This is a genomic window from Sulfitobacter sp. 1A15299 (genome assembly GCF_043556915.1).
Classification (GTDB): domain Bacteria; phylum Pseudomonadota; class Alphaproteobacteria; order Rhodobacterales; family Rhodobacteraceae; genus Sulfitobacter.
Genome location: NZ_JBIFFJ010000005.1, coordinates 1 through 192499, shown reverse-complemented (window position 1 = coordinate 192499; position 192499 = coordinate 1). Strand labels below are relative to the sequence as shown.

Sequence of the window (192499 nt, the reverse complement as noted above, 5' to 3'; positions counted from 1 at the left end):
ATTCTACAATCAGACCGAACAACGGAAGCTGGGTCTCTAAGCCAATCCCCGCAAGGCTTTTCAGCCCTTCGATATGTAGGGTCTCCGGGCTGCAAAGCCTTGCTTCCGTCGCTCACGCTGGTGACATTTCTACTTTGCAAACCCAGTGACATTTCTGAATGGTGTTTACATTGACTGTGTATCCCGCGCTCAACCGCCGCCCCCCTCTGGCCGCTCGCCCCAAAGCCGATTAGAAGCGAGGGCGAAACCGGGGGAGCGAACCGTTGCGAAAGATCACATTGCCCGAAAGACGCGACTGGCGCGCCCATGCGCAAGAGGTCGGCTTTACCTTTGCCGATATGCACGGCGAACCCTATTGGGACGAAACCTCGGCCTATGCGTTCTCGCTCACCCAGGTCGAGAATGACATCGAAGACCCTTCGACCGAGCTTCACGCCATGTGCCGCGAGGCCGTGGCCGAGATCATCGCCAGCGAAGAGCTGATGACCCGGCTTGCCATTCCAGAGGCCCACCGTGACCTCGTGGCCGAAAGCTGGCGCCGGGGCGATCCTGAGATCTATGGCCGTTTCGATCTGGCCTATGACGGCACGCGCCCGGCCAAGCTGTTGGAATATAACGCCGACACACCGACCTCGCTTTACGAAAGCGCGGCCTTTCAGTGGCAGTGGCTTGAAGACCAGTTGAAAGCGGGCGTATTGCCTGCGGGCACGGATCAGTTCAACGGCATTCATGAGGCGCTGGTCGCCCGCTTTGGCGATGTCTTCGAGCAGGACAGCGATCTGCATTTCACCGCCGTGGCCGACAATCCCGAAGACTACGGCACCGTCGAAGCCATGGGCTGGGCCGCACGCGAGGCGGGGCTGGGCGCGCATTACTGCGATCTCGACAAGATCGGGCTGAGCGACGATGGCCATTTCCTTGACGATCAGGACCGCCGCATTGCCGTCCTGTTCAAACTCTACCCTTGGGAAGACCTGCTGCGCGACGACTACGCCGCCCATATCCAAGGCTCGGGCTGCCTGTTTCTGGAACCTGCGTGGAAAGCGCTTCTGTCCAACAAGGGCCTCCTGCCGGTGCTATGGCAGATGTTCGATGGACACCCCAATCTGCTGCCCGCGTTTTTCGAGGCCGATGTCGCCGATGCGCTCGCCGGACGCGGCCCCGCCGCCCCCGCCTGCGCCGACGCCTTTGACCGGGCGGCGGCGGAACTGGCCGAGGCGCATGTGCGCAAGCCGATCCTCTCGCGCGAGGGGGCGTCGGTCACGATCCACCAGTCCGGCAAGGTGATCGAACAGTCGCAAAACGCCCACTACGCCGAACATCCGCGCATCCTGCAGGCCTATGCCCCGCTGCCCACATTCGACGGCTTCCGCCCGGTGATCGGTTCTTGGATCGTGGGAGAGACCTGCGCGGGCATCGGCATCCGCGAAGACCGATCGCGCATCACGCAGGATTTGTCACGCTTCAAACCGCACTACATTCTGGCATAGCCCACCGCTCCGCCGCCTCTTGGCAGAAAGACGACCATCATGACCAAACGCTCGAAACGGGTTTCCATCGCCATCGTCGGCGCCGCCGCCTTCACCCTTGCTGGCTGCGAGGAGGAAAAGGTCGACGCCGCCGCCTTCCCCGACCTGCAAAGCTGTCTTGCCGATGCCGCCCGTGGCGGGATGTACAGCGAGCAGGAATGCGAAACCGCCTTTGACGCGGCGCAAACCCTCCATGTGGAATCCGCCCCGCGCTACGACAGTCTTGAGGTCTGCGAAGAGCAGCATGGCGCTGGCGCCTGCGGCTCGGAAGAGGCGGCGACCCAAGGCGGATCGGGTGGCATATTTATGCCCCTGTTGGCGGGCTATCTGATCGGCAATATGATGAGCAACCGCGCCGGCATGGCGGCGGCGCAGCCGCTTTACAAAACCTCCGATGGACGCTTCACCAACGCCGCGCGCTCCAGCACCTATTCGACAAATCGCGGCGCGGCCAAGCTCAGCACCTCGCAATTCACCCGCCCCAGCACCACCATCGGCAAAACCCCGATGACCCGCGCCACTGCCGCGTCGCGCGGCGGCTTTGGCCGGGCGGGTGGATCGCGCGGCTTTGGTGGCTGATCGGCGCTGACGCCTTACTTGCGGCGCAGCACCGCCGCGGCAAGGATCACGATCGCCAGCGACAGCATCGCCACCGCCCAAAAGGGATCGGTGCCATGGGGATGCACATGCGCCCCCTCATGCGCCGCCAACGGTGCGGCAAAGGTGGCGAGGGCGAATGTCAGTTTCTTCATCTTAATCTCCTTAATCTATGACGGCGGCCCCGAGGCCGTTAGGCCAGCCCCAGGATCTCACGCGCCTGCTGCGGGGTGGCGACGGGGCGACCGGCTTGGGCGCAGATATCGGCCGCGCGGGTCACGAGGGCGGCATTGGAGGGGGCGAGGGTCTGTTTGTCCAGCCGGATATTATCCTCCAGCCCCGTGCGCAGATGGCCCCCCGCGGCGGCGCACCATGCGTTCAGCTCGGCCTGATGCCGCCCGATCCCGGCGGCGCACCAAGGGATATCGCCGAACAGCCGTTTGACGGTTTTGATATAGAAATCAAAAACCTCCCGACCCGCTGGCATGGCGTTTTTCACGCCCATGACGAATTGGATATAGGGCCGTGCCGGGATCTTGCCCGCCTCGGCCATCGCCTTGGCCTGTAGAATGTGGCTGAGATCAAAGACTTCGATCTCGGGCAGCACGCTATATGTCATCATCTCGCCTGCCAGCCAATCGACAAGCTCGGGCGGGTTCTCATAGACGCGGTTGGGAAAGTTGTTCGACCCCACCGAAAGCGAGGCCATGTCGGGCCGCAGCGGCAGCATCCCGCCCCGGTTCCGCCCCGCGCCCGAACGCCCGCCGGTCGAGAATTGCACGATCATGCCGGGGCAATGGTCACGCAGCCCCTCTTGCAGCCGCGCGAAACGGTCGGGGTCCGCCGTGGGGGTGCCATCGGCGGTGCGCACATGGGCATGGCAGATCGTCGCCCCGGCCTCAAAGGCGGCATGGGTGCTTTCGATCTGTTCGCTGATGTCGATCGGCACCGCCGGGTTGTCGGCCTTGGTCGGCAGTGATCCGGTGATGGCCACGCAGATGATGGCTGGGTTATCGGTCATGGGTGTCCTCGGCTTTCTGGAAAATCAATCGGCGCTGTCGCGGGCGAGGGCGATGACATGGCGCAGCGCGGCTTCCGCCGCCGTGCTATCGCCCTCCTCGGGCCAGTCGTAGAACCCCTTGCCGCTGCGTTTGCCAAGATGCCCCCGCTCGACCAAAGCGGTGAGGCTGGGAGAGGGATCGTGCCGGTCGCAAAGGTCCGGGTAGAGGTATTCGGCGATGCTCAGATGGGTGCCCAGCCCGTTCAGGTCGCGCTGGCGGAAGGGGCCGGAAAGCGCCATGCGCACGCCGACGGACCATTGCACGATCTCGTCGATCTCCGCCGGGCTGGCAACCCCTTGATCCACCAAATGCAGGCATTCGCGCATGATGGCATGTTGGATGCGATTGGCCACGAAACCGGGCGGCGCGTGATCCAGCCGCACGGGACGCCGCTCCAACCCGCGCAGCAGGGTCATGACCTCGGCGCAAAGCCCCTCGGGCGCGTCCGGGCTGGCGACGACTTCGACGGCGGGGATCACATCGCCGGGGTTGAAGAAATGCGTGATCACGGCGCGTTCGGGCCGGGCCATATCCGCCGTCATCTCTTCCAACCTCAGGCCAGAGGTGTTCGACAAGATCGGCGCGCCCTCCGGCACGGCCCCCTCCAAAGCGGCAAGGACGTGGCGTTTCAGCGCGAGGTCTTCCGGCACGCATTCCAGCGCAAGATTGGCCTGCCCTGCCCCCTCCAACGCGGCGCAGGCGGTCGACCCCGGAACCGCGGTCAAAAATGCCTCCCGCGCGGCCTTGGTCGGGTCGACCGCTTGGACCGTCCAACCGTGCTGACCAAAGAGCCTGCCGATGGATTGGCCCATCGTGCCCGCCCCCACGATGATGATGCCTTTGGCCATATGATCCCCCTCCCGGATATGAGCTGTTTACTTATCACCAGTGCACGGTGATAAGTAAACAGTGAATAGGAAAAAGGATGCCGCCCCGTGACCCAAGACCCCTCCCCGCGCCATGCGCTCGTCACCGGCGGCGCGCGCAACATCGGCCTTGGCATCGCGCGCAGGCTGCGCGAGGACGGTTGGCGTGTTTTTGTGCTGGATATCGAAGAGCCCGAAGACCCCGCGCTTCGGGCGGATGCGCAACGGGTGGATCTGACGGACATCGCGGCGACCACGGCGGCGCTCCAACAAATCCTCGCGCGGGGGCCGGTCACCTGTCTGGTCAATAACGTCGGCATCGTGAAACCCGCATCTTTCGACGCTGTCGCCCTCGACGATTTCGACCCCATCATGCATCTGAACCTGCGGCCCAGCATTCTGGCGGCGAAACTGGTCGTGCCGGGCATGCGCGCGGCGGGCGGTGGCCGGATCGTGATGAACACCAGCCGCGTGACCAAGGGCAAGATCGACCGTACGCTCTATTCCGCGACCAAGGGCGCGATCCAGTCGATGGCGCGGACTTGGGCGCTGGAACTGGCGCGCGACGGGATCACCGTGAACTGCGTCGCCCCCGGCCCCATCGCCACCACCGCCTTTTGGGAGAACAACCCCGAAGACGCGCCGGAAACCCGTGCCATCGTCGATGCGGTGCCGGTTGGCCGGATGGGAACGCCTGAAGATGTGGCGCAGGCGGTGTCCTTCTTTGCCGATCCCCGCAGCGGCTTTATCACCGGGCAGACGGTCTTTGTCTGTGGCGGCACGGCGGTCGGGTAATCAGCCCCCGGGCGCGAGGGCCGCAAGCAGCCGACGCAGGACCGGATTGCGCGCATCGCGCAGATAGGCCAGCCCGATCCGGCTTTGCACCTTGGCGTCGCGGATCGGCAGGAAGGACACGCCCGCATCCTTCATCCGCGCGGCGGAGGCGGGGACGAATGCCACCCCCAGACCCGCCGAGACGAAATTCACGATGGCGGTGAACTGCGGCGCACGATGGGCCACGCGGGGGGCGAAACCGGCATCGGCGCAGAGTTGATAGGCGCAGGCGGCAAAGCCCATGTCGGGGCCAAGGTGGCTGAAGATGAAACTCTCCTCGCGCAGCGCCGCCATGGCGACCGAAGGCACCTCGGCGAGGCGATGGTCGGGCGGCACGGCCAGCAGGATATCCTCGGTATGAACCGTGCGGGTGGCCAAATCCTCCGGCACGCCGGAAAGCGGCAGCCGCACGAAGCCCGCGTCGAGCCTGCCCGCCACGATCTCGGCGATTTGCAGGTCCATATCCAACTCCCGCAGGATCAGATCCACCTCTGCCGCGCCCGCGCGCAATTCGCGCAGGAGCCGCCCGAGAATCCCCGCGTAGGAGGCCGAGCCGACATAGGCCAATTCGATCCGCCCGCGCTGGCCGCTGCGCGCCGCTTCGGCCAGAGCTTCCACCCGGCGGGCCTGTTGCAGCAGCGCGCGAGCCTCGGGCAGCAGCGCCTTGCCGAAGTCGGTCAGCATCACCCGGCGGCGGTTGCGGTCAAAGAGAAGCTCACCGCCAAAGGCGGTTTCGAGATGTTTCAGCTGCTGCGTCAGCGCCGGTTGCGCCACGCCGAGCGCGGTTGCCGCTTGACCGAAATGCAGCATTTCCGCGATGGCGACGAAGACCTCATATTGGCGCAGCGTGGCGGTGAGTGGCGTTTTCATGCGGCCCCCTGAACTGACGTCAGAGGGTTTTCACACGCGCGCCGGTGATAAGCAAGTTAGATCACCGGCCCCTACCCCTCCGCCGCGCGGGCGCGGCTGCGGCGGGCGTGCAGGGTCTCGGCCTCGGCCAGATCGTCGCTTTCGACCTTGATCGTCTCATGCCCGCCCGGGCGCGTCGCGCGTTTGCGCCGAAGCGGGCCGCTGTCATCGCTTTCCCGGGGGAGCATCAACCGGTCGACCAAAGTGCGGCGGAGGCCGAGGGTCGAGGTCAGATCAAAGACCCGCGCCGCGACCGCCTCAGCCTCTTGCGGTCGCACAAGCAATTCCAGCCGCGTGACGGGGCGGGATTTCTTGCCCTGCCCGCTGAGCATCATGAGATCGACCACGCCCTCCATCTCGCGCAACCGATCCACCGCCGCGCCCAGTTCTTCGCCCGTCATGTCGTCGATATCGCAGGCGAATTGCACGAGACTGTCCTGCGCGATGCCCGCCTTGGCGGTGTCAAAGACGCTGACCCGCAGGATATTCGGCAGTCCTTTCATCACCCGCATCCCCGCGCCCGAGCCAGTACAGCGCAGCCGCCCCGGTGGGCGGATGGCGATGGGGCCGCCGCCGGTGAGATGGGCAAGGATCGCGGCCCCCGTGGGTGTCACCCGCTCGCCCGGCACACCGTCGTCATGCCAGTCATAGCCTTGCAAGATCAGCGCCGTGGCGGGCGCGGGCACCGGCAGTTTGCCATGCGCCGTCTCGACCAGCCCGCCGCCAAGAGGCAGTGACGCGAGCGAGACGGTCGCCCCCGCCAGCGCGGCGCAGATGCTGCCCGCGGCGGTGACATCCATCAGCGCGTCCCAATCCGCGATCTCGTGAAAATGCACCCGGTCGATAGGGATGTCATGCACCTGCGCTTCGGCCTCGGCAATCCGGTGGAGGATCGCGCAGGCGGCCTCCGCCGTGCCCTCGGACAGCGGCGCGTTCTCTAGCAAGTCACGCATGGCGCGATAGGTCGTCTCGGCCCCGTGCCGCCTGCCGGCGTCGGGTGCTGTCAGCACCAGTTCAAACCGCCGCGAGGTAATGCCCGAGGCGACATGTTCGCTCAGTTCCGCATGGCCCACTTCGGCGGGGAGCACGGCGGCGACATCGGCCAAGGCGCGCTCGGCCAGATCGGGGAAGGCATGCAGCATTGCCGCGATGAACATATCCCCCGCCGCCCCGCCTACGGGGTCGAGGTGTAGATGAAGCCCCTGCCCCCGCATCAATGCCCCTCCGGCCAAGGGTTGCGCAGCAGGCCGTCGTCGAACTGCATTTCTTGCAGATCGCCCACCACCTCAAGCCCCGGACGGTCGCGCAGTTCTGGCAACAGCGCCTCGGAGGCATAAAGATACTCGAGTTTCAGCGTATTGGGGATGCGCAGCAGCCGAACCTTGGTGATATCCTCGGCCCCGCAGGTCTTGACCGCCGTCTGAATCGCGGTGCGGTCGCAGGGCATGACCATCGGGATTTTCGCTTGTTTCAAAACCTGCGAGGTGATGGCATTGGCATAGACCGCCTCGCGGTCGAAATCCTGCTCCAACCGCTGCGTGATCACATCCGCCCGTGCCGCGCCGTTGCCATTGCCGTTGCTGCGCGGTGAAAGGCCAAGCGCCACCAGCCGTGAGATATGCAGATGCACCTGCATCTTCTCGCTCGAAAAGCGATGGGTGATATTGGGGTCCATCCCTGTGCCGGAGAACTCCTTGCCGATTTCATCCACCACCAGCACGTCCAGATCGCCCGAGGCCGAAGGCGCATCCAGCGGCCCCAGCGGCAGGCGGGGCATGTTGCGCATCGCGTCTTGCAGATAGGGCGCTTCGGCCTCGAGCATCCCGTCACTGTCGAGCGCGACCACCTGCGAGAGTTCGTCATAGGCATTCTCAATCGTGCCGATGCCAAACAGCACCTTGCAGCGTGCCAGCTTCATCCGCGCCATTTTGGCCACGAAGATGCCGACGTTATCAATCCCGCGCGAATGGCAGGTCTCGGCCCCCGATTGCTTGCCCAACCCGATCGAGAGCATCTTGGCCAGCCCGCTTTCGTTCGGCGCGCGGAAAGAGGTATGCGGCTTGATCCGGTTGAACAGGATGATCCCATCGGCGGCATTGGCGTGGCGGTCCATCCTCACCGACATGCCGTTGTCGAGCACGCCGATCTCATCGGTTTCCATCGAAGAGCGGATTTCGCAACCAAGGCTCTCTTCGGTCACGCCCAGTTTCGCCAGAAGCGCGGTCTGCCCCTCTGCGGTGGCGCCGCCGTGGCTGCCCATGGCGGGCACGACGAAGGGATGCGCCCCGCGCGCGCGGACCTCGGCCACGATGGCGGCCAGCAGTTCCGGCAGGTTCGCCAGCCCGCGGCTGCCTGCGGTGATCGCGATGGACATGCCCGGCTTGATCTTGCCCGCGCAATCGGCCTGCATCGCCTCTGCCACGGCGGCGCGCGGGTCGACGATGCGGGTCGCGGCAAAGGTCTGACGGCAAAGCGCCATGCGCGGCAGCGGCGTATCCTCGACCAGTTTTACATAGTTCGGTTTCATCTGCGCTGTCCCCTCCGACATCGTTACCCCGTGACCCCAATCGGCCAAGGCGCGAATTCCTCTTCGCCCACGCCGAGCGCTTCGGATTTGCTCGGCTCCCCCGAGGCGATGGCGAGGATGCGCTCGAAGATCGCCTGGCCCAGTTCTTCTAGGCTCTGCTCGCCGTCGATCACGGTGCCGCAGTTGATGTCCATATCATCCTGCATCTTGGTGAACATCGGCGTGTTGGAGGCGAGTTTGATCGTCGGCGAGGGGTAGGAGCCAAAGCAAGACCCGCGCCCGGTGGTAAAGCAGATCAGGTTTGCACCCCCCGCGATCTGCCCGGTGGCCGAGACAGGATCGAAGCCGGGCGTATCCATGAAGACCAGCCCCTTTTGCGTCACGGGTTCGGCATAGCGGTAGACCTCCATCAGCCCCGTGCTGCCGCTTTTCTTGGCCCCGCCGAGCGATTTTTCCAGCACATTCGCCAGCCCACCCGCCTGATTGCCGGGGCTGACCACGCCGTTGATCTGCGTGTCGCGGCCCTTGGTATAGTCCAACCACCAATCCATGCGTTCGACCAGTTTGCGGCCCACCTCCTCGCTTCGGGCGCGGCGGGTCAGCAGGTGTTCGACGCCGAAAATCTCGGGCGTTTCAGACAGGATCGCCGTACCGCCGTTGCGCACAAGGATATCCGCCGCCATGCCAAGGCCGGGGTTGGCCGAAAGCCCCGAAAGCCCGTCCGACCCGCCGCATTGCATCCCGATGGTGATATGTTCCGCCGAACAGGGCTCACGCTGCACGGCATTGGCCTGATCCAACATCTCGCGCACCGCCTCCTTGCCTTCGGCGATGGCGCGGGCCGTGCCGCCGACATGCTGCATGGTAACGCAGCGCAGCATCTTGCCTTCGGCCAGCCCCTCCTCTTCAAAGAACTGGGCGAGGTTGTTGCGCTCGCAACCCAGCGACAAGACCACGGCGCCGGCCAGATTGGGGTGGCGGATATAGCCCGAGAGCGTGCGGCGCAGCAAGTCCATCGGCTCACCCGTGAGCTCCATCCCGCAACCGGATTCGTGGATAAAGGGGATCACCCCGTCGACATTCTCCCATGCCTCCATCCGCTCTTCGTCAAAGTAATTGGCGATTTTGCGCGCCACAGTGGCCGAGCAATTCACCGTGACGAAAAGCCCGATATAGTTGCGCGTGCCCACCCGGCCATTCGCGCGGCGGATGCCCATGAACTGGACGCGCTCTTGCGGTGGCAGCAACTCGGTGGGGGTGTAATCGCGGGCAAAGGCATAGTCTTTATCGACCGCGTCGAACTTGATGTTATGGCTGTGCAACCAGTCGCCTGCGGCGATCTCTTCTGCCGCATATCCGATCACCGTGTCGAATTTCAGGATCGGCGCGCCGCGCTGGATCGGGCGGATCGCGATCTTGTGACCTTGGGGCGTATCGTGGTTGGCACGCAGCCCGTCTTGCGGCAATACCGCGCCACGGGGAACCGCCGCGGTTGCCACGACCACGTTATCCGTCGGTGACAGCAACATCACCTTTGCGTCTCTGTCCTCTTGCATGGTCTGGCTGTCCATCGGATGCTCCCCCTCCCTTGGGTGTCGAAAAAACCGCTTCGGTAAGATGTCATTAACTGATATATTAGATTTAACAGCTATGGAAGAGCCCGCATGACCTCATCGAAGAAACCCGCCGCGCAGAGCGCACAAACCCTTGCCAAAAGCATCCTTGGCGGGGGGGCCGACTTGGGACTGTTCGAGGGCGGGCCGACGGGGCGCGGGGTTTACGCCACGCTGCGCGATCAGATCGTGAGGCTCGACCTGCCGCCCGGCACGCCGCTTTTGCGCGCCGAACTGGCCGAAACCCATGGCGTCAGCCTGACGCCACTGCGCGATGCGCTGCAACAGCTGGCGAAAGAGGGGCTGGTCAAGATCTACCCGCAATCGCGCACATTGGTCACGCCGATTGACATGTCGGCGATCCGCGAGGCGCAGTTCATGCGCATCGCTCTTGAGACCGAAGTCGTGCGCCGTTTGGCCGCCGAAATCGCGCCCGAAGCCCTGACCCGACTGCGCAGCATCGTCGCTTTGCAAAGCAGCATTTCGGACCAGCCCGGCGATGTGCCGACCTTTCAGGAGTTGGACGAAGTGTTTCACCAGACCCTTTTCGTGGCGGCGGGCCATGTGCAAAGCCAGCGCATCATGCGCAGCCATGCAGGCCATCTGGAACGCCTGCGCCGCCTGCATCTGGACGACATTGACGAGGCGGGTCACATTCTGAATAACAAGGACGTGATCGGCGGGCACAGCCGCATCCTCGACGGGATCCAAGCGGGCGATGCGCCTGCGGCGATGGAGGCGCTGCGCCAGCACCTGCAACGCACCGTCGACCGGATGACCGAGAAACGGGCGGCTTTCCCGGAGTATTTCACCCCGGAAAAGCCCTGACTCAGCGGTTGTTGGCCTTGCGCCACGCGTCGAACTTATCGAGGTTCTCTTGCTGGGTGCCGGGGTAGAGCCCGATGATCCCCGCGCCGTCCTTGACCTGCTCGATCACGAAATCCTCATAGGCGGTCATCTCGACGGCCTCTTCGGCCACCTCTTTGGCGATATCCGCGGGGATGATGATCACGCAGTCGTCGTCGCCCACCACGATATCTCCGGGAAAGACCGGGGCATCGCCGCAGCCCACGGGGCAGTTGATCTCGATCGCCTCATGCAGCGTCAGGTTCGTGGGGCTGGAGGGGCGCGCGTGATAGGCGGGGATTTCCAGCGCGCCGATGGTCGCCGCATCGCGCAAACCGCCATCAGTCACCACGCCCGCCGCGCCGCGCATCATCAGCCGGGTGATCAGGATGTCACCGGCGCTGGCGGCGCGGGCATCCTTGCGGCTGTCCATCACCAACACATGGCCCTCGGGGCAGGTCTCGATCGCGACGCGCTGCGGATGCTCGGGGTTGCGGAATTCGACCAGTTGGTTGCGGTCTTCGCGGGCGGGCATATAGCGCAGGGTAAAGGCGGGGCCGACCATGTTGCGCCCCTTCGCGGCCACCGGGCCGACCCCCTGCACAACCTGATTGCGCAGCCCGCGTTTGTACAGCGCCGTCGCCAGTGTCGCGACCGAGACCGCTTGCAGTTTCTCGCGTAGTTCGGGGCTCATGCGGCCTCTCCCTTCAGTTGGTTGTCTTTCACGAATTGATCCAGCACCGCCTGCTGTTTCTCCGTCAATGGCCATGCGGAAGGCGGGCGCGTGGGGCCGCAATCCTGTCCGATGGCCATGAGGGCGGCTTTGACACCGGTGACATTGGTGCCATTGTGCTCTTCCGCGCGGATGTCCTCAAAGGCGCGCATCCCCGCGATGAGACGGTTCGCTTCGCCGTAGTCGCCCGCGTCGAGTGCCGCGTGGATGGCGACCGACCGCTCGGGCCAGACGTTGATAAGACCCGAGGTGAAGCCCCGCGCCCCCACAGCATAGAGCGGCGGCGCCCAGACCTCGGCCAGACCGCCGACCCAAACGATGTCTTTCGGCGCAGCTTCAATCGCGCGGGCAAGGTTCAAGGGGTTCGGCGTGGCCCATTTGACGCCCTTCACCCCCTCGACTTCGCACAGACGCGCGATGCCCTCGGGCCCCATCGCATCATTGCGCAGGTACAGCATCACCGGCAGCCCGCCCGAGGCATCCCGCACCGCGCGCACATAATCGACCGTGCCACGCGGCGAGACGAAGGGATCGGGCGGTTGGTGGATCATCAGCGCATCCGCCCCCGCCTCGGCGCTTGCCTTGGCCAGCGCGCAGGCATCGCGAATGCCGCGCCCAACACCCGCAAGCAAGGGCGCGCGCCCGTCGACCATCTGCGCCACCTCACGCACCATGGTGCAGGCTTCATCATTGGTCAGCGCGTAATATTCGCCGGTATTGCCGTTCACCACCGGGATATGCACCCCGGCAGCGAGGGCGCGGTCAATGATCGGCGCCAGCTTGCCCGGCGCGATCTCTCCAGCCTCGTCATAGGGCGTCACGAGGATGCCCGAGATGCCAGTGAGCGCTCTGGATAGATTATGTGTCATTGCCCGCCCTCTCAAAAAATATCCGGTTCACCCGCCGCTTGGCCAAAGGCCGCGGTGAGATAGTCAAAGTCGCAACCCTGATCGGCCTGCCCCACATGGCGCTGGAACATGTAGCCCCAGCCCCGCTCGAACCGCGGCTCGGGCGCCTGCCACGCGGCGCGGCGGGCGGCGAGTTCGTCCTCATCCACCAGCATGTCGAGGGTCCGCGCCTCAAGATCCATCCGCACGATGTCGCCCGTCTTCAGCAGCGCCAGCGGCCCGCCCACGAAAGATTCAGGCGCGACATGCAGGATGCAAGCGCCGTAAGAGGTGCCCGACATCCGCGCATCCGAGATCCGCAGCATGTCGCGGTGCCCCTGTTTCAGCAGCGCCTTGGGCATCGGCAGCATCCCCCATTCCGGCATCCCCGGCCCGCCCTGCGGGCCGGCGTTGCGCAGCACCAGCACATGGTCGGGCGTCACATCGAGGTTTTCGTCGTCGATGGCGGCCTTCATCTCGGGGTAGCTGTCAAAGACCAGCGCCGGGCCTTCGTGGTGGTGAAACTTCGGATCGCAGGCCGCCGGTTTGATTACCGCGCCATTGGGGCAGAGGTTGCCCTTGAGCACGGCAAGCGAGCCTTCCTTATAGACCGGGTTCGACAGGGGCCGGATCACGTCGTCATTATAGACAGGCGCATTCGCGATCCCCTCCTCCAGCGGTTTGCCGGTGCAGGTGATGGCCGACCGGTCAAGCTTGTCGCCCAACTGGTCCATCAGCGCCCGCAGCCCGCCCGCGAAATAGAAATCCTCCATCAGATATTCGCTGCTGCCCAAGGGGCGGATATTGGCGATCAGCGGCGTGCTGCGGCCCAGAGCGTCGAGATCGCTCAACTCCAGCGCCACCCCGGCGCGGCGTGCCATTGCAAGCAGATGCACCACCGCATTGGTCGAACAGCCCGTCGCCATCGCCACGGTCGCCGCGTTCTGCACGGCGGCGGGGGTGATGATCTTGTCCGGCGTCAGGTCTTCCCAAACCATATCGACGATGCGCCGCCCGCAAGAGGCGCTCATCCGTTTGTGCCCCGCATCCGCAGCGGGGATCGAGGTCGCCCCCGGCAGGGTCAGCCCCATCGCCTCGGCAATCGCGGTCATGGTGGAGGCGGTGCCCATCGTCATGCAATGCCCGTAGGACCGCGCGATGCCGCCTTCGACGCCGACCCATTCCTCGGCCGAGATCGTGCCCGCGCGGCGCTCGTCCCAGAACTTCCAGGCGTCCGAGCCAGAGCCGAGCGCCCGGCCCGCGTAATTGCCGCGCAGCATCGGGCCTGCGGGCAAGAAGATGAACGGCACGCCCGCGCTGATCGCGCCCATGGTCAACCCCGGCGTGGATTTGTCACAGCCGCCCATGAGGACTACTCCGTCAAGCGGATGCGAGCGGATCGTCTCTTCGGTCTCCATCGCGATCATATTGCGGTAGAGCATTGAAGTCGGCTTGGTGAAACTCTCGTCGATCGAGATCGTCGGGATCTCAAGCCCCAGCCCCCCGGCCTGCGCGATTCCCTTCTTCACGTCCTCCGCGCGGTCGCGGAAATGAAGGTGGCAGGGGTTCATCTCGGACCAAGTGTTCAGGATGCCGATCACCGGGCGGCCCTCCCAATCCTCGGGGCCGAGCCCCATCTGCATCATACGCGACCGATGGCCAAAGCTGCGCAGATCGTCGGGGGCGAACCAGCGCGCGCTGCGCAGCTGATCGGCGGTTTTCTTGGTCTCGGTCATGGAATCCTCGCCAGCTAAAACATCATCGCAAAAAGGTTGGAAAACACATCTTGCCCGAACTGATATATTACCGTATCACCCCAATTGTCGATACCATTTGAGGGAGGAGCCGCGAAAATGTCGGGAAAACCACTGAAACACACGCTCCACCCCGGCAGCCGCCTGTCGGGCTTTTGGCTCTCGCTTTGCTCTCCTACGGTGACAGAGATTGCGGCAGGCAGCGGCATCGACTGGCTGCTGCTCGATATGGAACATGCGCCGAACGACCTGAGCCAAATCACCGACCATCTGCGCGCGGCAGGCAGCGCCAATCCCGATGCGCAGATGATCGTGCGCATACCATCCTCGGACCAGACGATGACCAAGCGGCTGCTGGATATCGGCGTGCGCAACCTGATGTTCCCGATGATCCAGACGGCCGAGGCCGCCCGCCAAGCCGTATCATGGACCCGCTACCCGCCCGAAGGGCTGCGCGGTATCTCGGCCACGATCCGCGCCAATGATTACGCGCGGCAAACCGATTACCTCAGCACCTATGCAGAGGCGCAATGCGTGATCGTGCAGGTCGAAACCCCCGAAGCAGTGGCCGAAATCGCCGCCATCGCCGCCGTGCCGGGGGCGGATGCGATCTTTATCGGGCCGGGGGATCTCTCCTCCGCGATGGGCCATACTGGCGACCCGATGCACCCCGATGTCCAAGAGAAAATCCGCGAAGCGGTCGCGGCGATCCATGCCGCCGGGCTGCCTGCGGGCATCCTCGGCTATGGTGCCGATCTTGCGCAACGGTATTTCGACGAGGGTATCGAATTCGTCGCCATCGCGGGCGACGCTTGGCTGCTCACGCGGCAGATGGATGCGCTGGTGCAGACCATCGCGCAGCCCTCCCCCACTTTGACACAGCAAACCCATAAGGATTGATCATGACCGCGGACAGCAAGAGATTTCACCCCCACGGCAAACATCTGATCGCCGGCGAATGGGTCGGCGGCGGAGAGACCTTCGCCAATTCCCCCGCCACCGGCGAAAGCGACCAATTCCAAAGCGGCACCCCGGCGCATGTGGACCGCGCCTGCCAAGCGGCGGAGGAGGCCTTTTGGTCCTACGCCTATGCCAGCCGCGAGACCCGCGCCGCCTTCCTCGACACCATCGCGGATGAGATGGAGGCCCGAGCCGAGACCATCACCGAGATCGGCACCCGCGAATCCGGCCTGCCCGAAGCCCGCCTTCAGGGCGAGCGGGGGCGGACAACCGGGCAGCTGCGCCTCTTTGCCGATCACATCCGCAAAGGCACGCATCTGGACCGCCGCGTTGACGGCGCCCTGCCCGAGCGCCAGCCGATGCCGCGCCCCGATATCCGCATGATCCAGCGCCCCATCGGGCCGGTCGCGGTATTTGGCGCGTCGAACTTCCCGCTGGCCTTCTCCACCGCGGGCGGCGACACCGCCGCGGCGCTGGCGGCGGGCTGCCCGGTCGTGGTCAAGGGCCACTCTGCCCACCCCGGCACGGGTGAGATCGTCGCCGAAGCGATCCACGCGGCGATCCAGAAATGCGACATCCACCCCGGCGTCTTCTCTCTGATCCACGCCAACAGCCGCGAGGTGGGCCAGACGCTGGTGCAGCACCCGCTCATTAAGGCCGTGGGCTTTACCGGATCGCTCGGCGGGGGGCGCGCGCTCTTTGATCTTTGCGCCCAACGCCCCGAACCGATCCCCTTCTTTGGCGAGTTGGGGTCGGTGAACCCGATGTTCGTTCTGGCCGAGGCTGCCCGCAACCGCGGCGCTGAGATTGGCGCGGGCTGGGCCGGGTCGCTGACCATGGGCGCGGGGCAGTTCTGCACCAACCCCGGCATCGCAATCGTGGCCAAGGGGGCCGAAGGCGACGCATTCGTCGCCGCCGCGAAAGAGGCGCTTGAGCAGGTCGGCCCGCAGGTCATGCTGACCGATGGCATCGCCCAAGCCTACCGTGACGGCAAGGAACGTTTCACCGGGCGCAACGCCGTCCGCGCGCTGGTCAGCAATGACAGCGAAGGCCGGGTCGCCAAGCCGAACCTGTTTGAAACAGACGCCGATACCTACCTACAAGATCACGCGCTTGGGGAAGAGGTTTTCGGCCCCTTGGGTCTGGTGCTGCGGGTGTCCTCGGGCGATGAGATGCAAGAGCTTGCCAAGGGGTTCGAGGGGCAATTGACCGCGACACTCCAGATGGACGAGGGCGACACCGACGCCGCCAAGGCGCTGATGCCGATCCTTGAGCGGAAAGCGGGCCGGGTACTTGTGAACGGTTTCCCCACCGGGGTCGAGGTTTGTGACGCCATGGTGCATGGCGGCCCCTACCCGGCCTCCACCAACTTTGGCGCGACCTCCGTCGGCACCATGGCGATCCGCCGCTTCCTGCGGCCCGTGTCCTACCAGAACCTGCCCGAGGCGCTATTGCCCGAAGACCTGCGCGGAGCCTCGGCATGAGCGGCGCATTGATCGGCCCCGTCGCCGTGCTCGACGCGATGCCACAGGACATGCAAGACAAGGTGCGCGGCTATGCTGAAGGGCTCGACCTGCGCTTTGCGGCCTCCTTCTCGGAAGCGGACTTTGCCGACGCGGTAAAGGGGGCAGCCTATATCGTCCCACGCGGGCGGGGGCTTCCGGCTGAGGTCTTGCGGGGGGCCGATAGCGTGCGCCTCGTCCATCAATGGGGCACGGGGTACGATAAGATCCCCTTGGATGTCGCGCGCGAGATGGGTGTTCCGGTCGCGCGCAGCCCCGGGGTCAACGCGCCTACCATCGCCGATCTGACCATCGGCATGATGATCGCGGCGCTGCGCCGCATCCCGCTGCACTACAACAACACCCGCGCGGGCAAATGGATCGTGCCCGAGATCGTCCCCGGGGCGCGGGATCTTAGCAGTCAGAAGATCGGGCTGATCGGCTTTGGTGCCATCGGGCAGCTTGTCGCGAAACGGCTGACGGGCTTTGACTGCGAGGTGCTCTACTACCGCCGCTCGGGGGAAGCTGAAGGCACCAGCGCACGCTATGCCGAACGCGATGAGATCCTTGAGACCTGCGATATCGTCAGCCTGCACATGCCGCTGACCGATGCGTCACACCACACCATCGGCGCGGAGGAACTGGCGCGGATGAAATCGGATGCCCTTTTGGTCAACACCGGGCGCGGCGGGCTGATCGACGAGGCGGCCCTGATCGACACGCTGACCCACAAACGCATCGCCGGGGCGGCATTGGATGTCTTTACCCAAGAACCAGTAGAGCCGGACAACCCCCTTCTACGCCTCGATAACGTCCTGCCCCTGCCCCATATCGGCGGCCATAGCGAGGACAACCTCAAGCGCATGGTCAGCCATTGGGCGGGCAACATCCGCGCCTTCCACGAAGGGCGCGGCATCGACGAGGCCTGCCTCGTGACCTGAAGGCAGCCCCCGGCCTGACCCCTCAGGCCGGGGCGCTGCTTAATCGTCGAGCGGCACGGGCATCAGGATCTTGTTGGTCTGGCTCACCAAATACCCAGCCTCGGCGCTTTTCTCGAGATAGGCCTGCCACTCAGGATCCGCCGCCATCTGCGCCCGGCGGGCGGCACGGTCGGCGGCGTCCTTATAGGCCCAGATATGCACGAAGGCATTCACGTCGCCCGTCTCGACCTGCGCATAGATCACCGGCTCGCCCAGAATGCGGCGCTGCGCCGGGAAGCCGAATTCGGCATAGAGCGCAAGGTGTTTTTTGATCGTGCCGGGGCGGCAACAATAGGTCCGGTGGTCGTAGATCATGGGGTGGTCTTTCTGCTTGCTTGGGTCATGCGATACCGGCGTGGTCGGTGATCCGGGCCCGCGCCTGCAAAAGGTGATAGGCCATCGACACGCCCGCGACTTCGCTGTCGCCCGCGCGGATCGCTTCGAGGATTTGGCGGTGTTCGCTGATCACCACGTCGATCCTAGCTTGGGAGCCTTGGCGCGTCAGTTTTTGCGCCACGTCGATCCCCTGCTCGATCGACTCCCGCGCACAGTCGAGCATCTGCACGAAAACCTCATTGCCTGACGCCGCCGCGATGGCGCGGTGGAACTGGTAATCGGCGTCAAAGGACGGGTCGCGCGCCTGCATAGATGCCTCCAGCGTCTGCAAGGCTGCCTCGATCCGGGCGATATCCTTGGGGCTGGCACGCTGCGCGGCCATGTGGGCGGTGGCCTTTTCGATCGTGATCCGCGCCTCCATCGCGCGCATCAGCCCGGCGACAGATCCCGCCGTGGCATATTCGATCAGCTTTTCCGAAGGCCGCCGCCGCACGAAAGTGCCCACGCCGCGCCGTGCCTCAACAAGACCATCCTCTTGCAGCTTGCGCAGCGCCTCACGCACCACGGGGCGCGACACGCCAAAGGCGGTGGCGATCTGGTTTTCCGAAGGCAGCTTTTCTCCCTGCACCAGCTTGTTGGACACGATCTGTTCAAGAACCTGCCCGTAAAGCTGGTCGGCCAAAGTCTGGCGTTTCTTGATCTTTAACTTCGGTGCTGTCACCGGCTACCCTCCCGCCGCGGCGCGGCGCATCATGTTGGCCAGCCGCAACGCCGATGTTGCAGCCCCATAGCCGTTGTCGATGTTCACCACCGTCACCCCCGGCGCGCAGCTGGCGAGTATCGAATCGAGCGCGACCCTCCCGCCGCGGGCCACACCATAGCCGACGGAGGTTGGCACACCAATGACCACCCCCGGCACCAGCCCGGCCACGACGGAAGGCAAGGCCGCGTCCATCCCGGCAAAGACGATCACCACATCCATCTCGCGCAGCAGCTCTTCCCGCGCGAGCAGCCGCCACAGCCCGGCGATGCCCACGTCCGAAACCTCGGTCGCTTCCATCCCGCCATAGGCCAGCGTGCGCCGCGCCTCGGCCATGGGGGCGTAATCAGAGGTGCCCGCACTGACGAGCGCGATGCGCGGGATGCTGGCCAAAGGCCCGATCTCTCCCAGAATGGCGGTGCGCGAGGCGGTGCAGTAATTGACCCGTTGCGCAAAATCGGCGGGCAGCGCAGCGAACTGCTCTGCCGTCAGCCGGGTCAGCAACAGCCTGCGCCCCTCTGCCGCCGCATCGCCGATGATCGCGGCGATCTGCGCCACCGACTTATGCTCGCAAAGCACGGCCTCTTCGATGCCGATACGCCCCCCGCGGCCCCGGTCAAAGGTCACGTCTGGATGCCCGTCAGGGCCGGTCTTAGTGGTGGACAAATGCACTTCCTCTCGAGTAGGCGCGCAGATTGACCGCGCGCCCGTCATCCGTGGCCCGCCGAACCTGCGCCAATATCGCTACACGTTTCTGGGCGGAGAGGTCTTCATAGACAAGCGGATCAAGCTCCACCACCCAGCCCCCGCGCAGGCGTCGGCACCGCAGGGTGATATTGCCCATGACCTCACGCAGCAGGGTTTCCACCCGGTCGATCACCGCCAGTTCCGCAGGCTCCACCCGCAGACCGGTCTCGATCCGGCTGGCCAAACAGGGGGCGGCGGGCAGTTCCGCCAGATCCCCCAGCCCGAGCGCGCGGGCCAAGGCGCGCACATCCGACTTGGACATCTGCGCCTCGACGAAAGGGTGCAGCACGCCATGTTCCGCCGCCGCTTGCAGCCCGGGCCGATAGTCCGTCAGGTCATCGGTATTGGTGCCCGCCGCGACCAGCGGCCCCATGCGCGCCAAGGTGCCATAGAGGTTCGACTTGCAGAAATAGCAGCGGTTGACCGGATTGGCGCGATAGGCGGGATCGGCGAACTCCCCCGCGTCGACCAGCTTCAGCGCCAGGCCCCAAGTGGTGGCGAAATCCTTCACCCGCGCGGTGGCCGCCGCGGGAACGGCGGGTGAGACCGCATGGCAGAGCGTCACGCCCGCCGCCCCGCGCACCTTGGACGCGGCGGCCGAGAGCGTCAGGCTGTCGATCCCCCCGCTGAGCGCGACGGTCAGTGCGGTGGGCCGCGCGAGGGCGGCATGGAGGGCGGCAGGAACGGTCACTCCGCCAGACCGTCCTCGGTCTTTAGCTGTGCCAAGAGCCGCCCGCTCGACATCTGGAGGTGGTCGCGCATCCGCTGGCGGGCGCGCTCTGCGTCCCCTTCGGCGATAGAAGCGGCGATGTCGTAGTGTTCCTGTATGGCGTCGCGGCTTTCGCCGCCGCGTTTCAGCGCCTGCAGCCGCCCGGCCAGCATCGTCTCGCGCAGGCTGGCGACAAGATAGTTGAACAGGCTGAGGTAATAGCTGTTGCCCGTCGCCTCGCACACCGCGCGGTGAAAGCCGAGGTCGGCAGTAACCCCCGCCGCGACCGCCGGGCCGCCGATCTTGTTGCTTTGATCATAGGCAGCGGCGGCACGCTCAATCTCTGCGCGGGCCTCGGGGGTGGCACGGGCGGCGGCGATGGCGGCGGCTTCGATCTCAAGCCCCATGCGCAGCTCCAGGATCTGTTCGAGTTTGCGCTGGCTTTCCATATCACGCTCAGGGATAGCAAAGCCCTGACGGGGCCGGTCGCTGGCGACAAAGGCCCCCCGGCCCTGACGGCTCGACAACATGCCTTCGGCCTTGAGGCGCGACACCGCCTCGCGGATCACCGTGCGGCTCACGTCGAAATCACTGGCCAATGTGGTTTCGGAAGGCAGCACATCGCCCACGTTCCAGACACCGTTCACCACGTTGTGGCGCAGCACCTCGGTCACCTGATCGCTCAGCGTGGCACCATCGACAAGGGGCGCGGTCGCCTGAAGATTTGCAGCCATGATAACAACTTCCTTTCGCCGATTGGATCACCTGTATGACAAGCTGTCAATAATCAGAAGGTAGGGCCGGTCTCAGCATTACAACCAGAATACAACATTACAAGTAAGAGGAAATCCCCATAAATTTGTATTTTTAATTGACAGGCTAGAGATTCCCCCGCAGTCTGCGGATCACGGCAAGAGGATGTCAGGGGGGAGCCCGGAACCCATCCAGTAGCTGCCGACACACAGTCAAAACTCGGGAGGAGTTTCTATGTCACCGTTCTTCAAATCGATCCGCCGCACCACAGCGGCCACCATCCTTTTCGCCGTCGCAGGCGCCGCCGCCCATGCGCAGAGCTTTGTCATGGCGACCGGTCAGCAGGGCGGGTCGTGGTATCCCGTGGGCGGCGCGATCAAGGCGATTGTGGAGCGTGAGAACCCCGATATGGACATCACCGTCACCCCGGGTGCGGGCGTGTCGAATGTGGTTGGCGTGGACGCGGGCCGCTTTGGCATCGCCTTCGCCAACTCGATCTCGACCGTGGACAGCCTGTCGGGCAAAGAGCCGTTCCGCAAGGCGACGACCAATGTCTGTAACCTTGGCATTCTGTATCCGCAGTATTTCCAGATCGTCGCGCTTGAGGATTCGGGCATCAAGACCATCGCCGACATGAAGGGCAAACGCCTGACCACGCAACAGCTTGGCAACACAGGCGAATTCCTGACGCGTGAGCTTTTGTCGACCGCCGACATGACCTTCGATGACCTCGACAGCGTCGCCAACACGTCCTATTCCGACTCCGCCTCGCAGATGAAAGACGGTCAGGCCGATTTCTTCACCCTGGGGTCGTCGCTGCCCACAGGTTCGGTGATGGATCTGGCCTCTTCGCGCAAGATCCGCCTGGTCGACGTGGATGAAGAGACCTTCAAGTACTTCAAGGACAAGAACGCCGCCTTCCAGCGCCGCGAAGTCAAGGCAGGCGCCTACCCCGGTTTCGATGAGACCGTGCATGCGATCAGCTACGACACCCATATGGTCGCGCCCTGCGACTATGACGGTGAGATCGTCAAATCCGTGCTCGCCGCCATTGCCGACAACAACGACAGCTTTGCCGCGATCAGCAAATCCATGGCGAACCTGACGGTCGAGGAAATGGCCACCGACATCGGCGTGCCCTTCCACCCCGCCGCGAAAGAGTTCTACGCAGAGCGTGGTGTCTCGGGGATGTAATTCCGCCCTGACGAGAAACGGGTCGGCCGGGGCCAAGCGCTCCGCCCGACCCACATCCCCCTAGGCCTTGGACTGGCGCATCGCATGCGCCACCGCACAAGGGCCGCCTTCCACTCTAGACGCGAGAACCCCCATGCAACTGTCGATCTTTCTGGACAAGATGCCCCTGATTACCCGCATAGCAAGGCTGATCCTGATCGGCATGGCTGCCTGGCATCTCTATGTCGCCTTCGTCGGCCCGCCCAATCCCTATATCATGCGCGGCGTGCACGTCGCTTTGGCGCTTTTGCTGATCTTCCTGACCATCAACCGCAAGGGGCTGCGCAACGATGTGCCGCGCTGGTATGACGTGGTGCTGGGGCTGATCGCTTCGGGGGCGGCGCTTTATCCTTCGTTCAACCTTAATTACATCACGCAGCGCTTCCTCTACGTCGATCCGCTAATGCCGATGGACATCGTGGTGGGGATCACGCTTGTGGTTCTGCTATTGGAAGCCACACGCCGGATGCTGGGGCCGATGCTGCCGATCACGGCACTTTTGTTCCTCGGCTACGGCCTCGCCTTCACCTCGACCCTGCCGTCGGTGATCCTTGAGCAGTTGTTCATGACGCCCGAAGGCATCTTCGGCATCCCGATCGCGGTTTCGGCGACCTATATGGTGCTTTTCATCCTCTTCGGCTCTTTGGTCGAGCGGATGGGCGTGGGCCAGCTCTTCATGGATTTCGCGGTCGCCCTTACCGGGCGTCAGGTCGGCGGCCCGGCCAAGGTGGCCTGTGTGACCTCGGGCCTCTTCGGGTCGGTGTCCGGCTCTGCCGTGGCCAATGTGATGACGACCGGCACCTTTTCCATCCCGCTGATGAAACGCATGGGGTTCAAACCCGCCTTCTCCGGCGCGGTCGAAGCCGTGGCCTCGACCGGCGGGCAGATCATGCCGCCCGTCATGGGGGCTGCGGCCTTTGTCATGGCCGAATACCTCGGCGTGGGATATCTTACGGTCGCGAAATACGCGCTGGCGCCCGCGATCCTGTTCTATGTGGCCCTTTTCGCCGCGGTCCATTTCGAGGCCAAGCGCAAGGGCATCGGGTCGGTCCCGAAAGAGGATCAAGTGCCGCTGAAAACCGTCCTTGTCGAGCGGGGCCACCTGTTCCTGCCGCTGGCGATCATCGTGGGCGTGCTGATGCTGGGCTATTCGGCCCCCTATGCGGCACTTTGCGGTATCGTCTCGGTCGTGCCCGTCGCGGCGCTGCGCAAGACGACACGGCACTACGTCACCGTCGACAACATCCTCGAAGCGCTAGAAGGGGGCGCGCGGAACGTGCTGGCGATTGCCGCGGCCTGTGCCTGTGCGGGCATCGTCGTCGGCGTGATCGACATTACCGGCCTTGGCCTGACCTTCTCGAACTTCGTGATCGAAGCGGCCCAAGACACGCTGGTCATCGCGCTCTTCCTGTCGATGATCGCGGGCATCATCCTCGGCATGGGGATGCCGACCACACCGGCCTATATCGTGCAGGTCGCCCTGCTGGTGCCGGCGCTGGTGAAACTTGGCGTGCAGGTCGAAGCGGCGCATCTCTTCGTGTTCTACTTCGCAATCCTGTCGGCCATCACACCCCCCGTGGCCATGGCGGTCTATGCGGCCAACACCCTGTCGCACGCCAAGATCGTCGAGGCGAGCTGGGCTGCGGTGAAACTCGGTGCCACCGGCTTTATCGTGCCCTTCATGTTTGTCTATGAACCGGCGATCCTGATGCAGGGCTCGGCCACGCAGATCACCTTGGTCCTGTTGCAGGCCACCATTGGCGTCATCCTGCTGGCCGCCGCCTTGCAACGCTACTACTTCGGCAGACTGTCCAACGTGCTGTCGGTGGTGCTGTTCGGGGCCTCGCTCCTGCTGATCTATCCCGATCTGCGGTTCACCGCCTCGGGGCTGGTCATCGCGGGCGTTATCCTGGCCTTCCAAAAGGCCAGGAACCCCAGCCCGAAAAGCCAAGCGGCCACACATACTTAAATCTCAGAACGAAACGGAGCCTTCTCCATGCTGCAAAAAACATCCCTCAGGGCGCGGACCGGCGGACAGGTCCTTGTGGATCAGCTGCTGATTCACGGCGCCGACACCGCCTATTGCGTGCCCGGCGAAAGCTACCTTGAGGTGCTGGATGCGCTGCATGACGTGCAGGACCGTTTCACCCTGATCAACGCGCGGCACGAAGCCGGGGCCGCCAATATGGCCGAAACCTATGGCAAGCTCACCGGCACCCCCGGCATCTGCATGGTCACCCGCGGCCCCGGTGCCTGCCACGCGGCCATCGGCGTGCATATCGCGCAGCAAGACAGCACGCCGATGATCCTGCTCGTGGGCCAGATCGCCCGCAACACGACCGACCGCGAAGCCTTTCAGGAAGTCGACTACCGCGCCATGTTCGGCCCCATCGCAAAATGGGCCACCCAGATCGACGACCCGGCGCGGGTGCCGGAATATATGGCCCGCGCCTTTCGCGTGGCGACCTCGGGCCGCCCCGGCCCGGTGGTGATCTCCCTGCCCGAAGACATGCTGACCGAGGTGGTTTCCGTGGCCGATGCGCGGCCCTATACGGCCACCCATGCCGGCCTGTCGCCCGATAACCTCGATATGCTCAAGACCGAGATCGCGCAGGCCGAACGGCCCTTGCTGCTGCTCGGCGGCTCGGGCTGGTCGGATGAGAGTGCGGCGGCCATCACCCGCTTTGCCGAGGCCAACAAGATCCCTGTCACCACCTCTTTCCGGCGGCAGGACATCGTGAACAACCTCTCTCCGGTCTATGCAGGCGATTTCGGCACCTCCACCGCACCCAGCCTTTATGCGCATCAACGCGAGGCGGATCTGCTTGTGGTGATCGGCGCACGACTGGGGGAGATGACGACCAAGACCTACACCACCATGCAATCGCCCAACCCTGACACCCGTCTGGTGCATCTCTACCCCGAGGCGGATGAGATCGGCCGCGTCTATTCGCCGGACCTGGGCATCGCGGCGGCGCCCGTCGCTGTGGCCGCCGCCTTGGACGGTGTCGATCTGGGCCGGGCAGAGGCGTGGGGCAATTGGTGCGACAAGCTGCACGCCGATTACCTCACCGATACCGAAGCGCCCAATGGCGGCGACTGGGATCTCGACATGGGAGTGGCCCTTGCGCAACTGCGTGATGAGCTGCCCGACGACGTGGTGGTCACGCTCGACGCGGGCAACCACACCGGCTGGGCGCAGCGGTTCCTGCGCTTTGGCCGCCCGGGCCGGATCGTCGGCTCCACCTGTGGCGCGATGGGCTATTCGGTGCCCGCCGCCGTCGCAGCCTCGATCGCAGACCCTGAGCGGCTGACGCTGTCCTTCGTCGGCGATGGCGGCTTTATGATGAGCGGCAATGAACTTGCCACCGCCGCGCAATATGGCGGGCGGCCCATCGTGCTGCTGTTCAACAACGGCATCTACGGCACCATCCGCATGCATCAGGAACGCGACCACCCCGAACGCATCTCGGGCACCACCTTGCAGAACCAAGACTTCGTGAAGATGGCCGAAGGTCTGGGCGCCCATGCCGAGCGGGTAACCAAGACCAAGGATTTCGCCGCCGCCTTCACCCGCGCCCGCGAGAGTGGCCGTCCCGCGCTGATCGAACTGGTGACCGACCCCGAGCAGATCTCGACCCGCACCACGATCAGCAAGCTGCGCGCCGCGGCCCAGAAAAAAGTCGACGCCGACCAGCGCTGAAGGATGACCCAGATGACGACCCTGACCGCGCCGCCCCGCGCAGATGATACGAAGGCGCAAGACCACGACGCCTTGCTCGATGCGCTGCGCGGTGCCATCGGCCCTGCCCATGTGGTGACCGACGCCAAGGATTTCGACGCACGGCTGATCGAAGACCGCGGGCTCCGGCGCGGCACGGCGCTGGCGCTGATCCGCCCCGGCTCGACCGAAGAGGTCGCCGCCTGCATGGGTCTGTGCCATGCCGCTGAGGTGCCGGTCACGCCGCAGGGCGGCAACACCGGCCTTGCGGGGGGCGGTGTGCCCGACGGCGGCATCATCCTCACGACCGACCGGCTGAACCGTATCCGCGCGGTCGATCCGACCAATGCCACGATGACGGTTGAAGCAGGCTGCATCCTTGCCAATATCCAAGCGGCGGCGGATGAGGTCGACGCGCTTTTCCCGCTCTCGCTTGCCTCCGAAGGCTCCTGCCAGATCGGCGGCAATCTTTCGACCAACGCAGGCGGCACGGCGGTGCTGCGCTATGGCAATACCCGCGACCTCGTGCTGGGGATCGAAGCGGTGCTGCCCGATGGCCGGGTGCTGAATGACCTGAACGGCCTGCGGAAAAACAACACCGGTTTTGACCTCAAACACCTCTTTATCGGCGCCGAAGGCACGCTTGGCATCATCACGGCGGCGGTGATCAAACTTTTCCCCAAACCCACCGCCCGTGCCACCGCGCTGGTGGCCTGCACCGGCCCCGACCCGGCGCTCGCGCTTTATGCGCGAATGCGCGGCCAGACCGCCGACATGCTTTCGACATTCGAATATATCGACCGGCTGGGCCTGCAAATGGTGATCGACCACGCGCCCGGCTGTAGCGATCCGATGGCCAAGGCGCATCCCGCCTATTGCCTGATCGAACTCACCGGCAATGGAGGGCAGACAGACCTCGACGCCCGGCTGGAAAACGCATTGGAAGCGGCTTTCGAGGCGGAGGAGATCATCGACGCCGTGATCGGCGCGTCGGAGGCGCAGAAAGACGCGCTTTGGGCGCTGCGCGAGAACCTGTCAGAGGCGCAGAAACCTGAAGGCGCGTCGATCAAACATGACGTTTCGGTCCCGGTGTCGCGCGTGGCGGATTTCATCCGCGAGGCGACCCAAGCCTGTATGGACCACATGCCCGGCCTGCGGCCCTGCCCCTTTGGCCATTTCGGCGACGGCAACCTGCATTTCAACCTGTCGCGCCCGGTGGATATGGCGGATGCGGCGTTCCTTGCCGAATACGGAGCTTTCAACCGGATCGTGCATGATATCGTGCACCAGATGGGCGGCTCTTTCTCGGCGGAACATGGCATCGGCACTTTCAAACGCGCCGAGCTGCGCCGGTATAAAGACCCGGTCGCGCTGGAGTTGATGGCGCAGATCAAAGCCACCCTCGACCCGGCCCATTTGATGAACCCGGGCAAGGTGCTTTGACCGCTTAACCGCGCCCCGCGAAGGGCATTTTGGTTGCCATCACGGTGACGAACATGGCGTTTGAGTCGAGTGACAGCTTCGCCATATATGACAGCGTTTCGGCCACGTCGTTCACATCCATGCGCGGCTCGGACATGCGGCTGCCATTAGGCTGCAGGATGCCATCTGCCATCCGCTCGGTCATCTCGCTGGCCGCATTGCCGATGTCGATCTGCCCGCAGGCAATGTCATGCGCCCGCCCGTCGAGCGACAGCGCGCGGGTCAACCCGGTGATCGCATGTTTCGTCGCCGTATAGGGCACCGACAGCGGGCGCGGCACATGGGCGCTGATCGAGCCGTTGTTGATGATCCGCCCGCCCCTTGGGCTCTGCCGTTTCATCAGGGCGAAAGCCGCACGGGCGCAGAGGAATGACCCGGTCAGATTGGTCGCGACGATGTCGTTCCACTCCGCCACGCTTAAGCCGTCCACCTCAACCGCCGGGCCATTGCGCCCGGCATTGTTGAACAGCAGATCGAGCCGGCCAAAGGTCGTCTCCACCCGCTCGAAAAGCGCGCCGACCTCCGCCTCGATCCCAACATCGGCAGCCACGGCGATATGCCCCTGCCCATCAAGCGTCGCGCAGGCCGCGTCAATCTTATCCTGCCGCCGCCCGGTGAGAACGAGAGTGAAACCGTCCTTCGCCAAACGCTGCGCACAAGCAAGGCCCACTCCGCTTCCGGCCCCCGTGATTAGAGCAATCTTTTGATCCATCTTACCATTCCATTCCTGTCATCGCCCTCCGGGCCGTTGTGTGGAAACTAATATATATGATTACGCAAGAATAGGTTTTTTCGTCGTTTTCCAGAATGATGCACTCTTGAATCCGCCCGCCTCACATTCGCGCGAGCGCGCTAGACGACCGGTCTATTATTTCTTAAATGCCCCGATATGACAGAGGCAAAGAAATCAGACCAGACGCGGCAACGCATTTTGGACAGCGGGCGCAGCCTCGTGCTGCGGCATGGGTTCTCTGGCGTTGGCCTGTCGCGCATTCTAAGCGAAAGCGGCGTGCCCAAGGGCTCTTTCTACTATTATTTCGCGTCAAAAGAGGCTTTTGGCACCGCGATGTTGGCCGATTACGTCGAGGCCTATCTCGATCGCGTCGATGCGCTGATCGCGGCTTCGGGAACGGCGGGCGCTAAGCTCGACAGTTTCTGGGATGCATGGCTCAGCCAATCCAGCGCCCCGGGGATCGCCAGCGCCTGTTTGGTGGTGAAACTCGGATCCGAAGTCGCCGACCTGTCGGAGACGATGCGCGAAACGCTCGATCAGGGTGTCGATGCCTTGGTCGCCCGGATTGCCCAATTGCTGCGCCAAGGCGCAGAGGATGGGACCGTTCGTGCGCTCGAAGACCCCGAGACCACAGCCCGCATGCTCTATGCCAAATGGCTCGGCGCTGCGGTGCTGGCCAAACTGGCGCGCAGCGATGCGCCCCTGCGCATGGCGCGCGCTGAAACCTCTGCCCAACTCTCCCCCACCGGGGGCCAATTCCCAACCTGAAAGGAAACACCATGTTCGCTGCCATCCACGACACATTCGGCGAGCCCGCCGAGGTTCTGACCACCCGCGAAACCGACAAGCCCGCGCCCGCCGCTGGCGAAGCGCTGCTGCGCATGGTGCTTTCGCCCATCCACAACCACGACCTTTGGACCGTGCGGGGCAACTATGGCTACAAGCCCGACCTGCCCGGTGCCATCGGCGGCTCCGAAGCGCTTGGCATCGTCGAGGCCGTGGGCGAAGGCGTCGATGAGGCGCTGATCGGCAAACGCGTCACCGCCGCTGGCTTCCACGGCGCATGGGCCGAGTATTTCACCGCCCCCGCCGCGGGCCTGCTGCCCCTGCCCGAGGCGATCTCGGACGAAGCGGGCGCGCAGTTGATCGCCATGCCCTTCAGCGCCCTGTCCTTGTTGGAGACCCTCAAGGTCGGCGAAGGCGATTGGCTGATCCAAACCGCCGCCAATGGCGCGGTCGGCAAAATCATGGTCGGTCTGGCCAAGGCGCGCGGTGTCAAATTGCTGAACCTCGTCCGCCGCGAGGGCGCCGCCGAAGAGATGCGCGAAACCGGTGCGGAACATGTCCTGTCCACCGAAGATGCGGATTGGCAGAGCAAAGCGCGTGAGTTGATCGGCAAAGACGGTGCGGTTTCGGCCATCGATTCCGTCGGTGGCGAGTTGGGCGGCCAACTGGTCGAACTGCTGGGCAAGGACGGTGAGTTGATCGTCTTCGGCACGGCGACGGGCCAGCCGCTCTCCATGTCTTCGGGCGAATTGATCATGAAGCACATCACCGTCAAAGGCTTCTGGGGCTCGCGCGTGAGCGGCGAGATGGCGGCTGAGACGCGGGGCCGCCTGATTGGCGAATTGGTGCAACTGGCCGCGAAGGGCCAACTGCCCCTCGACACCGGCGGCATCTACCCGCTGGCCGAGGTGACCGAAGCGATGAAATCCGCGCTGACCACGGGCCGTGGCGGCAAGGTCATGCTGCGCCCGTGATCGGGATTTGACGACAGCGGCGGCCCTCCCTCCCCGGGGCCGCCGCCCCATGCGCGGAATGCCCAAGTTTCAGACAGCACCGCGATTTGTCGCCCATTTTTCAAGCAAACCCGCCGCGCAGGCGGCTCTGAACCGCCTCGGCGATGACTCTCCCCCATCTCTATGGTGATTAAAAAATCATCAGACTTTACCGGGCGGAGCGTTCCTCATTCTCATCGACAGCAGCATAAACAGCCCCCAAGCGACCCCGGTGCAACCGCGCGCCATCGGCGCTGCGATGGTCTCGGCCAAGGCTGCGCGGGGCGGGTCGACAATCGGCGAATTGCGCCAGTCGGGCGCGATGAAACTGCTCTTCCCCCGCCCCGATCCCGCGCTGTTGCAGGCCATCGTCATCAATATCGCAGGCGGCATCACGGGTGGCGATAGTTTTGCCCTGAGCGCCCGCGCCGAGGCGCAAGCGGCGCTCAGCCTCACCACGCAGGCCGCCGAGCGCGCCTATCGCGCGCAACCGGGGCAAGTGGCGGCGCTGCGCAACACCCTCATCGTCGAGGCAGGCGCTGCGCTGCATTGGCTCCCGCAAGAGACCATTCTCTACGACGGATGCGCCCTGCGGCGGCATCTGACGGTCGATCTGGCGCAAGACGCCTCCCTCCTGCTGGTGGAACCGCTTGTCTTTGGCCGCGCCGCTATGGGCGAAACCCTTCGTCCTGCCTATTTCCGCGACCGGATCGAGGTTAACCGCGCGGGCCAGCCGCTTTTTCACGACGCGATGACGCTCAGCGGCGATGTCACCGCGCATCTGGCGGCCCCTCATATCGCGGCGGGCGCAGGTGCCCTTGCCACGTTGATCTATGTGGCCCCCGATGCCGAAGCGCGGCTGGCCCGCCTGCGTGGCCAACTGCCCGCCAGCGCCGGGGCCAGTCTGTTCGGCCCGGACCTGCTGGTCGCCCGAATTCTCGCCGCAGATAGTTTCGACCTTCGCCAATCGCTCGTCCCGATTTTGGGCGCGTTAAGCGGTGACACCCTTCCCCGATCATGGATGACCTGACGTGCAACTGACTCCGCGAGAAAAAGACAAACTGCTGATCTCCATGGCTGCCGAGGTCGCCCGCAAGCGCCTTGCGCGGGGGGTCAAGCTGAACCACCCCGAGGCCATCGCCCTGATCACCGACACCGTGGTCGAAGGCGCGCGGGATGGCCACAGCGTGGCCGATATGATGCAAGCGGGTGCCCATGTCATCACCCGCGACGACTGTATGGAAGGGGTGGCCGAGATGATCCCCGAGGTGCAGGTCGAAGCCACTTTCCCCGACGGGACCAAATTGGTCACCGTGCACAACCCCATCAGATAGGATATCCCATGCCGCGTTTTGCCCCCCTTCTTGCCCTGCCGCTCAGCGCGCTTGCCATGGCGGCCTTCGCCCATAGCGCGCCGCTCCCCCACAGCCACGGCGGAGAGGGGGACGGATCGCTCGCCGTCTACCTGATCGCCACCGCGGCCTTTGCGCTCTCGGGGGTGATCCTCATCCTGCGGCGCTCGAAGTCCGCCAAAGCATGATCCCGGGAGAGATCATTCCGGCGGAGGGCTTGTTAACCCTCAATGCCGGCAGCACGGCGATCACGCTGATGGTCGCCAACACCGGCGACCGCCCGGTGCAGGTCGGCAGCCATTACCATTTCGCCGAGAGCAACCCCGCGCTTGAGTTCGACCGCGCCGCCGCGCGGGGTCTGCGCCTCGACATCTCGGCGGGGACTGCGGTGCGTTTCGAGCCCGGCCAGCGGCGCGAGATCGCGCTCATCCCGATCGGCGGGGCGCGGCGGGTCTTTGGCTTTAACAGCGCGGTGATGGGAGACCTCTGATGCCTGCACAGATCAAACGCGGTGACTACGCCGCCATGTTCGGCCCCACGGTGGGCGACCGGATGCGGCTGGCCGATACGGACCTTATCATCGAAGTAGAACGTGACCTGACCACCGGCGAGGGCCGAGCCTATGGCGAAGAAGTCAAATTCGGCGGCGGCAAGGTGATCCGCGACGGCATGGGCCAGTCGCAAGTGCCCCGCGCAGGCGGAGCCGTGGACACGGTCATCACCAATGCGCTGATCGTTGACCATACCGGCATCTACAAGGCCGATGTCGGGCTGAAAGACGGGCGCATCGCCAAGATCGGCAAGGCAGGCAACCCCGATACGCAGCCGGGGGTCGATATCATCATCGGGCCGGGGACCGAGGTGATCGCGGGCGAGGGGCGCATCCTCACCGCCGGGGGCTTTGACAGCCATATCCATTTCATCTGCCCGCAACAGATCGAAGACGCGTTGCATTCGGGGCTGACCACCATGCTCGGCGGCGGCACTGGGCCTGCGCATGGTACTTTGGCCACCACCTGCACGCCGGGCGGCTGGCATATCGGGCGCATGATGCAAGCCGCCGATGCCTTTCCGATGAACCTTGCCTTCGCGGGGAAAGGCAATGCCTCGCGACCCGCCGCGCTGGAAGAGCAGATCAACGCAGGCGCCTGCGCGCTGAAACTGCATGAGGATTGGGGCACCACCCCGGCGGCCATCGACTGTTGCCTTGGCGTGGCCGATGCGATGGACGTGCAGGTGATGATCCACACCGACACGCTGAACGAAAGCGGCTTTGTCGAACATACCGTGAAGGCCATGAAAGGCCGCACGATCCATGCCTTCCATACCGAAGGCGCGGGCGGGGGCCATGCGCCGGATATCATCAAGATTTGCGGCGAAGAGCATGTGCTGCCCTCCTCCACCAACCCCACACGGCCCTTCACGGTCAACACGTTGGAAGAGCATCTGGATATGCTCATGGTTTGCCACCACCTTGATAAGTCGATCCCCGAGGATGTGGCCTTTGCCGAAAGCCGCATCCGGCGCGAGACCATCGCCGCCGAAGACATCCTGCATGACATGGGGGCGTTCTCGATTATCGCCTCCGACAGCCAGGCCATGGGCCGGGTCGGAGAGGTCTTGATCCGCACATGGCAGACCGCCGACAAGATGAAAAAGCAGCGCGGGCGGTTGCCCGAAGAGACGGGCAAGAACGACAATTTCCGCGTCCGCCGCTACATCGCGAAATACACCATCAACCCCGCCATCGCGCATGGAATCTCGACCCATATCGGCAGCATCGAAGAGGGCAAGCGCGCCGATCTGGTGTTGTGGAACCCCGCTTTTTTCGGGGTGAAGCCCGAGATGGTCCTGCTTGGCGGCAGCATCGTTTGCGCGCAGATGGGCGACCCCAACGCCTCGATCCCCACGCCGCAGCCGGTCTATTCGCGGCCCATGTTCGGGGCCTATGGCCGGGCGGTCGAGAATTGCGCTGTGGTCTTTGTCAGCGAGGCGGCAGAGGCCGCGGGGGTGGGCGGCAGCCTCGGCATTGCCAAACAGACGCTTGCGGTGCGCAACACCCGCGAGATCGGCAAGCGCGATCTGAAGTTGAACGACGCGCTGCCCGAGGTCGAGGTCGACCCCGAGACCTATGAGGTGCGCGCGGATGGTGAATTGCTCACCTGTGAACCCGCCTCCGTGCTGCCCATGGCGCAGCGCTATTTCTTGTTTTGAAGAGACCGAAATGACCCCAATCCTTTGCCAAGAGATGCGCCGCGCCGGAGCGTGGTCCGATGCCAGTGACCGGGTCGAGCTGAGCTATGACGGGCGCTTTCTGCGCCGCAAGGTGCTGACCACCGCAGGCGGGCTGGCGTTTCTGGTCGATCTGGCGCAGACCACCTCGCTCGACCATGGCGATGCTTTCGTGCTGGCCGACGGGCGTTTGGTCGAAGTTGTGGCCGCCGACGAAGCCCTGCTGGAGGTGACCGGCCCCGACCTGCCGCGCATCGCGTGGCATATCGGCAACCGCCATACCCCCTGTCAGATCGACGCCGACCGGCTGGTGATTCAGCGCGACCATGTGATCGCCAAGATGCTCGGCCAGATCGGTGCCACCACGCGAGAGATCACCGCCCCCTTCCGCCCCGAGGGCGGCGCCTATGGCCATGGGCGCACCCATGGCCATGACCACGGCCATGTTCACCACGCTGTTCACAACCACGATCACCCGCATGACCATGCGCATGGCTGACACCCTACAGGCCGACGCCCTTCTGACCTTGGTGCAGATGCTGTCGCCCTCCTACCCGGTGGGGGCCTTCGCCTATAGCCATGGGTTGGAATGGGCGGTGCAGACCGGGGATGTGACGGGGCAAGACAGCCTGGCCGACTGGCTGAGCGGCGTGTTGCGGCACGGGGCGGGACAGGCGGATGCGCTCTTTCTTGCGGCGGCTTATCGCGCGGATGACCCATCGGAGATCGACGCGCAGGCCCGCGCCTTTGCCGCCTCTGCCGAGCGATTGAAAGAGACCGTGCTACAGGGCGAAGCCTTTGCCCGCGCCAGCGCCGCGATCTGGCAACAGGAGATGCCGCCGCTTTGCTATCCCGTGGCCGTCGGACGCGCCGCGCGGCTGCAAGGGTTGCCGCTGCGCCAAACGCTTGAGATGTTCTTGCACGCCTTTACCGCCAACCTCGCCACCGCGGGCATGCGCCTGATCCCCTTGGGGCAAACCGAGGGGCAGATCGTCATCCGCGACCTCGCGCCGCTCTGTCTTGAGGTGGCCGCGGCGGCAGAGGCAGGCACGCTCGACGATCTCTCCTCCACCGCCTTTCTCAGCGACATCGCCGCGATGAAACACGAAACCCAATATTCAAGGATTTTCCGCACATGAAACGCAACAATGGCCCCTTGCGCGTCGGCATCGGCGGCCCGGTGGGCGCGGGCAAGACCACTCTGACCGCCGCGCTCAGCCGCGCGCTGCGGGATCGGCTGTCGATCGGCGTGATCACCAATGACATCTACACCCAAGAGGACGCCGAGGCGCTGATGCGCATGCAAGTGCTGCCGCAAGACCGGATCATTGGGGTGGAGACCGGCGGCTGCCCGCATACGGCAATTCGCGAGGATGCCTCGATCAACCTTGCCGCCGTGGCGGAGATGGTGGCGCGGCATCCGGATGTGGAAGTGGTCTTGATCGAAAGCGGCGGCGACAACCTGTCGGCTACCTTCAGCCCCGAATTGGCGGATGTAACGCTCTATGTGATCGACGTGGCGGCGGGCGAGGAGATCCCCCGCAAGGGCGGCCCGGCGATCACCAAATCCGACATTCTGGTCATCAACAAGACCGACCTCGCCCCCCATGTCGGCGCCTCGCTCGAGGTCATGCAGCGCGATAGCGCGCGGATGCGCCCGGACCTGCCGACGGTCTTCTGTGCGTTAAGGTCCGGCGAGGGGATCGACGCGCTGCTGGCGCATCTGGCGCAGGTCGGGGGGCTCGACCTCGCCCCCATGAACCCGGTGAGCGCGGCTTAACCGCGGTAGACCTCTGCCATCCGGTCGCGAAAGGCGGCAGAACTGCCGTCACCCCGGTGCAAAGCCCCTCTCGGCGCAGGTCGTGACTGCCCACGCGCACCCCCGCGACATCGCAGATGGGGCTTCGCGGCCTCCTTGGCAGGGTCCACCAGTTCTTGCTGTCGATCGTATTGCGCATTTTGCCTTTGAGAGTTTGGGGGGCCGCTGCGGCATCAATCCGCGCCGAAAAGATCGCGGGTGAAGACTTTGTCGGGGACATCCGCCAGATCGGGGTGATTCCGGTTGGCCACGATCACATCCGCGCGCGCCTTGAACGCCTCCAGATCGCGGGTGACCTCGGAGCCGAAGAAGCGTTCTTCCTGCAACACCGGCTCATAAACGATGACCTCGATGCCCTTGGCCTTGAGCCGTTTCATGATCCCTTGGACCGAGCTTTGGCGGAAGTTGTCCGACCCGGCCTTCATCACCAGCCGGTAGATGCCCACCCGCTGAGGGCCAAGCGCCAGGATCTGCTCCGAGACGAAATCCTTGCGGGTGCGGTTCGCCTCGACCACGGCGTTAATTAGGTTTTGCGGCACGTCGGAGTAGTTGGCCAGTAACTGTTTGGAATCCTTAGGCAAACAATAGCCACCGTATCCGAAGGACGGGTTGTTGTAATGCCCACCAATGCGCGGGTCGAGGCAGACGCCGTCGATGATCTGCCGTGTGTCCAACCCATTGGTCAGCGCGTAGCTGTCCAATTCGTTGAAATAGGCCACACGCATGGCGAGGAAGGTATTGGCGAAGAGCTTGACCGCCTCTGCCTCGGACGGGCCTGTAAAGAGCATGGGAATGTCGTCGTCGATTGCTCCCTCCGCCAGCAGTTGCGCGAAGCGCCGGGCACGCGGGCTGTCTTCGCCGACGACGATGCGTGAGGGGTGCAGGTTGTCGTAGAGCGCGCGGCCCTCGCGCAGGAATTCCGGGCTGAAGATCACTTGGTCGCTGTTCAACGCGGCGCAGAGGCCCGCGGTATAGCCCACCGGCACCGTGGATTTGATGACGATGGTGGCCGTTTTCGTAGCCGCCAAGACATCCCGCACCACCGCCTCGACACTGGAGGTATCGAAGACATTGGTGCGGGGGTCATAGTTGGTTGGCGTGGCGATAAGCACGTATTCGGCCTCGCGATATGCCGCCTCGGCGTCGGTCGTGGCCCGGAGGGTGAGGGGCTTGTCCGCGAGATATTGCTCGATCTCAGGATCGACGATCGGGGCGCGGCGGGCATTCACCTGCGCTACCCGTTCGGCGTTCAAATCGACCGCCGTCACGTCGTTGTGCTGCGCCAAAAGCACCGCGTTCGAAAGCCCGACGTAGCCGATACCGACAACGGCGATCTTGGTCTTTGACATAAGCGTGGGCCTTTCTTGCGCGCCTTAGCTGTGATGTTAAACTGCGGCTTTCGTTTTGAAAAGGCACCGCCTGACAGGGAGTTAGGGCGCTTTGGCGAAAGTGAAAGCCGTGTCGCGCACCTTCCGCCCGCGCCGTGCGATGGGGCAGAACCGCCGCTTGTTGCGCGCGGCGCGAACGGTGGGTTGTCAGGGTGGCAAGACTTCCTTCTCACAGTCTCAGGCGACCCATAACGCGGAGAGCCCCGATGCCCGACACCTCTGAGCGCCTGTCCCTGCCCTATCTGATGCCCGCACAGGCGCAGAAACATGTGACCCATAACGAAGCCCTGCAACGGCTCGATCTTTTGATGCAGCTTGCGGTCGAAGGGTTTGACGCCAACACCCCGCCCGCCCTGCCGCAGGCGGGGGAGATTTACGCCCTCGGTGATGCGCCGACAGAGGTTTGGGCAGGTCATCCCGGCGAATTGGCTGCGTGGGTCGGAGAGAACTGGCAGTTCACCGCACCGCAAGACGGCTGGATCGCCTTGGATAAATCGACCGGGATTCTGCACCGTTGGGGCGCAGGGGCTTGGGCCGAGGTCTCGCCCCCCGATCTGGCGAACCTTTCCGGGCTGGGGGTCAATACGGACTACGATAGTGGCAATCGCTTTTCGGTCTCCTCCCCCGCCAGCCTTTTCACCCACGAAGGGGCGGGGCACCAGCTGAAGCTCAACAAGGCCAGCGCCGCCGATACCGCGAGCCTGCTGTTTCAAACCGATTGGTCTGGCCGGGCCGAGATGGGCACGGCGGGGCAGGATGATTTTGCCATCAAGGTCAGCGCCGATGGCAGCAGTTGGACCACCGCGCTGGCCTTTGACGCGGGCAGCGGCATCGCCTCGGGCGCGGCGCTGACGCAGGGGGTGGACGATGCGACCGTGGGGCGTTTGCTGCGGGTGGGGGATTTCGGCATCGGTGCCGATGCGGGGCCGCTGGTGACGGACCTCGACGCGCATGATCTTTCGGGCAGCTTTTCAAGCCATGGCGGCGCCCATGCGCAGGCGCCTGCCGGGGCCAACCCGTTCCCGGCGCTGGACGGGGTTTTCGGTCTGCTTTGCGGCAATAGCACCCTGGGCGGGCAGAATGCCTATCTGTGGCAGATCGCAGTGGGGATCGACATGCCGGGTCTGGCCTTTCGTGTCCGGGCGACGGGGGCATGGGGCGCGTGGCAACCGCTGTGGTCCGGGGCGAATACGACTGTGGATGCCAATGGATTCATCAAGGAAGCCAGCCCGATCGTGCGCCTGTTCCGCGATGGCCGTGAAGAGCCTGCGGTGCCTTTGGGTGCAGGGTTCGAACGGATCGGGCCGGGCCATTACCGATTGTCGAACGTGCCACCCCTCGCCAGTCGCGGCTGGCAGATCGAAGCGCCGCAGGATGCGAATGGCAACCGGCTGGTTCATGTCGCGTGCAGCTATGAGGCAGGGGCGCTCGATATCCGCACCCGCGAGGTGATCTGGCAGGACGGCTGGGCCGGCGGTGCGCCGCGGGACATTCCCGAGGGCCGTTGGGTCGACCTGCGGTTCGACATGCGCTGAGGGGGAAACGGACCCGGTCCGCAGGATCGAGCCGGGTGGCCGTTAGATGATCCTGCGTAATTGCTCGACCTCATAATTGCCTCCGCAAAGCAGAACGACAGAGGTCTGGCCCGCGTCGTTCTGCGGCCTTGCAAGATAGGCCGCCAGCGCCAAAGCGGCGGCCCCTTCGACCAGCATATTCTCTTCCCAAGCCAACACCCTCAGCGCCTCGCCGATCTGATCCTCGTCGCAATGGACGATCTCATCAATCACCGCGCTTGCCATCGACAGGGTAAGCGAGCCTTCATCCACCCCGCCCGCCACACCATCGGCCAGCGTATCGAGATGTTCCGTTTCGACGATCTCGCCCGCTTTGATCGACGCGGCCAGCGCGCAGCTGTTGGCTGCACTCACACCGATCACGCGGGTCTGTGGTGAGAATTCCTTGATTACCGATCCCATGCCCGAGATCAGCCCGCCACCGCCCATCGAGATAAAGACATTGTCGACCCCTTCGATCTGGTCGAGCAGTTCCAGCGCGGCGGTGCCCTGCCCCGCGATCACATCGGCATCGTTATAGGGCGAGATATAGGTGTAGCCCTCAGCCTCGGCCAAGCTCTGCGCGTGTCGCTCTGATAGCGAGGCATCGGCCCCATGGATCACGACCTTGGTGCCGTAGCTTTCGATGATCTTGCGTTTCTTGGCGACGACGGTTTCAGGCAGCACGACGATCAACTCATGCCCCGTGGTCTGGGCCGCACGCGAACAGGCGATGCCGTGGTTGCCGGAAGAGGCGGTGATGACAGGCCGGTCGAGCGGCACCGTCGTCAGTTTCGCACTGGCGCCGCGCAGTTTGAACGACCCGGTGTGCTGGAAGTTCTCGGTCTTGTAAAACAGCCGCGACTCCTCAGCCATTGGCAGGCGGGAGGCGATCACCGGGGTGCGGTAAACCGCGCCCGCGATTTTGCGATGGACCGCGCAGGAACGGGCGGCGCTTTGGGCGATCAGGTCTGAGGCGGGCGGCATGACGGGCTCCATCTAGCTTGGCTGTGCCGCGCCGTGACGCGCGAGGAAAGCCGAGACACGCGCCAATCCGTCGCGCAGGTCCGCCGTCGAATTGGCGAAACCGATGCGCAGCCAGCCCTCCATATCCATGGCGCTGCCGGGGGTGAAGAGAACGCCCTCCGCCTCCAGCAGTTGCGTGCAGAAATCGCGGGAGGGCAGCGGCAGGTCGTATTTGAGCAGCGCCGTGGTGCCCGCTTGCGGTTTCACCCATGAGATCAGCGGCTCGGCCTCGACCCAATCCGACAGGATCGCGAGGTTCTCGCGGGTGATCAGATGCGCGCGGTCGAGGATCTGGGCACGGTTTTCGAGGGCAAGGGCCGCGAAATACTCGTCAATCCGCCCGACGGAGATCGTGTTGTAATCGCGGTGAACCATGATGTCTTCGAGCAGGGTCTTCGGCCCTGCGACCCAGCCCACGCGCAGCCCGGCCAGCGAATAGGCTTTGGACATGCCCGCCGTGCTGATGCCCCGCTCGTACAAATCGCAGATCGAGGCGGTATAGCCGTTCCCGGCCTGATCGGTGCCGCGATAGACCTCATCGCAGAGCACCCATGCCCCGCTGCCCCGCGCGATCTCGGCGATCTCCGTGAGCATTGCCCGGTCCATCAGCGCGCCGGTCGGGTTGTTGGGGTTGTTAGTGGCGATCATCCGTGTGTCGGGGCACATCATCGCGCGCAGTTCCTCAAGATCGGGCAGAAAACCGTTCTCCGGGCGCAGGTGCAGCAGTTCGACCTCCGCACCGATGCTTTCGGGGATCGAATAGTGCTGCTGGTAGGTCGGCACGATGGCGATGACATGGTCGCCGCGCGACACCAGCGTCTGATGCACCAGCGCATTGGCCCCGATGGTGCCGTGGGTGGTCAGCACGTTCTCGCGCGACTGTTTCTCGTAGAGCCCCGCCACTGCATCGCGCAGCCGGTCCGAGCCCTCGATGGCGCCATAGCCCATGCGCATCTCGCGCAGCTCGCCCAACACGGAGTTGTCGACGCCCGCCATGTCGATCAACTCGCCCAAGGTGATCGAGTCGACGCAGGTTTCGGCGAGGTTATAGCGGCAGTGGTTCTCAAACTCGTTCATCCACATTTCGACGCCGAAGGTCTTGATATGCATGGGGTTTCCTTTCGTATCAGCTCTCAGTCAACGCGGCGAAAAGCCGGAGGAGGAATTGTGGCGTGGCGGTCGAGGCGAGCCAGCGCATCACCGCGACGATTTCCTGCTCGGGCGCGATCCAGATCGTATGGCCGCCCGCGCCCTGCGCGCTGAAGGCGGTCTCGGGCAGCTTCGGATCGGCCTCGGTGCCGCGGTTCAGCCACCACAGGAAACCGTATTTGTCGAGCGTCGGCGTGGGCGTGAGGGACCGCTGCATCCAGTCCTCGGGCAGGATCTGTTCGCCGTTCCACGCGCCGTGCTGGCAGATGAACTGGCCGAATTTTGCGTGATCCTCGGCAGAGATGAAAAGCCCGCCGCCCCAATGCCCGCCGCCGGTGACCGATTGCATCCGGGTGCCATTTATCTCGACCCAAGAGGTCGAATAGCCCTCCCACCGCCAGTCGGGTGATGCCCCGATAGGGTCCATGATCCGCTCGCGCAGCACCTCCGGCAGAGGGCGGCGAAAACGCATCATCAGCGCATAGGCCAACGCGTTTACCCGCACGTCGTTGTACTCATAATGGCTGCCCGGCGCACCGACCTGCCGCAACTGTCCCTTGCGGCTGTTGTCCGCCCCCGGCCCGATCTGGCGGTAGTGGTCGACCTGATCGTCCTTTCCGAAAATCTCGCCGCGCCATTCGCTGTTCATCTGCAGCAGATGCCGCCAGGTGATGCGCCTGTTGTGGTCGCCCGCGAAATGCGGCCCCGGGATACTGTCGCCCACGGGCGCGTCGAGGTCCGCGATCAGACCGTCCTTCACCGCCAGCCCCGCCAGCACCGAAAGGTAACTCTTGGCGATGGAGAAGGTCATGTCGGCGCGCGTCGTTTCGCCCCAATCGGCCACGCGCTCACCGCGATGCAGGATTACCCCGGCGGGGCCACCGCGCGGGCGCACCGGGCCGACGATCTCGGTCCAGGGGCCGCTTTCGTTCCACTCGCGGTTGCCGACGTAAGCGCCATCAGAATGGTACATCGAGCGCGGCCAATCGGTCTCATGCGCCAGCGCATGGTCGACGACGGTTTGCAGGGCGGGGGTGGCGGCGAAAGTCATGCGGTCTCCTAGGGGGTTGGGCGAACTCTTCCCAAGGGGGGCGGGATTGTAAACCGGTTAAATGTCTCCGGTCGCTCAATTGCCGATGTCGGGGTAGACCTGAGAGCGTTTCACCACCCCGTAGACAAAGCTGGTGTCGATCGACCCGATACCGCCAATGGGATGCAGCCGCGCGCGCACGAAGCGCTCGTAGTCTTCAAGATCGCCCACCACGACCCGCAGCAGGTAGTCCGACAGGCCGCTCATCACGAAACATTCCAGCACCTCCGGGATCGCCCGGATCTGGTTCTCGAAGCGTTTCACCGTGCCCTCGTCGTGACCGTCCAGCGTCACGCGCACCATGACCGTCACCGGCAGCCCGTAGGCCTTGGCATCGACCTCCACGCTGTAGCCCCGGATCGCGCCGCTTTTCTCCAGCGCGCGCAACCGACGCAGGCAGGGCGAGGGCGAGAGGCCGACTTCCTCCGCCAGATCGAGGTTGGTCATGCGGCCGTTGCGTTGCAGGGCGCGGATGATGCGACGGTCGGTGGCGTCCAATCGGGGTGTTTGGGGCATGATATGCCAAATCTCCTGCAATCCGCGCATATATTAGCAATCAAATGCCCCATGCGCCATCGGATCATGCCCCCAAAATCAGATAGGGGCCTGACATGACCGACGACCAGAAATCCTTTGCCACCCGCGCCATCCACCACGGCTATGCCGCGCAGGACGAACAGGGCGCGCTGAACCCGCCGATCTACATGAGCTCGACCTTCACCTTCGAGACCGCCGAGGCGGGCGGCGACATGTTCGCGGGCGAGCGCGCGGGGCATTTCTACACCCGCATCAGCAACCCAACGCTGGACCATCTGGAAAAGCGCATCGCCAACCTCGAGGGCGCTGAGGCCGGGCTCGCCACCGCCTCGGGCATGGGGGCGATCACCTCGACGCTTTGGACCTTCCTGCAGGCGGGTGATGAGATCATCATCGACAAAACGCTTTATGGCTGCACCTTTGCCTTCATGACGCATGGCCTGCCGCGCTTCGGCGTCAAGGTGACGCTGGTCGACATGACCGAGCCCCAGAACCTCGCCGAGGTGATCAGCGACCGGACCAAGGTGGTCTATTTCGAGACGCCCGCGAACCCGAACAACCGTCTGGTGGACATCGCCGCGATCTCTGCCATCGCGCATCGCGCGGGCGCCAAGGTGGTGGTCGACAACACCTATGCCACGCCGGTGATCACCCGCCCCATCGAACATGGCGCCGACATCGTGCTGCATTCGGCGACGAAGTTCCTCTCGGGCCATGGCGACGTGGTGGCGGGCCTGATCGTCGGCAGCGCCGAGGACATGATGCAGGTGCGGCTCGTGGGTCTGAAGGACATGACCGGCGCCGTGATGTCGCCGCTCACGGCCATGCTGCTCTTGCGCGGGATCAAGACGCTGGAACTGCGCATGGAGCGGCACTGTGCCACCGCCGCCAAGGTCGCCGAGGCGCTGGAGGCGCATCCGGCAGTGCTGCATGTCGCTTACCCGGGGCTGGCAAGCTTCCCGCAGGCCGAACTCGCGCGCCGGCAGATGGGCAACTTCGGCGGCATGATCCCCTTCGAGGTCAAGGGCGGCAAGGCGGGCGGCATCGCCTTCATGAACCGGCTGAACCTCATTCAGCGCGCGGTGAGCCTCGGCGACGCGGAAAGCCTGATCCAGCATCCCGCCAGCATGACCCATTCCACCTATTCCCCCGAGGAACGCGCCGAACATGGCATCGCCGAGGGGCTGGTGCGACTCTCGGTCGGGCTGGAATCGGCGGAAGACATCATTGATGACCTTTACGCCGCGCTTGGGGCGCATAACATGCGCGCAGCCTGATCCGGCACGAACCGGACCAGTCGCGGGCGGTGTCGAAGAGGGCACCGCCCGAGGGATCCTCAGAATGAAAGACCTGCCATGACCGCTCTCGCCCCTGCTCAGCTCAAGACCGTCGAACAGCGTCTGCTGTGGCTGTCGCACTGGATGATCCACAACGCGAACCACATCCGGCCCAAGGTCGACGGCATCAAGGTGGGCGGGCATCAAGCATCCTCGGCCTCGATGGTGTCGATCATGACGGCGCTTTACTTCAGCGCCCTGCGGCCCGAGGACCGGGTGGCGGTCAAACCCCATGCCTCGCCGATCTTCCACGCGATGCAGTACCTGATGGGCAACCAGACCCGCGAGAAGATGGAGAATTTCCGCGGTTTCCAGGGGGTGCAGAGTTACCCCAGCCGGACCAAGGACGTGGACGATGTGGATTTCTCCACCGGCTCGGTCGGCCTTGGCGTGGCGATCACCTCCTTCGCCTCGCTGGTGCAGGACTATATCACCGCGAAGACCTGGGGCGAGGATGTCGATCTGGGCCGCATGGTCGCCTTGGTGGGCGACGCAGAGTTGGACGAGGGCAACATCTACGAGGCCCTGCAAGAGGGCTGGAAGAACGACCTGCGCAACACATGGTGGATCATCGACTACAACCGCCAGTCGCTCGACGGGGTGGTGCGCGAGGGGCTGTTCAAACGCATCGAGCAGATTTTCGACGCCTTCGGCTGGGACGTGGTCAAGGTGAAATACGGCGCCCTGCAGCGCGCCGCGTTTGAGGAGCCGGGCGGTGACAAGCTGCGCGACTGGATCGACAATTGCCCGAACCAGCTCTACTCGGCGCTGACCTATCAGGGCGGCGCGGTCTGGCGCGAACGTCTGATGGAGGCGCTCGGCGATCAGGGCGATGTCACGGCGCTGATCGACGCGCGCAGCGACGATGAACTTGCCGAACTGATGGAGAACCTCGGCGGCAATTGCGTGGAGACGATGGCCGACACCTTCGCCGCCATCGACCACGACCGCCCGGTCTGTTTCCTTGCCTACACCATCAAGGGCTGGGGCACGCCGATCGCGGGGCACAAGGACAACCACGGCGGTCTGATGACCAAGACCCAGATGGCCGATTGGCAGAAACATATGGGCGTGGCCGAGGGCGATGAATGGGAGCCCTTCGCCACTGTCGTGGACCCGCAAGCGCTGCAAGACGCGCTTACCCGCGTGCCCTTCTTCGCCAAGGGCCGCCGCCGCTACAATGATACCACGCTGCCGGTGCCGCAGATCGAGCTTTCGAGCGACCGGGAGATCTCCACGCAGATGGCCTTCGGCAAGATCCTCGACGACTTGTCGAAAGGCGACAGCGATCTGGCGCAGCGCATTGTCACCATGTCACCGGATGTGACCGGCACCACGAACCTCGGGCCATGGGTGAACCGCCGCAAGCTTTTCGCCCGCAAGGAACAGGCCGACACCTTCATCAACGAAAAAATCCCTTCCACCGCGAAATGGGAATTCACGCCCGAGGGCCAGCATATCGAACTTGGCATCGCCGAGATGAACCTCTTCCTGCTTCTGGGCGCGGCCGGCCTGTCGCATTCGCTTTTCGGCAAACGGGTCATTCCCATCGGCACGGTCTATGACCCCTTCGTCGCCCGCGGTTTGGACGCGCTGAACTACGCTTGTTATCAGGATGCGCGTTTCATGATCGTCGGCACCCCTTCGGGCGTGACGCTGGCCCCCGAGGGCGGGGCGCACCAGTCTATCGGCTCGCCGCTCATCGGCATGAGTCAGGATGGGTTGGCGAGTTTCGAGCCCGCCTTTGCCGATGAGTTGGCCGTTATCATGAGCTGGGCCTTCGACTACCTGCAACGCGACGGCGAGGGCGACCCGGACGAGCGTACTTGGCTGCGCGACGAGACCGGCGGCTCGGTCTATCTGCGGCTGACCACCAACCCCATCGAACAGCCCGGCAAGCGCGTCGACGAGGACTTCCGCCAAGGCGCCATCGACGGCGCCTATTGGCTGCGCAAGCCCGGGCCGAACTGCGACGTGGTGATCGCCTATCAGGGTGCCGTGGCGCCCGAGGCGATCCAGGCCGCGGGCAGCATCGCCGAGGGCCGCCGCGACGTGGGCGTGCTGGCGGTGACCTCGGCCGACCGTCTGAACGCGGGCTGGACCGCCGCGCAGCGGGCACGCGCCCGTGGCAATCACGCGGCGCAGAGCCACATCGAAACGATGTTGGGAGGGTTGCCGCGCGACTGCAAACTGGTCACGGTGATCGACGGCCACCCCGCGACACTGTCGTGGCTGGGCGCGGTCGTGGGGCATCAGACGGTGCCGCTCGGCGTCGAGCATTTCGGCCAGACCGGCACCATCGGCGACCTTTACCGGCATTTCGGGATCGACGCGCGCTCGATCGTGGAAAAGGTGCAGGGGCTGACCCCGGGGCGGCAGATGCTGCATCGGGTGGGGTGATGGAAATGTCTTACTCCCTTGCCATCCATGGCGGTGCCGGAACCATCCTCAAGGAAAACATGACACCTCAGAAGGAGGCCGCCTATCACGACGGCCTCGCCCGCGCCTTGGAGGCTGGGGAAGTGGTGCTGTGCGACGGCGGGAGTGCGATGGACGCGGTGGTGGCCGCGGTCTGCGCTTTGGAGGATGAACCGCTGTTCAACGCAGGACGCGGCGCGGTCTATACTTCGGAAGGCGTGCAGGAGATGGACGCCGCCGTGATGGATGGCAGCGATCGGCGCGCGGGATCAGTGGCCGGTGTCTTTGGGCCGAAGAATCCCATCAAGCTCGCCCGCGCCGTGATGGAGCGCACCGAGCATGTCACGCTGATCGGCCCCAACGCGCTGGAGATCGCGCGGCAGGCGGGCCTGGAGTTCGGCGACCGCGACTATTTCTTCACCCAGTCCCGCTGGGATGCGCTGCAAGAGACGCTTGAGATGCGGGCACGGGGCGAGGTTTCGGACGATCCGGCGCGGCGCCATGGCACCGTGGGAGCCGTAGCGCGCGACGCGGCGGGCAATCTTGCGGCGGCCACCTCTACGGGGGGCATGACCGCCAAGGCGCCGGGCCGGGTTGGCGACACGCCGATGATCGGCGCGGGCACCTTCGCCGACAACGCGACCTGCGCAGTCTCCGCCACCGGCCACGGCGAGATTTTCATCCGCTGGAACGTCGCCGGAGAGATCGCCGCGCGGATGCGCCATGCGGGCGAGGATCTGGCAACCGCCGCCGAACATGTGGTGATGCAGGATCTGGCAGCCAATGACGGCTCAGGCGGGGTCATCGCGGTGGATGCGGCAGGCAATATCGCCATGCCGTTCAACTCGCAGGGCATGTACCGCGGGATGGTGCGCGGAGGCAGCGCGCCCGAAATCAGTATCTATTGAGCGGCGCGGCCCTTCGGTTGCCTTCCTGCCACGGGAAGGCGACAAATGCCGCCGGGAAGAGCCGCCCGTCATCTAAATCTTGACATTTTGCCCCCTCCCTTTGATTGACGGTCAAACGAACTTGACGGGAGAGGGGACAAGGTGCGTTTTTTAGCAGCAATTGCCAGGGTGATCTGCGCGGTGAATTTGGTCATCGGCCATCTCTTCTCATGGCTCGCACTCGGCATCGTGTTGGTCTGTTTCACCGTGGTCGTGCAGCGCTATGTCTTCGCGATCAGCTTCGTTTGGATGCAAGACCTATATATCTGGCTGAACGGCGCGATGTTTACGGCGGTGGCCGGTTTTGCGCTGCTGCGCGATGACCATGTGCGCGTCGACATTTTCTACCGCCCCGCCACCATGGCCCGCCGCGCGCTGATCGACCTTATCGGCGTCATCGTCTTTCTGCTGCCCTTCTGCTGGATCGTCTACACCTATTCGATTCCCTTCGTGCAGCGCGCTTGGGGCTATCAGGAAGGATCGGCCAACGTCGGCGGCATGCCGGGGCTCTACATTCTCAAAGCCTTCATCATCGGCTTCGCATTTCTACTCGCAATGCAAGGAGTTGCATGGATCATCCGCTCCATCCTCGTGCTCAGCGGCAATGCTGAGCTGGTGCCCAAATCCATGCAATATAGCCGGGACCAAATCCCCGCAGACCATCCGCAGGGAGCCGTTTGATGGATCCGATTTTCATTGGCGAGATGCTCGCCGCGCTCATGTTCTTTGGCGTGATCGGCTTTTTGCTGCTCGGCTTTCCGGTGGCTTTCACCCTTGCTGGCGTGTCGCTGCTGTTTGGCGCCGTGGGCATGGGGTTCGGCGTTTTCGATCCGTCGAACTTTGGCTCGCTGCCGAACCGCTATATCGGCTTCATGACCAACGAAGTTTTGGTCGCCGTGCCGCTCTTTATCTTCATGGGGGTGATGCTGGAACGCAGCCAGATCGCCGAACAGCTTTTGCTGACCATGGGCAAGCTTTTTGGCAATATGCGCGGCGGTCTGGGGATTTCGGTGGTGCTGGTGGGGGCGATGCTGGCTGCATCCACGGGCGTCGTCGGGGCCACGGTTGTCACCATGGGCCTGATTTCTCTGCCCGCGATGCTGCGGGCGGGCTATGACCCCAAGCTAGCCACCGGGGTGATCTGCGCCAGTGGCACCTTGGGGCAGATCATTCCGCCCTCTACCGTGTTGATCTTCATGGGCGATATGCTGTCGGGCATCAACTCTCAGGTCCAGATGGCCAAGGGCAACTTTGCCCCCACCCCCGTCTCTGTGGGGGATCTTTTCGCCGGGGCGCTGCTGCCGGGGATTTTGCTGGTCACGCTTTATCTCAGCTACGTTCTGTTCAAAGCCGCGACCGCTCCCGCTTCCTGCCCCGCGACGCCGGTTCCGGCGGATGAGAAAAGCCAGTTGGTGCGGGATTTCTTTGTCGCCCTGATGCCGCCGCTCTTGCTGATCCTCGCCGTGTTGGGGTCGATCCTCGGCGGGATTGCCACCCCGACCGAGGCGGCCTCTGTCGGTGCCGTGGGGGCGATGGTGCTCGCGGCCCTGCGCTGGCGTCTGTCCTTCCGCATCCTGCGGGAGACGATGATTGCCACAGCCACGATCACCAGCATGGTTTTCATCATCCTGCTGGGCGCCTCGGTCTTTTCGATCGTGTTCCGCATGATGGGCGGCGACAATCTGGTGCATGAGTTCCTCAGCAACCTGCCCGGCGGCCCCTTGGCGGCGGTGGCGGTGGTGATGATCATCATGTTCTTTTTGGGCTTCATCCTCGATACCTTTGAGATCATCTTTATCGTGATCCCGATCACGGCACCGGTGCTGTTGATGCTGGACATCGATCCGATCTGGCTGGGCGTCTTGGTCGGGGTGAACCTGCAGACATCCTTCCTGACGCCGCCCTTCGGCTTTGCGCTGTTCTATCTGCGGGGGGTGGCCCCGGCGGATCTGCCGACGAGCGCGATTTACAAGGGTATCCTGCCGTTTGTGCTGTTGCAGGTGGTGGCGATTGCGATCCTCTTTGCCTTCCCGCAGATCGTGACTTGGTTGCCTAAGATGATCGCGGGGTGAGATAGCCCCCCTCGACGTTCAAAGGCCCGGCAGCAACGCCGGGCCTTATTTTGTGTTCCAAACATCCGCCAATGTCCCGCCCGGCGGCACGCCGGGCATCGCCCTCCCTCCCCCCGGAGGGCGATGCCCTTCGCGCTCAAACGAAAAAGGGCCCGGCGTTACCACCGGGCCCTTCCGATCAGCGCGAAGCTCAGTACTTCAGGAACTTCTGGCGCGCTTGCACATAGGGACTGTCGATGCTCTCGGTCCGGGTGCGGACGAGGTTCAGCGCTTCGACAAAGCTCTCGGCGGTTTTCTTGACCAGCGGGTCGTCGCTGTTGCGCAGCTCTTCAACCACTTCGACCGAGGCTTTGGCACCGGCTTCCATGATGTCGTCGGGGAAGTTGCGCACGGTCACGCCATGTTCTTCCTGCAGGGTCTTCAGCGCACGGGGATCGTTGGCGTAGAAGTCAGCGGCGACTTGGTCGTATTCCGCTTGGCTCACATCGCGGATGATCGCCTGCAGGTTCTCGGGCAGTTCCTGATACTTCTTCTTGTCGACGACAAGCTCGGTCGCCAGACCCGATTCCACGAAGGACGGCATGTAGTAGTTCTTGGCCACCTGATGGAACCCGAGCGCCAGATCGTTGTAGGGGCCGACGAATTCGGCCGCGTCGAGCGTGCCCGACTGCAGCGCTTGGAAGATTTCGCCCGCGGCCATGTTGGTCACGGTCGCGCCCAGCTTCTCCCACACGCGGCCACCGAGGCCCGGCGTCCGGAAGCGCACGCCTTTGACATCGTCGAGGCTTTTCAGCTCATCCCGGAACCAGCCGCCGGTCTGCGTGCCGGTGTTGCCCGACAGGAAGCCCTGAACGCCGAACTGGTCGTAGATCTCGTCCCAGATTTCCTGACCGCCCATGTAGCGCATCCAAGCTGTCAGCTCGGGCGTGGTCATGCCGTAAGGAACGCCGGTGAAGAAGGACAGCGCGGGCGATTTGTTCTGCCAGTAGTAGGCGGCGCCATGGCTCATCTCGGCGGTGCCGTCGATCACGGCGTCGAGCGATTGCAGCGGCGGCACCATCTCACCGGCGGAGAAGACCTGAATGGTTAGCTCGCCACCCGAGGCGGCGGTGATCCGGTCGGCCAGACGCTGCGCGCCGACACCCAGACCGGGGAAGTTCTTGGGCCAAGTGGTGACCATGCGCCAGGTGATGTTACCCTGTGCAATAGCGGGCGCTGCAAGTGTCGTGGCGGCAGCACCTGCCCCCATCACACCGGCTTTGCGGATAAATGAACGACGATCCATGTTTTTCCTCCCAAACGGATATTTGCTTAGCCTCCCCCGACGTCGACGCGGAGGGCCATGCGCAGCAGATAATCGTCGCTTTTGGAAAATGTCCATGGCCTAGGCAAATTGAAATCTCAGCTTCTGGACAATCCCGCCCCAAGCCGCATACGTAGTGCTACTTAAAGCGGCATTATTAATGGTCTTTTGCCTTGTTTTCGGCAGAAAGGCCAATAATGTGCCAGCTGCCAGGGAGGGCTCAGATCGTGATAAAATTCATCGACCAGATGAACGAATTCGTCGGGCGTATCGTGTCGGTCGTCGCCGTCATTTTCGCCGCAATCATCATCTATGACGTCTTCATGCGCTATGCGCTGAATGACCCGACCCGCTGGGCTTTTGACGTTACGAAACAGTTATATGGCTTCTATTTCGTACTGCTGGGCGGCTATGCACTGCGCCATCAGGCCCATGTGCGGGTCGATCTGATCACCGAAACTCTTGGCCCCAGCCTGCGCCGTTGGGTCGAAGCGGCGGGCTATGTGATCTTTTTCTTCCCCTTCGCGTGGATCTTCACCACCCGCTCTTATGAATTCGCCATGCGATCTTACGCCCAAGGTGAGACGACATATGGCTCGGTCCAGCTGCCGGTCTATCCGCTGAAAATGGCCATGGCCCTCGCTGCCGGTCTGCTGCTGCTGCAAGGTGTGTCGGAATTTTTGAAACTCGTACTTAACCGTCAGGAACTGCCCCGTGACGCCTGAACTCATTGCACTCACCATGTTCGGCCTGCTTTTGCTGGGCCTTTTCATGGGCCACCCGCTGGCCTTCGTTTTGGGCGGCACCGCCGTTCTGGGCGCTGTCATCGCCGGCAAACCGATGGTGCTGGGCATCGTCATCAACCGGATTTTCGGCGATGTGCTGGACAACTTCACGCTGATCGCGATTCCCCTTTTCATCTTGATGGCAAGGTTCCTGTCCGATTCGGGCGTGACGGATAAGATGTTCGAATCACTGCGGCTTTTGATGTCAAACATTCGCGGCGGTCTGGCGCTGGCGGTGGTTTTCATCTCGATCCTTCTGGCCGCGACCACGGGCATCATCGGCGCGTCGATTACCGTGATGGGCGTGATGGCCCTGCGCCCCATGCTGCAATATGGCTATAGCCCGACGCTGACCACCGGGGTCATCGCCGCCTCTGGCTGTTTGGGCATTCTGATCCCGCCCTCGATCATGTTGATCCTCATGGCCTCCTACTCGCCGCTGTCGGTGGGGGAGCTTTTCGCGGGCGCGATGGTGCCGGGTGTGGTGCTGGGGCTGCTCTATGCGGTCTGGGTGTTCGTCGTCGCCGTGGTCCGGCCCGACATGGCCCCCGCCGTCGAGCCGGATGAGAAGATCTCGAAACCCGCTCTTGTGCGCATGTTGCTGATCGAAGCGGTCCCGCCGCTGGTGCTGATCCTCGGCATCTTGGGCTCGCTGCTTGCGGGCATCGCCACGGCGACCGAAGCCTCCGCCATTGGTGCCGCGCTGGCGCTGGTCATCGTGATCCTGCGCGGAAAGTTTAGCTGGGCCTCCTTCTACGGCGCGATGCTGGAAACCGGGCGCACCTCGGCGATGATCCTCTTCATTGTCATCGGCGCCACCGCCTTTACCGGCGTGTTCAACATCACCGGCGGCCTGCGCGCCACGCAGGAGATCATCCGCAACCTCGACATGGCGCCCTGGCTTTTGATCGCGATGATGATGTTCATCGTCTTCATCCTCGGCGCCTTCCTTGACTGGACCGGCATTGTGCTGCTGTCCTTCCCGATCTTCCTGCCCATCGTGCAGGAGATGGACGTGAGCCTGCTGTGGTTCGTCGTCCTGATGTCGGTGGTTCTGCAAACGTCCTTTTTGACCCCGCCCTTTGGATATGCGCTGTTCTACCTGCGCGCCATCGCCCCGCGGGAGGTCAAGACGTCACATATCATCGTCGGCGTGCTGCCTTTCATCGGTCTGATCCTGATGATGTGCGTGGCCATCGCCCTGTTCCCGCAGCTTGTCACCTGGCTGCCGGAAACGCTCTATACAAAATAATCAACGGAGGAGAGAGATTATGAAATTGAAATCAACCCTTGCTGGTCTGGCACTCTGCGCCGGCGTTGCCACGCAGGCCGCGGCCCAAGACAGCTGGACCATGACCACCACATGGCCCACGTCGCTGGAACTGATCGAGATCGACAAGCACTTCGTCGATCTGGCCAACAAGCTGACCGGCGATGACCTGACAATCGAATTCTTCGAAGGCGGCTCTCTCGTGCCCGCGGGCGAAGTGTTCGGGGCGGTTGAATCCAACACCGTGCAGGCTGGCGCCGACTGGCCCGGTTACTGGGCGGGCCGCAACTCTGCCTTCTCGCCGCTGGCAACCACGGCGAGCCTGTTCAACGCGGTCGACTACGTCAACTGGATCGAGCAATGGGGCGGCAAAGAGCTTTATAACGAGATCTACGGCAAGTTCGGCATGGTCTATCTGCCCTACGGCGTGACCAACAACGAATCCGGTTTCCGCACCAACGAGCAGATCGTCACGCTGGAAGACCTCAAGGGCAAGCGTCTGCGTCTGTCGGGTCTGGAGCAGGGCCGTCTGTTGGAAAAACTGGGCGGTTCGCAGGTCTCCATGGCCGGTGGCGAAATCTATCAGTCGCTTGAGCGCGGCGTGATTGATGGCGCGGAATTCTCGACCCCGAACGTCGATTTCTCGGGCGGTTTCCAGCAGGTCACCAAATACTGGGCAACACCGGGCTGGCACCAGTCTGCTTCGATCTTCGGTGTGATGATCAACAAAGGTGCGTGGGACGCGCTGTCGGATGAGACCCGCGAAGCGCTTGAGATCGCCGCGCAGGCCAACCTCGTCTGGTCGTTGTCCTTCACCGAGAAGCGCGCGACCGAAGCCTACCAACAGTTCCTCGACGCGGGCATCGAAATCAACCGCTATGATGACGAGACGCTGACCAAGGTTCAGGAGATGGCCAACGAGACCATCGAAGAGACCGCCTGCGAGAACCCCGATTCCGCCAAGGTTTATCTGAGCCAGCTGGAGTATCTGAACGACTACGCCAAATGGCGTGACGCTTCGGCCCCGTTCAACCTTGGCCGCACGCCGAACGGCCCGGACATCGAGAAAATCCGCGCCTGCGCGGAGTGATTTGAGCGTTTAGCTTTGATGGAAAGGCCCGCCATTGGCGGGCCTTTTTTTCATTCACGAGGGCCATCGCCTACCCGCGGGTTGGCGATCAAAAGTCGCTTCGTACCACTTTATAGCTTAACCGTGATGTGCGCTCGCGAGGTTGCACCCAGCCTCACCAAATCGCCTACCCGGGGGGCGGGCAGGCGATGGCCCGGCGCCTGCGGCTTGATTCCGGGCCAGCGGCAAAATCGGCCCCTACCCCTCGACCCGTTTCAAGAACTTCTGCAAACGCGCATCCTTTGGCGCGCCAAAGATCTCTGACGGGGCACCGCTCTCGACAATCTTCCCGCCGTCCATGAAAATCACCCGATCCGCGATCTCGCGCGCGAATTGCATCTCATGGGTCACGATCAGCATGGTCTGCTTGCGCTCCGCCACCGCGCGCATCAGGTCGAGCACCTCCCCCACCCACTCGGGGTCGAGCGCCGAGGTCGGCTCATCGAACAACATCAGTTCCGCCCCGAGCGCCATGGCACGGCCGATGCCAACGCGCTGCTGCTGCCCGCCGGACAACGCCGCGGGGAAACTGTCGGCCTTATCGGCCAGTCCGGTCTCTCCCAGGACCGAGAGCGCGCGTTTTTCGGCCTCGGCCTTCGGGCGTTTCTGCACCGTGACGAGCGCTTCCATGATGTTCTCTTTCGCCGTCTTATTGGCGAAAAGCGCGTAGTTCTGAAAGACCATCGCCGTCCGGCGGCGCAGCGCCAGAATATCCGCCTTGCGCGCCTTGGCGGCATCGACGGTCACATCGCCGATGCGAATGACCCCCTCTTGCGGCACGTCGAGAAAATTGAGGCAGCGCAGCAGGGTCGACTTGCCGGTGCCCGAGGGGCCGATCACGACCACCCGCTCGCCCTCGGCAATCTGCAAATCAATGCCGTTCAGAACCGGCGCGCCGCCGAAATCCTTGGTCAGGCCAGTGATATCAATCATCGCACGAACGCCTTATTCAGATAGGTTTCAAGCCGCTTTTGCACTTGGCTTAACGCTTCGACGATGACCCAATAGATCATGGCGACAACGAGATAGGCCTCGAAATAGAGGAAGCTCCCGGCGGCTTCTTTCTGTGCGGCGCCCATCATCTCGGTCACGCCGAGGGTGAAGGCCAGCGATGTGCCCTTGATCATGTCGATGAAGTAATTCACCAAGGTCGGCGCGGCGATCCGGGCGGCCTGTGGCAGGATGATCCGCCACATCATCTGACCCTGGGTCATGCCGATGGACTGGGCCGCCTCCCATTGGCTGCGGTCCACCCCCATAATCGCGGCGCGGATGCTTTCGGCCATATAGGCCGCGAAATGCAGGGTCAGCCCCATGATGGCCGCGGTCACGCCGCTGATATTCGTCAGGAACGACAGCACCTGCGGCAGGCCGAAGTAGAAAAGGAACAGTTGCACCAAGAGCGGCGTGCCGCGAAAGAAACTGATGAAAACGATCACCAGCCAATCGAGCACGGGCACCTTCACAACCCGTTCGACCGCCAAAAGCGAAGCGAGGATGAGTGCGAACACCATCCCCGCCACCGCCATGAACAAAGTCAGCGGTACGTAGCCCAATATGACGGGCACCAGCCCCAGCATGTAGTCAAGGTCTAGCGCCCGCATGGGTTACTCCGCTTTGGTGATGTCTGTGCCGAACCACTTGTCCGAGATTTCGGCCAGTGTACCGTCTTCACGCAGGGTTTCCAGCGCGGTGTCGACACGGTCCCGCAGTGCACGGCCTTCATCATTGTCTTGGAACGGCAGGGCGTTGCGGATTTCAGAGAACGGCTTGCCCGCCAGTTGCAGCGGCAGGGGGCTTTCCTGAATCAACTGCGCCGAGGAAACCCGGTCCATCACGAATGCATCTACCCGGCCAAGCGCGGTATCTTGGGCGATATTGGACTCATAGGTCTTGATCTCGATCTCATCCGCGAAGGCGAGCTCGTTCAAAAGCTGCTCGAAGTTCGACCCAAGGTTCACCGCAACGGTTTTGCCGCGCAGGTCTTCGACGCCGCCGATCTCTTCGTTGCCCTCTTTGGTCACGACCTGCGCCCCGTCAAAGACGTAAGGTGCGGTAAAGGCGAACTTTTCCTGACGCTCGGGCGTGATGGTGATTTGGTTGGCAATCGTGTCGATGCGGCCTGCGTCGAGCGCGCCGATCAAGCCAGAGAAAGCCATGGTCTCGAACTCGACCTCGAAACCCGCTTCTTCGCCGACGGCGTTCATCACATCGACTTCAAACCCCTGAAGCACGTCCTGCTTTACAAAGGTGAAGGGGAAATAGCCGCCCGACATGCCGACGCGGAGCGTGTCATTGTCTTGGGCAAAGGCTGCGGTGCCGGTGACCGCGGCGAGCGCGGTGGCGGTAACGATCTGTTTCAGCATTGAATTTACTCCTCTAACGCTTGCGCTTCAGATGTCACCGGGCGCCGCCCGCTTCAACACCATCGCTGAAACAGGAACGTTTGGCGGGTAGGATCGGTTCAGATGGAATAACGGGTCCAGGGGAGCGCCTGCAGCAGGATAATCTTTTGATGTCAGCACCCGAAACAGAATGATATTCCACGAAACCGAGCCAGATTTCCCACATGCGGAACAGATATGCGCGTTTCGCATAGCTTTATCCGGGTCAAAGCGCCTCGATATCCAACCCTTCGGCGGCCCAAGCGGCAATCTTACGGTCCACGGTTTTTCGCGACACGCCCAAGCGACGCGCGGCCTCGGCGCGGTTGCCATTCGACAGATCAAGGATGTGCAACATATGCCGCTGCGTGACCAGTTCGAGGTCTTCGATCGCCCTTGGCCCATCGACGGTGCCATGGCCTGCAAAGGCTTCGGGCAGACTGCCGAGGATCACCGAGCGTTCGATCAGGTTGCGCAATTCGCGCACGTTGCCCGGCCAGTCGTAGCGCCGCAGCTTCAGCAAAGTCTCCGCATCCAACCGCAGCGCGGGCATGCCAAGCGCGGTCGAAAACTGCTGCATGAACATCGCCGCCAGTTCAACGATATCGTCCGAGCGGTCCTTGAGCGGCGGCATCGCGACCTCGACCACATTCATGCGGTGATAGAGATCGGCGCGGAAACGCCCCTCTTCCACCGCCTTGGGCAGGTCGGCGTTGGTGGCGAACAGGAACCGCAGGTTCAGGGGAATCTCCCGCTCCGCCCCCTCTGGCCGGATGCGCTGGTCTTCCAACACCCGCAAGAGCGCCGCCTGTAGCTGCTCCGGCATCTGCGCGACTTCGTCCAGAAACAACGTGCCACCGTCGGCCAAGAGGAACAGCCCCGGTTGCAGGGTCTCATTCTCCTCCACCGCGCCAAAGAGTTCGGGCACGATCCGGTCCGGCGTGATGGCGGCGCAGTTCACCGCGACGAAAGGATTGTCGGCGCGGTCAGACATCTGGTGCAACTGCCGCGCGGCCAACTCCTTGCCCGTACCGCTGGGACCGGTGAACAGCACCGGTGTCGGCACCGGGGCAAGACGGTTGAGCATGCCGCGCACCTTCGACAGCGCCTCGGATTTACCGAGCATCTGCACCGCCGCACCGCCCTGCAATTCACGCCTGAGCAAGGTGTTGTCGCGGCGCAGGTTCTTGCGGTCCAAAGTGCGCGACACCGCGCCGAGGATTTGGTTCGCCCGGAAGGGTTTCAACACGAAATCACTCACGCCCGCGCGCAGTGCGGCAATGGCGGTTTCAAGATCGGCATAGGCGGTGATCAGGACCGTGTCGGCGTAAAACCCCTTGCGGCGCTGTTCGACGACCCATTCCAACCCAGTTTTGCCGGGCATCACGTTGTCCAGAACGACCACATCGAAATGCGCCTCGTCCAAGAGCTTGGTGGCCTCCGCAGGAGAAGCCGCTTGCGCCACGCGTTTGACGCGCGGCTCCAATATCTTGGTGAGGAAATGGCGCATCCCCGGTTCATCGTCGATCACAAGGATCGACGCGCCTTCGAGCGTGCCGCCGTATTCATCGCCTGCCGCCATGATATGCCTCTTTGGTGTCAGTCCAGCCGGACGTTTTCACCTGAATAGACCTCGGCGGAGGAAAAGCCTATCTCATGCAACCCGAAATAGGCCACGACGCCGATCACCGCGACGCCCAGAAACCCTGCCAACATGGCCTTCATCGCGCGACTCCTTTGATTTGAACGCCGCCGCCGGTCATTCTGCGGGGGTCCGTTTGTCTTGTTTGACCTCATCAAGCCAGAGCGAATGGTGCTGTTCGGCCCAACGCTCATCGACCTCGCCATTGCCCATGGCGTCAAAGGCGCCTTCCATGCCGAGGGTGCCGATGTAGATATGGCCCAAGATCACCGCCATCATCAGAAAGCCGATGATCGCGTGCCAAAGCTGGGCATATTGCATTTCGGCATGGGGCGTCAGATCGCCCTGAAGCGGACCAAAGCCTGCGGCCTCGGCCATGCCGATGTCATTGATGATGTTGAACGTATGCCCGAAAAGCTGAATCTCGAAGGGAAACAGCAGCGACAGCCCCGAGAGCGAGACAGAGAAGCCCAGCAGGATCACGGCCCAGAAGACGATCTTTTGGCCGAAGTTGAACTTTTTGGCGGGCGGGTGTTTGTCACCGACGAAGCCGCCGCCCTGTTTGATCCAGACCCAATCGGTTTTGTTCGGGATATTGTGCCAAATCCACATGACAAAGACCATAACGAGCGCGATCATGAAGGCCCATGAGACGTTGTTGTGGATGAACTTCGATCCGGTCAACAGGGTGGAATTAAACTCATGCCCCAGCAGAGGGATGATAACCTTGCGGCCAAAGAGCGTGGCCAAGCCCGTCAGCGCGAGCAGGATGAACGAGCCCGCCAGCATCCAATGTGCAAAACGCTCGATGGCTTTGAAACGGGTGACGGTGCGCCCGACCTTGCCGCCTTCGATGCGGATCCGGCCCCGCAGAAGGTAAAAGAGCAGCAGCACGGCCAGCGTCCCGGCGAGCAGCCAAGCGCCATAGGTCGCCAGTGGGCCTTGGCGGAATTGCTGCCACCACATCCCGTTGTCCTGGACAAGGACACGGCCCGTCTTGTTCATCGTGCTCACGCGCACGGGCAATTCGTTATAACGGATGCCGCGCCAGAGGTCGGGGTCGGAGCGCCCGCCAAGGGGGCCGAGGCTTGGCACCGTGGCCGCATCGCCGCCCAGATTGTTGCGCCTGAACCCATCGTCGATCTCTGCGCCGTTCTGACGCCGTTCGATATCGGCCAAGTTCTGCGCGCCGCCGGTGCTGGCGCGGTCGATGGCCGAGGGGGTCGCGTTCTCGGGCAGGCGCACGTCCTGCGCCGTGACGCTGACCGGCAGCGCGGCCAAGGCGAGAATGAAAAGAGCCATCAGGTGGCGCAGCATGGGAAATCCCCCGGCTAGACAGATATGGAGAAAAGGGACGGCCCGAGCAGGCCGCCCCCGAAAGCCGTTACTGGCCCTTTTGCTCGTAAGCCGTGCCCCAGCCCCAAGCGCCGGAGCCGAAGCCGCGTGCGACCACGCGCTCGCGGTAGATGTCCGAGACCATGTCCCCGTCACCGGCCAGGAGCGCCTTGGTCGAGCACATCTCGGCGCAGATCGGCAGTTTGCCTTCCGCGATCCGGTTGCGGCCGTACTTTTGGAACTCGGCTTGGGAGTGGTTCTCTTCAGGGCCGCCAGCGCAGAAGGTGCATTTGTCCATCTTGCCGCGGCTGCCGAAGTTGCCAGCCTGCGGGTACTGCGGCGCGCCGAAGGGGCAGGCGTAGAAGCAGTAGCCGCAGCCGATGCAGAGGTCTTTGGAGTGCAGCACGATGCCATCGTCGGTCTGGTAGAAACAGTCCACCGGGCAGACCGCCATGCAGGGCGCGTCCGAGCAGTGCATACAGGCGACCGAGATCGAGCGTTCGCCCGGCTGGCCGTCCTGAATGGTCACCACGCGGCGGCGGTTGATGCCCCAAGGCACCTCGTGTTCGTTCTTACAAGCCGTGACGCAGGCGTTGCATTCAATGCAGCGCTCGGCATCGCAGAGAAACTTTGCTCTTGCCATTCTCTTGTCTCCTTACGCTGGCATGATCTTGCAGAGAGTCGCTTTGGTCTCCTGCATTTGCGTGACTGAATCGTAGCCGTAGGTCTGCACGGTGTTGGTGCTTTCGCCCAGAACGATCGGATCGGCCCCATCGGGGTATTTGTCCCGCAGGCTGACGCCTTCCATGTGCCCGCCGAAGTGGAAGGGCATGAAGGCCACGCCCTCGCCCACCCGTTCGGTGACCATGGCCATCACCTTGATCTTGCCGCCTTCCGGGCCTTCGACCCAGACATCGGCCCCGTCGCGCACACCGAGGTTGTTGGCGTCACGGGTGTTGATCTCGATGAACATGTTCTGCTGCAGCTCGGCCAGCCATGGGTTCGACCGGGTCTCATCCCCGCCGCCCTCATATTCGACCAATCGGCCAGAGGTGAGGATGATCGGGAATTCCTGCGAGAAGTCGTTCTTTTGGATCGACGCATAGAGCGTCGGCACCCGCCAGAAGGTCTTGTCCTCGTAGGTCGGATAATCCGCCACCAGATCGCGCCGGTTGGAATAAAGCGGCTCGCGGTGTTTCGGCACCGGGTCGGGGAAGGTCCAGACCACGCAGCGGGCCTTGGCGTTGCCGAAGGGGGCGCAGCCATGCTCAATCGCCACCCGCTGGATGCCGCCCGACAGGTCGGTCTTCCAGTTGATGCCGCCGACTTGGGCCACGTAATCGGAATCGATTTCACCCTGTTGCGAGGTTTCACCGACTTCCGCCTGCCCGTCATCGGCGTTTTCCGGCGCTTCGTAACCGGCGACAGCTTCGATGATGCGGCGCTCATCCGCTGTCAGGTCACCGTCCCAACCCAAATCCACCAGCATCTGCATGGTGAATTCGGGATAGCCGTCCTTGATCTCGGACCCTTTGGAATAGACGCCCTCGGCCAGCAGGTTTTCACCATCACGTTCCACACCGAAACGGGCGCGGAAGGTCAGACCGCCTTGGGCCACCGGCAGCGACATGTCATAAAGGTTCGCCGTGCCGGGGTGGTTCATCTCGGGCGTGCCCCAGCAGGGCCACGGCATGCCGTAGTAATCGCCATCCGCCGGGCCGCCCACGGCACGCAGCGTGGTTTTGTCGAAAGTATGCTGGTTCTGCATGTGCATCTTCATCCGCTCGGGCGACTGCCCGGTATAGCCGATGGTCCACATGCCCTTGTTGAACTCGCGCGTCAGGTCTTCGATCAGCGGCTCTTCACCATTCACCTCGATGTTGCGGAACATGCGATCCTCAAAGCCGAATTTCTTGGCGAACTTATAGAGGATCGTGTGGTCGGGCAGGCTTTCGAACAGCGGCTCCACCACCTTCTCGCGCCACTGGAGCGAGCGGTTCGATGCGGTGACCGAGCCGGAGGTCTCGAACTGCGTGCAGGCCGGGAGCAGATAGGTGTTGTCGGTCCGATCGTGCAGAACGGCGGAAACGGTGGGGTATGGATCGACCACGACCAAGAGGTCGAGCTTTTCCATCGCCGTTTTCATCTCGCCCTGACGGGTTTGCGAGTTCGGCGCGTGGCCCCAGAGTACCATCGCTTTCGTGTTGTCGGGCTGTTCGAGGTTCTCACGGTCTTCAAGCACGCCATCGATCCAACGCGACACCGGGATCCCGGTAAGGTTGATCATGCGCTGTTCTTCGCCCGCGCCATCGGTCCAAGAAGCGAAACGGCTCTGGATCCACTCCAGATCCTCACCCCAGACCCGCGCCCAATGCGCCCAAGAGCCATCGGACAGACCGTAGTAGCCCGGCAGCGTGTCGGCCAGAACGCCGAGGTCCGTGGCGCCCTGCACGTTGTCGTGGCCGCGGAAGATATTGGTGCCGCCGCCCGCGGTGCCCATGTTGCCAAGGGCCAGCTGCAGGATGCAGTAGGCGCGGGTGTTGTTGTTGCCGTTGGTGTGCTGCGTGCCGCCCATGCACCAGATCACGGTGCCGGGACGGTGGTTGGCCAGGGTGCGCGCGACGCGCTCAAGCTGGGAGCCGGGCACGCCGGTGACGCGCTCGACCTCATCGGGCGTCCAGTTGGCGACTTCCTTGCGGATCTCGTCCATGCCCCAAACGCGGGTGCGGATGAATTCCTCATCCTCCCAGCCGTTCTCGAAGATGTGGTAGAGGATGCCCCAGACCAGCGCCACGTCCGAGCCGGGACGCATGCGCACATACTCATCCGCATGGGCCGCGGTGCGGGTGAAACGCGGATCGCAGACGATCAGCGGGGCGTTGTTCTCTTCTTTCGCCTTCAAGACGTGCTGCAGCGAGACCGGGTGCGCCTCGGCGGGGTTGCCGCCGATGATGAAGATCGCACGCGACTTGTGGATGTCGTTGTAGCTGTTGGTCATGGCGCCGTAGCCCCATGTGTTCGCCACGCCCGCCACGGTGGTGGAGTGACAAATCCGCGCTTGGTGGTCGACGTTGTTGGTGCCCCAATAGGCTGCGAATTTGCGGAACAGATAGGCCTGTTCGTTGGAGTGTTTCGCCGAGCCGAGCCAATAGACCGAATCCGGGCCAGAAGTGTCCCGGATCGACAGCATCTGATCGCCGATCTCGTTGATCGCCTGCTCCCAAGAGATCCGCTGCCATTCGCCGCCAACCTTCTTCATCGGGTACTTCAGGCGACGCTCGCCATGGGCGTGCTCACGGACCGAAGCGCCCTTGGCGCAGTGTGCGCCGAGGTTGAAGGGGCTGTCCCAACCGGGTTCCTGACCCAGCCAAACACCGTCCGACACTTCGGCGATGACGGTACAACCGACCGAACAATGGGTGCAGACGGATTTCTTCACTTCCATCTTGCCGCTGACAGCGGCGGTGGCGGCGCTGGCCTGTTGCACGCTGCCCGCGGTGCCCGCGATTGCGGCAAGCCCACCGATGGCGAGGCCCGAGCCGCGCAGGAACGCGCGCCGGTCAATACCGCTGCGCGCCACATCGGACATGATGCCTGTCCGCTGCGCAGACCGCGCGACCCCATTGGTCTTTTTCCTCAACATATCTTCACTCCCTATGCGCGGGCTGGCCCCGCCTGAGGTGGCTATTGAACGGCGGGCGTTGTCGCCCTGCCAAGTGTCGGGGCCGCGCCCCTGTTATCTGGTCAGAACCGCGCGGCGGCGTAATAGGCGCGCGTGTGTTCGGTGTCTTGGATACGGTCCGAAGACAGGTCGGGCGCCTTGGCCGCTTCGGCCTCGGTCCCGGTGGTGGCCACGGCGACGGCGGCCAAAGGAGCGGCGCTGCCCGCGAATTTCAAGAAGTCGCGCCGATCCTTGCGAACGGCTGTGTCGGTGGATCCCTCTGGCTTGCGTGTCATCTTCTCTCTCCTGTTACGTCTTTGGTTCAGGGGCGCGTGGCCCCGCCTGTCTCATCACGGTGGGTCTAGTCGTCTTTGCTCAGCCGGAAGGCTTCGGCTTCGATCTGCATGAAGGCCCGGCCGATTTTGCCTACGGGGGCATAGAAGACCGAGTTCTTCGCGCCTTCTAGGTCGGCAAAGAAGTGCCCGGCCCAAGGGGCGATATGCCGGTTAAAGAATGTCTTTTGCTGCGCCACGGTGGCAGGCGCCGAGAACCGGCCTGCGATCATCGCGCCCATGATCTCCATCAATGAGGCGATGTTGTCTTCGGGCTCGAACACATTCGCTGCCCGCTCCAACCCGCGCGCGACCATGTCTTGGCGCAGTGCGGCCAGCGGCTTTTCGTTGAGAAAGCCGGTGAGGTAAAAGCTGGCATAGGGCAAAAGCTCGCCCCGGCCCAGACCGATGAAGAGCCGGTTAAACTCGCTCTCCGCGCCCGAGGGTTTGGTCTTGCCCGCCAGTTTGGAGAGCGCTTTGAACCCCTGCCCCAATTCGCTGTCGTCGCCCGAGAGGGCGGCACATTGATCCAGCAGGACCTGATCCGGCGGGCCGGAAAGGATAAGCCCCATGAAGTTGTAAAGGTCCGCGCGCAGGCGGTCTTCTTCGGGCAGGGGCGTTGCGGCCAATTGGGTCATGCGCTGCTACCTTCCATGTCCTGTGCCAGATCGCTGGCAAAGTGAAACCGCATGCGGCGGTGGGTCGGCGCAGGCTGCGCCTCCGCATCGTCTTCCGGGGCCGCGGTTTGCGCCGCATAGGGCGTGTCGTGAACCAGAGCCGTTTCGGTCCGGCGCGGGCCCGGCACGACGACATCATGGGTCGGTGCCAGCGCGGGCGCTTCTGCCTCAACCACCTCTTCCGGCGCGTCGGCCTCGGCGGTCAGCACCTCTTCGACCTTCGCGACCATGCCCCGGCCCACTTTGTAGATCGTGTTGACCGGCTTTCCAGCGGTGGCCGCCGCAGTGTAATCGTCGTCATAGTCGTTCAACCCGTCAAGGCAGGCCAGCACCGGGTTGGTTTTCCAAAAGCTCCGCAGCGCGCGGGTCTTGAGCCGTTGCGGCAGTTGCGCCTTGAGAAAGGCGCGCAGCTGTTCTCCGCTCACCAGATCCTCGGGCGCGGGCAGGTCGAACTCGGCCAAGAGGTCATCATCGCTGCGCTCGGCCAGCGCGGCCTCTTCGGCGGCGGCGGCGCGGGCTTCGTGCAGGCGCGCTTCGGCCTCCGCCTCGGCGGCGACGGCAGCGCGGCGCTTTTGCCAGAAACCGCTCATGCCAGACGCTTTCGTTTCAACGCGGGCGAGGCGTAGATGTCGGCGGGCTTTTCAATGCGCGGGTCGCCGATACCGTCTTGCTTGCGATCGGTGCGCAGACGATCCCGGCGGCGTTTGACGAAGGCTTCCTCTTGATGGAACTCTTCGACGAATTCCTGCACCCATGCGATTAACCCCGGTGTCATCGCGACCTTTTCCACGACCTCTTCGGCGCTGTCGCAATAGTCCTGCGCCTCATAGGGCGACGCGGTCACAAGGGCGAGCTTGAACGGGCGGTCGGTCGCGCCGGGAATGGGGCGCATCACGACATAGACACATGGCACATCCGCGCCCAGCCCGTGCACATAAGCTTCGGTTTCGGCCCCATGAAGGTCCAGCTTGAGGGTCGCGGCATGGTATTCGACGGTTTCACCTTCGCGGCGCAGCTCACGCCAATCCGCCTTTTCTGCACCGGGCAGCACGGCGGTCGCTTTCCAGCTCCACTTCGCCCAACGGGTCACACCCGGCGTGCGCCGCAGCACAATGCCCAAAGGCATCGTCCGATACATTGTCGGGTTGTGAATCAAGTCGCTCCTCCGTTTCCAAGACCTTCGCCGGAAAGCCCGGTCCGGGGGAAGCGCTAATCCGCGCCGAGGCCCGAAAAACCCGGCTTTCGAGACAAGATGGCCCGGCTGTTTTGCCCGTCAATGGCGCCTCGGCCTATTTGTCTAACTTGAGTATTTTGATCGGAAAACCGGCGAATCGCGGATGTCGAATCACCCGCGCCGCATTGAGCCGCCACGCACTGCCGATCGCCCCCATCGCGGCGCGGTCGCAGGGCGAATTTCGGTTGTAGGGGGTGGCAAATCCCGTCTAGCTTGGGGCCTCAGCCGCCGCCGACGAGGCCGCGGTTTGACCGGCGAGATAAGGGAAAATTCATGGCCAAGACATTGATAACATGCGATTGCGCAGGGTCGCAGCGTATCGATTCCGATGCATTGGCCGAGCGTAGCGGTTTGACCGTCTCCCCCCCCTGTTCGGCCCTTTGCACCACCCAGATCGACCGGGCGGCCAAGGCGCTCACCGCAGGCGATGCGATTTTATGCTGCACCCAGGAGGAGCGGGTCTTTACCGAATTGGCCGAGGAATTGGGCCTGCCCCCTGCCCCCCTCTTGGACCTGCGCGACCGGGCCGGATGGTCCGATGACCCCCGGGACAAACTACCCAAAATGTCCGCCCTCGCGACGGAAGCGTTGTTGGACGTTCCGGCTGAGAAAACCATCGACGTCGCCTCGGAAGGTCTTTGTCTGATCCTTGGCCGCGGTCCTGCGGCTCTGGAAGCGGCGGCGCAACTGAAGGACCACCTCAGCGTCACGCTGTTGATGGAGGACGCAGTCACGCGGGCCGACGACAACCTGCCCGAGGTCCGCGACTTCGATCTGATCTCCGGCAAGCTGCGCCGCGCCAAGGGCGCGCTTGGCCAGTTCGAAGTGGTGATTGACGCACTGCGGCAAGTCGACCCACGGGGCCGTGGCCCGCTGCACTGGACCGCGCCGCGCGACGGCGCGCGCAGTGAGTGCGACATCATCCTCGACCTGCGGGGTGACACGCCGCTCTTCCCCGCCCATGAGAAACGCGAGGGCTACCTGCGTGCCGATCCCGGCCACCCGGCGGCCGTGGCCGCTGCCGTGCTCGCCGCCTCGCATCTCACCGGCACTTTCGAGCAACCGCTTTACGTGCGCACCGAGCCGCTGCTTTGCGCCCATTCCCGCGCCGGGCAGACCGGCTGTACCGCCTGCCTCGACCTCTGCCCCACCGGCGCGATCACGCCCGACGGCGACCATGTCACCGTCGATCCGATGATCTGCGCGGGCTGCGGCGCCTGTTCCTCGGCCTGCCCCTCGGGCGCGATCAGCTATGACGCGCCGCCCGTCGATTTTACCATGCGCCGCGTGCAGACGCTGGCGCAGGCCTATCTCAAAGCGGGCGGCGAAGCGCCACGCCTGCTGGTCCACGACGGCCACGGCGCCGAAATGATCCGCCTCGCCGCGCGCCATGGTCGCGGGCTGCCCGCCGACGTGGTGCCGATGGAACTCGACGCGCTCGCCGCCTTCGGCCATGCCGAGACGCTGGCCGCCCTCGCCGCCGGATTTGCCCATGTCGCGCTCCTGCTCGGCCCCAAGGCCGACCGCGACGCCATCGAGACCCAGACCGCGCTGGCCCGCGCCATCGCGGGCGAGGCGCGCATGGCGCTCATTGACACCCCCGACCCCGAGGCGCTGACCGATCTGCTTTACGGTGGCGCGGCCCCTGCCCCGGTCGCCCAGCCGGTGCGCCCCATGGGCAGCCGCCGCCAGATCGCCCGCCAATCCGCCCGCGCGCTGAACCCCGAGGCCGAGGTGCTGGACTTGCCCGCCGGCGCCCCCTACGGCGCCGTGCTGGTGGACAAGGACGCCTGCACGCTCTGCCTCTCCTGCGTCTCGCTCTGCCCCTCGGGGGCCTTGGGCGACAACCCGGACTTGCCGCAGCTGCGCTTCCAAGAAGACGCCTGCCTGCAATGTGGCCTCTGCGCCAATGTCTGCCCCGAGGATGCCATCGCGCTCGCGCCGCGCCTCGACCTGACCGAGGCGGCGCTGAGCCAGCGCGTGCTGAACGAGGAAGAACCCTTCGCCTGCATCGAATGCGGCAGTCTCTTCGGGGTGAAATCCACCGTCGAGCGGATCACTGACAAGCTGCGCAGCCATTCGATGTTTGCCGACGAGGCCAAGCTGCGGATGATCCAGATGTGCGATGACTGCCGCATCAATGCGCAGTATCACAGCACGAACAACCCGATGACCGGCGCCGAACGCCCCCGGCCCCGCACCACCGACGATTACCTCTCCAAACGGCGCGACCACTAGGCCGCCCCCAAGCACAGGAGCCACCCATGAGCGAAGACTTCAACATGTCGATGCGCAAGTTTCTCAAGCAGGTCGGCGTGACCTCGCAGCAGGCCATCGAAAAGGCCATGCGCGAGCATGACACCGCTGGCAAAAATTTCCCGGTCAAGGCCGTGATCTCGATCCCGGAACTGGGTCTTGAACATACCATCGACGGCACCATCGCCGGCGCGGACAAGGGTGAGGCATAAGCGACGTGACTGCCAGCAGGGAAGCGGTCCTGACCGCCTTGAAGACCGTGACCGATCCGGCCACGGGCACCGACATCGTGGCCAGCGGCGTGATGCGCGCACTCAACGTGGACGACGCGGGCGCCGTGCGTTTCGTGATGGAAATCCCGCCCGCGCAGGCCAAGGCCTATGAGGAAGCCAAGACGCAGGCCGAAGCGGCGCTGGCGCAGGTCGAGGGGGTTTCGAAAGTCTCCATCGTGCTGACCGGCCATAGCGAGAAGGCTCCGCCCCCGGACCTCAAACCGCAGCGCAAAGCCGAGCCTGCGGGCCCGCAGAAGATTCCCGGCGTGGACCGGATCATCGCCGTGGCCTCGGGCAAGGGCGGCGTCGGCAAATCCACCGTTTCGGCGAACCTCGCCTGTGCGCTGGCCGCGCAAGGCCGCCGCGTGGGCCTGCTCGACGCCGATGTCTACGGCCCCAGCCAGCCCCGGATGCTCGGCGTCTCGGGCCGCCCGGCCTCGCCCGACGGCAAGACCATCCTGCCGATGCGCAACCACGGCGTCACCATGATGTCGATTGGACTGATGACCAACGAGGATCAGGCCGTGGTCTGGCGCGGGCCGATGCTGATGGGCGCGCTGCAGCAGATGATGACGCAGGTCCAATGGGGCGCGCTCGACGTGCTGATCGTTGACCTGCCGCCGGGCACCGGCGACGTGCAGATGACACTGGCGCAGAAGGCGCAGGTCGATGGCGCGGTGATCGTCTCTACCCCGCAGGACGTGGCCCTGATCGACGCCCGCAAGGGCATCGACATGTTCAACCAGCTCAAGGTACCGATCCTCGGCATGATCGAGAACATGTCGACCCATGTCTGCTCGAACTGCGGCCACGAAGAGCATGTCTTCGGCCATGGTGGCGTCGCCTCCGAGGCCGCGAAATGGGGCGTGCCGCTGCTCGCCGAAGTGCCGCTCGACCTGCAGATCCGCCTCGCCTCCGACGGCGGCGCGCCGATCACCGTGAGCCAGCCCGACAGCAAGCAAGCCGCGGCCTTCCACGCCATCGCCAAGCAACTGGTCGAGGCCGGCGCGGCATGAGCGAAGACCTGTCCTTCCCGCCGCTGATATCGGGCGAGGCGGTGGCGGGCGACGCCCTCGCCGCCGCCGTGGCCCGCGCGGCGCAGGGCTGCGACGCAGGGCTGATCTGCTACCGCTTGGGCGAGACGGAGGTCGAGGCCGCGCTGGTCTTTGCCCCCGAGGTGCCGCTGGCCCGCGCCATGGCGATGCTGCCGCTCTGCGGGGTCGGCTTTCAGAACGCGCTTGGCGCGCTGTCGCCGCCCGAAGTGGCTGTGCAACTCGACTGGGACGGCGGCATCCGCCTCAACGGCGCCTCCTGCGGGGCCTTCCGCATGGTCGCCTCCACGACCGACCCGCAGGCGGTGCCCGATTGGCTTGTCGTCGGCTTCACCCTGCCGCTCTACCCCGCGGACGATCCCGACCTTAGCAACACCGGCGCCCACCCCGACCGCACCGCGCTTTACGCCGAAGGCTGCGCCGAGGTGCAGCCCCCTGCCCTCGTGGAATCCTGGGCCCGGCACACGCTGCATTGGATCAACCGCTGGGAAGACATCGGCCCGAAAGCGCTGCACGGTGAATGGCGCGGGCTGGTCTTCGACCTCGACGCGGAGGTGACCATCCAAGGCCAAAGCGGTACATTCATCGGTGTCGACGAGGACTTCGGCATGTTACTGCGCGACGGAGAGACCACCCGTCTCATTCCGCTCACCACCCTATTGGAGCCCGCCCCATGACCCTCAAACTCGCCCGCGCGATCCATTTCGACGAGAGCGACCGCAATGTCTTCGCCTCTCCCGCTCGCACCGGCGAATGGTGCATCTCTGGCGGGTTCGAGTTCTCCGACTGGACCGAGGGCGACCTGACTGGCAAGGCGCGCCAAGCCTTCGCCAACGGCTGGCTCGGGCTCGAGACCTTTGGCCGGGTCACCTTCGTCGCCGTCACCCAGATCGAGGAAGCCGAGGTCGAGGCGCTCACCGCCCTTCTGGCGCAGCATTTCGTGACCTACTACGGCGCGCCCTCGGTCGATGCCGCCCGCCCCGTGGCGAAAGAGGAACTGGCGCAGATGGTCGACCTCTGCGCCGATCACGCGCCGAACTGCCTGCTCACCGTGGCGCGCGAGCTGACCGAGGCAGGCGTGCGCGAGAGCTTTCGCATGATCCAGCCGCAGGACGCTGGCCTCGAGCAATTCGCCATCCACGGCGACCTGCCCGAATAAACCATCCGCGCCCCGACTGGCGCGGATGGTCTCTAACAAAGGCTATTCAGCCCCTGCCGCATTGAAGACAAAGAGCGTCTCACCGTTGATCTTGTAGTCATTGATCAAGGTCTTCGCGCGGTCTGATGTCAGCCACTCTTCCAGCTTCAAGGCCAGATCGTTTTTCACATGGCCGTGCATTTCGGGGTTCACCGGCAGATAGGCATATTGGTTGAACAAGACCGGATCCCCCGCATAGAGCAGCGCCAGATCGCCCTTATTGCCGAAGTTCAGCCAGCTCGCGCGGTCCGACATGACATAGGCGGGCATCCCCGACGCGGTGTTGAGCGCAGCACCCATGCCCGCGCCGACAGCGTTGTACCAATCCCCAAACGTCGCCGGATCAAGGCCCGCTTCGGCCCAGAGGGACAGTTCCTTCTTATGGGTGCCGCTGTCGTCCCCCCGGCTTACGAACGCGGCCTGCGCCTCGGCGATCGCGCTCAAGGCAGCCGTGGCTGCGTCTGACCCTTCAATGCCTGCCGGATCGTCTTTCGGCCCGATAAAGACGAAATCGTTATACATGATCTCGGTCCGGTGGCTGCCATAGCCGCCCTCGACAAAGGCTTCTTCCGCCTTGCGCGAATGCACGAGGATCGCATCCACATCGCCCGCCTCACCCAGTTTGATCGCCTGCCCGGTGCCGACGACCAGCAGCTGCACCTCCAGATCGAGGTCCGCGGCAATCTCGGGCAAGAGCACGTCGGCAAGGCCCGAGTTGTTGAACGAGGTGGTCACAGCCATCTTCATCACATCCGCCGCCTGCGCGGCGCTGCTCATCGCCAGCGCGGAAATTGCGCCGATCATCCAATGTTTCATTCTACGATATCTCCTCTTAGAAATGCCTGAGCCTCTGCGGTCTCAGGTTGGTTGAAAAACTGATCCGCGGGGGCGGCCTCATGCAGACGCCCCCCCAGCAGAAACAAAACGTCATCGGCCAAACGGCGCGCTTGGCCAAGGTCATGTGTCGATAGGATCAGCCGCGTGCCCGTCGATTTCGCCGATTGCAAAATCGCCTCGATCTCGCGGGTCGCACGCCCGTCCAATGCGGCACAGGGCTCGTCCAGAAACAGCAGTTTAGGCTTGCAGATCAATGCGCGGGCAAGGGCCAGCTTCTGCTGTTCGCCGCCCGAGAGCACCGGGGCCGCGCGGCCCAAAAGCGGCTCTAACCCGACGCGGGTGGCCCATTCTTCGGCTTGTTTTCGCGCCTCGGTCTTTGACACTCCGCGCAGGCGCAGGGGGTAGATGAGGTTCTCAAGCACTGTCCGCCGCAGCATGACGGGCCGCTGAAAGACGAAGGCTTGATGATGCCGCGCCTCCTCGGTCGTGCAGCGCCATTTGATCTGTCCAGCCGAGAGCCGAGCGGTGCCGTGCAGCAGTTGCAACAACGTGGTCTTCCCCGCGCCATTCGGCCCCATCACAACCGTAGCGCCCTGCCCGTCCAGCGTCAGATCGATCGGCCCCACCAGCCGCTGCCCACGCCTGCGGCTTTCGATCGCTTTGGCCCGCATTGGGAGAAGTTGCGTCACCACCGGCCCTCCCGCTCCGTCCGACCCAGCCAATGGATGGCGAGGTTCACCGCCACCGCCAGCCCGATCAGCACAAACCCAAGGGCGAGCGCCAAGGCGAACTCCCCCTTCCCGGTCTCAAGCGCGATGGCCGTGGTCAACACGCGCGTTGCATGGTCGATATTGCCGCCGACGATCATGATGGCCCCCACCTCGCCAATCGCGCGGCCAAACCCCGCGAGGGCCGCAGTCAGCAGCGCACGACGCGAGTCCCAGAGTAGGGTCCGTATCTTCTGGCCTTGGGTGACATTCATTGAAATCAGAAGGTCATGATATTCCTGCCAAAGCTCACGGATGGACTGATGCGCGATGGAAGCGATGAGCGGGACGATAATGATCACCTGTGCGATGATCATCGCCGTGGGGGTGAAGAGCAATCCGAACACGCCAAGCGGCCCGGAGCGGGAGAGAACCACATAGACAATCAGCCCCACCACGACCGGCGGCAGCCCCATGAACGCATTCAATATCGCAATGACCAACCGCCGTGCGCGAAACCGTTTGACGGCGACTAGGGCCGCGAGGGGCAAGGCGATCAGGCAGGCGACGGCCAAGGCGGAAAGGGTGACACGAAGCGACCGGCCGGCGATCTCCACCAGCTCGGCATCAAAGGTAAAGACAAGCCAAAAGGCCTGCGTGATACCGCTCCAAATATCGACCATCTCGCGGAGGCCTCCCCCGAATAGGAGCCCGCGGCCCCATCGCTCGCGCAGAGTGTCAGGACTATCCTTCGGACGCCAGAGCTTGGGGGCGTGAAAATACCCGGGGAGACAGGCTGGCTTAATTTTACCTCACTCAGAAGGTGATAAGGTCAAGATGACCCGGCCCGTGATTCCCGTGACAGTAGGATGTGGCTCTAACTATGGGAAACAAACTCTCCCGTAGACCGAACTTATGGCTGGCACGGAGCACTTGCAGCAAGAATAGTTTTATCATTTATTTACAATAGTTTGAGCTGAATGAGGCATTCTATCTTTGTGTCTGGTCCAGATAATTAATGGCGCCTTGCCCTCTTCTTCCGCAAGAATCTATTGCAAGCTTCGATCCAATCGCATTAAGTAACGGAAACAAAAGCGCTACCGAATAATAGCGTTACTGAGAGCGAGGGCAGATGTGACGGACACGGTACACATCAATACACGGATCCGCCGTAATGCGGAAACGCTTTCCGAGGCGTTGGAAAGTCACATGCTGAAGGTCTTTGCGCCTGACGCACGCAAGGAGTTGCGGCGCTTCTCCGCCGGGGAAGCGGCTGAATTGCTTGGTATTTCCACGAGCTTCCTCCGCAAGCTCCATTTCGACAACAAAATCGTCGATGTCCAGACCAGCCCAGGCGGGCGACGGCATTACAGTGCGGATGATCTGCTCTCGATCCGGCGTACATTGGAATCCACCGCCAAGACCCGCGGCGCCTATCAGCGTGGTCGGCGTGAAGGGGATAAGCTGCAAGTATTGTCCTTTTTGAACTTCAAGGGCGGCAGCGGCAAAACCACGAGCGCGATCCATGCGGCGCAGCGGCTGGCCCTCAAAGGCTATCGCGTCCTCTGTGTCGATATCGACCCACAAGCGTCTCTAACAACGCTGTTTGGCTATCGGCCTGAGTATGATTTCCTGAACTCTGGCACCATTTACGATGCGATCCGCTATGATGATCCCGTGCCCTTGGCCGATGTGATCCAAGCCACTTTCTTTACTGGCATTGATCTGGCCCCCGGCGGGTTGATGCTACAGGAGTTCGAGCACGAAACCCCTCAAGCACTGCTGAACAACACACAGCCTCCGTTTTTCGCGCGTTTGGCTACGTCCTTGCAGGATGTAGAGCAGAATTACGACGTGGTGATCTTCGATTGTCCGCCGCAATTGGGCTATCTGACCATGTCCGCACTCTGCGCCTCAACGGGTGTGTTGATCACGGTTGTCCCGAACATGCTTGACGTCGCATCAATGTCGCAATTCTTACAGATGAGCGCCGATCTGCTTGATGTCGTCTCTAACGCAGGGGCGAGCATGGAGTTCGACTTCCTGCGCTTCCTTATCAACCGTTATGAGCCGAATGATGGGCCACAACAGCAGGTTCTATCCTTCTTGCGGCAGCTTTTTGACGAGGAGGTCATGGTGGCTCCGATGCTGAAATCCACTGCGATTTCCGATGCTGGGCTCACTCATCAGACCATCTATGAGGTCGACCGGTCGCAGTTTCATCGCACAACCTATGACCGTGCGGTGGATTCACTCAATCTTGTGAATGATGAGATCGAAAGCATGATTCAGAAAGCATGGGGGCGGTAATGGCACGTAAAGGCATTCTATCATCCGCACCGGCGAAACCTCCAAAGGCAGAGCCGAAAACGCCCGCGTTAGAGCCGAATAAGAGCCGGAGCAAGCCTAGCCTTATGCCCCGCGGGGCAGTTGGGGCGCTTCAGTCGTCGTTGAACCGAATGCAAGAGAATGCGGTTCAGGAATTAGACGGCAACCTGATTGATATGGCCGGCGTCGAGGACCGTTTGGGGACTGATACGCAGGCTCAAAAGCAGCTTTGCGACAGTCTGAAGACCTATGGACAGCAGGTTCCGGTGCTAGTTCGGCCCCATCCGGAAACCCCGGGACGGTTCGAAATCGTCTACGGACGACGGCGCCTTCAGGCTCTGAAAGCGCTTGGGATGCTGGTTAAAGCCATGGTGCGTCAGTTGGATGACCACGCTCTGGTGATGGCGCAGGGCCAAGAGAACACGGCCCGTCAGGATCTCTCTTTCATCGAAAAGGCCAGCTTTGCTGCGCAACTTGATGTGGGGGGCCATGACAGGCAAACAATCGCGGATGCGCTTTCGATCGACCTGCCGATGGTCAGCCGGATGCTCAAAGTTGGCCATGCGTTCGATCTGCCCTTTCTGCGGCAGATTGGGTCGGCGCCAGCCATCGGGCGAGACCGCTGGATGGCGCTGGTTAAGCTGTTTGAACATGCGGACGCGAGTGAGCGGGCGGAAAAACGCATGGCGCGGCCCGATTGGGAAGGGTTCACCTCGGATGAACGGTTTGAGGCGATTTTCGCCGAGGCGTCGGCGGCCCCTGAGAAGTGCGCCGCGTCCCCCGCGCCAACGGCCAAGCCCCGCACGCTTAGGAGCCGCGATGGCAAGGCACTGGCGGACATTCGCAGCGGCAAGCGTGGTGTCACGGTCACCGTTCCAGCCCGCGCCGCGGCGGGTTTTGATAAATGGCTCGATGCGCATGCAGAAGAGCTTTTGCAGGAGATTCACGACCGCTGGCAGAAGACCCGCGCGTGAGTGATTGAGGAAGTAGCAACAGGAGGCACAACCAAGACCACAAAAGAAAAGCCCCCCAGGATAAATCCCGGAAGGCCCTTCTCAAACTTTGCACCTTCGAGATAGCCCCAAAGATTTATCGATGTCAACTCTACCCGATGGGATAGGGCCGGTAATTTGTTGTCTTTCGTGATTTTAGATGAAAAACACGTTCCGAACTGCGTTCGGGCGGCCGATAGCGGCTACCCAATTGGAATGCGAGGGGCCGGACAAATGGACTTTGCTCGACCGGCTGACAACCGCGGCAGAGGCTTTTGAGCTGTCGCACCGCACTCTCACCGTAATGAAGGCATTGCTGAGTTTCCTGCCCAGCCGGCATATTCCGGATGGGGCGGCGGGCATCGTATTTGCTTCGAACGCCCGGCTCTCTGAACGGCTGCACGGCATGCCGGAAAGCACCCTGAGGCGGCATCTGGCACAGTTGGTTCGCGTAGGCCTGATTGCGCGGCACGATAGCCCCAACCGAAAGCGCTTTGCACGGAACAACGGGGGCGCGATTGCGCTGGCCTTTGGCTTTGACCTCGCCCCTCTCGTTGTTCAGGCAGGGATGATCGAAACCGCAGCTCAGACGGCCGAGGCAGAGCAGGAGCGTTTGCAGGCATTGAGAGACCGCGTTCTCGTCCTCCGGCACGCGCTAATCCGTGAGGGTTGCTGCGAGGGGTTGACTGATGAGGCCGGTCGAGTTCTGCGGCGCAAACCAGACGAAATGGCGTTGGCTCAGCTTGAAAAGGCGCTGCGTGGGGCGCTTGAAAATGCCCGTGGGGAGGAACCTCTGGGCGAAACAGCGCCCGTCCCCCCTGCCCCGTTTGCGGGTCGAATGAGCGGCAGCGACGGCGAAAATGAGCGGCACATACAGGATTCAGATAAATCCTATTTTGACTCTGAAGAGCGCGGCCAAGACAGTAAGAGCCCGTGTACGGCTGACAAGGTCGAACCTGATCATTCGAAGAAAGAAGAAGGCGTCGCGTTTGCAGATGTCGTTAATGCCTGCACAGAGGCGCGCAGCTTTTTCCCGGATGCGATGCGAAATTGGGGGGACATTGTGCGTGTCGGTGACCGAATTGCCCCGATGCTAGGGATTGACCCGCCTGTGCTAAATGAGGCAAAACGAGACATGGGCGCGGAAAGTGCTGCGGTGACAATCCTATGCTTGCTTGAGAAAGCCGCGACAATCCGTAGTCCGGGAGCCTATCTCAGGCGTTTGACGCAGATGGCCCGAAATGGCGCGTTTTCCCTTGGTCCGATGGTCTCTGCCTTGGCTAACAGGCGAAATTGTCAGCTGACAATTTGAAAATCGTAGGTTTTACAGTGGCTTAGAGTAGTTACCGCTTGGCAAATTGGGGGATTGGGCCTTCTATCGGGCAAATTCCCTCCAGATGCTTCACCCTCCTCGGCTCAACGGCTAACTTAGGTGAAGCTCTCCGGGAAAACCCATGACCTCTGTTCGCCTTCGCCTGCTTATCCTCGCGCTCACACCGCTCATCGTGTTGATGCCGCTTCTTTTGGTCTTGGGCATGTCACGCTGGACGGCGGATTATGACGAAGTCCTCATCGCCAATGTCGAAAGCGAGTTGAGGATCGCCAACCAATATCTCGCGCGGTTGCTGGCCCAGACGGGGAATGAGTTGGACGCCGTCGCGGGGTCCGTCGAATTCACCCAAGAGCTGGACGCCCCGACCGCAGATCGAGGCGCGTTCTTCGCCGAGATACGGGACCGGCTGGGTCTGGATTTTCTGCAATTCCTCCCCATCGAGGCCGCCATTGAAGACGGAGAGGACTGGCCCGTGATCGCCCGTGCAGCGCGGGGCCAGAGCGGCGCAGAGATCGACGTGTTCAGCAACGCACGGCTGGCAAGATTGAACGACGCCCTCGCGGTCCGCGCGCAGGTGCCGGTGATCGATACGCCCGCCGCCGTGCCCACGGACCGAAAGATCGAAGACCGCGGCATGGTGGTCCACGCTGCGAGCCCGGTTGATTTGGAGGGCAGACAGGGGGTCTTGGTCGGCGGGATGCTGTTGAACCGCAACCTAGACTTTATCGATACGATCAATGACCTCGTCTATCTCAATGCGGTGACCGGTGGGGACAGGCAGGGCACGGCGACGCTGTTCCTCGATGATCTGCGCATCTCGACCAATGTGCGACTTTTCGAAGATGTGCGCGCCCTCGGCACGCGCGTCTCGGCAGAGGTGCGGGAGGCCGTGCTGATCGATGGCCGCACCTGGCTCGACCGGGCTTTCGTTGTGAACGATTGGTACATCTCTGGCTATCAACCGATCACCGATAGTTTTGGCGAGCGGGTGGGGATGCTTTACGTCGGCTTCCTCGAAGCCCCCTTTGCGCAGGCAAAGCGGGAGGCGTTCTGGTGGATGTTGGCGGCTTTCTTTGCCGTGTTGGCGCTGTCGGCGCCGGTGTTCCTTTGGCTCGCCCGCGGTATTTTCTCACCGCTTGAACGGATGACAAAAGTCATGCACCGGGTCGGCAAGGGGGAACTCTCGGCCCGGATCGGCGCAGTGCCCGCGCGGGATGAGATCGGGGCAGTGGCACATCACCTCGATTGGCTGCTTGAGCAGGTGCAGGAGCGCGACCGGCAGCTGCGCAGTTGGAACGACGCGCTGAACCAGCGGGTCGATCAGCGCACTGCCGAACTGCGCGAGGCAAACGAAAAGCTGGAGCAGACCTTCCGCCAATTGGTGATGAGCGAGAAGCTCGCCTCCATCGGGGAAATCACCGCGGGGGTGGCCCATGAGATCAACAACCCTGTCGCGGTCATCATGGGCAATGTCGATGTCATCCGGGAGACGCTTGGCCCGGGTGCAGAGCCGGTGGCCACGGAACTCGGCTTGATCGACCGGCAGCTGTCACGGATTGAGGTCATCGTCGGTAAATTGCTCAAGTTCGCCGCGCCATCCGAATTCTCGGACTGTGAACATAATATCGCGCTGCGGCCCTTGGTGCAGGACTGCCTTGTGCTCGTCGATCACCTTATCAGTCGGGGCGGGATCGAGGTGCATTGTGATCTGGAAGAGGTTCCGCCAGTACGTGCGGACTCCGGTGAGGTTCAGCAGGTCGTGGTGAACCTCGTGGTCAACGCCGTGCAAGCGATGCAGGGGGCAGGGCGGTTGGCATTGTACCTTAGCCCTGAGGAGCGGGACGGTATGGCCGGTGTGGCGCTATCGGTGCATGACAGCGGGCCGGGGGTGCCTGAGGCGCTGCTCGGCTCGCTTTTCGATCCCTTCTTTACCACCAAACCGGGGGAGGGGACGGGCTTGGGCCTGTCGATCTCTCAGACGCTGATTCAGCGGGCCGGGGGGATCATCACGGTCCGCAATCGGACGGAAGGGGGCGCGGCCTTTACCGTTTGGCTGCCGCAAGCCCCCAAGGATGCAAGCCCCCCTGAACACGCGTAACGCGTAAGGGCAGGGGGCGTCAGGCCGCCTTGCCGTCAAAGCCCTCAAGATAGGCCACGAGGATGTCCAGTGCGGCCTGTAGGTCACCTTTCGACACCATCTCGGTCACCGTATGGATGTAGCGGGTGCCGACCACGATCCCCACGGCCCGCGCGCCAGCGGCAGCTTGCTGCGCCGCCGCGCCGTCTTGTCCGCCTGCGGCGAGCATGGTGCGTTGGAAGGGGATGTCGCGCGTCCCGGCCAGTGTTTCGATATCTCGCACGAGATCCACATCGGCGATGAAGCTGCTGTCGCGCACGTGTAGGCCAAAGCCTTTGCCGAGCCGCGTGGTCGAAAGATGCTCCGGCACGCCGGGGGTGTCGCAGGCCAGCGTCGTGTCGATGCCAAGGCCGATGTCGGGCTGCACCTTATAGGCCGCCGTGCGCGCCCCGCGCAGACCGACTTCTTCCTGACAGGTGAAGGCCACGTGGATCTCCGCCCCGCGCCCCTTGTCGGCCAGCTTACGGATCACCTCGATCCCCAGCCAACAGGCCACGCGGTTGTCGAGCGCTTTGGAGACGAACTGCTCACCCATTTCAAGGAAAGGCTCGTCCATGACCACGAAGTCACCGACCTTGACGATCTCCTTTGCTTTCTCGCCCAGCCCGAGATCGACGAAGAATTCCGAGACTTCGGGGATCTTTTTACGGTCTTCGGGGGAGGAGATGTGAATGGGTTTGCCGCCAGGGTTCATCACGCCCTTCAGGTCGCCCTGATCGGTGCAGACCAGCACCCGGCGCGAGAAGAGGTTGCGCGGATCGAAACCGCCTACGGGCTGGAGGTAGAGGAACCCGTCTTTCGACACATGGCTGACCAGAAAGCCGATCTCGTCCATATGGCAGAGCAGCATGACCTTGGGCGCCTTGCCGTCACCTACCGTCGCATCCCGGCGGCAGAGGAGGGAGCCCATCGCGTCGGTCTCCACATGGTCGAACAGCCCTTCGATCTTACGGGTGATCAGATCGCGCACGCGGTGCTCGCGCCCCGGAACGCCGGGGGTTTCGCAAAGGTCTTTGAGTAGGTCGATGTTCATGCTGGCCTCATCCTTGGTGATTTGGCCGCACTATCGCGCTGCGCCTGCCGAAGTGCAAACAGGCGCGGCGCGATGAGGCTGAGAGGGCAGGGGGCTACATCTGACCCGGCAGGAACAGCACCAGCGCGGGGAAGACCAACAGCAGGATCAGCCGCAGGATATCGACCAGCCAAAAGGGCGTGACCCCGCGAAAGATCGTGCCGGTGGAAACATCGCCGACCACGCCTTTGAGGACAAAGACATTGAGGCCGACAGGCGGGGTGATCAGGCTGATCTCGGTCACGACGACGACGATGATACCGAACCACACCGGATCGAAGCCAAGGCTCGTGACCAGCGGGAAGAAGATCGGCACCGTCAACAGCAGCATCGACATGCTCTCGAAAATGCAGCCGAGCGCGATGTAGATCAGAAGGATCAGACCCATCACCACCCAAGGCCCAAGGTCGAGCGCGGTAACGGTGGCCAGCAGCCCTTCGGGCAGCCCCGCGAGGTTCACGAAGTTGGAGAAGATCCACGCCCCGATCAGCACCGAGAAAAGCGAGGCGGAGGTCAGCGTCGTCTCCTCCAGCACTTCACGCAGGCCGCGCCAGCTGAGCCCGCCGCGCGCCCAAGCGATAAGGAAGGCGCCCGCCGCCCCCATGCCTGCGGCCTCCGTCGGAGAGAAGGCGAGGTGGATCGGCCAGAAGTCCAAGACCCCGTAGAGCCCGCCGATGACCAGTGCGAAAAGCGCCAGCACCGACCAGACGTGATTGAGCGCGCGCAGCCGCTCGCCCCAAGTGGCGCGGGGGCCGGCGGGGCCGGCCTCGGGGTTCATGGCGACGGAAAAGCGCACCGCGCAGAGATAGAGCAGGATGCCCAATGCCCCCGGCACGATGCCCGCGATGAACAGCGCGCCGATCGAAGTCTCGGTCAGCAGGCCATAGATCACGAGGATCACTGAGGGTGGGATCAGGATGCCGAGCGTGCCCCCGGCGGCGATGGAGGCGGTCGAAAGGCTGTCGGAATAGCCGTATTTGCGCATCTCCGGCATGGCGACCTTGGACATCGTGGCGGCGGTGGCGAGCGATGAGCCGCAGATCGCCGCGAAGCCCCCGCAAGCGACGATGGTGGCCATGGCCAGACCGCCCCGGAAGTGGCCCAAAAAGGCGTTGGAGACTTGGTATAGCTCGCGGCTGATCCCGCCTTTGTTGACGAAAAGCCCCATCAGGATGAAGAGCGGGATCACCGACAACCCGTAGTCTTGGCTGGTGTCGATGATCAGCCGCGACACCATGGAGATCGACGCGCGGTAGCTGGTCTCATAGACCAGCCCGATCATCCCGACGAGACCCATGGCAAAGGCAATCGGCAAGCGCAGCAAGACGAGGATGAAAACGGCGGCAAAGCCGATGGCAGATGCGATCATGTGGCAGGGTCCAGAAGTTGCGGCGCAAAGAGGCGCAAAAGCCCGCGTAGGATCAGCACGACAGTGGTGAGATAGGTCATCACCGCGATGAACATGCCGATGTAGAAGGTCGGGATTTCAAGATATTCGGTCACGTCGCCATAGCTGAGCGCGCGGTAGGCGAGGTCGACGACCCGCCCCGCCGGAAACCACAGCATCGCCCCGCAGCCCAAAGTCACCAGCCCGTCGCGCCAGCGTTGCAGCCCCCAGTTTTCAAAGGGGCGGTCCAAAAGATCGGCGGCGATATGCCCCTCGCGGCCCGACAGGACCGGCAGGGCAGAGAAAACGATCAGCGCGATGCCGATGCGGATCAACTCGGTTGCGGCTTCGATGGGTGCATTAAAGACCGACCGCATGATGACATCGGCAAAGGTCAGCACCATCAGCGCGAATAGCGCGAGTGAGGCCATCGTCATCGGCAGGGCCGAGAGGGCGGTGGTTAGGCGGATTAAGCTGCGCATGGCGGTTCCCTGGCTGGGGGCCGACCGCCTGTGCGCCCGGCCCCTTTGGCGGTGGGGGTTATTGGTTGGCCTTCGCCATTTCCTCACGCATCATCTCATAGGCGGCCTGCCCATCGACACCGGCCGCGTCGAGCTCTGCGATCACCTTGTCGCGCACCTTGGCGGCCATCTCGGCAAAGCGGGCCTGATCTTCTTCCGAGGCGGTGACGATCTTGTTGTCGCCTGCGGCCTCAGTCGCCTCACGCGCGTCGACGTCGCTTTGATCCCAGACAGCGCCCATCATGCGGCTCGCCGTCTCGCCAAAGACCTCGCTGTCGAGCTTTTGTTGCACGTCTTCGGGCAGGCTGTCGAAGGTCTCTTGGCTCATGATGACCGAGAAGGAACCGCGGTAGAACCCGCCGGGCATTTCATAGACGTTCTTGGCCACTTCGTTGAGCTTGAAGCTGATCCGCTCGCCCATGTTCATAGCCACCGCATCGGCGGCCCCGGAATCGAGTGTTTCGTAAACCTTGGGCGCGGGCACCTGAATGCCGACAAGGCCAAGCTCCGCCCCCACATCCGCCGAGACACCACCGCCAAGGCGGGTTTTCAGCCCTTGCAGATCGTCGAGGGTGTTCACTTCCTTGTTGGAGTGGATTTGCCCCGGCCCGTGGGTGGTGAGCGCGATCACCTTTACGCCGCGGTGCTCGTCCAATTCAGACAGCATCGCCTCATGCACGCGCCAATGGGCAACCGATGCGGCCTCGGCATTGCCTTCGTAGCCGGGGATCTCGACCAGTTTCGTGCCGACGAAACGACCGGGCGTGTAGCCGTGGAACAGAATGGCGATATCGGCGGCCCCGTCCAGCAGCAGGTCCATCTGCGCGGGCGGCGGGGCGAGGCCATTTTTCAACTCGGTTTCGATCAACCCGTCGCTGGCTTCCGACATCATGTCGGTCAGTTGGGTAAACATGCCGGTGTTGACCGGGTGGCTTGGCGGCAGCCATGTGGAAATGGTCAGCGTCTCGGCGGCGAAAGCGCCGGTCGCGGTGCAGAGCGCAAGCGCACTCGTCGTGAGAAACTTGGTGAATTTGGTCATTTTGGGCTCCTCCCCATACCGTTCGATATGCCTTGACGGGGTTCTCCCAAACCCGTATCGCCAAGTATATGCTTTTTCATGTATTCACATTTACAGCACGATTGGAACCATTTTTTGCGCCCGGGGCAAGGGCGCTGATCAGCCGCGAAGATCGCCCGTGTCGTCCAAGGCGGCGAGGAGCGATTTCAGCGCGGGTTTCAACTGCGCCCCCTCGTTGCCCTTTAGCATCTCCATCAAGGCCGCCTCATGGCGCCGCGCTTGCGGCACCAGTTCGGCGGCCAGCGCGCGGCCCGCGTCGGTCAGATAGACCCGCACGCGGCGGCCGTCGGCAGGGTCGCTGCGGCGAAGCAGCAGGCCGCGTTCCTCCATCTGGGCAATGATCCGCGTCAGACGGGATTGTTCGGCCAGCGCCCGGCGCGCGAGCTGCGTGATCATCGCGCCATCGGTGTCCGACAGGCAGGCCAACACGCGCCATTCCGGCACCCGCAGCCCCGCCTTGCGCACCTGCGCGTGGAACTGCGCGCTCGCCACATCGCTGGCCGCCGCCAAGAGATACAGCAGGTAATCCGAGACGAATCCCCCCTCCTGACCCGTCTCCTTTTGGGCGGTTGCATCGGTCTTTTGCTGCGTCACACCAGTTAACCCTTTGATGGAAAGAGGGCTCCTTGCGCCTCGGCCTCCCTAAATGGCGGGCAAAGTCGCGCTTGGCAAGAAAACCCTTGACCGAAACTATATGAAAAATCATATTGTTTGGCAGGGGAGGACATCACATGTCGAAGATCAACGCCATCGTGCGCAGGGTCACAGCGCTGACCGATCGCATCAGCGAGTTCGAGTTTGCAGCCGCCGACGGCGGCCCGTTGCCGATCTGGGACGCGGGGGCGCATGTGCTTTTCGATCTGCCTGATGGCGACACCCGCGCCTATTCCCTGATCACCTTCGATCCGATCCCCGCGGCGCCTGAGAGCTACCGCATCGCCGTCCAGCGTGAGCCCGAGGGCAAGGGCGGCTCGACCCATATGCACGGGCTGAAACCGGGAGCAGGGATTACCTGCGGCGCGCCAAGGAACGATTTCCCCCTGTCCCCGGACGCGCCCGCCGTGCTGCTGGCGGGGGGGATTGGCATCACGCCGATGATCTCGATGGCGGCGACGCTCAAGGCCGCGGGGCAGGATTTCGCTTTTCACTATACGGGCCGCAGCGCGCCCGTCATGGCCTACCGCGATGCCCTGCGCGACAGTTTCGGCGATGCGCTGCATTTGCATTGCGATGATGACGCCACGGCGCTGGACCTCGGCGCGGTGATCGCGAGCCTCGGAGCCCATGCGCATCTTTATGTCTGCGGCCCTAAAGGGTTGATCGACGCGACCAAGGCACAGGCCGAAGCCGCGGGCGTCGCCGCCGAGCGCATCCATTTCGAACTCTTCGACGCGCCGCAAGAGCAAGATGGCGACAGCGCCTTCGAGGTCGAAGTCGCTTCAAGCGGAGAGGTTTTCACCATCCCCCCCGGCCAATCCATCATCGACGTGCTGGAAGCGGGCGGCGTCGATGTCATGTACGACTGCCAGCGCGGCGACTGCGGCATCTGCCAATGCGATGTGCTCAGCGGCACCCCCGATCACCGCGATGTGGTCCTGTCCGAGGCCGAACGCGCGGCGGGCAATGTCATGCAAATCTGCGTCAGCCGCGCAAAATCTCCGCGCCTTGTGCTCGACATCTGAGGGAGGAACTCATGGGACGTTACGACAGCCCGGCGGCCTTGGCCGCCCTCGTGCAACCACATCAGGTGCACCGCGATATCTACACCGACCCAGAGGTGTTCCAGCAAGAGATGAAGCATCTTTTCGCTAATGCCTGGGTCTTTGTCGGCCATGAAAGCCAGACCCCGAACAAGGGCGATTATTTCAGCACCCATATCGGCACCCAGCCCGTCATCCAGGTGCGCCATTCGACGGGCGACATCCATGTGCTGCTGAACCGCTGCCCTCATAAAGGCACCAAGATCGTGATCGACCGGCAAGGCAATACCGGCAAATTCTTCCGCTGCCCCTATCACGCATGGAGCTTCAAGACTGATGGCTGTCTCTTGGCGATCCCGCTCAAAAAGGGCTACCAGAACACCGGGCTGGAAGAGACCGACAGTGGCAAGGGGATGCGCAGCGTCGGCGATGTGAAAAACTACCGGGGCTTCATCTTTGCGCGGCTGGCCGACGAGGGCATGAGCTTCGAAGAGTTCTTTGGCGAAAGCCTGTCCTCGCTCGACAATATGGTTGACCGCTCCCCTGCGGGACGTCTCGAAGTCGTCGGCCCACCGCTGCGTTATATGCACCATTGCAACTGGAAGATGCTGGTCGAAAACCAGACCGACACCTGTCACCCGATGGTGGCGCATGAAAGCTCTGCCGGGACGGCGGTGAAGCTCTACGAAGAACTGGGCCTGCCCGAGGACGCACCCAAACCCCCCGCGATGGAGATCATCGCCCCCTTCATGTCGCCTTACGATTTCTTCGAAGGCATGGGCATCCGCACTTGGCCCAACGGGCATGGGCACACGGGGGTAAACCACTCTATCCACTCGGATTATTCCGCCATCCCCGGTTATTTTGAAGCGCTTTGCGACAGCTACGGGGAGGAAAAGGCCAAGGCGATCCTCGACGAGAACCGCCACAACACGGTCTATTTTCCCAACATCATGATCAAGGGGCCGATCCAGCAGTTGCGGGTCTTCATACCCATCGCCGCGGACCGGACCGTGGTGGAAAGCTACATCTACCGCCTTGTCGACGCGCCTGATGAGCTGACCGCCCGTACCGCGATGTACAACCGCATGATCAACGCGCCCACCTCCATCGTCGGCCATGACGATCTGGAGATGTACGAACGCGCGCAGGAAGGGCTGATGGTCGACGGGCTGGAATGGGTGAACATCCAACGCCTGATCGAGGAGGACGAGGATTTCGAGGTCGAGGCGGTCGAAAACGGCACCACCGAACGCCAGATGCGCAACCAATTCCACGCTTGGGTCAAGTTCATGACGATGGGCCAAAAGACGGAGGCGGCGGAATGACCGTGAGGCGCGAAAGCCTGATCGACTTCATCTATGACGAAGTGCGCATGTTGGACGAGGGGCGCTATACCGAATGGCTCGACCTCTGGCTGCCGGATGGGCACTATTGGATGCCGTTGGACTATCAGCAGAAAGACCCGATCAACGAGACCTCGTTGATGTATGAAGATATGTTCATGCTCAAGCTGCGCGTCGAACGTCTGAACGGCGCGCGCACCTTTAGCCAAAAGCCCAAAAGCCGCTGTCACCATGTCATCCAACGGCCCTTCGTGGATGAAATGGATGCGGAGGCCGGGCATTTCGTCACGACCACCTTCATGCATTACGTCGAGACGCGGCTGGACGAGCAGCAGTTGCTCGCCGTCACCGCGCGGCATGAGCTGGCGCGGGTCGAGGGGCGTCTGCGCATTGCCAACAAACGGGTCGATATCGTGAATTGCGACGCGGCCTTCCGCAACATCCAGTTGCTGCCATGATCGGGGCAGCGACTGAGACGGTCTGTGCGGCCTTTGAAGACACCGCCGCGCGGCACCCCGAACGGGGTTTCCTGAATGTCCTGCCGGAAACGGCGGACATCTACGGCATCGCGGCGGGAGAGGTGACTTATGCCGACGCCGCGCGCGAGGTTGCGGCCCTGCGCAAGCGCATCTCGGCGGCGGGCTATCTGCCCGGGCAGCGCGTGATGTTGCTGATGGAAAACCGCCCGGCCTTCTTCCTCTGGTGGCTGGCGCTGAACGGACTGGGCCTGTCGGTCGTGCCGGTGAACCCCGATCTGCGCGCGGCTGAGCTGAGCTATATGATCGACCATGCCGAACCGGTCTTGGCCGTGGCGATCCCTGCGCGCGGCGAGGACTTGCGCGCGGCGGCACGGCAAGCCGGGCGCGACATGCCGGTAATCGCACCGGAGGATCCCTTGCCCGCCCCCGCGACGCGTGAGACCATCGCGGCACGGCAAGGCGGGGCGGAGGAGGCCGAGGCCGCATTGCTCTACACCTCGGGCACCACCGGCCAGCCCAAGGGCTGCATCCTGACCAATACCTATTTCCTCGACGCCGGGCGGTGGTACGCTGACACCGGCGGGCTTTGCGCCCTTTCGCAAGACGGCGAGCGGATGATCACGCCGCTGCCGATCTTCCACATGAATGCGATGGCCTATTCCTTCATGGCGATGATCGCCGTGGGCGGCTGTCTCACTGCGCTCGATCGCTTCCACCCCCGCAGCTGGTGGGCCTCGGTCCGGGCCTCGGGGGCGACCTGTCTGCACTACCTTGGCGTGATGCCGTCAATGCTCATGGGGGCCGAGGCGAGCGAAGCCGACCGCGACCATGCCGTGCGCTTTGGCTTCGGCGCGGGGGTCGACCCGAAACTGCACGCCGCCTTTGAGGCGCGTTTCGGTTTTCCGCTGGTCGAGGCTTGGGCCATGACCGAAACCGGGGCGGGGGCGGTGATCTGCGCCAACCGCGAACCGCGCCGCGTGGGGGAAAGCTGCCTCGGCGCGCCCGAAGGGGGGCTGGAGGTTCGGCTGCTCGACGATGCCGGGCAAGAGGCCGATCAAGGCGAGTTGCTGGTGCGCCGCGCCGGTGCCGACCCCCGGCGCGGGTTCTTTGCGGGCTACTTCAAGAATGCCCAAGCCACGGATGAGGCTTGGGCGGGCGGTTGGTTCCACACCGGCGACATCGTGCGCCGCGCGCCGGATGGTGCGATGTATTTCGTCGACCGCAAGAAAAACGTGATCCGCCGCTCGGGCGAGAACATCGCGGCGGTCGAGGTGGAATCGACCCTGATGCGCCACCCCGCCGTGGCCAGCGCCGCCGTCGCCGCCGTGCCTGACCCGGTGCGGGGGGATGAGGTTTTCGCCTGTATCGTGCCGAAGGACGCCAGTGCCGACCCTGCCGGCCTGGCCCGTGAAATCACCGAATGGTGCCTGACGCAGCTTGCCTATTACAAGGCCCCCGGCTTTATCGCCTTTGTCGAGGCGCTGCCGCTGACGGCGACGCAGAAACTCCAACGCGGGGTGCTGAAAACGCTGGCCGCCGATCTGCTGGACGATTCCGCCACGCAAGACCTGCGCGGGATGAAGAAACGGACGGCGGCATGAGGCGCAGGGGCTACGACGGCGTCGTCCTCGCGGCGCCCACCTCGGTGCCCTATGCACGCTATAGCAATGAGACCGCCCATTGGTGGATCGCCCGCGCCTTGCGCGCGATGCTGGGCAAGGCCGGAATCGCGCCGGGCGCGCTGGACGGGTTTTCGGTCTCCAGCTTTTCGCTCGCGCCGGACACGCCGGTCGGGCTGACCCAGCATTTGGGGCTCAGCCCGCGTTGGCTCGATACCGTGCCGACGGGCGGGGCCAGCGGGGTCATTGCGCTGCGCCGCGCGGCGCGGGCGGTGCAGGCGGGCGACGTGGATGTGGTGGCCTGCGTGGCAGGAGACGCGAACCGGATCGACAGCTTTCGCACCCTGCTCAGCGGCTTCTCGCGCTTTTCGATGGATGCGACCTTTCCCTATGGTTTCGGCGGCCCGAACGCGAGTTTCGCCCTGCTGATGGACCGCTACATGCAGGAATGCGGCGCCACGCGAGAGGACTTTGGCCAGATCGCCGTGGCGCAACGGGCCAATGCGCTCTGCTATCCCGATGCGCTGATGAAAACCCCGCTGACCCTCGACCAATACCTCGATGCGCGCATGATCTCGGACCCCATTGCGCTATTCGACTGCGTGATGCCCTGCGCCGGGGCCGAGGCGTTTTTGGTCATGCGCGAGGATGAAGCCCTGCGGCGCGACCTGCCCTTCGCGCGGATCAGCGGCACCATCGAGCGGCACAACGCCTACCCCGACGACCCGATGCAACTGCGCGGCGGCTGGGGCGTGGATATCGCTGAGCTCTACGAGATGGCGGGCCATGGGCCGGAGGGGGTCGATCTGCTGCAAACCTATGACGACTACCCGGTGATCTCGATGATGCAGTTCGAAGACCTCGGGTTCTGCGCCAAGGGGGAGGGGGCCGCCTTTGTGCGGCGACGGGATCTGACGATCAACGGCGATTTCCCCCATAACACCTCGGGCGGGCAATTGTCGGTCGGCCAAGCCGGGGCTGCGGGCGGCTATCTGGGGCTGGTGGAGGCGATCCGGCAGGTGACCGGGCAGGCCGAGGGCACACAGGTGACCAATGCCCGGCGGGCCTTGGTCTCGGGCTTTGGCATGATCAACTATGACCGGGGCGTCTGCTCTGCCGCGGCGATTATCGAGGGGGGCGCGCCATGACCGATCCACTGAAGCCGCCCCGAAAGAAAAACCCGCAAAAGCGCAGCAGGGTGCCGACGCTGCCGCCCGCGCAGCGCTCGCGCGCGGCCCTTGGCCTTGCGATTGCCGCCGGGCGCGGCACCTTTGCCTTGCAACACTGCGCCGATTGCGGGGCGGTGCAATACCCCCCACGCGATGCCTGCTGCAAATGCCTCTCCGTCGCGCTGGCGTGGCGCGAGACAGACCGCGCAGGCGAGGTGCTGGCCGAAACCACGATCCGCGTCTCGCCCGACCCGTATTTCCGCGAGCGTCTGCCGTGGCGCATCGGCACGGTGCAACTGGCCGCGGGGCCGGTGGCGGTGTGCCATCTGCATGGCGACGTCGGGCGCGGTGATGCGGTGCGGCTGGCCTTGAAACTGGACCGGGCCGGGCAGGGGGTCATGGTGGCCCTGCCGCGAAAGGGAAGCGAGTTTATGCAAGACGACTCCGTGCTGCGCGAAATGTCGAGCGATCCGAAACACCGGCGGGTGTTGATCACCGATGCCCGCTCTCCCTTGGCCCTGCCGCTGGCCCAAGCGCTATTAAGCGCAGGCGCGGCGGAGATATTTCTGGGCGAGCCGGAACATTGGCGCCGGTGGGAAGGCCGCGCGGCCTTCGAGGGGATGGAGAGCGTCAGCCTCATGCCGCTCGATGTCACCGATGGGGCTTCCGTCTCGCGCCTCGCCGCCGAAATCGGAGGCAAGGTCGATATCCTGATCAACACAGCTCAATTCATCCGCCCCGGCGGGGTGCTGGGCAGTGACACGGTCTTTGCCCGCGAGGGGATGGAGACCAACGTGCTGGGCCTGATGCGATTGGCGCAGGGTTTTGGCTCCGCGATGGCCTCACGCACGGCGGATGGGGTCAATGCGGCGGTGGCTTGGGTCAATCTCCTGTCGGTGGGGGCCTTGGCGCCCGAGGCGGGGTTCGGCGGCTTCGATGCCTCCCAGGCGGCGGCGCGGTCGCTCAGCCAAACGATGCGGGCGGAGTTTGCCGGATCGGGGCTGCGGGTGATGAATGTCTACACCGGCCCCGTCGATGACGAATGGCGCCAACCCCTGCCACCGCCCAAAGTCGCCCCCCGCGCGCTGGCGCGGACAGTGGTGCGCGGGCTGGTCGATGGGTTGGAAGAGGTCGCCTGCGGTGACGTGGCCCAGGACGCGCTGGCCCGCTGGCTGGACAATCCGGCCTTGATGGAACGCGAAACGCGGGGGAGCGGCGCATGAGCGATCCAATCACGACACTGGTCGACGCACTGGCAAGCGGTGCAGCAAAGGTCATCGACCTGACCCATAGGCTCGACCCAGACTTTCCGGTCATCGTCCTGCCGCCAGAGTTCGGGCAATGCGCGCGGTTTCGGATGGAGGAGGTCTCGGCCTATGATCATCGCGGCCCGGCGTGGAAGTGGCATAACCTCACGCTGAACGAACACACCGGCACCCATTTCGACGCGCCCATTCACTGGGTCTCGGGCAAGGACGTGGCCCATGGCGCGGTCGATGAAATCCCGCCCGAAGCCTTCATCGGCCCGGTCGTGGTGATCGACTGCTCGGCGGGGGCGGCGCAGAACGACGACTTTGAGCTGACGCCCGAGATCATCCGCGATTGGGAGGCCCAGCACGGGCCGATCCCCGCCGATGTTTGGGTGCTGATGCGCAGCGATTGGTCGAAACGCAGCGGGGCGGATTACCTCAACATGCGCGAGGACGGCGCCCATTCGCCCGGCCCCACGCCCGCCGCCATCGAACTGCTGCTAGAGCGCGGCATTCGCGGCTTTGGCACGGAAACGGTCGGCACCGACGCGGGGCAGGGGATGCATTACGACCCGCCTTTCCCCGCGCATTACCTGCTGCATGGGGCGGGGAAATACGGGCTGCAATGCCTGTGCAACCTCGACCAACTGCCGCCCACGGGGGCCATGCTGATCGCACCGCCGCTCAAGATCAAAGGCGGCACTGGCAGCCCATTGCGGGTGCTCGCGCTGATACCGGGAGAGAGAGTATGACCGAATACACTGCCGTCATCACCGGGGGCAGCAAGGGCATCGGCGCCGATCTGGCGCAGCGGCTGCTTGAGCGCGGCTATCGCGTGATCTCGATCGCCCGAGGCAAGCCGGAATGGAAGGCGGAGGGCTGCGAGCATATCGAAGCCGACCTGCTCGACCCCGCCTCCGTCGCCGCCGTTGCCGCCGACATCGCCGCGCGCCATGAGGTGACCCATCTGGTGCATAACGCGGGGTTGATCTGGCCCAATCTGGTTGAGGAGGCCAAGCCCGAAGACATCACCGGCCTTGCGCAACTGCACCTCGGCTCGGCCCTGACGCTTCTGCAAGCCTTCCTGCCCGCCATGAAGGAAGGCGGCTTTGGCCGGGTGATTTTCAACGCCTCCCGCGCCGCCTTGGGCGCGCCCACGCGCACGGCCTATTCCGCCTCGAAAGCGGGGATGATCGGCATGGCGCGTACATGGGCGCTGGAGCTTGCGCCGCATGGCATCACCGTCAATGTCGTGGCCCCCGGCCCGGTGCAAACGGATAATTTCTGGGGCATCATCCCGAAAGAAAGCGAACGCGAAGCCGCGCTGGCCAAGCGCATCCCCGTGGGGCGGTTGGGGCAGGTGGAGGACGTGACCAACGCCTTCCTCTTCTTCTGCGACCCGGCCAGTAGTTTCGTTACCGGCCAGACGCTTTTCGTCTGCGGCGGGTCGAGCATCGGGACGCTGACGCTCTGAACCCTCGGGCTTAACCCTTGCGGAAATGCTGCACCAATTCAGGGACATAGGCATCACCCGCGCCCTTTTCGACGACGTTGGAAAGGGCGCGATAGACCCCATCGGCAATCTCGACCTGCGCGCCCGCTTGGGCGGACATCTGGCGGTAATAGTCGAAGTCCTTCAGCGCGTTGCTGATCGCGAAGGGCAGCGCCTCGCGGTCGCCGCTGGTGATGAAGGGCGACAGCCGATCAAGCGCGACACTGGCGCCGCCGCCGCCCGCCAAGACATCCACGAAACTCTGCGGATCGATCCCCGCATCCGCCGATTGCGCCGCGGCCTCGGCCAGCAGCGACATGAAGCCAACCGAGACATAGTTGTGCAGCAGCTTCAGCCGATGGCCCGCGCTGACCTCGCCCACATGTTTGACCTCCTCGGTAAAGGCCGCGAGCACCGAAGAGACCTTTTCGACCGTGGCCGCGTCACCGCCGACGAGCAGGTTCAACTTCCCCTCATGGGCAAACTGCGCGGTGCGGGTCATCGGCGCATCAATGAAATCGCCCCCCGCCGCCTTGACCGCCTCGGCCATTTTCAGCGTCGACGCGGGCAGGGAGGTTGAGCAATCGACGACCACAGCACCCGGCTTCAGCCCCGCGATGACGCCGCCCTCTCCGGTCAGGATCCCTTCGACCTGCGGCGAGCCGGTGACGCAAAGGATGATCACATCGGAGGCGGCGGCCAGATCGCTCAGGCTGTCGAAGGCCGTGGCCCCCAGACCGTCCAATTCATCGGTCGGCTGGTTGCCGGGGTGGTCGAAATAGCCAAGCGCAAATCCCCCGCGCCGCATCACGTTGCGGGCAATTCCGTGGCCCATCAGGCCGACACCGATCATACCGATTTTCATGGATTTTCCTTCGCTTGCCACCGCCACCCCTGCGGCGGTTCCCTTGGGGAAAGTTCTAGCGGCCCGCCCGGCACGGTGCAACGCGGCAGGGCCGGATTTTCTTGGTCAAACAGGGCTTTGTATATTTGAAACCGACAGTTCGATTGATAGGAATGGCGCATTCATGGAATGAGGCTGAAATGACTTTGACCCGCGACCCCCACCAGATTGCCGAAACGCTTTACCATGGGCAGTTTTGCCCGATGTTCATCGACGGTCAGGACGTGCCCGCCTACTCCGGCGCGGTGATCGAGGTGACCGATCCCGCCTCTGGCCGCAAGCTGGCGGAGGTGCCGCGCGGCGGGGCGCGGGATGTCGATCTGGCCGTGGATGCCGCGCGCCGGGCCTTTGAGGGGGTCTGGTCCACCTTCACGCCCTACGACCGGCAGGAGGTGCTGTTGCGCATCGCCGATGTGATGGAGCGGGATTGGGAAAAGCTCTGCATCTCCGACACCGCCGACATGGGGCTGCCGCTGGCGCGGACATTGGGCAACAAGCGGCGGGTGATCGGGATGCTGCGCTTCTACGCCGGGCAAGCGGTGGCGCTGCATGGCGACGTGATCGAAAACTCGATCTCGCAGTCGATGCTGTCCTTCACCACGCGCGAGCCGGTCGGCGTGGTGGGCGCGATCATCCCTTGGAACGCGCCCACTGCCGCCTCTATCTGGAAGATCGCGCCCGCGCTGGCCACGGGCTGCACCGTGGTACTGAAACCTTCGGAAGACGCGCCGCTGACGCCGCTGATGATCGCGCGGCTGATGCAGGAGGCGGGCGTGCCCGACGGCGTGGTCAACGTGGTCACCGGCACCGGGCGCGAGGCCGGGGCGCGGCTGGCGGAACATCCGGATGTTAACAAGGTGGTCTTCACCGGCTCGACCGCGACTGGCAAGACCATCGCGCGGGCCGGGGTGGAAAACCTCAAACGGATCACGCTGGAGCTTGGCGGCAAGTCGCCGCTGATCATCTGCAAGGATGCCGACCTCGACAAGGCGGTGCCGGTGGCGGCGATGGCGGTCTATGCGCATTCGGGGCAGATCTGCATCGCCGGCTCGCGGCTTTTCGTGGCGCGGGAGATTCAGGATGAGTTTATCGAGAAACTGGCCGCCTTCGCGCGCGGGCTGAGGATCGGCCATGGCCTCGACGAAGGCACCGATCTGGGGCCGCTGATCAACGCTGTGCAGACTGAAAAGGTCGAGGGCTATATCGCCAAGGGCAAGGCCGAGGGCGCGCGGCTGGTCACAGGCGGCGGCAGGCCCGAGGGGGCGGGCTACGCGGGCGGCAACTTCCTCGAACCGGTGATCTTTGCCGATGTGACGGATGAGATGACCATCGCGAGGGAGGAGATTTTCGGCCCCGTGATCTCGGTCCTGCCCTTCGACACGATGGAAGAGGTGGTGACTCGCGCCAATGCCACGCCCTACGGGCTGGCGGCAGGGATCTTCACCCGCGATCTCGGGGTGGCGCATCGGACCGTGAAGAAGCTGAAGGCGGGTTCGGTTTGGGTGAACATGTACCACGCGATCGACCCGGCGGTGCCCTTTGGCGGGCTGAAGATGTCGGGCTACGGCAAGGAGGGCGGGGTGGAGCACCTGCAGGCGTATTTGGATACCAAGGCGGTTTGGATCCAGACCGAGTAAGGACAAGCTCAGCGCGGCGCCGCCCGGTCTGATGCCGGGCGGTAAATTGCTAAAAACCGCTGACCTTTGGCAGCCATGTCGAAATTGCTGGCACAAACGTCAGCAACATCAACACGACGAAATTCGCCAAAAAGAACGGCGGCATCTCACGGATTAAGGCAGCGGGCTTCAGGTTCACCGCCGAGGAGACCACGAAGATCAGGCTCCCCACCGGCGGCGTGGTCAGCCCCAGCGTCAGGTTCACGATCACCACGATAGCGAAATGATCCGGCGCGATGCCGAGCGCGTGGCTGATCGGCGCGAGGATCGGCACGAGGATCATCACCCCCGGCAGCGGATCCATGAACAGACCAAAGAGCAGCAGCAGCACGTTCACCGCCAAGAGAAACAGGATCGGCGAAAGCTCCCAGGCGATGATCGTCTCGGCCAGAAACTGCGGCACGCCTTCGATCACCAAGACCCATGCAAAGGCCCGCGCGGCCCCAAGGATCAGCAGCACCGCGGATGAGATCAGTGCCGCGCGCAGGATCAGCCCCGGCAGATCGCGCAGGCGCAGGGCGCGGTAGACGAAGAACCCGCAAAACAGCGCATAGAACACCGCGATGACCGACGCTTCGGTCGGGGTGAAAATGCCCCCCCGGATGCCGCCAACGATCAGCACGATCAGCCCAAGCGCGGGCAGCGCCATCAGGCTGTTGCGCCACATCTGCGCCCGGTCGGGCCGGGCCTCATCGCTGCGGTAATCGCGTTTCCAACTGACCCAACCATTGGCGGCAAGGCTCCCTGCGGCAAGCAACAGCCCCGGGATGACACCTGCCATGAACAGCGATCCGACCGAGACTTCCTGATCCTGCAAAGCGTAGATGATCATCACGATCGACGGCGGGATGATCGGCCCCACCACTGCCGAAGAAATTGTCAGCGCCCCGGCGTAGGAGCGGTCATAGCCGCCTTTCTCCATCATGCGGATCATCATCGCCCCCGGCCCCGCCGCATCGGCCAGCGCCGAGCCGGAGATGCCTGCGAACATCGTCGAAGAGATCACATTGGCATAGCCCAACCCCCCGCGCAGATGGCCCACGAACTGTGCGGCAAAGCGCAAAAGCGTGTGGGTGATCGCCCCGCCGGTCATGATTTCGGCGGCGAGGATGAAGAAGGGCACGGCCAGCAGCGGGAAACTGTCGAGGCCAGAGAACATCTCTTTCACCACCACGATCTGCGGGTAGGAACTACCCAAACCGATGGCCGCGAAGACGGAAATGGCCATGGCAAAGGCGACGGGCAGCCCCAGCAGCATGAGCACGAAAAGCGAGATAAAGAGGATCTCAGCCATTGGCAGCTCCCGGCATGTTTTCGGTCTGACCTTCGGGCTGGTGATAGTGGCCGGCCATGATGAAGGGCCGCGCGATCAGCAACAGATGTACGATCAACAGCGTGAACCCGACCGGCATGGCAGCATAGACATAGCGGAACGACAGGCGCATCGCCGGGGTCATCTGATACTGCGCGCGCTGCATATAGTCCCAGCCGACTTTGACCATGAAGGCAAAGAAGAACAGCAAAATCAAAACGATGACCCCGCGCAGAATGCGTTGCATTCGGGTGTTCATCACATCATGCAGATTGGTGATGGCCACATGGCCGCCCTGCCGCAGGGCAAGGCCAGCCCCCAGAAAGGCCATCCAAATCATCAGGTAACGGGCGGATTCATCGGACCACGACAGCGAATGGTTGGTGCTGAACCGCAGGGCGACATTGGCCCCTACGACCAAGACCATCCCCGTCAAACAGGCGATCACCACGGCGGCGTTCACCTTGACGAATAGCTGTTCCAATCTGCGCATGGTTTCCCTCCCGTGCAAAACGGCCGGAAGCGCTGCTCCCGGCCGTCCGTCTTTACGTCGCGGCGCTTACTCGGTCGCGGCGATCTGGTCGATCAGCTCTTTGCCGTAGGTCTCGTAGTAACCCTCATAAGCGCTTTCGATGGAGGCGCGGAAGGCGGCCTTCTGGTCTTCGCTCAGCTCGTTCACTTCCATGCCGCGCTCTTTCAGCGTCTCGACACCGCTTTGCTCTACGTCATCGACAAAGGCGCGCATCGCTGTGACAGCCTCGGTCGCGCCTTTCTCGAAGGCGGCCTTGTCCTCATCCGATAGACCTTCCCAGAAGGGTTTGGAGACCAGCAGCATGGCGGGCGAATAGACGTGGCCCGAAAGCGTCAGGTACTTCTGCACCTCGTCGAGCTTGACCGAAACGATCACCGACAGCGGGTTTTCCTGCCCGTCGATGGTGCCCTGCTGGAGCGAGCTGATCACCTCGGGCCAGGCCATCGGGGTGGGGGCGGCGCCAGCGGCGTTGAAGGCTTCGAGGTGCACCGGGTTTTCCATGGTGCGCAGCTTCATGCCCGCGATGTCTTCGGGTGTTTCGATGGCGTTGCGGTTGTTGGTGATGTGGCGGAAACCCTGTTCGCCCCAGGCCAAGGCCACCAGGCCCGCGCCGTCGAACTCGGCCAAGATGTCCTGACCGATCGGCCCGTCGAGCACGCGGCGCGCGTGGTCAAGGCTGCGGAACAGGAAGGGGATGTCGGTCACGCCGGTGGCGGGGACAAAGTTGCTCAGCGTGCCGGTGGAGACGATGGTCGCCTCGACTGTGCCCAGTTGCAGGCCTTCGACGACCTCGCGCTCACCGCCCAAGCCCGAGGAGGGGAAATGGCGGAAGCTGAACTTGCCATCCGTCTCGGCCTCGACCACCTCTTCCCACTTCTGCGCCGCGACGCCGTAATGGCTGTCGGGAGCAAGGGCATAGCCGATCTTGACTTCGGTCTCCGCGCTCAGGGCTCCTCCGGTGAGCGCGGCCACAGTGGCGAAAATTGCCGTGGGCTTGGTGATTTTGAACATTTTGTATCCTCCAGCGATCTTATTAACAAGGTCATGAAAACTGCTAGCGGTGGACGTTCAGAATGGCAATGGGGAAGGGGCGCTTTGTGGACAATGAATCCACAGTAAAGCGCCGCTAAATTCCCGTGACGATATGATCGGGCGCGATGCCTGAGCCTTGGATCGCTGCGCCGACCTCCAACCCCAAGAGGGAGCCGTGGCTGGTGACCAGTGCCGTGGCGAAACCCGCCTGCGCCCCGCCGAGGATATCCGTGTGCAGCGTGTCGCCAACCATCAGCACGCGCGCCGGATCGACGGGCTTTGCCCGCGCGAGGGCCAAGTCGAAGATATCGGGAAAGGGCTTGCCGCAGAAATGCACCGCCACGCCGGTCGCGTCGATCAGGCGATGCGCGAACCAGCCGGGTTCGAGCGATAGACCATCCTCACGCGGGGCGACAAGATCGGGGTTGCCGACGAAGACGGGCCGGGGCTGGCGTTTCAGACTGGCCTCCAGCAGGGCTTGCCGCGCCTCTGTCCACCCATCCGCCCCGACCAGGAGGAACCCTTCGGCCCGGTCATAGACTGTCGGATCATCCGTCAGAGGGGTCGCGCCGAGATCGGCGATCTCTCCCATGTCCTTGTCGGGGTTCAGCATCACGCCCCAGCGGCGCGGAGGTTCTTCCGCGACGCGGTGCAACAGCGCCTCGCGGCTGGTGACCACCTCGTCGGCTGCGAAGTCAAATCCAAGTCGCGCGTAGCGGTCCATCATATGCGCCTTGGGATAGGCGGCGGAATTGCTGACGACCATGACCGATTTGCCCATCTCGCGCAGGGCCGCGATGGTCTGCGCGGCCCCCTTGATCGCGGTTTCGCCGACGTTCAGCACGCCGTAGGCGTCGAACAGGATCAACTCATAGGGCGCGACGATATCGAGGAAACGGGCGGCCTGTGCCCCATGGCCGAACTTGTCGCAAGCCGGCAGGCGGGGGCGCAGGCGCTGGTATTCGGCCAGCGCCTGCGCGGGATCTATGGCGACACTCACAGGATGCGGCGGCGCAGGAAGGCCGAGATCACCTCGCCGATGATCACCAGAACGATGATCGCGATGAGGATCGTGGCGACCTCGGGCCAGTTGAAGGTGTCGATCGCGCCCTGCAGGATGATCCCGATGCCGCCTGCGCCGACGAGGCCCAGAACGGTGGATTCGCGCAGGTTGATGTCCCACCGCAGGATCGAGACCGCCCAGAAGGTCGGCATCACCTGCGGCACGATGGCATAGGCGATGACCTTGAACCGCGAGGCGCCGGTGGCCTCGAGTGCCTCGACGGGGCGGCGGTCGATCTCCTCGATTGCCTCCCCCAGAAGCTTGCCAATGAAGCCGATGGAGCGGAACATGATCGCGAGGATGCCCGCCACCACGCCGGGGCCGAAGATCGCCACGAAGAGCAGCGCCCAGATGATCGTGTTCACCGACCGCGAGGTCACGAGGATCAGCCGCCCGAGCCAGAGCGTGGCCCGGTTGGGCGTTGTGTTCTGCGCCGCGATATAGGCCACCGGCAGCGACATCAGCACCGCGAAGGTGGTGGCGAAAGTGGCGATGTTCACCGTATCCCAAAGCACTTTCAGGATGGTCTCGAGGTTGCTGGGGTCGGGCGGATACATGCGGCCGAAGAGGTCGCCGATCTGCTCGGGCGCGCCCCAGACCCAGGCCCAGATGACCTCGATCGAAGTGAGCGCCCAGGCGATGGTGAGCGCGCAGCCAAGAAGCACGCCGTAGCGCGTCAAGCGCTGGCGCAGGGTGAAACGGGTCCAGTCGTCGCGGCCGAATTTCTCTGCAATCGTCGTCATTGGATGCGCTTTCTGATCACGCCGCTGACGGCTTCGGAGAGGAGGATGACACCGACGATGACCATGGTGATGGCCAGCGCGAAGTCGTAGTCATAGCGGCCGAAGGCATTGGCGAGCGTCGCGCCGATGCCGCCCGCGCCGACGATGCCCACCACCGCCGAGGCCCGCAGGTTGCTGTCGAGCTGGTAGATCGTGAGGCCGATCTGGCGCGGCATGATCTGGGGAAAGATCGCGTAGATCAGGGTCGAGAAGTAGGGCGCACCGGCGGCACGCATCGCTTCGACCTGGCCGAAGTCGATCTCCTCGATCCGTTCGGCCAGCATCTTGGCGACGAAGCCGATGGAATAGACGATCAGCGTCAGCACGCCTGCGAAGGGGCCGAAACCCACGGCCTTGACGAAGAGGATGGCGACGATGACCGGGTGAAAGCTGCGCGCCACGATGATGATGGCGCGGCCGAGGTAGAAGATCGGCTTCGGCGCCACGTTGCGCGCGGACATAAAGGCGATCGGGATCGACAAAAGCACGCCGCCCGCGGTGGCGAGGATGGCGATTTTGAGGCTCTCAAGAAAGCCGTCGATCAACAGGCTCGAGCGTTCGAAACTGGGCGGGAAGGCGCCGCCGAAAATGCGCCCGGCGCGGCCCAGCCCTTCGGCCACGCGGTTCCAGTCAATCGGCATGGTCAGACCGACCCAGCCGAAATAGGCCACCGCGCCCAAGATCACCGCCCACCGCAGCACCGGGTTGGCGATGAAGGGCGGCTTTTTCCAACTGTCCCGTGGCGCGCTCATGCCGCAGCCCCATCTTTGGCGCGGTCCGCATGGGGGCTGCCCGCGTAAATCTGGTCCATCGCCGCTTGGTCGAGCTTGGCGGGTTCGTCGTCAAAGATGATCCGGCCATAGCGCATGCCGACGATACGGTCGGTGTATTCTTTGGCCTCGGTCACGTTGTGGATGTTGATCAGCACCGGCAGTTTCAGCTCACCGGCCAGATCACGCAGAAGCCCCATGATCTGCTCCGAGGTCTTGGGGTCGAGCGAGGCGGTCGGCTCGTCGGCCAGCAGGATGTCGGGGTCCTGCATCAGGGCGCGGACCACGCCGACGCGCTGGCGTTCGCCGCCCGAAAGCTGGTCGGCGCGGGTGTTGGCATATTGCGCGATGCCGACGCGCTCCATCAGCTCATAGGCGCGGCGGATGTCGGCCTTGGGATAGCGGCGGGTCACGGCGGCCCATGTCGAGATATAGCCGAGGCGACCCGATTGCACGTTCTCCATCACCGTGAGACGGTCGACGAGGTTGAAGCCCTGAAACACCATGCCAATCTTGCGCCGCGCGGCGCGCAGGTTGCGGCCCCGCAGGTTGGTGAGTTCGGTGCCGTTGAGCATGATCGACCCCGAGGTCGGCTCCACCAGTCGGTTGATGCAGCGCAGCAGCGTCGATTTACCCGCGCCGGAGGAACCGATGATCGAAACGACGCTTTCGCCCTCGATGGTCAGGTCGAGGTTCTTCAGCACCGGATCACCGCTGCCATAGCGTTTCACGAGGTCGGAAATTTTCAGCATGTATTGTACCTTGAACGTGGGGCCGGCGTCAGCGCCGGCCCCCGGTGTTGCACGATTATTCAGCCGCGAGGCCCTGCGGCGTGTACTCGACACCGTTCGCCTTCTGAATTTGACGGATCACCGCCCACTGGTCTTTGTAGGTGATCGGGATGAACTTGCTCACGCCGGCGAATTCCTCGCCCAAAGCAGTGCCTTCAAAGTCGAAGGAGAAGAAGGCTTCCTTGATCTTTTCCTTCAGTTCGGGCGCGAGGTCATGGGCCACGCCGTAGGAGGTTGTCGGGAAGGGATCGCTTTCCCAGACGATGCGCACGTCCTCGGGGTCGTAAAGACCGCGCTCGGCCATGCGGTCGACCACTTCGGAGGCCACCGGGGCCGCGTCATAGTCGCCCGCGACGACGCCCAGCATGGATTGGTCGTGGCTGCCCGAATAGGTCACTTCGTAGTCCTGATCCGGCACCACGCCGAGATCGGGGAACAGCGCGCGCGGCGCCTGGTTGCCGGAGTTGGAGGTGGGCGAGGTATGCGCGATCCGCTTGCCGGCGAGATCCTTCATCTCCTTGATGTCGCTGTCGGCCTGCGTGTAGACCTGCAGCTTGTAGCCGAACTGGCCGTCATCCGCGCCCATGATGGCAAAGGGCTCGACCCCCGCGAGGTTCACGGCGAAGGGCGTGGGACCGGTGGAGAAACCGGCGATATGCAGGCGGCCCGAGCGCATCGCCTCGACCTCGGCGGAGTTCGACTGCACGGCGAAGAACTGCACGTCCTTGCCGGTCACATCCTCAAGATGCTCGATGAAGGGGGTCCAGATGTCCTCGTAGATCGCGGGGTCTTCGACGGGGGTATAGGCGAAAACCAGTGTCGACGGGTCTTTCAGCATATCGGGATCGGTCGGCGCATCGGCGACAAGATCGCCATCCGCGTCGCAGAACATTTTATCCAAGGCGCCGCGCTCGCAATCCTCTTGCGCGAAGGCAAGGCTGCCCGTCAGTGTGAAGGCCGCGGTAAGACCTGCGGCGAATAGGTATTTATGAGACATTGCGTTCTCCTCCCTGAGAATCCGCGCATCTGGCGCGAAATACAATAATGCGCAGATACGAACATCGAACAGTTTCGTTTGCAAGCTGTTCCGGCGCGTGGGCAGAGGAATTTGTCACAATGCTGTAACATATCCGGCCAGAAGGCGGTGACGGCCCGCGCGTGATTTAACCCGTCGAAACGGCGGCTTCAGAGATCGAGTTCGATCTTGCGCACCCGGTCGCGCAGCAGGGTCTTGGAAACGGTCAGCAGATGCTGCTCCATCGCGGCGGCAGCGCCGAGCGTGTCGCGCCGGGCGATGGCGTCGATCAGGGTCATGTGCTGCTCGCCCAGAACCTGCAGCGTTTCGGGGGCGTGATAGGTGCGGCGGCGCGAGGTCCATGCCACTTCGCGGCGCACCGCGCGGATGGACTCGTAGACCGTAAGGAACAGCGGATTTCGCGCCATCTCGGCGATCTTGTAGTGGAACATGTCGTCCGCCGCTTCATAGGCGTCGGGATCACTGAGGTTCAGCGTGGCGCGCATCAACTGGTCCAGCCGCTCGATCTCTTGCGGGCGGGCGCGGTCGGCGGCGAGGGCGGCAAGGGCCGGTTCGACCTCAAGCCGCACTTCCATCACGTCGCTTGGGGTGACCTGCCGTGCGAGGTGGCGCAGGCTGTCGGCATTGGTCGCGGGGGGCGGTGTGGCGAAAGTGCCTTGGCCGTGGCGGCGGTAGATCGTGCCGTCCTCTTGCAAAAGGCCAAGCGCCAGCCGCAGCCGCGCCCGGCTCACGCCGAAATGCTCGGCCAACGCCCGTTCGGGCGGCATCCGCCCGTCGTTCAGGATGTCCCCTTGGCGGATCGCTCCGCGCAGCCGCTCGGCCAATTCATCTTCACTTGGGGCGGACTGGGGGGGCTGTGTCATGAGTTGGAAAACGCTTCAAATAAATCAATGAACATACGCAGAGAGGTTATCATCAGGAAAATTCCAAAGGCAAACCGAAGCGCCCGGCGCGGGATGCTATGGGCCAGTTTCACACCCACATGGGCAAAGCTGGAAGTGAGCGGAATGATGATGGCCGCCGCCGCGAGGTTCACATAGCCAAGCGAGAAGGGCGGCAGCCCCTCGGCGCCGAGGCCCGTAAGCGCATAGACCACCGCACCCGGCAGGCCAATAATGAAACCGATCGCGGCAGAGGTGCCCACGGCGCGGCGGATGTCATAGCCCAGAAAGTTCAACAGCGGCACCCCAATGGTGCCGCCCCCGATGCCCATCATCGCCGACAGCCCGCCGGTGACGACGCCCAAGATCGCCCAGATCGGTTTGGCAAAGCCGCGCGGTGTGGGGTCATTTTTGGTCTTGCGGAAGATCATGTCGAGCGCGACGATGGCGGCCACGGTGGCAAAGACGCCAACAAGGATCAGCCCCGAAACATAGCCCCCCAGAAGCGCACCGATCACGACGCCGATCAACAGCGACGGCGCCCAGAGTTTCAACAGGTCCATATCAATCGCGCCGCGTTTGAAGTGACCATAGCCCGAGGACAGCGAGGTAAAGACGATTGTCGCAAGCGAGGTGCCCACCGCCACCTGCATGGTGATCGCCGGATCCATCCCCGCCGTCGACAGCGCGAGATAAAGCGCGGGCACAATCACGATACCGCCGCCAACACCAAGCAGCCCCGCAAGGATGCCGCCAAAGACACCGGCGGATACCGCAATGGCAAGAAGGGGCAGAAGCTGGCCGAAATCGAGCGCGTTCATATGGTTACTCTTTCTTTGTCTCTGAATCTGTCGCCAGCGACCGGCTGGGCTTGCCCGCCGCCTTGCGGGCCTCTTCGGCGCGGGTGATCGCCGCATCAATCGGCCCGCGGTCGGAGGTGCCCGAAAAATTGTCGAGGCTCGGCATCGCTTCGGCCACATGGAGATAGCGCTCTCCGGCGACCTCGAGCAGCCGGTCAAGCTCACTCAGCGGGTCGCCATGGTCGTCGACGCGAAGGTCGAGATAGGCGTGGTCTTGACCGCGGTGGATCACCAGCCCCGCCGCTTGCCGCCCGCGCATGTCGCCGCCCGCCTCTTCGCCCGCGCGCATGGCAGCGAGCAGGCGTTCGGCCATCGGCAGATCATGGCGCGCGGCGTAGGTCTCGAACGTGGCCTCCACCACCTCCGGCCCGGTCAGCATATTGCCCGCGACGGAGTGCATGGTCCCCACACGGTGCCCGGCCCAATCGACACAGCCCGCGCCGGTATGTGCGGCGAAATTCCCTTGGGCGTCGAGCATGTGGCACTGGCGAATGTCCCGCCCCGCGTCGCGGGCGGCGAATTCCTTCAGCAGTGCTTCGGCCCGCTCCCCGCTTTCCAACATGCGCCGGCCTTCGGTCCCCCAGAGCGGGTTGACGAAAGCCTGCGTGGCCACGGCGACGCGCCGCCCGATGTAGGGCACGGCGGCACCGCAGGCGAAAAAGCGGCTGGCCACGGCGATGCCGATCTCTTGGCTGTCGGGGTCACGGGCGATGATGGAATAGGTCATGGGTCAGCGTCCTACGGCATAGGCCTGCATCAGGCGGGGGGTCGCGGCGGCGTGAAGGCTGCCATCGGGATTGCGCAGCGCGGCGGTCATCCGCCCCACCGACCACGGCTCGGCCACGGTGACGATATGCCCCCGGGCGCGCAGCGCGTCGATCACCGCAGGGCCGACATTGGGCTCGATCATCATCTCGCCCGGCAGGGCTTGGCGGGGGAAGAAACTGCTTTGGAAGTGCAGCGTGTGGAACAGCGGCGCGTCCATCCCCTCTTGCAGGTCGAGGCCGTGGTGCACGAAACGCAGGAACCAGATCAACTGCCATTGGTCCTGCTGGTCGCCACCCGGCGTGCCAAAGACCAGCTGCCGCCCATCGGCATGTTCGGCGAAAGAGGGGGTCAGCGTGGTGCGCGGACGCCGTCCGGGGGCGAGGGAGGTGGGCAGGCCCCGCTCAAGCCAGAACATCTGCGCGCGGGAGTTCAGTGGAAAGCCCAAGCCCGGCACCACCGGATTGCTCTGCAACCACCCGCCCGAGGGCGTGGCCGAGACCATATTGCCCCAGCGGTCAATCACATCGAGATGCACGGTATCGCCGCGTTTCTCGGTCAAATGCGCCATCGTTGGCTCTTGCGGGGCGGCGTTCTGAACGCCGAAATCACGGGCCGCGCGTTCGATATAGCGCTCGGCCAGATGCTCCAACCCCGCGATCACGCCGGGGCGTTGCTCAAGCGATGCCTTGCCGTTGACCAGCTTCGCGCGTTCCGCGTTATAGGCATCCGAGAGCAGTTCTTCCATCGGGATGATGCTCTGTTCGGGGTCGCCATAATAGGCCTCGCGGTCGGCATAGGCGAGTTTCATCGCCTCGATCACCGTATGGGTAAAGGAGGCGCCCATCGGGTCCATCGCGGCCAGATCGAAATGTTTGAGGATGGCGAGGGTCTGCAGGAACACCGGCCCTTGCGACCATGCGTGGGTCTTATGCACCGTCCAGCCGTGGTATTCGTAGGTTAGCGTGTCTTCGTAGCTGGCCTGCCACTTGGCCATGTCCTCGCGCGCCAGAAGGGCGCTGTTCTTTTGCTCGGACACATCATGCACGCAGGCGTCTTCGAGGTAGTCGAAAATCGCATCGGCCACGAAACCTTCGGACCAGATTTTCCGCGCCGCTTCGATCTGCGCGCTGCGGTCTTCGCCTTTGGCTTCGGCCTCGCTGACCAAACGCTCATAGGTCGCGGCCAGATCGGGGTTCTTGAAATTGGCGTTCGGCTCGGGCGCCGCGCCGCCGGGCGTCCAGACCGCGGCGGAACTCGGCCATTCGGCGGCGAAATATTCGGCCAGCCCCTTGATGGTGTTCGACACGCGCGGCAGCACCGGATGCCCGTCGCGGGCATAGTCGATCGCCGGTTGCATCACCTCGCGCAGACCCATGGTGCCATGATCGCGCAGCATCAGCATCCAGCCGTCAAACGCACCGGGCACCACCGTCGACAAAAGACCCGAACCGGGGATCAGTTTCAGCCCGAGTCCCTCGAAATGCTCCAGTTTGGCGGCGGCGGGGCTGACCCCTTGGGCGCAGACAACTTTGGTTGCCTGTTTCTCCGCGTCGTGAAAGATGATCGGCAGGTCGCCCGCCGGGCCGTTCAAATGCGGCTCGACCACTTGCAGGACAAAGCCCGCGGCGACAGCGGCGTCAAAGGCGTTGCCGCCTTTTTCAAGGATGCCGAACCCCACGGTCGAGGCGATCCAATGGGTCGAGGTGGTGACACCAAAGGAGCCGCGGATCTCGGGGCGGGTGGTGAAGGGGGTCATGTCGTCTCCGGTCAGTGTTCGCGTGGGTCGAGCGCGTCGCGCAGCCCGTCGCCCAGAAGGTTGAAGCCAAGCACGACCATGAAGATCGCGATGCCGGGCCAAAGCGCCATCCAAGGCGCCTGATTGAGGAAGTTCTTCGCCGTGTTCAGCATCGACCCCCAAGAGGGCGCAGGCGGCTGCTGGCCAAGGCCGAGGAAAGAGAGCGACGCCTCGGCGATGATGGCGGTGGCGACGGTCAGCGTGGCCTGCACCAACACGGGCGGCAGCACGTTGGGGAAGATATAGCGGCGCAGGATGCGCGGCGTGCTCAGGCCAATGGCGCGGGCGCTTTCGACGTAATCCTCGGCGGCGACGCTCAGCACCTGACCGCGGGTCAGGCGGATGAAGATCGGCGTGGCCGAGATGCCGATGGCGATCATCGCGTTGGTCAGGCTCGGCCCGAGGAAGGCGGCAAGGGCGATGGCGAGGATCAGGAAGGGTGCCGCAAGCAATGCTTCGGTGCAGCGTGAGATCACCGCGTCGGTCCAGCCTCCGAAATAGCCCGCAACGATGCCCAAAGGCACGCCGAGCCCAAGCGCGATGGCGACCGAGACGACCCCGGCCAGCAGGGAGGCCTGCGCCCCCCAGACCAGACGGCTCAGCACATCGCGGCCCAACTCATCGGTGCCCATCCAATGCGCCGCCGAAGGCCCTTTGCGCACCGCGCCCCAATCTGTGGCGGCGGGGTCGGGGATGGGCAGCAGCGGCGCCAAAATCGCAATGGCGCAGAAGAAGACCACCAGCACGCCGCCCAGCATGGCGCTGCGATGGGTGCGGAACTTCTTCCAAACCCGGTTTTCCGGGCGGGCAGAGAGGACCGGATCGGCGGCGCTTTCCGCGTCGATGGTAATAGGTGTGGCGGGTTGAGCCATTATTGCTTCCTCAGGCGGGGGTTCAGCAGCACATAGGCGACATCGGCGAGCAGGTTCATGAAGATGAATCCGACGGCGGTGACGAGGACGATGCCTTGGACCACGGCGTAGTCGCGGTTGAACACGGCATCGACCACCAGCTTGCCAAAGCCGGGGATGGTGAAAATCTGTTCGGTCAGCACCGCGCCCGCGATCAACTCACCAAACAGCAGGGCGGTGAGGGTCACGATCGGCGTCAGCGCGTTGCGAAAGGCGTGTTTCAGGATCACCCGCCGTTCGACCAGACCCTTGGCGCGGGCGGTGCGGACGTAGTCGCTGCTGAGCACGCTCAGCATGGCCGACCGGGTGTGGCGCATCAGCGTCGCAGCGAGCGCCGTACCCAGCACGAAGGCGGGCATGATCATCACGGTGATGGAGCGGATGGGGTCTTCGCTCAGCGGCACATAGCCCGAGGCGGGCAGCAGCTTCCATTTCACCGAGACCAGCAGGATCAGCATGATGCCGAGCCAGAAGTTCGGGATCGACAGGCCCGAAAGCGCCACCACATTGGCCACATAATCGGTCACGGTGCCCTTCTTCACGGCAGAGAAGATGCCCGCGGGCACGCCGATCAGCAGGGCAAAGATCATCGCCATCGTGGCCAGTTGGATGGTCACGGGCAGTTTCTCTCCGATCAGTTCCAGCACCGGCTGGTTGGTGCGCAGCGAAATGCCCAAGTCACCGGTCAGCGCGTTGCCGATCCAAGTGAAATATTGCACCGGGATCGGGTCGTTCAGACGGTATTTCTCGCGCAGGAATTCCAGCACCTGCGGGTCGCGTTCTTCGCCGGCCATGGCCAGCACCGGGTCGCCCGGCAGCAGCTTTTGCAAGGTGAAGACAAAGACCGAGATCAGGATGATCGTCGGGATCGCGATCACCAGACGGCGCAGGATGAAGGACAGCATTTTGAAACGTCTCGCTCAGGGGAGGGGCACCGCCGGGACCGGCCCGGCGGTGCGGATGCAGAAGGGTTAGCCTTCTTCTTTTTTCATGCCTGCAAGGCGGATCATGCCGTCAGGATAGGGGGTGAAACCGGTGATGTCGGAATCCAGCGCCCAGATCCATGTCTGGTGGTAGAGGTACACGATCGGCATCTCTTCGTTCAGGATGGCGCGCGCTGCGGTATAGCTCTCGCGGCGCACGTCTTGGTCGTTGGACTTGCGCGCCTTGTCGAGCAGCGCATCCACTTCCGGGTTCGAGAACTTGGAATCGTTGATCCCGCCCTCGGTGGTCATGAACTGGTGGATGTTGCCATCGGGGTCCACACGGCCCGACCACCCGATCTGGCTTGCCTGATAGTCACCCGCCGATTGGTCGGCCAGCAGCGTCGCGAATTCCTTGGAGGTGATCGAGATGTTGATCCCCGCCTCGGCTGCCATGGATTGCACGACCTGCATCAGTTGCAGCGGGATCGTGGTGTTGGGCACCTGCACCTCAAGGTCGATGCCATCGGCAAAACCGGCTTCGGCCAGCAGTTCCTTCGCCTTTTCCACGTCACGTTCAGGCACGGGATAGTCGGTGCTGTACCAAGGGGAGTTCGGCGGGAAGGGCTGGTTGCCCGCGGCGAAGGCACCGTTGAAGACGACCTGATTGATCGCCTCGCGGTCGATCGCATAGCTCAGTGCCTGACGCAGACGTTTGTCGTTGCCCCATGGGTTGTCGCCCTTTTCGCCATTGGCGACGTTGATCGTGATGCCCTGATAGCCGAGCGACACGGCGCTTTCGACATTGATGCTGTCGTCGCCTTCTGCCTGCGCAAGGTCGGTCGCAGCCAGACGCTCCAGCATGTCGATGTCACCTGATTGCAGGTTCGCCAGACGCACGGTGGTATCGGGGATCGGCAGATAGGTGACGGTGTCGAAGTGGTATTCCTCGGCGTCGTAATAGTCGGCGAATTTCTCAAGCACGATGCGGTCTTGGGCCACACGCTCTTTGAACTGGTAGGGGCCGGAGCAGACCGGGTTCAGGCCAAAGTCATCGCCCGCAGCCTCGGCGGCGGTGGGTGAGACCATCATGCCCGCGCGGTCGGCGAATTGCGCCATCAGCGTGGCATCGGCATCGGCGAGATCAAAGCGGATTTCATGGCTGCCCAGCACTTCGACGCCGGTGATGGAGGAAAGCTCGGACTTGCGGCGCGACGTTTCCATGTTTTGGCTGCGGTCGATGTTGGCGGCCACGGCCTCGGCATCGAAGGGCGTGCCATCGTGGAAGACCGCATCGTCGCGCAGTTTCATGGTCAGCTGTTTGCCATCTTCGGAAAAGGACCATTCGGTCGCCAACTGCGGGATGATTTCAAGATCTGGCGTGATGTCCACCAGCTTGTCGCAAAGCGAGGCATAGACGATGCGGCCGACGAAGGTGCGCGACTGGTCGGGGTCCAGCACATCCGCGTCCGATTGCAGCGCGATGCGCAGGTCAGCCGCCTGCGCGCCGAGGGTCGTGGCCCCAAGCAATGCAGCGGCAAGTGTCATTTTGGTCAGTGTCATGTCGAACTCTCCTGTCGTTTCAATGAGTCTGGTTCAGCCTGTTATTCTTGGTTTTGGCGGGGGCGGAGGGTGGTCCGGTCCCGCATGGCATCTTGGTAAAGCGCAAAGCGCGCGGCGGCCCCGGGGGCGCGTTCGGGCGCATCGGCAAGGCCGAGGTCCGGCGTGGCGGCGGCGATCTCTTCGAAGTAATGGCAGGCGGCGATATGGCCTTTGCCCGCGCGGGTCTCGCGCAATAAGGGCGGCTCGCTCGCGCAGCGTTCCTTGGCGAAGGGGCAGCGGGTGTGGAAGCGGCAACCTGCGGGCGGGTTCGCTGGGCTGGGCATTTCGCCCTCAAGCGCGGTTTGCGGCGTGCGCGCGCCATGGGCGACCACCGGAATGGCCGACAAAAGCGCGCGGGTATAGGGGTGGCGCGGATGGTTATAGACCGTGTCAACATCGCCCTGTTCGACAATTTGCCCCAGATACATCACCGCCACGCGGTCGCTCATATGGCGGATCACGGCGAGGTCGTGGGCGATGATGACCAATGTGAGCCCCAATTCATCGCGCAGATCGCCAAGCAGGTTAATCACCTGCGCCTGCACCGAAACGTCAAGGGCCGAGACCGGTTCATCCCCGATCACCAGTTTCGGAGCCGAGGCCAGTGCCCGCGCGATCCCGATCCGCTGACGCTGACCGCCCGAGAATTCATGCGGGTAGCGTTCGGCATGTTCGGGGCGCAGCCCGACCTTGGCCAGCAGTTCAGCCACTTTGCCGCGCCGCTCGGTGGCGGACATCTGGGGGAAATGGGTCTCAAGCGGTTCGCCGACCAGCTTGCCGACGCTCATGCGCGGGTTGAGCGATGAGAAAGGGTCTTGAAAGATGAACTGCATGTCCCGGCGCAGGGCGGTCAGATCGCGCCCAGAAAGGCTGCGCACATCCGCGCCGTCGAACTGCACGTCGCCCTCGGTCGGGGTCAGCAAGCGCATCAGGAGCCGCGCGAGGGTGGATTTGCCGCAACCGGATTCGCCGACGATGGCAAAGGTCTCGCCCCGGCGCACGTCAAAGGAAACGTCATCGACCGCCTTGACCGTGGCCCCTTTGGCCAATCCGCCGCCCGAGGTTTTGAAGTGTTTCTTCAGCCCGCGCGCTGTCAGGATCGTGTCACTCATGCGGTCTGCTCCAGATGTGTCTCCAGCGGGGCGAAATGGCAGGCCACGGCATGGCCCCCCTCCAGCGGTGCAAGTGGCGGCTCCTGCGCGCAGAGGGGCTGGGCGAAGGGGCAGCGCGTGGCAAAACGGCAGCCCTCGGGCATGTTCTGCGTTGTGGGCACCATGCCCGGCACGGTCGCCAGCCGCCCCCGCGGACCGCTCAGCTGCGGGATCGAGGACATGAGGCCGATCGTGTAGGGATGCTGTGGGTCGTTAAAAATGCGTTCCGCGGGGCCGGTTTCGACAATGGTGCCCGCGTACATAACGGCCACGGTATCCGCGATTTCGGCCACCACGCCAAGGTCATGGGTGATCATGATTGTGCCCATGTCGGTCTCGGCCTGAAGGTCGCGGATCAATTCGAGGATCTGCGCCTGAATGGTCACGTCGAGGGCGGTCGTCGGTTCATCCGCAATCAAGAGCGCCGGGTCGTTGACCAAGGCCATCGCGATCATCACCCGCTGGCGCATGCCGCCGGAAAGTTGATGCGGGTAGTCGCGCATTCGCTTTTCCGCCGCCGGAATGCCGACCCGTTTAAGGATCGCCAGTGCCTTGTCCTCGGCCTCGGATTTGCTGGCATCGCTATGCGCGCGCACGGCTTCGGTGATCTGCTCGCCAATGCGGAAGGCGGGGTTGAGCGAGGTCATCGGCTCTTGGAAAATCATCGTCATCCGACTGCCGCGCAGTTTGCGCATGGCGGTATGGTCGGCAAGGTCGAGCTTCTGGCCTTCGAAAACCATCTCGCCCGAACGGATGGTCGCCGCACCGGCCGGCAGCAGCCCCATCATCGCCAGCGAGGTCACGCTTTTCCCGCAGCCGCTTTCCCCGACGACGCAGAGGGTCTTGCCCGGGTGGACCGTGAAATTCACATGATTGATCTGGTCGCTCGGCGCGCCGCGAAAGCGCAGGCTGAAGTCGCGCACTTCGAGCAAAACCTTGTCGGGACCGGTGTCGGGGATGGGCAATGGACCGCTTTCTTGAACCAATATCAGATTGGTCGAGTATGCGGTTGCAACTTTCTTGCTGTCAATCCGGCGATTGCAGTTTTTGGAAAAGCCTTTTTGGCTCAGTCCTTTGGTGGGATTTGCGCCTTATATTTCGGCGGCGGTGCCCGATTTTTGGGCGATGTTTTGCGGCGGTCGGGTGGGCGATTGGCGCGGGGTGGCGCTTGGGGAGAGTGCGGAAGGTATTTCAGAAAGGATGAAATGAGGGGGTGGCGCGCACGGGGGGGTGACAGCGCTATTGTAGGGCGGCGGATTTGTTGCTTTATCCGGGGGGAGCCATGAACATAGAAAGGGCGGCATCCCCGCATGACCAGCAAACCTAAAACGGCGGAACGCAAGCGCGGGTCCGGGGCGCAATTTGTCTATTCCATCCTGCGCGATGAGATACTCGATCTGACCCTGTTGCCGGGCAGTCCGATTGACGAGATTCGTCTTTCCGAGCGGCTGTCGATGTCGCGCACGCCGATCCGCGAGGCTTTGGTGCGGCTGGCGAGCGAGGGGTTGGTGACCACGCTGCCGAACCGTTCGACTGTCGTGTCGAATATCGACTTTATGAACCTGCACACTTTCTTTGACGCGATGACCTTGATGTACCGTGTCACCACGCGTCTTGCGGCGCAGTTTCATACGCCGGCGGATATGGCCAATATTCGCGCGCGGCAGGTGGAGTTTGCCAAGGCTGTGTCGGCGCAGGACGCGCTGTCGATGATCGCCACGAACCGGGAGTTCCATGCCGAGATCGCCCGGGCGGGGCGCAACCCCTATTACGAATCGCTCTGCCTGCGGTTGTTGGATGAGGGTCGCCGGTTGCTGCGGATGTATTATCAGTCCTTCGACGATCAGCTACCCAGTGAGTATGTACAGGAGCATGAGGATCTGATTGCCGCCATTGAGGCGCGTGACATCGCTCGAGCGGATTCTTTGGCCGCGACCCATGCCGATCAGATCGTGCGGCAAATTCAGGCGTTGATTTCGCGGGATCGGCGCCAGCATATCGATTTGTAACCATTGATAGATGCGCGTTTTTCAGGCCGTCATGAGGGCTGTATAGATTTTATGTCGACAAATAAAATACAATAGTTAATATGCGGCGAACCCCGGCGGTATCGCGGCCGGTTTCTATGATGGAGAAATACATGACCCCTTCGATTTTTTCCGGCTGCATCCCGGCCCTGATGACCCCCTGTACCAAAGACCGGAAACCTGACTTCGACGCTTTGGTGCGCATGGGCAAAAAGCTCATCGCCGATGGTATGAGCGCGGTGGTCTACTGTGGCTCCATGGGCGATTGGCCGCTGTTGACCGATGCAGAGCGGATGGAAGGCGTCGAGCGTCTAGTCGAAGCGGGCGTGCCGGTGGTTGTGGGCACGGGGGCCGTGAATACGAAGCTGGCCGCCGAACATGCAGCGCATGCGCAAAGGGTCGGCGCGAAGGGGTTGATGTTGATCCCCCGCATCCTGTCGCGCGGCACCTCTGTTGCCGCGCAGAAGGATCACTTCAAAAAGGTTCTATCGGCGGCGCCCGAGCTTCCTGCCGTGATCTACAACAGCCCCTATTACGGTTTCGCCACTCGGGCCGATCTGTTCTTTGCGCTGCGGGCCGAACATTCCAACCTCGTTGGCTTCAAGGAGTTCGGCGGCGCGGATGATCTGCGCTATGCGGCCGAGAATATCACCAGCCGGGATGATGAGGTCACGCTGATGATTGGGGTGGATACCACCGTCTTCCACGGTTTTGTTAATTGCGGCGCCACCGGCGCGATCACCGGGATCGGCAATGTACTGCCGCGTGAAGTGCTGCATCTGGTTGCCCTCAGCCAAGCCGCGGCGGCGGGCGATGCCGAAGCACGCCAGCGGGCGCAGGAGCTTGATGCGGCTCTCGGTGTTTTGTCCTCCTTCGATGAGGGGCCGGACCTCGTGCTTTATTATAAGTATCTGATGGTGCTCGAAGGCCATGCGGAATATGCGTTGCATTTTAATGAGACCGACGCGCTGACAGACAGCCAGCGCGGCTATGCTGAGGCGCAGTATAAGCTTTTCCGTACATGGTATGCCGATTGGAGCAAGCAGGGCGGGGCGGTCGCGAAATACGCCGCCTAAACCCTTCAGCCACCTCTCCCCGGCTGGGCAGGCCCGTCGCATTTGCGGCGGGCCTTTTGCGTTCTGGGCAAGGCTTTCGAAGAAGATAATTGCAAACGCATATAAATGTGACTAGCATCTTTTCAGGGAGAACGCATCGGGAGTGGGTGCGCCATTTGAGGGAGATTAATTGAAATGAGTGCTACGGATTTAATGCGTGATTTCGGCGCGATGCTGGCCTCGGGCGGGGTCGAGGTTGTCGATTGCTCGGGCGTTTTGGGGCCGGATACGCCGATCCTGCAACTGCCTGCCGATTTCGCCAAGCCCACGCCGAAGGTCGAGATTCACAAGATCAGCGAATATGACGAAGACGGCCCCTTCTTTGCCTGGAACTGGATGGTGTTGGGCGAGCATTCGGGCACGCATTTCGACGCGCCGCACCACTGGATCACCGGCAAGGATTTCGACGACGGCTTCACCGACACGCTCGACGTGCGGCGGCTGGTGGCGCCGGTCAACGTGATCGACTGTTCTCAACAGGCGCAGGAAGACCCGGATTTCCTGCTCGACGCCAAGGGCATCAAGGAATGGGAAGAGGAATACGGTGAGATCAAGGAAGGCGAATGGGTCGTCATGCGCACCGACTGGGATTCTCGCGTGAACGATGAGGCACGTTTTCTCAACGCCGATGACACCGGGCCGCACAGCCCCGGGCCGACCCCGGACGCGATCCAGTATCTGATGGACAAAAATATCGTTGGCTGGGGCACCCAGTGCATCGGCACGGACGCGGGCCAGGCCGGCGGAATGGAGCCGCCCTATCCGGCGCATAACCTGCTGCACAAGAACAATTGTTTCGGTCTGGCGTCACTGGCCAACCTCGACAAACTGCCGCCCAAGGGGGCAATCCTGATCGCCGCGCCCTTGAAGATCAAGAACGGCACCGGCAGCCCCATTCGGGCGTTGGCCTTGGTGCCAAAGGACTGATCGGTGGCAGATACACCACCTTCCGAGGCCGAGAACGCGCCACTGGATCGGATGGGGCTCGATAACTTCGCGCCCTATCTGATGAACCGGATCATGGGGCGGTACAATGCCGCCCTGTCGGCGGAGATGGCCGCGCTTGGCCTGACCACGCCGCAGATGCGCTCGCTTGCGGTGCTGTCGGTGACCGACGGCATTCTGATCCGCGAGTTGGCGGTCTACGCCGTGGTGCAGCAATCGACACTGAGCCGCGCGCTCGACGCGCTGGTGCGCGACGGGCTGGTGCGGCGCGAGACCGATGCCAATGACAGCCGCGCCACGCGGGTCTACCTGACCGATCAGGGGCGCGAGGCCTATGCGCGGCTCTGGCCGCATATGGCGCAGGCCTATGAGGCGATGTTCAAGGGCATCGGCCCCGAGGAGAAGGCGGCCTTCGTCGCCACCTTGCAGACCATGCTGCGCAACATTCGAAAACACGATTTCTGAGAGGGTCCGATGGCCGAACGTTCGTTCAAGGCAGAGGTGGAGCACCTGCGCAAGGGAGACGGCAACGTCTTCACCGGCGAGGGCATCCTTGCGATCACCAAGGCGCTTTTGGAGAACGGCGTGGGCTATGTCGGCGGCTATCAGGGCGCGCCGATCAGCCATCTGATGGACGTGCTGGCCGATGCCGAGGACTTGATGGGCGAGTTGGGCGTGCGCTTCGAGGCCAATGCAAGCGAGGCCGCGGCGGCGGCGATGCTGGCGGCGAGCGTGCACTACCCGATCCGGGGCGCGGTGACCTTCAAGGGGCCGGTGGGGGTGAACGTGGCCTCGGACGCGCTGGCGAACCTCAGCTCGTCGGGCGTGACCGGCGGGGCGCTGGTGATCGTGGGCGAGGATTATGGCGAAGGCTCCTCGATCATGCAGGAGCGCAGCCACGGCTTTGCAATGAAATCGCAGTTCTGGATGCTTGACCCGCGCCCGAACCTGCCCTCGATCACCAAGGCGGTGAAGGACGGCTTCGAGCTTTCGGAGGCCAGCAACACGCCGGTGATGCTGATGGTGCGCATCCGGTCGTGCCATGTCACGGGCAGTTTCGAGACCCGCGACAACCAACGCCCGCCGCTCACCGTGGCCGAGGCCGCGGCGAACCCGCAGTCGGATTTCAACCGCGTGGTGCTGCCGCCGATGTCCTACCTGCACGAGAAGGACAAGATCGAGAACCGCTGGCCGGCAGCGGAGAAGTTCATCCGGGACAACAAGCTCAACGAGTTCTTCGGGCCCGAGAAGGCGCCCTTGGGCATCGTGGTGCAGGGGGGCATGTATAACTCCGTCATCCGGGCATTGCAGCGGCTGGGGCTCGCGGACATCCACGGTCAGACCGAGGTGCCGCTCTATGTGCTGAACGTCACCTATCCGCTGTTGCGCGACGAATTCGACACCTTCTGCGCGGGCAAGGAGCATGTGCTGGTGGTCGAGGAAGGCCAGCCCGATCATATCGAGCAACAGCTTGGCTCCTATCTCTACAAGCTCGAACGGAAGGTGAAGCTGCACGGCAAGGACGTGCTGCCGATGGCCGGGGAATACACCGGGCAGGTGCTATTGGACGGCATGACGGCCTTTCTCAAGATCGCCGCGCCCGAGATGCTGCCCAGTGCCGTGCGCGCACCCAATGCCGAGGCGCCCGCGATCCCGGACCTGTCGCAGACCGTGCCGATCCGCCCGCCGGGTTTCTGCACCGGCTGCCCCGAACGCCCGATCTTCGCGGCGATGAAACTGACCGAGCAGGAGTTGGGCAAACACCAGATTACCGGTGACATCGGCTGTCACCTCTTCGGCTGCCTGCCGCCCTTCGAGATCGGCGGCTCCACCATGGGCTACGGGCTCGGCCCTGCCTCCAACGCGGCCTTTGACGGCGGCGGCGACAAGCGGGTGATTTCGATCCTCGGCGACGGGGGGTTCTGGCACAACGGGCTCTCGACCTCGATCGGCAACATGGTGTTCAACAAGTCCGACAGCGTCGCAGTGATCGTCGACAATTACTATTCCGCCGCCACCGGCGGGCAGGACGTGATGTCCTCGCGCGCGCATAACGACACGAAAAGCACCAACAACCCGATCTCCAAGGCGCTCAAGGGCGTCGGCGTGGAATGGGTGCGCCAGATCGACCGGACCTATGACGTGGGCAAGCTGCGCGAAGTGCTGCGCGAGGCGCTGACCACCGATTACAAGGGGCCGAAGGTGATCGTGGCCTCGTCGGAATGCATGCTGAACAAGCAGCGCCGGGAGAAGCCGAAACGCAATCGGGCGATCAAGGATGGCCGCCGCATCGAAGTGCCACGCTTTGGCGTCGATGCCGATGTCTGCACCGGGGATCACGCCTGTATTCGGCTCTCGGGCTGCCCTTCACTGTCGCTGAAACGGCTCGACGATCCGCTGCGCGACGACCCGGTGGCGCATATCGACCAGACCTGCGTCGGCTGCGGCAACTGCGGCGAAGTGGCGGATACCGCCGTGCTCTGCCCGTCCTTCTATCAGGTCGACGTGGTGCATAACCCGACGAAGTTCGAGCGCTGGCGCGCCGAGAAAACTGGCCAGATCATCACCTGGCTGCAGCGGCGGCGTGACGCGAAACGGCTGCGCAACGAAGGAGTGGCGACATGAACATGGTGCTGCCGCAAAAGACCCCCGATGCGCGGGCCTCAGAGATCACCAAGCTCGCGGTCATGGCCGTGGGCGGGCAGGGGGGCGGCGTGCTCACCGGCTGGATCGAGGCGATGGCCCGGGCCGAGGGCTATGTCTGTCAGGCGACCTCGGTCGCGGGCGTGGCGCAGCGCACCGGGGCCACGATCTACTACGTCGAGATGGCGCCCAAGGGCGCGCTCGACCCGGTTTTTGCGCTGGCGCCGGCGGCCGGCGACGTGGATGTGCTGATCGCCGCCGAGATGATGGAAGTGGGCCGCGCCGTGATGCGCGGCTTCGTCACGCCGGACCGGACGACGCTGATCGGCTCGACCCACAGGGCGCTGGCGGTGAGCGAGAAGATGGCCCCCGGCGACGGGATCGCCGACGCCGATGAGGTCCGCGCCGCCGCCGAAATCGCAGCGCAGAAGCTGGTGCTCGAAGATATGGAGGGGCTTGCGGTTGGCGCGGGGTCGGTCATTTCCGCTTCGCTCTTCGGCGCTTTGGCGGGCTCCGGCGCGCTGCCTTTCCCGCGTGCGGCTTATGAGAATGCAATCCGTGCGGGCGGCAAGGGGGTGGAACCCTCGCTACGTGCCTTCGCCGTGGGTTTCGACGCGGCACAGGGGAAGTTGCCCGAAACACCGCAGACGCCTGAGGAAGAGATCAAACCGTTCAGCCTTGTGGGGCCGGAGAAGCTGCAGGCCGAATGGGCCGCGCTGGTGGACCGGGCCGACCGTCTGCCCGAGCCGGTGCGAGACCTCGCGTTTGCCGGGCTGGCCAAGGCGGTGAACTTTCAGGACTGCGCCTATGGCGCGCTTTACCTCGACCGGCTCGATACCGTGCTGGCCCGCGATGACGCCGCGCGGGACTGGACGCTCTCAACGGCGGCGGCGAAATACATCGCCAATGCCATGGCCTATGACGACATCATCCGCGTGGCGGACCTCAAGACCCGTGCGCCCCGTCTGTCGCACATCCGCCAAGAGATGCGCGCGGGCGACGAGAACCTCATGCAGCTGACCGAATACTTCCACCCCCGCGCCGAGGAGATCGCCGGTCTGATGCCCGCGCGGCTCGGTGCCAAGATCGAGGCGAGCGACAAGTGGATGGCCCGCCTGAACCGCTGGTTCGACAAGGGCCGTCGGCTGCGCACGGACCGGCTGCCCGCCTTCCTGATGCTGCATTTCCTGGGCGGTCTGAAAGGCTACCGGCTGCGCACCCACCGCCATGCCCTCGAGGTCGCGCATCTGGAAGACTGGCTCAGCCGCTGCCTTGCGGAGGTGGAGGGTGACTACGCCCTCGCCGTGGAACTGGTGAAATGCCGCCGGTTGATCAAGGGCTATTCCGACACCCATGCGCGGGGGCTGGGCAAGTTCGACCGGGTGATGGATGCCGCCGATCTGCTGCGCGGGCGCGACGATGCGGCGGAGTGGATCGCGCGGCTGCGCGAGGCGGCGTTGCAGGATGCGGAAGGCAAGGCGCTCGACGGGGCCATCGCCACGGTGCGCTCCTTCGTCTGAGGTGCCCGCTTTTTAAGCGGTCGCAGGGCCGATCACGCATCAAGCGGCCCCGGTTGCCTGTATCGCAGTTGACCATGGGCCAGCACCGCGCCTAGCTGGGCACAGTCACAGGGGGCCGCCGCCATGGAACTGTCGCATCTTCTCGCCTTCAACATCGCGCTCATCGCGTCGATCCTCAGCCCCGGTCCGGCCTTTCTGATCGCGCTCAAAACGACGTTGAGTTCGGGGCGGCAGGCGGGCGTTGCCGTGGGGGCTGGCCTCGGCCTTGTGGCGTCGTTCTGGACCCTCGCCGCGCTCTTGGGGTTGGAGGCTGTCTTCCTCGCCTTCCCATGGGCCTATGCCATCGTGAAGACCGTGGGCGCGATCTACCTGCTCTATGTGGCCTATGGCATGTGGCGCGGGGCGCGGGCGCCGGTGACAAGTACCGTGACACCCGCCCGTCATGCGTTCCGGCAGGGGCTGATGATCAATATCCTGAACCCCAAATCGGTGCTTTTCGCCGCCGCGGTGCTGGTCGTCATCTTCCCCGAGGGGATGCGGCTGAGCGAGAACCTCTTGATCGTCGCCAACCACCTGATCATCGAACTGGCCTTCTACACCGCCTTGGCATTCGGCATGAGCCGCCCCGCCGTCAGCCAAGGCTATCTGCGCGCGAAGGTCTATTTTGACCGCATCGCCTCGGCCGTGCTGGGGCTTTTGGGGCTGCGGCTGCTGCTTGCGCGTTAAAGCTCGGCCTCCCACCGACGTGATAGGCGCATGGCGCCGTTGATGATGCCGACCATGGAATAGGTCTGCGGGAAGTTGCCCCAGCCCTCTCCGGTGGCAAAGGCGGTGTCTTCGGACATCAGGCCAAGGTGGTTGCGCGCCTCCAGCAACTCTTCGAACAGTTTGCGCGCTTCCTCTTCGCGGCCAATTCGTGCCAGCGCGTCGATGCGCCAGAAGGCGCAGACGTTAAAGCCCACCTCCGGCACGCCGAAATCGTCGGCCTCCTCGTAGCGCAGCATGAAGGGGCCACGGCCCAGCACTTCGGACAGCCGTTCGACCGTGGCGATGAAACGCGGGTCTTTCGGCGGCAGAAAGCCGACCTCGCCCATCAGCAAGACACTCGCGTCGAGGGTGCTGCCGCCAAAGCTTTCGACAAAGGCGCCGCGTTCCTCGGACCATGCGTTGTCGAGAATTTTGTCGCGGATTACCTCGGCCCGCTCGGCCCAAAGGGCGGCGCGCTCTTCCAGGTCCAGATGGCGCGCAATTTTGGCCAGACGGTCGCAGGCAGCCCAGCACATCAGGGACGACGAGGTGTGAATCCGCGCACGGCTGCGCAATTCCCAGATGCCTGCGTCGGGCTGGTCGTGCAACTCCCACGCCTGTTCGCCGAGCGGCTCCAACTGCTCATAGGCGGTGCGCCCGGTGTTCATCGGCAAGCGGTGATCGAAAAACGCCGGGGCCGCGCCGAGGATGATGTTGCCATAGGTGTCATGCTGGAAATGCTCATGCGCCTGATTGCCGATCCGCACCGGCCCCATGCCACGAAAACCCTGTAGACTGGGCGAGATACGTTCGGTCAGCGCCGTCTCAAGCCCCAGCCCCAGCACCGGCTGAATATGCCCGCCCTCGGCATCGGCCACGGCATTCATCAGCCACTGGAAATAATGCTCCAGCGTGCGGGTGGCGGCGAGGCTGTTGAGGGCGCGTACGGTGAAAAACGCATCGCGCACCCAGCAATAGCGGTAGTCCCAGTTGCGCCCCGAATCCGGCGCCTCGGGCAGGGAGGTGGTGATCGCGGCGATCACCCCGCCCGTGGCCTCATAGCTGCAAAGCTTCAACGTGATCGCGGCGCGGATGACGGCCTCTTGCCACTCGAAGGGGATCGCCAAACGCTGGGTCCAGCGCTGCCAATAGCGGGTCGTCTTGGTGCGAAAGGTGGTGCCGATCTGCTCAGGGCTGTCCGACAGTGTCTCGTCAGGGCCGAGGATGAAGGTCATCTCACCTTCGAGGTTGATCATCCGCCCGTCGAGCACATGGTCAATCGGCGCATCGGTGGTCAGGCGCATGTTTTGCTCAGGCCCGACGAAACGCACATGGTTGGAGCCGCGGGTGAGGGTCGGGGCCACTTCCCCCCACTGAAAGCGCGGTTTCAGGCGCATCCGCACACGGGGAGAGCCTTCGATGCGCCGCACCTGCCGCACCAGCATTTGGGGGCGAAAACTGCGGCCATAGGCGGTGAACCGGGGGCAGAAATCGACAATCTCAACCGCGCCTTTCGGGCTGCGCAACACGGTGCGCAGGATCGCGGTATTGGGCAGGTAGCTCTGCGCGCTCTCACGCATGTCTTCGAGTTCGACGGCAAACTCGCCGTCGCCCTCTTCACCCGCGCCATGGCCCATCAGGCTGTGAAAGACCGGATCGCCGTCGAAACGCGGCAGGCAGAACCAGTTGATCGCCCCTTCGCGGCTGACCAGTGCCGCAACCGCGCAATTCCCGATGACACCCAGATCCATAAGTCCCTCTTTTCTATTCATGATGCGACTGCCGGGCGGGCCGGATCAGCGCAAAACATCTTTCAGCCAATCGGCAAAACCGGCCACGTCTTCGATGCGGTGATGGGCTTCGGTCGGCCCTTGGCCAATCTTGATGCCAAAGCCGCCCATGGCCTGCGCCGCGCGAAAGCCGTCTTCATCCGTCACGTCATCGCCGACCATCACGGGCAGGCGGTCCGCAAAGGCGGGAGAGGCCATGAACTGCTCTACCGCGCCGCCCTTGTCGACACCTTTCAGAGCAACCTCGCTGACCATCTTGCCATGCAAACCGCGCAGACTGGGGTCTTCGCCGACCAGCGTATCGACAAAGCCGCGACAGGCATCTTCTTGATCGGGGGCCTTGCGGTAATGCAGCGCGATCGCGCCGGGCTTGCGCTCGGATGTCACCCCATGCAGCACGGCGAATTCCTCGACCCGGTCGATCACCGGAGTGGGGATGCCCGCACTCTGCTCCGGGGCGTGATCCTCTGCGCTGCTGAGCCGCAGCTCCAACCCATGCGATCCCGAGACCGGCAGGCGCAGCGCGCCCAAGATACGGTCGACATCCGCCATGGCCCGGCCAGAGATCACCGCCACCGCCCCATCGGTCTTTGCGACGAGCCGGGTCAGCAGATGGCGCGTTGCCTCCGGCAGACAGGCGTCTTCGGGGTTGTCGACGATGGGGGCGAGCGTGCCATCAAGATCGAGGAAGAACGCATGGCGCTCGACGTCGATCACGGGCGGCAGATTGCGGGGCGACAGGGCGGTGCTATCCATAGGGTCCGGTCTATCCGTTTCGTTGCACGGGCGTTCCCCCCGAAACCTATGCGCCGCCGCAGCGAAATCAACGGATTTATGCTGCAACTGCGCAGAGATGCGCGATGCGCCGCGCGGGAACCCAGCCGATGCGCCCGCGTTGATCAAAACGGGGGCAGCCCCCCCACGTCACCCCGTCTATCGCAATCGGAAGCCCAGATGACCGCACCGTCGACGCTCAGGTACTACCCCGACAGCAAACCCGGCATCGCCCGGCGGCGCTGCGGGCGGGGGTTTTCCTATCACGCGCCCGATGGCCGCTGCATCAAGGACAAGGCCGAGCGGGCGCGGTTGGTGAAATTGGCTGTGCCCCCGGCCTATGAGCGGGTTTGGATCAGCCCCCATGACAACGGGCATCTTCAAGCGACGGGATTCGATGCGCGGGGCCGCAAACAATACCGCTATCATCCGCTTTGGTCCGAGGCACAGGCGCAAGAGAAATACGCAAGCCTGCCCGAGTTTGCCGAAACCCTGCCGCGTATCCGCCGCCGCGTGCGCCGTGATCTTAAGGAGGAGTTGGGCGAACGTGATTTCGCGCTGGCCGCCGCCGTGGCGATGATCGACCGGCTGTCGCTGCGCGTTGGCAATCAGGTCTATGCCGAAACCAACCGCACCTATGGCACGCTGACCCTGAAACGGCGGCATCTGATCCTGCGCGATGGGAAGTTGCAGGCCTCCTTCATGGCAAAGGGCGGCAAACGGGTCCGCCGCCAGATCGCCAACCGCACCCTGATGCGCGCGCTTGAGAAAATTCGCGACCTGCCCGGCGCGGACCTGCTGACGTGGATCGACGAAGAGGGGCAGCCGCGCAGTCTGACTTCCACCGCGCTGAACGATTATATTGCCGAAGCCGCTGGCACCGAAGGCTTCTCGGCCAAGACCTTTCGCACATGGGCCGGGTCCGTCGCCGCGTTTGACGTGGCGCTAAAGGAAGACAAGCCCAGCATCAAAGCCATGGCCGAAGCTGCCGCCGAACGGCTGCACAACACACCGAGCATCGCGCGCAACAGCTATATCCACCCGCAGGTGATCGACCTCTGCCAGACCCCGCGAGACTTGCCGGACCCGCCCGATATGGACGATATGACCCGGGCCGAAAGAGGCTTGCTGGCGTTCCTGCGCGCGAGGACGTGAACCCAGTTCGAAGATCTAGGCGAACTTTCACCGTGCTCAGGCATTGTTAACATGAACAGCACTATCGCCCGACTTTAGAAGGACTGGAACTCATGAGCGATACAGGTCGGCCAACCCTCAGCGGCGTCCTGGACGAGATGGAACATCTCTCCGGCGGCGCGGATCGGCAGATTACCGTGGAAGAGATCATCGACTGTCTGGGCAAACATTCTTTTGCCTCGACCATCCTTGCCTTTAGCCTGATCTCTACCTCGCCCGCCAGCGGCATTCCGGGGATCACGGCCTTTATTGGGATCGTGGTGCTGTTTCTGGTGGTGCAGATGATCTTTGGCCGCGACAGCCTCTGGCTGCCCGGTTTCGTCATGCGCCGCGACATCGCGGCGAAGAAGCTCCGCGAGGGCGTTCGGTGGCTGCGCCGCCCGGTGGATTTCGTAGACCGTTATCTGCACGAGCGCTCGACATTCATCCTGCACCGCCCGTGGGTTTACCTGCCTTTGTTGATGGTGATGGCTCTGTCGATGTTCATGCCGTTCATGGAGATCGTGCCCACCTCTGGCTCTATCGCCTCAGCGATGATCGCGATCTTCGCAGCGGGCTATCTCATGCGGGACGGGCGGGTGGTGATCCTGTCGATGATCCTGATGTCGTTGCTGCCTGTGGGGGTTGCGTGGTTCTTTCTTGGGCGCTGAGAAAATAATCCCCGCCATTTGCGATGCTGCGTCTGCAAAAGAATTGACCAAAGCTGCCCTAGCTGGGAACCTTTACTGACCTAAACCATTAAACCGTTAGTCGTGGTCGGCGTTCCGCCTTATCAGGCTCGGCGACCGAAAATGATTGTTCCCGGGGCTCAAAATGGCTGGCAGATTGATTGTAGTTTCAAATCGCATCCCATCGGAAGCCGCCCCTTCCGGTGGGTTGGTCTATGCGCTGCACGAAACCCTGCGCAAGATCGGCGGCATCTGGATAGGATCGCATCCCGAAACCACGGAAACACCCGCCAACAGCCTCGAAGAATATGGCGATCAGGGCAATTACACCCGGCTGAGCTTTCGCCTAACGCACGAAGATTACAAGAATTTCTACCTCGGCTTCTCGAACTCGGTGCTTTGGCCGGTCTGTCACCGCCGCGGTGATCTGGTCAAGCTCGACCGCGGCTTCGAGCGGGGGTATAGCGCCGTCAACACGCGCCTTGCCCGGCAGGTGATGGAAGTGGCCCGGCCGGACGATATGATCTGGGTTCACGACTACCATTTCTTCCCCCTCGCCACCGAGCTGCGCAAGCTGGGCTTCACCGGTAAGATCGGGTTTTTCCTGCATATTCCCTTCCCCGCCTTGGGCGATATGGGCGCCCTCCCGCGGGAGGCCAATCTGGCGCATTGGCTGGCGGATTATGATCTCGTGGGTCTGCAAACCCGCGCAGATGTGGCCCGCTGTCTTGAGATGTTCCGGGCCGAGACCGATTCCGAATTCCTGATGGACGGTACGATCAAATGCGGCTCCCGCGCGGTGGCGCTGCGGTCTTTCCCCATCGGCATCGACGTTGAGACCTTTGTGCAGGCCGCGCGAGGGGGCAGTGCGCAGGACCGTCTGGCCGACGATATGGCAGGCGACATCGTGATCGGGGTCGACCGGCTGGATTACTCCAAAGGTCTGCCCAACCGCTTTCGCGCCTTTGGCCGCTACCTCGAAACCCGGGATGAGCGCGAACGGCGGGTGAGCATGGTCCAGATCGCCCCGCCCAGCCGAGAGGAAGTCGCCGCCTACCGGGAGTTACGCTACGAGTTGGAAGAGCTTGTCGGTCGCGTGAACGGCGAGCATGGGGAGATCGACTGGACCCCGCTGCGCTATATTCATCGCAACCTCGATCGCAATCTTCTCGCCCGTCTCTATCGCCGGGCGCGGGTTGGGATCGTGACGCCCTTCGCCGATGGGATGAACCTTGTGGCCAAGGAATATGTCGCCGCCCAAGACCCCGAAGACCCCGGCGTGCTGATCCTGTCGCATATGGCCGGCGCTGCCGAAGACCTGACGGATGCGATTCAGGTCAACCCCTATGACATCGAGGACATGAGCGAGGCGCTGAAAACCGCGCTCGCCCTGCCGCTGGAAGAGCGCAAGCGCCGCCATGCAAGCTGCATGGCGCAGGTGCGGGCCACGGATGTAAACCGTTGGAGCCAGAATTTTGTCGAGGCGCTGAAAGCCTGCGCGCCGACCTTGGCGGTCAAACCCCGCGCGCGGGAATGGACAGACGCCTAGCGGCGGGGGTCATTCTTCCGGCGCATAGACCACCGCGGTCTCCCACCCGCTGCATTTCTCCGCAAGGCCCGCAGGCAGCGCCAGATCGGTAAAGAACATATCCACCTCCCGCGCCGAGGCGATACGCGCGGGGGCCGAGCGTTTGAATTTGGAATGGTCGGTCACCAAAAAGGTCTTGCGCGACTGCGCGATGATACATTGGCTGACCCCCACCTCTTCGATGTCAAAGTCGAGCAGATCGCCATCCGCATCCATCGCCGAACAGCCGATCACCGCGATGTCGAACTTGAACTGGCGGATCGTCTCGATCGTCAGATTGCCGACCAGCCCGCCGTCCATCCGGCGCAGAGCGCCGCCGGTCAGCACGATGCGGCATTCGGGGTTGTCGACCAGAATATTGGCCACGTTCATGTTGTTCGTCACCACCATCAGATCGCGGTGGTGGAGCAGGGCGCGGGCCACTGCCTCGGTGCTTGTCCCGATATTGAGAAAGACCGAACAGCCGTCGGGGATATGTTCGGCACAGGCGCGGGCGATGCGATTCTTCGCCTCTTCATGCAGATTCCGCCGTTCGGCATAGCCGATGTTGCTGGCCCCCGAGGGCAGCACCGCGCCCCCATGGACCCGCTCCAGCTTACCGCTGTCGGCCAGTTCCGTAAGGTCACGGCGGATGGTCTGATGGGTCACGCCGAAATGTTCGGCCAGCCCATCGACGGTGACTTTGCCTTCGCGCCGGGCGATTTCAAGGATGTCGGGATGGCGGAATGTCTGTGAAATGGGCGTCGCTCCTGCCTGCTGTTGGCGCATTATCTCCAGTGTTTTGGCTAACGCAAGCAATCGCGCAGCAGGACACGTTTAACATGTTCGCTATGTTGGCAAAACGAACATAAACGAAAATAATAGTTGTGCAGTTGGGAGTCGTTTCGTAAAACTGCCCCAAATTGGACAGTCTGAGCTGGGGGAGGGCCGGATCGTGAACCAACAGCCCGATAGCCATATGGCCGCTGCCCCGGTCGATCTATTCGTCATCGGGGGTGGCATTAACGGCGCCGGGATCGCGCGCGACGCGGCAGGCCGGGGGCTGAGCGTGACCCTGGCCGAGATGAACGATCTGGCCTCGGCGACCTCTTCGGCCTCTACCAAGCTGTTCCACGGCGGGCTGCGTTATCTTGAGTATTTCGAGATCGGCCTCGTGCGCCATGCGCTGACCGAGCGCGAAGTGCTGTTGAAGGCGATGCCGCATATCTCTTGGCCGATGCGTTTCGTACTGCCCTATCACCGCGACATGCGGTTCGAGGGCGACACGCCGACCTCCAAGCTGCTGCGGTTGTTCATGCCGTGGATGCGGGGCCGCCGCCCGGCATGGCTGATCCGCTTGGGCCTGTTTCTCTATGACAACCTTGGCGGTCGCGAGATTCTGCCCGCCACCCGCAGCCTGTCGCTGCGCGGCACGCCCGAAGGGGCGCCGCTGGAGGACCGGTTCGAGAAGGCTTTCGAGTATTCCGACTGCTGGATCGAAGACTCCCGCCTTGTGGTGCTGAACGCCCGCGACGCCGAACTGCGCGGCGCGCGTATCATGACCCGGACCAAGGTCGTCTCTGCCGACCGCAGCGCCGACGGCTGGGCGGTCACCGTAGAGCATGGCGCGGATGGCCAACGCGAGGTGATCCACGCCAAGATGCTGGTCAACGCGGGTGGCCCGTGGGTGGGGGACATCATCCACAACACCGCGCGGCTGAACTCCTCCGAAGGGGTGCGGCTGGTGCGCGGCAGCCATATCGTGACCAAGCGGCTCTATGATCACGACAAATGCTATTTCTTCCAAGGCACCGATGGGCGGATCATCTTCACGATCCCCTATGAGCAGGATTTCACCCTGATCGGCACCACCGACGCCGATCATCCTGATCCATCCGTCACCCCGGAATGCACGCCCGAAGAGCAGGACTACCTGATTGATTTCGTGAACGGCTATCTCAAGCAGGACATCACCCGCGCCGATATCGTCTGGACCTATTCCGGCGTGCGCCCGCTTTATGACGATGGCGCCAGCAGCGCCACGGCGGCGACGCGGGACTATACGCTCAAGGTCGACAAGACCGGTGGCGCGCCGATCCTCAATGTCTTTGGTGGCAAGATCACGACCTACCGCAAACTGGCCGAAGACGCGCTGGAACTGATCGCGCCGCATTTCGACGGGCTGTCGGGCCATTGGACCGCGGGCGTCGCCCTGCCCGGCGGCGATTTCCCGGTGGACGGCGTGGCGCAGTTGATCGCGCGGCTGAAAGCGGATTATGACTTTCTGGATGAAAGCTGGGCTGCGCGGCTGATCCGCGCCTATGGTACGGATGCATGGGCGATGGCGGGCGAGGCCAAGACGCTTGCCGATATGGGCGAGCATTTCGGCGCCACCCTCACCGCGCGCGAGGTCGCTTGGCTGATGACCAAGGAATATGCCCTCAGCGCTGAGGACATCGTCTGGCGCCGCAGCAAGCTGGGCCTGCGAATGGATGAGGCGCAGATCGCGCGTCTTGATGAATGGATGCAGATGCGCGCGGCGAAACAAGCCGCCTCTGCAGCGGAATGAGGGGAGGACGAACGTGAGTTTGATCCTAAAGAACGTGTCGAAAACGGTGGGCGGTCAAACGCATATCCACCCGACCGACCTGACCTTGGAAAAGGGCACGATGAACGTGCTTTTGGGGCCCACGTCCTCGGGCAAGACGTCCCTGATGCGGCTGATGGCGGGGCTGGATGTGCCGGGTACGGGGCAGGTGATCTGGAACGGCGAAGACGTGACCGGCATGCGGGTGCAGGACCGCAAGGTCGCCATGGTCTATCAGCAGTTCATCAACTACCCCTCGATGACGGTTTACGACAATATCGCCTCGCCGATGAAGCTGGTGGGCAAGTCGAAGGATGAGATCGACCGCGCCGTGCGCGAAACCGCCGAGTTGATGCAGCTCACCCCGATGCTCGACCGCAAACCGCTGGAGCTTTCGGGCGGCCAGCAGCAGCGCTGCGCCTTGGCGCGGGCGCTGGTCAAGAATGCCGGGCTGGTGCTCTTGGATGAGCCGCTGGCCAACCTCGACTACAAGCTGCGCGAAGAACTCCGCGCCGAAATCCCACGCATCTTCGAGCGGGCCGGGTCGATCTTCGTCTATGCCACGACCGAGCCTGAGGAGGCGCTGCTTCTGGGCGGCAATACCGCGACGCTCTGGGAAGGCCGCGTCACGCAATTCGGCCCGACACCAAGCGTCTACCGCCGGCCCGAGAATGCGACCACGGCGCGGGTGTTCTCCGACCCGCCGATGAACTTCCTCAGCATGACCAAATCGGGCGACACTCTGCGCTTCGACGGGGGTGAGATGGCGGCACCGGCCAGCATGGCCAGCCTGCGCGACGGTGAATATACCGCCGGTTTCCGCCCCAACCACCTGACGCTGAGCGCGCAGGCGCCCGAGGCCATCGGCTTTGACGCGGTGCTGAACGTGACCGAGATCACGGGATCGGAGACCTTTATCCACCTCGATTACCACGGCGCGAAATGGGTTGGTCTGGTGCATGGCATCCAGCATTTGCAGCCCGGCCAGCCGCTGCCGGTCTATCTGGACCCGGCGCATATCTACCTGTTTGACGCGAACGGGGCGCTCGTCTCGGCCGCGCCCTATGCGGAGGCAGCATAATGGCCAAGATCACGCTTGATAACCTCGCCCATTCCTACCTGCCCAATCCCAGCGGTGAAGATGATTTCGCCCTTAAGGAATTGAACCACGACTGGATCGACGGCGAAGCCTATGCGCTTCTGGGCGCGTCGGGCTGTGGCAAATCCACCTTGCTCAACATCATCTCAGGGCTTTTGCAGCCTTCGCAGGGGCGCATCCTGTTTAACGACGTGGACGTGACCCATGCGCCGACCGCCGAGCGCAACATCGCGCAGGTCTTCCAGTTCCCGGTCGTCTACGACACGATGACCGTGCATGACAATCTGGCCTTCCCGCTGCGCAACCGCGGGGCGGATGCCTCTTATGTCGCGTCTCGGGTCCAGCAGATTGCCAAGATGATCGGCATGGAGGATGAACTGAACCGCAAGGCGCGGGGCCTCACCGCAGATGCCAAGCAGAAGATTTCGCTGGGCCGCGGCATGGTGCGTGAGGATGTGAACGCGCTCTTGTTCGACGAGCCGCTCACGGTGATCGACCCCCATATGAAATGGGAACTGCGCACGCAGCTCAAATCCCTGCACCACGAATTCGGCCATACGATGATCTACGTCACCCATGACCAGACCGAGGCGCTGACCTTCGCCGACAAGGTGGTGGTGATGTATGATGGCCGCGTCGTGCAGATCGGCACGCCGCAAGAGCTTTTCGAGCGGCCCGCGCATACTTTCGTAGGCTATTTCATCGGTTCGCCGGGGATGAACCTCTTTGACGCGCAGATCGCAGGCAATGCCGCGCAGATCGCGGGCACAAGCGTCAATTTGAACAAGACCTACGCCCCCAAGGGCCAGAAAACGCAACTGGGTGTCCGGCCCGAGTTCATTCGGATCAATGGCGAAGGTCTGGGCCTGCCGGCCAAGGTGACCCGTGTCGAGGATGTGGGCCGTCACAAGATCATCCGTCTCGACGTGGCAGGCCAGCAGGTCAGCGCCATTGCCGAAGAAGGCGCGACAGTGCCAAGCGAAAACACCGCGATCAGTTTCGATCCGGCGGGCATCAACGTCTATGACGACGACTGGCGCATCAGCGCAGAGGGAGAGGCCGCATGAACAAGACCGTCAACCAAAAGGCATGGTTCCTTGTCCTGCCGGTGCTGATCCTCGTGGCCTTTTCGGCCGTGATCCCGCTGATGACCGTGGTGAACTACTCGGTGCAAGACACCTTTGGCCGGAACGAATTCTTCTGGGCCGGGCTGGAGTGGTTTTCCGACATGCTCGACAGCGACCGGATGTGGGACGCGCTTGGCCGTCAGCTGATCTTCTCGGGCGTCATTCTGGCCATCGAAATCCCGCTCGGCATCTTTGTCGCGCTCAACATGCCGAAAAACGGGTTCTGGGCCAGCTTCTGTCTGGTGCTCATGTCCTTGCCGCTGCTGATCCCGTGGAACGTGGTCGGCACCATCTGGCAGATCTTTGGCCGCGTCGACATCGGGCTTCTGGGCTATACGCTCGACAAGCTGGGCATCACCTATAACTACACCCAAGACATCACCTCGGCGTGGATCACGGTTGTGGTGATGGATGTCTGGCACTGGACCTCTCTTGTCGCTCTTCTGGCCTATGCTGGTCTGCAATCCATTCCAGACGCTTACTATCAGGCGGCCAAGATCGACCAAGCCAGCCGTTGGGCCGTGTTCCGCTACATCGAACTGCCCAAGATGGCGGGCGTGCTGATGATCGCCATTCTGCTGCGCTTCATGGACAGCTTCATGATCTATACAGAGCCGTTCGTGGTGACCGGCGGCGGGCCGGGCAATGCCACGACCTTCCTCTCGATCGACTTGGTGAAAATGGCCATCGGCCAGTTTGACCTTGGCCCCGCAGCGGCGTTCAGCCTGATGTATTTCCTTGTTATCCTGTTGATTTCATGGGTGTTCTACACCGTGATGGTCAACCTCGACAAAAGGGATGGTGTGTGATGACCGACACAACCGTGCAAGCCCCCGGCGCCGCGCCCATTCCGGGTGACGTAACCGCTGCCAAACGCGCCCGCCGCAGCCGCTTCCGGCCCAAAGGCTCGGTGGTGGTGATGACGCTCTACTTGCTGTTCCTGATGCTGCCGATCTATTGGCTCATCAACATGAGCCTCAAGACCAATGCCGAAATCCTCGGGTCATTCTCGCTCTATCCGCAGAACCTGACGCTGGCGAACTATGCCAAGATCCTCACCGATCCGAGCTGGTATATGGGCTATGTGAACAGTCTGATCTATGTGGTGATGAACACGGTGATCTCGCTCGCCGTGGCGCTGCCGGCGGCCTATGCCTTCTCGCGCTACACGTTTCTGGGCGACAAACACCTGTTTTTCTGGCTGCTGACGAACCGCATGTCGCCGCCCGCCGTGTTCGCGTTGCCGTTCTTTCAGCTCTACTCCTCGGTCAACCTCTTTGACACGCATATCGCCGTGGCACTGGCGCATTGCCTGTTCAACGTGCCGCTGGCGGTCTGGATCCTCGAAGGGTTCATGCGCGGCGTGCCGAAAGAAATCGACGAGACGGCCTACCTCGATGGCTATTCCTTCCCGCGGTTCTTCATCCGCATCTTCACCCCGCTGATCGCCAGCGGCATCGGGGTCGCGGCCTTCTTCTGCTTCATGTTCTCATGGGTGGAACTGCTGCTGTCGCGCACGCTGACCTCGGTCGATGCCAAACCCATCGCCGCCACCATGACCCGTACCGTCTCCGCCTCGGGCCTCGACTGGGGCGTTCTGGCCGCGGCGGGTGTGCTGACCATCGTGCCGGGCGCGCTGGTGATCTATTTCGTCCGCAACTACATCGCCAAGGGCTTTGCCCTCGGGCGGGTATAAGAGAGGAGACCGCCCATGTCTTGGATGGCCTGGACCATGCCCACCGCGATCTTCTTCGGTGTCATCGCGCTGTTACTCGTGACCTTCACGATCCTCGCGATCAAATTCCCTGAGACGCCCCGCGTGGGCATCCTCAGGATTGAGACAACCCGTGGTGACCGTCTGTTCATCACGCTTCTCGGCTCGGCCTTTATCAATTTGATCTGGCTGGGTTTCGAGGCGGGGCCGCAGCCCTATGCGCTGCTGGTCTGCCTTGCCTATGCCGCAGCCGTATTTCGCTGGGTCTAGGCGCTATCACGGCGGACCCCGGGCAATCCGGGGCCGCCATACGACACGACCAAATGTCTAGGGAGGACATAATGAAACGATCTGTCATGAAATCGAGTACCGCTTTGGCGGTCACGCTCGGTCTGCTCGCCGGGCCAGCATTCGCGGATATGGAAGCCGCGAAGAAGTTCCTCGACGAGGAAATCGAACGCTCCGCGCTGAGCCGCGAAGAGCAGGAAGCGGAGATGCAATTCTTCATCGACGCTGCCGAGCCGTTCAAGGGCATGGACATCAAAGTCGTGTCCGAGACCATCACCACCCACGAATACGAAGCCAACGTGCTGGCCCCGGCCTTCAGCGCGATCACCGGCATAAACATCACCCACGACCTGATCGGCGAGGGCGACGTGGTTGAAAAGCTGCAAACGCAGATGCAGTCGGGCGAGAACATCTACGACGCCTATATCAACGACTCTGACCTGATCGGCACCCACTGGCGCTACAAGCAGGCGCGCAGCCTAACCGACTGGATGGCGAACGAAGGCAAGGACGTGACCAACCCCGGTCTTGATCTGGACGATTACATCGGCCTTGATTTCACCACTTCGCCCGATGGCGAACTGTACCAGCTGCCCGACCAGCAGTTCGCGAACCTCTACTGGTTCCGCCAGGACTGGTTCACCGACCCCGATCTGATGGCCGAGTTCAAAGAAAAATACGGCTATGACCTGGGCGTGCCGGTCAACTGGTCCGCTTACGAAGACATCGCCGAATTCTTCACCGGTCGCACGATTGATGGCGTCGAAGTCTATGGCAACATGGACTACGGCAAGAAAGACCCGAGCCTTGGTTGGCGCTACACCGATGCATGGCTGTCCATGGCGGGCGGCGGCGATGTGGGTGAACCCAACGGCCTGCCGGTCGACGAATGGGGCATCCGCGTCAACGAAAACTCGCAGCCCGTCGGTTCCTGTGTAACCCGTGGTGGTGCCACCAACGATGCGGCGGCGGTCTATGCGATCACCAAGTCCATCGAATGGCTTGAGAAGTACACGCCCCCCGCAGCCGCGGGCATGACCTTCGGCGAAGCCGGTCCGGTGCCCGCGCAGGGTGCCATCGCACAGCAGATGTTCTGGTACACCGCCTTCACCGCCGACATGGTGAACGACGGCGCCAAGGCCGTGCTGAACGAAGACGGCACGCCCAAGTGGCGCATGGCCCCGAGCCCGCATGGCGCCTACTGGAAAGAAGGCCAGAAGGTTGGTTATCAGGACGTGGGCAGCTGGACGCTGATGGAAAGCACGCCCGTCGACCGCGCCAAGGCCGCATGGCTCTATGCGCAGTTCGTGACCTCGAAAACCGTGGACGTGGAAAAGGCCCATGCCGGTCTGACCTTCATCCGCGAGTCGACCATCCAGCACGAAAGCTTCACCGAGCGTGCGCCGAAACTCGGCGGACTGGTGGAATTCTACCGCTCGCCCGCGCGCACCGCATGGTCGCCCACCGGGACGAACGTGCCGGATTACCCCAAGCTGGCGCAGCTGTGGTGGCAGAACATCGGCGACGCGATGTCGGGTGCGAAAACACCTCAAGAAGCGCTCGACAGCCTCTGCGCCGAGCAGGAAAAGGTCATGGAACGTCTTGAGCGCGCAGGCGTCCAAGGTGATCTGGGTCCGAAAATGAACGAGGAGCGTGAGGCTTCCTACTGGCTTGAGCAGGAAGGTTCGCCCGTTGCCAAGCTCGACAACGAAGACCCCGAGCCCGAGACCATCAGCTACGAAGAGTTGATCAAGTCCTGGCAGTAAGCCAAACTTTCGGGGGCCGGGACGCAGCAGCGTTCCGGCCCCTTTTTCGTTTCATCCAACATCCGGGGGCCGCGCCATGACCCATATCCTCGCCATTGATCAGGGAACCACCTCCTCGCGGGCGATCATCTTTGACGGCAACATGTCGGTGACGGCCACGGCCCAAGAAGAATTCCCGCAGCATTTCCCGCGCTCCGGCTGGGTCGAACATGATCCGGGCGATCTGTGGTCGACGACCGCGGGCACCTGCCGCGCGGTGATCGAAAAGGCCGGTCTGCGCCCCGACGACATCACCGCCATCGGCATCACCAACCAACGCGAGACGACGCTGGTCTGGGACGCGAAAACCGGCAAGCCGGTCCATAACGCCATCGTCTGGCAAGACCGCCGCACCGCCGATTTCTGCCGCGCGCTGCGTGAAAGCGGCGACGACAAGATCATCACCGAACGCACCGGCCTGTTGGCCGATCCCTATTTCTCGGGCACCAAGCTGAAATGGATCCTCGACAACGTCGAAGGCGCGCGCGAACGGGCGCGGGCGGGCGAGCTGCTTTTCGGCACCGTCGACAGCTATCTGATCTGGAAGCTCACCGGCGGCGCGCGTCACGTCACCGACGCGACCAATGCCGCGCGCACCATGCTCTATGACATCCACAAGGGCCGCTGGAGCACGACGATCTGCAAGATGTTTGACGTGCCGCTCGAAATGCTGCCCGAGGTGCAGGACTGCGCCGCCGATTTCGGCACCACCCGGCCTGATCTCTTTGGGCGCGAGATCCCGATCCTCGGCGTCGCGGGTGACCAGCAGGCTGCGACGATCGGGCAGGCCTGTTTCCAGCCCGGCATGATGAAGTCGACCTATGGCACCGGCTGTTTCGCGCTTCTGAACACGGGCGAGACGGCGGTGACCTCGACCAACCGGCTGCTCACCACCATCGCCTACCAGCTTGACGGCAAGCCGACCTATGCGCTCGAAGGGTCGATCTTCGTCGCCGGGGCCGTGGTGCAATGGCTGCGCGACGGGCTGAAAATGATCCGCGAGGCGGGCGAGACCCAAGCGCTGGCCGAGCAGGCCGATCCGCATCAGAACGTGGTGCTGGTGCCTGCCTTCGTGGGCCTCGGCGCGCCATATTGGAACGCCGAATGCCGCGGCGCGATCTACGGGCTGACGCGCAACTCCGGCCCTGCGGAACTCGCGCGGGCCGCACTCGAAAGCGTGGGCTACCAGACCCGTGACTTGCTCGAAGCGATGCAAGCCGATTGGGCCGCCCAAGGCCAGCCGGGCGAGATTGCCACCCTGCGCGTCGACGGCGGGATGAGTGCCAGTGACTGGGCGATGCAATTCCTCTCGGACGTGATCGGCGCTTCGGTTGATCGCCCCGATGTGCTGGAAACCACAGCGCTTGGTGCCGCGTGGCTCGCCGGGCAGCGGGCGGGCATCTACCCCGATATGGAGGGTTTTGCCCGCGAATGGGCACTGGACCGGCGATTTGAGACCCAGATGGACGAGGCGACGCGCGAAGAGAAATACGGCGCATGGCAGCGGGCTGTTCAGGCGACGTTGCAGTTCTGATGCAGGCGATCCCCCCTTTCGGTTTCGCCACCGCCGGACGCATCCGTTTTGGCCGCGGTGTGGCGGGTGAAGCGGTGACCGCTGCGCGAGGCTATGGGCGACAGGTGCTTTTGCTGCGCGGCGGTTCTGTCGCTTGGGTCGATGAACTGGCGCGCGATTTGGCAGCGGCGGGCTGCGAGGTGACACAGTTGCGCAGCAGCGGCGAGCCGTCGGTCGAAGACGTGCGCGCGGCGGTGGCGGCGGGGCGCGGGGCTGAGGTCGTGCTGGGCGCGGGCGGCGGCGCGGTGATCGACCTTGCCAAAGCCTCCGCGGCGCTGATCCCGTCGGAGTGCGATGTGATGGAGCATCTCGAAGTCGTGGGCGCGGGCAGGCCCTTGCAGGCCGATCCCCTGCCGATGATCGCGATCCCCACCACCGCAGGCACCGGGGCCGAGGTCACCAAGAACGCCGTCATCGCCGTGCCGGAGGCCGCGCGAAAAGTCAGCCTGCGCGACGACCGCATGCTGCCCCGTCTGGCCTTGGTCGACCCCGCGCTGACCGATGGCGCGCCGCGCGGGGTGACCTTGGGGTCCGGCCTCGACGCGCTGGTGCAGGTGATCGAACCCTATCTGTCCAGCAAGGCCAACCCGCTGAGCGATGCGCTTTGCCGTGCCGCGATCCCGCAGGGCATCGCCGCGCTCAAACGTCTGGCCGAGGGCGAGGATCAGCCCGCGCGGGATGCACTGGCCTATGTCAGTCTCTCGGGCGGTTTGGCGCTGGCCAATGCGGGGCTCGGGGCCGTGCATGGGCTGGCAGGTGTGATCGGCGGACGTTACGGCGCGCCGCATGGGCTAATTTGCGGGCGTTTGCTTGGGCCGGTTCTGGCGGCCAACAGGGATGCGATGGGGGCTTCGGACCGGTTTTCGGAGGTGCAGATGTGGCTCTCCGGCGGGTTCGGCCTGCCTGAGCAGGGCACGTTCGACGCGCTGACCGACATGCTGGATGACTGGGGGCTGGACCGGTTGGCCCGGTGGATCCCTGATGATGCGGATCTGGGCGAGACGGCCCGCGAGGCAGCGGCCTCTTCCTCCATGCGTGCCAACCCTTGCGTGCTTGAGGCAGAAACCCTCAAAACCTGCATCCGCGCGGCAATGTAGAACGGGCAGGGGCCGCGGCCCCCGCCCGGTAGTTGTCACGCGGCGCGGGGCGGCGTGTTGCCTTCGCCCAAATCCCAGAACACGCCCGCCATCACCCGCAGCGCATCGCGGCAGACGGGTTTCAGCACATGTTCGTCCGGCGCGTGCTGCGAACAGCTGCGGTAGGAATGCGGCACCCAGACAGTGGGCAGCCCCAGAATATCGCTGAAGCTGTCGTTGGGCAGCGAGCCTGCGAGGTTGGGCAGGATATGCGGCGCTTTCCCGGCGCTTTTCGTCAGAGAATCAGCCACGAATTTGACCCAAGGGTGATCCGCATCCAGCCGGGTCGCGCGGAAGAAACCGCGGTCATGCGGTTCGATCCGCACATCTTCGAAGCCGTGTTTATCAAGGTGGCGGCGCAACGCGGGCAGGATGTCTTCGGGATCGGTGCCGACGACATAGCGCAATTGGCAGGTGGCCGTCGCATGGGCCGAGATTGCGTTGACTGGCGCTTCGGGCACGCCGCTTTTCATCGCGAGAATGGCAAAGCTGTTCCAACCGTAGGCGCGCTCGACCGGGGTCAGGTCTTCTTCGCCCCAGTCGGTGTCGATCGCGGGGCCATCGTCGCTTTCGATCGGCAGGTCTTTCAATGCCGCGCGAACCGAGGGGGTCAGGCTGTCGGGCCGCCACTCGGGGATCTGGATTTGCCCGCGTTTGTCGGTGATGGTCGACAGCGCCTGCGCCAAGATCATCGCCGGATCGGCCAGCAAGCCGCCCCAGTTGCCCGAGTGATGCGCGCCTTCGCGTTTGTCGACGATCAGATCAAACGACACGCCCCCGCGCGACCCCATGAACATGGTCGGCACTTCGGGTTGCAGCCGCGGCCCGTCCGAGGCGATGAGCACATCGGCGGTCAGTTCCTCACGGTGTTCGGCAAAGAACTCGGGCAGGCCCGCGCTGCCGGTCTCCTCACTCATCTCAATCACGATGCGGCAGTTGAAACCCAGCTTGCCACGGGTTTTCAGCACCGCTTCGATGGCGGCGATGTTGATCAGGTGCTGGCCCTTGTTGTCGGCGGTGCCGCGGCCATAAAGCTTGTCGCCTTCTTCGACCAGTTTGAAAGGATGCAACCCCTCGCGCCACTGGTCGGTCTGGGCGCGGATCACGTCGCCGTGGCCATAGGTCAGCACGGTCGGCAGGTCGTCGCCCTCGCGGCGCTCGCCCACCAGAAAGGGGCCGCCGCGTGGGTCGGGGTTGTCGTGAAAGCGACAGGCAAAGCCCATCGCCGTCAGCCGCGGCTCCATCGTCTCGACCAGATAGCGTTTGAGTTCGGGAGCTTGGTCGGGGTTCTGGCTTTCGGTCTCGTAGGAAACGAGATTGGCCAGTTCGGCTTGGAACGTCCCCTCATCGAAATAGGTCGAGATCGCTTCGATCGCTTGATCGCGGGTCATGCTTCAATGTCCTTTTTCATATCTTCGGAAATGGCGTCGCCCCAAGGCGACATGATCTCGGTGCAGCCGGAATTCTGCCCGTTTGCGCGCATCACGCCTGCGGGACAGGCGAAAGCGTAGGGAAAGATCGTGCGTTTGGTCTCGGCGACCTCATTGTTCTCGCGCAGCCGGTCGAGCACATCGCGCGGCAGGCTTTCATCGGCGATGAGCTGGTTGGCGTCCGAGGCGTCGATGCGCGGGGCGTGGAAACTGTCTTCGAGCGACATGTCGAAATCGGTGACGAAGGAGGACAGTTGCGCCACCGCGCCTAGAATCTTGCGACCGCCGGAAGCCCCGAAGGCGAAACGTTTGTCGCCCTGTTCGCCGATCACCGGGCAGACGTTCATCAGGCAGCGCTTGTTCGGCCCCAGTGAATTCGGGCGGCCCTGAACCGGGTCGAACCACATGATGCCGTTGTTCATCAAAAAGCCCGTGGAGGGTGAGACGACGCGGGAACCGAAGATCGACAGGAGCGTCTGCGTCTGCGCCACCATATTCCCGTGACGGTCGACGACCGAGAAATGCGTGGTGCAGCCCGGGGCTTCGGGGCTTTCGCCGGTGTCGCCCATAGAGCCGAGCCTACGGGCATAGGCGCCTTTGAGCGCCTCGGCCATGGCGGCATAGCTGTCGGGGCCGGGGGCGTGCCCGAGGTCTTCGGTCGCGAGGGAAGCAAAGGTGTCGCGGAAGGTCGGCCCGGCGGTCAGCCCCGGCACGACATGGAAACGCGCATCGCGGTAGGCGAAGTCGAGCGGCGCGCTGAATTCGGCGCGGTAGGCGTGCAGGTCGTCGTGGCTGAGGCAGCCGCCTTTCTCCTGCACATCCCGCGCCATCGCGGCCCCAAGGTCACCATCATAGAGCGCGCGCGCCCCGTGCCGCGCGATCTGGTCAAGGCTGTCGGCCATGCGCGACTGGTCCAGGCGTTTTTCGGCCAGCGCGGTCCAGCCGCTGATCGTCGGCCATTGCCCGTCTTCGAGGAAGAGGTCCGCCGCATCCGCATCCTTGGCCAGTTCGCGCGTGCAAGAGGCGATGACCAGCGCGGCATACCAATCCACCAACAGACCCTTGCGGGCATGTTCGATCGCCGGGGCAAGCAGATCGGCCCAAGGCATCTTGCCGAACCGTTCATGCGCTTGGCCCAGCCCGTCGACCACGCCGGGCACGGCGATGGCGGTGGCGCCTTGGACGTTGCGGTCTCCCTCGACATGTTCCCACGGGAAGAGATCGCCCGCCTTGCCCCGCCCGCTCAGCGGATAGTTCGCGGGATCGAGCGCGCGGGGGCTGCGCATCCCGTGGTTGAGCGCATGGGCTTGGCCTTCCTCGGCGCGCCAGAGCATCATCGCCCCGCCGCCCGCAGGGCCGCTCATCCAAGGTTCCAACACGCCGATGACGAAAGAGGTGGCCACGGCGGCGTCCACCGCATCGCCCCCTGCCGCAAGCACCTCGGCCCCCGCGATTGCTGCCAACCGATGCTGCGCGGCGACGACGCCATGTTCGGTTTCGATGACGGTTTTGCGGGTTTGACTGCTGTGCGACAGGTTCGATGACATGGGATTACTCTTGTTCGTACATGGGGGTTTCCGGATCGTGCAGGTGGCAGGCGACATGCCCCTGCGGGATCGGGGTGTGACGCGGCGCCTTTTGCTTGCACAGATCCGTCGCGCGCGGGCAGCGCGGGTGGAAATGGCAACCGGGCGGCGGCGCGATCGGGTTCGGGTAGGCCATGCCAAGCTGGGTGTCCGGCACGCCCAAACCGGGCTCGGGTGTCAGCACGGACTTCAAAAGCGCCTTGGTGTAAGGGTGACGCGGCGCATCAAACAGACCGGCGACCGAGTTCTGCTCCACGATCTCGCCCAGATACATCACCGCCACGCGGGTGGCGAGATGTTCGACCACCGCGAGGTCATGGCTGATGAAGAGGTATGTCAGGCCGAACTCTTCGCGCAGCTCGCCCAGAAGGTTGAGGATCTGGCTTTGGACCGAGACATCCAGCGCCGAGGTCGGCTCGTCGCAGATCACCACCTCGGGCTTCATGATCAGCGCGCGGGCGATGGCCACCCGCTGGCGCTGGCCGCCCGACATCTGGCTGGGGTAGGTGTTGATCACCCGCTGCGGCAGGCCCACAACGTCGAGGATCTCCTTCACCTTTTTCTTGCGGCTCTCCTCGTCACCGATGTTGTGCACCCGCAGCGGCAGAGAGATCACGTCATAGATGCTCTTGCGCGGGTTGAGCGAGGAATAGGGGTCTTGAAAGATCGGCTGAATCCGCCGCGCCAGCGCCAGACGGCCCTGTTGGGTAATCTCTTCACCGTCAATCTTAACGTGACCCGCGGTCGGCTCCTCCAGCCCCAAAAGGATTTTGGCAAGGGTGGATTTGCCGCAACCGGATTCACCGACGAGGCCCAGCACCTCCCCCTTGCCCAATTGCAGCGACACATCATTCACCGCCGTGAGCGGTTTGACCTTGCCGAACATGCCCTGTTTCACCCGGTAGGTCTTGCTGACGCCGGAAAGCTCCAGCACCGGGGGTGCGTTCACGCTGTCCTTCATACGGTCAGCTCCTTCTCGGAATGGCGTTTGCCATCGGGGAAAATGCAGCGGAAGGCGTGGTTGCCGTCCTCGCGCTTGGGGATGTCGCCACGGCATTCGGCCACCGCATGGGGGCAACGGGTGCGAAACACGCAGCCCTCGACCGCGCCGACCAGCGAGGGCACGATGCCCGGGATCGTACCCAGTTTCGCGCCGCGGTCGGTCTTGCCGGGAAGCGGGATGCAGCGCAGCAGCCCGCGGGTATAGGGATGCGAGGGGGCGTTAAAGATATCGCCCACCGGGCCGGTCTCGACCAACTCGCCCGCGTACATCACCGCGACCTTGTCAGCCACGCGCGCCACGACCCCGAGGTCATGGGTGATCAGGATCACGGCCATGTTCATCTCGCGCCCCAGATCGTGCAGCAGCCGCAGGATCTGCGCCTGAATGGTCACGTCGAGCGCGGTCGTCGGCTCGTCCGCGATGATCAGTTCGGGCTCGCACATCAGCGCCATGGCGATCATCACACGCTGGCGCAGACCGCCCGACAGCTGGTGCGGGTATTGTGACAAGCGGCTCTCGGCGGCGGTGATGCCGACTTTCTCCAAGAGTTCGATGGCCCGCGCCCGCGCCTGCTGGCGGCTGACCTTGCGGTGCAAAAGCAGCGCCTCGGCCAGCTGGTCGCCGATGGTGTAGGCCGGGTTGAGCGAGGTCATCGGCTCTTGAAAGATCATCGACATCCGCGCCCCGCGCAGCCTGCGCATCTGGCCTTGGCTGGCGGTGGTCAACTCGGTCCCGTCAAAGGTCATCCGGTCGGCGCTGCGTTTGATGGATTTGCCCAAAAGCCCCATCAGCGCAAGCGAGGTGAGCGATTTGCCCGAGCCGCTTTCGCCGACGATGCAGAGGGTCTCGCCACGGTTAAGGTCGAAGTCGATGCCGCGCACCGCATGTAGGGTGCCGCCGCCCGTGGGAATGTCGAGCCGCAGGTTGCGGACGCTCAGAAGGGGTTCTGTCATGGGTCAGCTCCGGTTTTCGGGGGCAGTGACGTCGCGCAGACCGTCACCCATCAGGTTGATTGCCAGCACCAGCACGAAAAGCACGGCGCCCGGGATCAGCACGAGCCACGGCTCGAACAGCATCATGTTCTTGCCTTCTGAGACCATCAGCCCCCAGCTCGGCGTCGGGGGTTGCACCCCAAGGCCGAGGAAGGAGAGCGCCGCTTCCAGCAGGATCGCATGGGCCATTTCCAGCGTCACCACGACGATGAGGTTGTTGGCGATATTGGGCATGATCTCGGACAAGAGGATGCGCGGGGTAGAGGCACCGATGACCTGCGCCGCCGCCACATATTCACGCCGCCGCACCTGCATGGTCGAGGCGCGCATGACCACGGCGAAACGGTCCCAAAGCAGCAGGCCCAGCACCATGATCACCACTTGCAGCGACCCGCCAAGGATCGCCACCACGGCCAGCGCCACCAGCACCACCGGCATCGCAAGACGCACGTTGATTAGGAAGGTGACGACCGCATCGACCTTGCCGCCAAAGTAGCCAGCAGCCACGCCCATGGCGGTGCCGATGAGGCCCGAGATCAGCGCCGCCACGGCCCCGATCAGCAGCGAAATCCGTGCACCATAGATGAGACGCGACAGGTAATCGCGGCCTAGATGATCGGTGCCCAAGGGATGCTCCCATGTGCCGCCCATGAACACGGGGGGCTCCATCCGGGTCATCAGACTTTGGGCATAGGGATCATGTGGTGCAATCCAGGGCGCGAGGATCGCGATGATCGTGAGAATGATCAGAACGACCGCCCCGATCAGCAGACCTTGGTGCCCGAAGATGCGCTTGCGCAGCATCTGGCCGGGGGTCGGGCCGGTGATTTCGTCCAAAAGGCTGTCATGTGTGCTTGCCGTGGCCATGTCAGCTGCTCCTCATGCGGGGGTCGAGCCATGCGTTCAGCACGTCTGCGAGGAAGGTGAAAACAATATAGAACATCGAGAAGATCAGGATCAGCGCCTGCACGGTGGGCAGGTCGTTGCGGGCGATGCTCTCCCAGGCCAGATAGCCCGCGCCATGCAGCGCGAAGATCGACTCGACCACGATGGAGCCGCCCAGCATGAAACCCATCTGCACGGCGGCGAGGCTCACGACCGGGATGATCGCGTTGCGCAGCGCATGGCGGAACAGCACCCGGCGCTCGTTCGCGCCCTTGGCCCGGGCGGTGCGGATGTAGTCGGAGTTCAACACGTCCAGCATGCCCGCGCGCGTCAGGCGCATGATCGCGGGCATGGCGTAATAGCCCAGCACCACGGTCGGCAGGATGAAATGGCGCCATGTGTCGGTGCCCGAGGGTGGCAGCCAGCCCAGTTGGATGGCGAAGACCACGATGAGGATCAGGCCGAACCAAAAGCTCGGCATCGCTTGGCCGGCGACCGAGATGAAGAGCGCCACACGGTCGATGATCGAATTGGGGCGGATCGCGGCGACCACGCCCAAGGGCACGGCGGTCAGCAGCGCGAAGGTGATCCCGCAGACGCCGAGCGTCATGGTCACGCTCAACCGGTCAGCGATGAGCGAGGCGACGGGCAGGCGGAAATAGTAGCTTTCGCCGAAATCGCCCTGAAGGGCCGAGAACAGCCATTCGCCATATTGCACCAGCATCGGACGGTCGAAACCATAGAGACGGCGCAGGGCCTCGATATCTTCGCCACTGGCGGTTTCACCCGCAAGTGCTGCGGCGGGGTCGCCCGACAGGAACAGCAGGCTAAAGCTGATAAACGACACGGTGAAGGCCACGAGAAGGGCCAGTCCCAATCGTTTGAGAATGAATTGAAGCACGGGTGCAACTACCTTGAGGCTGCGCCGCAGGCGGGGGCCTGCCGCGTGGGTCTGGGTTGGGTGCGGAAGGGGAGAAGGGCAGGGGCACCGGTCACGGCGCCCCTGCCGGTTGATTTACTTCCAGCTGGCCGTGGTGAAGCGCAGAACTTCGTCGGCTGTGGGCGTGTATTCCACCTCGTTGGTGGTCACGTAGTTGGTGTTGTAGGAGAACATCGGCGCCCAATAGGCTTCCTCGGTGATGCGTTCGATCGCCTTGGAGTAGTTCTCTTTACGGACCTCGGGATCGGTCGAGCTGTCGGCGATGTTGAGGTATTCCAGCGTCTCGTCGTCCATCGCGTAGTCGAGCGAGCCATGTTTGAAGAACTGGCTGACCATGGCGGAGGCGTCGTTGATCGAATAGCTGCCCCATGTCTGGAACGACACGGCGGTTTCGCCCTTCATGTTCTGCTCGCGCAGGGCGGAATACTGCAACATCTTGAAGTTGGTATCGATGCCCACGGCGTTCAGGTAGCTGGTGATCGCCTCGGCATATTCGCGGTCGCGATAGGCGTAGAAATCGATGGTCAGACCGTCTTCGTAGCCCGCCTCGGCCAGCAATTCCTTGGCTTTCTCGGGGTTGTATTCATACTTCACCGCCGCCTCTTCGTCACAGCCGAACTGGCTGGGGAAGCAGGGGGTGTAGACGACCTTGGATTTGCCTTTGAGCAGCGCGTCGACCAGCTCCTGACGGTTGATGGCGTAGTTCACGGCCTTGCGCACGCGCACGTCGGTGAAGGGGCTGTCCTCGGACCGGCCTGCCGCATCGAGCGTCAGATAGCCCACGCGCATGGTGGATTCGTTGGAGACCTGGAATTCATCCCGCTCGGCCAGCTTTTCGGCCTGGTCCGACGGCACCTGCCAGATCAGATCAAGCGAGCCGCTAAAGAGTTCGGCCATCTGCGTGTTCACATCCGGAATGGTGCGGATGTCGATGTTCTTGATGCTGGGTTTGCCCTTGGGGCTGTCGTGATAGCCCTCATAGGCTTCCAGTTTGAAGTGCTGGCCGGGGACGACTTCGGTCACCTTGTAAGGGCCGGTGCCGACGGGTTTGAGGCCCATGCCTTCGGGGCCGGCTTCTTCGTAGTAGTCGCTGGGATACATCGAAACGGGGCCGGAGAGGAATTCAATCGCCGCCGGGAACTTCTCTTTCAGCATGATGCGCACGGTGTAATCGTCAACCTTCTCGGCCGATTTCATCCAGTTCACGTTGCGCTGCGTTTTCACGCCATTGGCCTCATCGGCGACATAGTTCACGGTAAAGACCACGTCATCGGCGGTGAAGTCCGACCCGTCGTGGAATTTCACGCCTTCGCGCAGTTTGAATTCGATGGTCGTGTCGTCGATCCATTCCCATTCGGTGGCGAGGTTGCCGATGTATTCGTTGCTGACCGGATCGCGGTAGATCAGACCATCCCAGACCGCGCGTTGCAGCACCACGCCTTCGCGAGACGAGTTGAAGTAGCTGTCGACGTTCTCAAGCTCTTTGGTGAAGGCGACATTCAGCGTGTCATTGGCTTTGTCCGCCCAAGCCGCGCCGGTGGCGGCGGCCAGGACAAGCCCGGTGATGGTTGATTTCAGGACCGTGGATTTCATGGTCAACTCCCCTGTTGGTTAACGAATTCGGTTCCGTATCTTTTTGGCTTGCGCATCGTATCATATAGTAATACTTGATATCGCAATACGATTAATAAACGCAATCGGATCGACATACGTCAAGCCCCGGTGTGAACGATTGGGCCAGTTTTCAGGGTAGGTGATTGGAAAAGAAGCAAAATACTCTTTACGTCGGGTCGCTTGCCAAGGGGTTGCGGCTGCTCCGCGCTTTCGATGAATCGCATACGGAATTGTCGCTGGTCGAACTTGCCGCGCGCAGCGGATTAGACAAAAGCGCGGTTCAGAGGCTGGCGAATACGCTGCATATCGAAGGCATGTTGGAAAAGGATCCGGCCACGCGGCGCTACCGCCCGTCCCATGCATGGCTCGAACTGGCCTATGCCTATTACTGGTCGGATCAATTGGTCGGGCAGGCGATTCCCAAGCTGATCGACCTCAGCCAAGAGATCGGGGAGACGGTGAACCTCGCCGAGCTTTCGACCGATCACATCATCTACGTCAGTCGCTTGCCCTGCCAACGGACCTACTTCGCGGCGACGGTGATCGGGCGGCGGTTGCCTGCGCTTTCAACGTCGGCGGGCCGGGCGATCATCTCGACCTTCTCGCCCGAAGACCGGGAAGAGGCGATCGAGACTTGGCCGCTCAAGCCCTTTACCGCGCGCACCACGATGGACCGCGCCACGATCCGCAACAGCATTGGGGAGGCCGTGCAGCAGGGCTATGCGATCTCCAGCGATCAGATGATTTTGTCTGAGATTGGCGTGGCCTGTCCGATCATCGGCCCCGATGGGCGGGCCTTTGCGGCGGTGCAATCTTCGGTCTCGGCGCATACTTGGACGCGGGAGCGGATCAGGGCCGAGATTCTGCCGCGCCTGCAGGACACGGCGAACGCCATTTCACCCTCATCACAGGTGCACCGGCGCTAGAAAAAGGGCCGGGGCATTGCCGCCCCGACCCGGTGTTTTCTTATTCCCAGTTCAGTTTTTCTTCGCGTTTCCAGAACCGAAGTTTGCGGCAGGTCTCAAGGAATTTACCGGCGTTATCGGCAGAGACCTCCAACGTGCCTTCGTCCTTCTCGACCCCGGCGGCGTTGAGCAGCGGATCGGCGGCTGTGGTCCAAGCGATGAACTTGTTATGCGCAAAGGCGTCCGAAACGAAATCCTGTGCCGGTTTGTTCTTGGCGATCTTATCGGCTTTCTCATCACCAAAGACCAAGGCCACCGCATCAAAGACCACCGACGGGCCGCCGTCGATCTTCTCATCTGCTTGCCGGGTGCTGCCGTCCGACAGGGTCACCCCTTGGATATGCGGCGTCACGATCGCCACCATCGCGCCTTCATCGGCAAAGGCTTTTTCCAAGGCTTCCACCACCGAGGCATCCGCGCCCTCGGTCAGGAACAGGCCCAGCTTGCGGCCCGCGAATGTGTTCGGCGCGTTCTTCAGAATGCTGAGCGCGTCGGACGGCGGCAAATCGGTGATCGGCTCCCGCGCGGGTTTGGCGGGTTCCGGCATTTCGGTCACGCCCAAGCCTTCGGCCACCTGTTTGGCCAGATCGTCATGGACGTTCATCAGATGCGAAAGCATCCGCAGGCGAATGCGCTCTTCCTGACATTTCGACAACTCGAAGGTATAGGCCGCCGCGATATGCTGCTGCTCGATCTCGGTCTGGCTGATGTAGAACTGGCGCGCTTGGCTGTAGTGGTCGGCGAATGTCTCGGACCGCACGCGCTGTTTGGTGCCGCTGACCTCTTCGGGGTAGCTTTTGAACCCAATCTCCGGGTTCTCCCGCGGGCCACCCTCCTCGCCCCAGCTGTTGGGCTCGTAGTTCACGCGGCCCTTGGGGTTGTGCATCGCCATATGGCCGTCTTGCTGGAAGTGGTGGAACGGGCATTTCGGCGCGTTGATCGGGATATGGGTGAAGTTCGGCCCGCCGAGGCGCTTGATCTGCGTGTCGAGGTAGGAAAAGTTCCGGCCCTGAAGCAGCGGGTCGTTCGTGTGGTCGATCCCGCGCACGATGTTTTGGGTGCAAAAGGCCACCTGCTCGGTCTCGGCAAAGAAGTTGTCGACATTGGCGTCAAGCGTCAGCGTGCCGATGATGCGCACCGGCACCTGTTCCTCGGGGATCAGCTTGGTCGCGTCGAGGATGTCGAACTCGAAGTTGTCGGCGAATTCGTCGTCGAAGACCTGAATGCCCAGATCCCATTGCGGGAAGTCGCCCGCGTCGATGGCATCCCACATGTCGCGGCGGTGGAAATCCGGGTCCGCGCCATTGATCTTGAGCGCCTCGTTCCAGACCACCGATTGCACACCCTGCTTCGGCTTCCAGTGGAATTTGACGTAATGCGATTTGCCTTCGGCATTGACCAGCCGGAAGGTATGCACGCCGAAGCCTTCCATGAAGCGGAGCGAGCGCGGGATCGCCCGGTCGGACATCTGCCACAGCGTCATGTGGATCGCTTCGGGCGAGAGCGAGACGAAATCCCAGAAGTTGTCATGCGCCGACTGCGCCTGCGGGAAGCCACGGTCCGGGGCGGGTTTGACCGAGTGGATGAGATCGGGGAATTTGATCGCGTCTTGGATAAAGAACACGGGGATGTTGTTGCCGACGAGATCCCAGTTGCCCTCTTTGGTGTAGAACTTCGTCGCAAAACCGCGCACGTCGCGGGCCAGATCGGCAGAGCCCTTGTTGCCCGCCACGGTCGAGAACCGGGTGAAGGTCGGGGTCTTTTCGCCGACGCGCTGGAAAATATCGGCGCAAGAGAGTTCGGGGATCGCTTCCTTCAGTTCGAAATGCCCGTGCACGCCGTAGCCGCGGGCGTGAACGACACGCTCCGGAATGCGCTCGTGGTCGAAGTGGAACATCTTCTCGCGGAATACATGGTCTTCCATCAAGACCGGGCCACGCGGACCTGCTTTGAGTGAGTTCTGATCATCCGCGATCGGGCCGCCCTGCGCGGTCGTCATCGTCTTTTCGCGGTCCGTGGTTTGCTGGCGGGGTTCGCCGCCTTTGCCAAGTTCTTTTTCTGTCATGATCTTTCTCCACAGCGCCCCCGGAATATAATCGGGAGGATTTGTTGCTAATATCTAGCGGGCGAAAAGGCCTGCTTTAGAGCGAACGGTGAGTGCCGGACCCTATGAAGGTTCAACCACCCCCGAGGGCACGGGTTCCGATGCTTTTGCGCCGCAGGCAGGAAAGTTCTCGCAAGGGCGGGGATCGGCGGAACCCGAGGTAAGAGGGGCGGGTGTCTCGCGCGTCACCGACCGGTCCAAAAAGCCGCGCAGCAGCGCGATATGCGCGGGCAGTTCCGCAACCGGTATGCATTCAGCCTGCGGCACCTGAGCCGGCCAGCAGCCCAATGCCCCCCGGCGCAGTTGATCCAGCAGGCGGCCCGCATCCGGCAAACAGTCATCGGCCAGATAGTTCGCTCCGCTCAGCCGAATGCGCAGCGTATCCGCCATGCCGCCCGCCGCGCGCCCGACCAGCCTGCAAGAGGCTTCGACCCAGAGATCATCTGCGTGATGCACCCGAAGGCCCGCCGCCCGCGCGGCGCGGATGATCGCGCGGTCCTCTCCGCAGGGGATCGGGGCAAAACCACCGACGGCCTCATAGGCCTCGCGGGTAAAGCCAAGACTGGCCCCCGGCGCTTCGCCATGGCTGTCCTGCAAATCGGCGCAGTTCGGGGCGTGCCGCGCGTAGAGCGCGAGCACCAAGCGGCGGTAGGCCATTTCATGGGCCTCGAGCATCGGGTCTTGCGGCGCCAGTGTGGCGGCCTCTTCGGGGTTCAGCGTGACCCTGCCGCAAAGCGCGTCAAAACGTTGAAGGTGGTGAATGCTACGCGCCACCCAATCGGCGCTGACGCGGCAATCGGCATCGGTGGTCAGGATCTGGCGCAGATGGGGCATCTGTTCCAGCGCCACGGCGCAGCCTTTCCGCCTTGCCGCGCCAACCCCCATGCCGGGGGGAAAGGTCAGATCGAGCACGGTGAGGTCGATGCCAAGCCGGCCCGCCGCCGCCTTTGCGATCTTGGCGGTGTCGTCATCGGTGTTGTTGACCACAAGGATCACGCGGACACGGTCGTTGCACTGGGGCGCGAGGGCGGAGAGGCAAGCGCCGATCCGCTCCGCCTCGTTCCGGGCGGGGATGATGATCGCGGTGTCTTTCCAGCGCTCGAAACTCATCTGCTCTTCCCCGGAAAGGCACGGTCGATGCGGTAGTCCTCGGTCGCGCTGACGCAGGTGAAGGCATGGGTGTCGAGCGCCTTGGCAAACCCGTTTAGCGCCTCTTCCCCTTGCAGCGGATTGCCGGTGTCGCCGCGCCACGTCACGCAGATGATCTCGGCCTGCGGCCAGCGGCTCGCGATGTCGGTCGCCAATTGGGCCAACCCTGCGTGATCCAGAAAATAAAGCACTTCCGAAAGGATCAGCAGATCGAAATCCCCCTCGGGCAGGGGGCCGGGGTAGAACCCTTGGACGAAGCGCCCCTCCGGCACCGTCTCGCGCGCGGCGGTCAGGGCGCTTGCGACGGCATCCATCCCGGTATAGCGCGCGCAGATGTCGCTCAGGTGACGTGCCAACTGGCCATTGCCGCAGCCCAACTCGAAAGCCGAGCGGTAGCCATCTTGCGAAAGCGCCGCCCGCGTTGCCGCGAATTTGGCTTGCTCATAGGCGCTATGTTCGAACCCCCAAGGATCGGTTGTCTCGGCATAGAGACCTTGGAGATGATCCAACCCCACCCCCATCACGGCATCCTCCAAAAGATTTCATCTTGCTGCGCGAAGAGGTCGATCATCGCCTCGGGCAGGACAAACCCCTCGGGATCGTCTTTTACGGTCTGGCCAAGTTGGCTGCGATGCGCGTGGATCGCGGCGCTTTTGGCATCGCGATAGGCTGCGGTGTCGAGGCGGAGGGGGGCGTAGCCCGCCGTGTTCGCGGTGAAATTCGGATCATCGAAACGGCTCCACACCGGATAGCTATGGAAATGCAGGCAGGGCCGCTGCACGCGTAGGCTGTCGGCCAGTGATGCGGTGGTTTGATGGTCGCAATGTTTGTCTTCGCGGGCCGGGACGAAGATGTGGCGTGCGGCTTGGGCGTCGATCACCTCTGTCAACTCGGTCAGGAGGGTATCGGCAGGCACCTCGTGCAATCGGCTGTCGGGATGGCTGAGCCACGTCAGATCCGCCGCCCCGCCACCAAGGAAATCAAGCGCCGCTGCCAATTCCGCGCGCCGCGTCTCGGCCAATCGGGCCGGGGGCCATGCACGGGAACCGGGATGGCTGGCGCTACCATCGGTCAGGCAGATCACATGCGCCCCGGCCTCTGCGAAAGCGCGGGCCAAGAGACCGCCGCAGCCGAGTGTTTCGTCGTCCGGGTGCGGCGCCAGAACCACGATCTTTGCGCGGCCCGACAATGCCTTGGCGAGGGGGGCGTTAGGGCTCATCCAAAGACACCCCAAACCGTCTGGTCGCTGGAAAGCGCATGGCGGGCGGCGCGTTGCAGGAAGGCATCGCGTGCGGCTTGGCGCAGATAGACGGAGAGATCGCGCGCCATGCGACCTGTCTCGGAGGTTCCGGTAAAATGGCGCAACCCAAGGCTTTGCTCTACCGCTTTAATCGCGTCGAGGGCGACTTCCTCGGTATAAATCCGCGCGGCGATGGCGGTGCTGACGAGGGTCTCCTCCGCGTGCTCATCCGCGGTGGCGAGGGCGGCGCGTTCGATCAATGCCATTCCGGCCCATATCCGCATCAGCACTTGCATCAGGCGGCTCAGCTGGGCCTCGGCCTCAAGCCGGTCCATCTCGCGCAAGGCAGTGGCCGCCGCATCGATCAACCCCGCCGCCGCGCCGGCCTGAAGCGCCGCGATCCGCCAGACGCCGCCGACGAAATGCGGCTCTTTCAGATAGTCGCCGGGAGCACCGATAAGGGCGTCATCCTCAAGGGTCAGGCCGGAAAAGTCATATTTCCCCGAAGCCGTCGCCCGCATACCCAGCATGTCCCATTGCGAAGCATCGCCGCGCGCGGGGTCGGTCACGTCGATCAGCGCAAGCTGCACATCAGGGCCGGAATTGAGCGAGACGAGCGCATGGCTGACAGTGCCGAGGCCCGAGGCGAAAATCTTTTCGCCTTGGAGAGTGCCTTTCTCGAACCGCGCCGGATTGCCGCCATCAGCGCCCCAGACGCCCAGAAGCCCGCCCTGCCGGATCACCTGTTTCGCCCGCTCGACCTGCGCCGCGCTACCATAAAGGCGGATCAGGCGCAGCGCGTTGACGTGGCCTTCCCACAGGCGACCGACGCTGAGGTTGGCGGCACCGATCTGCATCAGCGCATGGGCGGTGCGCAAGGGGGCCGTGGCGCCATCTTCCAGCATCAGACTCGCGTCGCGCAGAATGTCGATAGAGCCGCTGACCGGGGCGGTGCCTGTCTCTTCGGCTCGCGCCGCGTGGCGCAAAGCCTTCCGAGCAGATTGCGACAGGATATCCCTTTGCGACTGGGGCGGGAAAGGGTCGAAACGCGGCGCACTGTTCATAGTAACGCCGCACGGCGGCACGAGGATACATCTCTGAGATCAAGCGTCACGATACTGCCCCCCATTCATGAAAAGGGCAGCCTGCGCGGGTGGCAGCACTGCCTTCGAAGGTGCAACCGTTCAACCTGTCTCTTGGTTCCTGCCTATGTTGCAATCGCGGCGGCGGGCGGATGTCAGCCCTCGGGAATCTCGCCCATCACTTTGGGCACGTGGTAGCCCTTCTGCACCGCGTCCCGTGCGCGCAGGCGCTGATACCACGCACGCACATTGGGATAATCGGCAAGGTCGATCTGCTGCCATTCATAGCGCGACACCCACGGCCAGCAGGCCATATCCGCGATGGAATATGCGCCGCAAATGTGGTCCCGCCCCTCAAGCTGTTTGTCGAGCACGCCGTAAAGCCGTTTGACCTCGGCCCTGAACCGCTCTTCGGCATAGGCGGCCTTGCCGGGGTTGAAATGCAGGAAGTGATGCGCCTGCCCGGCCATTGGACCAAAGCCGCCCATCTGCCACATCAGCCATTGCATCACCTCGGCCCGCGCGGCCAGCCCTTCGGGCAGGAAGCGGCCATGTTTCTCGGCAAGGTAGACCATGATCGCGCCGGATTCCATCAGGCTTACCCCAGTGTCATGGTCCACGATGGCGGGGATTTTATTGTTGGGGCTGATCTTAAGAAATTCGGGCGCGTACTGCTCGTCCTTGCCGATGTCAATGGCGTGCACATTGTAGTCGATCCCCAATTCTTCCAGCAGGATCGAGACCTTGCGGCCATTGGGGGTGGTCCATGTGTAGAGATCAATCATTGCTTCGGTCCCATATGCAGAGGTGCGTTTTGGTTTCTTGCAATGTTAAGCAGGCGGCTCGCGGCGGGTCAACGCAAGGAACCGCCGTAGCGGATCGGGGGTTTTGTTTAACAAGGCACCAAGTTGCGGAGCGAAGATGCAGAACAGTGATCCTTTAGCGCAGCCCGACATCGCAGATCGCGCGAAATCCGTTTTGAAAGTCCTTTGCGACCGCGACATTCACATCGCCACGGCGGAAAGCTGCACCGGCGGGCTGGTCGCGGCGTTGCTCACGGATATCGAAGGCTGCTCCCACGCGTTTGAGCGGGGTTTCGTCACCTATACGGATCAGTCCAAGCATGAGTTGTTGGGCGTCGACCGGGCGCTTTTGGACCGCTGCGGCGCGGTTTCGCGCCCCGTGGCTATTGCGATGGCCGAAGGCGCGCAGCACCGCTCGGGCGCGCAGATCGCCGTCTCGACCACCGGCTTTGCCGGGCCGGGCAGCCCCGAGGATCAAGAGGGGCTTGTGCATTTTGCGCTTGCGCGCGAGGGGTGTAACACGGTTCATCGGGCCGAGTCCTTTGGAGCCATTGGCCGGGATGCGATCCGGCAGCGATGCCTTGAAACGATTTTGGATATGTTGGAAGAGAGCCTGACGTGAGCAAAAGCCAAGCCGCCGCCTTTACCGCCTACCACCGTCATGGTTTTGTCCGGGTGGCGACCTGCACGCCGCATGTGCGGCCTGCCGATGTGGCCTTCAACCGCGACAGCCTGTTGGACGAAATGCGCAGGGCCGATGCGGCGCGGGTGGATTTGCTGGTTTGCCCCGAACTGTCACTCTCGTCCTATGCCATCGACGATCTGCACATGCAGGACGCGCTTCTGGCGGCGGTGGAAGAGGCGCTTGGCGACCTGATCGAGGCCAGTGCCGAGATGACCCCCGTGATCCTGCTCGGCGCGCCGCTGCGCCGCGAGGGAAGGCTTTACAATTGCGCCATCGCCATTTCACGCGGGCAGGTGCTGGGCGTGGTGCCGAAATCCTACCTGCCCAATTACCGTGAGTTCTATGAGAAACGCTGGTTCGCCCATGGCCGGGACACCGGCGGAGAGATCACCGTCGCGGGCCGGACTGTGCCCTTTGGCGATGACCTGATTTTCGAGGCGACGGATCTACCCGGTCTGATCTTCCATGCCGAAATTTGCGAAGACCTCTGGACGCCTGCGCCGCCCTCGGCGGATGCGGCTTTGGGGGGCGCCCTCATTCTCGCCAATCTCTCGGCTTCCAACATCGTGATCGGCAAATCCTCTGACCGTCACCTGCTGTGCCGGTCGCAATCCATGCGCGCCTTCGCGGCCTATGTCTATTCCGCCGCCGGGCCGGGGGAGAGCACGACCGATCTGGCCTGGGACGGGCAGGGGATGATCCATGAGTTGGGGGATCTCTTGGCCGAATCCACCCGTTTCCCGCTGGAGCCGGAACTGACCATCGCCGATGTGGATTGCGGGCGTATCCAGTCAGAGCGGATGCGGACGGGCAGTTTCCATGACGCCGCGCGACACCGCGCGCCGGAGTTCCGCCGGGTGACCTTTGCCCATCAACCGCATCACGAAAACGCCGGTCTGATCCGCCCCGTGCGCCGGTTTCCCTATGTGCCGAACCGCGAAAGCCATCTCGACCAAGATTGCTATGAGGCGTTCAACATTCAGGTCGAAGGTCTGCGCCGCCGGTTTGAGGCGACCAAGGGCAAGACCATGGTGATCGGCATCTCCGGCGGGCTGGATTCGACTCATGCGCTGATCGTGGCGGCGAAAGCCTGTGACCGTTTGGGCATCCCGCGCGACCGGATCCTCGGGTTCACGATGCCCGGCTTCGCCACCTCTGAAGGCACCAAATCCAACGCGTGGAAATTAATGCGGGCCATGGGGATCACCGCGGATGAGATCGACATCCGCCCCGCCGCCCGGCAGATGCTTGAGGATATGGATCACCCCTTCTCGGACGGGGAGCCGGTCTATGACATCACCTTTGAAAATGTCCAAGCCGGTCTGCGCACCGATTACCTCTTCCGGCTCGCCAACCAGCGGCAGGGCTTTGTCATCGGCACCGGCGATCTGAGCGAATTGGCGCTTGGCTGGTGCACCTACGGCGTTGGCGACCAGATGAGCCACTATGCGGTGAACACCGGCGTGCCGAAAACGCTGATCCAATATCTCATTCGTTGGGCCACCCGGTCGGGGCAGTTCGACGCAGAGACGGACAAGGTCTTGCAAGCCATTCTCGACACCGAGATCTCGCCCGAACTGGTGCCCGCGGGTGAAGGTGAAGAGATCCAAAGCACCGAGTCGATGATCGGCCCCTATGAGTTGAATGACTTCTTTCTCTTTCACACCATGCGCTACGGGCTCACCCCGTCAAAGGTGGCCTTTCTGGCATGGCACGCTTGGCATGATGTCGAGGCGGGGCGCTGGCCCGAGGGCTTTCCGCAGGGCAAACGCAATGCCTATGATCTGGAGACGATCCGCCACTGGCTCGAAAAATTCCTGCATCGTTTCTTCGCCACAAGCCAGTTCAAGCGCTCGGCCCTGCCGAATGGGCCCAAGGTCAGCGCCGGGGGGGCATTGTCGCCGCGCGGAGACTGGCGCGCGCCGTCCGACTCCGTTGCCACCCCGTGGCTGGAAGAGTTGCGTCGCAACGTACCAAAGAGCTGGCCCCAGAGCTGAGCCGCGCTATTCCTCGCGGCTGAGTTCGCCTTCGACGAAGTTGGGGGTCAGGGGCGGTGCCGCGTGACGCTCCTGGGTTTCGGGATCGCTGCGCAGGGTCATGCGCAGCAGCGCCCATGCCACGATGGTCAACTGAAAACCGCCAAGCGCCAGCGGCAAGCCGCGCGGCCCCAGCGTATCCAGCAGCACACCCGCCAGAAGCGGCCCGATGGCGGCGCCAATCCCCTGCATCAGCACCAGCCCGCCCGAGACGGCCACCACGGCAGAGCCGGGGGCGCGGTCGTTGACATGGGCGATGACGATGGATTGCGCGGGCAGGACCAACCCGCCAATGGCAAATCCCAGCACCAGCAGCATCGTCCCCGACGGCGCCGGAATCGGCAGGGTCAGCAACATCAAGGCGCTGCCAGCGGCGGCGAGCCCCACGCCAAGACCGCGGCGGCTCATCCGGTCAGACATCCAGCCCAGCGGGAACTGAAGCACCAAGCCGCCGATGGTAAAGGCCGCGATCAGCAGGGCGATGCGCGATTGGGTATAGCCCATCTCCTGCGCGAAAAGCGGCGCCAGCCCGTAGAACGTCCCGATAGAGGCTCCGACCAGCCCTGCGGCCACCGCACCGTAAGGCGACAGCCCCCAGAGTCGGCGCACCGATGGCGGTTCCTGCGCACCTTCCGAGCGCGGCCCTTCCACACGGCTGAGCGAGATCGGCACCAGCGACAGCGACATCACGATCGAGACGAGCACGAAGAGAATGAACTCAGCCGGATCCCCGAGGTTCAGCAGGAACTGCCCCGCCGCCCCCGAGGCCATGCCGACCATGCCGTAGACCGCCAGCAATTTGCCCCGCTGCGCGGAACTGACCGAGGCGTTGAGCCAGCTTTCCGTCACGATGATCAACCCGGCAAAAGCGAACCCGGTCAGGCAGCGCACGGCGATCCAGACCCAAGGGTCGATGAAAGCCAAATGCATCAGCGCCGCGGCAGAGGCGACAGAGGCGAGTGCGGCAAAGGTGCGGATATGGCCCACCCCGCTGATCAGCCGGGGTGCTACGAAGGAGCCCACGCTCAGCCCCGCGAAAAAGCCCGACATGATGAGGCCGGTGGTCGCCCCGCCAAACCCTTCGAGCCCCGCGCGCACGGCCAGAAGCGTGCCCTGCAACCCATTGCTCATCTGCAATAGTGAAAAGCCCAGTAGCAGTGTCGCCAGTGGTAGAACCGTCGCGCGCATGATGTCCCCTCGGTCTTTGATCCGGCTTGGGCCAGAATATGTGCGGCGGAAACGGAATTTCTAGTAATCAACCCCATTGCCCTTCCACCGGGCAGGCTTCCGCGCCATAGTGCTAACAGCCAGCGGCCCCTTCGGGGAATGCCCAGCCAGTGATCAAGCAGAATTGAGGTGCCTTTTTGGGGCCGATGCTCAATTATGCGCCTCGTAACATATTTTGAAAGCGCATCCCCCGTGAAAGCCCTGCGCCAATTTTTCGTATTTCTGCTGGTTCTCGTTGCGGGCCTCTACGCGATGTTAACCTATGTCCCCGCCTCCCGCCCCTATGTGGCCGAGACCGGCTTGCTCGATCTATTGGGGATTGAGGAGGTCGCGGAGGCGCCACAGTCCTCTGGCCGGGGTTGGGGCGGCGGCGGGCCATCGCTGGTCGTCACCGCTCCGGTCAGCGAGGAGACTTTGGCCGACCGGATCACCGCCATCGGCGACGGGCGGGCGCGCCGGTCGGTGACGCTGCGTTCCAACGCCGTGGGGGTCATCACCGATCTCAACCTGCCCGCCGGGCAGTTGATCGAAGCAGGCACCGTTGTGGCCCTGTTGGAGAATGAGGCCGAGCAGATCGCCCTGAAACAGGCCGAACTTCAGCTTGAAAACGCCCAGACCGAGCAAGACCGCGTAGAGCGGCTGCAAAACACCGGCGCGGTCAGCGAAGTGCGCCTGCGCGAGACGGAACTGGCCCTGCAAAGCGCCGAGCTTGCGCTCAGCCAAGCGCAGTTCGATCTGTCGCAACGCCGCATTCTCGCGCCGATCTCGGGTTGGGTGGGGATCACCGATATTGAAGAAGGCGACCGCGTCAATGCGCAGGATCAACTCGCCACCATCACCGACCGCAGCGAGATCCTGATCGATTTTCGCGTGCCTGAACGGGTGGTGAGCAAGCTCTCATTGGGCAAGGAAATCACCGTCACCCCGCTTGGCATGCGCGATTTGACCCTAATGGGCGAAGTCAGCGCCATCGACAGCGTGATCGACCGCGCCAGCCGCACGCTTTTGGTGCAGGGCCGGGTGCCGAATGAAAGGGACCATTTGCGCGCGGGCATGGCCTTCTCGGTCAGCCTGACCTTTGTCGGCGATCCGTTTCTGGCGATCCCGCCGCTGGCGGTGCAATGGTCCTCGGACGGGCCGTTTGTCTGGACGGTACGGGAGGGCAAGGCGCATCAGGTCGCGGTGGAGATCGCGCAGCGCAACAGCAACTCCGTGCTCGTCCTGTCGGACGACCTGACCGCCGATGATGTGGTGGTGACCGAAGGCGTGCAAACTCTGCGCGAAGGCGGCGAGGTGCGCGAGGTCAACCAGGCGGGCCGCGTGCAATCTGATGCCGCCCCGGCTGAGAAGACAACCCTATGAGCGCCGCCCCGACCGAGGACGCCACGACGCCCGCGAGCACCGCCTCGGGCACCGCGCTTTTCGTGCGCCGCCCGATCCTCGCCTTCGTGCTGAACGCGCTGATCGTATTGGCAGGCATCGCCGCGCTTTTCGGCGCGGAGGTGCGGGAACTGCCCAATGTCGACCGGCCCGTGGTCACGGTCACCACGTCCTTCGCGGGCGCTTCCCCGGAATCCGTGGATCAGGAGCTTACGGGGCGAATCGAAGGCGCCGTGGGGCGGGTCTCGGGCGTGCGGGCAATTTCATCGAATTCGCGGTTTGGCCGTAGCCGGGTCACCTTGGAGTTCAACGACAGCACCGATATCGACGTGGCTGCGACCGATGTGCGCGATGCGGTGGCGCGGATCGTGAACCAATTGCCCGACGGGGCCGACCAGCCGCAGATCGTCAAGGCCGATGCCAATGCCCAGCCGGTGATGCGCATCGCCGTGACCTCCATGGGCCGCTCGCCGGAGGAGCTCACCAAACTGGTGCAGGACCGCGTCGAAGACCGGCTGATCTCGGTCAACGGCGTGGCGGATTTGCAGATCTACGGCGACCGTGAGCCTTTTTTCCGCGTCGATATCGACCAGTTGGAACTGGCGAGCCGGGGCCTCACCCTAGGCGACATTCAGCGCGCCTTGGCCGATGTGGCCTATGACGCGCCCGCGGGCGATCTGGCGGGCGACCGCCAGTCGATCAACGTGCGCACCACGGCCAGCGTCGTCACCACACAGGCGTTCGAGGCGATGGAGATCAAGCAGAACGTGCGGCTCGGCGATGTCGCCAGCGTTACGCTCGGCCCCGCCGAAGGGGAGACGATCCTGCGTGCCAATGGGCAATTGGGCCTCGGCATTGGCATCATCCGGCAGGCCACGTCGAACACGCTTGAGATCTCGCGCGATGTGCGCGCCGTGGTGGGGGAGTTGAACGAGACCCTGCCCGAGGACGTGCGCATTTTCGTGACCTCGGACGATGCGACCTTTATCTCGGGTTCGATCCGCGAGGTGCTCTCGACGCTGGCTTTTGCCGTGGGCATCGTGGTGGCGGTGATTTTTGTCTTCCTGCGCGATTTCCGCGCCACGCTGATCCCGGCGCTGACCCTGCCCGTGGCGCTGATCGGCACTTTGGCGGCGATCTATCTGGTGGGCTTTTCGATCAATATCCTGACCCTTCTGGCGCTGGTTCTGGCCACCGGGATGGTCGTGGATGACGCGATTGTGGTGCTGGAGAATATCGTGCGCCAACGGGCGGCGGGCATGGGGCCGCGCGCGGCGGCGGTGCTGGGCACCTCGCAGGTCTTCTTTGCGGTCGTCACCACCACGGCCACGCTGGCGGCGGTTTTCGTGCCGCTGTCGTTCCTGCCCGGACAGGCGGGCGGGCTGTTTCGGGAGTTTGGTTTCACCCTCGCCATCGCGGTGATGCTGTCCTCGGTCGTGGCGCTTAGCCTTTGTCCGGTACTCGCCAGCCGCCTGCTGACCAAACCCGCAGCGGAGAACCCGCGCGGCCCCGTCGTCTGGCTTGGCAACCTGCTTTACCGCGCCTATGCGGCGACCCTCAGATGGGCGCTGGCGATGCCCTATGTCGTGGTGCTGATCGCGGCCTTCGTCGCGCTGACTGCGGTGCTGGTCTCCGGCGAGATCCGGCAAGAGTTGACCCCGCGCGAAGATCGCGCCGTGGCGCTGCTCAGCGTGACGGCCCCACAGGGCGTCTCGCTCGATTATACCCAAAGCAAGATGCGCGAGATCGAAGACCTGATCACCCCGCTGCAAGAGACTGGAGAGGTGACAAATATCTTTTCCATCACCGGGTTTGGCGCGGACAATCGGGGTTTCATGGTCTTCACGCTCGCCGGTTGGGAAGACCGCGTGCGCAGTCAAGATGAGATTGTGGGCGAGATCAACGGCAAGCTGGGCGGTATCGTGGGCGTGCGGGCCTTTGCGATTCAGCCGAACTCCCTCGGGATTCGCGGCGCGGGGCGGGGTCTGTCCTTCGCCATCACCGGCAATAATTACGAGCAACTGTCCCAAGTCGCGCAGGCGATGGTGGACCGGCTGAGCACGAACCCCGCAATGGGACAGGTGCGGCTGGAATATGAACGCACGCAGCCGCAGCTTTTCGTGCAGATCGATCGGACGCTGGCCGCTGACTTGGGCGTCGACATCACCGGGCTGGGGCAGGCTTTGCAGGCCATGCTCGACGGGCGCGAGGTGGCATCGGTCTTTATCGACGACACCAGCTATGGCGTGCAGATGCTGTCCACCTCGGACCCGGTGAACGACCCGCGCGACCTTGAGAACGTCTTTGTCCAATCGGGCAACGGGCAGATGATTTCGCTGGCCAGTTTCGTGACCCTTGAAGAGCGCGCCGTCGCGCCCGAGTTGGACCGCGAAGGGCAGAACCGCTCGGTCGAGATCTCTGCCGGGCTGACGCCGGGCCTGTCGCTGGGCGATGCATTGGAACAGGTGCGCGCGGTCGGGCAGGAGGTGTTGGACGATGAAAACCTGATCGTGCCGCTGGCCGAGGCCGCGGCGTTGGATCAAACCAGTTCGGGGCTTCTCGTGACCTTCGGCTTTGCGATCCTCGTGGTTTTCCTTGTCCTTGCCGCGCAGTTCGAAAGCTTCATCTCTGCCATCGTAGTGATGGCCACGGTGCCCTTGGGGCTGGCCTGCGCGATCTTCGCGCTGCTGATGACGGGGCAGAGCCTCAACGTCTACAGTCAGATCGGGCTGGTCATGCTGATCGGGATCATGGCCAAGAACGGCATTCTGATCGTCGAGTTTGCCAACCAATTGCGCGATCAGGGGGCGGATATCCACGAGGCGATCTTTGGCGCCTCCACCATCCGCCTGCGGCCGGTGATGATGACGATGACCTCGACCGTCTTGGGCGGCGTGCCGCTGATCCTTTCGGCGGGCGCGGGGGCCGAGGCGCGCGAGGCGCTTGGCTGGGTGATCGTCGGGGGGCTGGGCATGGCCACGCTTTCGACCCTCTATCTCACCCCGGTCGCCTATTTCCTGCTGGCGCGGTTCACCACGCCCAAAGCCGCCGAAGAAGCCCGGCTTCAGGCCGAATTGTTCCAAGCGCAGCCGGTCTGAGCCCATCCGATATTTGGGCATCGATGCAACTTCGCGCGGGAATGGGCGTTTAGCCCTGTAGGATCGAAGAGAGAGGGACAAAACGTGCAGGGCGATTTGGAACTGGCTAAGACGAACCACGCGCAAGCGGCCAACGGCCAAAGCCTGTTCAATGATAAGACCACATGGCGCGTCGCCCGGGCCGATCGGTTCGGCCTCATCGTCGATGCGGCGGATTATTTCCGGGTCTTGCGTGAGATTTTCCTCGGGGCGCGGCAGCAGTTGATGCTGATCGGCTGGGATTTCGATTTCGAGCTTGAGATGCTTCCCGGCGAAAGTGACGAAGACGGCAATGCGCCCGATGGGTTTCCCAACCAGCTTGGCGCTTTTGTCGAGGCGGTGGTGGAGCGGAGGCCGGAACTGAATGTCTATCTGCTCAAATGGAATGGCGCCGTGCTGGCCGCGCCGGGGCGTCTGCTGCCCTCGCTGGCGCTGAGCCTTTTTGGCGGCGACCGGATTCACTTCGCGCTAGACGGCCACCACCCTTTTGGCGCTTGCCACCATCAAAAGATCGTCGTGGCCGACGATGCTCTGGCCTTTTGCGGCGGCATCGACGCGACCGAAGACCGCTGGGACACGCCTGACCACCTGCCGCACGACCCGCGCCGCCTGCGCAAGGATGGCACGCCGTCCGACCCTTGGCATGACGCGACCTCGGCCATGTCCGGCCCTGCCGCCGCGGCTTTGGGTGAGCTTTCGCGTCGGCGTTGGTTCCGCGCCACGGGGGATGAGATCGCGCGCCCCGAAGATGCGCCGATGTCCGAATGGCCCCAAGACCTGCCGATTGATGCCGAAGGAGTCGAGGTGGGCATCGCCCGGACCGAGCCGCCTTTCGACGAAGAGCCGCTTATCAATGAGATCGAGCGCCTCTATATCGCGGGGATCCAATCGGCGCGTGACTATATCTATATTGAATCGCAGTATTTCGCCGCTGCGTCGGTCTGCGATGCGCTTAAAGCCCGGTTGTCCGAAGAGGACGGGCCTGAGATCGTCATCATCAACCCGCGAGATGCGGAATCCCAGCTGGAAGATGACGCCATGCATGTGCTGCGTGAGCGGCTTGTGGAAGACCTGAAACGCGCCGATCACCAAAACCGCTTTCGCATCTATTTCCCCGTCACCGAGGAGGGGGAGCCGATCTATGTTCATGCGAAGATCATGATCATCGACGATCACCTTTTGCGCCTCGGCTCCAGCAACCTCAACAACCGCTCCATGGGGTTTGATACCGAATGCGATGTCGCGATCGAACACCCCGCAAAGGTGATCGAAGGGTTCAGAACCCGGCTGATTGCCGAACACCTCGGCCTGTCGCCTGACCATGTGGCCGAGGTGATGGATGAAAAGAAGTCGATGATCGGCACCATCGAAACCCTCAATCGCAGGAAGGGCCGCGGTCTGCGGGCGGTGTTTCGGGGCAGCGAGACTGTCGTCGGTGGTTTTCTTGCAGATACCCGCCTGCTCGACCCGCGCTACCATCCGGGGGAGGCCACGACCACCGGGCGCGGCATCCGCCCACGTCACATGGCGCTGATCGCGGGCGGGCTGGGGCTTGCATGGCTGGCTTGGCGCAAATGGGGGCGTGGGGACGACCGGCGTTCGTAATGGCTACGGGGCGGCTTCGGCGGCTGGTGCTTCAAGCGGCGCGGGTGCGGGTTTGGGGTCAGCCGGTGCGTTTAGCACCCGCCGCGATGCCTCCGCAGCCCGCGCGATGGCGTAGAGCGCCAATGTGCCGGCGACCGGTAAGACCCAAGGCATCCACAACGCCTTGGGTTGCGCCATCATCATGACCTGACAGACCAGTGCCAGAACGGTGCCGCTGGCAAAGACCAGCAGACCGTGCCGACCGATCAGCCGCACAGGGCTGGCCATGGCATGGGCCGAGAGGCGGGTAACGCTCTGCAATTGCGACAGGAAATATCCCAAGGCCAAAATATGGATGAACCGCGGGGCGGAAAGATAGGTCTTGTCATGCGAGGTGATGTTGAAGGGCACGCCGGCCTCGCGCAGATGATGCATTTGCAGGTTCAGGAACTTGCCCAAACCCGGCACATAGCGCCATGCGAGAACGCCCAGCAGGACGGCGACAGAGAGCCAAAACAGAGCCTTCGACCGCGGGAAAAACCGATAGCCCTGCCGTTGGCTCAGGCCCACCAGCAGCCCGCAGACAAAGATCGCCTGCCATGCGAAAGGATTGAAGAACCAGCCGCCCGGGTTGGGGTAGTTCGGCAGGTTCAGCCGAAAGACACCGGTCAGCAACCAGAGCAACAGCGACAGTGCAAGAAGCAGGCGCGGCCAACGCAGCCCCAGCATAATCGCCGCCGGGGCACAGATCAGCAGGACGGAATAGGCGGGCAGGATGTTCACATAGCCGAATTGATGCGTCAAAAGCGGAATGCCGATCACGCTTTGGGTGGGGTTTTGAAAGACCTGCCGCATGTTGATCTTGGTCAGGAACGCGGCCTCTGCGGTGATCTGGAAGGCGGCGGCGAAGATGCCCAAGGCCACTGCCGAAAGAAGGATTTGCACCACATAGAGCGACCACGCCCGCCTCCACAGCGGTGCGATGGCGCGCCAAAGGCCGTTGCGCACCCGGTCTCGCGCGATGAAACGCGGTGTATAGGCCAAGCCCGCGGCGATGCCGGACATAAGAAAGAACGCCTCCGCCGCGTCGGCGAAACCGAGGTTGCGGATGGTCAGCGTCTCATAGGGGTTGCCCGGCACGTGGTTGATGAAAATCATCACCAGCGCCAGCCCGCGAAACAGGTCAATGCGCGGATCGCGGGCGGATTTGGGAGCCGCGCCCACAGCCCGTGCCGCAGGCGACAGGCTGGTGTTAGGCGGTGGCATTGGTCAGCTCCGCCGTTTTGGGGTCTGGCATGAGATGTTCGTCATTCCACGTCAGCCGCCAGACATCGCAGATACTGTCGTATGCCGCGACAACATCGAGCGGCGCGGCATCCTCGGGCACGGCGAAAAGACTGCGGGGCAGGGGGCGAGAGGTCCAGGCGATGAGCATCGGGGCCAGCAGCATCGGGACCGCCACGGGCAGCAGCCAAACGGTCAGATCGGGCGCGATCCATTGCACCGCCGCGATGATCGCCGCACCGATGAACACGATCCACCGGCCCGCCGCCCAGCCATCGGCCAAGCTCAACTGGCCCTCGTTGCGTTGGTTGGCGGGCCAGCCGCCGTCTTGGCCCGAGAGGACCTGCATTACCGCGCGGCTATGATAGAGCAGCATCAGAGGGGCCAGAAGCGTGGTCAGCACGATCTCGGTCAGCACCGACAGCGCCATCCGCACAGCGCGGCCAAAGTCGCGCGCCCGGTCGGTCAGAAGCGCATGGATCAGGATCAGCAGCTTTGGCACCACAAGCAGTCCCAACACTCCCAAGGCCAGCAGCGTGATCTCGCGCGTGCTGGTATCGGGGAAGACGGGGAAAAGCTGGTAGGGCCCGGGGAAATACTCAGGCGGCGGCGCATAGAGCGTGCTGACCGCCGAGGTGATCAGGAAGGCCGCCCAGAGAAGCGAGACGACATAGGCGGTCACGTTCTGCAAAAAGACAAAGCGGCTCCACCCCGCCAGGCCGGGCGCAAAGATCAGCCGCGCATGTTGCAGGTTGCCTTGGCACCAGCGCCGCTCGCGCCGCGCGAAGGAGAGGACGTTTTCGGGGCCCTCCTCAAAGGAGCCGCCCAAAGTCTCATCCACTTCTACCCTCCAACCGGCGCGGGCGAGCAAGGCCGCTTCGACATAATCGTGGCTCAAGATATGACCGCCCAAGGGCGGCGGGCCGGAAAGCTCGGGCAGGCCACAGCTTTCGGCAAAGGCGCGCACACGGATAATCGCGTTATGGCCCCAAAACGGCCCCGTCGCCCCCTGCATCCGGGCAAGGCCGCGGGTGAAAATCGGCCCGTGGAACCACGCGGCGAACTGCAGGGCGCGGCCAAAGAATGACCGCGCGCCGATGATCTTGGGCAGGGTCTGCAATAGCCCCAGCTGCGGATCGGCCTGCATCCGGGCGATCATGGCGCGGATCGTCTCGCCTTCCATCAGGCTGTCGGCGTCGAGGATCACGGCAAAGTCATAGGCTGCGCCATGGCTGCGAATGAACTCTTCGATATTGCCCGCCTTGCGGCCTGCATTGTCCTGCCGTCTGCGGTAGAAAATGCGGCCTTGGCCCTCGGTCTCTCGCAGCAGGCGGGCGAAGGCAAATTGCTCTTTCCCGGCCAGCGCATCATCGCGGGTGTCCGACAGAACGACGAAATCCGCCGTGACCCCGGCTCGGGCGACGGAACGGTCAATGGCGGCGATGCGGGCGAAGGTGGTGAGCGGGTCTTCGTTGCAGATCGGCACCGCGATCACCGTGCGCGGCTGGGGTGCCTCAAGCGCGGGGCGGGGCGGCGTTGATCTGCCGCCGAAGAGCCCGATCAGCGCCAGCGACGCCCCCCAGGCCAGCCAAGCGGTGGTGGCGAAAACGAGCAGGGCGCGGAGGCCATCCCAGCCGCTGAAGCCGTCCCGCGCCGCGGCCTCGGCCAAAAGGGCCGAGGCAAGCGCCGCACACCCGAGTGACAACATCAGGGCGACCGCCCGTGCAAAACGGGTCGGGCCATCCGCCGCGATCTGCCTGTGCTGGGGTGTCATGGTGCTCAGGCCTTACGCCGCAGCAGAAATTCCCGCGCAAGGTCGGCCAGCCCGGCCAGATGGCCGCGCCGTTCCAAGCTTTGCCTTGGCATCGCAAGCGGGGCGGCGGGCGGCATCCAATTCTCGGCCTCGCCAGCCATTGCGGAAGTGGGGGTTGTCGCGTCTTGAAGGGTCATGCGTTGATCCATTGGTACACCCATGTCTCTGTCAGATTGCGGTCATATCCCGATAGAACTGCCTTGATCTCGACGATGGCGTCAGGCTCGGCGCGCAGTTCCAACACCAGCCGCCATTCGTTTCTGCCATCCACCCGGCTCAGGATCGCCTCCACGATCTCGCCGTTCTGTGCGCTGGTGACGGGTTCGAGCTTGGCGTCGCTTGGCATGTCGCTGAGCTGCCCGCCGGCGAAGTCGATGACGAATTTGCGGGTCTCGGTGTCTGCCTCAACACCCGCCACCCCGCCATGGCCCGCGCGCAGCCGCACCACGCGGCCGAGGGTCTGCGGTGTTGCGCCCGGCGGGGTCATCCCCCAATGCATGCGGTAGCCATAAGCCAGTTCATCGCCTGCGCGGGTCTCCCCTTCGGGGATCCAATAGGCCACGATGTTGTCATTGCCCTCCAAATCCGAAGGTATCTCGACCAGCCGCAGCGTGCCTTTGCCCCAATCACCCATGGGTTCGATCATCAGCGAGGGGCGGCGTTCGTAATGGGCCTGCGCGTCAAGGTAATGTTCAAAGTCCCGGTTGCGCTGCGCCAGCCCGAAAGACCGCGGGCTCTGCGCCCCGAAATAAGAACTCGCCAAACGCGGCGGATTGTTCAGCGGGCGGCAGAGGGTGGTGTCCTTGCCTGTGTTCAGCACCAAGACTTCGCTGTCATGCACCGCGGGGCGGAAATCATCGAAATTGCCCTTGTCCGCGCCATTGTGCAAAAACATCGAGGTCAGCGGCGCGATGCCAAGCTGTTTGATGTCTTCGCGCAGAAAGAGCCGCATGGTGACGTCGACGGTGGTATCTTCGCCCGGTGTGATCACGAATTGATAGGCCCCGGTCACCGAGGGGCTGTCGAGCGCGGCATAGATCGTGGCACTATCGTCGCCCGGTTCGGGGCGGCGCAGCCAAACCTCGCGGAAGCGGGGGAATTCCTCGCCTTCGGGCAGGCCGGTGTTGACGGCCAAACCCCGCGCGCTCAGCCCATAGAGCGTGTCCGTGCCCAAGGCGCGGAAATAGCTCGCCCCTTGGAAGACGATCAATTCATCGAAAATATCGGGACGGTTGAGCGGGGTGTGCAGTCGGAAACCGGCGACGCCCGGCATCTCGGCATTGGGGGGGACCGACTTGGCGAGTTTTTCGTCGTCATACTCGAAATCGGCGGTGGTAAAGCCCATCGGCTCCACCGCGTCGCCCCGGACTTCGTTGATCTTCACCGCTTCCTTGAACAGCCAGCCGGGGTGGAAGGCGTGCAGCCTGAAGGCCACGCCTTTTTCCTGCCAACGGGCCTGCTCGGGCCGGAACCGTATGCGTTGGTAGGCGTCGTAATCGAGATCGGCAAGAAAGCCTTCGACGGGCTTCGGCGCGGCATAGGATGTCTGCGCCAACTGCCGCATGTCTTCGACGAGTTTGTCGAAGGTGAAAGAGGCGTCAGGCACCTCTTGCGCCTGGCTGTACTGCGGCATGAGGGCAGCGGCAAAGGACGCGGCAGAGAGGGCTAGAAACTGACGTCGCTTCAGGTTGTCGGGTCGCAGATTATTAGGTCGTGCGGGTCGGGACTTCGGCAAAACAATACCTCGGGAGACACGTTAAGAGTGTGCAATTTTCCCCTATCTAATCTTTTCGCGCGTACTGGAAACTTGATTTTACAACTTTCAGCGGAATGCTGCAGAGCAGCGCGGAAAACCGCCGATGGCCGCGCCGTGCAGATGGGTTTGCACAAAATTTTGCCTTGAATTCCGTGGGATCGCCGCTTTTTGTGACAATCGTCTTTAGGGTGGGCGCGCCCCGACCCCGGGCCGGAGCGCGAAACGCATCAAACGGCGTCGAGCCCTTTTGCCAGCAAACGCTCAAGACTGCGCATCTCGGCATCCGTCAGGGGAATGCCCTCGGCCCGCGTCTTGGCCCGCGCCCTGAACCGGCGCTGCGAGGGCAGCCGCGCGCCTTGGTCGGCGATCGCGTCAAAGAGGGTTTCCGCCCGCGCGAAGGGATCGCCGGGGCGGTCTGCGGCAAACGCCTTGGGGTCGAATGCGATGATCAATTCGCCATGGGCGGGCGCGAGGGTGAGCGCGCCCAAGGCATCGCGCGCCTCTGGGCTGGTCAGGTCACCGATCATCACCCCGGCGAGCAATTCGATCATGGTCGAGATGGCCGAGCCCTTGTGGCCCCCGAAGGGCAGCATGGCCCCGGCGAGGGCGGTTTCGGGGTCGGTTGTCGGGCTGCCATCGGGGGCGATGGCCCAGCCTTCGGGCAGGGGCGTGCCCGCGCGGCGGTGCAATTCGATCTCCCCCCGCGCGGCGACACTGGTGGCGAAATCGAAAACGTAAGGGTTGCCCGCTTCCCGGGGCCAGCCAAAGGCGAAGGGGTTGGTTCCCATCAAGGGGTCGGTGCCGCCCGAGGGGGCGACGCTGGCATAGCTGGGGCACATGGCCATGGCGGCAAGGCCCATGTCGGTCAGCGCCTCGATCTCGGGCCAGAGGGCGGCGAAATGGGTGCAATCGTTGATCACCATGGCGGCGATCCCGGTGGTGCGGCACCGCTCTGCCAGCACCGGCGCGCCTGCTTCGAAGGCCGCGTTGGAGAAGCCGCCGCCCGCGTTCACGCGCACCACGGCGCTGTCGTCATGATGCACCCGTGGCACGGCGTCGGGCACCACCTTGCCCGCCTTGATCGTGCGCAGGCAGCCTTCGATCCGGTAGATGCCGTGGGATTTGCAGGCATCGCCTTCGCCCGCGACGATCACCCGCGCGAGCGCGCCGGCATTCAGCGCCGACAAGCCCGCGCCTTGGAAAATCCGAATGACCATCGCGGTCAGGTCGTCATGGGAGAGGGTTGTGTCGGTCATCTTAAACCTCGCAGGGCTTGGGTTGCATTCATGCATACATCATGTATGCAATGACGAAGAGACGCAAGCTGACACCGGGCCGCGGCCCGCATGAAAGGATAGTTGGATGGCCTTTACCCCTCATGGCAAACACCTGATCGCTGGCGAATGGATCGCCACGGATGACCGCTTTAGCTCCAGCCCGGCCCATGGGCCTGAGCGTGACTTTTCGGTCGGTACAGTGGAACTGGTCGATCAAGCCTGCGAAGCCGCAGAAGCGGCGTTTTGGGACTATGGCTATTCCAGCCGGTCGACCCGCGCCAAATTTCTCAAAGCCATCGCCGATGAGATCGACGCCCGCGGGGCCGAGATCACCGAGATCGGCAGCCAAGAAAGCGGTCTGCCCGAAGCCCGGCTCGAAGGGGAGCGGGGCCGGACCGTGGGCCAGCTCCGCCTTTTCGCGGCGCATATCGAAAAGGGCGACTACCTCGACCGCCGTTTCGATGCCGCCATGCCCGAACGCCAGCCCGCCCCGCGCCCGGCGATCACCATGGTGCAACGCCCCATCGGGCCCGTGGCCGTCTTTGGCGCATCGAACTTCCCGCTGGCCTTTTCGGTCGCAGGCGGTGACACGGCGGCGGCGTTGGCGGCAGGCTGTCCGGTCGTCGTCAAAGGCCACTCCGCCCATCCCGGCACCGGAGAGATCGTGGCCGAAGCGATCCATGCGGCGGTGGAAAGCTGCGGCATGCCGCGCGGGGTCTTCTCGCTGATCCAAGGCGGCAACCGCGCCGTGGGGCAGGCCGTGGTACAGCATCCGCGGATCAAGGCGGTGGGCTTTACCGGCTCGCTGGCCGGGGGACGTGCGCTCTTTGACCTCTGCGCCGCGCGGCCAGAGCCGATCCCCTTCTTTGGCGAGTTGGGCTCGGTCAACCCGATGTTCATGCTGCCCGCCGCGATGGCGGCGCGGGCCGAAGAGCTTGGCAAGGGCTGGGCGGCATCGCTGACCATGGGCGCGGGTCAATTCTGCACCAATCCCGGCATCGCCGTGGTGATCGACGGGCCGGGCGCCGATGCCTTCGTGCAAAACGCGGCCGCGGCGCTGCAAGACGTGGCCTCGCAGGTCATGCTGACGGACGGTATCGCCGAAGCCTATTGCGCGGGCCGGGACAAGTTCAAATCCTCGCCAAGCCTGCGCCAGGTGCATCTGGCCGACAGCGAAGGCCGCACCGCCGCGCCGGCCCTGTTCGAAACCACGGGCGACGCGTTCAGGGCCAATCCGGCGCTGCATGAAGAAGTCTTTGGCCCTCTGGGCTTGGTGGTGCGGGTCTCTTCGCTGGAAGAGATGCGCGCGCTGGCACTCGATCTGGACGGGCAATTGACCATCACCCTGCATATGGATGACGCGGATGTCGACGCCGCGCGCGACCTCATGCCGGTGCTGGAACGCAAGGCGGGTCGCCTGTTGGCCAACGGTTTCCCAACGGGCGTCGAGGTCGTGGATTCCATGGTGCATGGCGGGCCGTATCCGGCCAGTACCAACTTCGGCGCGACCAGCGTGGGCACCCTGTCGATCCGCCGTTTCCTGCGGCCCGTGTCCTATCAGAACCTGCCCGAGGCGCTGCTGCCGAAAGACGCGGCGGAGTAATTGAAGTTCGCAAAAGCCGGGCCGCGCGCCCGGCTTTTCGCATTTGTTACGCGGTGGGAGAGCAGCCCAACCGGCTGCTTTTTCACGACCATGCTGGCAAGGCAGGAATGTATCAAAAATATGTCGACATGCCGGTAAAACTTAAAAATACATATTGTATTTTTAATGAAGACATTGTTCCTTCATGCCACCCCGCACCCCGTCGGGAGAGAGTCGGGGGCGACCAACCTAAGAGGGAGATACCTATGAAATTCACGCAACTCGCCGGGAGCCTCGTGGCTGCGACCGTGATCGGCACAGCCGCTCAGGCCGACAAACTGGACGACATCATTTCTTCGGGCACGCTGCGCTGCGCCGTGGTGCTGGACTTCCCGCCCATGGGCTCGCGCGATGACAGCAACACGCCCGTCGGCTTTGACGTGGACTATTGCAACGATCTGGCCGCCGCTCTCGGTGTCGAGGCCGAGATCGTGGAGACGCCCTTTCCCGACCGTATCCCCGCCCTCGTCTCGGGCCGTGCGGATGTGGGTGTCGCCTCCACCTCCGACACGCTGGAACGTGCCAAGACAGTTGGCTTCTCGGTGCCCTATTTCGCCTTCACCAATGTCGTGCTGACCCGCGAAGACGCGGGTGTCGACAGTTTCGAAAGCCTTAAAGGCAAGACCGTGGGCTCCGTCGCGGGAACTTTCGAAGCCATCGCGCTGGAAGAACAGGTGGACGCATGGGACGAGGGCAGCTTCCGTTCGTATCAAAGCCAAGCGGATGTCTTCCTGTCGCTGGCCCAAGGCCAGATCGACGCGACGGTTGTGACCTCCACCGTGGCCTCCTCCATCGTGGCGAGCGGTAAGTTCGACGGTCTGACCATCGCGGGCGATGCGCCCTTTGACGTGGACTATGTCGGTCTGATCGGCCTGCGTCAGGAATACGGTCTGCTGAACTATCTCGACCTCTTCGTGAACCAGCAGGTGCGCTCGGGCCGTTATCAGGAACTGTTCGACAAATGGGTCGGCGGCGAGGCGCCGGATCTGACCATCGCCAAAGCCTATCGCTGATACATGCGGGGGCCGCGACCTGCGGCCCCCCTGCCGATAACCGCTGATCGGAGCAAGAGATGGGCAACTATACCTTTCAATGGCGACAGGCCTTTCGCGCCTTACCAGAGATGCTGGAAGGCGCGCTGGTCACGCTGCAAATATCGATCCTGTCGATGCTCATCGGCATTGCCATCGCCGTGCTGCTGGCAGTGGGCCGGGATGCCAAATCGGCTTGGCTGCGCGCGCCTGCGACCGCATGGGTCGAAGTGGCGCGCAACACGCCGGCGCTGTTTCAGATTTACATGGCGCATTTCGGGCTTGGGTCTTTCGGCATTTATCTCAGCCCCTATGCCGCGCTGCTGGCCGGGATCGCCTTTAACAACGCGGGCTACCTTTGCGAGACGTTCCGCGGCGCGATGCGTGCCATTCCGGGCACCCAGCTGCGCGCCGGGCGGTCACTGGGCATGGGGCAGGCCAAGGCGTTTCGCCTGATTATCCTGCCGCAGATGTTCCGCATCTCGTTCCTGCCGACGACGAACCAGATGATCTGGGCGATCTTGATGACCTCTCTGGGTGTCACGGTGGGGCTGAATTCGGACCTCGCCGGGGTGACGCAAGACCTCAATGCGCGCAGCTTCCGAACCTTTGAATTCTTCGCATTGGCGGCGGTGATCTACTACGTGATCGCCAAGACCGTGATGCTTGGCGCACGGCTGCTTGCAGCCCGCCTGTTTCGCTACTGAAGGAAGAGAATAGATGTTTGATACGGCTCTGACCTTCAACGACCTCATGTTCATGCTCAAAGGCGCAGGGGTGACGCTGTCGGTCACCGCCTTCGCGGTGGTGGGCGGCACGCTGCTGGGGGTCTTCTTTGGGGTGCTGCGCAGCCAGATCAGCCCATGGGCGGCGCTGCCGCTGACCTTTGTGCTGGATATCTTCCGCTCGGTCCCGCTGCTGATCCAACTGATCCTCGCCAACGCCTTTCAGGCCATCGCGGGCTGGGGGATTTCGCCCTTCGTGACCTCCTGCATCGTGTTGGCGCTTTATACCTCGGCCTATTGCACCGAAATCGTGCGCGGCGCGATCGAGGCGGTGCCTTCGGTCACCCGCCGTGCGGCGCGCTCGCTCGGCATGACGTGGGGGCAGGATCTTACGCAGATCGTCTTTCCCATGGCGCTGCGGGTTGGCCTGCCCAGTTGGATCGGCCTGACCCTTGGCGTGATGAAAGACAGCGCGCTGGTGATGTGGCTTGGCATCATCGAATTGCTGCGCGCCTCGCAAATTCTGGTGACACGCCTGCAAGAGCCGATGTTCATCCTGCTCGTGACCGGCGCGATCTACTTCGCGCTCAGTTTCCCCATTGCCCGGCTTGGCAGCCGCTTGGAAAAAAGGTGGCAAGAAAATGATTGAGATTGAAAACGTCCACAAATCCTTTGGTGCGCTTCAGGTGCTCAAGGGCATCGACCTGACCGTAGAAAAGGGCGAGGTCGTCTCGGTGATCGGCGGCTCGGGTTCGGGTAAATCGACGCTCTTGACCTGCATCAACGGGTTGGAGCCGATCGACAGTGGCCGCATCGTCGTCGACGGGACCGAGGTTCACGCCCGCGACACCGACCTGAACAAGCTGCGCCGCAAGATCGGCATCGTGTTCCAGCAGTTCAACGCCTTTCCGCATCTGACGGTGCTGGAGAATGTCACGCTGGCCCCGCGCAAGGTCAAAGGCATCGCCCGCAAGGATGCCGAAGAGATCGCCGTGCAGCAGCTTTCGCATGTCGGTCTGGCCGACAAGCTCGATGTCTACCCCAGCCGCCTGTCGGGCGGGCAGCAGCAGCGGATGGCGATTGCGCGTGCATTGGCGATGTCGCCCGATTACATTCTCTTCGACGAGGTGACCTCGGCGCTCGACCCGCAACTGGTGGGCGAGGTGCTGGACACGCTCAAACTGCTGGCAGATGAGGGGATGACGATGATCTGTGTCACCCATGAGATGAGTTTCGCACGCGATGTGTCGGACCGGGTGGCCTTCTTTCACAAGGGCGTCATGGCCGAGATTGGCGCGCCGGACCAGATCTTTGGTGATCCGCAGCAAGAAGAGACACGTCAATTCCTGTCGAGCGTGCGGTAATGAAGCAAACCCCGGTGACGGTCGTCGGTGCGGGCGTGGTGGGCCTGTCCATCGCGCTGGCGCTTCAGGCGCGCGGGCTGCCCGTGCGGGTGATCGACCGAGAAGGCCCGGCGGCGGGTGCCTCGGCGGGCAACGCGGGCGCCTTTGCCTTTACCGAGATCCTGCCGCTCGCCTCGCCCCGGATGATCCGGCAGGCGCCGAAATGGCTGCTTGATCCTCTGGGGCCGCTGTCGGTGCCGCCGCGCTATGCCGGGCGGATCGCCCCGTGGATGTGGCGGTTCTGGAAAGCAAGCTGGCCCGCGCAGCTGCGGGCTTCGACCGTGGCGCAGACGGCGCTGATGAAGCTTTCGCAAACCGCGCTCAACCCGCATCTGGAGCGGGCCGGTCTGGCTCATATGCTGCGGCACGACGGTCAGTTGCAGGTCTATGAAAGCAAGGCCGAGTTTCGCGCATCGCTCCCCGGATGGCAGGCCCGCGAAGAGGCGGGGATCCCCTTCACGCATCTCAGGGGCGATGAGATCGCGGCCTATCAACCCGGTCTCGCGCCGTCTTTCACGCATGCGACCTTCACGCCTGAATGGCAGTCGATCTCGGACCCGCGCGACTATGTTCTGGCGATGGCCGAGCGCTTCCGGGCAGGGGGCGGGGAGATCACCATCACCCGCGCCGAACGTCTCGTCGCGGGCGGGGTCGAGACCACCGCTGGCATGATGCCGGGCCGCGTGGTGCTGGCTGCGGGTGCGCATTCGCATCACCTCGTGCGGACCGCTGGCGCGAAAATCCCGCTGGAGACCGAGCGCGGCTATAACACGACCCTGCCCAGTGGTGCCTTCGACCTGAAGCGCCAGATCACTTTCGGCGGCCATGGCTTTGTCATCAGCAAAGTGGGCCATGGGCTGCGCGTCGGCGGGGCGGTGGAACTCGGCGGGCTCGACCTGCCGCCGAACTTTGCCCGCGCCGATGCGATGCTGAAAAAGGCCAAGCGCTTTCTGCCGGGGCTCGATACCTCGGGCGGCACGCAGTGGATGGGTTTCCGCCCCTCGCTGCCCGACAGCCTGCCCGCCATCGGCGCGCTGCCGAACCGCCCGGATGTGTTCTGCGCCTTTGGCCACGGGCATCTGGGCCTTACCCAATCGGCGGGCACCGCCGCCATCATCGCGGACCTGATGACCGGTCAAGACCCCGGCATCGACCTGACCCCCTTCTCACCCGCCCGTTTCTAGAGGCTGACATGACGCAACACACCTTTCCCTGTATCGACGGCCATACCTGCGGCAATCCGGTACGGCTCGTCACCGGCGGCGCACCGCTGCTCAAGGGCGCGAACATGCTGGAAAAGCGCGCGCATTTTCTGGCCGATTACGACTGGATCCGCACCGGTCTGATGTTCGAGCCGCGCGGCCATGACCAGATGTCGGGCGCCATCCTATACCCGCCGACGCGGGATGATTGCGACATCGCGGTGCTGTTCATTGAGACCTCAGGCTGCCTGCCGATGTGCGGCCACGGCACCATCGGCACCGTCACCATCGCGCTTGAAAACGGGCTCGTCACCCCCGCCACCCCCGGCCAATTGCGCCTTGAAACCCCTGCCGGGCGGGTCGATGTGACCTACCGGCAAGAGGGGCGTTTCGTCGAAGAGGTGCGGCTGACCAATGTGCCCGCCTTCCACCATGCCGAAGGGCTGACGGCGGAGGTCGCGGGTTTGGGCGAAGTGGTGGTCGATGTGGCCTATGGCGGCAATTTCTACGCCATCGTCGAGCCGCAGAAGAACTTCCGCGATATGGCGGATTTCTCGGTTTCCGAACTGGTCGGCCTGAGCCCAAAGCTCCGTGCCGCGCTCAATGCGAAATATGAGTTCATCCACCCCGAACACCCCGCGATCAACGGGCTGAGCCATATCCTCTGGACCGGTGCCCCCCGCGCGGCGGAGGCGCACGCCCGCAACGCGGTTTTCTACGGTGACAAGGCGATCGACCGCTCGCCCTGCGGCACTGGCACCTCGGCGCGGATGGCGCAGCTGGCGGCCAAGGGAAAGCTGACCGTGGGCGATGATTTCGTGCATGAATCCATCATTGGCTCCATGTTCAAAGGCCGTGTCGAAGCGGCGGCAGAGGTGGCGGGCAGCCCCGCGATCATCCCCTCCATAGCCGGTTGGGCGCGGGTAACGGGCATTAACACCATCTTCATCGACGAGCGTGACCCCTTCGCGCACGGCTTTGTCGTCACCTGATTTAAAGAGGCTCCCCATGGCGCAAATCATCGTTCCCGCCGCGGCCCAAGGCGCGGTGCTGGCCGCTTCCGAGGGGCTGAGTTTCTGGGGCGGCGTCGATCCGGCCACGGGCAAGGTCATCGACGCGCATCACCCGCTTTGCGGTCAGTCGCTGGCGGGGAAGATCCTGCTCATGCCCACCAGCCGCGGCTCCTGCACCGGCAGCGGCGTGCTGCTGGAACTGGCGTTGAACGGTCATGCCCCTGCTGCCCTCGTGTTTCGCGAGGCTGAAGACATCCTGACCCTGGGCGCGTTGATCGCGGGCAAGATGTTCGACAAGCCGCTCGCGGTGCTGCGCCTCGGGGCCGAGGATTACGCCCTGCTCGCCAAGTCCCGCAGCGCGCGGATCACGCCTGAGATGCTCAGCACCGATGACTGGGATCTGCCCCTGTCGGACAGGCCCGCCCGCGCCCTGCATCTCACCGCCGAGGATCAAGCGATGCTGGACGGGGCCGAGGGCAAAGCCGTGCAACTGGCGATGGAGATCACCTGCACCATGGCGCGGGGGCAGGGGGCCGAGCGGCTGGTCGATGTGACGCGCGTGCATATCGACGGCTGCATCTACGCCAGCCCCGCCAACCTGCTCTTTGCCCAGACCATGGCCGATATGGGCTCGAAGGTGCGTGTGCCGACCACGATGAATGCGATCTCGGTCGATCACGGCAATTGGCGCGATCAGGGCGTGCCGCCGGACTTTGGCCTGCCCGCCAGCCGTCTGGCCGACGCCTATGTCACCATGGGCGCGCGGCCCAGTTTCACCTGTGCGCCCTACCAATTGCCTGCCCCGCCCGAACGCGGCGAGTTCATCGCGTGGTCGGAGTCCAACGCGGTGATCTATGCCAATAGCGTGCTTGGCGCGCGGACGGTGAAACATCCCGATTTCCTCGATCTGTGCATCGCGCTCACGGCGCGCGCGCCGCTCTCAGGGGTCTATCTGGAGGAACACCGCGCCCCGCGCCGGGTGATCGAAGTGGCGCTGCCTGCGGAGTATGACGAGGCGATCTGGCCGATGCTGGGCTGGCTTGCGGGGCAGGCCGCCCCGGACCGGATCCCGCTTTTGCGCGGGTTGGAGGGGGCTGCCCCGAATGAGGATGACCTCAAAGCGCTCTGCGCGGCTTTTGGTACCACCTCCGCGGCCCCAATGCTGCATGTCGCCGGGATCACACCCGAGGCCGATCTGCCCCCTGTCGCAGAGGCCGATACGATTCGCCTCACAGCCCACGACCTGCGCCGCGTTTGGCGGCAGTTCAACGCCGGGGCCGCGACGGTTGACCTCGTGGCTTTTGGCAGCCCGCATTTCTCGCACGCCGAATGCCGCGCGCTCGACACCGCCCTCGCCGGGCGCAAGCGCCATGCCGACACGGCTGTCATCGTGACGCTCGGCCAAGACACACTGCAAGCGGCGCGCGATGACGGCACCGTGGCGCGACTTGAGGCCGTGGGCGTGCAGGTGGTGCCCGACATCTGCTGGTGCTCGATTTCCGAGCCGGTCTTCCCGCCCTCGGCCAAGGTGCTGATGACCAACTCGGGCAAATACGCCCATTACGCCCCCGGCCTGTCGGGGAGGGCCGTGCGCTTTGGCAGTATCGCCGATTGCGTGGAGGCTGCCGTGACGGGGCAGGCGGGGGAAGCCTTACCGAGATGGCTGACCGAGGAGGAGACGAGGGATGCGTAGCAGCAAAACGGTTCATGTGATCTCGGCCCATGCCGAGGGGGAGGTGGGCGATGTGATTGTGGGCGGTGTCACCCCGCCGCCGGGGGAGACGCTGTGGGAGCAGAGCCGCTGGATCGCGCGGGATGAGACCCTGCGCAACTTCGTGTTGAACGAGCCACGCGGCGGGGTGTTTCGCCATGTGAACCTGCTGGTCCCGCCGAAAGACCCCCGCGCCGATGCGGCTTTTATCATCATGGAGCCGGAGGACACGCCGCCGATGTCCGGTTCCAATTCGATCTGCGTTTCGACCGTGCTGCTCGACGGGGGCATCCTGCCGATGACGGAACCTGTGACCGAGCTAACCCTCGAAGCTCCGGGCGGGCTGGTGAAGGTCCGCGCCGAGTGTCGCAATGGCAAGGCGGAGCGTATTTTCGTACAGAACCTGCCAAGCTTCGCGGCGCGTCTGGATGTGCCGCTTGAGGTCGAAGGGCTGGGCACGCTCACCGTCGATACCGCCTATGGCGGCGACAGTTTCGTGGTCGTCGATGCCGCCGCAATGGGGTTTTCGCTGGAAGCGCATGAGGCCCATGACATCGCGCGGCTTGGCGTGCGGATCACCGATGCGGCCAATGCGGCGATGCGGTTCGACCACCCTGAGAACCCTGATTGGCAGCATTTCTCTTTCTGCCTGTTCGCCGGTCCGGTGACCCGCGATGAGACCGGCCTGCGCGCCGGGGCGGCGGTCGCGATCCAGCCCGGTAAGGTGGACCGTTCGCCCACTGGCACCGCCCTTTGCGCGCGGATGGCCCTGCTGCACGCGCGGGGAGAAATGGGGCTGGAGGACAGTCTGACCACCGTGTCGCTGATCGGGTCGACCTTCACGGGGCGCATCTTGGGCGAGACGCGGGTGGGCGAACATATGGCCATCCTGCCGGAACTGTCAGGCCGGGGCTGGGTCACGGGCATCCATCAACATATGCTTGACCCCGATGACCCTTGGCCGGGCGGTTACCGCCTGTCCGACACTTGGGGCGCGCGCGGCTAGGCGCCCTTTGCCACGTTGAACCCCGCCGCCCGGGGCAGACCGGGGGCGGGGGGCACTCTTCACAACCTCGCGCCGCCTCGGCGCGAAGCCGCCGTCATTGGTTGATGCGAGGCAACATCTTGCATGTGCTCTTCGTTTTCGATTGCCGCGTGATGCCGCCCCTGGCCCCTTCGGCGGTGCCCGCGCCCGCGCATGCCACCGTCCCATCGCGGAGGTCACCGCATGAGCCCGCTGCTTTCCGTGCGCGACCTGCACGTCAAAATCCCGATCACCCGCGCGGGCGACATGCCCTGGACCAAGCCGCGCATCCTGCATGCGGTCAACGGGGTGAGCTTCGATCTGGAACCCGGCAAGACCCTCGGCGTGGTCGGCGAATCCGGCTGCGGCAAGTCCACCCTTGCGCGCGGGCTGATCCAGATGGTCCCCGCCGAGGGGCAGATCATTTGGCAGGGCGAGACCGACCTTCTGTCGCTCTCCCCCCGCCGGATGAAACCCTACCGGTCCGAAATCCAGATGGTGTTTCAGGACCCGCTCGCCTCGCTCAACCCGCGTATGACGCTGGGACAAATCATCGCCGAGCCGCTGAAGACCCACCGCCCGGATGTGCCCGCCCGCGAGCGCCGCGCACGGGTGGCGCAGATGATGGAACGCGTGGGTCTGTTGCCGCAGATGATCAACCGCTACCCGCATGAGTTCTCCGGCGGCCAGTGCCAGCGCATCGGCATCGCCCGGGCGCTGATCGTGGAGCCGAAGCTGCTGATCTGCGACGAGCCGGTCTCGGCCCTCGATGTCTCGATCCAGGCGCAGGTGATCGAACTTCTGAAAGAGTTGCAGCGCGATTTGGGGCTGGCGATGATCTTCATCGCCCATGACCTCAGCGTGGTGAAGAACATCTCGGACGAGGTCATGGTGCTCTATCTGGGCCGGGTGATGGAAAAGGCACCGAAGGCGCTTCTCTACGACGATCCGCAGCATCCCTACACGCAGGCACTGCTTTCCGCCGTGCCGATCCCCGATCCCGTGGCCGAGCGCGCCAAGCGGATCCTGCCGATGTCGGGCGACATGCCCTCGCCGATGAACCCGCCCTCGGGCTATGTCTTCCGCGGCCGCTGCCCACGGGCGCAGGCGGATTGCGCACAAGTGGTGCCACAGCCGGGCCAGTCGCTGCATCAGGTCGCTTGCATTCACCCCTGCCCATTGCACGCCAGCGAGATGGCAGCCACGCGGTAAGTCACTTGGACAGACCGGCTTGAAAACATAATTTTATCAGTTGGTTGGGTGGGGATTATGTCCGCCGCTTGCCTGCGCCATAGCCTATAAATGATATACGTCTATCAAAAATGATTGACGTATATCAAAATATCCCCCTAGATAGGCCCAAGATGCGCAGGCTGGGAGGGCCAGCGCGCGGGGGAGGGGCCATGACAAGTCCGACGTTGAGCGATGTCGCACGCGCGGCTGGGGTGAGCTATGCCACCGCGGACCGGGTGATCAACAACCGCGGCAACGTGGCGGAAAAGTCCATTGCCAAGGTGCGCGAAGCTGTCGCGGCGCTTGGCTATGTGCGCAATGTGGCGGCGGCGAACCTGTCACGCGGGCGGATCTATCGGCTCGCTTTCCTGATCCCCCGTGGCTCCAACGCCTTTTTCAACCGCATCCGTGAACACATCGAACATACCGCCGCCCATCAGGCCACCGAACGCGTCACCGCCGAGGTGATCGAGGTCGCGGCGTTTGCCGTGGAAGGGCTGCAAGACAGCATCTCGGACCTGCTGGAACGGGATTTCGACGGTGTCGCCATCGTCGGCCTGCAAAGCGCGGCGCTTGAGGCACCTTTGGCCGCCCTGCGGGACAAGGGGGTGGCCGTGGTGGGCCTCGTCTCCGACCTGCCGCAGGCCGCCCGCGCCGCCTATATCGGGATCGACAACATCGCCGCCGGGCGCACGGCGGGGCGTATGGTAGGGCTTGCCCATGGCGGGCAGGGCGGACGGGTGCAGACCTTTGCAGGCTCTCTGGATGCGCGCGACCACGCAGAGCGTCTGACCGGCTTTCGCGACGTGTTGCAGGCCGATTTTCCGCAGGTTGAATTGCTGGATCCGATCATGACGAAGGACGACGCAGAGGTGCTGAACGCGCAGACGCGTCAGGCGCTCGGTCTGAAAGAGCTGACCGCGCTTTACAATGTGGGCGCGGGCAACAGCGGGTTGATCGCCGCGCTGCAAGAGGGGCAGGGAGAGCGGCCCTTCTGCGTGGTGCATGAACTGGTGGCGCATTCACGTCAGGCGCTACTGGGCCGGCATATCGATCTGGTGATTGACCAGCGCCCAGATGTCGAGATCAACCGTGCCTTCACCGTCTTGCGCGCTTTGATCGACCAAAAGGAATTGCCGCCGATGCCGGACCTCGTGCCGACGATTTATGTGCGGGACAATCTGCCCGCCGACACATTGACCGACAGGATGAAGGCCAAGATAGATGACTAATTTCTTTAAAGATATAAAGCCCCTGACCTATGATCCCGAGGGGGCCGATCTGGCCTTTCGCCACTACAACCCTGACGAGATCGTCATGGGCAAGCGTATGGAGGATCACCTGCGCTTTGCCGTGGCCTATTGGCATTCCTTCGCATGGCCGGGCGGCGATCCCTTTGGCGGGCAGACATTCGAGCGCCCGTGGTTCGGTGACACGATGGACCTGGCAAAGCTCAAGGCCGATGTGGCCTTCGAGATGTTCGATCTGCTGAACGCGCCCTTCTTTTGCTGGCACGATGCCGACATCCGCCCCGAGGGGGACACATTCGCCGAAAGCCTGCGCAATTTCGAAGAGATCATTGACTATCTAGGCACCAAGATGGAAGGCTCCAAAACCAGGCTGCTTTGGGGCACGGCGAACCTTTTTGGCCACCGGCGCTTCATGTCGGGCGCGGCCACCAACCCCGACCCTGAGATCTTTGCTTGGTCCGCCGCCACGGTCAAAGCCTGCATGGATGCGACCCATAAGCTGGGCGGTCAGAACTACGTTCTCTGGGGCGGGCGCGAAGGCTATGAGACCCTGCTCAACACCGACCTGAAACGCGAACGCCAGCAGGCCGGGCGCTTCTTGCAGATGGCGGTGGAGTACAAACACAAGATCGGCTTCGAAGGCGCCATTCTTGTGGAGCCCAAGCCGCAGGAGCCGACCAAACATCAGTATGATTTCGACGTGGCCACGGTCTATGGTTTCCTCAAGGAATTCGGGCTGGAGAACGACGTTCAGATGAACATCGAACAGGGCCATGCGATCCTTGCGGGCCATTCGTTCGAACATGAACTGGCGCTGGCCGCGTCCTTGGGGATTTTCGGCTCGATTGACATGAACCGCAACGACTATCAATCGGGCTGGGACACGGATCAATTTCCCAACAACGTGCCCGAAGTGGCGCTGGCCTATTACGAGGTGCTCAAAGCAGGCGGTTTCACCACCGGCGGCACCAATTTCGATGCCAAGCTGCGGCGGCAATCGCTCGATCCGGTCGATCTCGTTGCGGCCCATGCGGGTGCGATGGATGTCTGCGCGCGGGGCTTCAAAGCCGCCGCCGCCATGCTTGAGGATGGCACGATCGAGGCCATGCGCGCCGAGCGCTACGCGGGGTGGGACACGCCCAAGGCCAAGGCGATGCTGGAGGGGGATCTGGCCTTGATCGCCGCGCAGGTTGTCCATGACGGCATCAACCCGCAGCCCCGCTCGGGCCGGCAGGAAATTCTGGAGAACATCGTGAACCGGTTCGTTTGAGCCGGGGAAAGGGAGGAACATTATGAAGACGATCAAGGGACCGGCGCTGTTTCTGGCGCAATTCGCGGGCGATGACGCGCCCTTCAACTCTTGGGACAGCATCACCAAATGGGCCGCCGATTGTGGCTACAAAGGCGTGCAAGTGCCCAGTTGGGACGCGCGGCTGATCGACTTGGCCAAGGCCGCATCGAGCAAGGATTACTGCGACGAGTTCAAGGGCAAGGCGGTCGAAAACGGCGTGGAGGTGACCGAGCTTTCGACCCATCTGCAAGGCCAGTTGGTCGCTGTGCATCCGGCCTATGACACCGCCTTTGACGGCTTCGCCGTCGAAGAAGTGCGCGGCAATCCCAAGGCGCGGCAGGAATGGGCGGTCGAGCAGGTTAAGATGGCTCTTTCAGCGTCGAAAAACATGGGGATCGGGGCGCATGCGACCTTCTCGGGCGCTTTGGCTTGGCCCTATGTCTACCCCTGGCCGCAGCGCCCGGCGGGGCTGATCGAGACGGCCTTTGACGAACTCGCCGCGCGTTGGCTGCCGATCTTGAACCACGCCGAAGACTGCGGTGTCGATGTCTGCTATGAGATCCACCCCGGTGAAGACCTGCATGACGGCGTCACCTATGAAATGTTTTTGGAGCGCACGGGCAATCACGCGCGGGCCAACATGCTCTATGATCCCAGTCACTACGTCCTGCAATGCCTTGATTACCTTGATAACATCGACATCTACAAAGACCGGATCAAGATGTTCCACGTCAAGGATGCCGAGTTCAATCCGACGGGCCGTCAGGGGGTCTATTCAGGCTATCAAAGCTGGACGGACCGCGCCGGGCGGTTCCGGTCGCTGGGCGACGGGCAGGTTGATTTCGGCGCTGTCTTTTCCAAAATGGCGGCGAATGATTTCGATGGCTGGGCCGTGGTGGAATGGGAATGCTGCCTCAAGCACCCCGAAGACGGCGCGCGCGAAGGGGCGCAATTCGTCTCCGATCACATCATTCGCGTGACCGACAAAGCCTTTGACGATTTCGCCGATGGCGGCACCGATGAGGCAGCAAACCGCAAGATGCTGGGGATCGACTGATGGCACGTATTCGACTTGGCATGGTGGGCGGAGGCAATGACGCTTTTATCGGCGGGGTGCACCGCATCGCCTCGCGCATCGACGACCGGTTTGATCTGGTGGCAGGCGCGCTCTCTTCGACCCCCGAGAAATCCGCCGCCAGTGCAGAGGCTTTGGGCATCCCGCGCTCCTACGGCAGTTTCGAAGAGATGGCCGAGGCCGAAGCTGCCCGCGAAGACGGGATCGAGGCGGTCTCGATCGTCACGCCCAACCACGTTCATGCCGCTGCCGCGAAGGCCTTCTTGGCCAAGGGCATCCATGTGATCTGCGACAAGCCCCTGACCTCCACGCTGGAGGATGCGGAGGCGTTGGCGGCCAGCGTCGCTGAGGCCGAGGCACTCTTCATCCTCACCCATAATTACACCGGCTATCCGATGATCCGCCAAGCGCGGGCCATGGTGGCGGCAGGTGATCTGGGCGAGATCCGCATCGTTCAGGCGGAATATCCGCAGGACTGGCTAACTGCCCCGGCGGAGAACGAAGGCGTCAAACAGGCCGAGTGGCGCACCGATCCCGCACGCTCGGGCGCGGGCGGCTCGGTGGGCGATATCGGCACCCATGCCCATAACCTCGCCTGTTTTGTCAGCGGTCTGGAGGTCGAAAGTCTTGCCGCCGATCTGCAATGCTGGGGCGCGGGGCGCAAGCTGGATGACAACGCCCATATGATGCTGCGGTTCGCCGGTGGCGCGCGCGGCATGCTGTGGTCAAGCCAAGTGGCCCCGGGCAATGAGAACGCGCTGAAGCTGCGTGTCTATGGCGACAAGGGCGGCTTGGAATGGTCCCAAGAAGATCCCAACTACCTGTGGTTCACCCCCTTGGGAGAGCCGAAGCGCCTGATCACCCGCAACGGGGCAGGGGCGTCTGAGGCGTCGCAAGCGGTAAGCCGCATTCCCGGCGGCCACCCCGAAGGGTACCTCGAAGGGTTCGCCACGATCTATAACGAAGCCGCCGATGCGATCCGCGCCGTGCAGGGCGGGGCGCGCCGCGAAAGCGCCATGGGCGTGCTGCCGGACATCACGGCGGGCATGGCGGGGATGCGTTTCATCACCGCCTGTGTCACGTCCTCGGCCAATGATGCGGCGTGGACCAAGCTATGACTGCCACCCCCGTTCTTGCCCTGCGCGACGTGAGCAAAAGCTTCGGCTCGATCGAAGTGCTGCACGGCGTGACCCTCGCGCTGGAGCCGGGGACCGTGCATGCGCTGATCGGTGAGAACGGGGCGGGCAAATCGACGACGATGAAGATCATGGCGGGCTATCAAATGCCCACGAAAGGCGCCGTCGAACTCGACGGTGCGACCACCCGTTTCGACAATCTGCACGAGGGCGAGATGGCCGGGATCGTGATGATCCACCAAGAATTCAACTTGGCCGAACAGCTCACCGTTGAGCAGAACATCTTTCTGGGCCGCGAGTTGAAACGCGGGCCGCTGCTCGACAAGGCCGAGATGCGGCGGCGCACGCGCGACTATCTTGGCCGGGTGGCCTGCAACGTCTCTCCGGATGCGCTGGTCTCGGGCCTGTCGAACTCTGACAAGCAGATGGTCGAGATCGCCAAGGCCCTGTCGCGCGATGCGCGGGTGTTGATCATGGACGAGCCGACAGCGGTACTGACAAAACGGGAGACCGATGTGCTGTTCAAACAGGTCGCGGCCCTGCGCGCGGCGGGAACGGCGGTCTTGTTCACCTCGCATAAATTGGACGAAGTGGCCAAGATCTCGGACCATGTCACCATCATGCGCGATGGCGCGGTGGTGCAATCCAGCCCGACCTCTGAGATCACCGAAGACGAAATGGCCACCGCCATGGTGGGCCGCGATGTCTCCGACCTCTACCCCGCCAAACCCGGTGTGGAGCGGGGCGCGCCAGAGGTGCTCTGGGTCGAAAACCTCAGCGTGCCGGGCTTTGCCAGAAATGTGTCTTTTTCGCTGCGACAGGGGGAGATCCTCGGGCTCGGCGGGCTCATCGGCTCTGGGCGGACCGAGGTGATGGAGGGTCTGGCCGCGCTGCGCCCGGCAAGCGCCGAGCGTGTCACGCTTTTTGGCGAGCCGGTGCAGTTCAAGAAGCCGAGCGATGCGCAACAGGCCGGGCTGTGCTATCTGACCGAAGACCGCAAGCTGCGCGGGTTGCTGCTGGACCGCGGCATGCGTGAGAACCTGACCCTGCAAAACCTTCATAAATTCGGCGGTTTCCTGATCGACCGCAGCGCAGAGGAAAACGCCCTGACGGAAGCCATTAGCGCGTTCGACATTCGCGCAGGCAGCCGTGACGTGCGCGTCGGCAATATGTCGGGCGGCAACCAGCAAAAACTGTTGCTGGCCAAGATCATGCTCTCTGAGCCGCGCATCCTGATCGTCGATGAACCCACTCGCGGCATCGACATCGGCACCAAGCAGCAAATCTATGCTTTCCTGCGCAAATTGGCTGATCAAGGCCACGCCATTATCGTGATCACCTCTGAGATGCCTGAACTCATCGGGCTTGCCGACCGCGTGATGGTCATGCGTTTGGGCGAGGTCAGCGGCACGCTGAACGCGGGCGAGATCACAGAAGACGCGATTGTCCGCCTTTCCATGGGGCTGAGCGCCGAACAAATGCCGATGACGGGTTAAGGAAACCGAAGATGACAGATGTAACCACAGCTCACACCAAAAGCTTCCGCCTGCCGTCGATGTCTGTCCTCGGGCCGATCATCGCGCTGATCGTTCTGGTGGTGATCGGCACGGCGCTGAATTCCAACTTCCTGAGTGCTGCGAATATCACCAACGTGCTCGCCCGTTCGGCCTTTATCGGGATCATCGCAGTGGGCATGACCTTTGTCATCACCGCCGGGGGGCTTGACCTGTCGGTGGGGTCGATGGCGGCCTTTATTGCGGGGCTGATGATCTTGGTGATGAACGCCGCTTTGCCAAGCCTCGGTGTCGGCGTGCCGATCATCCTGTTGGGCATGTTCACGGCCATCGTGGCGGGGCTGCTGGCGGGGCTGTTGAACGGCTTTTTGATCACCGCGCTTGGTATTGAGGCCTTCATCGTCACGCTTGGCTCCATGGGCATTTACCGCTCGCTGGTGACGTGGCTGGCCGATGGCGGCACCCTGTCGCTCGATTTCGGCCTGCGCAGTTTTTACCGGCCCGTCTATTTCGACGGCATCCTCGGGATCAGCTGGCCGATCATCGTTTTCGCGCTGGTGGTCATCATTGGTGAGATCATCATGTCGCGCAGCGTCTATGGCCGCCACTGCGCCGCCACCGGGTCGAACGAACATGTGGCGCATTATTCAAATGTGAACGTCAATCGCACCCGTCTGATCTCCTATGCCGCCTTGGGCATTTTGGTGGGCATCGCGACGATCATGTATGTACCGCGCCTCGGCTCGGCCTCGGCCTCGACCGGGGTGCTCTGGGAGTTGGAGGCGATTGCCGCCGTCATCATCGGCGGCACCGTGCTGAAGGGTGGTTTCGGTCGGGTCTGGGGCACCGTCATCGGCGTGCTGATCCTCAGCCTGATCGGCAATATCCTGAACCTTACCGATTTCGTGTCGCCCTATCTGAACGGTGCGATCCAAGGGATTATCATCATTCTCGCTGTGATCCTACAGCGCGAAAGGAAGACGGCGCTTTAAGCCGTAGTTGAACGCTTCATGGGAGGAGCAATTATGACATTTACCAAAACATTCATTGCCACCGCGCTGGCCACGGCTGTTGGCACCGCCGCCTTTGCCCAAGACACCAAAGTCATCGGCGTGTCGATCCCGGCGGCGACCCACGGCTGGGCGGGGGGCATGAACTTCCACGCCAAGGAAACCGTCGAACGTCTGGAAGAGGTCTATTCCGACCTCGACTTCGTTCTCGCCACCGCGTCGGACCCCGGCAAACAGGTGAACGACATCGAAGACATGGTCGCCACGCGCAACATCGACGCGCTGGTGGTGCTGCCCTTTGAATCCGACCCGCTGACCCCGCCGGTGCAGGCCGTGGCCGATAGCGGTGCATGGGTCACCGTGGTGGACCGTGGCCTTTCCGTCGAGGGGATCCAAGACCTTTACGTTGCGGGCGACAACAGCGGCTTTGGCAAGGTGTCGGGGGAGTTCATGGCCCAGCAAATGCCCGATGGCGGCGATATCGTCGTGCTGCGCGGCATCCCCACCACCATCGACAACGAGCGCGTGGAGGGTTTCACCGCGGCGATCGAAGGCTCCGGCATCAATGTGCTCGACATGGAGCATGGCAACTGGAACCGCGACGACAGCTTTACTGTGATGCAGGATTTTCTGTCGAAATACCCCAATATCGACGCGGTCTGGGCCTCGGACGACGACATGGCGATTGGCGTGCTGGCGGCAATCGAAGCGGCGGGGCGTGACGATGTGAAATTCGTGCTCGGCGGGGCCGGCATGAAAGAGATGATCAAGCGCACTGCCGATGGCGATGAGATGATCCCGGCCAATGTGACCTACCCGCCGTCGATGATCGCCACCGCGATCGAACTGACGGCGGTGGGCCTCACCTCCAACGCGCCGGTCTCGGGCACTTTCGTGATCGGCTCAGTGCTGGTGACGCAAGAGAACGCGATGGATTTCTACTATCCCGACAGCCCGTTCTAATGGCCAGAGCCACCGGCAGCCCGCCGGTGGCTCCCTCTCATTTTTGAAGTAACGAGTACCGCATGACCTATCTCGGCCTGGACCTTGGCACCTCGGGCGTCAAAGCGCTTTTGATCGACGCAGGCCAACGGCCCTTGGCCGAGGGTCATGCCCCGTTGGAGGTTCAGCGCCCGCAGCCGATGTGGAGCGAGCAAGACCCCCATTCATGGATCACCGCCTGCAAGAGCGCCATCGCCGAGGTCCGCGCCGCGGCCCCGGAGGCATTCGCGGCGCTGCGCGGCATTGCCGTCTCGGGCCAGATGCATGGCGCCACGCTGCTGGATGCCCACGACCAGCCCCTGCGCCCGGCGATCCTGTGGAACGATGGCCGCGCCCATGCCGAATGCGCGGAACTGGAACAGCGTGCCGATTTTCGCGGGCTGGGTGGCAATATCGTCATGGCAGGCTTCACCGCGCCCAAGCTGCGGTGGGTGCAGAAACATGAGCCGGAGATTTTCGCGCAGGTCCGCAAGGTCCTGCTGCCCAAGGACTATGTCGGCCTATGGCTGACGGGAGAGCATGTCTCGGAAATGTCCGACGCGGCGGGCACGCTTTGGCTCGATGTGGAAAAACGCGATTGGTCGGATGAACTGCTCGCCGCCACGGGGCTTACGCGCGATCAGATGCCGCGACTGGTCGAAGGCAGCGCGCGGGCGGGCGGGCTTCGGGCCGAGCTTGCCGCGGAGTGGGGTGTCGGCAACGTCACCGTCGCGGGCGGCGCGGGGGACAATGCCGCCACCGCCGTGGGGCTGGGGCTGGTGCAGCCGGGGCAGGGGTTTCTGTCGCTCGGCACCTCTGGCGTGCTTTTCACCGTGACCGACCGTTTCGCCAGCAATACCGAAAGCGCCGTGCATAGTTTCTGCCACGCGGTGCCCAAGACCTGGCATCAGATGGGTGTGATCCTATCAGCCACCGATGCTTTGGCGTGGCTCGGGCAGATCACGGGGCAAAGCCCGGCGGATTTGGCGGGTATGGTTCAAGACATTCGGCAACCCTCTCGGATCACCTTCCTGCCTTATCTCTCGGGCGAGCGGACACCGCATAACGCCCCCGATGCCGCCGGGGCCTTTCACGGGCTGCGCCGCGGGCATGGGTTGCCGGATATGGTGCAGGCGGTGATGGAGGGGGTGGGCTTTGCCTTTGCCGACTGCTGTCGCGCCCTCGACCACTGTGGTTCCTTGCCCAAACGGGTTTGTGTGGCGGGCGGCGGCAGCCAGTCGGAGACATGGTTGCAGGTGATCGCCGACATCACCGGGCTGACCCTCGATGTGCCCGAAAGCGGTGCGCAGGGCGCGGCGCTTGGCGCGGCGCGGCTGGCGATGCTCGGCTGTGGCGCGGCGGCGGAGGCGGAGGTGATCCGGCCCCCAAAGATACGCAAGAGCATCGCGCCCAACCCCGCGCTCACGTCAGCCTATGCGGAGCGCTATGCCGCCTTCCGGGCGGCTTGGGAGCAGCGGCTGACGCGGTAGGCATCAAGCGCAAGACCGGCAAAGTACGGGGCGGCCGATCACACCGCCCCTCGTCTCCTCACATCCCGGCAATCACCTTGTCCAAAGTGGCGGGATAGTCGCGCACCCTGACGCCAGTGGCGTTGTAGATGGCATTAACGATTGCCGCCGCCGCGCCGCAGATGCCCAGTTCGCCGATCCCTTTGGCCTGTAGCAGGTTGGCCCAATCGTCCCGCTCTTCCAGCAGATCGACGGTCAGCTGCGGCACATCCGCGTTCACCGGGATGTGGTATTCCGCGAGGTTATGGTTGGCCACATGGCCGTCGCGCGGGTCAAAGGCCAACTCCTCGGTCAACGCGATGCCGATGCCAAAGGTCATGCCCCCCAGACATTGCGAGCGCGCCGTCTTGGCATTCAAGATCCGCCCGGCGGCAAAGGTGCCATGCATCCGTCGCACCCGGGTCTCGCCCGAGGCGGCATGTACCGCAACCTCGGCGAAATAGGCCCCGAAGGTGGCCTGCCGCACCGCCTCGGAAGTATCGCCGGGCTGCACATGACCCACTTTGGCAATCTCATCCCCGTTCAGGATATCGCTCAGGCTGCGGGTCTGGTTGTCGAAGGTCGCCATGCCGTCTTTTAGCGTGAGGTCGCCTTCCTCCACCTCCAGCCTTGCGGCAAGCTGTTTGCGGATCGCCTCGCAGGCCAGATAGACCGAGGTGCCGCTCGACGACGCGCCCCATGACCCGCCTGAACCCGAAGCCGGGGGCAGGGTGGTATCGCCCAAGACCACGTCGACCGCATCGCGGGGCAGGCCCATCATATCGCCCGCGATTTGGCCCAAGATCGCATAGGTGCCGGTGCCGATATCGGTCATATCCGTTTCGACCCGCAGGCGGCCATCGGGCATCAGCGTCACGCGGGCTTGGCTCTCCATCAACACGTTCACCCGCGCGGCAGAGGCCATGCCATAGCCGATCAGCCATTCCCCCTCGCGCCGCTCCTTGACGCCGGGGCGGTCGGCCCAGCCGAATGTCTCGGCCCCGCTGTCGAGCGCCTCTCGGAAACGGCGGGAGGAGAACTCCTTGCCGCTTTCGGGGTCCTTCTCGGGAATGTTGCGGCGGCGCAGTTCGACCGGGTCCATGCCGATCTTGTCGGCCAGCTCATCCATCGCGCCCTCGAAAACGGTGACGCCCACCGCCTCGCCCGGCGCGCGGACGGAGCCTGCACAAAGGCGGTGCACCCGCGCCAAATCCATCGACATCTTGCGGTTCGCCCCGGCATAGAGAAAATGCGACGCCTGCAAGACCGGCTCGGCAAAGCTCTCTCCGGGCAGGTTGGACACCCGCGCGTCATGGCCCAGCCCGGTCAGGCGTCCTTCGGCATCGGCGGCAAGGCGCACCCGCTGCGTGGTCTCGGACCGGCGCATCGTCGCCTCATAGACCTGCTGGCGGTGCAGCGCGACAGAGACCGGGCGGCCCACCTCTTTCGCGGCAATCGCCGCGGCGACGGCCTCGGGCGCGATTCCGAGTTTCGACCCGAAACCGCCGCCGACATAGGGCGACAGGATGCGCAGCCGGTCGGGGTGGATGCCCAAGGCATCGGAAAGCTCGTTGCGGTTGTATTTCAGCATCTGATAGCTGCCGCGCAGGGTCAGGTCTTCCCCGTCCCATGAGGCGATGGAGGCATGCGGCTCCATTGGGGTGCTGGAATGCGACGGGGTGGTATAGGTCACATCGACCGAGAATGCGGCCTCCTCCATCGCGCCCTCCAGATCGCCCTGATCCAAGGTCTTCGCCTCCTGCGGCTCAACCGCCGCGGTGGCGGGATCGACCGGCATGACCTCGCCATTCTCCAATTCCACCTTCAGCGATTGCGCCGCATGGCGGGCCTGTTCGAATTCTTCGGCGACGACCACGGCGATCAACTGGCCGAGGTAGGCGGCCTGTTCCGGCCCTTGAATTGGCGCTTGGTTCGCAGTGCCTTGGGCCGGATTGCGCAGCAGGCGCGGGTCTTGGATCACGGCCAATACCCCCGGCATTTGCGCCACCGCGTCGCGGTTGGCCAAGACCACCCGGCCACTGTTGCCCGGCGCGCGGACCATGACGCCATGCACCATGCCTTCGACCTGCCATTCATTGGCATAGGTTGCCGTGCCGCTCACCTTCAGCGGCCCCTCGGGGCGGTCCAGCGGCGCGCCGACAAGCCCCTGCGCCATATCATCCAACCTGCGGGCGGTGGCGGGCGCGTCCATCTTGAATTGCTCGGTCATTGCTGGGCCTCCGCGGTAAGTTCGTTCAGCACCGACACCAGCGTGCGGCGGGCGAGGGGAATTTTGAAATCATTCGCGCCATAGCCTTTGGCCTCGGCCAGCAGCAGATCGGCGGCTTTGTTGAAAAGGTCTTCCGAAGGCGCGTTGCCGGTGAGCAGATCCTCCACCTCGGCATTGCGCCAAGGTTTCGGCGCCAGCCCGCCAAAGGCCAGATCGGCGCGGGTGATCCGTCCGTCTTCCATCTCGACGATTCCGGCGACCGAGACGAGGGCAAAGGCATAAGAAGCCCGGTCCCGCACCTTGCGGTAGGTCTGTTTGCCCGTCACCGGCGCGGGCAGCACCACGGCGGTGATCAATTCGCCCGGCTCTAGAACGGTCTCTTGATCTGGCCGCTCTCCGGGCAGCAGGTAAAGCTCATCAAGCGTCAGCCGGCGCGTGCTGCTGTCTTCTTTCAGCGTCTCCACCTCGGCCCCGAGCGCCCGCATGGCCACGGCCATGTCGCTGGGATGGGTGGCGATGCAATGCTCCGAGGTGCCCAAGACGGCAAGGATCCGGTTGAACCCCTCCTTCGCCGAACAGCCCGTGCCCGGCGCGCGTTTGTTGCAGGGCATGGCGCGGTCGTAGAAATACAGGCAGCGCGTGCGTTGCAGCAGATTGCCGCCCGTTGTCGCCTTGTTGCGCAACTGTCCGCTGGCCCCGGCCAGCAACGCACGGCTCAGCACCGGCCAACCCTTGCGCAGGCGGGCGTCATTGGCCAGATCGCTGTTGGTCACCAAGGCCCCGATGCGCAGCCCGCCGTCTTCGGTCTCTTCGATCTCGCCAAGGTCGAGCCGGTTGATGTCTATCAGCGCCTCGGGGGTCATGACCTCCAGCTTCATCAGATCGAGAAGGTTGGTGCCCCCGGCTATGAAGGTGCCACCGCTGGCCGCTTGCCGCGCGGCGGCCTCTGTATTTTCGGCGCGGGTATAGTCGAATGGTCTCATGCGTTGTCTCCCGCCGCTTTTCGGATCGCCTCGACGATGTTGGGATAGGCCGCACAGCGGCAGAGATTGCCGCTCATCCGTTCCGAGATCTCTTCCGTGGTCAGCGCAGGCTTGCCCTCCAGATCATCGGTCACATGGCTGGGCCAGCCCTCGGCGATCTCCTCCAACATCGCGGTGGCCGAGCAGATTTGCCCCGGCGTGCAATAGCCGCATTGGAACCCATCCTCGCGGACAAAGGCGTCTTGCAGCGGGCTAAGGTTGCCGGGCGCTCCGATGCCTTCGATGGTGGTCACCGCATCGCCGTCATGCATACAGGCCAATGTCAGGCAAGCATTGATCCGGCGGCCATTCACCATGACCGTGCAAGCGCCGCATTGCCCGTGATCGCAGCCCTTCTTGCTGCCGGTCAGTCCAAGATGGTGGCGCAGCGCATCCAGCAACGTGGTGCGGGGATCGAGGTCCAGCCGCTGCTCGGTGCCATTGATGGTCAGGTTCGTTTCCACGGCAATATCCTTTGGCTAAATTGGGGCGGAGGGGCAGATCCCTCCGGCTATCGGCTGCTTCGGGACGTAGGGCGGCGCGGAGGAGCGGCAAGCGGGTGCCGCTGTCGGGTTCAGACAGCATGTTTTAATAACATAACCCTGATTATAGGAATCATGTTTGTAGCACGGGCACATTCTAAACTGGGTTGCGACACTTCCGGTATCTTG

176 protein-coding genes and 2 pseudogenes are annotated in these 192499 nt (G+C 63.5%); 92 read left to right on the top strand and 86 right to left on the bottom strand.

What is annotated here, in order from left to right:
* Positions 1-263: 263 nt before the first annotated feature.
* Positions 264-1490: a glutathionylspermidine synthase family protein gene (locus tag ACGYK7_RS09205; protein ID WP_394401308.1), complete on the top strand. Its 1227-nt coding sequence runs from the start codon at positions 264-266 to the stop codon at positions 1488-1490.
* A gap of 39 nt (positions 1491-1529) precedes the next feature.
* Positions 1530-2108, top strand: coding sequence for a DUF1190 domain-containing protein (locus tag ACGYK7_RS09200; protein ID WP_394401306.1), 579 nt, complete (start codon positions 1530-1532; stop codon positions 2106-2108).
* 14 nt (positions 2109-2122) lie between these two features.
* On the opposite strand, the gene ACGYK7_RS09195 is transcribed toward ACGYK7_RS09200, so the two are convergent.
* The 3 genes from ACGYK7_RS09195 to ACGYK7_RS09185 are packed head-to-tail and all read right to left on the bottom strand — an operon-like array spanning position 2123 to position 4035.
* The gene (locus tag ACGYK7_RS09195) at positions 2123-2281 is read right to left on the bottom strand and encodes a peptidase M23 (RefSeq protein WP_394401304.1); all 159 of its coding nucleotides are present in this window, start codon (positions 2279-2281) and stop codon (positions 2123-2125) included.
* A 38-nt stretch (positions 2282-2319) separates the two neighbouring features.
* The gene (locus ACGYK7_RS09190; protein ID WP_394401302.1) at positions 2320-3147 is read right to left on the bottom strand and encodes a 3-keto-5-aminohexanoate cleavage protein; all 828 of its coding nucleotides are present in this window, start codon (positions 3145-3147) and stop codon (positions 2320-2322) included.
* Between the two features lie 24 nt (positions 3148-3171).
* Positions 3172-4035, bottom strand: coding sequence for a 3-hydroxyacyl-CoA dehydrogenase NAD-binding domain-containing protein (locus ACGYK7_RS09185; protein ID WP_394401300.1), 864 nt, complete (start codon positions 4033-4035; stop codon positions 3172-3174).
* Positions 4036-4122: 87 nt separating this feature from the next.
* Between ACGYK7_RS09185 and ACGYK7_RS09180 the strand changes: the two genes are divergently transcribed.
* Entirely contained in the window at positions 4123-4848 is a 726-nt protein-coding gene (locus ACGYK7_RS09180) for an SDR family NAD(P)-dependent oxidoreductase (RefSeq protein WP_394401298.1), read from the top strand.
* Here the strand turns inward: ACGYK7_RS09180 and ACGYK7_RS09175 are convergent, their stop codons facing one another.
* The 4 genes from ACGYK7_RS09175 to ACGYK7_RS09160 all read right to left on the bottom strand — a co-directional run bounded on the left by ACGYK7_RS09175 (position 4849) and on the right by ACGYK7_RS09160 (position 9894).
* Complete coding sequence (locus ACGYK7_RS09175; protein WP_394401295.1) at positions 4849-5757, bottom strand: LysR family transcriptional regulator; 909 nt, start codon at positions 5755-5757, stop codon at positions 4849-4851.
* A 71-nt stretch (positions 5758-5828) separates the two neighbouring features.
* Entirely contained in the window at positions 5829-7010 is a 1182-nt protein-coding gene (locus ACGYK7_RS09170; protein WP_394401292.1) for a LarC family nickel insertion protein, read from the bottom strand.
* Entirely contained in the window at positions 7010-8323 is a 1314-nt protein-coding gene (locus ACGYK7_RS09165) for a lactate racemase domain-containing protein (RefSeq protein ID WP_394401289.1), read from the bottom strand. Before ACGYK7_RS09165 ends, ACGYK7_RS09170 begins: the two co-directional genes overlap by 1 nt.
* A 23-nt stretch (positions 8324-8346) precedes the next feature.
* Positions 8347-9894, bottom strand: coding sequence for a UxaA family hydrolase (locus ACGYK7_RS09160; RefSeq protein WP_394401287.1), 1548 nt, complete (start codon positions 9892-9894; stop codon positions 8347-8349).
* Between the two features lie 93 nt (positions 9895-9987).
* Between ACGYK7_RS09160 and ACGYK7_RS09155 the strand changes: the two genes are divergently transcribed.
* The gene (locus ACGYK7_RS09155; protein ID WP_394401285.1) at positions 9988-10764 is read left to right on the top strand and encodes a GntR family transcriptional regulator; all 777 of its coding nucleotides are present in this window, start codon (positions 9988-9990) and stop codon (positions 10762-10764) included.
* A 1-nt stretch (position 10765) separates the two neighbouring features.
* Here the strand turns inward: ACGYK7_RS09155 and ACGYK7_RS09150 are convergent, their stop codons facing one another.
* The 3 genes from ACGYK7_RS09150 to araD are packed head-to-tail and all read right to left on the bottom strand — an operon-like array spanning position 10766 to position 14138.
* On the bottom strand, positions 10766-11476 hold the full coding sequence (locus ACGYK7_RS09150) for a ribonuclease activity regulator RraA (protein WP_394401283.1): 711 nt from the start codon (positions 11474-11476) through the stop codon (positions 10766-10768).
* Complete coding sequence (locus ACGYK7_RS09145; RefSeq protein ID WP_394401280.1) at positions 11473-12384, bottom strand: dihydrodipicolinate synthase family protein; 912 nt, start codon at positions 12382-12384, stop codon at positions 11473-11475. The genes ACGYK7_RS09150 and ACGYK7_RS09145 overlap by 4 nt, the downstream gene beginning before the upstream one ends.
* 11 nt (positions 12385-12395) lie before the next feature.
* On the bottom strand, positions 12396-14138 hold the full coding sequence (gene araD, locus ACGYK7_RS09140; RefSeq protein ID WP_394401277.1) for an L-arabinonate dehydratase: 1743 nt from the start codon (positions 14136-14138) through the stop codon (positions 12396-12398).
* Between the two features lie 117 nt (positions 14139-14255).
* Between araD and ACGYK7_RS09135 the strand changes: the two genes are divergently transcribed.
* From ACGYK7_RS09135 to ACGYK7_RS09125, 3 genes are read left to right on the top strand one after another with little or no spacing between them, the layout of a single operon-like run.
* A complete protein-coding gene (locus tag ACGYK7_RS09135) occupies positions 14256-15056 on the top strand; it encodes an HpcH/HpaI aldolase/citrate lyase family protein (RefSeq protein ID WP_394401274.1) in 801 nt (266 codons plus the stop codon).
* A 2-nt stretch (positions 15057-15058) separates the two neighbouring features.
* Complete coding sequence (locus ACGYK7_RS09130) at positions 15059-16600, top strand: aldehyde dehydrogenase (NADP(+)) (protein WP_394401271.1); 1542 nt, start codon at positions 15059-15061, stop codon at positions 16598-16600.
* The gene (locus ACGYK7_RS09125; RefSeq protein WP_394401269.1) at positions 16597-17559 is read left to right on the top strand and encodes a 2-hydroxyacid dehydrogenase; all 963 of its coding nucleotides are present in this window, start codon (positions 16597-16599) and stop codon (positions 17557-17559) included. The genes ACGYK7_RS09130 and ACGYK7_RS09125 overlap by 4 nt, the downstream gene beginning before the upstream one ends.
* A 39-nt stretch (positions 17560-17598) precedes the next feature.
* On the opposite strand, the gene ACGYK7_RS09120 is transcribed toward ACGYK7_RS09125, so the two are convergent.
* Genes ACGYK7_RS09120 through ACGYK7_RS09100 form a run of 5 tightly spaced genes read right to left on the bottom strand, consistent with a single transcriptional unit; the run spans position 17599 to position 20884 of the window.
* The gene (locus ACGYK7_RS09120) at positions 17599-17913 is read right to left on the bottom strand and encodes an NIPSNAP family protein (RefSeq protein ID WP_394401266.1); all 315 of its coding nucleotides are present in this window, start codon (positions 17911-17913) and stop codon (positions 17599-17601) included.
* Between the two features lie 25 nt (positions 17914-17938).
* A complete protein-coding gene (locus tag ACGYK7_RS09115) occupies positions 17939-18655 on the bottom strand; it encodes a FadR/GntR family transcriptional regulator (RefSeq protein WP_394401263.1) in 717 nt (238 codons plus the stop codon).
* A 3-nt stretch (positions 18656-18658) separates the two neighbouring features.
* Positions 18659-19360, bottom strand: a complete 702-nt coding sequence (gene larB, locus ACGYK7_RS09110; protein WP_394401261.1) for a nickel pincer cofactor biosynthesis protein LarB — start codon at positions 19358-19360, stop codon at positions 18659-18661.
* Positions 19347-20132: an adenine nucleotide alpha hydrolase gene (locus tag ACGYK7_RS09105; protein WP_394401258.1), complete on the bottom strand. Its 786-nt coding sequence runs from the start codon at positions 20130-20132 to the stop codon at positions 19347-19349. The genes larB and ACGYK7_RS09105 overlap by 14 nt, the downstream gene beginning before the upstream one ends.
* Positions 20129-20884, bottom strand: a complete 756-nt coding sequence (locus tag ACGYK7_RS09100) for a FadR/GntR family transcriptional regulator (protein ID WP_394401255.1) — start codon at positions 20882-20884, stop codon at positions 20129-20131. Before ACGYK7_RS09100 ends, ACGYK7_RS09105 begins: the two co-directional genes overlap by 4 nt.
* 253 nt (positions 20885-21137) lie before the next feature.
* Here ACGYK7_RS09100 and ACGYK7_RS09095 point away from each other — a divergent pair, with 253 nt between their 5' ends.
* From ACGYK7_RS09095 to ACGYK7_RS09080, 4 genes are all read left to right on the top strand, one after another.
* On the top strand, positions 21138-22097 hold the full coding sequence (locus ACGYK7_RS09095) for a TAXI family TRAP transporter solute-binding subunit (RefSeq protein ID WP_394401253.1): 960 nt from the start codon (positions 21138-21140) through the stop codon (positions 22095-22097).
* Between the two features lie 133 nt (positions 22098-22230).
* A complete protein-coding gene (locus tag ACGYK7_RS09090) occupies positions 22231-24105 on the top strand; it encodes a TRAP transporter permease (RefSeq protein WP_394401251.1) in 1875 nt (624 codons plus the stop codon).
* Between the two features lie 27 nt (positions 24106-24132).
* Positions 24133-25839 (top strand): thiamine pyrophosphate-binding protein, encoded by a 1707-nt coding sequence (locus ACGYK7_RS09085; RefSeq protein ID WP_394401248.1) that lies wholly within the window; start codon positions 24133-24135, stop codon positions 25837-25839.
* Between the two features lie 12 nt (positions 25840-25851).
* Positions 25852-27300 carry an FAD-binding oxidoreductase gene (locus tag ACGYK7_RS09080; RefSeq protein ID WP_394401245.1) on the top strand — a complete coding sequence of 483 codons (1449 nt, stop codon included), beginning with the start codon at positions 25852-25854 and terminating at the stop codon, positions 27298-27300.
* A gap of 4 nt (positions 27301-27304) precedes the next feature.
* Here ACGYK7_RS09080 and ACGYK7_RS09075 read toward each other — a convergent pair whose 3' ends face one another.
* On the bottom strand, positions 27305-28051 hold the full coding sequence (locus ACGYK7_RS09075) for an SDR family oxidoreductase (protein WP_394401243.1): 747 nt from the start codon (positions 28049-28051) through the stop codon (positions 27305-27307).
* Positions 28052-28228: 177 nt separating this feature from the next.
* On the opposite strand from ACGYK7_RS09075, the gene ACGYK7_RS09070 reads away from it, so the two are divergent.
* The 10 genes from ACGYK7_RS09070 (at position 28229) to ureG (ending at position 35214) form a co-directional block, all read left to right on the top strand.
* Positions 28229-28840, top strand: coding sequence for a TetR/AcrR family transcriptional regulator (locus tag ACGYK7_RS09070; protein WP_394401241.1), 612 nt, complete (start codon positions 28229-28231; stop codon positions 28838-28840).
* A gap of 11 nt (positions 28841-28851) precedes the next feature.
* Entirely contained in the window at positions 28852-29832 is a 981-nt protein-coding gene (locus ACGYK7_RS09065) for a zinc-binding dehydrogenase (RefSeq protein ID WP_394401239.1), read from the top strand.
* 250 nt (positions 29833-30082) lie between these two features.
* A complete protein-coding gene (locus ACGYK7_RS09060; RefSeq protein ID WP_394401236.1) occupies positions 30083-30880 on the top strand; it encodes an urease accessory protein UreD in 798 nt (265 codons plus the stop codon).
* A gap of 1 nt (position 30881) precedes the next feature.
* Positions 30882-31184: an urease subunit gamma gene (locus ACGYK7_RS09055; protein WP_394401234.1), complete on the top strand. Its 303-nt coding sequence runs from the start codon at positions 30882-30884 to the stop codon at positions 31182-31184.
* Between the two features lie 8 nt (positions 31185-31192).
* On the top strand, positions 31193-31390 hold the full coding sequence (locus ACGYK7_RS09050; RefSeq protein WP_394401231.1) for a hypothetical protein: 198 nt from the start codon (positions 31193-31195) through the stop codon (positions 31388-31390).
* The gene (locus ACGYK7_RS09045; protein ID WP_394401228.1) at positions 31387-31692 is read left to right on the top strand and encodes an urease subunit beta; all 306 of its coding nucleotides are present in this window, start codon (positions 31387-31389) and stop codon (positions 31690-31692) included. Before ACGYK7_RS09050 ends, ACGYK7_RS09045 begins: the two co-directional genes overlap by 4 nt.
* A complete protein-coding gene (ureC, locus tag ACGYK7_RS09040; protein WP_394401226.1) occupies positions 31692-33416 on the top strand; it encodes an urease subunit alpha in 1725 nt (574 codons plus the stop codon). Before ACGYK7_RS09045 ends, ureC begins: the two co-directional genes overlap by 1 nt.
* Positions 33417-33426: 10 nt before the next feature.
* The gene (gene ureE, locus ACGYK7_RS09035) at positions 33427-33933 is read left to right on the top strand and encodes an urease accessory protein UreE (protein ID WP_394401224.1); all 507 of its coding nucleotides are present in this window, start codon (positions 33427-33429) and stop codon (positions 33931-33933) included.
* A complete protein-coding gene (locus ACGYK7_RS09030) occupies positions 33926-34573 on the top strand; it encodes an urease accessory protein UreF (RefSeq protein WP_394401324.1) in 648 nt (215 codons plus the stop codon). The genes ureE and ACGYK7_RS09030 overlap by 8 nt, the downstream gene beginning before the upstream one ends.
* A complete protein-coding gene (gene ureG, locus ACGYK7_RS09025; protein WP_067263690.1) occupies positions 34570-35214 on the top strand; it encodes an urease accessory protein UreG in 645 nt (214 codons plus the stop codon). The genes ACGYK7_RS09030 and ureG overlap by 4 nt, the downstream gene beginning before the upstream one ends.
* A 25-nt stretch (positions 35215-35239) precedes the next feature.
* Here ureG and ACGYK7_RS09020 read toward each other — a convergent pair.
* Both ACGYK7_RS09020 and ACGYK7_RS09015 read right to left on the bottom strand, forming a co-directional pair.
* Positions 35240-35392 (bottom strand): annotated as a pseudogene (locus ACGYK7_RS09020) (P1 family peptidase); the annotation flags it as partial.
* A 34-nt stretch (positions 35393-35426) separates the two neighbouring features.
* Positions 35427-36602, bottom strand: a complete 1176-nt coding sequence (locus tag ACGYK7_RS09015) for a nucleotide sugar dehydrogenase (protein WP_394401222.1) — start codon at positions 36600-36602, stop codon at positions 35427-35429.
* Positions 36603-36847: 245 nt separating this feature from the next.
* Between ACGYK7_RS09015 and ACGYK7_RS09010 the strand changes: the two genes are divergently transcribed.
* On the top strand, positions 36848-38176 hold the full coding sequence (locus tag ACGYK7_RS09010) for a DUF2793 domain-containing protein (RefSeq protein WP_394401220.1): 1329 nt from the start codon (positions 36848-36850) through the stop codon (positions 38174-38176).
* Positions 38177-38218: 42 nt separating this feature from the next.
* Here ACGYK7_RS09010 and ACGYK7_RS09005 read toward each other — a convergent pair whose 3' ends face one another.
* From ACGYK7_RS09005 to ACGYK7_RS08990, 4 genes are all read right to left on the bottom strand, one after another.
* A complete protein-coding gene (locus tag ACGYK7_RS09005) occupies positions 38219-39181 on the bottom strand; it encodes a threonine/serine dehydratase (RefSeq protein ID WP_394401217.1) in 963 nt (320 codons plus the stop codon).
* A gap of 12 nt (positions 39182-39193) precedes the next feature.
* A complete protein-coding gene (locus ACGYK7_RS09000) occupies positions 39194-40330 on the bottom strand; it encodes an aminotransferase (RefSeq protein WP_394401214.1) in 1137 nt (378 codons plus the stop codon).
* Between the two features lie 16 nt (positions 40331-40346).
* A complete protein-coding gene (locus tag ACGYK7_RS08995; RefSeq protein ID WP_394401211.1) occupies positions 40347-41420 on the bottom strand; it encodes a serine hydrolase domain-containing protein in 1074 nt (357 codons plus the stop codon).
* A gap of 75 nt (positions 41421-41495) precedes the next feature.
* Entirely contained in the window at positions 41496-41975 is a 480-nt protein-coding gene (locus ACGYK7_RS08990) for an Lrp/AsnC family transcriptional regulator (protein WP_394401209.1), read from the bottom strand.
* 95 nt (positions 41976-42070) lie between these two features.
* Between ACGYK7_RS08990 and ACGYK7_RS08985 the strand changes: the two genes are divergently transcribed.
* From ACGYK7_RS08985 to ACGYK7_RS08965, 5 genes are all read left to right on the top strand, one after another.
* Complete coding sequence (locus tag ACGYK7_RS08985; protein WP_394401206.1) at positions 42071-43273, top strand: methionine gamma-lyase; 1203 nt, start codon at positions 42071-42073, stop codon at positions 43271-43273.
* Positions 43274-43351: 78 nt separating this feature from the next.
* Positions 43352-45733: a transketolase-like TK C-terminal-containing protein gene (locus tag ACGYK7_RS08980; protein ID WP_394401203.1), complete on the top strand. Its 2382-nt coding sequence runs from the start codon at positions 43352-43354 to the stop codon at positions 45731-45733.
* Positions 45734-45738: 5 nt separating this feature from the next.
* Positions 45739-46659: an isoaspartyl peptidase/L-asparaginase family protein gene (locus tag ACGYK7_RS08975; RefSeq protein ID WP_394401200.1), complete on the top strand. Its 921-nt coding sequence runs from the start codon at positions 45739-45741 to the stop codon at positions 46657-46659.
* A gap of 141 nt (positions 46660-46800) precedes the next feature.
* Positions 46801-47379, top strand: a complete 579-nt coding sequence (locus ACGYK7_RS08970) for a TRAP transporter small permease subunit (protein WP_394401198.1) — start codon at positions 46801-46803, stop codon at positions 47377-47379.
* A complete protein-coding gene (locus ACGYK7_RS08965) occupies positions 47379-48770 on the top strand; it encodes a TRAP transporter large permease subunit (protein ID WP_394401195.1) in 1392 nt (463 codons plus the stop codon). The genes ACGYK7_RS08970 and ACGYK7_RS08965 overlap by 1 nt, the downstream gene beginning before the upstream one ends.
* Positions 48771-48960: 190 nt before the next feature.
* On the opposite strand, the gene ACGYK7_RS08960 is transcribed toward ACGYK7_RS08965, so the two are convergent.
* Positions 48961-50055: a TRAP transporter substrate-binding protein gene (locus ACGYK7_RS08960; RefSeq protein ID WP_394401192.1), complete on the bottom strand. Its 1095-nt coding sequence runs from the start codon at positions 50053-50055 to the stop codon at positions 48961-48963.
* A gap of 242 nt (positions 50056-50297) precedes the next feature.
* Here ACGYK7_RS08960 and ACGYK7_RS08955 point away from each other — a divergent pair, with 242 nt between their 5' ends.
* Genes ACGYK7_RS08955 through dctP form a run of 3 tightly spaced genes read left to right on the top strand, consistent with a single transcriptional unit; the run spans position 50298 to position 53218 of the window.
* On the top strand, positions 50298-50798 hold the full coding sequence (locus ACGYK7_RS08955; RefSeq protein ID WP_394401321.1) for a TRAP transporter small permease subunit: 501 nt from the start codon (positions 50298-50300) through the stop codon (positions 50796-50798).
* A gap of 16 nt (positions 50799-50814) precedes the next feature.
* On the top strand, positions 50815-52110 hold the full coding sequence (locus tag ACGYK7_RS08950; protein WP_394401318.1) for a TRAP transporter large permease subunit: 1296 nt from the start codon (positions 50815-50817) through the stop codon (positions 52108-52110).
* A 19-nt stretch (positions 52111-52129) separates the two neighbouring features.
* Positions 52130-53218: a TRAP transporter substrate-binding protein DctP gene (gene dctP, locus ACGYK7_RS08945; RefSeq protein ID WP_067266589.1), complete on the top strand. Its 1089-nt coding sequence runs from the start codon at positions 52130-52132 to the stop codon at positions 53216-53218.
* A gap of 237 nt (positions 53219-53455) precedes the next feature.
* On the opposite strand, the gene ACGYK7_RS08940 is transcribed toward dctP, so the two are convergent.
* The 12 genes from ACGYK7_RS08940 to ACGYK7_RS08885 form a co-directional block, all read right to left on the bottom strand.
* Positions 53456-54190 carry an amino acid ABC transporter ATP-binding protein gene (locus tag ACGYK7_RS08940; protein WP_394401189.1) on the bottom strand — a complete coding sequence of 245 codons (735 nt, stop codon included), beginning with the start codon at positions 54188-54190 and terminating at the stop codon, positions 53456-53458.
* Positions 54187-54861: an amino acid ABC transporter permease gene (locus tag ACGYK7_RS08935; RefSeq protein WP_271690293.1), complete on the bottom strand. Its 675-nt coding sequence runs from the start codon at positions 54859-54861 to the stop codon at positions 54187-54189. The genes ACGYK7_RS08940 and ACGYK7_RS08935 overlap by 4 nt, the downstream gene beginning before the upstream one ends.
* Positions 54862-54864: 3 nt before the next feature.
* Positions 54865-55623, bottom strand: a complete 759-nt coding sequence (locus ACGYK7_RS08930; RefSeq protein ID WP_394401186.1) for an amino acid ABC transporter substrate-binding protein — start codon at positions 55621-55623, stop codon at positions 54865-54867.
* Between the two features lie 244 nt (positions 55624-55867).
* Complete coding sequence (locus ACGYK7_RS08925; RefSeq protein ID WP_394401183.1) at positions 55868-57223, bottom strand: sigma-54-dependent transcriptional regulator; 1356 nt, start codon at positions 57221-57223, stop codon at positions 55868-55870.
* 17 nt (positions 57224-57240) lie between these two features.
* A complete protein-coding gene (locus tag ACGYK7_RS08920; protein WP_259950196.1) occupies positions 57241-57366 on the bottom strand; it encodes a hypothetical protein in 126 nt (41 codons plus the stop codon).
* 34 nt (positions 57367-57400) lie between these two features.
* A complete protein-coding gene (locus ACGYK7_RS08915) occupies positions 57401-58600 on the bottom strand; it encodes a formate dehydrogenase subunit gamma (protein ID WP_394401180.1) in 1200 nt (399 codons plus the stop codon).
* 67 nt (positions 58601-58667) lie between these two features.
* Positions 58668-59261: a formate dehydrogenase FDH3 subunit beta gene (fdh3B, locus tag ACGYK7_RS08910; protein ID WP_067266580.1), complete on the bottom strand. Its 594-nt coding sequence runs from the start codon at positions 59259-59261 to the stop codon at positions 58668-58670.
* 12 nt (positions 59262-59273) lie between these two features.
* The gene (locus ACGYK7_RS08905; protein ID WP_394401177.1) at positions 59274-62261 is read right to left on the bottom strand and encodes a formate dehydrogenase subunit alpha; all 2988 of its coding nucleotides are present in this window, start codon (positions 62259-62261) and stop codon (positions 59274-59276) included.
* A 101-nt stretch (positions 62262-62362) separates the two neighbouring features.
* On the bottom strand, positions 62363-62575 hold the full coding sequence (locus ACGYK7_RS08900) for a twin-arginine translocation pathway signal protein (RefSeq protein ID WP_067266573.1): 213 nt from the start codon (positions 62573-62575) through the stop codon (positions 62363-62365).
* Positions 62576-62640: 65 nt separating this feature from the next.
* Positions 62641-63249, bottom strand: a complete 609-nt coding sequence (locus ACGYK7_RS08895) for a molecular chaperone (RefSeq protein ID WP_394401174.1) — start codon at positions 63247-63249, stop codon at positions 62641-62643.
* Positions 63246-63878: a DUF3306 domain-containing protein gene (locus ACGYK7_RS08890; RefSeq protein WP_394401171.1), complete on the bottom strand. Its 633-nt coding sequence runs from the start codon at positions 63876-63878 to the stop codon at positions 63246-63248. Before ACGYK7_RS08890 ends, ACGYK7_RS08895 begins: the two co-directional genes overlap by 4 nt.
* Positions 63875-64414: a DUF3305 domain-containing protein gene (locus ACGYK7_RS08885; protein WP_394401316.1), complete on the bottom strand. Its 540-nt coding sequence runs from the start codon at positions 64412-64414 to the stop codon at positions 63875-63877. The genes ACGYK7_RS08890 and ACGYK7_RS08885 overlap by 4 nt, the downstream gene beginning before the upstream one ends.
* Positions 64415-64795: 381 nt before the next feature.
* Here ACGYK7_RS08885 and ACGYK7_RS08880 point away from each other — a divergent pair, with 381 nt between their 5' ends.
* From ACGYK7_RS08880 to ACGYK7_RS08860, 5 genes are read left to right on the top strand one after another with little or no spacing between them, the layout of a single operon-like run.
* On the top strand, positions 64796-66760 hold the full coding sequence (locus ACGYK7_RS08880; protein ID WP_394401168.1) for a 4Fe-4S binding protein: 1965 nt from the start codon (positions 64796-64798) through the stop codon (positions 66758-66760).
* A 26-nt stretch (positions 66761-66786) separates the two neighbouring features.
* A complete protein-coding gene (locus ACGYK7_RS08875; RefSeq protein WP_067266562.1) occupies positions 66787-66990 on the top strand; it encodes a DUF6494 family protein in 204 nt (67 codons plus the stop codon).
* 5 nt (positions 66991-66995) lie between these two features.
* Positions 66996-68066: an iron-sulfur cluster carrier protein ApbC gene (gene apbC / locus ACGYK7_RS08870; RefSeq protein ID WP_394401165.1), complete on the top strand. Its 1071-nt coding sequence runs from the start codon at positions 66996-66998 to the stop codon at positions 68064-68066.
* Positions 68063-68779: a DUF4444 domain-containing protein gene (locus ACGYK7_RS08865; protein WP_394401162.1), complete on the top strand. Its 717-nt coding sequence runs from the start codon at positions 68063-68065 to the stop codon at positions 68777-68779. The genes apbC and ACGYK7_RS08865 overlap by 4 nt, the downstream gene beginning before the upstream one ends.
* A complete protein-coding gene (locus ACGYK7_RS08860; protein ID WP_271690283.1) occupies positions 68776-69261 on the top strand; it encodes a DUF6505 family protein in 486 nt (161 codons plus the stop codon). Before ACGYK7_RS08865 ends, ACGYK7_RS08860 begins: the two co-directional genes overlap by 4 nt.
* Before the next feature lie 42 nt (positions 69262-69303).
* On the opposite strand, the gene ACGYK7_RS08855 is transcribed toward ACGYK7_RS08860, so the two are convergent.
* From ACGYK7_RS08855 to ACGYK7_RS08845, 3 genes are read right to left on the bottom strand one after another with little or no spacing between them, the layout of a single operon-like run.
* Complete coding sequence (locus ACGYK7_RS08855) at positions 69304-70116, bottom strand: substrate-binding domain-containing protein (protein WP_394401159.1); 813 nt, start codon at positions 70114-70116, stop codon at positions 69304-69306.
* The gene (locus tag ACGYK7_RS08850) at positions 70113-70826 is read right to left on the bottom strand and encodes an ATP-binding cassette domain-containing protein (RefSeq protein ID WP_394401156.1); all 714 of its coding nucleotides are present in this window, start codon (positions 70824-70826) and stop codon (positions 70113-70115) included. The genes ACGYK7_RS08855 and ACGYK7_RS08850 overlap by 4 nt, the downstream gene beginning before the upstream one ends.
* Positions 70823-71527: an ABC transporter permease gene (locus tag ACGYK7_RS08845; protein WP_394401153.1), complete on the bottom strand. Its 705-nt coding sequence runs from the start codon at positions 71525-71527 to the stop codon at positions 70823-70825. Before ACGYK7_RS08845 ends, ACGYK7_RS08850 begins: the two co-directional genes overlap by 4 nt.
* Before the next feature lie 451 nt (positions 71528-71978).
* Between ACGYK7_RS08845 and repA the strand changes: the two genes are divergently transcribed.
* The 4 genes from repA (at position 71979) to ACGYK7_RS08825 (ending at position 77595) form a co-directional block, all read left to right on the top strand.
* Positions 71979-73154, top strand: a complete 1176-nt coding sequence (gene repA, locus ACGYK7_RS08840; protein WP_394401150.1) for a plasmid partitioning protein RepA — start codon at positions 71979-71981, stop codon at positions 73152-73154.
* Positions 73154-74146, top strand: coding sequence for a plasmid partitioning protein RepB (gene repB, locus ACGYK7_RS08835; protein ID WP_394401147.1), 993 nt, complete (start codon positions 73154-73156; stop codon positions 74144-74146). The genes repA and repB overlap by 1 nt, the downstream gene beginning before the upstream one ends.
* A 178-nt stretch (positions 74147-74324) precedes the next feature.
* Positions 74325-75476, top strand: a complete 1152-nt coding sequence (gene repC, locus ACGYK7_RS08830) for a plasmid replication protein RepC (protein ID WP_394401144.1) — start codon at positions 74325-74327, stop codon at positions 75474-75476.
* A gap of 142 nt (positions 75477-75618) precedes the next feature.
* On the top strand, positions 75619-77595 hold the full coding sequence (locus ACGYK7_RS08825) for a cache domain-containing protein (RefSeq protein WP_394401141.1): 1977 nt from the start codon (positions 75619-75621) through the stop codon (positions 77593-77595).
* A gap of 19 nt (positions 77596-77614) precedes the next feature.
* Here ACGYK7_RS08825 and ACGYK7_RS08820 read toward each other — a convergent pair whose 3' ends face one another.
* The 5 genes from ACGYK7_RS08820 to ACGYK7_RS08800 all read right to left on the bottom strand — a co-directional run bounded on the left by ACGYK7_RS08820 (position 77615) and on the right by ACGYK7_RS08800 (position 82286).
* Positions 77615-78667: a M42 family metallopeptidase gene (locus tag ACGYK7_RS08820; protein ID WP_394401139.1), complete on the bottom strand. Its 1053-nt coding sequence runs from the start codon at positions 78665-78667 to the stop codon at positions 77615-77617.
* Between the two features lie 94 nt (positions 78668-78761).
* Positions 78762-80075, bottom strand: a complete 1314-nt coding sequence (locus ACGYK7_RS08815) for a TRAP transporter large permease (RefSeq protein WP_394401137.1) — start codon at positions 80073-80075, stop codon at positions 78762-78764.
* The gene (locus ACGYK7_RS08810; RefSeq protein ID WP_394401134.1) at positions 80072-80575 is read right to left on the bottom strand and encodes a TRAP transporter small permease; all 504 of its coding nucleotides are present in this window, start codon (positions 80573-80575) and stop codon (positions 80072-80074) included. Before ACGYK7_RS08810 ends, ACGYK7_RS08815 begins: the two co-directional genes overlap by 4 nt.
* Before the next feature lie 58 nt (positions 80576-80633).
* Positions 80634-81653, bottom strand: coding sequence for a TRAP transporter substrate-binding protein (locus ACGYK7_RS08805; RefSeq protein WP_394401131.1), 1020 nt, complete (start codon positions 81651-81653; stop codon positions 80634-80636).
* A 138-nt stretch (positions 81654-81791) separates the two neighbouring features.
* On the bottom strand, positions 81792-82286 hold the full coding sequence (locus ACGYK7_RS08800) for a MarR family winged helix-turn-helix transcriptional regulator (protein WP_067266533.1): 495 nt from the start codon (positions 82284-82286) through the stop codon (positions 81792-81794).
* 137 nt (positions 82287-82423) lie between these two features.
* Here ACGYK7_RS08800 and ACGYK7_RS08795 point away from each other — a divergent pair, with 137 nt between their 5' ends.
* The 8 genes from ACGYK7_RS08795 to ACGYK7_RS08760 are packed head-to-tail and all read left to right on the top strand — an operon-like array spanning position 82424 to position 90729.
* Positions 82424-83374: a PDR/VanB family oxidoreductase gene (locus tag ACGYK7_RS08795; protein WP_394401128.1), complete on the top strand. Its 951-nt coding sequence runs from the start codon at positions 82424-82426 to the stop codon at positions 83372-83374.
* Between the two features lie 11 nt (positions 83375-83385).
* Positions 83386-84720 (top strand): Rieske 2Fe-2S domain-containing protein, encoded by a 1335-nt coding sequence (locus ACGYK7_RS08790; RefSeq protein ID WP_394401125.1) that lies wholly within the window; start codon positions 83386-83388, stop codon positions 84718-84720.
* Positions 84717-85196 (top strand): aromatic-ring-hydroxylating dioxygenase subunit beta, encoded by a 480-nt coding sequence (locus ACGYK7_RS08785; RefSeq protein ID WP_394401122.1) that lies wholly within the window; start codon positions 84717-84719, stop codon positions 85194-85196. The genes ACGYK7_RS08790 and ACGYK7_RS08785 overlap by 4 nt, the downstream gene beginning before the upstream one ends.
* Positions 85193-86818 carry an AMP-binding protein gene (locus ACGYK7_RS08780; RefSeq protein WP_394401120.1) on the top strand — a complete coding sequence of 542 codons (1626 nt, stop codon included), beginning with the start codon at positions 85193-85195 and terminating at the stop codon, positions 86816-86818. The genes ACGYK7_RS08785 and ACGYK7_RS08780 overlap by 4 nt, the downstream gene beginning before the upstream one ends.
* The gene (locus tag ACGYK7_RS08775) at positions 86815-87984 is read left to right on the top strand and encodes a thiolase family protein (protein ID WP_394401118.1); all 1170 of its coding nucleotides are present in this window, start codon (positions 86815-86817) and stop codon (positions 87982-87984) included. Before ACGYK7_RS08780 ends, ACGYK7_RS08775 begins: the two co-directional genes overlap by 4 nt.
* Positions 87981-89228, top strand: coding sequence for an SDR family NAD(P)-dependent oxidoreductase (locus ACGYK7_RS08770; RefSeq protein WP_394401115.1), 1248 nt, complete (start codon positions 87981-87983; stop codon positions 89226-89228). Before ACGYK7_RS08775 ends, ACGYK7_RS08770 begins: the two co-directional genes overlap by 4 nt.
* Entirely contained in the window at positions 89225-90007 is a 783-nt protein-coding gene (locus ACGYK7_RS08765; RefSeq protein ID WP_394401112.1) for a cyclase family protein, read from the top strand. Before ACGYK7_RS08770 ends, ACGYK7_RS08765 begins: the two co-directional genes overlap by 4 nt.
* Positions 90004-90729 carry an SDR family NAD(P)-dependent oxidoreductase gene (locus ACGYK7_RS08760; RefSeq protein ID WP_394401109.1) on the top strand — a complete coding sequence of 242 codons (726 nt, stop codon included), beginning with the start codon at positions 90004-90006 and terminating at the stop codon, positions 90727-90729. Before ACGYK7_RS08765 ends, ACGYK7_RS08760 begins: the two co-directional genes overlap by 4 nt.
* 10 nt (positions 90730-90739) lie before the next feature.
* On the opposite strand, the gene ACGYK7_RS08755 is transcribed toward ACGYK7_RS08760, so the two are convergent.
* Positions 90740-91633 (bottom strand): NAD(P)-dependent oxidoreductase, encoded by an 894-nt coding sequence (locus ACGYK7_RS08755; protein WP_394401106.1) that lies wholly within the window; start codon positions 91631-91633, stop codon positions 90740-90742.
* A 158-nt stretch (positions 91634-91791) separates the two neighbouring features.
* Between ACGYK7_RS08755 and ACGYK7_RS08750 the strand changes: the two genes are divergently transcribed.
* Positions 91792-93288 carry an aldehyde dehydrogenase family protein gene (locus ACGYK7_RS08750; RefSeq protein ID WP_394401103.1) on the top strand — a complete coding sequence of 499 codons (1497 nt, stop codon included), beginning with the start codon at positions 91792-91794 and terminating at the stop codon, positions 93286-93288.
* Positions 93289-93337: 49 nt separating this feature from the next.
* On the opposite strand, the gene ACGYK7_RS08745 is transcribed toward ACGYK7_RS08750, so the two are convergent.
* From ACGYK7_RS08745 to ACGYK7_RS08665, 17 genes are all read right to left on the bottom strand, one after another.
* Positions 93338-94621, bottom strand: a complete 1284-nt coding sequence (locus tag ACGYK7_RS08745) for a TRAP transporter large permease (RefSeq protein WP_394401101.1) — start codon at positions 94619-94621, stop codon at positions 93338-93340.
* A complete protein-coding gene (locus ACGYK7_RS08740; RefSeq protein WP_394401099.1) occupies positions 94614-95132 on the bottom strand; it encodes a TRAP transporter small permease in 519 nt (172 codons plus the stop codon). The genes ACGYK7_RS08745 and ACGYK7_RS08740 overlap by 8 nt, the downstream gene beginning before the upstream one ends.
* A gap of 66 nt (positions 95133-95198) precedes the next feature.
* Complete coding sequence (locus ACGYK7_RS08735; RefSeq protein ID WP_394401097.1) at positions 95199-96182, bottom strand: TRAP transporter substrate-binding protein; 984 nt, start codon at positions 96180-96182, stop codon at positions 95199-95201.
* Positions 96183-96297: 115 nt separating this feature from the next.
* Entirely contained in the window at positions 96298-97203 is a 906-nt protein-coding gene (locus tag ACGYK7_RS08730; protein ID WP_394401095.1) for an HAD-IIA family hydrolase, read from the bottom strand.
* The gene (phnE, locus tag ACGYK7_RS08725) at positions 97200-98009 is read right to left on the bottom strand and encodes a phosphonate ABC transporter, permease protein PhnE (protein ID WP_394401093.1); all 810 of its coding nucleotides are present in this window, start codon (positions 98007-98009) and stop codon (positions 97200-97202) included. The genes ACGYK7_RS08730 and phnE (ACGYK7_RS08725) overlap by 4 nt, the downstream gene beginning before the upstream one ends.
* Complete coding sequence (gene phnE / locus ACGYK7_RS08720) at positions 98006-98800, bottom strand: phosphonate ABC transporter, permease protein PhnE (protein ID WP_394401091.1); 795 nt, start codon at positions 98798-98800, stop codon at positions 98006-98008. The genes phnE (ACGYK7_RS08725) and phnE (ACGYK7_RS08720) overlap by 4 nt, the downstream gene beginning before the upstream one ends.
* A complete protein-coding gene (phnC, locus tag ACGYK7_RS08715) occupies positions 98797-99570 on the bottom strand; it encodes a phosphonate ABC transporter ATP-binding protein (RefSeq protein WP_394401089.1) in 774 nt (257 codons plus the stop codon). Before phnC ends, phnE (ACGYK7_RS08720) begins: the two co-directional genes overlap by 4 nt.
* 55 nt (positions 99571-99625) lie before the next feature.
* The gene (phnD, locus tag ACGYK7_RS08710) at positions 99626-100606 is read right to left on the bottom strand and encodes a phosphate/phosphite/phosphonate ABC transporter substrate-binding protein (protein ID WP_394401086.1); all 981 of its coding nucleotides are present in this window, start codon (positions 100604-100606) and stop codon (positions 99626-99628) included.
* Between the two features lie 188 nt (positions 100607-100794).
* The gene (locus tag ACGYK7_RS08705; RefSeq protein WP_394401083.1) at positions 100795-101508 is read right to left on the bottom strand and encodes a FadR/GntR family transcriptional regulator; all 714 of its coding nucleotides are present in this window, start codon (positions 101506-101508) and stop codon (positions 100795-100797) included.
* A complete protein-coding gene (locus tag ACGYK7_RS08700) occupies positions 101505-102347 on the bottom strand; it encodes a sulfite exporter TauE/SafE family protein (RefSeq protein WP_394401081.1) in 843 nt (280 codons plus the stop codon). The genes ACGYK7_RS08705 and ACGYK7_RS08700 overlap by 4 nt, the downstream gene beginning before the upstream one ends.
* A 4-nt stretch (positions 102348-102351) precedes the next feature.
* Positions 102352-103113, bottom strand: coding sequence for a DUF1028 domain-containing protein (locus tag ACGYK7_RS08695; RefSeq protein ID WP_394401079.1), 762 nt, complete (start codon positions 103111-103113; stop codon positions 102352-102354).
* A gap of 3 nt (positions 103114-103116) precedes the next feature.
* Positions 103117-104910 (bottom strand): gamma-glutamyltransferase family protein, encoded by a 1794-nt coding sequence (locus tag ACGYK7_RS08690; protein ID WP_394401076.1) that lies wholly within the window; start codon positions 104908-104910, stop codon positions 103117-103119.
* A gap of 11 nt (positions 104911-104921) precedes the next feature.
* On the bottom strand, positions 104922-105821 hold the full coding sequence (locus tag ACGYK7_RS08685) for an ABC transporter permease (RefSeq protein ID WP_394401074.1): 900 nt from the start codon (positions 105819-105821) through the stop codon (positions 104922-104924).
* Entirely contained in the window at positions 105821-106765 is a 945-nt protein-coding gene (locus tag ACGYK7_RS08680; protein WP_067264018.1) for an ABC transporter permease, read from the bottom strand. The genes ACGYK7_RS08685 and ACGYK7_RS08680 overlap by 1 nt, the downstream gene beginning before the upstream one ends.
* A gap of 66 nt (positions 106766-106831) precedes the next feature.
* A complete protein-coding gene (locus tag ACGYK7_RS08675) occupies positions 106832-108346 on the bottom strand; it encodes an ABC transporter substrate-binding protein (protein WP_394401071.1) in 1515 nt (504 codons plus the stop codon).
* A gap of 41 nt (positions 108347-108387) precedes the next feature.
* Entirely contained in the window at positions 108388-109497 is a 1110-nt protein-coding gene (locus ACGYK7_RS08670; protein WP_394401068.1) for an ABC transporter ATP-binding protein, read from the bottom strand.
* On the bottom strand, positions 109494-110501 hold the full coding sequence (locus tag ACGYK7_RS08665) for an ABC transporter ATP-binding protein (protein WP_394401066.1): 1008 nt from the start codon (positions 110499-110501) through the stop codon (positions 109494-109496). The genes ACGYK7_RS08670 and ACGYK7_RS08665 overlap by 4 nt, the downstream gene beginning before the upstream one ends.
* Before the next feature lie 28 nt (positions 110502-110529).
* Here ACGYK7_RS08665 and ACGYK7_RS08660 point away from each other — a divergent pair, with 28 nt between their 5' ends.
* From ACGYK7_RS08660 to ACGYK7_RS08625, 8 genes are all read left to right on the top strand, one after another.
* On the top strand, positions 110530-110745 hold the full coding sequence (locus ACGYK7_RS08660) for a hypothetical protein (protein ID WP_394401064.1): 216 nt from the start codon (positions 110530-110532) through the stop codon (positions 110743-110745).
* 101 nt (positions 110746-110846) lie between these two features.
* Complete coding sequence (locus ACGYK7_RS08655) at positions 110847-111545, top strand: GntR family transcriptional regulator (RefSeq protein ID WP_394401061.1); 699 nt, start codon at positions 110847-110849, stop codon at positions 111543-111545.
* A gap of 131 nt (positions 111546-111676) precedes the next feature.
* On the top strand, positions 111677-112639 hold the full coding sequence (locus tag ACGYK7_RS08650; RefSeq protein ID WP_394401058.1) for a dihydrodipicolinate synthase family protein: 963 nt from the start codon (positions 111677-111679) through the stop codon (positions 112637-112639).
* Positions 112640-112831: 192 nt separating this feature from the next.
* Positions 112832-113605 (top strand): cyclase family protein, encoded by a 774-nt coding sequence (locus ACGYK7_RS08645; RefSeq protein ID WP_394401055.1) that lies wholly within the window; start codon positions 112832-112834, stop codon positions 113603-113605.
* Positions 113606-113608: 3 nt separating this feature from the next.
* Positions 113609-114088: a MarR family winged helix-turn-helix transcriptional regulator gene (locus ACGYK7_RS08640; RefSeq protein WP_394401052.1), complete on the top strand. Its 480-nt coding sequence runs from the start codon at positions 113609-113611 to the stop codon at positions 114086-114088.
* Between the two features lie 9 nt (positions 114089-114097).
* Positions 114098-116248: a thiamine pyrophosphate-dependent enzyme gene (locus ACGYK7_RS08635; RefSeq protein ID WP_394401049.1), complete on the top strand. Its 2151-nt coding sequence runs from the start codon at positions 114098-114100 to the stop codon at positions 116246-116248.
* Positions 116245-117786, top strand: coding sequence for an indolepyruvate oxidoreductase subunit beta family protein (locus ACGYK7_RS08630; RefSeq protein ID WP_394401046.1), 1542 nt, complete (start codon positions 116245-116247; stop codon positions 117784-117786). The genes ACGYK7_RS08635 and ACGYK7_RS08630 overlap by 4 nt, the downstream gene beginning before the upstream one ends.
* Before the next feature lie 123 nt (positions 117787-117909).
* Positions 117910-118512 carry a LysE family translocator gene (locus ACGYK7_RS08625; protein WP_394401044.1) on the top strand — a complete coding sequence of 201 codons (603 nt, stop codon included), beginning with the start codon at positions 117910-117912 and terminating at the stop codon, positions 118510-118512.
* On the opposite strand, the gene ACGYK7_RS08620 is transcribed toward ACGYK7_RS08625, so the two are convergent.
* Both ACGYK7_RS08620 and otsB read right to left on the bottom strand, forming a co-directional pair.
* The gene (locus ACGYK7_RS08620; RefSeq protein ID WP_394401041.1) at positions 118509-120284 is read right to left on the bottom strand and encodes a glycoside hydrolase family 15 protein; all 1776 of its coding nucleotides are present in this window, start codon (positions 120282-120284) and stop codon (positions 118509-118511) included. The two genes, ACGYK7_RS08625 and ACGYK7_RS08620, sit on opposite strands and share 4 nt — an antisense overlap.
* Positions 120285-120329: 45 nt before the next feature.
* Positions 120330-121079 carry a trehalose-phosphatase gene (gene otsB / locus ACGYK7_RS08615; protein ID WP_394401038.1) on the bottom strand — a complete coding sequence of 250 codons (750 nt, stop codon included), beginning with the start codon at positions 121077-121079 and terminating at the stop codon, positions 120330-120332.
* A gap of 198 nt (positions 121080-121277) precedes the next feature.
* On the opposite strand from otsB, the gene ACGYK7_RS08610 reads away from it, so the two are divergent.
* The 3 genes from ACGYK7_RS08610 (at position 121278) to ACGYK7_RS08600 (ending at position 124508) form a co-directional block, all read left to right on the top strand.
* A complete protein-coding gene (locus tag ACGYK7_RS08610) occupies positions 121278-122252 on the top strand; it encodes a DNA topoisomerase IB (RefSeq protein ID WP_394401035.1) in 975 nt (324 codons plus the stop codon).
* Positions 122253-122344: 92 nt separating this feature from the next.
* Positions 122345-122941, top strand: a complete 597-nt coding sequence (locus ACGYK7_RS08605; protein WP_394401032.1) for an exopolysaccharide biosynthesis protein — start codon at positions 122345-122347, stop codon at positions 122939-122941.
* A gap of 163 nt (positions 122942-123104) precedes the next feature.
* Positions 123105-124508, top strand: coding sequence for a trehalose-6-phosphate synthase (locus ACGYK7_RS08600; RefSeq protein WP_394401029.1), 1404 nt, complete (start codon positions 123105-123107; stop codon positions 124506-124508).
* A 9-nt stretch (positions 124509-124517) separates the two neighbouring features.
* On the opposite strand, the gene ACGYK7_RS08595 is transcribed toward ACGYK7_RS08600, so the two are convergent.
* Positions 124518-125285, bottom strand: a complete 768-nt coding sequence (locus ACGYK7_RS08595; protein ID WP_067268490.1) for a DeoR/GlpR family DNA-binding transcription regulator — start codon at positions 125283-125285, stop codon at positions 124518-124520.
* A 220-nt stretch (positions 125286-125505) separates the two neighbouring features.
* On the opposite strand from ACGYK7_RS08595, the gene glpD reads away from it, so the two are divergent.
* The 9 genes from glpD (at position 125506) to ACGYK7_RS08550 (ending at position 135816) form a co-directional block, all read left to right on the top strand.
* Positions 125506-127095, top strand: a complete 1590-nt coding sequence (glpD, locus tag ACGYK7_RS08590; RefSeq protein WP_394401314.1) for a glycerol-3-phosphate dehydrogenase — start codon at positions 125506-125508, stop codon at positions 127093-127095.
* Positions 127096-127108: 13 nt separating this feature from the next.
* On the top strand, positions 127109-128194 hold the full coding sequence (locus tag ACGYK7_RS08585) for an ABC transporter ATP-binding protein (RefSeq protein WP_394401026.1): 1086 nt from the start codon (positions 127109-127111) through the stop codon (positions 128192-128194).
* Positions 128194-129279, top strand: a complete 1086-nt coding sequence (locus ACGYK7_RS08580; protein WP_394401024.1) for an ABC transporter ATP-binding protein — start codon at positions 128194-128196, stop codon at positions 129277-129279. Before ACGYK7_RS08585 ends, ACGYK7_RS08580 begins: the two co-directional genes overlap by 1 nt.
* Positions 129276-130148: a carbohydrate ABC transporter permease gene (locus ACGYK7_RS08575; protein ID WP_067268460.1), complete on the top strand. Its 873-nt coding sequence runs from the start codon at positions 129276-129278 to the stop codon at positions 130146-130148. Before ACGYK7_RS08580 ends, ACGYK7_RS08575 begins: the two co-directional genes overlap by 4 nt.
* Positions 130148-131035: a carbohydrate ABC transporter permease gene (locus ACGYK7_RS08570; RefSeq protein ID WP_394401022.1), complete on the top strand. Its 888-nt coding sequence runs from the start codon at positions 130148-130150 to the stop codon at positions 131033-131035. The genes ACGYK7_RS08575 and ACGYK7_RS08570 overlap by 1 nt, the downstream gene beginning before the upstream one ends.
* 15 nt (positions 131036-131050) lie before the next feature.
* Positions 131051-131323 carry a DUF2160 domain-containing protein gene (locus tag ACGYK7_RS08565; protein ID WP_067268456.1) on the top strand — a complete coding sequence of 91 codons (273 nt, stop codon included), beginning with the start codon at positions 131051-131053 and terminating at the stop codon, positions 131321-131323.
* An 86-nt stretch (positions 131324-131409) separates the two neighbouring features.
* Positions 131410-133107, top strand: coding sequence for an ABC transporter substrate-binding protein (locus ACGYK7_RS08560; protein ID WP_394401019.1), 1698 nt, complete (start codon positions 131410-131412; stop codon positions 133105-133107).
* A 76-nt stretch (positions 133108-133183) separates the two neighbouring features.
* Positions 133184-134680, top strand: a complete 1497-nt coding sequence (gene glpK / locus ACGYK7_RS08555) for a glycerol kinase GlpK (protein WP_394401016.1) — start codon at positions 133184-133186, stop codon at positions 134678-134680.
* Positions 134681-134688: 8 nt separating this feature from the next.
* A complete protein-coding gene (locus ACGYK7_RS08550; protein ID WP_394401311.1) occupies positions 134689-135816 on the top strand; it encodes an iron-containing alcohol dehydrogenase in 1128 nt (375 codons plus the stop codon).
* Positions 135817-135851: 35 nt separating this feature from the next.
* Here the strand turns inward: ACGYK7_RS08550 and ACGYK7_RS08545 are convergent, their stop codons facing one another.
* From ACGYK7_RS08545 to ACGYK7_RS08515, 7 genes are all read right to left on the bottom strand, one after another.
* The gene (locus ACGYK7_RS08545) at positions 135852-137246 is read right to left on the bottom strand and encodes a M20 family metallopeptidase (protein WP_394401014.1); all 1395 of its coding nucleotides are present in this window, start codon (positions 137244-137246) and stop codon (positions 135852-135854) included.
* Complete coding sequence (locus ACGYK7_RS08540) at positions 137243-138832, bottom strand: gamma-glutamyltransferase (RefSeq protein ID WP_394401011.1); 1590 nt, start codon at positions 138830-138832, stop codon at positions 137243-137245. Before ACGYK7_RS08540 ends, ACGYK7_RS08545 begins: the two co-directional genes overlap by 4 nt.
* Positions 138833-138836: 4 nt before the next feature.
* The gene (locus ACGYK7_RS08535) at positions 138837-139832 is read right to left on the bottom strand and encodes an ABC transporter ATP-binding protein (RefSeq protein ID WP_394401009.1); all 996 of its coding nucleotides are present in this window, start codon (positions 139830-139832) and stop codon (positions 138837-138839) included.
* Positions 139829-140827, bottom strand: coding sequence for an ABC transporter ATP-binding protein (locus tag ACGYK7_RS08530; RefSeq protein WP_394401006.1), 999 nt, complete (start codon positions 140825-140827; stop codon positions 139829-139831). The genes ACGYK7_RS08535 and ACGYK7_RS08530 overlap by 4 nt, the downstream gene beginning before the upstream one ends.
* Positions 140828-140830: 3 nt before the next feature.
* Entirely contained in the window at positions 140831-141733 is a 903-nt protein-coding gene (locus tag ACGYK7_RS08525; RefSeq protein WP_271690227.1) for an ABC transporter permease, read from the bottom strand.
* A 1-nt stretch (position 141734) separates the two neighbouring features.
* Entirely contained in the window at positions 141735-142652 is a 918-nt protein-coding gene (locus ACGYK7_RS08520; RefSeq protein WP_136720362.1) for an ABC transporter permease, read from the bottom strand.
* A 114-nt stretch (positions 142653-142766) separates the two neighbouring features.
* Positions 142767-144284 carry an ABC transporter substrate-binding protein gene (locus tag ACGYK7_RS08515; protein WP_394401003.1) on the bottom strand — a complete coding sequence of 506 codons (1518 nt, stop codon included), beginning with the start codon at positions 144282-144284 and terminating at the stop codon, positions 142767-142769.
* A 164-nt stretch (positions 144285-144448) separates the two neighbouring features.
* Here ACGYK7_RS08515 and ACGYK7_RS08510 point away from each other — a divergent pair, with 164 nt between their 5' ends.
* The gene (locus tag ACGYK7_RS08510) at positions 144449-145231 is read left to right on the top strand and encodes an IclR family transcriptional regulator (RefSeq protein ID WP_394401000.1); all 783 of its coding nucleotides are present in this window, start codon (positions 144449-144451) and stop codon (positions 145229-145231) included.
* A gap of 40 nt (positions 145232-145271) precedes the next feature.
* Here ACGYK7_RS08510 and ACGYK7_RS08505 read toward each other — a convergent pair whose 3' ends face one another.
* The 6 genes and pseudogenes from ACGYK7_RS08505 to ACGYK7_RS08480 all read right to left on the bottom strand — a co-directional run bounded on the left by ACGYK7_RS08505 (position 145272) and on the right by ACGYK7_RS08480 (position 151630).
* The gene (locus tag ACGYK7_RS08505; RefSeq protein WP_394400997.1) at positions 145272-147335 is read right to left on the bottom strand and encodes a catalase; all 2064 of its coding nucleotides are present in this window, start codon (positions 147333-147335) and stop codon (positions 145272-145274) included.
* A gap of 102 nt (positions 147336-147437) precedes the next feature.
* On the bottom strand, positions 147438-148484 hold the full coding sequence (locus ACGYK7_RS08500; RefSeq protein ID WP_394400995.1) for a glycosyltransferase: 1047 nt from the start codon (positions 148482-148484) through the stop codon (positions 147438-147440).
* Positions 148485-148675: 191 nt separating this feature from the next.
* Positions 148676-149044 (bottom strand): annotated as a pseudogene (locus ACGYK7_RS08495) (class I SAM-dependent methyltransferase); the annotation flags it as partial.
* On the bottom strand, positions 149044-149742 hold the full coding sequence (locus tag ACGYK7_RS08490) for a PIG-L deacetylase family protein (RefSeq protein WP_394400992.1): 699 nt from the start codon (positions 149740-149742) through the stop codon (positions 149044-149046). The gene ACGYK7_RS08490 and the pseudogene ACGYK7_RS08495, both read right to left, overlap by 1 nt.
* The gene (locus tag ACGYK7_RS08485) at positions 149739-150827 is read right to left on the bottom strand and encodes an acyl-CoA dehydrogenase (RefSeq protein ID WP_394400990.1); all 1089 of its coding nucleotides are present in this window, start codon (positions 150825-150827) and stop codon (positions 149739-149741) included. The genes ACGYK7_RS08490 and ACGYK7_RS08485 overlap by 4 nt, the downstream gene beginning before the upstream one ends.
* Positions 150828-151000: 173 nt before the next feature.
* Positions 151001-151630: a glutathione S-transferase family protein gene (locus ACGYK7_RS08480; protein ID WP_394400987.1), complete on the bottom strand. Its 630-nt coding sequence runs from the start codon at positions 151628-151630 to the stop codon at positions 151001-151003.
* 136 nt (positions 151631-151766) lie between these two features.
* Here ACGYK7_RS08480 and ACGYK7_RS08475 point away from each other — a divergent pair, with 136 nt between their 5' ends.
* The gene (locus ACGYK7_RS08475) at positions 151767-152270 is read left to right on the top strand and encodes a CinA family protein (protein WP_394400985.1); all 504 of its coding nucleotides are present in this window, start codon (positions 151767-151769) and stop codon (positions 152268-152270) included.
* Positions 152267-154330: an NAD(+) synthase gene (locus ACGYK7_RS08470; protein WP_394400983.1), complete on the top strand. Its 2064-nt coding sequence runs from the start codon at positions 152267-152269 to the stop codon at positions 154328-154330. Before ACGYK7_RS08475 ends, ACGYK7_RS08470 begins: the two co-directional genes overlap by 4 nt.
* A 6-nt stretch (positions 154331-154336) precedes the next feature.
* On the opposite strand, the gene ACGYK7_RS08465 is transcribed toward ACGYK7_RS08470, so the two are convergent.
* Complete coding sequence (locus tag ACGYK7_RS08465) at positions 154337-155557, bottom strand: MFS transporter (protein WP_394400980.1); 1221 nt, start codon at positions 155555-155557, stop codon at positions 154337-154339.
* 231 nt (positions 155558-155788) lie between these two features.
* Between ACGYK7_RS08465 and ACGYK7_RS08460 the strand changes: the two genes are divergently transcribed.
* The 3 genes from ACGYK7_RS08460 to ACGYK7_RS08450 all read left to right on the top strand — a co-directional run bounded on the left by ACGYK7_RS08460 (position 155789) and on the right by ACGYK7_RS08450 (position 161718).
* Positions 155789-156958 carry an efflux RND transporter periplasmic adaptor subunit gene (locus ACGYK7_RS08460; protein ID WP_394400977.1) on the top strand — a complete coding sequence of 390 codons (1170 nt, stop codon included), beginning with the start codon at positions 155789-155791 and terminating at the stop codon, positions 156956-156958.
* Complete coding sequence (locus ACGYK7_RS08455) at positions 156955-160074, top strand: efflux RND transporter permease subunit (RefSeq protein WP_394400974.1); 3120 nt, start codon at positions 156955-156957, stop codon at positions 160072-160074. The genes ACGYK7_RS08460 and ACGYK7_RS08455 overlap by 4 nt, the downstream gene beginning before the upstream one ends.
* A gap of 84 nt (positions 160075-160158) precedes the next feature.
* Positions 160159-161718, top strand: coding sequence for a phospholipase D-like domain-containing protein (locus tag ACGYK7_RS08450; protein WP_394400971.1), 1560 nt, complete (start codon positions 160159-160161; stop codon positions 161716-161718).
* A 3-nt stretch (positions 161719-161721) separates the two neighbouring features.
* Here ACGYK7_RS08450 and ACGYK7_RS08445 read toward each other — a convergent pair whose 3' ends face one another.
* From ACGYK7_RS08445 to ACGYK7_RS08425, 5 genes are all read right to left on the bottom strand, one after another.
* Positions 161722-162963: an OpgC family protein gene (locus ACGYK7_RS08445; RefSeq protein ID WP_394400968.1), complete on the bottom strand. Its 1242-nt coding sequence runs from the start codon at positions 162961-162963 to the stop codon at positions 161722-161724.
* Positions 162950-164755: a glucans biosynthesis glucosyltransferase MdoH gene (gene mdoH / locus ACGYK7_RS08440; protein ID WP_394400965.1), complete on the bottom strand. Its 1806-nt coding sequence runs from the start codon at positions 164753-164755 to the stop codon at positions 162950-162952. The genes ACGYK7_RS08445 and mdoH overlap by 14 nt, the downstream gene beginning before the upstream one ends.
* Before the next feature lie 5 nt (positions 164756-164760).
* A complete protein-coding gene (locus ACGYK7_RS08435; protein WP_394400963.1) occupies positions 164761-164931 on the bottom strand; it encodes a hypothetical protein in 171 nt (56 codons plus the stop codon).
* Positions 164928-166427 carry a glucan biosynthesis protein gene (locus ACGYK7_RS08430; protein ID WP_394400960.1) on the bottom strand — a complete coding sequence of 500 codons (1500 nt, stop codon included), beginning with the start codon at positions 166425-166427 and terminating at the stop codon, positions 164928-164930. Before ACGYK7_RS08430 ends, ACGYK7_RS08435 begins: the two co-directional genes overlap by 4 nt.
* A 350-nt stretch (positions 166428-166777) precedes the next feature.
* Complete coding sequence (locus ACGYK7_RS08425) at positions 166778-167806, bottom strand: Ldh family oxidoreductase (RefSeq protein WP_394400957.1); 1029 nt, start codon at positions 167804-167806, stop codon at positions 166778-166780.
* Positions 167807-167912: 106 nt separating this feature from the next.
* Between ACGYK7_RS08425 and ACGYK7_RS08420 the strand changes: the two genes are divergently transcribed.
* From ACGYK7_RS08420 to xylB, 18 genes are all read left to right on the top strand, one after another.
* Entirely contained in the window at positions 167913-169430 is a 1518-nt protein-coding gene (locus tag ACGYK7_RS08420) for an aldehyde dehydrogenase (NADP(+)) (protein WP_394400954.1), read from the top strand.
* A gap of 245 nt (positions 169431-169675) precedes the next feature.
* Positions 169676-170482, top strand: coding sequence for a transporter substrate-binding domain-containing protein (locus ACGYK7_RS08415; protein ID WP_067260893.1), 807 nt, complete (start codon positions 169676-169678; stop codon positions 170480-170482).
* Between the two features lie 59 nt (positions 170483-170541).
* Entirely contained in the window at positions 170542-171207 is a 666-nt protein-coding gene (locus ACGYK7_RS08410; RefSeq protein ID WP_067260891.1) for an amino acid ABC transporter permease, read from the top strand.
* A 13-nt stretch (positions 171208-171220) separates the two neighbouring features.
* Positions 171221-171874, top strand: coding sequence for an amino acid ABC transporter permease (locus ACGYK7_RS08405; RefSeq protein WP_120352372.1), 654 nt, complete (start codon positions 171221-171223; stop codon positions 171872-171874).
* A complete protein-coding gene (locus tag ACGYK7_RS08400) occupies positions 171867-172589 on the top strand; it encodes an amino acid ABC transporter ATP-binding protein (protein WP_394400950.1) in 723 nt (240 codons plus the stop codon). Before ACGYK7_RS08405 ends, ACGYK7_RS08400 begins: the two co-directional genes overlap by 8 nt.
* Positions 172589-173812, top strand: coding sequence for an NAD(P)/FAD-dependent oxidoreductase (locus ACGYK7_RS08395; RefSeq protein WP_394400947.1), 1224 nt, complete (start codon positions 172589-172591; stop codon positions 173810-173812). Before ACGYK7_RS08400 ends, ACGYK7_RS08395 begins: the two co-directional genes overlap by 1 nt.
* A gap of 8 nt (positions 173813-173820) precedes the next feature.
* Complete coding sequence (locus ACGYK7_RS08390) at positions 173821-174822, top strand: 4-hydroxyproline epimerase (RefSeq protein ID WP_394400944.1); 1002 nt, start codon at positions 173821-173823, stop codon at positions 174820-174822.
* A 16-nt stretch (positions 174823-174838) separates the two neighbouring features.
* The gene (locus ACGYK7_RS08385) at positions 174839-176536 is read left to right on the top strand and encodes an aconitase X (RefSeq protein WP_394400941.1); all 1698 of its coding nucleotides are present in this window, start codon (positions 174839-174841) and stop codon (positions 176534-176536) included.
* The gene (locus ACGYK7_RS08380) at positions 176529-177560 is read left to right on the top strand and encodes a proline racemase family protein (RefSeq protein ID WP_394400938.1); all 1032 of its coding nucleotides are present in this window, start codon (positions 176529-176531) and stop codon (positions 177558-177560) included. Before ACGYK7_RS08385 ends, ACGYK7_RS08380 begins: the two co-directional genes overlap by 8 nt.
* A 222-nt stretch (positions 177561-177782) precedes the next feature.
* Complete coding sequence (locus tag ACGYK7_RS08375) at positions 177783-178790, top strand: ABC transporter ATP-binding protein (protein ID WP_394400935.1); 1008 nt, start codon at positions 177783-177785, stop codon at positions 178788-178790.
* A 191-nt stretch (positions 178791-178981) separates the two neighbouring features.
* Positions 178982-180043 carry a LacI family DNA-binding transcriptional regulator gene (locus tag ACGYK7_RS08370; RefSeq protein WP_394400932.1) on the top strand — a complete coding sequence of 354 codons (1062 nt, stop codon included), beginning with the start codon at positions 178982-178984 and terminating at the stop codon, positions 180041-180043.
* Positions 180036-181331 (top strand): xylose isomerase, encoded by a 1296-nt coding sequence (gene xylA / locus ACGYK7_RS08365; protein ID WP_394400929.1) that lies wholly within the window; start codon positions 180036-180038, stop codon positions 181329-181331. Before ACGYK7_RS08370 ends, xylA begins: the two co-directional genes overlap by 8 nt.
* A gap of 22 nt (positions 181332-181353) precedes the next feature.
* Positions 181354-182409 (top strand): sugar phosphate isomerase/epimerase family protein, encoded by a 1056-nt coding sequence (locus ACGYK7_RS08360; protein WP_394400927.1) that lies wholly within the window; start codon positions 181354-181356, stop codon positions 182407-182409.
* A complete protein-coding gene (locus ACGYK7_RS08355; protein WP_394400925.1) occupies positions 182409-183545 on the top strand; it encodes a Gfo/Idh/MocA family oxidoreductase in 1137 nt (378 codons plus the stop codon). The genes ACGYK7_RS08360 and ACGYK7_RS08355 overlap by 1 nt, the downstream gene beginning before the upstream one ends.
* Positions 183542-185059: a sugar ABC transporter ATP-binding protein gene (locus ACGYK7_RS08350; RefSeq protein ID WP_394400922.1), complete on the top strand. Its 1518-nt coding sequence runs from the start codon at positions 183542-183544 to the stop codon at positions 185057-185059. Before ACGYK7_RS08355 ends, ACGYK7_RS08350 begins: the two co-directional genes overlap by 4 nt.
* An 11-nt stretch (positions 185060-185070) precedes the next feature.
* Positions 185071-186069 (top strand): ABC transporter permease, encoded by a 999-nt coding sequence (locus tag ACGYK7_RS08345; RefSeq protein ID WP_394400919.1) that lies wholly within the window; start codon positions 185071-185073, stop codon positions 186067-186069.
* A 33-nt stretch (positions 186070-186102) separates the two neighbouring features.
* On the top strand, positions 186103-187050 hold the full coding sequence (locus ACGYK7_RS08340) for an ABC transporter substrate-binding protein (protein ID WP_394400916.1): 948 nt from the start codon (positions 186103-186105) through the stop codon (positions 187048-187050).
* 62 nt (positions 187051-187112) lie between these two features.
* The gene (gene xylB / locus ACGYK7_RS08335) at positions 187113-188558 is read left to right on the top strand and encodes a xylulokinase (protein WP_394400913.1); all 1446 of its coding nucleotides are present in this window, start codon (positions 187113-187115) and stop codon (positions 188556-188558) included.
* 58 nt (positions 188559-188616) lie between these two features.
* Here xylB and ACGYK7_RS08330 read toward each other — a convergent pair whose 3' ends face one another.
* From ACGYK7_RS08330 to ACGYK7_RS08320, 3 genes are read right to left on the bottom strand one after another with little or no spacing between them, the layout of a single operon-like run.
* On the bottom strand, positions 188617-190806 hold the full coding sequence (locus ACGYK7_RS08330) for a molybdopterin cofactor-binding domain-containing protein (protein WP_394400910.1): 2190 nt from the start codon (positions 190804-190806) through the stop codon (positions 188617-188619).
* Complete coding sequence (locus ACGYK7_RS08325; RefSeq protein ID WP_394400907.1) at positions 190803-191789, bottom strand: FAD binding domain-containing protein; 987 nt, start codon at positions 191787-191789, stop codon at positions 190803-190805. Before ACGYK7_RS08325 ends, ACGYK7_RS08330 begins: the two co-directional genes overlap by 4 nt.
* A complete protein-coding gene (locus ACGYK7_RS08320) occupies positions 191786-192292 on the bottom strand; it encodes a 2Fe-2S iron-sulfur cluster-binding protein (RefSeq protein ID WP_394400905.1) in 507 nt (168 codons plus the stop codon). The genes ACGYK7_RS08325 and ACGYK7_RS08320 overlap by 4 nt, the downstream gene beginning before the upstream one ends.
* Positions 192293-192499: the final 207 nt, after the last annotated feature.

What these genes read in the sequence shown, in the direction of transcription:
- ACGYK7_RS08645 (WP_394401055.1), top strand. Translation starts at nt 112,832, where the DNA reads ATGCGTGATTTCGGCGCGATGCTGGCCTCGGGCGGGGTCGAGGTTGTC.
- ACGYK7_RS08415 (WP_067260893.1), top strand. Translation starts at nt 169,676, where the DNA reads ATGAAATTCACGCAACTCGCCGGGAGCCTCGTGGCTGCGACCGTGATC.
- ACGYK7_RS08865 (WP_394401162.1), top strand. Translation starts at nt 68,063, where the DNA reads ATGAGCGAAGACCTGTCCTTCCCGCCGCTGATATCGGGCGAGGCGGTG.
- ACGYK7_RS08745 (WP_394401101.1), bottom strand. Translation starts at nt 94,621, where the DNA reads ATGGCTGAGATCCTCTTTATCTCGCTTTTCGTGCTCATGCTGCTGGGG.
- ACGYK7_RS08795 (WP_394401128.1), top strand. Translation starts at nt 82,424, where the DNA reads ATGTCGAAGATCAACGCCATCGTGCGCAGGGTCACAGCGCTGACCGAT.
- ACGYK7_RS08630 (WP_394401046.1), top strand. Translation starts at nt 116,245, where the DNA reads ATGAACATGGTGCTGCCGCAAAAGACCCCCGATGCGCGGGCCTCAGAG.
- ACGYK7_RS08405 (WP_120352372.1), top strand. Translation starts at nt 171,221, where the DNA reads ATGTTTGATACGGCTCTGACCTTCAACGACCTCATGTTCATGCTCAAA.
- ACGYK7_RS08925 (WP_394401183.1), bottom strand. Translation starts at nt 57,223, where the DNA reads ATGGCGGCAGGCGATGAATACGGCGGCACGCTCGAAGGCGCGTCGATC.
- ACGYK7_RS08735 (WP_394401097.1), bottom strand. Translation starts at nt 96,182, where the DNA reads ATGTTCAAAATCACCAAGCCCACGGCAATTTTCGCCACTGTGGCCGCG.
- ACGYK7_RS08635 (WP_394401049.1), top strand. Translation starts at nt 114,098, where the DNA reads ATGGCCGAACGTTCGTTCAAGGCAGAGGTGGAGCACCTGCGCAAGGGA.
- araD (WP_394401277.1), bottom strand. Translation starts at nt 14,138, where the DNA reads ATGACCGAGACCAAGAAAACCGCCGATCAGCTGCGCAGCGCGCGCTGG.
- ACGYK7_RS09095 (WP_394401253.1), top strand. Translation starts at nt 21,138, where the DNA reads ATGTCACCGTTCTTCAAATCGATCCGCCGCACCACAGCGGCCACCATC.
- ACGYK7_RS08325 (WP_394400907.1), bottom strand. Translation starts at nt 191,789, where the DNA reads ATGAGACCATTCGACTATACCCGCGCCGAAAATACAGAGGCCGCCGCG.
- glpK (WP_394401016.1), top strand. Translation starts at nt 133,184, where the DNA reads ATGACCCATATCCTCGCCATTGATCAGGGAACCACCTCCTCGCGGGCG.
- ACGYK7_RS08485 (WP_394400990.1), bottom strand. Translation starts at nt 150,827, where the DNA reads ATGAACAGTGCGCCGCGTTTCGACCCTTTCCCGCCCCAGTCGCAAAGG.
- ureC (WP_394401226.1), top strand. Translation starts at nt 31,692, where the DNA reads ATGCCTGCACAGATCAAACGCGGTGACTACGCCGCCATGTTCGGCCCC.
- ACGYK7_RS08895 (WP_394401174.1), bottom strand. Translation starts at nt 63,249, where the DNA reads ATGACCCAATTGGCCGCAACGCCCCTGCCCGAAGAAGACCGCCTGCGC.
- phnE (WP_394401093.1), bottom strand. Translation starts at nt 98,009, where the DNA reads ATGACGACGATTGCAGAGAAATTCGGCCGCGACGACTGGACCCGTTTC.
- ACGYK7_RS09070 (WP_394401241.1), top strand. Translation starts at nt 28,229, where the DNA reads ATGACAGAGGCAAAGAAATCAGACCAGACGCGGCAACGCATTTTGGAC.
- ACGYK7_RS08695 (WP_394401079.1), bottom strand. Translation starts at nt 103,113, where the DNA reads ATGACCTATTCCATCATCGCCCGTGACCCCGACAGCCAAGAGATCGGC.
- ACGYK7_RS08995 (WP_394401211.1), bottom strand. Translation starts at nt 41,420, where the DNA reads ATGACTTTCGCCGCCACCCCCGCCCTGCAAACCGTCGTCGACCATGCG.
- ACGYK7_RS08975 (WP_394401200.1), top strand. Translation starts at nt 45,739, where the DNA reads ATGTCTTACTCCCTTGCCATCCATGGCGGTGCCGGAACCATCCTCAAG.
- ACGYK7_RS08675 (WP_394401071.1), bottom strand. Translation starts at nt 108,346, where the DNA reads ATGACACTGACCAAAATGACACTTGCCGCTGCATTGCTTGGGGCCACG.
- xylA (WP_394400929.1), top strand. Translation starts at nt 180,036, where the DNA reads ATGACTAATTTCTTTAAAGATATAAAGCCCCTGACCTATGATCCCGAG.
- ACGYK7_RS09170 (WP_394401292.1), bottom strand. Translation starts at nt 7,010, where the DNA reads ATGCGGGGGCAGGGGCTTCATCTACACCTCGACCCCGTAGGCGGGGCG.
- ACGYK7_RS09195 (WP_394401304.1), bottom strand. Translation starts at nt 2,281, where the DNA reads ATGAAGAAACTGACATTCGCCCTCGCCACCTTTGCCGCACCGTTGGCG.
- ACGYK7_RS08380 (WP_394400938.1), top strand. Translation starts at nt 176,529, where the DNA reads ATGCGTAGCAGCAAAACGGTTCATGTGATCTCGGCCCATGCCGAGGGG.
- ACGYK7_RS08690 (WP_394401076.1), bottom strand. Translation starts at nt 104,910, where the DNA reads ATGACCCCCTTCACCACCCGCCCCGAGATCCGCGGCTCCTTTGGTGTC.
- ACGYK7_RS09080 (WP_394401245.1), top strand. Translation starts at nt 25,852, where the DNA reads ATGACGACCCTGACCGCGCCGCCCCGCGCAGATGATACGAAGGCGCAA.
- ACGYK7_RS08950 (WP_394401318.1), top strand. Translation starts at nt 50,815, where the DNA reads ATGTTCGGCCTGCTTTTGCTGGGCCTTTTCATGGGCCACCCGCTGGCC.
- ACGYK7_RS08760 (WP_394401109.1), top strand. Translation starts at nt 90,004, where the DNA reads ATGACCGAATACACTGCCGTCATCACCGGGGGCAGCAAGGGCATCGGC.
- ACGYK7_RS08855 (WP_394401159.1), bottom strand. Translation starts at nt 70,116, where the DNA reads ATGAAACATTGGATGATCGGCGCAATTTCCGCGCTGGCGATGAGCAGC.
- ACGYK7_RS08765 (WP_394401112.1), top strand. Translation starts at nt 89,225, where the DNA reads ATGAGCGATCCAATCACGACACTGGTCGACGCACTGGCAAGCGGTGCA.
- ACGYK7_RS08875 (WP_067266562.1), top strand. Translation starts at nt 66,787, where the DNA reads ATGAGCGAAGACTTCAACATGTCGATGCGCAAGTTTCTCAAGCAGGTC.
- ACGYK7_RS08650 (WP_394401058.1), top strand. Translation starts at nt 111,677, where the DNA reads ATGACCCCTTCGATTTTTTCCGGCTGCATCCCGGCCCTGATGACCCCC.
- ACGYK7_RS08790 (WP_394401125.1), top strand. Translation starts at nt 83,386, where the DNA reads ATGGGACGTTACGACAGCCCGGCGGCCTTGGCCGCCCTCGTGCAACCA.
- ACGYK7_RS09125 (WP_394401269.1), top strand. Translation starts at nt 16,597, where the DNA reads ATGAGCGGCGCATTGATCGGCCCCGTCGCCGTGCTCGACGCGATGCCA.
- ACGYK7_RS08605 (WP_394401032.1), top strand. Translation starts at nt 122,345, where the DNA reads ATGAGCGATACAGGTCGGCCAACCCTCAGCGGCGTCCTGGACGAGATG.
- ACGYK7_RS09165 (WP_394401289.1), bottom strand. Translation starts at nt 8,323, where the DNA reads ATGAAACCGAACTATGTAAAACTGGTCGAGGATACGCCGCTGCCGCGC.
- ACGYK7_RS08990 (WP_394401209.1), bottom strand. Translation starts at nt 41,975, where the DNA reads ATGCCCCAAACACCCCGATTGGACGCCACCGACCGTCGCATCATCCGC.
- ACGYK7_RS08980 (WP_394401203.1), top strand. Translation starts at nt 43,352, where the DNA reads ATGACCGCTCTCGCCCCTGCTCAGCTCAAGACCGTCGAACAGCGTCTG.
- ACGYK7_RS09005 (WP_394401217.1), bottom strand. Translation starts at nt 39,181, where the DNA reads ATGCCGCCCGCCTCAGACCTGATCGCCCAAAGCGCCGCCCGTTCCTGC.
- ACGYK7_RS08890 (WP_394401171.1), bottom strand. Translation starts at nt 63,878, where the DNA reads ATGAGCGGTTTCTGGCAAAAGCGCCGCGCTGCCGTCGCCGCCGAGGCG.
- ACGYK7_RS08465 (WP_394400980.1), bottom strand. Translation starts at nt 155,557, where the DNA reads ATGCGCGCGACGGTTCTACCACTGGCGACACTGCTACTGGGCTTTTCA.
- repB (WP_394401147.1), top strand. Translation starts at nt 73,154, where the DNA reads ATGGCACGTAAAGGCATTCTATCATCCGCACCGGCGAAACCTCCAAAG.
- ACGYK7_RS08530 (WP_394401006.1), bottom strand. Translation starts at nt 140,827, where the DNA reads ATGACAGAACCCCTTCTGAGCGTCCGCAACCTGCGGCTCGACATTCCC.
- ACGYK7_RS08930 (WP_394401186.1), bottom strand. Translation starts at nt 55,623, where the DNA reads ATGCTGAAACAGATCGTTACCGCCACCGCGCTCGCCGCGGTCACCGGC.
- ACGYK7_RS08920 (WP_259950196.1), bottom strand. Translation starts at nt 57,366, where the DNA reads ATGAAGGCCATGTTGGCAGGGTTTCTGGGCGTCGCGGTGATCGGCGTC.
- ACGYK7_RS09000 (WP_394401214.1), bottom strand. Translation starts at nt 40,330, where the DNA reads ATGCATATCAAGACCTTCGGCGTCGAAATGTGGATGAACGAGTTTGAG.
- ACGYK7_RS08750 (WP_394401103.1), top strand. Translation starts at nt 91,792, where the DNA reads ATGACTTTGACCCGCGACCCCCACCAGATTGCCGAAACGCTTTACCAT.
- ACGYK7_RS08880 (WP_394401168.1), top strand. Translation starts at nt 64,796, where the DNA reads ATGGCCAAGACATTGATAACATGCGATTGCGCAGGGTCGCAGCGTATC.
- ACGYK7_RS08960 (WP_394401192.1), bottom strand. Translation starts at nt 50,055, where the DNA reads ATGGATCGTCGTTCATTTATCCGCAAAGCCGGTGTGATGGGGGCAGGT.
- ACGYK7_RS08785 (WP_394401122.1), top strand. Translation starts at nt 84,717, where the DNA reads ATGACCGTGAGGCGCGAAAGCCTGATCGACTTCATCTATGACGAAGTG.
- ACGYK7_RS08535 (WP_394401009.1), bottom strand. Translation starts at nt 139,832, where the DNA reads ATGAAGGACAGCGTGAACGCACCCCCGGTGCTGGAGCTTTCCGGCGTC.
- ACGYK7_RS08435 (WP_394400963.1), bottom strand. Translation starts at nt 164,931, where the DNA reads ATGACCCTTCAAGACGCGACAACCCCCACTTCCGCAATGGCTGGCGAG.
- ACGYK7_RS08475 (WP_394400985.1), top strand. Translation starts at nt 151,767, where the DNA reads ATGCAGAACAGTGATCCTTTAGCGCAGCCCGACATCGCAGATCGCGCG.
- ACGYK7_RS08425 (WP_394400957.1), bottom strand. Translation starts at nt 167,806, where the DNA reads ATGACCGACACAACCCTCTCCCATGACGACCTGACCGCGATGGTCATT.
- ACGYK7_RS09010 (WP_394401220.1), top strand. Translation starts at nt 36,848, where the DNA reads ATGCCCGACACCTCTGAGCGCCTGTCCCTGCCCTATCTGATGCCCGCA.
- ACGYK7_RS08515 (WP_394401003.1), bottom strand. Translation starts at nt 144,284, where the DNA reads ATGAAATCCACGGTCCTGAAATCAACCATCACCGGGCTTGTCCTGGCC.
- ureG (WP_067263690.1), top strand. Translation starts at nt 34,570, where the DNA reads ATGAAACGCAACAATGGCCCCTTGCGCGTCGGCATCGGCGGCCCGGTG.
- ACGYK7_RS08370 (WP_394400932.1), top strand. Translation starts at nt 178,982, where the DNA reads ATGACAAGTCCGACGTTGAGCGATGTCGCACGCGCGGCTGGGGTGAGC.
- fdh3B (WP_067266580.1), bottom strand. Translation starts at nt 59,261, where the DNA reads ATGGCAAGAGCAAAGTTTCTCTGCGATGCCGAGCGCTGCATTGAATGC.
- ACGYK7_RS08610 (WP_394401035.1), top strand. Translation starts at nt 121,278, where the DNA reads ATGACCGCACCGTCGACGCTCAGGTACTACCCCGACAGCAAACCCGGC.
- phnC (WP_394401089.1), bottom strand. Translation starts at nt 99,570, where the DNA reads ATGCTGAAAATTTCCGACCTCGTGAAACGCTATGGCAGCGGTGATCCG.
- phnD (WP_394401086.1), bottom strand. Translation starts at nt 100,606, where the DNA reads ATGTCTCATAAATACCTATTCGCCGCAGGTCTTACCGCGGCCTTCACA.
- otsB (WP_394401038.1), bottom strand. Translation starts at nt 121,079, where the DNA reads ATGGATAGCACCGCCCTGTCGCCCCGCAATCTGCCGCCCGTGATCGAC.
- xylB (WP_394400913.1), top strand. Translation starts at nt 187,113, where the DNA reads ATGACCTATCTCGGCCTGGACCTTGGCACCTCGGGCGTCAAAGCGCTT.
- ACGYK7_RS08885 (WP_394401316.1), bottom strand. Translation starts at nt 64,414, where the DNA reads ATGCCTTTGGGCATTGTGCTGCGGCGCACGCCGGGTGTGACCCGTTGG.
- ACGYK7_RS08810 (WP_394401134.1), bottom strand. Translation starts at nt 80,575, where the DNA reads ATGCGCAGCTTAATCCGCCTAACCACCGCCCTCTCGGCCCTGCCGATG.
- ACGYK7_RS08620 (WP_394401041.1), bottom strand. Translation starts at nt 120,284, where the DNA reads ATGGATCTGGGTGTCATCGGGAATTGCGCGGTTGCGGCACTGGTCAGC.
- ACGYK7_RS08940 (WP_394401189.1), bottom strand. Translation starts at nt 54,190, where the DNA reads ATGATTGATATCACTGGCCTGACCAAGGATTTCGGCGGCGCGCCGGTT.
- phnE (WP_394401091.1), bottom strand. Translation starts at nt 98,800, where the DNA reads ATGAGCGCGCCACGGGACAGTTGGAAAAAGCCGCCCTTCATCGCCAAC.
- ACGYK7_RS08685 (WP_394401074.1), bottom strand. Translation starts at nt 105,821, where the DNA reads ATGGCTCAACCCGCCACACCTATTACCATCGACGCGGAAAGCGCCGCC.
- ACGYK7_RS09050 (WP_394401231.1), top strand. Translation starts at nt 31,193, where the DNA reads ATGCCGCGTTTTGCCCCCCTTCTTGCCCTGCCGCTCAGCGCGCTTGCC.
- ACGYK7_RS09135 (WP_394401274.1), top strand. Translation starts at nt 14,256, where the DNA reads ATGTCGGGAAAACCACTGAAACACACGCTCCACCCCGGCAGCCGCCTG.
- ACGYK7_RS08330 (WP_394400910.1), bottom strand. Translation starts at nt 190,806, where the DNA reads ATGACCGAGCAATTCAAGATGGACGCGCCCGCCACCGCCCGCAGGTTG.
- ACGYK7_RS09045 (WP_394401228.1), top strand. Translation starts at nt 31,387, where the DNA reads ATGATCCCGGGAGAGATCATTCCGGCGGAGGGCTTGTTAACCCTCAAT.
- ACGYK7_RS09185 (WP_394401300.1), bottom strand. Translation starts at nt 4,035, where the DNA reads ATGGCCAAAGGCATCATCATCGTGGGGGCGGGCACGATGGGCCAATCC.
- ACGYK7_RS08480 (WP_394400987.1), bottom strand. Translation starts at nt 151,630, where the DNA reads ATGATTGATCTCTACACATGGACCACCCCCAATGGCCGCAAGGTCTCG.
- ACGYK7_RS09145 (WP_394401280.1), bottom strand. Translation starts at nt 12,384, where the DNA reads ATGACACATAATCTATCCAGAGCGCTCACTGGCATCTCGGGCATCCTC.
- ACGYK7_RS08905 (WP_394401177.1), bottom strand. Translation starts at nt 62,261, where the DNA reads ATGTTGAGGAAAAAGACCAATGGGGTCGCGCGGTCTGCGCAGCGGACA.
- ACGYK7_RS09175 (WP_394401295.1), bottom strand. Translation starts at nt 5,757, where the DNA reads ATGAAAACGCCACTCACCGCCACGCTGCGCCAATATGAGGTCTTCGTC.
- ACGYK7_RS08845 (WP_394401153.1), bottom strand. Translation starts at nt 71,527, where the DNA reads ATGGTCGATATTTGGAGCGGTATCACGCAGGCCTTTTGGCTTGTCTTT.
- ACGYK7_RS08400 (WP_394400950.1), top strand. Translation starts at nt 171,867, where the DNA reads ATGATTGAGATTGAAAACGTCCACAAATCCTTTGGTGCGCTTCAGGTG.
- ACGYK7_RS08935 (WP_271690293.1), bottom strand. Translation starts at nt 54,861, where the DNA reads ATGCGGGCGCTAGACCTTGACTACATGCTGGGGCTGGTGCCCGTCATA.
- ACGYK7_RS09085 (WP_394401248.1), top strand. Translation starts at nt 24,133, where the DNA reads ATGCTGCAAAAAACATCCCTCAGGGCGCGGACCGGCGGACAGGTCCTT.
- ACGYK7_RS08455 (WP_394400974.1), top strand. Translation starts at nt 156,955, where the DNA reads ATGAGCGCCGCCCCGACCGAGGACGCCACGACGCCCGCGAGCACCGCC.
- ureE (WP_394401224.1), top strand. Translation starts at nt 33,427, where the DNA reads ATGACCCCAATCCTTTGCCAAGAGATGCGCCGCGCCGGAGCGTGGTCC.
- ACGYK7_RS08385 (WP_394400941.1), top strand. Translation starts at nt 174,839, where the DNA reads ATGGCGCAAATCATCGTTCCCGCCGCGGCCCAAGGCGCGGTGCTGGCC.
- ACGYK7_RS08350 (WP_394400922.1), top strand. Translation starts at nt 183,542, where the DNA reads ATGACTGCCACCCCCGTTCTTGCCCTGCGCGACGTGAGCAAAAGCTTC.
- ACGYK7_RS08700 (WP_394401081.1), bottom strand. Translation starts at nt 102,347, where the DNA reads ATGAACGCGCTCGATTTCGGCCAGCTTCTGCCCCTTCTTGCCATTGCG.
- ACGYK7_RS08505 (WP_394400997.1), bottom strand. Translation starts at nt 147,335, where the DNA reads ATGACAGAAAAAGAACTTGGCAAAGGCGGCGAACCCCGCCAGCAAACC.
- ACGYK7_RS08410 (WP_067260891.1), top strand. Translation starts at nt 170,542, where the DNA reads ATGGGCAACTATACCTTTCAATGGCGACAGGCCTTTCGCGCCTTACCA.
- ACGYK7_RS09190 (WP_394401302.1), bottom strand. Translation starts at nt 3,147, where the DNA reads ATGACCGATAACCCAGCCATCATCTGCGTGGCCATCACCGGATCACTG.
- glpD (WP_394401314.1), top strand. Translation starts at nt 125,506, where the DNA reads ATGGCCGCTGCCCCGGTCGATCTATTCGTCATCGGGGGTGGCATTAAC.
- ACGYK7_RS08680 (WP_067264018.1), bottom strand. Translation starts at nt 106,765, where the DNA reads ATGCTGTCCTTCATCCTGCGCCGTCTGGTGATCGCGATCCCGACGATC.
- ACGYK7_RS09030 (WP_394401324.1), top strand. Translation starts at nt 33,926, where the DNA reads ATGGCTGACACCCTACAGGCCGACGCCCTTCTGACCTTGGTGCAGATG.
- ACGYK7_RS08395 (WP_394400947.1), top strand. Translation starts at nt 172,589, where the DNA reads ATGAAGCAAACCCCGGTGACGGTCGTCGGTGCGGGCGTGGTGGGCCTG.
- ACGYK7_RS09065 (WP_394401239.1), top strand. Translation starts at nt 28,852, where the DNA reads ATGTTCGCTGCCATCCACGACACATTCGGCGAGCCCGCCGAGGTTCTG.
- ACGYK7_RS08565 (WP_067268456.1), top strand. Translation starts at nt 131,051, where the DNA reads ATGTCTTGGATGGCCTGGACCATGCCCACCGCGATCTTCTTCGGTGTC.
- ACGYK7_RS08670 (WP_394401068.1), bottom strand. Translation starts at nt 109,497, where the DNA reads ATGAGTGACACGATCCTGACAGCGCGCGGGCTGAAGAAACACTTCAAA.
- ACGYK7_RS08780 (WP_394401120.1), top strand. Translation starts at nt 85,193, where the DNA reads ATGATCGGGGCAGCGACTGAGACGGTCTGTGCGGCCTTTGAAGACACC.
- ACGYK7_RS08740 (WP_394401099.1), bottom strand. Translation starts at nt 95,132, where the DNA reads ATGCGCAGATTGGAACAGCTATTCGTCAAGGTGAACGCCGCCGTGGTG.
- ACGYK7_RS09120 (WP_394401266.1), bottom strand. Translation starts at nt 17,913, where the DNA reads ATGATCTACGACCACCGGACCTATTGTTGCCGCCCCGGCACGATCAAA.
- ACGYK7_RS09130 (WP_394401271.1), top strand. Translation starts at nt 15,059, where the DNA reads ATGACCGCGGACAGCAAGAGATTTCACCCCCACGGCAAACATCTGATC.
- ACGYK7_RS08915 (WP_394401180.1), bottom strand. Translation starts at nt 58,600, where the DNA reads ATGCTGCGCCACCTGATGGCTCTTTTCATTCTCGCCTTGGCCGCGCTG.
- ACGYK7_RS08420 (WP_394400954.1), top strand. Translation starts at nt 167,913, where the DNA reads ATGGCCTTTACCCCTCATGGCAAACACCTGATCGCTGGCGAATGGATC.
- ACGYK7_RS08805 (WP_394401131.1), bottom strand. Translation starts at nt 81,653, where the DNA reads ATGACCAAATTCACCAAGTTTCTCACGACGAGTGCGCTTGCGCTCTGC.
- ACGYK7_RS08900 (WP_067266573.1), bottom strand. Translation starts at nt 62,575, where the DNA reads ATGACACGCAAGCCAGAGGGATCCACCGACACAGCCGTTCGCAAGGAT.
- ACGYK7_RS08825 (WP_394401141.1), top strand. Translation starts at nt 75,619, where the DNA reads ATGACCTCTGTTCGCCTTCGCCTGCTTATCCTCGCGCTCACACCGCTC.
- mdoH (WP_394400965.1), bottom strand. Translation starts at nt 164,755, where the DNA reads ATGACACCCCAGCACAGGCAGATCGCGGCGGATGGCCCGACCCGTTTT.
- ACGYK7_RS08655 (WP_394401061.1), top strand. Translation starts at nt 110,847, where the DNA reads ATGACCAGCAAACCTAAAACGGCGGAACGCAAGCGCGGGTCCGGGGCG.
- ACGYK7_RS08965 (WP_394401195.1), top strand. Translation starts at nt 47,379, where the DNA reads ATGGATCCGATTTTCATTGGCGAGATGCTCGCCGCGCTCATGTTCTTT.
- ACGYK7_RS08390 (WP_394400944.1), top strand. Translation starts at nt 173,821, where the DNA reads ATGACGCAACACACCTTTCCCTGTATCGACGGCCATACCTGCGGCAAT.
- ACGYK7_RS08985 (WP_394401206.1), top strand. Translation starts at nt 42,071, where the DNA reads ATGACCGACGACCAGAAATCCTTTGCCACCCGCGCCATCCACCACGGC.
- repC (WP_394401144.1), top strand. Translation starts at nt 74,325, where the DNA reads ATGAAAAACACGTTCCGAACTGCGTTCGGGCGGCCGATAGCGGCTACC.
- ACGYK7_RS08775 (WP_394401118.1), top strand. Translation starts at nt 86,815, where the DNA reads ATGAGGCGCAGGGGCTACGACGGCGTCGTCCTCGCGGCGCCCACCTCG.
- ACGYK7_RS08540 (WP_394401011.1), bottom strand. Translation starts at nt 138,832, where the DNA reads ATGTCATCGAACCTGTCGCACAGCAGTCAAACCCGCAAAACCGTCATC.
- ACGYK7_RS08360 (WP_394400927.1), top strand. Translation starts at nt 181,354, where the DNA reads ATGAAGACGATCAAGGGACCGGCGCTGTTTCTGGCGCAATTCGCGGGC.
- ACGYK7_RS09155 (WP_394401285.1), top strand. Translation starts at nt 9,988, where the DNA reads ATGACCTCATCGAAGAAACCCGCCGCGCAGAGCGCACAAACCCTTGCC.
- ACGYK7_RS08705 (WP_394401083.1), bottom strand. Translation starts at nt 101,508, where the DNA reads ATGACACAGCCCCCCCAGTCCGCCCCAAGTGAAGATGAATTGGCCGAG.
- ACGYK7_RS09160 (WP_394401287.1), bottom strand. Translation starts at nt 9,894, where the DNA reads ATGGACAGCCAGACCATGCAAGAGGACAGAGACGCAAAGGTGATGTTG.
- ACGYK7_RS08600 (WP_394401029.1), top strand. Translation starts at nt 123,105, where the DNA reads ATGGCTGGCAGATTGATTGTAGTTTCAAATCGCATCCCATCGGAAGCC.
- ACGYK7_RS08355 (WP_394400925.1), top strand. Translation starts at nt 182,409, where the DNA reads ATGGCACGTATTCGACTTGGCATGGTGGGCGGAGGCAATGACGCTTTT.
- ACGYK7_RS08580 (WP_394401024.1), top strand. Translation starts at nt 128,194, where the DNA reads ATGGCCAAGATCACGCTTGATAACCTCGCCCATTCCTACCTGCCCAAT.
- ACGYK7_RS08545 (WP_394401014.1), bottom strand. Translation starts at nt 137,246, where the DNA reads ATGACCCGCGATCAAGCGATCGAAGCGATCTCGACCTATTTCGATGAG.
- ACGYK7_RS08770 (WP_394401115.1), top strand. Translation starts at nt 87,981, where the DNA reads ATGACCGATCCACTGAAGCCGCCCCGAAAGAAAAACCCGCAAAAGCGC.
- ACGYK7_RS09100 (WP_394401255.1), bottom strand. Translation starts at nt 20,884, where the DNA reads ATGGCTGCAAATCTTCAGGCGACCGCGCCCCTTGTCGATGGTGCCACG.
- ACGYK7_RS08575 (WP_067268460.1), top strand. Translation starts at nt 129,276, where the DNA reads ATGAACAAGACCGTCAACCAAAAGGCATGGTTCCTTGTCCTGCCGGTG.
- ACGYK7_RS08820 (WP_394401139.1), bottom strand. Translation starts at nt 78,667, where the DNA reads ATGAACATCGACCTACTCAAAGACCTTTGCGAAACCCCCGGCGTTCCG.
- ACGYK7_RS08345 (WP_394400919.1), top strand. Translation starts at nt 185,071, where the DNA reads ATGACAGATGTAACCACAGCTCACACCAAAAGCTTCCGCCTGCCGTCG.
- ACGYK7_RS09075 (WP_394401243.1), bottom strand. Translation starts at nt 28,051, where the DNA reads ATGGATCAAAAGATTGCTCTAATCACGGGGGCCGGAAGCGGAGTGGGC.
- ACGYK7_RS08560 (WP_394401019.1), top strand. Translation starts at nt 131,410, where the DNA reads ATGAAATCGAGTACCGCTTTGGCGGTCACGCTCGGTCTGCTCGCCGGG.
- ACGYK7_RS09150 (WP_394401283.1), bottom strand. Translation starts at nt 11,476, where the DNA reads ATGAGCCCCGAACTACGCGAGAAACTGCAAGCGGTCTCGGTCGCGACA.
- ACGYK7_RS09015 (WP_394401222.1), bottom strand. Translation starts at nt 36,602, where the DNA reads ATGTCAAAGACCAAGATCGCCGTTGTCGGTATCGGCTACGTCGGGCTT.
- ACGYK7_RS08860 (WP_271690283.1), top strand. Translation starts at nt 68,776, where the DNA reads ATGACCCTCAAACTCGCCCGCGCGATCCATTTCGACGAGAGCGACCGC.
- ACGYK7_RS08375 (WP_394400935.1), top strand. Translation starts at nt 177,783, where the DNA reads ATGAGCCCGCTGCTTTCCGTGCGCGACCTGCACGTCAAAATCCCGATC.
- ACGYK7_RS09090 (WP_394401251.1), top strand. Translation starts at nt 22,231, where the DNA reads ATGCAACTGTCGATCTTTCTGGACAAGATGCCCCTGATTACCCGCATA.
- ACGYK7_RS08625 (WP_394401044.1), top strand. Translation starts at nt 117,910, where the DNA reads ATGGAACTGTCGCATCTTCTCGCCTTCAACATCGCGCTCATCGCGTCG.
- ACGYK7_RS08815 (WP_394401137.1), bottom strand. Translation starts at nt 80,075, where the DNA reads ATGATCGCATCTGCCATCGGCTTTGCCGCCGTTTTCATCCTCGTCTTG.
- ACGYK7_RS08430 (WP_394400960.1), bottom strand. Translation starts at nt 166,427, where the DNA reads ATGCCGCAGTACAGCCAGGCGCAAGAGGTGCCTGACGCCTCTTTCACC.
- ACGYK7_RS09200 (WP_394401306.1), top strand. Translation starts at nt 1,530, where the DNA reads ATGACCAAACGCTCGAAACGGGTTTCCATCGCCATCGTCGGCGCCGCC.
- ACGYK7_RS08340 (WP_394400916.1), top strand. Translation starts at nt 186,103, where the DNA reads ATGACATTTACCAAAACATTCATTGCCACCGCGCTGGCCACGGCTGTT.
- ACGYK7_RS08500 (WP_394400995.1), bottom strand. Translation starts at nt 148,484, where the DNA reads ATGAGTTTCGAGCGCTGGAAAGACACCGCGATCATCATCCCCGCCCGG.
- dctP (WP_067266589.1), top strand. Translation starts at nt 52,130, where the DNA reads ATGAAATTGAAATCAACCCTTGCTGGTCTGGCACTCTGCGCCGGCGTT.
- ACGYK7_RS08490 (WP_394400992.1), bottom strand. Translation starts at nt 149,742, where the DNA reads ATGAGCCCTAACGCCCCCCTCGCCAAGGCATTGTCGGGCCGCGCAAAG.
- ACGYK7_RS08445 (WP_394400968.1), bottom strand. Translation starts at nt 162,963, where the DNA reads ATGCCACCGCCTAACACCAGCCTGTCGCCTGCGGCACGGGCTGTGGGC.
- ACGYK7_RS08525 (WP_271690227.1), bottom strand. Translation starts at nt 141,733, where the DNA reads ATGGCCACGGCAAGCACACATGACAGCCTTTTGGACGAAATCACCGGC.
- ACGYK7_RS08570 (WP_394401022.1), top strand. Translation starts at nt 130,148, where the DNA reads ATGACCGACACAACCGTGCAAGCCCCCGGCGCCGCGCCCATTCCGGGT.